The sequence below is a fragment of the Pseudomonas edaphica genome (assembly GCF_965277385.1).
Lineage (GTDB): Bacteria > Pseudomonadota > Gammaproteobacteria > Pseudomonadales > Pseudomonadaceae > Aquipseudomonas > Aquipseudomonas edaphica.
This window is the reverse complement of record NZ_OZ255725.1, coordinates 6072398-6303083: the sequence shown is the minus strand read 5'-3', so window position 1 is coordinate 6303083 and position 230686 is coordinate 6072398. Positions and strand designations below refer to the sequence as shown.

Sequence of the window (230686 nt, the reverse complement as noted above, 5' to 3'; positions counted from 1 at the left end):
GCTTGAGCCTGCTGGCGGACGGCCTGGATGAAAACGCCCAGCAAGGCGCAAGGAATTGAGCATGAACCCACAACCTGTATTGCGCGTGCAAAACCTCTCGATTGAACTGCCTGTCGGCGCAGACCGCAGCCATGCGGTGCACGGCATCAGCCTGGAGGTACGCAAGGGCGAAATCCTCTGTGTGATCGGCGAATCCGGCTCCGGCAAATCGGTGCTGTCGGCGGCGATTATGGGCGACTACGCCAAAGGCTTGCGCCACGCCGGTGGGGTGATCGACTTTCTTGGCGATGATATTTGCACCCTCGACGAAACCCGCCTGCGCCAGCTGCGCGGCAACCGTATCGCAATGATTTTCCAGGAGCCCATGGCAGCGTTGAACCCGGCGATCCGGATCGGCAAGCAAGTCGAAGAAATCTTCGATATCCATGCACCGCAGATGCCCCAGCGCGAACGCCGCGAACGCATGCTCGCACTGCTGGAATCCACCCAGTTGCCCGACCCGCCGCGCATCGCCAACAGCTTTCCCCATCAACTCTCCGGCGGCCAATGCCAGCGGGTAGTGATCGCCATGGCCTTGGCGATGAACCCCGACTTACTGATCGCCGACGAACCGACCACCGCCCTCGACGTCACCACCCAGGCTCAGGTGTTAAAGCTGGTGCGCGACCTGCGCGGGCGCGGCCAGCATGGCATTTTGTTTATCACCCACGACTTCGGGGTGGTAGCGCAGATTGCCGACCGTATTGCGGTGATGGAAGGCGGCCGCCTGGTGGAAATCGGCGAGCGCGACCAGGTGCTCAACGCCCCGGCCCACGCCTACACCCGCAAGTTGATCGCGGCGGTGCCGGCGCTGCATCCTGAACTGCACACACCCAGTGCCGACGGCGAGCTGGCGCTGCGCATCGAGAACCTGACCAAGACCTACACCGTCGGCGGCAGTTCGGTCGCGGCCTTGCGTAATGTATCGCTGAACCTGCCACGCGGCAAAACACTGGCGATTGTCGGCGAGTCCGGCTCGGGGAAAAGCACGCTGGTCAAGGCTGCAATCCGCCTGGTGGACAGCGACAGCGGGCATGTATGGGTCGGTGATACGGACTTCCTGGCCTTGCGCGGCTCAGCATTGGCGGCCAATCGGCGGCGCATCCAAATGATCTTCCAGGACCCGTATGGCTCGCTCAACCCGCGCCATCGGGTCGGCGACATCATTGCCCGTGCTGCGCAACTGCGTGGTTTATCGGCCAAGGACGCCTGGGCCGAGGCCGGTGATTTGCTTGAACAAGTGGGCCTCAAGCGCGATGCGCTCAAGCGCAAACCCCGGCAGTTTTCCGGTGGCCAGCGCCAGCGCATCGGCATCGCCCGCGCCCTGGCCATGCGCCCGGAAGTGTTGATCGCCGATGAAAGCGTCTCGGCGCTGGATGTGTCGGTGCAAAAGCAGGTGCTGGAGCTGCTGGCCGATCTGCAAAAGCAACTCAACCTGAGCATCCTGTTTATCACCCACGACCTGCGCGTGGCGGCGCAGATCAGCGACCACATCGCCGTGATGCGCCAGGGTGAGGTGGTCGAATACGGCAGCGCCGAACAGGTGCTGTTGCGGCCCCGGAACAGCTACACCCAGGCGCTGCTTGCCGCCGCACCGGGCGCCACGCAATTACCGGCCGCCGGGCCGCCGCTGAGGTTGATTCACCCCGCCGCGCACTGAGTTCCAAGCCTTTCCCTGTGTCGCAGCGTTCGCTGCGACAACGGGCTGCTGTTGCCCAAAATAACTAATAACGAGAGTAAAACCATGCGACCAACCCTACGTTACATCGCCCTGGTCCCCGTGCTCGGCGCCCTGGCGGCACCCGCCATGGCCTACCAGGTTACCGACAACCTCGACCTCGGCGGGGCCGTACGCGCGCGTTGGGACTATGACCCGGATCGCGGCATCCAGAAGTTCGGCCTCGACACCGCGTTCCTCAGCGCCAAGTACAACTCCGACACCTGGATCGGTGAGGCGCAGTACCGCTTCTACGGGCGTTCGTACCCGTATCAGTACACCAAGAACTACGGTGATATCCAGTTCGCCAAATTCGCGTGGGTGGGCTACAAGTTCAATCCCGACCAGCAAGTGCAAGTGGGCCTGAACACCGTGCCGTTCGGCTTGCAGCCCTATTTCGGCAGCACCTTCTACGAAACCCTGGGCAATGTGATTGGTCTGGAAGACGTGCAACAGGTCGGCGCCAAATACATCCAGCAAAGCGGTGACTGGAATATTCAGGCCGGTTACTACCTGCGGCCGGCGTGGCAAGGTAAAGGCACCAGCAAAGGCGTGACCTATTCCAGCGTGGTCTCCGAAGCCGACAGCTACGTGGCTGACGGCAGCAACAACCAGGAACGCAACACCGTGGTGGTACGCGTGGCCAAGGCTATGGACCTGGGTAACTGGAAATCCGAAGTCGGCCTCTCCGGCTTGACCTCGACCCTGGAGAACAAAGACACCGGCAACGACGGCCGCCGCAACGCTGTGGCCATTCACTACCTGGGCAAGAACGGCCCGTGGGGTGTGCAACTGCAGGCGGCACGCCAGCAAATGTCGCCGCGCAACGAAGGCACCGACGGCGTGGTGACGCTGGGCGGGTATGACGGCACCTTCAACGTCGCCAGCCGCGGCAACTTGTATGTGGCGGATTTGAGTTACGACGTGGGCGGCACGTACCTGTTCGATCAGATCAGCGGTGTGAAGCTGTATGCCAACTACAGTGCCTTTGACAAGTCTGACAATGACTTCAAAACCTCACAGCGGCTGATCCTGGGTACATCGTTTTCGGTCAGTAAATTATGGGTAGCGACGGAGTGGCTGATCGGCAAGAACGACCCGTACATTGGCGGCAGCAGCTACACCCAGAGTTTGGGCGCAGGCGGCAGTAATCAGTTGGAAAATCAGCTGTACATGAACATCGGTTACTACTTCTAATAGGCCACTGACGCTATCGCAGGCAAGCCAGCTCCCACATTGAAATGCGTTGCCAGTTTGGGAGTGGGCTTGCCTGTGATGAGCATAGGTATCTACACAACCGGTTAACACGAAGTCTGTGGCCAGTGAGCTGTTGTGGCGAGCAGGCTTGTCCTGCGTTGGGCCGCGAAGCGGCCCCAGTAAAGGCACTGCAATTTTCCTGAAAGTTCTCAGTGTCAGGGTTTGGGGCCGCTTCGCGGCCCAACGCAGGACAAGCCTGCTCGCCACAGGAGAAAGTGGCGGCCTTCAAAAGTTGTGTAGATACCTATGCTGCGATGAAGCCAGCAAAGACACCATAAAAATAACAAGTATGGACTCCACCCATGCGCCACCTGCCTGCCCTCAACATGCTACGCGTCTTCGAAGAAGTCGCCCGCCATCGCAGCTTCAGCCAGGCCGCCGTGGGCCTCAACGTGACCCAGGGCGCGGTCAGCCGCCAGATCAAGCAACTGGAAGACTACCTCGGCGTCGCCCTGTTCATTCGCACGCCCCAGGGCCTGTCCCTGACCGAAGCCGGCTTTGCCCTCTCGCCGCACCTGAGCGACGCCTTCGACCATATCGAGCGCGCCCTGCAAGCCGTACGCGTGCCCAACCTGCGCCAGCGCCTGCGCGTGGTCGCACCGCCTACCTGGGCCACGCGCTGGTTGTCGGCGCACTTGCGGCGCTTTTGCGAGCGCTACCCGGATATCAACCTCAGTGTCACCCACCAAAACACCCACGACAGCCTCGCGGAGATTGACTGCCGGATTCGTTTCGGCCTGAAGGCGGACCCGCATTGCAGCAGTGAGCTGTTGGTGATGGAGCGGCATATCGCCGTAGCCAGCCCGGAGTTGTTCGAAGGTGACCAGCCGCCGGATCTGCGGCGTTTCCCACTGCTGCATATCCTGCACGACGGTAAGCGTTTGAAGGTTTGGGAGAACTGGCTGGCGGCCATGGGCCGAGACGACATCGATGCGGGCCAGGGCCTGGAATTCAGCACTCTGGACCAGGTGATCCATACCGCCCTGGCCGGCGGTGGCCTGGCGGTGATCGACCGGCAGATGATCGAACGTGAATTGGCCAATGGCAGTTTAGTGCCGATCACTCCCGTGGAAGTGATCGGCCCCTATGGTTATTGGCTGGATGTGGCGGCAGACAAACAGGGATTATCCAAGGTTCGCTTGTTTACGCAGTGGCTGGGCCAGGTCAGCAATCCCTGACACCGACGGCGCTTGGGCTTTGCACGCCTGGCTCAAGGTCAACGCCTTGGTCTCTGGCGCCCAGGCCCAGGAGATGATCGCACCCAACATCAGGATAGCCGCGAGAATCCCCATGGTCGGGCTCAAGCCAATGCCCGCCACACTCACCGGCAGCAAAAACGTGCTGATCGCCGACCCCAACCGGCTTACCGCTGTCGCCAGGCCAATCCCGCTGGCACGCACTTCGGTAGGAAAGCTTTCGGCCGGGAACACGCCAACCAAATTGCTCACGGCCGACAACACCAGCGTGAACACACCAAAGGTCAGCACCATCAACCACGCCATACTCCCCGGCAACACAGCGAGTAAAAACAACGCCGCCGCGAGGATGATGAATGAGTTGATAAGGAAGCCCCGCCGCGAAAACTTCACCGTGCACCAAATGCCAATCAACGCACCGACAATCAGCAACAGGTTAAGCAGCAACTCAGTCCCAAATCCCTGGGACAACCCCATCTTCTGCAGGATCGACGGCAGAAAGGTATAGATCGCGAAATACGGCATCACGATGCAGACAAAAAACAGGCAATTGAACGCGGTGCGCTTACGGTACTCACGACTGAACAACACGCCATAACCGGAACGGGTCTGCGTCGGCGGCTCTTCATCCAGTACCACATGCTCGCCCAAGTGCTTTTTGACGATGGCACGAGCCTCGGCGATGCGCCCACGGTTGACCAGCCAACGCGGTGATTCCGGTGTGCCGATTCGGGCGATCAGGATCAACCCGGCCGGAATCGCCGACGACGCCAGCATCCAGCGCCAGGCGTCGTCGCCGAGGCTGAGCATCGCGGTACCGACAAAGGTTGCCGCCACATAACCAACGGTCCAGACCACGCTGAAGGAGCCGAGCAACACGCCGCGATGCTTCTTCGGCGCGAACTCGGCGAGCATGGCGTGACCCACGCTGAAATCACCGCCCAGGCCAATGCCGATGAGGATGCGGCACAGCAACAGGCCCATGGCCGTTTCAGCGTAGAACTGCATCACTGACGCGACGGTAATCAGTACAAAGCTGACCAGGAAGATTTTCTGCCGGCCGAGGCTGTCGGAAATCCAGCCGAAAAACAGGCTGCCCACAAACAGCCCGATCAGCGCCGAAGCGCCGATGAGGCCTTGCCAGAAGGCATCCAATTGCATCTGTGGGCTGAGCAGGGTGAAAGCGATACCGATCAGGCCAAGGATATAGCCGTCAGTGAAATGCGCGCCGAAGGTGAGGCCGGCGATTTTCAGGTGAAAACGGCCGATGGGCAGGTCGTCGATTTTGACGGGTTGAGCGGTCATGGTGTTCTCCATTTTGTTGTTCTTGACGGAGTAACAGCGGGCAACACCCGATCCAATGTGGGAATGGGCTTGTGTGGGAGCTGGCTTGCCTGCGATAGCGGTGTGTCAGTTAATCAATGGGTGGCTGACCCACCGCTATCGCAGGCAAGCCAGCTCCCACATTAGGACGGCGTGGTCTTACAGCCCTCCCATCAACAGGTATTTGATCTCCAGGTAATCATCCAGCCCATACTTGGAGCCTTCACGGCCCAGGCCCGATTCCTTGATCCCACCGAACGGCGCAACCTCGGTGGAGATGATCCCTTCGTTGATGCCGACCATGCCTGCCTCCAGGCCTTCGGCCATGCGCCACACGCGGCCGATATCGCGACTGTAGAAGTAAGCGGACAAGCCGAACGGCGTGTCATTGGCACGTTGCAGCACATCGGTCTCATCCTTGAAGCGAAAGCACGCGGCTACCGGGCCAAAGGTCTCTTCCTGGGCGATCAGCATGTCGCCATGGGCTTCGGTGAGGATGGTCGGTTCGAAAAAGGTGCCGCCCAATGCATGGCGACGGCCGCCGCAGAGCAGTTTGGCGCCCTTCTCCAGCGCATCGCCCACATGCGCTTCAACCTTGGCCAAGGCCGCCGCATTGATCAGCGGGCCTTGCTCGGTGTCGCCGTCCAGCGCACTGCCCACACGCATGGCGCTGACGGCTTCGGCCAGTTTGCGCGTGAAGGCGTCGTAAACGCTGTCCTGGATAAAGAAACGGTTGACGCACACGCAGGTCTGCCCGGTGTTGCGGAACTTGGACGCCATGGCGCCTTTGACGGCAGCGTCCAGGTCGGCGTCGTCGAACACAATAAACGGCGCGTTGCCGCCCAGTTCCAGCGAGACTTTTTTAAGCGTGTCGGCGGCCTGGCGCATCAGCAGTTTGCCGGTACGCGTGGAGCCGGTGAACGACAGCTTGCGCACTACGCTGGAAGCTTGCAGCGCGCCGCCGATGGCCACCGCATCGCCGGAGACAATATTGAACACCCCGGCCGGAATGCCCGCCTGCTCTGCCAGTACCGCCAGGGCAAACGCCGACAGCGGCGTTTCTTCCGATGGTTTGAGAATCATCGTGCAACCGGCCGCCAACGCCGGGCCGACTTTGCGGGTGACCATGGCCAGCGGGAAATTCCACGGCGTGATTGCCGCGACCACGCCAATGGCTTCCTTGGTCACGATAATGCGCGCGTCGGCCTTGTGGGTCGGTATCACATCACCATAGGCACGCTTGGCCTCTTCACCAAACCACTCCAGAAAGCTGGCGGCGTAGACCACTTCGCCCATGGCTTCGGCCAAGGGTTTACCCTGCTCCAGACTCAGCAGCCGGGCCAGGTCTTTCTGATGGCTGAGCATCAACTCGCTCCAGCGCTTGAGGCGCTGGCTGCGTTCCTTGGCGGTGAGCTTGCGCCAGGCCGGCAGTGCGCGGTTGGCGGCGTCGATGGCCAGGTGGGTTTCTTCAGCGCCAGCGCGTTGCACCTCAACGATCAGCGCGCCATTGGCCGGGTTGACCACCGGATAACTCGGCCCACCGCTGGACCATTGGCCATCGATGTAGTTGCCAGTACGGATCAGCGGGTTCATGCCACGGCCTCGATCAGGTTGAAACGGTCCAGGCCCGGGCGGGCCGCGCGCAGGATGCGCTTGCCGGCGGTGTAGTCATTGATCACGTCGCACGGGGTGTAATTGCGTTCCAGCTCGTGCAGTTCTTCGGCGTCGAATTGGGTGTCCAAGGCCGCCAGCGCGCTGTCGAACTGCGCGGTGGTATCGGCGCCCACCAGCATCACGTCGACGCCTGGGTGGTTGGCGACCCAGGCCTGGGCGATCTGTGCATTGGACACACCACGGGCACGTGCCACACGCTGAACCGAATGGGCGATGTCGAACGAGGCCTGGTCGCTGTACATCTGCTGGGTGAAAAAGTCGGTCTGGTTGCGCGTCGACTGCACTTCGCCGGTCAACAGGCCACGGGCCAGCGGGCTGAACACCGAGACGCCCAGGCCCTGGTCGCGGCAGAACGGGATCATCTCGCGCTCTTCTTCGCGGTAGGCGCAGTTCAGTTGCAGCTGCATATTGATCGGCTTGACCCAACCATTGCGTTCGCAGGCCATGAGGATTTTCGCCAGTTGACCGGTGAGCATGGTCGACACGCCGATGTAGCGAGCCTTGCCGGAACGCACGATGTCGTTCATCGCCGCCATGGTTTCTTCGACCGGGGTGTTCACATCGAAGTAATGCAGCATGAACACGTCGACGTAATCCATGCCCAGACGGCTGAGGGATGCGTCAATGCTGTCCATGATGTGCTTGCGCGAGTGGCCGCTGGCATTGATGCCATTGCGGGTGCCGTAGCCGACCTTGGTGGTGACCACAATGTCTTCACGCCGTGCCACGCGCTTGAGGATGCGCCCCACCACTTCTTCGCCGACGCCTGCGGAATAGAAGTCGGCCAGATCGATGAAGTTGACCCCGTTGTCCAGGGCGTGGGCGACGATCGGCTCGCTTTGCTTTTCATCGAAAATCCACGGTTTCCAGTCCGGGGTGCCCATGTTCATGGTGCCCAGGCACAAACGCGAGACTTGCAAGCCGGAGTTGCCCAAACGAATGTATTGCATGGCAGTCTCCTCAGGCCTTTGGCGTGTAGAAAGGGTTGCTGATGTGGTTGACCACATCAGCCAGTTGCGCGGTGTACGGCGTGCCATTGAGGGCCGCGCGGATGGCGGTGCGGCAGGCGTTGTAGTTGTTCAGGTAGACCGCATCGAGGTCGTCGCAGCCCGGGTTGACCCAGTTGGCGGTGACAATTGCCCACTCGTCTTCGGCTTCCGGCGGCAAGGTGCCATCCAGCAAGGCTTCGAGCACCGCCTTGGCGATGCCGGCCTGGGACGCGCCCCAGGTGGCGTTGCCGTGCAGGTCGCTGCCGATCGCGGCTTTGTTGACGTAGAGGGTCATGGGTTTGACCGGGATATTCGGCTGGGCGATCACCATAAATGGGCAATGGCCCTGGCTTGGGGACGCCAGGCTGTTGGCGAACGCTTGGCCGGCAGGGCCGTTGCGGGGGCCGATCAGGATGTTGATATGGGCCGCATTGACGCCCGGGCCTTCAAAGCCTTCGCCGATGTACAGATCAAGTGCTTTCATTTTCGCAAACGCTCATTGTTGTTATGGGGAGCTGGTTGGCGAATTTTTAGCACTGACGGCAAAAGCGCCCGTAACCATTAAAAGTCATGGGGCTGTGAGTTTTTATCATGCCCCCGCTACAGCGCGAGCTCCATCTTGATAATCTCGATGGACACCGGGCTGTTGCCCCGACTGAAGGTGCCCTCGCCGACCTTGCGAAACCCGAAGGCGGCATAGAAGTTTTCGGCGTTGAGGGTCGCTTCCAGGCAGGCCTTGGCATGGCCGGCGTTCTTGATGCGCTGCAAGGCCTCATTGAGCAGGCGCGCACCAATGCCCTGCCCCGCGGCATCGCCGCGCACAAACAGTTTGCTGATTTCATGGCCGTCGATTTCGATAAAACCCTGCAGCCTGTCGGTGTGTGCCAGCCACAGGTTGCCGGCAGCAATGGCCTCGCGGTAGGTGGCGGGTGAGCGGCCGTTGAGCCACATGGCGATCTGCTCGGGGCCGTAGTCGCCCGTGCAGAGGTTTTCGACGGAATGCTTATGCACCTCGAAGATGCTTTGCGCGTCGTCCAGCAGGGCGGATCGGATCAGTACGTTTTTCATTCCCTTGAAATTCCACCGGCAGCCAATGAACCCAGGTTTTATAGCTCAACCGGCGATATGCCGCGACCCAAGACCGCACATCTTGTGCGTTGACCTGTTTTGTTACACACCATATAGTGTGCCCACAAACACAAATCACCACTACATAGTGTGCAGTATCGGTATTTACCGACCACACTCTGCACAGTATTTCAATGCCTTGAAGCCTGCAAAAACCTATTTTTCGAGTACCAGGAAGGAGAATTTCAATGTTGAGTTGGGATGAAGTCGACAACGAAGACACCGGTGCAGCGGTGATCAAAGGCGCCAACGCCGGCCACGCCAGCGAAGCCAACATGGACCGCCTTGACGGTGCCGGCGCCGCTGCTGCTCTGGAAGCGCGCAACGTGACCGCCAACGACTCGGCCGCGATCATCCGCGCCAAGGCCGCCCTGGACAAACTCGACGTCGCCGAAGGCCTCGCCGAACTCGAAGGCTCCGCCGCCCGCGTCGCCGTTGACGAAAAGCGCATGATCAACTGCCGCGCCGACCTCAACCAACTCGTGCCGTTCAAGTACGACTGGGCCTGGCAAAAGTACCTCGACGGCTGCGCCAACCACTGGATGCCGCAAGAGGTCAACATGACCGCCGACATCGCCCTGTGGAAAAACCCCGAAGGCCTCACCGACGACGAACGCCGCATCGTCATGCGCAACCTGGGCTTCTTCTCCACCGCCGACTCCCTGGTTGCCAACAACCTGGTCCTGGCCGTGTACCGCCTGATCACCAACCCGGAGTGCCGCCAGTACATCCTGCGCCAGGCCTTCGAAGAAGCGATCCACACCCACGCCTACCAGTACTGCATCGAATCGCTGGCCATGGATGAAGGCGAGATCTTCAACATGTACCACGAGATCCCATCGGTCGCCAAAAAAGCCGCCTGGGGCCTGAAATACACCCGTTCGATCTCCGATCCGAAATTCGAAACCGGCACCGTCGAAACCGACAAAGAACTGCTGCGCAACCTGGTCGCCTACTACTGCGTCCTGGAAGGCATCTTCTTCTACTGCGGCTTCACCCAGATCCTGTCCATGGGCCGCCGCAACAAAATGACCGGCGTGGCAGAACAGTTCCAGTACATCCTGCGTGACGAGTCGATGCACCTGAACTTCGGTATCGATGTGATCAACCAGATCAAAATCGAAAACCCGCATTTGTGGGATGCCGAGATGAAAGAAGAAGCGACCCAGATGATTCTGCAGGGGACGCAACTGGAGATTGAATATGCGCGGGATACCATGCCGCGCGGCGTGTTGGGGATGAATGCGGCGATGATGGAGGATTACCTTAAGTTCATCGCGAATCGTCGTCTGTCGCAGATCGGCCTGAAAGAAGAGTACCCAGGGACGACTAACCCGTTCCCGTGGATGAGCGAGATCATGGACTTGAAGAAAGAGAAAAACTTCTTCGAAACCCGTGTGATCGAGTACCAGACTGGCGGCGCGCTGAGCTGGGATTAAAAATGTAGGAGCGGGCTTGCCCGCGATGGCGGCGGGTCAGTTAAGCACATATTGGCTGACTCTCAGCTATCGCGGGCAAGCCCGCTCCCACATGGGTTAGCGGTATTTTTTAGACTTGCGTACAAACTTTATGCCCAACCAAACCATCAAAACGCCCTGCGTCGGCCTGTGTTCCACCGTTTACGGCGACCTGGTCTGCCGGGGCTGCAAGCGTTATCACCATGAAGTCATCCAGTGGAATGGCTACAACGCCGACGAAAAGCAGGCGGTGTGGCTGCGCCTGGAACAGTTGCTGGTGCAGGTGATGGCCAGCAAGCTTGAGGTGTTTGACCCGCAGCTTTTGCGCCAGCAACTTGAAACCCGCAAAATTCGCTTTATGCCACACCAGTCGCCGTACTGCTGGGCGTACCAGCTGATTGCCCGGGGCGCGCGGGTGATTTCCAAACTGGACGCGTATGGGCTGGCGCTGCTGCCGGAGTTTCGCGAGCGTCACCTGGCGGATTTGCGTGATGCGATTGACCGCGAGTTTTTCCTGCTGTCCGAGGCGCATTACGAGCGCTATATCGCGCCGGGCTTTTTGAAAGAAGCCTTTGGGCCAGCACTGATCGCCACCTTCTAGACTTGCCGTCAGCTATGGACAGGCAGCGCTAACCCGAACAGCACAAAAAAACCACCGCAGACTTTATTGAATCGGCGTCCGGTTCGGGCTAACCAGGGCCTGACCCGATGTGCTGCGCTGGCCACCAGATATTCAACAACAAACTCCACCACGGCGTAAGTCAGCGCAATGACGGCCGTCTGCGCGATGAGGCTTCGGTGTGGGTCCAGAAAAGGTGGAATGAAGGCGGTGAACAGCAGCAGCGCCTTGGGGTTTGAAATCGCCGATACCAGCCCTTGGCGAAACAGCGACCAGCTTCGCAGGCTGGTCGTAACGGCTGCCTCAAGACTCACAGGCGCCGAGCGCCACAACCCAAACCCCAGCCAGATCAGGTACAGCCCGCCAACCACCTTCAGTGCCGTGAACCAGGTGGCAGACGCCTGGATCAGTGCCCCCAAGCCTAAAGCGCAAAACGACAACACCACGGCAAAACCGAGTACGCCGCCCGAAATCGTGAAGAGTGTTTTGCGACGCCCGTGAATGGCGCCATGGGTCAGCACTAATAACGCATTGGGCCCTGGCACTATAGCGATGCCGCAGCAGGTAACCAGGTAGAGCAACCAGGTGTCGAATGGCATGGTCAAATCCAGCAGGCAGGGGTTGAGGCGAGGATTTTGCGGGTGAACAAACCTCTTGAAAAGCGCATAATTTACGTCACAGCCATTCGATTAACGAATAGAGGTCACCTGGATGCCTGCCAGCAATTTGCAGATCGATTGGCTCAAATGCTTTGTGGCCGTGGTGGATGCCGGCTCGCTCTCTGGCGCGGCCCATGAGGTCAACCGCTCGCAGTCCGCCGTCAGCATGCAAATGAAAAAACTGGAGACAGCGCTGGGGCGGCAGTTGTTGAGCCGTGGCCCGCGTCACCTTCAACTGACGGCGGACGGTCAGTTACTGCTGGGCTACGCCCGGCGCCTGCTCGCACTGCACGCCGAGACCCAAGCGGCCTTTCACGGTGAAGAATTGACCGGACGCATTCGCCTTGGCGTTGCGGAAGACTACGCGGCGATGTATCTCACGCCGGTGCTCAAGCGTTTTTTGCCGCGCTATTCGGGTGTGGAAATAGAACTGACTTGCGAACAGTCGGTCGCACTCATCCCGCGTGTGCGCAACGGCGACCTTGATCTTGCACTCGTGTCGCGTGACGCCCCTCAAAGCGGCACTTTTCTGTTCAAGGAACCCATGGTATGGGTCGGTTCGCCCCAGTTCGAACTGTGGAGACGCGATCCGCTACCTATCGCCGTCTACGAAAGTGCAAGCCTGGCCAGACGTTATGCGGTGAACTCACTGAGCCAAAAGGGACGTGAATTCAAGGTGGTTTACAACAGCTCCAGCCTTGCCGGCCAACTAGCCGCCGTTGAAGGTGGGCTGGCGATTGCCGCAATCACCCAATGTACCGTGCAGGCATCGCTTCAGGTTCTGGGCAGCGAGCACGGCTTGGGCAGGATTGAACCCATGGAGGTTTCAATCCTGCGAAGCCGGGCCTCGCGCGAGTCTGAAGCGGTTGATAGCCTGCATGCATTCATCATCAGCTCACTGAGGCAGCAGGCTTAACAGGGGTTCAAGAGGTCCAGGAAGGCTCGCGCTCCGCCTGCACGCCATACCGCTCGATCGCCTGCTGACAAACCTCGGGTTCCAGACGGCCCTGCTCCACCAACGCCGTCAGCGCCGCCAGCACAATGTGATAGCGATTCACCTCAAAGAAATCACGCAACGCTGCCCGAGTATCGCTACGCCCAAAGCCGTCGGTGCCCAACACCGTGTAGCTGCTGTCCAGATACGAAGCAATCATCTGCGGCACCGCCCGTACATAGTCGGACACCGCAATCACCGGTACACCTTTAGGCAAACATGCATTCACATGGCTGGAGCGCTTCATATCCTGAGGATGCAACCGATTCCAGCGCTCCACCTGTCGCGCATCCCGTGCCAGCTCGCTGAAACTGGTCACGCTGAACACCTCGCTCGCCACCTGCCAATCCTCCTCCAGTAACTGCGCGGCCGCCTGGGCCTCACGTACCAGCGTGCCGGAACCCAGCAGGCGTACCTTGGGGTGCGTAGCGCCTTGCAACCGATACATGCCCTTGATAATCGCCGCCTCCACGCCTGCCGGCAGCGTCGGTTGCGGGTAGTTTTCGTTCATCAGGGTCACGTAGTAGAACTCGTCCACATCGTGCTCCAGCATCTGACGCATACCGTGGTCGAGGATCACCGCGAACTCGCCGGCAAACGCCGGGTCGTAGGCGCGGCAGTTAGGCACCGTCGCGGCTGCCAAGTGGCTGCTGCCGTCCTGATGCTGCAAGCCTTCGCCGCCCAGGGTGGTGCGCCCGGCGGTGGCGCCGAGCAGGAAACCACGGGCGCGCTGGTCGGCGGCAGCCCAGATGAGGTCGCCGACGCGCTGGAAGCCGAACATCGAGTAATAGATATAGAACGGCAACATGCGCAGCCCATGCACCGAATAACTGGTGGCGGCCGCCACCCAGGAGCTGATGGCGCTGGCCTCACTGATGCCTTCTTCGAGAATTTGCCCGTCGGTGGCCTCGCGGTAGCTGAGGATCGAGCCGATGTCTTCGGGTTCGTAACGTTGCCCAACACTGGAATAGATGCCGATCTGCTTGAACAGGTTGGCCATGCCGAAGGTACGCGCTTCATCCGCCACAATCGGCACGATGCGCGGGCCGAGAGCCTTGTCCTTGAGCAGGTTGGTGAGCATGCGCACAAACGCCATGGTGGTGGACATCTCCTTACCCTCGGCTGCCGTAGCGAAACCGGCGTAACCCGCCACCGGCGGCACGCTGACGGGTGCGGCCAGCGGGCTGCGGCTTGGCACATAACCGCCGAGTTTGTGCCGACGTTGATGCAGGTAACGCAGTTCAACGCTGTCCTCGGCGGGTTTGAAAAAACTTAAGGATTCGGTCTGCGCATCCGTGAGCGGCAACTGGAAGCGATTGCGAAAAGCGAGCAGCGCGTCGCGATCGAGCTTCTTCTGCTGGTGCGTGGTCATCTTGCCCTGCCCGGCTTCGCCCATGCCGAAGCCCTTTTTGGTCTGGGCCAGGATCACCGTGGGCTGGCCTTTTACCCGGCGCGCGGCATGGTAGGCAGCGTGGATCTTGACCATATCGTGGCCACCGCGCTTGAGGCGGTCGATTTGCTCGTCGCTCATGCCCGCCACCAGGGCCGCCAGCGACGCGCTTTGGCCGAAGAAGTGCTCGCGGTTATAGGCGCCGTCTTTGGCGGCAAAGGTCTGGAATTGCCCGTCGACGGTGTTCGACAAGGTTTCCACCAGTGAACCGTCAGTGTCCTTGGCCAGCAAGGCGTCCCAGTCCGAGCCCCACACCAGCTTGATCACGTTCCAGCCGGCACCGGCAAACAAGGCTTCGAGTTCGTCGATGATGCGCCCGTTGCCGCGCACCGGTCCGTCGAGGCGCTGCAGGTTGCAGTTAACCACCCAGGTCAGGTTGTCCAGGCCTTCGCGGGCAGCCAGGGTCAGGGCCGACATGCTTTCCGGCTCGTCCATTTCGCCATCGCCGAACACACCCCAGACGTGCCGGTCGGTGGTGTCCAGCAAGCCGCGATGTTGCAGATAGCGCATGAAGCGCGCCTGGAAAATCGAGCTGATCGGGCCGATGCCCATGGAGCCGGTGGGAAACTGCCAGAAGTCCGGCATCAGCCACGGGTGCGGGTAGCTGGAAAGGCCGCGTGCGCCGGCTTTTGGCCCGCCGATTTCCTGGCGGTAGTGCGCCAGGTCGTTTTCCGTCAGGCGCCCTTCCAGATAAGCACGGGCATATATACCCGGTGCGGAATGCGGCTGGTAGAACACCAGATCGCCACCGAAGGTGTCGCTGCGCGCCCGGAAGAAGTGATTGAAGCCGACTTCGAACAAGTCCGCCGCACTGGCATAACTGGCGATATGGCCACCGAGTTCGCCATACGCCTGGTTGGCGCGCACCACCATGGCCAAGGCGTTCCAGCGCACCAGCGAGGCGATGCGTTCTTCGGTGGCCAGGTCACCGGGAAACGCCGGTTGCTGCTCAACACTGATGCTGTTGATATAGGGCGTGCCGTGGCGCGGTTTCCAGTCGATGGGCGCAGCGCTGCCTTCGCGGGCCAGCAGGTCGAGGATCTGGCGCGCCCGTTCTGGCCCGGCATTGGCCACCAGCGAGGCCAGGGCGTCGCGCCACTCATCCAGTTCTTGCGGGTCTTGGGCTGTGTGATTGACTGCACTCGCGAAACCGTTCATGGGCACCTCCGGGCTTTTTTTCCAGTTTATGTCGGTGCCTGAGGATTTTTTGCCTGTTATCAAGCGCAGGTTCAAGCATTTTGAGCATGAATCACTGCCAATCATCTTTTTTGCAGCACGTTGTGCTCAAACACGACGAAGCACCGCAACTGTGTTTAAAATGCCGCCCGCTCAACGACTGACGCTCAACGATGAACCCAGACGCACTCGCTACCCTGCACGCCCATTTGCTCACCGCCCTGGCTAACCCGCCGAGTGAAACCCGGCGCCTGTTCCACGGCCGTGGCCGCTGCTGGCCGGGCCTGGAGCAACTGACGGTGGACTGGTTGCAGGGCGTACTGCTGGTCTCGTTGTTCAAGGAACCCGAGCCTGCGCAGCTCGAAGCCCTTAAACAACTGCTGCAAACGCAGTTCAGCGCTTACACCGTCGCCTTGCAACACCGCTACCTGCCGCAAAGCACCACTGAATGGCTCGCGGGCGAAGCCGTTGACGAGCTGACCATTACCGAAGGCGGCCTGCGCTACCTGATCGACCTGGGTAAAAAACAGAACAGCGGGCTGTTCCTCGACATGCGCTACGGCCGCAACTGGGTGCGCGAACAGGCCAAGGGCCAGCGCGTGCTCAACCTGTTCGCCTACACCTGTGGTTTCTCGGTGGCCGCCATCGAAGGCGGCGCCGACCATGTCGTAAACCTGGACATGGCCCGTGGCGCCTTGAGTCGCGGGCGCGACAACCATCGCCTCAATGGTCATGACCTGAGTAACGTCAGCTTCCTGGGCCACGACCTGTTCAAATCGTGGGCCAAGGTGACGAACAGCGGCCCTTACGATCTGGTGATCATCGACCCGCCGTCGTTCCAGAAAGGCAGCTTTCTGCTGACCAAAGACTACCAACGCGTGCTGCGCCGCCTGCCGGATTTGCTCACAGCCCACGGCACGGTGTTGGCCTGCATGAACGACCCGGCCTTCGGTGAAGACTTCCTGATTGACGGCGTAACCCGCGAAGCACCGGGCCTGCGCTTTGTGCAGCGATTGGAAAACCCGCCGGAATTTCCCGATGTCGACCCGCAAAGCGGTTTGAAGGCATTGGTGTTCCGTCAGGGTTGATGCCGAAACGTCTGACCCTTGCTACGCTAAGTGATACACCGGGGCGGTGAACCTTATTCCCTCCTTCCCGGTCGATACCTGCATTCCCTGGCCAGACTCGACGGCGTTACGTCGTCGGCTGCCCTGTTTCATCTTTTGGAGAGCCGCCCGTGATATCGACCCTGCATGTAGCCAGACTCAAAGCCTGGGGCGCCCACGGCTTTACCGCCACCGGCGTGGTGCTGGCGTTCCTGGCCACCCTGGCATTGCTGGAAAACTCACCCAAGGCCTGCCTGCTGTGGCTGGGCCTGGCGCTGGTGGTCGATGGCGTCGATGGCTCGCTGGCGCGACGGGTGAACGTCAGCACGGTACTGCCCAGCTTTGATGGCTCGGTGCTGGACCTGGTGATTGACTACCTGACCTATGTATTTATTCCGGCGCTGTTCATCTACCGCTATATCGACCTGCCGGACTTTACCCACCTGTTTACCGTGTCGGTGATCCTGGTGTCGTCGCTGTTCTGCTTCTGCAATGTGAACATGAAGAGCAAGGACAACTATTTTGTCGGCTTTCCCGCGGCCTGGAATGTGGTGGCCTTGTGCGTTTACATCATCCAGCCGGACGCCTGGGTGACCTTGGCCACAGTGATCGGCCTGGCGCTGCTGACCGTGACACCGATGAAGTTTCTGCACCCCTTCCGGGTCAAGCGCTTTATGCCGATCAACATCGCCGTGACCACCATCTGGTTGCTGTGCAGTTTCTTGATGGTGGTGGACTACCCCAATACCAACCCGTGGACGTTCGGTTTGTGGTCGGTGATGTCGGCGTATTTTCTGGGGATTTGTGTGTGGCGCACGGCGTTGGAGTGGCTGGGAACCCACAAATAGCCAGGCGGGCACGGTTTAAAGGTGGGAGCTGGCTTGCCTGCGATGGCGTCGGGTCAGTTACAGCAGTTGGGCCTGCCCTGCCGCTATCGCAGGCAAGCCAGCTCCCACATTTGGATCGCGTAGAACAACAAGATCCAAGTAAGATACCGGTCTTTGGCGCAGCCCTTTTCTGCGCCCTGCCAATAATAAGCCCTGCCCATGCCCTTCGAACTCAGCGTTGACCTGACCACCCTCGCCATTCTTGCCTGCGTGGCCTTTATTGCCGGCTTTATCGACGCCATCGCCGGCGGCGGCGGGCTGCTCACCACGCCGGCCCTGCTTACCGCCGGCATGCCACCGCACCTGGTGCTGGGCACCAACAAGCTCAGCTCGACCTTCGGCTCCGCCACCGCCAGCTTCACCTTCTACCGGCGCAAGCTGTTCCACCCGCGCCAATGGGTACACGCCATCGTCGGCACGCTGGTCGGCGCGCTGGCTGGCGCAGTGGTCGCCCACTACCTGCCCGCCGAAACCCTGAACAAAATGCTCCCGGTGATCGTGTTCGCCTGTGGTGTGTATTTGCTGTTTGGCGGCACGCCCAAGGCGCCGCTGGACGCCGATGCACCGATCAAAAAGAAATGGCAATCGACCCAAGGCTTCGGCCTGGGCTTCTACGACGGCGTGGCCGGCCCCGGCACGGGTGCGTTCTGGACGGTGAGCACGATGCTGCTGCACCCTATCGACCTGGTCAAAGCCAGCGGCGTGGCGCGCAGCATGAACTTCGTCAGCAACGCAGCGGCGCTGTCGGTGTTTATCTTCAATGGCTCGGTGGACTGGATCGTCGGCCTGGCGATGGGCTTCTCGGTAATGTGTGGCGCGTTCTTTGGCGCACGCAGCGCAATCAGCGGCGGCGCCAAATTCATTCGCCCGGTGTTTATCACCGTGGTCCTCGGCCTGACGGTGCGCCTAGCCTGGCAACACTGGTTCAGCGTGGCCTAAACGGCGCGCCAGGTAGAGGTCGATCAGGTAACGCGCAATCGAGCGTGACGCCGGCAACGGCGGCAAGTCGTGGATATTGAACCACTGCGCGTCTTCGATCTCATCGGCCTGGGGCACGATGTCACCCCCGGCGTATTCGGCATGGAAGCCCAGCATCATCGAGTGCGGGAACGGCCAGCACTGGCTGCCCATGTACTGGATGTTCTTGACCTCCACCTGCACTTCTTCGCGCACTTCACGAATCAGGCAGTCTTCGGCCGACTCCCCCGGCTCGGCGAACCCCGCCAGCGTGCTGTACACACCCGTGACAAAACGCGGCGACCGCGCCAGCAGAATCTCGTCGCCACGGGTCACCAGCACAATCATGCTCGGCGAAATGCGTGGGTAGCTGCGCAGGTCGCAGGCCTGGCAATACATCGCACGTTCGCGCGGCACCTGCACCATGGCCTGGCCGCAACTGCCACAGAACCGATGCTCCCGCGCCCAGGTGCCGATCTGCGCGGCGTAGCCCAGCACTTTGTACAGGGTGTGGTCGCCCTGCAACATAAAGCCGCGCAAACCCTGCCAACTGCAACCTGGCACCTCGGCCGCCGCGTTCAGCTCCAGCAAGTAAACAGGCTCGCCGTCAAGGTGGCCGATGCCGTGTTCGGCGAACACCGACAGATCCTGGCGCTTGAGCCATTCACGCGGGAACAGCGGCCCGTTGGTGTCATGCAAAAAGCCCTCGCGGCTGCGGGCGACGGCCCAGCCGCCAGGGGCGTCGTTGTCCAGCAGCGTTGTGGTAATCCAGCCTGGGGTCATGTCAGTCAATCCACGAATTCGGGTTTCTGCTTACTCATATGGGCCGCGATGGCCACGCGCAGGTCGTTGGATTGCAACATAGCCGAGTTCCAGGTGGCAACGTATTCCAGACCATCATTGACCGTATGGTCACGCATATAGCTGATCATGGCTTTGGTGCCGGCCACGGCAATCGGTGATTTGCTCGCGATTTCATGGGCGATTTCCATTACACCGGCCAACAGGCTGTCCTGATCGGGATACACACGATTGACCAGGCCAATGCTGCGCGCTTCTTCTGCGCCGAACGCGCGACCGGTGTAGGCCAGTTCACGCAACATGCCGTCGCCAATGATGCGTGGCAGCCGTTGTAGGGTGCCGACGTCGGCAGCCATGCCGATATCAATTTCCTTGATCGAGAACTGCGCGCCTTCGGCGGCGTAGCGCATGTCACAGGCGCTGATCAGGTCAATGGCGCCACCAATGCAGTAACCCTGGATCGCCGCCAGCACCGGCTTGCGGCAGGTGTCGACGGCATTGAACGAGGCTTGCAGCTCGAGGATCTTGCGGCGCAGCAAGCGTGCATTGCGGCCCACGTCCTTGCCGAAGCTATTGGCCACCGAGGCCATCATCATCAAGTCGATACCGGAGGAGAAATGCTTGCCGGCGCCGCTGAGCACCACGGCGCGCACGGCGTCGGTGTCTTCGACCCATTGGAAGATGTCGATGATCTCGGTCCAGAACGCCGCGTTCATCGCGTTGATCTTTTCCGGGCGGTTGATCTGCACATGGGCAACATTGCCGGTGAGTTCGACGATGAAAGCTTGGTATTCGGACATGGCAGTGATCCCTGACTGGCGAGTAATAAGGCTCGAACTATAACAAGGGAGCATGACGGCGCATCGGCCAAAAACGGGACTGGCAAAAGTAATGAAATGTTGTGGGCGCGGGGTTTGTGGCCTGCCGATACATTTCACCCAGGCACCGCACTTTATCGGCTATACACTCAGGGCCACTGCCTGGAGCCCGCTATGCCGTCCACCTTTCGTTCATCATTGATTCTGGCCCTGGTGGTCGTGCTGACCGGCATTGGCGCCGGGCTGGGCGGGATGCTGCTGGCGTTACTGCTGCATGGCATCCAGCACCTTGCCTACGGTTACAGCCTCGACAGCCTGGTCAGCCACGAAACCTTTTTGTGGGGCGTCACCGCTGCCGCACCGGAGCGCCGTCTGCTGGTGCTGGTGGTGTGCGGCCTGGTCGCAGGGTTGGGCTGGTGGACGATTTATCGCTATGGTCGCCCGCTGGTGAGCATCAAACAGGCCGTGTCTGAAAAGATGCCGATCATGCCGCCCAAGACCACCCTCGCCCACGCCGTGCTGCAGATCATCACCGTGGCGCTTGGCTCGCCATTGGGCCGTGAAGTGGCGCCGCGTGAAGTCGGCGCGCTGGCCGCGACCTGGCTGTCACAACGCGCGCGCCTGGAACCGCACATGCACCGTTTGATCGTGGCCTGCGGTGCCGGTGCCGGGTTGGCGGCGGTGTATAACGTGCCCTTGGGCGGCGCTGTCTTTGTGCTGGAAGTGCTGGTGGGCGCCTTCAGCTGGCCGGCGGCGGTGATTGCGCTGGCGACCTCGGCGATTGGCGCTTCGGTGGCGTGGATCGGGCTGGGTGCGGAATCGCAATATGCAGTGCCGCACTTTGTGCTCAGCCCGGCGCTGATCGCCTGGGCGGTAGTGTGCGGACCGGTGTTTGGCGTGGCCGCTTATGGGTTCAGCCGTTTTACCGGCGCCGCCAGGGCCAACGCCGCGCGCGGCTGGCGCCTGCCAGTCATGTCGCTGATCAACTTCACGATTATCGGCGGGCTGGCGATGCTGCTGCCGCAGATCCTCGGCAATGGCAAAGGCCCGGCGCAACTGGGCTTCGACAATGAGCTGACGATAGGCCTGGCCGCCATCCTGCTGCTGGTCAAGGTATTGATCACTGCGAGCAGCCTGCGCGCGGGCGCCGAGGGTGGCCTGCTGACGCCGGGCCTGGCCAATGGCGCGCTGCTGGCGATTCTGCTCGGCGGTGCCTGGAGCCTGGTGTGGCCCGGGGTGCCGCTCGGCGCGTTTGCGATTATCGGCGCGGCGGCGTTTTTGGCCTCCAGCATGAGCATGCCGCTGACCGCAATTGTGCTGGTGGCCGAATTTACCCGCATCGAGCATGACTTTCTGGTGCCGATCATTCTGGCGGTGGTGGGTTCGATGTGCGTGAGCAAGCTGTGTCAGCGCTGGGAAATAAGTGGAAAAAAGCCCGCCCAAGCGCCATCCTCTGCGCTTTAAGCCGCCCACTGCGCGGCGCTCGACGTTTAAAGGATATGCCAATGCTCGCCCAACCCCTCACCCCTGCCGATTTGGACTTCATCGACGAAACGCTGTTGAAATACGGCGACGATCATTCGGTGCTGAACCTGGCTGAACTCGACGGCTACTTCACCGCGCTGGTCTCCAGCCCGGCACAGGTGGACGTGGGTGAGTGGTTCCCGGCGATCTGGGGTGGGCAGAACCCGGCCTGGGAAAACGTCGAAGAAGCCCAGCGCTTCCTCGAGCTGTGCGTGCACCATATGAATACGCTGGCGGCGCAATTGGCCACCGATGCGCAAGGCTTCAAGGCGCGTTTTGATGACACCGAACACCAAGGTCAAACCGTCACGCTTGCCGAGGAATGGTGCTTTGGTTATATCCGTGGCGCCGCGATTGGCAACTGGCCAGAACTGCCTGCCGAACAGGCGGCGCTGCTGGAGAAGATTTCCTGGTGCGCCGAGCAGGATAACTTCGAACTGCCGGTTGACCTGGATGTAAACGCCCACCAGCAGCGGGTTCGAGCCATCGAACCCGCCGCGCGGGCGCTGCATGACTACTGGTTGGCCCAGCGGTAACAGCGCTTATTTGAAGTCCAGGTCAAACGCCTGGTAGAACGCGTTGCCGGTGTTGGCCACGATCCACATCAACACCACCACATGCCGGCCTTTCTTGCCCTTGGGCAGCGTGACCTGGTGTTCGACCTTGGCCTTCATTTCATCGGCGTGCTGGTAGTACGGCACCTGGGTGTAGAAGTCTTCGAAAAACGGCTTGGCCTCAAGTTGCGCACGGCTGATGCGTTGCTTGGGGTCCCAGCCATCCTTGGTGATCAGCCAGCGATAACCACGGGTGACGTGGGCGGCGGTGTACTCCCACTGCACCTTGAACACCTGGCCAGCCTCGACATTCAGCAACGGCCAAGTGAAGGGGCTATTGAGCTTTTTGCTCATCTCCTCGTCGGTGAAGTTGATGCAATCGCGGTCGTCGGTTTTGCCGCCGCTCAAGATATGCCCGTCGCCAGGCGGTGTGACGCTTTGATCATCGGTTTCATAAGGTGCCGGGAATGGCCCGGCGGCGAGCGATGGGAAGTTTTTACCGCCTTCCATCTCGTTGACTTGCCAGTTGCCGAGCAGCCCACGCTCCACCGCCACTGAACCACGGCTGGCCGGGGTCACCACGCGACCGTGACGAAGTTGGGTCTGGGGTTTGTTCATTTCATTCACTCCTTGATTGAATGTGCCCCGTCATGGGGCACGCCTTGAACTTACCTTGGCGGGCTTTATTGTCCAGTCGCCACTTCTGTCGGAAAGATCTCACGTCGCCCTCGTTTCGCTAAGTGAGCGCCGTTGTCCTGCATCAGATTTGCTGCTTGTCCTACGCCCGCAGGAGTAGTTCGACTACAGGAGCAGTCCATTCCCCGGACAAGTCGGCGACCGCCTCGAAATACGCGCCCTACCACGATCCCTGCTCGACAAGGGTGGCGTGTTTAGCTGATTATTCGGGTCCGCCCGTCGGCCACTCCCTACCGCCTTGCCTTGATCAGGAGCCTTGTACCTTGAGTTCGCAGAAAACCGTGACCGTTACACCGCCCAATTTCGCCCTGAACGGCAAGGTCGCGCCCCCCGGCTCCAAATCCATTACCAACCGCGCCCTGCTGCTGGCCGCCCTGGCCAAGGGCACCAGCCGCTTGAGCGGCGCACTGAAAAGCGATGACACCCGCCACATGTCGGTGGCCTTGCGCCAGATGGGCGTGAGCATCGATGAACCGGACGACACCACCTTCGTTGTGACCGGCTCCGGCAAGTTGCAATTGCCGTCGCAGCCGCTGTTCCTCGGCAATGCCGGCACCGCGATGCGTTTTCTGACTGCCGCCGTGGCGACCGTCGAAGGCACCGTGGTGCTCGACGGCGACGACTACATGCAAAAACGCCCGATCGGCCCGCTGCTGGCCACCCTCGGCCAGAACGGCATCCGCGTCGACAGCCCGACCGGCTGCCCGCCGGTGACCGTACACGGCGTGGGCAAGGTGCAGGCCAAGCGTTTTGAGATTGATGGCGGCTTGTCCAGCCAGTACGTGTCAGCCCTGTTGATGCTTGCCGCCTGCGGCCAGGCGCCGATTGAAGTGGCGTTGACCGGCAAGGACATCGGCGCCCGTGGCTACGTCGACCTGACGCTGGACTGCATGCGGGCGTTCGGTGCGCAGGTCGAGGTGGTCGACGACACCACCTGGCGCGTGGCCCCCACCGGCTACAGCGCCCATGACTACCTGATCGAACCCGACGCCTCCGCCGCCACTTACCTGTGGGCTGCCGAAGTGTTGACCGGCGGGCGCATCGACATCGGCGTGGCCGCGCAGCACTTCACCCAGCCGGACGCCAAGGCCCAGGCCGTGATCGCGCAGTTCCCGAACATGCAAGCCACGGTAGTCGGCTCGCAGATGCAGGACGCAATCCCGACCCTGGCCGTGCTGGCTGCGTTCAACAACACCCCGGTGCGCTTCACTGAACTGGCCAACCTGCGCGTCAAGGAATGTGACCGTGTACAGGCGCTGCACGACGGCCTCAACGAGATTCGTCCAGGCTTGGCGACCATCGAGGGCGACGACCTGTTGGTGGCCAGCGACCCGGCGCTGGCCGGCACCTCTTGCAATGCGCTGATCGACACCCACGCCGACCATCGCATCGCGATGTGTTTTGCCCTGGCCGGGCTGAAGGTGGCGGGAATACGCATTCAAGACCCGGACTGCGTGGCCAAGACCTACCCTGAATACTGGAAGGCCTTGGGCAGCCTTGGGGTAACGCTCAGCTACTGAGCCAGCACGTCGGCGTAGGGAGGGAATGCACATGTCAATTCGCCAACCCTGCCCACCCGGCGTCTGCGCTTGCGACCGCGAACAGCTGTTGCAAGCGCCCGGCGCCGACCTGCGCATTCTCAGCCTGACGCGTCAGGAAGAAAAAAAGCTGGTCGAGCGCCTGGAAAACCTCCAGAGCCTGCAAGACCTGGAACACATGCAACAGAAGATGTTCGAGCTATTGGGCATCCGCGTGCAGGTAGCGCCGGGGCACACCGAGGTCAAGAGCATGCGCGGCATTCAGATCAACATCGATGAGCAGCCCGGCCTGTGCCGCAAAACCCGCCAGGCGATTCCGGCAGCGATTCGCCGTGGCATGGAAAAGCGCCCGGAAATCGCCTACCGCCTGTTGGATGCTCACGATCTGTTTCGCGAAGGCTGACTAACCAGCCACCGTTTCGTGTGCAAACAAGCCCTGCCCTATGGCTTTCGCGGTGTGCAAGTGCGCCTGCGCAGCGCCGCTTTCCGAATCCAGCAGCAGCTTTGACGTCACCACCTGCGCCCCACAGTAATCAAAAATCCCGTAGTCGATTTGCGTGCGCATGGCCTTGGCATAACCGTGCCGATCAAACGCGCTTTCATCTGCCGCACCCAACGCCAGCAGGTGCACCTGCAAGTGCCGCAGTTTTTTCACCACCGGCGTATCGGGGCCGTAATCAATCGCCCAGCCGTTGACGAACACGCGGTCAACCCAACCTTTGAGCAGCCCCGGCAGGGACCACCAATAAATCGGAAACGCCAGCACCAATGCATCGGCGCGGTCGATGCGCGCCTGCTCGGCGAGCACATCGGCGGGCGGCTCAGCGCGAGTGCGGTGTACGAGGTGGTCAGCGGCGGTATAGCGCGGATCGAAGCCTTCGGCGGCGAGGTCGGCAACCTCATAAGTGTGGCCGCCCGCCGTGAGCCCGGCCGCCACTTGCGCGGCGAGGCTATGGGTGAGGGATTGCGGGTCGTGATGGGCTACAACGATCAGTGCGTGCATGACATTGACTCCATTTCGGGCTAGGCTGGGCGCTAGCTACTTTTAGTAGGTTACGCACCTTAAGTTACTTTTGGTATATAAGCATGTCAAGCGCTGAATCCCCTGCCCCACGCCGCCGCCTGTCCCGCGAGGATCGCCTGCGCCAATTGCTCGACATGGCCTGGCAACTGGTGCGCGAAGAAGGCACCGAAGCCCTGACCCTGGGCCGCCTGGCCGAGCTGGCGGGCGTCACCAAGCCGGTGGTCTACGACCATTTCGTCACCCGCGCCGGCCTGCTGGCCGCACTGTATGAAGACTTCGATAGCCGCCAGAACCAGGTGTTTGCCGATGCGCTGGACTCCAGCGCCGCGACCCTGCAGGAGCAAGCCTGGGTCATCGCGTCGTGCTACGTCGATTGCGTGTTGTTGCAAGGGCGGGAAATTCCGGGGGTGATTGCCGCCTTGAGCAGCTCGCCGGAACTGGAAACGCTGAAGCGCAAATACGAGGCGATCTTCCTGCAAAAGTGCCGCGACGCACTGGCGCCGTTCGCGCCCAACGGCACTGTTTCCCAGGCAGGCTTACGCGCCATGCTGGGTGCCGCCGAGGCCTTGTCCCAAGCGGCCGCCAGCGGCGAGATCAGCCGTGAGGAGGCGCAGCAGGAGCTGGTGGCGACGATTCTGGCGATGGTCAATCGCGGCACGGTGAACTGATTCATCATGTGGGAGCAGGCTTGTCGAATTATCGTACCGCTGCGATACCGAGGTGCCTGCATCGCAGGCAAGCCAGCTCCCACAGAAAAGCAGATCTTCGGTGCATGCAGATCCGCTTTTCGCTTTTGATCTAACCACTCAGGTCGGCTACTAGGCCGCCGTGCTCTGCTTTTGATCTTGATTTTGATCTGAGGCGCCCCGTTAACCACGATGGCCGAATGCAGGCTTGAATCCGTGGGTAACCCGGCAGGACGCCGGGTTAGCCGCGCTGGGCCAAGGATGGCCCATCGCGGCGGCCCACGGATTCAAGCCGGAGTGCGGGCATGCCGAGCCTAAGCGAGGCACCGAGTGGTGGGGCACAGACCTTTTGGTTACTTTTGGCTGGGCCGGCATTCCGGGCGTTTGCCAAAAGTGACCCGCCGTCAGGGCGGAACCCTAAGCCGCCGTTACCGCAGCAACGGATACACACACACCCTCTACCCAAGGAAGGTCTTTTACATTCAGGCCTGATGCTCGCTTAAAAATAGCTGCACCTTACGCGCAAGGTAATCCAAGTGCCGATCCCGCTGCTTCTCGGCATCAACCATCGCGCGCTTGCCGTGTTTTTGCAGCAAGTACGTATGAATCTGCCGCACCTCCAGCGAGCTGTAGATCGCAGCCACGTCCAGCACGCCCATCAAACCATCGGTGCCGTAATCGCGGGTGTTCATCAACACTTGGGTGCCGCGTGCGCCACGCACCTGAAAGCCCAGCGCTTGGAACGCCGGCACTTTTTCCACTGAGCAGGCCAGTTCTGCGTGGGGATAATGCGCCAGCACCTCGCCAAGCATGGCGCGGGCCACGCCCTGGCGCCGATGCCCGGCTTGCACGGCCATAAAGGCGATGCCACAGGCGTGCGGATCATCCTTGACGGGCAGGTACAGGCAAAAGCCGATCACCTGTTCGTCCCGCATCGCCACCACCAGTTCAACCGCGATGCCCTTGGCGCCAGTCAGCGCTTCAAGGTACAGGTGTACCTCATAACCGACGGCATATTGATAGATGTTGTAGAGCAGGTTGCTCGGCGGCAACGCCACACTGCTGATGTCGGTGAGGTTGTCCACCACCATCTGCAGGATCTGGCTGTTGATCGGCTCGGGGCACGCGGTGGTGTAGCGGGTAAGGCTGAACATGCAAATTCCTGGGTTTAGCGTCAAGGCAGCGGTGATTGTACCTGCTGCCCGCACACCTGGCGCAAACAGCCGCGCAACCAGCGGTGGGCCACATCGGCATCCAGGCGTGGGTGCCAGAGCATGGCCACGGTGAACGGCGGCACGACTATCGGCAGCGCGAAGCTGTACAGCCCGTCGCGCTGATGGGCGGTGTAGCGTTCGGGCACGCTGGCGATCAGGTCGGTGTCGCGGGCCAGGGCGATGGCGGTGGCAAAGCCGGCGACGATGGTGCTGATCTCCCGCGTCAGGCCCAGCGCTTGCAGGGCGTCGTCGACTTGGCCACGGTCCAGCCCACGGCGTGACACGTAGACATGCTGGCCCTGGGCAAAGCGCTCGGCGCTGACTTCACCCTGGCTCAGCGCATGGCCGCTGCGGACCACACCGATCAGTCGGTCACGGAACAGCGCCTGGGTCAGCAGTTCGGGACTGGCGCTGGCGTCGACCACGCCAATCGACAGGTCAATACTGCCCTCGCGCAGCAGCGCCGAGTCCTTGTCGCTCTTGTCGACGAAACGCAGGCGCACGCCCGGCGCTTCCTGGGCGATACGCGCGAGCAACGCCGGGCCGAGGTTTTCGACAAACTCCTCGCTCGAGCGCAGCGTGAACGTGCGTACCACCTGGCCCATGTCCAAGGTTTGCGCAGGACGCAGCACCGCCTGGGCCTCCTGCACCAAACGGCTGACGTGTTCACGCAGTTCGACCGCCCGCGGGGTCGGCACCAGCCCGCGCCCGGCGCGCACCAGCAAGGGGTCACCGGTGGTTTCACGCAGGCGTGCCAGCGCGCGGCTCATGGCCGAAGGGCTCAGGCGCAGGCGCCTGGCGGCAGCGGCGACACTGCCCTCGCTAAGCAACGTATCCAGGGTAATGAGCAAATTCAGGTCGGGCATACGTGTTCCTTATCAGGCGTTTGATGCAGGTATTGGCTGCAACCCATGCGTCTTCCGCCATAGTAGGCCACGCCGTAGAGTTGTGTCAGTTGCCTTCACTCAAGGAATCGTCCATGCACAACTCTTCACGCGCCGCGCTCGTCAGTCTGTCGCTATCCATGTTGCTGGCCGCTTTGGGCACCAGCATCGCCAATGTCGGCCTGCCCAGCCTGGCCCAGGCATTTGATGCATCCTTTCATGCCGTGCAGTGGGTGGTGCTCGCCTACCTGCTGGCGATCACGGCGGTGATTGTCGGTGCCGGCCGCCTGGGCGATCGTTGGGGGCGCCGACGCGTATTGCTCGCTGGCTTGCTGCTGTTCGCCGTGGCGTGTGCACTGTGCGCGGCAGCACCATCGCTTAAATGGCTGATTGCCGCACGCGCCCTGCAAGGCCTGGGGGCGGCGAGCATGATGGCGATGACCCTCGGGATGGTGGGCGACACGGTCACCAAGGCGCGTACCGGGCAGGTGATGGGTTTGCTCGGAACGATGTCAGCAGTCGGCACCGCCATGGGCCCCAGTGTCGGCGGCGTGTTGCTGAGCCTGTGGGGCTGGCGCGCGTTGTTCGCGGTCGGCGTACCCTTGGGCCTGTTGGCCGCCGCCCTCGCCTTTTATTACTTACCGGCAGACCGCCAGGCCGGCGCCCGCGAATCGGCAGGTGCTTTCTGGCAGCCTTTGCAAGACCCGTCGCTGCGGGCCGGGTTGGCGATGAGCGCGCTGGTGGCGGCAGTGATCATGGCCACGTTCGTGGTCGGGCCGTTTTACCTCTCCCGTGGCCTGGGGCTCGACCCCGCCTGGATGGGCCTGGCCATGGCCGTCGGCCCCTGTGTTGCAGCGCTGACCGGTGTGCCGGCGGGCCGCCTCACCGATCGCCTGGGCAGCCATCGCATGAGCCTCGCGGGCTTGGGGGTGATGGCCCTGGGTGCCCTGTCGCTTTCGCTGACGGCGGGACTGCTCGCTTACCTCGGCGCCCTGATCCTGCTCACAACAGGCTACAGCCTGTTTCAAGCCGCCAATAACACCGCGGTGATGAGCGATGTCGCGCCGACACGCCGAGGAACCGTCTCTGGCCTGCTGAACCTGTCGCGCAACCTGGGACTGATTTTCGGTGCCTGGGCCCTGGGCGCGGTATTTGCCTGGGCCAGCCCCGATGTGGCCCACGCAGCGCCGCCCAGTGTTGCCAATGGCTTGCATGTGACCTTCGCCATGGCGTTGGTCTTGATCGTCACCGCCAGCACGTTTGCCTGGGGGCGCAACCGCGCCACGATCTGCCCGCAGAACACCCGTTGAGGCAAAAAAACAAAAAAGGCGTTGCCCCAAACCGGGTTACTTCGCGCATCATGGGCACTTTCAAGCTCAAGGGTAACGTCCATGCGCGTGCTGTCATTGATGATGGGTCTGACGACGCTGGCCGCCAATGTGGTGTTCTGCGCCAGCGCGATGGCGAATGAAGAAAGTCAGTTAGTGCAACAGATCAACGAATACCGCAGCCACGTACAACGCTGCGGCAACCAGGGTTCCCAGGAACTGCCACCGCTGGCCAGCGACACCCGACTGGTGCTGCCGGCCACCAATGTCGGCGACTTGCAGCAGGCGCTGGCGCGGGCCGCGTACCCGATGGTGAATGTGCAGGCCATCAGCCTCTCCGGCCCCAAAGACGCCGAGGCGGCGATGAAGGCCGTGCGCGAAAGCTTCTGCCGCGTGGTGCTGGACCCGCAATTTGTCGATATTGGCGTGAGCAACAGCGGCCAGGACTGGCGCATCGTGCTGGCGCGCCCGCTGCTCACCAGCGGCCTTGGCGACTGGCAGACCGAGGGCAAAAAACTTCTCGACCTGGTCAACACCGCCCGTCAACAACCGCGCCAATGCGGCACCCAGGCGTTTAGCGCGACCACGCCGCTGTCGTGGAATGACGACTTGGCCAGCGCCGCCAACAGCCATTCGCGCAACATGGCTAATGGCAATTTCTTCGACCACCTGGATCATGACGGCCGCACGCCTGGTGATCGTGCGGAACTGGCCGGGTACATCGCAAAAAACATCGGCGAAAACATCGCCGCTGGCCTCGACAACCCGCGCAAGGTGGTGGACGGCTGGCTCGCCAGCCCCGGGCATTGCGCCAACCTGATGAACCCGCAATTTCGTGAATTGGGCGCGGCCTACGCCATGGACCCCAAGAGTGATGCCGGCATTTATTGGACGGGGGTTCTCGGCGCGCAATAGGCGTCTTAGGCCCGACTGCAGGCCTATTCATTTGTATAGAACATCAAATTGCTATCACCTGAATAATCGTGCTGAACTGGCAGCATTCATTCCGGTCTGTTGCTTGTTAGCCTGCCCGCTTCAGGCCCTCGACAGACCGTGGTAAACAAGGTGTTCTCGCAATGATGAATTGGCTGCAAAGCAGCAGCGAAATGGCTGAGCGGGTTCGCCAGCATGACTGGGCGAACACGCCACTAGGCCCGCTGGAGCAGTGGCCCGACGTGCTCAAGACCACCGTAGCGCTGTGCTTCGCATCGAGCTTTCCCCAGGCGATTGTCTGGGGGCCGCAGTTGATCACACTCTACAACGATGCATTCATTCCGATCCTGGGCACCAAGCCCGACCCGTTGGGGCGCCCGTTCAACGAGGTGTGGCATGAGGTGTGGGCGGATATCAGCCCCATCGCCGATGCCGCCTTCCAAGGCCATGCCACCTACATCGAAAATTTCCCCCTGGTGATTGAACGCGGCCCGACGCGGGAACAGGCGTACTTCACCTTTTGTTATAGCCCGATTCGCGACCCCGAGGGCAAGGTGGTCGGCATTCTCGACACCGTGTCGGAAACCACCACCACAGTATTCCTCGCCCGTCGCCTGGCGGTATTGGAAGCCATCAGCCACACGGTGGCCAATGCGGCAGATGCCGAAACCATTCTGAGCAGCACCACTCAATTGGTCGCCGAACATCTGCAGGTGAGTAACTGCGCCTACGCCGATATGGACGCCGATGAAGACGGCTTCACCATCCGTGACAATTGGACAGCCCCCGGTTCGCCCAGCATTATCGGCTGCTACAGCCTGGCGGCTTTCGGTGAAACGGCCGTCAACTGCCTGCGGGCCGGTGAGCCACTGGTGATCCATGACAACCTGCGCGAGCTGCCACCAGAAGAGTCAGCGTCCTTTCAGGCACTGGGCGTCAGCGCCACGATCTGCATGCCACTCATCAAAAATGGTCGGCTGACGGCCTTGATGGCGGTACACGATAAAGTCCCACGGCTGTGGTCGAGCTACGACCTGGCTTTGCTGCGCGAAGTCACCGAGCGCTCCTGGGCGCATATCGAGCGCGTGCGCGCCGATGCCCATGTGCGTGAAGGGCTGGCAGCCTTTGCCGAACTCAACACCACCCTGGAGCAGCGTGTCGAAGAACGCACCCTGGCGCTGGCCCAGGCCGAAGCCGCTCTGCGCCAGTCGCAGAAACTCGAAGCCATCGGCCAGTTGACGGGTGGCGTGGCCCATGACTTCAACAACCTGCTGACCATCATCCGCTCCTCGGTGGATTTTCTACGCCAGCCGGGGTTGTCCGAAGAGCGCCGCCAACGCTACATGAGCGCGGTGTCCGACACTGTCGAGCGGGCCAGCAAACTCACCAGCCAACTGCTCGCCTTTGCCCGCCGCCAACCGCTGAACCCGGAAGTTTTCGATGTAAGCCTGCGGGTCAAGAACATCGGCGAGATGCTCGAAAGCCTCACCGGTGCGCGTATCCGCGTGCAGTTGGAGTTGCCGCAGCGACCGTGCCATGTGCGCGTCGACTCCAGCCAATTTGAAACCGCCCTGATCAATATCGCGCTCAATGCCCGCGATGCCATGGAAGGTCAAGGCACCCTGACCCTGCGCGTCGCCCACATTGCCAGACTGCCGCGTATCCGTGGCGATGCCGAATCAAACCAGCCCTTTGTGAGCATTGCCTTGGCCGATACCGGCAGCGGCATTGCCGTTGACACCGTCGAGCGCATTTTCGAACCCTTCTTTACCACCAAGGCGGTGGGCAAAGGTACCGGGCTTGGCTTGTCCCAGGTGTTCGGGTTTGCCAAACAGTCCGGTGGCAACGTCGACGTCACCAGCAACCTCGGCCAGGGCAGCGTGTTTACCTTGTATCTACCCGAGGCCGAGCCTGTGGCGGTGCAGGCCTGCCCGGTCCAGGAAGATCAGAGCCCGCTGCCCGCCACTGCGGCGCGCCACATCCTGATAGTCGAAGACAACCTCGAGGTCGGCCGTTTTGCCAACCAGATCCTGCAGGACCTGGGTTACCGCACCACCTGGGCCACCCATGCCGAGCAGGCACTGGCACTGGCCGGCCCGGACGGCATGGCGTTTGACGCGATTTTCTCGGATGTGGTGATGCCAGGCATGACCGGCGTGGCCATGAGCAAACTGCTGCGCCAGCGCCGCCCCGACTTGCCGGTGGTGCTCACGTCAGGCTACAGCGAAGAACTGGCCGACAGCGGTTATGAAGGCTTCGAATTCCTCCCCAAGCCCTACTCCGCCGACCAAGTGGCGCGGGCATTGGCCAGGTCGATGCTCAAGGAGTGAGGCGCTACTGCGCGACGGCCACCTGATTACGCCCCATAGCCTTGGCGCGGTACAGCGCTTTGTCGGCGTTGTTCATCAGGCTGTGCAAGTCCTGATCAAGGCTGCGGGTAGTGGCCACACCAAGGCTGGCGGTCAAGCCCTTCACCGGTTCACAGGTCAGGCCCGAAATCGCCTGGACCAGTTGCTCGGCGATGCCTCGCGCGGTTTCCAGTGAAGTGTTGGGCAGCAACACCGCGAATTCTTCACCACCGAGCCGACCATAAACATCGGCCTGGCGAAACGACGTGCTGATCACCCCGCCAATCTGGCGCAACACCTGGTCGCCGGCCTGATGGCCGTAGGTGTCGTTGATGTCCTTGAAATGGTCCATGTCCATCATCAACGCGCTCAGCGGCTGCTGGTGGTGGTGGCAATGCGCGTACAGCAGGTGGGCCTGTTCGAAAAACGCGCGACGGTTCATCAGCCCGGTGAGCTCGTCGGTCTGGGCAGCACGCGTGGAGATATGGTGAGCACGTTCCATCTGTCGGGTCAGTCGGAAGGCTTTTTCCAGCGCATCCGAGAGCTTGCGCGTGGCACTGACCACAAAGGTCGAGAACACCAGCACCGCAATTGCCACACCTACTTGCATCGGCGCCGGCTGGAACAGCAACCACAGGGTACACGGCAACAGTACCAGCGCCATGGAGCCCAGGGTCATATAGCGATAGGCCGAATAACACGAAACCGCGCTCACTGACATGCCCACGGTAAACAGCATGACCAGCACCTGGGAGACACGATCATCCGTCGGCATCACGGCCAGGGCGCCGAGGCCCCAGGTGCCGGCTGACAGCATCAGCGTGACCCAATAGCGGCGTTCCCAGCGCCGGGGCGTGCGCTCGCTGTCGGGGCAGCGAAACCAGTCGGTGAACAGTTTGACGCGCACCAGCGATGTCACCGCCAGCAACCCCAGCCAGACCAGCATGACCTTGTGGTCAAACCGGCCCCAACACAGCCAGCAGAGCATGACAGCGCCCAGGTAGCTGCCGAAAATAGCCGAGAACGATTGGCGAAACAGCTGGTGCAAACGGTCGGTTCGCACCTGCTGTTCGATGAGTTCATCCGGGTCTTGCCCACGCCCAAGGCCGTTCATGAAATGCGCCTGCTTCGACTGCCACGACAAAGGCGCCATTGTGGCACCCTGCCAGTAGTGCGGACAACAGAATCCACCACACTAGAGCCGTTACAGCGCTTGCGGGCGAAGAATCAACACGCCCAAAGGCGGCAGATTCAGCGACAGCGACACCGGCTGCCCATGGCGCGGCTCCTCTTGGGTGAGCACTTCGCCGCCGTTGCCATAATTGGAGCCGGCATAGGTGTCGGCATCACTGTTGATCACCTCGCTCCAGCGCCCGGCAAACGGCACGCCGACCGCGTAGCCCTCACGCGGCACCGGGGTGAAGTTGGCCACCACCAGCACCGGTTTGCCGTCCTTGCTCCAGCGTAGCCAGGCATAGACACTGTTGATCGCATCGTCGCCAATCAACCACTGGAACCCTTGGGGCGCATCGTCCTGCTCATGCAGCGCCGGTTCCTCGCGGTACAGGCGGTTAAGGTCACCGACCAGTTTCTGCACGCCTCGGTGTTCGGGGTATTGCAGCAAGTACCAATCCAACTGCTGATCGTGGTTCCACTCGCGCCACTGGCCGAATTCGCAGCCCATAAACAGCAGCTTCTTGCCGGGGTGCATCCACATAAAGCTCAGATAGGCGCGCAGGTTGGCGAATTTCTGCCAGCGATCGCCGGGCATCTTGTCGATCAGTGAGTGCTTGCCGTGCACCACTTCATCGTGGGAGATCGGCAGGATAAAGCGTTCGGACCACGCATACACCAGGCCGAAACTCAGCTCATTGTGATGATGGGCGCGGTACACCGGGTCTTGCTGGATGTAGTGCAGCGAATCGTGCATCCAGCCCATGTTCCATTTGTAGTTAAAACCCAGGCCGCCCTGCTGCGTGCTCTGGCTGACGCCCGGCCAGGCTGTGGACTCTTCGGCAATCACCAGCGCGCCCGGCGCTTCCAGCGCGACCACATCATTGAGATGGCGCAGGAAGTCGATGGCCTCCAGGTTTTCGCGGCCGCCATGGCGGTTAGGCACCCACTCACCGGCTTTGCGCGAATAATCGCGATACAGCATTGAGGCCACGGCATCTACGCGCAAACCGTCGATGTGGAAGTGCTTGAGCCAATGCAACGCCGAAGCGAGCATAAAGCCGTGCACTTCGGTGCGGCCCAGGTTGTAGATCAGCGTGTCCCAGTCCTGGTGGAAGCCTTCCAGCGGGTTGGCGTATTCGTACAAGGCCGTGCCGTCGAACTGGGCCAGGCCGTGGGTATCGGTGGGGAAATGCGCCGGCACCCAGTCCAGAATCACACCGATGTCGGCCTGGTGCAGGGCGTTGACGAAAAACCCGAAGTCCTCCGGCGAGCCAAAGCGTGCGCTCGGCGCAAACTGCGACAGCGCCTGGTAACCCCAGGAGCCACCGAACGGGTGTTCCATGATCGGCATCAGCTCGATATGGGTAAAGCCCAATTGCTGCACATAAGGAATCAAGCGCTCGCCCAGTTCGCGCCAGCCATATTGGCGCGACACTTCACCGGCCTCGTCGAGTTCACACTGCCAGGAACCGACATGCAGCTCATAGATGGATAATGGCGCCGAGGCCTTTTGCTTGTCGGCACGCGCCTGCATCCACTCATGGTCTTGCCAGTCCACCTGCAACGGCGCGGCGACTTTTGAGGCAGTGTCGGGCGGCAGTTGAGTAGCAAGCGCCATGGGGTCGGCCTTGAGCGGCAGAATCCCATGGGCGCCGAGAATCTCGTACTTGTAGGCCGCGCCCGCTTGCAGACGTGGGATAAAGATCTCCCACACGCCCGACGGATGCCGCAGTCGCATCGGATGGCGGCGGCCATCCCAGATATTGAAGTCACCCACCACCGATACCCGCCGCGCATTCGGCGCCCACACCGCAAAACGCACGCCTTGCACGCCGTCGACGCTGGTGACCTGCGCCCCCAGGCAACTGCTGAGGTCACGGTGATTGCCTTCGGCGAACAGGTACAAATCCATCTCACCCAGCAGCAACTGGCTGAAGCTGTAGGGGTCTTCGGTGATCTGCTCGCCGCCGGCCCACTGGATCTTCAGCAGGTAGCCCTGGCGCGTGGAAAAATGCCCGACAAACAAACCCGGCACCTGGGTCGCGTCCAGGCTGCCGATGGCTTCACCGCTTTCGCGGGCCAACACGTGGACGCTCAAGGCTTCGGGCAGGAACGCGCGGATAAATTGCCCGCCCTGCTCGTCATCGTGCGGCCCCAGGATGGAAAAAGGGTCCGGGTGTTCCGCGCGCACCAGCGCTTCTACATCTTTGGGCGCCGGCATGGCGGTCAACTTCGCTTGCAGCGGTTCTCTCTGTGTAAAACTCATGACGTCTCCCCACCGCGTGCATTATTCGCTTGAGATAGCAGCCCGCTGAGTAAACCGTGCAGCCCTTGCAGGGGCACCGGCAACCAGGTCGGGCGATTTTCTGCTTCGTAAGCCACTTCGTACGCGGCCTTCTCCAGGCTGAACAACGTCAGCGCTGCGTCCTGCCCATTGGCATCCTGCCAGTCATGCGCCAGTGTAGACGTAGCCTGATGATAAGCCTGGATAAATGCCTTGCGCGCTTCACTCAGGTAACGGTCAGTCACACGCTGGCGGGCGGTATCCGCTTGCGGCGAGTGATCCACACCTTGCACATTCAGGGCCATGGCGGCGGCGTAATCAAACGAGCGCAGCACGCCACTTACATCTTTATACGGGCTGTGCTTGCCGCGCCGTTCATGCAGCGGGCGCGCAGGCTCGCCTTCAAAGTCGATCAAGTACGCATCGCCCTTGACCACCAGCACCTGCCCCAGGTGCAAGTCACCGTGGACACGAATGCGCAAACCGCCGGCCGTGGCTTTCGCCAGGGCCTGGACACTGCTGGCCAGCGCTTTTTTATGCCCCAGCATTTCACTGACCAGCGCCTGATCGGCGGGGTTCAACTGGCTTTGATGAAGTTTTAACAACTGCAGCGCGCGGTCGATCTGCGCGCCGACGTCCTTGGCCCAGGCCTGGGTGTCCTTGGCCGTGGTGGTCTCGGGCTTGAAGTCTTGGTTGGTGGTTTGTGCTGCCAGCACCCCATGCATTTCGCCCAGGCGCTGGCCGAGTAAACCGGCAAAATCCTGCAGTTCACCCAAGGCGTTGTAATGCTGCTCCTGCTCGGAAATCGCTTGGGCCAGCTCGTCGCGAATCGCGCGCTCCAGGTTGTTCTGGGTCCAGCTCCAGGCGTCGCCCTGGTTGCTCAGGTAGCCTTGGGCAATCATCAGCAGGTTGTCCTGCCCCTCGCCATCGCGACGAATCATCGAGCCCAGCAACGGCGAAATATTCGGGTAATCGGCGGCCGTCAGGTAAGCGCTCATTTCCAGCTCCGGGTGCACCCCGGCGCTGACTTTGCGGATCAGCTTGAGCACCAGGCTCTCGCCCACCACCACCGAACTGTTGGACTGCTCGGCCGACAGGTAGCGCACCTGCGCCTCATCGGTCAGTTGCAGCGCGGCCAAGTGCGGCGTGGCTTCAAAACGCAAATCACCTTCGTGAGTAGTCAACACGGTGCCCGCCTGCAAACCCTGGATCACCGCCCGGATAAAGTGTTCCAGGCTAAAGGCATCGGTAACGAGCCCAACCTGACGCCCCCGGCGTACGCGGGCCAGCGCCAGTTGCTGGGGCAAGGCACTGGTGAACTGGTCTTCGGCTAAAAAGCCGAACGGCAATTGATAACGACTGACCTGGCCGCCGCTGGTCACATCGACCTCACTGAGCAGCACCGGATGCTGCGGGTCGCCAAACCGCACGCCGTAGGCAATTTGCACCTGGTCGATGGCCGTGTCTTTACCGGCATACCAGCGCCGCTTGGGCAACCATGCCGGCAGCGAGGTGTGCTCCAGGGTGGTGCGGCACGGCTCGTCGAGTAACTCTTCCATGCGTTGTTTGAGCACCAGCGTGGTGAAATCCGGCATGCTCTGCGCCGGCTCCACATGCCAGCTGGGCATCTGGTTTTCGGCCGCCAGCACAAACCAATAGAAACCGTACGGCGCCAGGGTCAGCAGGAAATTCAGCTGGCCGATGGGCGGGAACGCGTTACCGCCGAGCATCTCCACCGGCACCATGCCGGCGAAGGCGGATAAGTCCAGCTCGGCCGCCTGGGCGCTGCGCGACACGTTGGCCACGCACAGGATGGTTTCCGTGCGGCCATCGTCGCCGGTGAACTCACGGGTATACGCCAGGATGCGGCGGTTGCTCGGCGAGAGCATTTTCAGGCTTCCACGCCCGAAGGCCTTGGACTGCTTACGCACCGCCAACATGCGCCGGGTCCAGTTCAGCAGCGAATGCGGGTCCTGGGCCTGGGTTTCGACGTTGACCGACAGGTAGCCATATTGCGGGTCCATGATCGGCGGCAACACCAGGCTGGCCGGGTCGGCGCGCGAGAAGCCGCCGTTACGGTCGATGGACCATTGCATCGGCGTGCGCACGCCGTCGCGGTCGCCCAGGTAGATGTTGTCGCCCATGCCGATTTCATCGCCGTAGTACAACGTCGGCGTGCCGGGCATCGACAGCAACAAGCTGTTGAGCAGTTCAACGCGGCGACGGTCACGCTCCATCAGCGGCGCCAGGCGCCGACGAATGCCCAGGTTAATGCGCGCACGGCGGTCGGCGGCGTAGTAGTTCCACAGGTAGTCGCGCTCTTTGTCGGTGACCATTTCAAGGGTCAGTTCATCGTGGTTGCGCAGGAAGATCGCCCACTGGCAGTTGGCGGGGATCTCCGGGGTCTGGCGCAGAATATCGGTAATCGGGAAACGATCTTCCTGGGCCAGCGCCATGTACATGCGCGGCATCAGCGGGAAGTGGAAGGCCATGTGGCATTCATCGCCGTCGTCGCCTTTTTTGTCACCAAAGTACAGCTGAGTATCTTCCGGCCACTGGTTGGCTTCGGCCAGCAGCATGCGGTCGGGGTAATGCGCGTCGATCTCGGCGCGGATCTGCTTGAGCACGCCGTGGGTTTCCGGCAGGTTCTCGTTGTTGGTGCCGTCGCGTTCGATCAGGTAGGGAATGGCGTCCAGACGCAGGCCGTCGATGCCCATGTCCAGCCAGTAGCGCATCACCGAGAGCACGGCTTTCATGACTTGCGGGTTGTCGAAGTTGAGGTCCGGCTGGTGCGAGTAGAACCGGTGCCAGAAGTACTGGCCGGCGACCGGGTCCCAGGTCCAGTTGGACTTTTCGGTGTCGAGGAAAATGATGCGGGTGCCGTCGTACTTCTGGTCGTCATCGGACCACACGTAGAAGTCCCGTGCCGCCGAGCCCGGCTTGGCCTTGCGCGCCCGCTGGAACCACGGATGCTGGTCGGAGGTGTGGTTGATCACCAGTTCAGTGATGACCCGCAGGCCCCGTTTGTGCGCCTCACTGATAAAGCGCTTGGCGTCGGCCATCGTCCCGTAGTCGCTGTGCACGCCACGGTACTCGGCGATGTCATAGCCGTCGTCGCGGCGCGGCGACGGGTAGAACGGCAGCAGCCAGATGGTGTTGACGCCCAGGTCGGCGATGTAGTCGAGCTTGGCGATCAGGCCGGGAAAGTCGCCGATACCGTCATTATTGGAATCGAAATAGGATTTGACGTGAACTTGGTAGATCACCGCGTCCTTGTACCAGAGCGGGTCTTTGATAAAAGTGGCTGGGGTGGGTTTCTTCGCCATTGGAAACTCCTGGAACACTGAAAATTGTGCAGAAGACATGCAATCAAGGTGGGAGCTGGCTTGCCTGCGATAGCGGTGGGCCAGCTAGCCTTTTCGGTGCTGACATACCGCTATCGCAGGCAAGCCAGCTCCCACAGTTGATCCCTGACAGTAAATCCCTGTCAGGCTCAGGAGACGGTGATACGCCAGATCCCGAAAGGCATCTGCGGCTCGATGCGCATCCACTGGTTCTTGCCATACCAGGTCCAGCGATGGCCATTCATCAGGTCTTCGCCTTGGGTCTGGGCGTCGTCCGGCAGGCCCAGCTCCCACAGGGGCAATTCGAAATGGGCCTCTTGGGCGTTAAACGGGTCAAGGTTGACCGCCACCAGGATAAAATTGCTGCCGTCATCGCTGCGCTTGCCGAAGTACAGGATGTTGTCGTTCCAGGCGTTATAGAGCTTCAAGCCCAGATGGGTGTGCAGTGCCGGGTTCTGCCGACGAATACGATTGAGCTGGGCGACCTCGGCAATGATGTTGCCGGGCGCGGTGAAGTCCCTGGGGCGAATTTCGTATTTTTCCGAGTCCAGGTATTCCTCCTTACCCGGTACCGGCGCCGCTTCGCACAGTTCAAACCCCGAATACATGCCCCACAAGCCTGAGCCCATGGTGGCCAGGGCGGCGCGGATGAGAAAGCCCGGGCGCCCGGATTCGTGCAGGAAGCCGGGGTTGATGTCCGGGGTATTGACAAAGAAATTCGGCCTGAAGCACTCGCGCCACGGCGATTCGTTCAACTGTGTGAAGTACTCGCTCAACTCGGCCTTGGTGTTACGCCAGGTGAAGTAGGTGTAGCTCTGGGAATAACCGACCTTGCCCAAGCGCGCCATCATCGCTGGCGTGGTGAAGGCTTCAGCCAGGAAGATCACCTCCGGGTGCCTGGAGCGCACATCGCTGATCAGCCATTGCCAAAACGGTAGCGGCTTGGTGTGCGGGTTATCCACGCGAAAGGTTTTCACGCCCTCTTGCACCCAACCTACAACAATGTCGCGTAACTCGGTCCACAGGCTCGGAATAGAGTCGGCGGCATAGAAGTCGACGTTAACGATATCCTGGTATTTTTTCGGCGGGTTTTCGGCGTATTTGATCGTGCCGTCCGGGCGCCAGTTGAACCAGCCTGGATGCTGCTTGAGCCACGGGTGGTCCTGGGAGCACTGAATGGCAAAGTCGAGGGCGATTTCCAGGCCATGCTCGGCGGCGGCCTTGACCAGCCGGCGGAAGTCGTCGCGGCTGCCCAACTGCGGGTGGATGGCTTCATGGCCGCCCTCCTCGCTACCGATCGCATAAGGGCTGCCGGGGTCATCGGCGCCTGCGGTCAGCGAGTTATTCTTGCCCTTGCGATGGCTGCGGCCGATCGGGTGGATCGGCGGAAAATACAGCACGTCAAAGCCCATGTCATGGATCATCGACAGCCGCGCATGCACGTCATTAAAGGTGCCGTGGCGCGCCGGATCGTCGGTGATCGAGCGCGGAAACAGCTCGTACCAACTGGCAAATTGTGCGGCCTCACGCTCCACGTCGAGCGGGTATACGGTGCTGATGCTCAAGTAAGCGCGGTGGTCGGCCTGGGTCATCAAATGTGCACTGTCTTCGTGCAAGAACTGCGCGACCTGCTCGGTTTCCAGCAAGCCCGACAGCTCGTGGTGCAGCAGCATCAAGCGGTCGCGTAACTCATTGTCGCTGCGCTCGGCGGCCTGCAACACCAGGCTGCGGCCTTCCTGCAGCTCAAGGCTGACCGGCACACCGGCCTCATGTTTTTTGCGCAGTTCGTAGCAGAAGCTCGCAAAGGTATCAATCCAGGCTTCGATGCAGTATTCGTGCGGGCCTTGCTGGGCCACGGTAAACGCGCCCTCCCAGCCATTGTTGCCCACATCCGTCATCACTACGCTGTGCCAGCTTTCGTCCTGCAGCGGGCGCCAGCGGATAAGCACGGCGAGCTTGTCATGGCCGTCGGCAAACACCTTGCTGGTGACGGTGACGCGCTGGCCCACCACGGCCTTCACAGCAAATTCGCCGCCATCAATGACGGGCGTAGTGCTTTCAATCGCGATCCTTGGCAACAACAAGGCCTGGGACAGCGGCAATATGGAGTCTTCTGGAGTCAGTGTTTCAGCAGTCATCGAGCATCTTCCCCTTACGCCCTGTGGACGCTCTTTGCTTGATCCGAATTCTGAGACGGCGACGCTCTCCCTGAGCAGGGCCGTAATAGGTCCGAGCCTGGGCTGCGCTGAAAAGTTCAGGTGGATGTGCCGCCATTGGGCGGGAATCAAACCTGCCCGGCGGTTGTCCACCGATAGAGCAAAGCACAAAGGAGGCCACACCGATGAATATCCCGATCCCGGCTGAAACCCCGGACCCGAATATCGACAATCCAACGCTGCCGCCGAGTGAACCGGAACCGATCCCGGAGAAGGAACCACCGGAAAACCTGCCGCCACCCGTGGAGGAGCCGCCCACAACCATGCCGCCGGTGATTGTTCAACCTTGTTGATCAACGCCATCACTCACACGCGTACTCGCGTCAGGATGCCTGCCTTAAAAACGCATTAACCTGCGCGCACAGGTGAAATAGCCTACATCTCGCCTGTGCGCCTATTGCTACAGTCCCACACGCGCTTACTTGAGCACATTTCATCTACCCCCCTCTTAAACGCGAGCAGGTTAATACCATGTCGGACATTCACGTGAAGCAAAGCCGCCACCAACACGTACATTCAGACGTTTCCGTCAGCCGGCGTTATCTCACAGAGCTTAAAGCAAGCCTCACAGAGGAGGACATCGCCCAGGTGTTGCGTGCGCCCAACGACCTGAAGTCGCGTAAAGTCCTCAATGAAATGCGCATGCATTTCAGCCAGGAAAGTGTCGACTCCATGTTGAAAGAACCAGACGCCGAGGAAGTTGCTCACCTCCTGACGGACATCGGCAAGTTCCTGCAAAAAAATAGTGACGAGGCCTGCGTAAAATTATCCACCCAACTTTATTTCAGCGACTATCAGGCAGCCTATGACGAACAGAAAATCGCCTTACTGTTAAAGTTGATATCGGGTAAGGACGATTATGGCTTTCGCCATGTCTATGAGTTTTTCAAAGGCACGGCCGGAGCATTCGAGCACCTGAATGGGTGCGTGGAGGACACAGCCCAAACGGTGATGGATATGAACACCATCACCGAAGCGCTCAACCCAACACACATTAAATCAAGGATGAAGGCTCACTGATCATGGACTCAACGTTCCTTCTCGAAGAGCCTGACGACTTTGGGCATTAAGCCAAGTACAACGAGCGCCAGCAGTGTACTCAATACCGCCGTTGATTCACGCCCAACCCCTGCCGCCACGCCAATGGCGGCGGTCATCCACAACCCGGCAGCGGTGGTCAGGCCTTTGACGTGCTGGCCCTCTTCATCCTCCTTGCCCTTGAGGATAGTGCCGGCACCCAGGAAGCCGATCCCGGCGATAACCCCCTGCAAAACCCTGCTCATGGCGTCCGACTGGCTGCCTGACATCTGCGGCACCAGCACAAACAGTGCAGCGCCCAAGGCCACGAGCATGTGGGTGCGCACCCCCGCCGCCTTGCCCTTTTGCTCACGCTCAAACCCCAGGATACCGCCCAGGATCGCGGCGATAAGCAGGCGAACGGTTATCTGAGTGAGCTGCTTTGCATCAGCGATGTCAGCAAATTCTGCATGCAGGGTTTGAAGCACTTCTTGCCACCAGGCGTCCATGGTCGTTATCCGTTTTAGTGTGGTTAGACGATGGACAGCGCCGACCGCCAGTCAGTTGCCTGGAACACCTGGCACTGCGCGACGCCCTAACCCATGACTGCCCATAAAAAGGAGAGCACCATGCCTGTACGTATCGACAATCAAACGTGCTTTTTCAAGGTCGCTGACGACGGCCAGGAATACGCCCTGCCCGCCACGGGTGTGACGGTGAGTACCGACAGCGCCAAATCCATGTCTTTTGTAGAGTTACAAGGCGATCGGGTCTACATCACTGAAGCCGAAGCGGACGCACTGACCGGCGCCGGTGCCAGGGACGGTCGCAAACACTTGAAGGCGACCGACAGTGATTCGGTGATTTGATTGATCTGTATCAACCTGCGCACAAGCCAGCTGCACCCCAGGCGCTACGGGGTGCAGCACATTGTCACAGTGACGTATAAAAAGCCCATCTGATCCGCTTTTTATCGACCTACCTGAGTCTGTTATGCAAACAGCGTGAAGTTCATAGTTCATTGGCCTGATGGAGGCTGATGAGCGAACGACCATGAGCGAAAGAATCCCAACCGTGGACACCTTTGAGCCCATACACCCAAAGAAGGTGAAGGCCAAATCCAGTGACAACCTGATCCATACCCGCAGCTTCACCGGCGTGTTCCGCACTTTGCGTGTGGGCGGTGCCGCTGTGCTGTTCCTGGCGTTTTTTGGCACCGTGTGGCTGAACTGGTCCGGGCGCCAAGCCGTGCTGTGGGACTTGGCCGAAAGCAAATTCCACATCTTCGGTGCCACCTTCTGGCCCCAGGATTTCATCCTGCTGTCGGCGCTGTTGATCATCTGCGCTTTCGGCCTGTTTGCCATTACCGTATTTGCCGGCCGCGTTTGGTGCGGCTACACCTGCCCGCAAAGCTCGTTCACCTGGCTGTTCATGTGGTGTGAAAAGGTCACCGAAGGTGAACGCAACCAACGCATCAAACTGCAAGCGGCACCCTGGAGTCTCAACAAACTGGCGCGGCGTTCGGCAAAACATACGCTATGGCTGGGTATCAGCGTGCTGACCGGGCTGACGTTTGTCGGCTACTTCACACCAATCCGCCCGCTGGCCAGTGAGTTGCTGACCTGGCAGATGGGCGGTGTGAGCCTGTTCTGGGTGCTGTTTTTTACCGCAGCCACCTACATCAACGCCGGCTGGCTGCGCGAAGCGGTGTGCATGCACATGTGCCCGTATGCACGTTTTCAGAGCGTGATGTTCGACAAAGACACCCTGACCATTTCCTACGACGCGGCGCGTGGCGAAAGCCGAGGCCCGCGCAAACGCGAGGTGAAACCGGCGCAGGTTGGCCTGGGGGATTGCATCGACTGCCAACTGTGCGTGCAGGTGTGCCCCACCGGCATCGATATCCGCGATGGCCTGCAAATGGAATGCATTGGCTGCGCCGCATGCATCGACGCCTGCGATTCGATCATGGACAAGATGGGCTATGCCCGTGGTCTCGTCAGCTATACCAGCGAGCATCAACTGCAAGGTGGCAAAACGCACCTGCTCAGGCCACGCCTGATCGGCTACAGTGCCGTGCTGCTGGTGATGATCGCCGCCTTGGTGGTGGCCTTGATTGAACGGCCAATGGTGTCGCTGGACGTGACCAAGGACCGTGGCATGTTCCGTGAAAACAGCCAGGGGCTGATCGAAAACATCTACAGCTTGAAGGTCATCAACAAGACCCAGCAGCGCCAGGATTACCGCCTGGAACTGGTGGACGCCGAGGGCTTCCAGTTGCAAGGCAAGACCCGGCTCAGCCTGGCGCCGGGGGAAATCAGCGATGTGCCGGTGTCGGTGGCGTTGCTGGCCGATAAACCGGCGAGCAGCTCGCAGACCTTGCGCTTCAAGGTTGTGGATGTGGATGAACCGTGGATTTACAGTGCAGCGGACAGTCGCTTTGTGGCGCCGTTGAATCGTTGATATCCAACACACACAGAAGATCAAGTGTGGGAGCTGGCTTGCCTGCGATGGCGCCCGGTCTGGCACGGATGATGTTGAATGTGCCACCGTCATCGCAGGCAAGCCAGCTCCCACATTTTGCCCTGCGAACACTAATGGAACGTTAATCAGGCCCCCATGAAACGCTACGAAAAATTTGCCGACGACATCGCAGAACTGATCCGCTCCGGCGTCCTCGGCCCTGGCCAGCGAGTGCCCTCAGTGCGCTATGCCAGCCAGACCTATGGGGTCAGCCCGTCCACGGTGTTCCAGGCTTACTACCTGCTCGAACGCCGTGGCCTGATTCGTGCGCGGCCGCGCTCCGGCTACTTCGTCAACACTCACGCGCCCAGCCCGTTTTCCGAGCCGGTGGTGAGTGAACAGGTGCACGAGTCCACCGAAGTCGATGTGAGTGAGTTGGTGTTCTCAGTGCTCGACTCCATCAAAGACCCCAACACCGTACCGTTCGGCTCGGCCTTCCCCAGCCCCATGTTGTTCCCGCTGCCACGCCTGGCGCGCTCGTTGGCCAGTGCCGGCCGTGAGATGGACCCACGCCTTGTCGTCACCGACATGTCGCCGGGTAACCCGCAACTGCGCCGGCAGATCGCCCTGCGCTACATGGTGGGCGGCCTGATGCTGCCGATGGAAGAGCTGCTGATCACCAACGGCGCCCTGGAAGCGCTGAACCTGTGCCTGCAAGCGGTGACCGAGCCGGGCGACCTGGTCGCTATCGAAGCCCCGGCGTTCTATGCCTGCCTGCAAGTGCTCGAACGCCTGAAGCTCAAGGCGGTGGAAATCCCCGTACACCCACGCGATGGCATCGACCTCAATGCCCTGGCGCAAACCCTTGAGCGCTACCCGATCAAAGCCTGCTGGACCATGACCAGCTTCCAGAACCCCATGGGCGCCACGCTGCCAGAGGCGAAAAAACAGGCGCTGGTGGAACTGCTGCGCAGCCATCAAGTGCCGATGATCGAGGACGATGTATACGCCGAGTTGTATTACGGGCAGCACGCGCCAAAACCGGCCAAGGCCTTCGACACCGAAGGGCTGGTGATGCACTGCGGCTCCTTCGCCAAGAGCCTGGCTCCTGGCTATCGCGTCGGCTGGGTAGCGGCCGGGCGCTATGCGCAGAAGGTTGAACGCCTGAAGCTGATGACTTCGCTGTGCCCCTCGATGCCGGCCCAGGCGGCGATTGCGGACTACCTGCAACACGGCGGCTATGACCGGCACCTGCGTAAATTGCGCTACGCCCTGGAAGAACAGCAGAGCGCCATGCTGGCCGCCATCGCGCGCTATTTCCCGGCACAGACGCGGGTCAGCCAGCCGGCTGGCGGCTATTTCCTGTGGCTGGAACTGCCGGAGCAAACCGATTCGTTGAAGCTGTTCCAAATGGCCCTGGCCCAGGGCATCAGCATTGCGCCGGGGCCGATTTTCTCGGCGACCCAGCGCTTCAGAAATTGCATTCGCTTGAACTACGGCAGCCCGTGGACCGAGGCATCGGAAAAGGCCATGGAAACACTCGGGCGCATTGTGCGGTCCTTCTAGGCTCGGTTGTTGCCTTATCTGACGCCATCGCGGGCAAGCCCGGCTCCCACAGTGAAATGCGTTCCACTGTGGGAGCCGGGCTTGCCCGCGATGGCGCCTTGACTGGCGCTAAAGACTCAACGGCCACCGCCCAAATCCAGAAAAGTGCCAGTGGTATACGAAGCCTTGTCCGACAACAACCAGATAATCGCCTCCGCCACTTCATCCGGGCGCCCGCCACGGGCCATGGGGATGCCGGACTCCAGCTTGCTGACTCGGTCCGGGTCGCCGCTCAGGGCATGGAAGTCGGTAAAGATGTAGCCAGGGCGCACCGCGTTGACACGGATCCCTTCACCCGCCACCTCTTTGGACAGGCCGATGGTGAAGGTATCCAGCGCGCCCTTGGACGCGGCATAGTCGACATATTCGCCCGGCGAACCCAGGCGCGCGGCTACCGACGACACGTTGACGATGCTGCCGCCCTGCCCGCCATGCCTGGGCGACATGCGCAGCACCGCTTGCTTGGCACACAGGATCGGCCCCAGCACATTGGTCTTCATGATTTTGAGGATGCGGAACTCGGACATTTCATCGACCCGCGACTTGTGCCCCACGGTGCCGGCGTTGTTGACCAGTGCCGTCACGCGCCCAAGCTCGGCATCAACGCGATTGAACAATGCGATCACTTCATCCTCGATGCTGACATCGGCCCGCACCGCAATGGCCTGTGCACCCAAGGCGCGCACCTGGTCCAGCACACGCTGGGCCGCTGCCTCATCAGACTGGTAGTTGATGCAAATGCGGTAGCCCTGGCGTGCAGCCAGCAAGGCCGTCTCAGCGCCGATACCACGGCTGCCTCCAGTGATAATGACGACTTTGTCCATGCGTGCGGTCTCCTGAATAAACCAACGGTTTAAGGTTGGATCCAAGAATACCCGTCATCCACGGCTTTTGTCAGGCGCCAAGGCGTCTTCGGCGCGCTGGATATCGGCCATGAACCCCTCGGCCGGCAATGGGTGGCCCAGCAAGTAGCCTTGCAGCGAGTTGCACCCCAGCCGGGTGAGGAAACTTTGCTGCACATCGGTCTCCACGCCTTCGGCGACAATGCGCAGCCCTAGCGCCTGGCCGAGGGCGACAATGGCCGAGACGATGGCGGCGTCGTCGCTGTCGTGTTCAAGGTCGCGCACAAACCCGCGGTCGATCTTCAGCTCGTTGGCGGGCAACCGTTTGAGGTACATCAGGCTCGAATAACCGGTGCCGAAGTCGTCGATGGACAGGTCCACGCCCATGTCCGACAGTTGCTGCAGCACCGTCATGCTCGCATCGGCATCGCTCATGGCAGTGGTTTCGGTGATTTCCAGGGTCAGGCTGTTGGCCAGCAAGCAGTGACGCTCCAGCGCCTGCGCGACACTTTTAACCAACCCTGCATGGCAGAACTGCAACGCCGACAGGTTGACTGCAATGCGCCAGTCTTCATAACCCTGCGCGTACCAGACAGCCATCTGGCGGCAAGCCTCGTTGAGCACCCACTCGCCGATGGGAATAATCAACCCGGTTTTTTCCGCCAGCTCGATGAACATCGCCGGCAACAACAGCCCCTGTTGCGGGTGCTCCCAACGCAACAACGCTTCGGCGCCGACCGCAATACCGCTGAGCGCGTCGAACTTGGGCTGGTAGTACAGGCGGAACTGTTGGTGCTCAACGGCGTTGCGCAGGTCCTGCAACAACTGCAGCTGTTTACGCGCATTGGTGTTCATCGACACATCAAAGAAGCTGTAACCGTTCTTGCCCATGCCCTTGGCGTGGTACATGGCGGCATCAGCGTTCATCAGCAGTTCCTGAGGGTTAACGCCGTTACCGGGGAACATGGCAATGCCGATGCTCGCGGAAATCTTCAGTTCATGCTCGGCTACCTTGAACGTACGGTTGATCAAGCCAACCTGGCGCTCGGCCAAGCCCATGGCGTCGTCCGGCTGGGTCAACTGCACCAGCAGCACAAACTCATCGCCACCGATGCGCGCCAGGGTGTCCTGGCTGCGCAGGTCCTCGCGCAGACGCAAACCCACCTCGCGCAGCAATTGGTCACCCATGTGGTGGCCAAATGCATCATTGACCGGCTTGAAACCGTCCAGGTCGATAAACATCAACGCAAAACAACCACCCTGCTCCCTGACCGCCTGTATGGCTTGTTGAATGCGGTCGGCGAGCAAGGTGCGATTAGGCAGCCCGGTGAGCATGTCATGCAGGGCCAGATGGGTGAGTTCCTGGTTGGCCAGGGTCAGTGAGTCTGCGAGCACGGCAGTGCGGGCTTCAAGCCGGGCGTCGAGCAATGAGGTCAATAACGCGATGATCAAGACCGCCAGCGAAGTGACCAGCACCAGGTTATCCAGGCCCTTGCCACTCAGGCCCGTCAGCGCGGCGCCGCAGAAACTGTTGTCATCAAAACGCGCGGCAGCCATGCCGGTGTAGTGCATACCAACGATCGCAATGCCCATCACCACCGCGGCGCCCCCCCGCGCCAGGCGTACGTAAGGCGTGTTGCGCCGCAAGTTGAAAGCGATCCACAAGGCCGCGCCGGACGCCACCACGGCGATCAACAATGAGGCGCCAAACAGGGCGGGGTCGTAATCGATGCCCGGGGTCATGCGCATCGCGGCCATGCCGGTGTAGTGCATGCAGGCAATACCAGCCCCCATCACCAACGCGCCAAATGCCAACTGCCAAGCCGGCAGACGTGGCTGGCTGACCAGCCACAGTGCAAAGCCACTGGATAACACGGCGATCAATAACGACAGCGCGGTGATACCCAGGTCAAACCCGAGAGCAAAGGGCAGGCGCAACGCCAGCATGCCGATAAAGTGCATGGACCAAACGCCCACGCCCATGGCCAATGCCCCGCCGGTCATCCACATGTACGCTGCGCGGCCCCTGGCGGTCGCAATACGGCCGGCCAAGTCCAGCGCGGTATAGGACGCCAGGATCGCGACGCTCAGGGAGATGACGACCAGAGAGGGGGAATAACTACCGATCAGCATGGGACTTCTCAAGACTGACGGGCCTGAAAACGCCCGTGCCAAGTGGCAAAGCGGGCGATTGTAGCGAGAATAATTATTGCCGGTTTGATTAATTATCACGGGGCCATTAGTGGCATTTTGACGCCAATCTACTGACCTTGAAATGCCACCTGCTTCAGCCCAAAGAGCCGGATCATCTGCTTGAAAATCAGGCCGTGGGCGATTGAACAGGCGCGGGCGGATTTTGATCAGCGATGTGCCGAGGAGTAACAAGTGCGGGCTGTTGTGGCGAGGGAGCTTGCTCCCGCTCGGGTGCGCAGCGCCCGCAAGTTTTATGGGGCTGCTGCGCAGCCCAGCGGGAGCAAGCTCCCTCGCCACAGTGACAGTGCCCAGCCTTGATTGGGGTGGTGTTTGAGTTGTTTTGAAAAGCTACCCAGTCACTGCTTCTCAGCCAAAGACGTCTGCCCGTCCCAGCCGCCACCCAACGCCGCAATCAACTGCACACTTGCCACCAACCGCGTCTGCAACAGGGTCAAGACCGTGCGCTCATTGCTCAACGCAGTGGCCTGCACCGTCACCACATCCAGGTAGGCGATCAACCCGGCCTTGTACTGATTCTGCGTCAAGCGCAGGGACTCGCGCGCGGCCTCCAGGGCTTCATTGCTGACCACCGCCTCATCTTCCAGCACCTTCAACTGCACCATATAGTTTTCCACTTCGCGGAAACCATCCAGTACGGTCTGGCGGTACTTGGCCACCGTCTCGTCATAAGACGCCACACTACGATCGACCTCAGCCGAACGCTGCCCACCGTCAAACAAGGTCATCGCAAGCTTGGGCCCCACCGACCAGAACCGGTTCGGTAAACTGATCCAATCAGCATAGGTGCTGCTGGAATACCCGCCCGCCAGGCTCAAGGTCAGGTCCGGGTAATAAGCCGCCTTGGCCACACCAATATTCGCGTTGGCCGCAATCACTGAGCGCTCCGCCGACGCAATGTCCGGGCGCCGCTCAAGCAATTGCGATGGCACACTCAGCGGAATCTGCGGCAAGGCAGGTATGTCTTTGCTCACCGCCAGATTGAAGTTGGCCGGCGCTTCGCCGATCAACACTGCGATGGCGTTTTCCAACTGCGCACGCTGCCAGATCAAGTCGATCAAACTGGCCTGGGTCGTCTTCAGTTGGGTCTGTGCCTGAGCAATCGCGGCTTTGTCGGAAACCCCCGCCCGGTACTGGTTTTCAGTCATCTTCAGGGAGCGCTGATAAGTCTCCAGCGTGGCCTGCAGCAAACGTGTCTGCTCGTCCATCACGCGCAGTTGCAGATAGTCCTGCACCAACTCCGACTGCTGGCTCAAACGCATCGCCGCCAGATCCGCGGAACTGGCCTCAGCCGTCGCCTCATTCGCTTCAAGACCACGGCGCAACTTGCCCCACACATCGGCCTCCCAACTCACGCCCAACTGGGTATTGAGCGTGTCACGAATACCACTGCTGGAACTGCTGAGGCTGGCGTTACTGCTGCCGGTGCCCTGACTGGCACGGGTTTTACCGGCACTGAAGTCCACCGTTGGGAAAAACGCCCCGCGTGCGCTACGCACCTGGGCCTGGGCCTGGCGGAAGCGCGCTTCGGCCTGGGCCACGGTCTGGTTGGAGTTATTGAGGCGCGTGACCAGCTCGTTAAGTTGACGGTCACCGTACAACTCCCACCAGGCTCCACGGGCCAGGGAATCGCTTGGGTTGGCCTGACGCCAGCCCTGGGCTTGCTTGAACTGCGCGGGTTCGACCACCTCCGGGCGCTTGTAATCCGGGCCGATGGCGCAGGCGCTGAGCAAGGCGCCGCACAACAGCATCGTTACCCCCTTCACACCCTTGCCGATACGTGTGGTGTGGCGAGGCTGCTGGTTTGGGGCCGCTGCGCAGCCCAGCGGGAGCAAGCTCCCTCGCCACAGTGTCTGGGCATTCGTTGAATCGGTCATAGCGCAGTATCCAAGGCAGCATCGGTACGCACGCCACGCCAGGCGTTGAAGCGATGGCGCGCGCGGTCAAGATAAAGGTAAACCACCGGAGTGGTGTAAAGGGTCAGGATCTGGCTGAACACCAGCCCACCGATAATGGTCAGGCCCAGCGGCTGGCGCATTTCGGCGCCATCGCCGGAACCGAGCAGCAACGGCAAGGCGCCGAGGATCGCGGCGAGCGTGGTCATCAAAATCGGCCGCAGGCGCAACAGGCAGGCGCTGCGGATCGACTCCAACGGGCTCATGCCATCGTGGCGCTCCAGCTGCAGCGCCAGGTCAATCATCAGGATCGCATTCTTCTTCACCACGCCGATCAGCAGGAACAGACCGAGCAGGGATATCAGGCTGAATTCACCGCCCAGCAGGTAGATCGACAGCAGCGCGCCGACACCGGCCGACGGCAAGGTCGACAGGATGGTCAGCGGGTGAATATAGCTTTCATACAGAATGCCCAACACCAGGTACACCGCCACCAGCGCGCCAAGAATCATGAACGGCTGGCCCTTCTGGGTCGCCGCAAACGCATCGGCGGTGCCGGCCATCTTGGCGATCACGTCTTCGGGCAAACCGACCTTGGCAATCGCCCGCTCGATAGCGGCCGTGCCCTGCTCCACCGTTACGCCGGGCGACATGTCGAAGGCAATATTTTCCGAGGCGAACTGGCCTTCATGACTGACACGGTCGTCGGCCAGGCTGTTTTCGTAATGGGCAATGGTCGACAACGGCACCCGCGCGCCCGTGGAGGTGATCACCTGCATCTGGTTCAAGGTGATCGGGTCCTGGGCGTATTTCGGGTTGACCTCCATCACCACCTGATACTGGTTGAGGCTGTCGTAGATAGTAGAAATCTGCCGCTGACTGTAGGCGTTGTTCAACACCGAGGTGACCATGCTCATGTCGATGCCCAGGCGCTTGGCCTGGTCGCGGTCGACCACCAGCGTCACCTGCGCCGCACCGCGACCTTCGCGGGCGTCGATGGCGGTCAGCTCCGGTAGCTCGCGCATGGCAGCGACCACTTTCGGGTACCACAAGCGCAACGCAGCCAGGTCGCCGCTTTGCAGGATGTAGGAGTATTGGGCGCTGGTCTGGTCACGGCTGCCACCAAATTGCAGGTCCTGGTCGGCCATCAGGAACAGCCGACCGCCCGGCACCAGCGGCACTTCCTTGCGCAGACGCTCGATCACTGCCTGGGCCGAGAGCTTGCGTTCGGCAATCGGCTTGAGGCGCACCAGCATCACCGCATTGTTAGTGCCATTGTTGCCACCGATAAAGCCGGCCACGCTGAGCACCGCCGGGTCTTTGAGGACCGCCTTGCGGAAGGTTTCCATTTTTGGCTGCATCACATTGAACGACAGCCCGTCATCGCCGCGCACAAAACCGATCAACTGTCCGGTGTCCTGCTGCGGCATGAAGGTTTTCGGCACCACCACGTACAGCGCGATGTTCACGCCCACGGTGATCAACAGGCTCAGCAGAGTCAGGCGGCGATGGCGCAGCACCCAGTCCAGGCTGGTGGCGTAGGCTGCAACCATGCGGTCGTTGACCTTCTGGCTCCAGCGCTGCAAACCGGTCATGTGCCCTTTGACGTGCGGTTTGAGCCAGCGCGCGCAGAGCATCGGGGTCAAGGTCAGCGAGACGATCAGCGACACTATGATCGCCGCCGACAAGGTGATGGAAAACTCACGGAACAGGTTGGTGACGATGCCGCCCATAAACAGGATGGACAGGAACACCGCCACCAGCGACACGTTCATCGACAGCAAGGTAAAGCCCACTTCCTGGGCGCCCAGGTACGCCGCCTTCATCGGCGGCACGCCGTCGTCGATATGCCGGGAAATGTTTTCCAGCACCACGATGGCGTCGTCCACCACCAGGCCGGTGGCCAGGATCAACGCCATCAGCGAAAAATTGTTCAACGAAAAACCAAACAGGTACATCACCGCAAAGGTGCCGACCAGCGACACCGGCACCGCCAGGGTCGGGATCAACGAAGCGCGGAAGTTACCCAGGAACAGGTACACCACCAGCACCACCAGGGCCACGGCAATCAGCAGGGTCATCTCGGCTTCATGCAGGGTCGCAGTGATCACCGGCGAACGGTCCATGGCCAGGTTGAGCTTGACGCTGGACGGCAGCACCGCCTGCAACGCCGGCAACTGGGCCTTGATCTGCCGGACGGTCTCGATGATGTTGGCGCCGGACTGGCGGTTGATGACCAGCAGCACCGCCGAATCATTGTTGAAGAAGCCGCTGTTGTAGCGGTCTTCCACGCCATCGCTGATCTTGGCGACATCCCCCAGGCGCAAGGCCGCGCCGTTCTGGTAGCGGATCAGCAGCGGCTCGTAGTCCTTGGCCTTTTCCAGCTGGTCATTGGCCTGGATCTGCCAGTTACGCTCGCTGTCTTCCAGGGAGCCCTTGGGCCGCCGCTGGTTGGCATTGGCGATGGTATTGCGCACATCGTCCAGGGCCACGCCATATTGGTCCAGGGCCTTGGGTTCCAACTCGATGCGCACTGCCGGCAAGGAGCTGCCACCGATCTGCACTTCGCCTACCCCCGGCACCTGGGACAGGCTTTGCGAAAGAATGGTAGAGGCCAGGTCGTACAGTTCGCCCTTTTGCAACACGTCGGAGGTCAGTGACAACACCATGATCGGTGCCTGGGACGGGTTGATCTTCTTGTAGGTCGGCATGCTGCGCATGCCACTGGGCAGCAGGTTGCGCGATGCATTGATGGCCGCCTGCACTTCCCGCGCCGCACCGTTGATATCACGGTCGGAATCGAACGCCAGGATCACTCGCGTAGAGCCCTGGCTCGACGAGCTGCTCATGGTGGTGATGCCGGCAATCGCGCCGAATGAGCGTTCCAGCGGCGTCGCCACGGTAGACGCCATGACCTCGGGGCTGGCGCCGGGCAAACTGGCCGACACCACGATCACCGGGAAGTCGATCTGCGGCAACGGCGACACCGGCAGCAAGTTGAAGCTCACGCCACCGAGCAACATAATCGCCAGGCTCAGCAGCATGGTGGCTACCGGCCGGCGAATGAAAGGTCCGGACAGGTTCATGACTCAGCCGGCTCCAGGCTTTGTGGCTCTTTGCGCCAGCGACGGCCCAGGCGGTCGAAATACAGGTAGATCACCGGCGTAGTGAACAGCGTCAGCACCTGGCTCACCAGCAGGCCGCCGACCATCACCAGGCCCAGCGGTTGGCGCAACTCCGCGCCGGAACCCGTGGCCAGCATCAATGGCACCGCACCAAACAAGGCGGCCAGGGTGGTCATCAAAATCGGCCGAAAACGCAGCAACGCCGCCTGATAAATTGCCGTTTGCGGGTCCAGGCCCTGGTTGCGTTCGGCGTCGAGGGCAAAGTCGATCATCATGATCGCGTTCTTTTTGACGATACCGATCAGCAGGATAATGCCGATGATCGCGATCATGCCCAGGTCATTGCCACTGAGCAGCAACGCGAGCAAGGCGCCGACTGCGGCGGATGGCAACGTGGAGAGAATCGTGATCGGGTGAATGTAACTCTCATACAACACGCCGAGCACGATGTACATGGTCACCACCGCCGCCAGGATCAGCAGCAAAGTGCTCGACAGCGAGGCTTCGAACGCCTGGGCCGCGCCCTGGAACTGGGTCTGCACGCCCACCGGCATGCCGATGTCCTTCTGGGTCTGGTTGATCAGCTCCACGCCTTTGCCCAGCGCGACGCCAGGGGCCAGGTTGAACGACATCATCACCGCCGGAAACTGGCCGATATGCGCGATTGCCAGTTGCGCCTGACGCTGTTCCACATGCGCCAGGCTCGACAACCGCACCTGGCCGCCGTCGGTGGTTTTCACATGGATCTGGTTGAGTGCCGCCGGCCCCAGGGTTTCACCGGACTGGGCCTGCAATACCACACGGTACTGACTGGCCTGGGTGTAGATGGTGGAAATCTGCCGCTGGCCGAAGGCGTCATAGAGTGCGTCGGTGATGGTTGACACACTCACGCCCAGCCGCGAGGCGGCGTCACGGTCGATCACCAGGAACACTTGCAGGCCCTTGTCCTGCAGGTCGCTGGCCACATCGGTGAGTTCCGGCAACTGGCGCAAGGCGTGCACCAGCTTGTCGCTCCACAGCGCCAGCAGGTCGGCGTCCGGCGAGGACATGCTGAACTGGTACTGGGTGCGGCTCACGCGGTCTTCAATGGTCAGGTCCTGCACCGGCTGCATGAACAGGCGAATGCCCACCAGCTTGTCGATCTGCGGTTGCAGGCGCGTGATGACCTGGGCCGCGCTCACGTCGCGCAGGCCGTGGGCCTTGAGGTTGATCAGCAAACGGCCGCTATTGAGAGTGGCGTTATCACCATCCACACCGATATAGGACGACAGGCTTTCAACCGATGGGTCGGCCAGGATCACCTTGGCCAATTCCTGCTGGCGCTGGCTCATGGCGGCAAACGAAATCGACTGCGGTGCTTCCGATATGCCCTGGATCACCCCGGTATCCTGTACCGGGAAAAAGCCCTTGGGCACCACCAGGTACAGCACCACGGTTAGGCCCAAGGTGGCGATGGCCACCAGCAGGGTCAACGGCTGGTGCTTGAGCACCCACTGCAATTTGCGCCCGTAGGCTTCGATCAACCAATCGATCCAGGCGCCGCTGGCCTTGTAGAAACGACCTTGTTCTTCTTCCTTGGGTTCGCGCTTGAGCAAGCGCGCGCACATCATCGGCGTCAGGGTCAGGGACACCACCAGGGAAATCAGGATCGCCACCGCCAGGGTGATGGCAAATTCGCGGAACAGCCGCCCGACCACATCGGCCATGAACAGCAGCGGAATGAGTACCGCGATCAGCGACAGGGTCAGGGAAATCAGGGTGAACCCGATTTGCTTGGCGCCCTTGAGCGCCGCCGCCATGGGCGTCTCGCCTTCCTCGATGTAGCGCGAGATGTTCTCCAGCATCACGATGGCATCGTCCACCACAAACCCGGTGGCGATGGTCAGGGCCATCAGCGTCAGGTTGTTGATGGAGAAGCCTGCCAGGTACATCACGCCAAAGGTGCCCACCAGCGACAGCGGCACGGCGATCGACGGAATGATCGTGGCACTGACCCGGCGCAGGAACAGGAACGTCACCATCACCACCAGGGCAATGGCGATCAGCAATTCGTGCTGTACGTCTTTCACCGAGGCCCGAATGGTCTGGGTACGGTCGGTAAGCACCGTCACATCCAGGCCCGCCGGCAGGTTATCGGTGATGCTCGGCAGCAGCGCCTTGATACGGTCCACTACCTCGATCACGTTGGCGCCGGGCTGGCGCTGGATGTTGAGCAGCACGGCCTGGTTTTCATTGGCCCAGGCAGCGAGGCGCTCGTTTTCGGCGCCGTCAACGATCTGTGCCACGTCTTTGAGGCGCAGCGGCGCGCCATTGTTGTAGGCCAATATGAGTTCGGCGTATTGCTCGGGCGAGACCAACTGGTCGTTGGCATCGAGCATCGATACCCGTGTGGGGCCGTCAAAGTTACCCTTGGGCTGGTTGACGTTGGAGGCGGAGATCAGGGTGCGCACGTCCGACAGGTTCAAGCCGTTGGCCGCCAGGGCCTCGGGGTTGACCTTGATACGCACGGCCTGGCGCTGGCCACCGGCGATGCTGACCATGCCGACGCCGCTGATCTGGGCAATTTTTTGCGCCATACGCGTGTCAACCAAGTCGTTGAGCTTGGGCAGCAACATGGTCTTGGAGGTAATTGCCAGGGTCAGCACCGGGGTATCTGCCGGGTTGACCTTGTTGTACACCGGCGGCGCCGGCAAGTCCTTGGGCAACAGGTTGGTCGCGGCGTTGATTGCGGCCTGCACCTGTTGCTCGGCGACATCCATATTGATGTCGAGGTTAAAGCGCAGGGTCAGCACCGAGGCGCCGCCCGAACTGGTCGACGCCATCTGTGTGAGGCCGGGCATTTGCCCGAACTGACGCTCCAGCGGCGCAGTCACCGCGCTGGTCATCACGTCCGGGCTGGCGCCGGGGTACAGGGTCATCACCCGGATGGTCGGGTAGTCCACCTGGGGCAAGGCCGAGACCGGCAACAAACGGTAAGAAATAATGCCGGCCAGAACAATGGCCAGCATGCTCAGCGTGGTGGCAACCGGGCGAAGGATAAACAGTCGCGACAGGTTCATGAACCGACCTTTTGCGCCTTGCCGGCGTTAGCGCCGGTCTCCCCTTTTGCCGCAGGCTTGCCTTGCAGGTGTTCGGTCGGCGTGGTCGGCACTTCGCTGCTGTCGTTGACCACTTCAATGTCGCTGCCGTCCTTGAGGCGATCAGTGCCTTCCAGGACCACGCGGTCACCGGCCACCAGGCCTTCCTTGATGACGGTGTTATCGCCATCGGTATCACCGACCACCAACGGCTGCATCTTGACCTTTTTGTCCCCGTCGAGTTTGTAGACAAAGGTGCCGCTGTTACCGAACTGGATCGCCGCGGACGGCGCCAACACCACGTTGTGCAAGGTGTCGGCCAACAGGTGCACGTTAACGAACTGGTTGGGGAACAGCGCCTGGTCCTTGTTATCGAAACGGCCTTTGAATTTGAGTGTGCCGGTGGTCACGTCGATCTGGTTGTCCAGGCTCTGCAACACGCCGACCGCCTGCTGCTTCACGTCGCCACGGTCCCAGGCTTCAACGGGCAGCTTGTTGCCGGCGTGGTAACGGGTGAGTACGGTATCGAGGGTGTTTTCCGGCAGGGTGAAGACCACGCTGATCGGCTGGGTCTGGGTGATCACCGCCAGGAAGGTGGTGTCGTTGGCCGCCACCAGGTTACCGACGTCAACCTGACGCAGGCCGACGCGGCCGCTGATCGGCGCGCGGATCTTGGTGAATTCGAGGTTGAGCTTGGCGTCGTCTACCGCGCCCTGGTTGGTCTTGACCGTGCCTTGGTACTGCATGACCAGGGCTTCGGCGGTGTCCAGGGTCTGTTTGGCGATACTGTCCTGGGCATACAGGTCACGGTAACGCTGCACATCAACCTGGGCGTTTTTCAGTTGGGCCTGGTTCTGCAAGAGCGTGCCTTGGGCCTGGAGCAAGGCGTTCTGGTAGCTACGCGGGTCGATCTCCGCGAGCAGGTCGCCTGCCTTGACCATCTGACCCTCTTCAAACGCGATCTTGACCAGCTCACCGCCCACCCGGCTGCGTACATTAATGGTGTTGAGCGCGGTCACCGTGCCCAAGGCCTTGTAGTACACCGGGAACTCGCCCAGTACCGCTGGCGCCACGCGCACCGGGATCGGGCCGGTGGAACCCCCGAAACCTGGGCGCGCCATCCCCGTCTTGCCGGTATGCCCGGCCGGTTTCTGCGCGCTGGCATCTGTATGGCCTGCGGGCCAGAATTTCCAGCACAGGCCGGCGATAACCAACAGCACGAGCAGGCCGAACAGCCAGCGGCGGGAATTGCGGGGGGAGGATTGCATGGAGTGATCAACCATTGGGCGCGAGAGCTTCTTCTTTGGGAGGCTGAAAGATAAGCACTGGGGCGCATTAAGAAAAGCGCCTTTACCGGCTATTTACCTTGGATTACAACTTTTAACTTCTGAGCTTAGTCCGTTGGCTATTTCGCTAAGCGTTTGAGCCGCAAATAAAAACGGCCTGGACTAGGCCAGGCCGCAATCTTGCATCAAGCGTGCTACTGCAAAATGACAGTAATGCGCCGAAACAGTTACTTCAAAACAGCCAGGGCTGCTTCGTAGTTTGGCTCTTGGCCGATTTCAGGCACCAGTTCGCTGTGCAGCACGTTGTTGTTTTCGTCCAGTACCACCACGGCACGGGCGGTCAGGCCTTGCAGCGGGCCATCGGCCAGGGATACGCCGTAGTCTACGGCGAAGTCGGCGTTGCGAAAGTCCGACAGGCTCAGCACGTTGTCCAGGCCTTCGGTGCCGCAGAAGCGCTTCTGGGCAAACGGCAGGTCAGAGGAGATGCACAGTACAACGGTGTTGCTCACGTCGTTGGCCTGGGCGTTGAATTTGCGTACCGAAGTGGCACAGGTCGGGGTGTCGACGCTTGGGAAGATGTTCAGCACTTTGCGCTTGCCGGCGAACGTTTCCAGGGTCGCCTCTGACAGGTCGACGGCGACAAGATTGAATTCTGGAGCGGTGGAACCGGTTTTCGGCAATTCGCCTTCAACCTGGACAGGGTTACCACGAAGGGTGACTTGAGCCATGAACGGAATCCTTATGCTGGGTTTTGGTTAAACGAATTCGAGAGGCCGAAGTTAACCACAAAGTGCAGTGACTACCTACCACCGGACACAAATTGTCATGCCCCGCAGGTGTGGTTTAATTGCGCGTTTTTTGCCCGCCCTTCAAGGATCTGCTTTAGATGAATCAGCCCGCCACCAAAGTCCTGGTCATAGGTTATGTCTGGCCGGAGCCCCGCTCCTCAGCCGCCGGCGGGCATATGATGCAGATTCTGCAGAGCTTCCTGGACCAGGGTTGGGACATTACCTTCAGCAGCCCGGCGACTATTGGTGAACACAAGGCCGACTTGCCTGCCCTGGGCATCGCCGAGTGCGCCATCGAGCTCAACAACAGCAGCTTCGACGATTTTATCCGCGCGTTAGCCCCGGATATCGTGTTGTTCGACCGTTTTATGATGGAAGAGCAGTTCGGCTGGCGTGTGGAGCAATGCTGCCCCGATGCCCTGCGCGTGCTTGAAACCTCCGATTTGCAAAGCCTGCGCGATGCACGCCATCAGCGTTTCAAGGCCCACCTCAAGGCTCACCCCGACAGTGACGACTTCAGCGCACTGTTCAAGCCGGCCCTGCAGGAAGAGTTCCAGTGGATGGCCGACACCGACCTCGCCAAGCGCGAGATCGCCGCCATTTACCGCTGTGATATCAGCCTGATGATTTCCGATGTGGAAATCCGCCTGCTCACCGAACAATTCAAGGTGCCGGCCGCCCTGCTCCATTGGTGTCCATTGATGCTGGAACCACCGGTTGAAACCTTTGCGCCGTTTGAAGACCGCGCGCACTTCCTGAGCATCGGCAATTTCCGCCACGCGCCCAATTGGGATGCGGTGCTGTGGATGAAGAGCAGTTTATGGCCGTTGATCCGCCAGCAACTGCCGGGCGCACAACTGCATATCTACGGTGCCTACACGCCCCCCAAGGCCACCGCCCTGCACAACCCGGCGCAGGGTTTTCACGTGATGAATTGGGCTGAAGATGCGCTGCAGGTCATGGCCGCGGCCCGTATCTGCCTGGCGCCACTGCGTTTCGGCGCCGGCATCAAGGGCAAACTGATGGATGCCATGCTCTGCGGCACGCCAAACATCACCACGCCGATTGGCGCCGAGGCCATGGGCGACGATCAGCCATGGCCCGGTACCATCGAGAAAAGTGCCGAGGCCCTGGCCGCTGCCGCCGTGGCGCTGTATCAAGACCGCGAGCGTTGGACCCAGGCCCAGCAAGACGGCCGCCGATTGCTGGCTCGGCGCTACGACCAGAGCCTGCATGGCCCCGCCCTGGTGGCTTGCCTGGAACACTGCCGCAGCCGCCTCGCCGCCCATCGCCGGGACAACTTCACCGGCAGCATGTTGCGTCACCATGCGCATAAAAGTACCCAGTACATGTCGCAGTGGATCGAGGCAAAAAACCGCAGCGTATAAAGGATGACGCTAGCGAGGTTGCGCGCAAGGGGGCATTATCCTACGCAGCAACCACAATAAAGCGACGGCAGCATGACCCGAGCAATGCGCATTACCGACCCTTCCTACGAGTTGATGGACGATCACAACGGTCTGTCCATCATCTATCGCCAGCATGGTTTCCCCTGCCCGTTGGTGCGCTGGCACTTCCACAAGGAATACGAGCTGCACCTGATCGTCGCCAGCTCGGGCAAAGTGTTTATCGGCGACTACATCGGTAACTTCTACCCCGAAAGCCTATTCCTTACCGGCCCCAACCTGCCCCACAACTGGATCAGCCAGGTGGAGGAAGACGAGGTGGTGCCCAAGCGCGACATGCTGGTGAATTTCACCGACGAACTGTTTGAACAGGGCAGCCCCGTGTTTGCCGAACTCAAGACGCTGGCGCCGATGCTGGAACGGGCGCAGTACGGCATCGAGTTCCGTTGCAAAAAAACCATCGCCCAAGCCATGACCTTGATGCAGCGCATCGAAGACGCCCAAGGTATAGCGCGCCTGGGGCACTTCTTTATTCTGCTGGAGGTGTTGAGCGCCTGTGAGGATTACCAGCTGCTGTCCGGCGGGACGACACCGCAAGTGGCCGACGAGCACAGCATTGATCGCACCAACCGCGCGGTGGACTATATCTTTGCCCACTACGCCCGCGAATTGTCGCTGGAGGAAGTGGCGCAGTACCTGGGGATGAAGCCGACGTATTTCTCACGGGTGTTTAAACAAGCCACTGGACGCACGTTTATAGAGTTTGTTAACCGGCTACGCATCAGCAAATCTTGCGAACTGCTGGCCGATGGCGACAAAGCCGTGACGGATGTGTGCTTTGAGTCGGGTTTTAACAATATCTCCAACTTTAACCGGCGCTTCCAGCAGCTCAAGGGCATGACGCCGTCTCACTACCGACGCCTGGCGGTGCAACGGTTGACCGAACAGAACCTGGCTTAATGGTTTAAGCCCATGACTTGTCGAGTGCAAAAAAGTATCAGCTCAAGTGTGCCCAAGGATTTGTCACACGCCCATTTCAAGGCTGTAATCAACGCACACTCTTCCTGACACCTTGTGGGAAGACACAACAACAATAACTGTCATTCTGTAGCCCTCTGGGCACGGAAATGGAGTGCGCGATGAAGTTCACAGCAAAAGCACTGCTTGTCTCCACCTGCATGACCACCTGCATGACCCTCAGCGCCGTCAGCTTTGGCGCGCAAACCCTGACCATTGCCACCGTCAACAACAGCGACATGATCCGCATGCAAAAGCTCTCGAAAACCTTCGAGACCGAGCACCCGGACATCAAGCTGAACTGGGTAGTGCTTGAAGAAAACGTGCTGCGCCAACGCCTGACCACCGACATCGCCACCCAGGGCGGCCAGTTTGACGTGTTGACCATCGGCATGTACGAAGCTGCACTGTGGGGCGCCAAGGGTTGGTTGGAGCCGATGAAAGACCTGCCGGCGTCCTACGACCTCGACGACGTGTTCCCTTCGGTGCGTGACGGCTTGTCGGTCAAAGGCTCGTTGTATGCCCTGCCGTTCTACGCCGAAAGCTCGATCACCTACTACCGCACCGACCTGTTCAAGGGCGCCGGGCTGAGCATGCCCGAGCACCCGACCTGGACTCAGATCGGTGAATTCGCCGCCAAACTCACCGACAAGAGCAAAGAGCAATACGGCCTGTGCCTGCGTGGCAAAGCCGGTTGGGGTGAGAACATGGCGCTGATCACCACCCTGGCCAACGGCTACGGCGCGCGCTGGTTCGATGAAAAATGGCAACCGGAATTCAACGGCCCTGAATGGAAGGACGCGTTGAACTTCTACGTCGACAACATGAAGAAATCCGGCCCGCCGGGTGCTTCCAGCAACGGTTTCAACGAAAACCTCGCGCTGTTCAACAGTGGCAAGTGCGCGATCTGGGTGGACGCCAGCGTGGCCGGTTCGTTCGTCACCGACAAGTCTCAGAGCAAAGTCGCTGACAGCGTCGGCTTCACCTTCGCGCCGCACGAGAAGACCGACAAGGGCACCTCGTGGCTGTACTCCTGGAGCCTGGCCATCCCGACCAGTTCCAAAGCCAAGGATGCCGCCAAGGTGTTCACCACCTGGGCAACGTCCAAGGAATACGGCGAACTGGTAGCCAAGACCGACGGCATCGCCAACGTACCGCCTGGCACGCGCAAATCGACCTACAGCGACGAATACCTCAAAGCCGCACCGTTTGCCAAGGTGACCCTCGAATCGCTGAAAGTCGCTGACCCGACCAAACCGACGCTCAAGCCGGTGCCGTATATCGGTATCCAGTTGGTGACCATTCCTGAATTCCAGGCGATTGGTACCCAGGTCGGCAAGTTCTTCTCGGGCGCGCTGACCGGTCAGCAAACGGTAGACCAAGCCTTGACCGCCGCGCAGACCACCACCGAGCGTGAGATGAAGCGGGCGGGTTATCCCAAATAACTCAGCATCACCGCGATAAATGCTTTGTGTGGGAGCTGGCTTGCCTGCGATGCGGGCGACTCGGTCTGTCAGCCAGACCGATGTGATGCCATCGCAGGCAAGCCAGCTCCCACATTGAGCGCGCTCCGATTCTAGTTTTGCATGCACCCGACTGGTCTTGATCCCAATGAATACAACACCCAAAAACCGCCTGGCCAACCCCGGCTGGTTCCTCGTCAGCCCCTCGGTGGCCATGCTGCTGCTGTGGATGATCGTGCCACTGGGCATGACCCTGTACTTTTCGCTGATCCGCTACAACCTGCTCTACCCTGGCGAAAACCAATTCGTGGGGTTGGAAAACTTCACCTACTTCATCACCGACTCGGGCTTCCTGCCTGGCGCCACCAACACCCTGTTACTGGTGGGCAGCGTGCTGCTGATCAGCGTGGTGTTCGGCGTGTTGATCAGCGCGTTGCTGGAGGCCAGTGAGTTCCTGGGCCGCGGCATCGTGCGGGTGATGCTGATTTCGCCGTTCTTCATCATGCCCACCGTCGGTGCGCTGATCTGGAAGAACCTGATTTTCCACCCGGTGTCGGGGATTCTCGCCGCCGTGTGGAAGCTGTTCGGCGCCGAACCCGTGGACTGGCTGGCGCACTACCCATTGCTGTCGATCATCATCATTGTGTCGTGGCAGTGGCTGCCCTTCGCCATCCTGCTGCTGATGACCGCCATGCAGTCCCTCGACCAGGAACAGAAAGAAGCCGCGCGCCTGGACGGTGCCGGCGCCATCGCGATCTTCTGGCACCTGACCCTGCCCCACCTGGCGCGCCCGATTGCCGTGGTGGTGATGATCGAAACGATCTTTTTGCTCTCGGTCTTCGCCGAAATCTTCACCACCACCAACGGTGGCCCCGGCTACGCCTCGACCAACCTCGCCTACCTGATCTACAACCAGGCGCTGGTGCAGTTCGACGTGGGCATGGCCTCGGCCGGCGGCTTGATCGCCGTGGTCATCGCCAATATCGCGGCGATCATCCTGGTGCGGATGATCGGCAAAAACCTGACTGACAAGCCTTGAGGGCCGCGCCATGACGCTTCAACAATCCCGCCGCCTGCAAAGCCTGTTGCTCGGCACGTTGGCCTGGGCCATCGCGATCCTGATTTTCTTCCCGATCTTCTGGATGGTGCTGACCAGCTTCAAGACCGAAATCGACGCGTTCGCCACGCCGCCGCAGTTCATCTTCACGCCGACGCTGGAGAACTACCTGCACATCAACGAGCGCAGCAACTACTTCGCCTACGCCTGGAACTCGGTGGTGATTTCGTTCAGTGCCACTGCCTTGTGCCTGCTGATCTCGGTACCGGCCGCCTACTCCATGGCGTTCTACGAAACCCAGCGCACCAAGGGCACCTTGCTGTGGATGCTGTCCACCAAGATGTTGCCGCCAGTGGGCGTTTTGATGCCGATCTACCTGCTGGCCAAGAGCCTTGGCCTGCTGGATACGCGCATTGCGCTGATCATCATCTACACCCTGATCAACCTGCCGATTGTGGTGTGGATGGTGTACACCTACTTCAAGGACATCCCCAAGGACATCCTCGAAGCCGCGCGCCTGGACGGCGCCACCCTGTGGCAGGAAATGGTCCGCGTGCTACTGCCGATCGCCAAGGGCGGCCTGGCCTCTACCGTGCTGCTGTCGCTGATCCTGTGCTGGAACGAGGCGTTCTGGTCGCTGAACCTGACCTCCTCGAATGCCGCGCCATTGACCGCGCTGATCGCCTCTTACTCCAGCCCCGAAGGTTTGTTCTGGGCCAAATTGTCCGCCGTCTCGACCCTCGCCTGTGCGCCGATCCTGATCTTTGGCTGGATCAGCCAAAAACAGCTGGTGCGTGGCTTGTCCTTCGGCGCAGTTAAATAATAATTCCAAGCGGAGGCCCATCATGGCCAACCTGAAAATCAAAAATTTGCAAAAAGGCTTCGAAGGTTTCTCGATCATCAAGGGCATTGACCTGGAAGTGAACGACAAGGAATTTGTGGTGTTCGTCGGCCCGTCGGGCTGCGGTAAATCCACCCTGCTGCGTTTGATCGCGGGCCTTGAGGAAGTCACCGAAGGCACCATCGAACTCGATGGCCGCGATATCACCGAAGTCACCCCCGCCAAGCGCGACTTGGCCATGGTGTTCCAGACCTACGCGCTGTACCCGCACATGAGCGTGCGCAAGAACATGTCGTTTGCCCTGGACCTGGCCGGCGTCGACAAGAAGCTGGTGGAGAGCAAAGTCAGCGAAGCGGCGCGCATCCTCGAACTCGGCCCGTTGCTGGAGCGCAAGCCCAAGCAGCTTTCCGGCGGCCAGCGTCAGCGCGTGGCAATCGGCCGTGCGATCGTGCGTAACCCAAAGATTTTCCTGTTCGACGAACCGCTGTCCAACCTCGACGCCGCCCTGCGCGTGCAGATGCGCCTGGAACTGGCGCGCCTGCATAAAGAGCTGCAAGCCACCATGATTTACGTGACCCACGACCAGGTCGAGGCCATGACCCTGGCCGACAAGGTGGTGGTACTCAACAGCGGCCGTATCGAGCAGGTCGGCTCGCCGCTGGAGCTGTACCACCAGCCGGCCAACCTGTTTGTGGCGGGCTTTCTGGGCACGCCGAAAATGGGCTTCCTCAAGGGTAAAGTCACCCGTATTGAAAGCCAGGGCTGCGACGTGCAATTGGACGCCGGCACCCTGATCAGCCTGCCATTGAGCGGTGCCAGCTTGAGCGTGGGCAGCGCGGTGACCCTGGGGATTCGCCCCGAGCACCTGGAAATTGCCGCGCCTGGGCAAACCACCCTGACCGTCACCGCCGACGTCGGCGAGCGCCTGGGCAGCGACACCTTCTGCCACGTCATCACCGCCAACGGCGAGCCGCTGACCATGCGGATTCGTGGCGACATGGCCAGCCAATACGGCGAAACCCTGCACCTGCACCTGGACCCGGCGCACTGCCATCTGTTCGACACCGATGGCGTGGCCGTGGCTCGTCCACTGCGCGCTGCCGCCTGATTTCGCGAGACTTGTGATGAAACTGAATAAACAGAACCTCACCCAATTGGCGCCGCAAGTAAAAATTCCGGCCTACGCCATTGCGAGCACCTCCCAGGGCATCGCGCATATCGGCGTCGGCGGTTTCCACCGTGCGCATCAGGCGTATTACACCGATGCGCTGATGAATACCGGCGTTGGCCTGGACTGGAGCATCTGCGGCGTCGGCCTGCGCAGCGAGGACCGCAAGGCCCGCGACGACCTGGCCGGCCAGGATTACCTGTTCACCCTGTATGAACTGGGCGACACCGACGACACCGAAGTGCGCGTGATCGGCGCCATCAGCGACATGCTGCTGGCCGAAGACGGCGCCCAGGCGCTGATCGACAAGCTGGCCAGCCCTGAGATTCGGATTGTCTCGCTGACCATCACCGAAGGCGGCTACTGCATCGATGACAGTAACGGCGAGTTCATGGCGCACCTGCCGCAGATCCAGCACGACCTGGCGCATCCCAATGCACCTAAAACCGTGTTCGGGTTTATCTGCGCCGCACTGACCCAACGCCGCACCGCCGGGACCCCGGCGTTTACCGTGATGTCCTGCGATAACCTGCCGCACAACGGCGCCGTCACGCGCAAGGCCCTGCTGGCATTTGCCGCCCTGCACAACGCCGAGCTGCATGACTGGATCAAGGCCAACGTGAGCTTCCCGAATGCCATGGTCGACCGCATCACGCCGATGACCAGCACCGCCCACCGCCTGCAACTGCACGATGAGCACGGCATCGACGACGCCTGGCCGGTGGTGTGCGAGCCGTTTGTGCAATGGGTGCTGGAAGACAAATTCGTTAACGGCCGCCCGGCGTGGGAAACCGTCGGTGTGCAGTTCACCGATGACGTCACGCCTTACGAAGAAATGAAGATCGGCCTGCTCAATGGCAGCCACCTGGCCCTTACCTACCTGGGTTTTCTCAAGGGTTATCGGTTTGTGCACGACACCATGAATGACCCGGTGTTTGTGGCCTACATGCGTGCCTACATGGACCTGGACGTCACGCCAAACCTGGCGCCGGTGCCGGGCATCGATTTGACCCAGTACAAGCAGACGCTGGTGGATCGGTTTTCCAACCAGGCGATTGCCGACCAGTTGGAGCGTGTGTGTTCCGATGGCTCGTCGAAGTTTCCCAAGTTCACCGTACCGACCATCAATCGCTTGATTGCCGATGGGCGTGAGACTGAGCGCGCGGCGTTGGTTGTCGCCGCCTGGGCGTTGTACCTCAAAGGCGTTGATGAAAACGGCGTGACTTACAAGATCCCCGACCCACGCGCCGAGTTCTGCCAAGGGCTGGTGAGTGACGATGCGCTGATCAGCCAGCGCCTGCTGGGTGTGGAAGAGATTTTTGGCAAGGCTATTCCCAACTCGGCTGAGTTTGTGGCAGCGTTTGAGCGGTGCTTTGTCAGCTTGCGCGACAACGGCGTCACCGCAACACTGCAGCAACTGCTGAAAACACCCGATTAAAAATGTGGGAGCTGGCTTGTGTGGGAGCTGGCTTGCCTGCGATGCCAGCACCTCGGTCTATCAGTCAAACCCAAGTGATGCTATCGCAGGCAAGCCAGCTCCCACACAGACCAGCGTCCACATTTAATCGGGCTATCAATCCAAGAATAATACTGCTGAGCACTCCTTCATGACCCAGCAAAACCTGTACCTCGGCATCGATTGCGGCACCCAGGGCACCAAAGCCATCGTCCTCGACGCGTCCAGCGGCAAGGTCCTGGGCCTGGGCGCCGCCGCGCATACGCTGATCAGCGGCGCCAATGGCCGTCGCGAACAGCACACCCAGGAATGGCTGGATGCCTTTACCGAAGCCACTCACCGCGCCCTGCAACAGGCTGGCGTGGACGGCCAGGACATTCTCGGCATCGGCGTCTCCGGCCAGCAGCACGGGCTGGTGCTACTGGACGAGCACGGTGAGGTGCTACGCCCGGCCAAACTCTGGTGCGACACCGAAACCGCCCCGGAGAACGACCGCCTGTTGGCGTACCTGGGCGGCGAAAGCGGCTCGCTGGAACGCCTCGGCGTGGCGATTGCGCCGGGCTATACCGTGTCGAAACTGCTGTGGACCCGCGAACAACACCCGGACGTGTTCGCACGCATCGCCCATATCCTGCTGCCCCACGACTACCTCAACTACTGGCTCACCGGCCGCGCCGTGGCGGAATACGGCGATGCGTCGGGCACCGGCTACTTCAACGTGCGCAGCCGCGAGTGGGACGTGGCACTGCTTACGCACATCGACCCGAGCGGGCGCCTGGAAAAAGCCCTGCCCGCGTTGATTGCGGCCGATCAAACGGTCAGTACCATCCTGCCGGCCATCGCCGAACGCTTAGGCATCAACCCGAATGCCAAGGTGTCCAGTGGCGGCGGCGACAACATGATGGGCGCCATCGGCACCGGCAATATCGCCCCCGGCGTGATCACCATGAGCCTGGGTTCGTCCGGCACCGTCTACGCATTTGCCGACCAGCCGAATGTCAGCCCGCAAGCCTCGGTCGCGACCTTCTGTTCGTCCAGCGGTGGCTGGCTGCCGTTGATCTGCACCATGAACCTGACCAACGCCACCGGGGTGATTCGCGAGCTGTTCGAGCTTGACCTTGCGACCTTCAACAGCCTGGTTGCGCAAGCGCCGATTGGCGCCGATGGCGTGAGCATGCTGCCGTTCCTCAATGGCGAACGCGTGCCCGCCCTGCCCCACGCCACCGGCAGCCTCCACGGGCTGACCATGACCAACCTGACCCGCGCCAACCTGTGTCGCGCGGTGGTCGAGGGCACCACCTTCGGCCTGCGCTACGGCCTCGACCTGCTGCGCCAGACCGGCCTGCAAAGCCATAGCATCCGCCTGATCGGCGGCGGCTCGAAAAGCCCGGTGTGGCGGCAGATGGTCGCCGATATCATGAACACCGAAGTGGTGTGTACCGAACAAAGCGAAGCCGCTGCCCTGGGCGCGGCGATCCAGGCGGCGTGGAGCCAGTCCGGCGACACCCTGGCCAGCCTGTGCGACAAATGTGTGAGTGTCGACCCAAGCAGCCGCACGCTGCCGGTGGCGGCCAATGTCAGTGCCTATCAACAGGCTTACGAGCGCTATCAGCAGCTCGTGGCAACCCTTTAAGAGCGAACGACTATGTATCTGGTGTGTGGCGAAGCGCTGTTCGATTTTTTCAGCGAGGAGGATGCCAGCGGGCAGGCTTCCAGGGTCAATTACAAGGCCATTGCCGGTGGTTCGCCGTTCAACGTGGCCGTGGGTTTGCGCCGCCTGGGCATTGAGTCCGCGCTGTTGGGTGGCGTGTCCAACGACTTCCTTGGCCAGCGCTTGCTGCAAGTGCTCAAGGACGAAGGCGTCAGCCAGCAGTTTCTGCTTGAGTTTGCCGCGCCAACCACCCTGGCGATGGTTGCCGTGGGCGCCAATGGCTCACCGCAATACAGCTTTCGCGGTGAAGGCTGCGCCGATCGGCAACTGGCGGTTGAGCATCTTCCGACCTTGGGCGATGAGGTTCGTGGCGTACATATCGGCTCGTTTTCGCTGGTGGTGCAGCCGATCGGCGACACCCTGCTGAGCCTGGTCAAGCGCGAAAGCGGCAAGCGCCTGATCAGCCTGGACCCCAATGTGCGGCTCAACCCGCAACCGGATATCCAGCTGTGGCGTGAGCGCGTGGCCGAGTTGGTCAAGCATGCCGACCTGATTAAAGTCAGCGATGAAGACCTGCACCTGCTCTACCCCGACCAGTCGCCCGAGAGCGTGCTGCAAGGCTGGTTGCAGTACCGTTGCCAATTGGTGTTCCTCACCCGTGGCGGCGATGGCGCCAGCGTGTTCAGCCGCCAGCACGGCAGTTGGTCGCAACCTGCGGTCAAGGTGGTGATGGCCGATACGGTGGGCGCCGGCGACACCTTCCAGGCCGCGTTGATTGCCTGGTTGACCGAGCAGCAGCTGGATTCGATTGACGGCCTGCAACAGCTGACACGCGCGCAGATCGACAGCATGCTGGGCTTCGCGATCCGCGCCGCCGCGCTGACCTGCAGCAAGACCGGGCCGGACCTGCCGTATCGCCAGCAGTTGGGCTGAAGCCTGGGTTTCATGAAGGTTTTGTCAGCCAAGGCAAAATTAATCGATGGTTAATCCCGCAAGCCGAGAGTGAAATTGAACTCACTTGCGGAGCACCACCATGAAACTGCGTACCTTGTTATTCACCGCCACCCTGGCCCTTGCCGCGGTGTCGGGGATGGCCCAGGCCGACACCGCCGTCAAGCCTGTGCAGTATCAATACGGCATGCCCTTGAACGTCGACAAAGTGATCGCCATGCACGAGGAAGACACCGAGGTGTGCAAGGTGATCAACGCCGATATCAAGTTCGTGGACAAAGCCGGGAAGATCGAAGATGTGGGCTACCGAAAAATGTCCGAAGCCTGCGATTTTCAGAATTGAAACACACCGCATTGGGCCTGGCGTTTACCAGGCCCACAGGTCGTCGGTGAATGACTCTCAAACACTTGACTGACTAGTAGCCGCGCCCCGCCACTCTTTGCTGAGCAGGCGCTTGAGTGTGCTTGAGGTCTTCGCGCAACCCGCTGATCAGGTTGCAAATGGCTCGACTGCTGTCGAGTTTTTCCGCGTTGATACCTTTGACTTCCAAATCCACCCGGTCACGGTCGCGGTCGTCATACACCTTGATCGTCAACGAGGCGTCTTCGGCTTTGGTGCATTCGCACCGCTTGGGCAAGAAACTTCCTTCAATAATACTGCGTAGCTCTAGTTCCGAAAGCATGGCCAACCTCTCCTTTTTTGAGACTGCCAACAGATTTTTAGGTACAGATATTCAGGTACGGTGCAGGCGCGTGCCTGCGGCGTCTTACCGACCCTGGCAGACGCTTTCATTCATCAGCCTACTCGGCAAAATCCATTCTCGTTGTAACCTTTCCTCATAAGCGCCGCGCTGACGTATATAAATCTGTTTACCCCGCGTGAATTATCGTCGAACCGCGTCGATTAAACGTTTATGCACTAAGTTACACTTTGCGCCGCTACTCTCTCCGCAACATGTCGCAAACTATCAAAGTTGATATTGGCCCCTGAGTTCACTGCCACCAAGGTCTGCCCGCGCACGCCGTTTTGGCTGACGTACTTGCGAACGCCCGCCACCGCCAGTGCGCCTGAAGGCTCAGTGATGGAGCGCGTATCGTCGTAGATCAACTTGATGGCGCTGCACAGTTCGTCATTGCTGACGGTGATCACTTCATCGACCCAATCGCGGCAGATCTCAAAGCCATAGGCGCCGATCTGCGCCACCGCGGTGCCATCGGCAAACCCGTCGACACTGGGCAGCACCACCCGCTCACCGGCGCGCAAGGCCGCCAGCAGGCAACTGGAACCCTCGGGTTCGACGCCGACAATGCGCACCTCGGGCCGCAGGTATTTGACATAGGCGGCAATCCCGGCGATCAGGCCGCCGCCGCCCACCGGCACGAAGATCGCGTGCAGCGGGCCTTGCTGCTGGCGCAGTATTTCCATGGCCACTGTGCCTTGGCCGGCGATCACATCGGGGTCATCGAACGGCGAAACAAAGGTGCAACCCGACGCCTCGGCCAACTGCAATGCGTGGGCCAGGGCAAACGGAAAGCTTTCGCCATGCAACACCGCCTCGGCGCCACGGGAGCGCACGCCCAGCACCTTCAATTCCGGCGTGCTGCACGGCATGACGATGCGGGCCTTGATGCCCAGTTCCCGCGCCGCCAATGCCACGCCCTGCGCATGATTACCCGCCGAGGCGGTCACCACCCCACGGGCTTTCTGCTCATCGCCGAGTTGCACCAGCTTGTTGTAGGCGCCACGGATCTTGAAGGAAAACGTCGGCTGCAAATCTTCCCGCTTGAGCAGCACTTGGTTGCCCAATAGCGCCGACAACGCAGGCGCCGATTGCAAGGGCGTGCGCACTGCCACGTCGTAAACCGGTGCGGCGAGGATCTTTTTCACGTAGTGCTCAAGCAGCCCGGTATTGGCGGTTTGCGCGGCGCGGTGGGTACTCATGGGCGTCTCCTGGTGTTGGTGTGCTGCCCAGGAGTCGGAAAAACAAAACCCGCCTCTAGGGCGGGTTTGGGTGCAGCCGTGTGCTATCCCGCCAAATGAGGAATGGCGGTAATAATAATGCTCGACTGGCGGCGCAAGGCTGGAAAGGTCATGCACCGAAATTAACCGGCGGTGACTGGGCAAGTCAATGGCCTGTGGCCATTTAGCGGGTTGGGGTTTACGAGAGATATACGAAACGTATACGCTTTGTATATCCATCTAACACAGTGAAACCCATGGGCATCGTCAAGATTACCGACCAACTGCACGAACAGCTTCGCCTGGCCAGCGCCGCCATGGACCGCTCCATCAATGCCCAGGCCGAGTTCTGGATCAAGATCGGCCTGTTGGCCGAACTCAACCCGCACCTGCCCTACAACGAGCTGATCAACAAGCTGTTACTGGACAAACCCGACCTGATCCGAGGGCGCGGCTGATGATCAAGACACCCGCACAACTGGCCGTGATGCGCGAATCCGGACGCCTGCTGGCCCAGGTATTCAGCATGCTCGACGGTTTTGTCGCCGCCGGACGTTCGACCCTGGAGCTGGACAGCGCCGTCGAAACCTTCATCCGTAACGAACTCAAAGCCCGGCCGGCGAGTCTTGGGCAATACGACTACCCCTTTTGCATCAACACCTCGATCAACGAAGTGGTGTGTCATGGCATGCCCAGTGCCAAGGATGTGTTGAAAGACGGCGACATCATCAACATCGACATCACCCTGGAAAAAGGCGGTTTTATCGCTGACTCCAGCAAGATGTACATGATTGGCAGCGTGGCGCCCAAGGCCCGGCGCCTGGTGGAACAGACCTTCGAAGCCATGTGGGCCGGCATTCGCCAGGTTCGCCCCGGCGCACGCCTGGGCGATATCGGCCATGCGATCCAGAGCCATGCGCAAGCCAACGGCTACAGCGTGGTGCGTGAGTATTGCGGCCACGGCATCGGCCGGCAGATGCACGAGGAACCCCAAGTGTTGCACTTCGGCCGCCCCGGCACCGGGCTGGAACTGCGCGAAGGCATGGTGTTTACCATCGAGCCGATGCTCAACCAGGGCAGCGCCAAGGTGCGCGACCTCAAGGATGGCTGGACGGTGGTGACCAAGGACAACAGCCTGTCGGCGCAGTGGGAGCATACTGTTGCGGTGACGGCGGACGGCTTTGAAGTGCTGACACTGCAACCGTAAACCTGTGGGAGCTGGCTTGCCTGCGATAGCATCGACTGTGTGTCACTGACACACCGAGGCGCCGGCATCGCAGGCAAGCCAGCTCCCACAGGAGGAATCCGTGTTCACGCGCGGCTGGCGCCGCCTGCGATGCGTTTTAGCCCGAACACCATCAACCCCGCCCCAACGCCCATCGCCACCATCAACAGCGGGTACGACACCCACCACGGCGTGCCCGCCGTCATCATGCTGAACTCCGACATGCCGCCCACGCTGGCGATCAGGTTGAGCGGCAGAAACACCACGTTGATCAACGTCAGCTTGCGCAGCAGGTTGTTCATGCTGTTGTTCATCAGGTTGCCGCGTGCATCGATCAGCCCGGAAAACACGTTGGAGTAGATCTCCGCCTGCTTGTAGCACTGGTGGTTCTCAATGATCAGGTCATCGATCAACCCCAGCACCTCGGCGCTGAAATGCTCCTTTTCCGCGTGGTTGCGCAACCGCGACAACACCGCGCCATTGCTGTGCAGCGCGTTGATGTAATAGATCAGGCTTTCACTGAGGTTAAACATCTGCATCAGGTGCTGGTTGCTCATCGACGCATTGAACTGTTGCTGCAACTCCCGCGCCACCAGCTTGATCACCTTGAGGTGGCCCAGGTAGTGGTGAATGTTGTTAAGCAGCAAGTCGAGCAGCACATCCAGCGGGGTATGCAACGGCCGGCGTGCGCCGAGCCCGGAGAGTGGGGTGTCATCCGTGGCGATCACCAACAGGCGGCCGGGCGAAAACAATAGCCCGCAGGAGGCCACTTCGAACATCAGGCTGCCGCCGCCCGAGTAGTTCTCCGGGCGTTTCCAGATCAGGAATAGGTTATCGGGGTGAAACTCGATGCGTGAGACTTCATCCGGGTCAAGCGCCGAAGCCAGGGCGTGCTCGTCGAGTTTGTGATGGTCGCGCAACCACTCGCGCTCGGCCGCGTCCGGGTTGTTGAACAGCATGATTGCAGCGTCGTCCTTGTCCGCCTTGCACAGTTTTCCGTCGGTCAGTTCAAAGCGCTGAATCATCGCGCGTCACCAGCCCTGGCCCTGGCGTTTCAACTCCAATCGCCGTACAAACTCCTCCAGCACCAGCGCATACAGGTCGTCTTGCAAATAGGCATCTTCGATACCGGCGTCCATATTGGGGTTGTCGTTGACCTCGATCACCACCACTTTGTCGCCGGACTGCTTGAGGTCGACACCGTAGAGGCCGTCGCCGATCAGGTTGGCGGTTTTTACCGCCAGTTCCACCACTGCCTTGGGCGCTTCATGAACCGCCAGGGTGCGGCATTCACCGTTGATGTCCTGGCCGATAGCCTTGTGGTTATAAATCTGCCAGTGGCCCTTGGACATGAAGTATTGGCAGGCAAAGATCGGCTTGCGGTTGAGCACACCGATGCGCCAGTCGTACTCGGTGTAGAAAAACTCCTGGGCCAGCAGCAGCACAGAGTGTTCGAACAACTCGGCGGTGGCCTTGAGCAGGGCTTCCTGGCTTTCCACCTTGATTACGCCGCGCGAGAAGCAGCCGTCGGGGATCTTCAACACCAGCGGGAAACCCAGGCGCTCGCCGACCCTTTCGAAATCTTGCGGTCGCTCCTTGTAGAGAATCTCGGTGGCGGGCATGCCCAGTTGATGGCTGTTGAGCAGGTCAGTGAGGTAGACCTTGTTGGTACAGCGCAGGATCGATGCCGGGTCGTCCATGACCACCAGGCCTTCGCTTTCGGCTTTTTTGGCAAAGCGATAGGTGTGGTTGTCGACACTGGTGGTCTCGCGGATCAGCAAGGCGTCGTACTCGGCCAGCCGTGAGTAATCCTTACGCTCGATCAGTTCCACATCGATGCCCAGCCCTTTGCCGACCCGCACGAAGTTTTCCAGGGCGCGAGCATTGGACGGCGGCAGTTGCTCCTGCGGGTCGTGAAGAATCGCCAGGTCATACCGCGCCAAGCGGCGTGAGCGCGGCTGGCGCCAGATCTTGCGGCTGAAGTTGTCGAGGGCGTGGGCGAACTGGTCTTCCTGGTCATCGCGCAACTTGTGCAAGACCCCGGACTTGACCCCGTCGATGTGCCAGCCATTGTGTTTGCGAAACTCAACTAACAAGATTGGGCACGGGAAGGTTTCAAATAACTGGCGGGCCAACTCTTGCAGCGGCTCTATATTGGTTCGACCAAAATAAAGTGTCAGGGTAAAGCCTTCGGTATTGCTGTAAAGGTGATGACTCAAGGCTTTATCGAGGGTTTTATCCAGGTCATCCAGTGACAAGCCATACAGCGACTTTTTAGTCAGTTCACTGATGGTGCGTACCGACGGAATCACCTTGTGCGCGCGCGCTTCGGCCAACAACGAGCAGTAGTAGCCGTGGCCCAGGTACTTGTAACTGCGGCACAGATTGATCACCTGCACACGCTTGCCCGTCTCGCTTTCACGGGCTTGTTCAAGGTATTCCTGGGCGGTCACGATGTCTTCGCTGGGGAAGTAAGAGGCCCAATCTTCCTTGCGTTCGACAATGATCACCACTTGGCTGGAACCTTTGCTTGCGACCGAAAAATAACCGCTGGAAGTTATTGTCGCCGCGACGTTTTGCTCGGATACTTCACGCCAATGACCTTGTACCGCTGACATAATATTTGATCCGCTTTAGAGAACTCGACCTTTTCTATTAAGCACGATCTTTTAGAGAAGTCCCGTTTCGTTACGCAACTTTTACGGCGGTTATATGGCTCTTTCCTTTCGCGTTGCAACCCCTGCTGATGTGCCTGAATTGGTCGCACTGGAACAGCACTGTTTCACCACCGACCGGCTCTCGTTGCGCAGTTTCCAGTGGATGATCAGCCGTGCCCATGGCCAGTTGCTGGTGGCGGAAAATGATGCGCAGTTGCAAGGTTATGCACTGGTGCTGTTCCATCGCGGCACTTCATTGGCGCGCCTGTACTCCATCGCCATCGCCGAGCGTGCGCGCGGCATGGGCTTGGGCAAGCAATTGCTGACGCGCATCGAGGCCTGCGCCCTGGAACATGATTGCGCCTATCTGCGCCTGGAAGTACGCACCGACAACCCCGGCGCCCTGGCGCTGTACGAGCGCAACGGCTATCGCCGCTTTGCACTGATAAATGACTATTACGAAGATCACACCGCCGCTATTCGACTGGAAAAACGCATCCTCCAGCACCAGGTTGCACGCCCCCAGAGCGTGCCGTATTACCAACAGACCACCGACTTCACCTGTGGCGCCGCATGCCTGCTGATGGCCATGGGCGCGTTGCTGGCAGGTCGCGTGGCCGGGCGGCGCGAAGAGCTGCAGATCTGGCGCGAAGCCACCACCGTGTTCATGACCGCAGGCCATGGCGGCTGCAGCCCGCAAGGCTTGGCTTTGGCGGCCTGGCGCCGGGGTTTTCGGGTGCGTATGCAGGTGAATGTGCGCGGGCCGTTGTTTCTGGATGGCGTGCGCGACCAGCACAAAAAGGACGTGATGCGCTTAGTGCATGAGGCGTTTGAAGAGGAATTGGTCGGCAGCGACGTCGAACAGGTATTCGGCGGCGCGCTGGATTTACCGCAGGTATTGCAGGCTGGCGGGCAGCCGCTGGTACTGATCAGCAGCTACCGCCTCACCCGTTCCAAGTCGCCACATTGGGTGATGGTCACCGACTGCGATGAAGAGTTCGTCTACCTGCACGACCCCGACGTGGACCACAGCCAGCATCGCCAATCCCTGGACTGCCAGCATCTGCCGGTCAGCCATGGGGAGTTCGAGCGCATGTGCCGTTTTGGCAATAACAAATTGCGCGCGGCCGTCGTGTTGTTTAAGCCACCTGCTTGACGCCGGCCTTGGCTTCCAGCTCGCGCACCAGCGGCAGGACGCGCTGGCCGAAGTATTCGACCTCTTCCTGAAAATGCAGGAAGCCAGCCAGTATCAGGTCCACGCCCACAGCCTTGAGCGCGACTATGCGCTCGGCGATCTGCTGCGGCGTGCCAATCAGGTTGGTCTTGAAGCCGTCGTTGTATTGCACCAGGTCCTCAAAGCTGGACTTGGCCCAGTTGCCCTCGCCTTCCGGTGAGGCCTTGCCCGCCTGTTTGGCCGCATCGCCAAACGCATTCACCGCTTCGGGGTCGGCCTTGTCGATGATTTCGGCGAGCACAGCGCGGGCTTCTTCTTCGGTGTCGCGGGCGATCACAAACGCGTTTACACCCACTTTCACCGAATGGTGATTGGCCGCGGCCTTGATGCGGAGATCGTCAACCTGGGCCTTGATGCCTTCGGGCGTGTTGCCGTTGGTGAAGTACCAGTCCGACACGCGTGCCGCCATGTCCCGCGCCGCCCGTGAGCTGCCGCCCTGGAACACTTCCGGCTGGCCGAGTGGCTTGGGTTTGAGGCTGTAATTGTTGAAGCGGTAGAAGTCGCCCTTGAAAGTGAAATCGTCCTGGCTCCAGATGCCTTTGAGGGCACGGATAAACTCCTCGGAACGGCGATAACGTTCGTCATGTTCCAGCCAGGGTTCGCCGATGGCCTGGAATTCGCCCTTGAACCAGCCACTGACGATATTCACCGCGATGCGCCCATTGGTGAGCTGGTCGATGGTCGCCAGCTGCTTGGCCGCCAGCGCCGGCTGCCAAGGGCCAGGCAGGATCGCGGCGATCACCTTGAGCCTAGTGGTCGCCGCCAGCAACGCATGGCTGAACGCTACAGACTCATGCTGATTGTCGGCACCGTAGCCGGCGGTGAAGCGAATTTGCGTCAGGCCATATTCGAAGCCGGCCGCCTCGGCCAACTGCGCGAGCTTGCGGTTGTAGTCGATGCCCCAGTGCGTGCGCTGTTCGATCTTGCTGACCACCAGCCCACCGCTGACGTTGGGCACCCAATAGGCAAATTTCACGGCTTGCTGACTCATCTGGCAGTACCTCGCACGAAAGAAGGATGTAACCAGGCTTGAGCAGCAAGCGTGCCAGACATCATCAAAGCGCCACCCCACGGGCGTTGCGGCGTATATCGCTGTGGTTTTTGCCAAGCCGGCGAATGTCGCGGATGGCCTTGTTTTGTCGATTTACTGTTGCTGGGGCAACAGCAGTTTGGATCCATCCCCAGTAAATACGGGCTGCGCCGCCCGGCACGGACTATGCAATCAGCTCACCATTGATCACTGCCCAGGAGCCGTATCCCATGACCGAGCAACATGTCATCAACCCGCTGTCCATCGGCGTCGATTACCCCACACTTGCCGCGCGCTTTCGGCCGATCTTCCAGCGCATCGCCGAAGGTGCCGTGGCACGTGAACAAGCGCGCGCCCTGCCCTATGAGCCGATTGAGTGGCTCAAACACGCAGGGTTCGGCGCGGTGCGGGTGCCGGTGGAATACGGCGGTGGCGGCGCGTCCCTGCCGCAATTGTTTGAGCTGCTGATCGAACTGGCGGCGGCCGACTCCAATGTGCCCCAGGCGCTGCGCGGGCACTTCGCCTTTGCCGAAGACCGCCTGAACGCGCCACCCAGCGCGGGGCGCGACCTGTGGTTCAAGCGGTTTGTCGACGGCGATATCGTCGGTTGCGCCTGGACCGAAATCGGCACTGTGGCCATCGGCGATGTGGTCACTCAGGTCAGCCCGGATGGCGATCACTGGAAGCTCAACGGCGAAAAGTTCTACAGCACCGGGAGCATTTTCTCCGACTGGATCGACGTGTACGCCCAGCGCAGCGACACCGGCGCCGACGTGATCGCCGCCACCCGCACGCACCAGCCCGGCGTGGTGCAACGTGATGACTGGGACGGGTTCGGCCAACGCACCACGGGCAGCGGCACTACACGGTTTACCGATGCGGTGGTTGAGGCCGACAACGTGATCGACTTCGCCACCCGCTTCAAATACCAGACCGCGTTTTACCAGTTGGTGCTGCTGGCGAGCCTGGCCGGTATTGGCCGTGCGGCGCTCAACGACGTGGCGCAGCAGGTGCGCAGCCGCAAACGCATCTACAGCCATGGCAATGCCGCCCATGTCAGCCAGGACCCGCAGGTGCAGCAAGTGGTGGGCGAAGTGGCCGCGCTGGTGTATGCCGCCGAGGCCAGTGCGTTGAAAGCTGCGGTGCCGGCGCAACGGGCTTACTTGGCAAGATTTGCCGGGGATGAGGTGGCTGAGCGTGAGGCAAACGTGGCTGCCGAGATTGAATCGGCGACAGCGCAGGTGGTGGTGTCGGAGTTGATTCAGCGGGCTACCAGTGAGCTGTTCAATGCGCTGGGTGCGTCGGATGTGCGCCAGGGTAAAGCGCTGGATCGCCATTGGCGCAATGCGCGGACCGTGTCGTCGCATAACCCGGTGATCTACAAGGCGCGGATCGTGGGGGATTGGGTGATCAATGGAACCGAGCCGCCGTTTGTGTGGCAGATCGGGAATGGGCCTGGCAAAGCGTAATTGATCGTTCCCACGCTCTGCGTGGGCATGCATCCTGTGACGCTCCGCGTCACGGCTTCAAGAGCGGGACGCAGAGCGTCCGGGGTGGCATTCCCACGCAGAGCGTGGGAACGATCCACCACTCAGAACGCGAGCTTATACCCGATGGTCATCAACATAATCGCCAGACACGGTCGCAACACGCCGTCCGGGACTTTGCCGGTCATGTGGCTGCCCAGGTAAATCCCCGGCAACGACCCCATCAGCAAAAAGCCCAGCAAGTGCCAGTCCATATTGCCCATGCTGGCATGCCCCAGGCCCGCCACCAGGGTCAGCGGCACGGCGTGGGCGATCTCGGTGCCGACCAGACGCCGCGTGGCCAGGAACGGATACAAGATAAACAACGCCACAGTCCCGAGGGCACCCGCGCCGATAGAGGTCAACGCAACCATGGTGCCCAGGATCGCGCCGGTGACGACTGTGAGTGCGTTGAGGTTGCGCGGACTCATGTGGTAATCATCGCCCGCATGCCGCTGGGCGAACGCCAACAGGCTTTTCTTGAACAGGATCGCCAGCGCCGTCAGCAGCAGCACAAAGCCCAGCGCCTGCTTGATCACTGCATTCATCGCGCTGGGATCAGTGTGCAGGCTGGCCAGGAACCACAGCGTCAAAAGCACCGCCGGCACGCTGCCCAAGGTCAGCCAGCCAGTGATGGTCCAGTCGATATTGCGGTTTTTGCTGTGTACCAGCACCCCACCGGATTTGGTGATGGCGGCGTATAACAAGTCAGTGCCCACGGCGGTGGCCGGGTTGATGCCGAACCACAACAGGATCGGCGTCATCAGGGACCCGCCGCCGACACCGGTCATGCCGACGATAAAACCAACGATCAGGCCAGCGACTACAAAACCAAAATTGCCCACATCCATTACAACTACCCGCGGCCTTATAAAATTCTGGCCGCAGGATAGCGATTTTTCTTATAACGACTTATATCAATATGATCTGACTTTATGCTTTTTCTGTCAGACGATGGCAGACATAGGCCTGGGTCTGATACGGAAACGCCACAGTGTCACGCCCGCGCAGCGCCGGGTGAGTGTTGATCAGCCCGCGTAATTGCTCGGTCACCGTGGCCTTTTGCGCGGCCGGTAGCGCCGCGATAAAGCTCACAGACAGAAAGCGATCCATGATCACTTCCTGGGGGCTGCCCACATGCTGATAGGCAAAACAGCTCATTTGCGGCGCGGAAAAATACCCACCGGTGAAGGCTTCGCGCCAATGCCCTGTATGAAAACGCGGCGTGTCGCCTTCATAGGGCGTAATGATTTCGGTGATGGCCGCAACCCAGTCCACTGACTCATCGCGCACATTCCACACCAGCCCCAGGCGCCCGTCAGGCTTGAGCACGCGGTGGATCTCTGCCAGTGCGGCCTCGGTTGCGAACCAGTGGAAGGCTTGCGCGCACACCAGCGCATCGGCGCTGGCCTCCGGCAAAGGGATAGCGTCAGCGGTGCCGCTGAGCAGGCGTACATCCGGCAACAGTTTGCTCAGTTGCGCGCCCATGGCCTCGACCGGCTCGACGGCAATCAGGCTGGGCGCCAGGGTGCTGAGCAAACGGGTGAACTTGCCGGTGCCGGCCCCCAGGTCGATCACGGTCGACTGTGCGTTGATACGCAGTGTATCGGTCAGCCAGCCGGTGAGTTGGCGTGGGTAGTCCGGTCGACCTTGGGCGTAGGTGGCGGCCTGGGTCGAGAAACCTTGTTGAGCAGACGTGTGAACACCAGTCATTGCGAGGTTCTCCTCGGGGGCGGGCGCACAGTGTGCGCCCTCTGAGGTTTATTTTCTAACCCGTGCATCCAATCGTGCGCCTCGCGTGTAGTCCTTGCAGTCACCCCGCTGTTTTACTCAAATGGAGCACTACCCATGAACGCTAAAACACTGTTCTGCCTTGCGGCTGCACTCACCGTTGCGCCTGCGGCTTTCGCCCAGACCGGCTTGCCGGACAGCATCAAGGTGCCGGACGGGCACAAGATTGCGATGGAAACCACCGGGGTCGGCGAAATCACCTACGAATGCCGCGACAAAGCCAACGCCGTCGGCCAGACCGAATGGTTCTTTGTCGGCCCCAAAGCCGTGTTGAATGATCGCAGCGGCAAGCCGGTGGGCAACTACTTCGGCCCGCCCGCCACCTGGCAGGCCCAGGATGGCTCGAAAATCACCGGCACCCAACTGGCGGTAGCGCCTTCGAGTGCAGGCAACCTGCCCTATCAGCTGGTCAAGGCCAACCCGGCCGAAGGTAAAGGTGCCATGAGTGGCGTCAGTTACATCCAGCGTGTTGCCCTTAAAGGCGGCGTGGCGCCGAGCAGCGAATGCACAGCGGCGAACAAAGGCCAGCAGGCCGTGGTGAAGTACCAGGCCGACTACATTTTCTGGGCAGCCAACTGAGTAAACTCGGCTACGCTGCCTGTGGCGAGCGCGCTCGCCACAGGACTCAGCCCTTTAAGGATGCCGTGTTTGTTTGATTACGAAACCTGCCTGGCGGCGTGTGCCCGTGGCGACCAACGCGCCTTGCGCCAACTCTATGCCGAGGACAGCAGCCGCTTGCTCGGCGTGGCGTTGCGCATTGTGCGTGACAAAGCCCTGGCCGAAGATGTCGTGCATGACGCGTTTATCAAGGTCTGGCGCGGCGCCGGCAGTTTCGACCCAAGCCGTGGTTCGGCGCGGGGCTGGGTGTTCAGCATCACCCGGCACCTGGCGCTCAATGCCGTGCGCAATCACTACCGGGAGGTGGCATTGAGCGACGAACACGAGCAGCTCGCCGCCCCCAATGACAGCTTCGAATTCAGCGCCCGAGAAGGTCAGGTGTACCGCTGCCTGGAACAACTCGACCCGACCCGTCGCACGTGCATCCTTCACGCCTATGTCGACGGTTATTCCCACAGCGAAATCGCCCGGAAACTGGACACGCCCCTGGGCACCGTCAAAGCCTGGATCAAACGGAGCCTCGTCGCGCTGCGCGAGTGCATGGCATGAGCAACCCACTGGATGAACTCGCCAGCGAATACGTGCTGGGCACCCTGCCCGCCGAGCAACGCGCCGAGGTCGAGCAACGCCTGAAACATGACAGCGAGCTGCGTGCGGCGGTAGATGCCTGGGAGCAGCGCCTGCTGCCGCTGACCGCCTTGGCCGAACCCGTGCCGCCGTCCGCGCAACTGTGGCGGCGCATCGAACGCAGCACGGCAAACAACCAGGACGCCGGTGTGCCTTGGTGGAACCTGCTGGCACTCTGGCGTGGGTTGGCCGGCGCAGGCCTGGTGACCACACTGGTGTTGGCGGCCCTGCTGTTGACCCGCCCGCCCGTAGCCGATCCGACGTTTGTGGTGGTGTTGGTTGCACCACAGAACCAGGCACCCGGCTGGGTGATCCAGGCCAGCCATGATCAGCAGATCCAACTGATTCCGTTGGGGGTGATGGAGGTGCCGAGCGACAAAGCCCTGCAATTCTGGACCAAGGGCGATGGCTGGCAGGCTCCGGTATCATTGGGGCTGGTCAAGCCTGGGCAAACGCTCTCGGTGCCGCTGGACAAGCTGCCGCCGCTCACGCCCAACCAGCTGTTCGAGCTGACCCTGGAAGACCCTCGCGGTTCACCGACCGGCAAGCCGACCGGGCCGATCCAGGCCATCGGCCGCGCGGTCAAAGTGCTCTGATCAACCTGCGCTGGGCAACCACACCCTGAACCGTGCCCCGCCCAGGGGCGAGGCCAGGGCCGCCAATGTGCCGCCCTGGGCTTCCATGGCGCGCCGGCTGATCGCCAGGCCAAGGCCAAAGCCGCCAGTGGCGCGGTCGCGGCTGCGGTCCAGGCGATAGAAGGGTTCGAAGATACGCTCGCGCTGCTCAACGGGAATGCCGATGCCGTCATCGTCCACCCATATTTCACAGCCATCGGCACACACCTTGACCCCAACCTGAATGCGCTTGTCGCAATAGCGCGTGGCATTGCGCAACAGGTTCTGCAATGCCCGGGCCGTGAGGCGCGGGTCGAGGCTGAAACGCTCCACCGCGCAGTCAAGCGCCACGTCGATGACGATCTCGGGGTTTTCCAGTTCGTCATCGACGCTGCCCAGCACGCTGTCGATAAACTCGTCGAGCACCACGTCGACCCGCTCCGGCAACTGCGCCGGGTTTTGCAGGCGGCTGTAGGAAAGCAATTCCAGCACCAGCTCGTCCAGTTCGCGTATATGCGCCACCAGGCTTTGCAGGCGCTCGCGGCTGGCCTGGGGCAAGTCTTCGGACAGCGCCAGGGCCAAGCCGAAGTCCAGGCGCGTCAGCGGCGTGCGCAGTTCGTGGGACACCGCGTTGAGCAAGTCGCGCTGCTGGTTGAGCAGGCCTTCGATGTCGTCGGCCATGGTGTCGAACACCGACGCCAGGCTGCCGATGTTGGAGCTGGCGGGAATCTGCGTTCGCTCGCTGAGGTTGCCCCGACCCAGTTGCGCGGCGGTGCTTTTCAGGCGCTCCAGGTCACGCCAGTGCGGGCGCAGCCAGAACAGCAGGCAGGCGAGCAAGGCCGCGCCAATCAGTACGTTCATCGACCAGTACAGCAGGTTCATGTCCAGCGGGTCCGGGGGGATGCTCAGTTTCACCGCAAACTGCTGGTTGATCGGCGAACTGATGTCTTCCATCCAGCCCCACTCGCCCAGGCGGATCACCGGCTTGCCGTGCTCCAGCAGTTGCTCCTCCTCGGGTGTATAGCTGGCGTCCTGGCGCAGCAGCAACTTGACTTGCAGCGGTGCGAAATCCCGGTTCAGTTGCTCGGTCACGTGCGACCAATGCTCCACCGGCGCGCGCAGATACTGCTTGACGATAAGCTTTTGCAGGCCACGGGTCTGCTCGATGTTGTAGTCCATGTAGCGGTGTTCAAACAGCTGGATCACCAACTTGGGAATCAGGAATATCGCGGCACTGAAGGTAATGATGGTGACCAGATAGAGGCGCAGCAGTACACGAAACATGGATCAGCATTCCCACTCGGAACGGCTGAACAGGTAGCCCTTGCCCCACACGGTCTTGATCTTGCGCGCCTCCCCGGCGTGGTCGTCGAACTTGCGGCGCAGCTTGGAGATGGCCACGTCCACCGAACGGTCGGTGCCGTTGAACTCGATACCGCGCAAACGTTGCAGGATCTGGTCGCGGCTGAGCACTTCACCGGCGTGCCGGGCCAGCACCACCAGCAGGTTGTACTCGCCGCTGGACAGCTCCACCGCCTGCTCGCGCCAGGTCACGGTGCGCTCCGACAGGTCGATGCACAGGTTGCCCATGACGATCTGGTCGTTGGCCACCTGTGGCTCGGACAAACTGCTGCGGCGCAGCAAGGTGCGTACACGGGCGAGCAGCACACGTGGCTCGCAAGGCTTGGTGACATAATCGTCGGCGCCCATCTCCAGGCCCAGCACCTGATCGTGGCTGTCATCGCGGGCGGTGAGCATCAGAATCGGCAGGCCCGCCGAGTCGGCACGCAGCAGGCGGCACACCTGCAAGCCGTCGAGACCGGGCAGCATCAGGTCGAGGATCACCAGGTCCGGCGGGTTCAGGCGCGCCCGTTCGCGCACATGGTCGCCACGGCTGAGCACGTTGACGTGGTAGCCATTGCGTTCCAGGTAGCTGGCAATCAGCTCGGAGAGTGCGGCGTCGTCTTCCACCAGGAGGATGTTGGGCATGGTGTTTCCAAATAATACTGTTTGTCGGCGGTACGCAGACCCTTGTGGGAGCGGGCCTGTGTGGGAGCTGGCTTGTGTGGGAGCTGGCTTGCCTGCGATAGCATCGCCTCGTTCTCTATGAAAGACCGAGGTGCCTGCATCGCGGGCAAGCCCGGCTCCCACATAAGCCCGGCTCCCACACAGGCCCGGTTTTCACATTTGATCTTTGCTGTTTGCAGGATTGTGCAAGGATATACGCCCTCAAGCGACTATGGGCCGCACCTTACACTTCTTCACACACGGCCTACACAGCTTCACAGCACCAAGGCGCAGGTGTCTTTAGGATGCGCCAGTCAATATTGGGATATGAGCATGTCGAAGAATCTGTTTGCGCCATTTTGCCTGCTGGCCCTGACGCTGGCCCTGAGTGGCTGTGGCCAGTCGGCCGATGAAGCGCCAGAGGCGCCACTGGCCAAAGTGCGCATCGAAACCCTGCTGGCCTTGCCCCTCTCGATCACCAGCGAATTGAGCGGGCGTATCGCCGCGCCGCGCATTGCCGAAGTGCGCGCACGGGTCGCCGGCGTGGTCATGCAGCGGGTCTTCAAGGAAGGCCACGACGTAAAACAGGGTGATGTGCTGTTTCGCATCGACCCCGCGCCGTTCAAGGCCGACCTGGACAGTGCCCAGGCCAACCTGAGCAAGGCTGAAGCCAACGCATTCCAGGCGCGTCTGCAGGAGCAGCGCTACAGCCAGTTGGTCGAAGGCAACGCCATCAGCGGCCAGGACTACGACAACGCCCGCGCCGCCGTGCGCCAGACCAACGCCGAAGTCGCCGCCAACAAGGCCGCGGTCGAACGCGCGCGGTTGAACCTGGGCTACGCCACCGTCACCGCACCGATTTCCGGGCGCATCGGCCGTGCGTTGGTGACCGAAGGTGCGCTGGTCGGCCAGAACGAGGCCACGCCGCTGGCGATTATCCAGCAACTGGACCCGATCCACGCCGACCTCACCCAGTCGACCCGCGAACTCAATGACCTGCGCCGCGCCTTCCGCGCCGGCAGCTTGAAGCAGGTCGGCCAGGACCAGGCCAAGGCCACGCTGATCCAGGACGACGGCAGCCTGTACCCGTTGCCGGGCAAGCTGCTGTTTGCGGAAATCAGCGTCGACCCGGGCACCGGGCAGATCATCCTGCGCAGCGAGTTCCCCAACCCGGACCTCGACCTGTTGCCGGGCAGCTTTGTGCGTGTGCGCCTCGAACAGGCCGTGGACAAGCAAGGTCTCAGCGTGCCGCAACGCGCCATTACGCGTGACAGCGCCGGCATCCCGATGGTGCTGCTGTTGGACGCCGAGCAAACCGTCAGCCAGCAGCCGGTGGAACTGGGCGCGGTGATTGAAGACCGCTGGATCGTCAGCAGCGGCCTCAAGCCCGGTGACCGCATCGTTGTCGAAGGCCTGCAACACGCGCGCCCCGGTGAAAAAGTCGAAGTGGACGACAGCCCTGCCTCCGGCCAGCCAGTCAAGGAATAACCCGCCATGCCGCAGTTCTTTATTGACCGCCCGGTTTTTGCCTGGGTGGTGGCCCTGTTTATCCTGCTGGCCGGCGCGCTCGCCATCCCGCAGTTGCCGGTGGCCCAGTACCCCAACGTTGCGCCGCCGAAAGTGGAGATCTACGCGGTGTACCCGGGTGCCTCGGCCCAGACCCTGGATGAAAGCGTGGTCAGCCTGATCGAGCAGGAGCTTAACGGCGCCGATCACTTGCTGTACTTCGAATCGCAAAGCAGCCTGGGCTCGGCCACCATTACCGCAACCTTCCAGCCGGGCACCAACCCGGAAATGGCTCAGGTGGATGTGCAAAACCGCCTTAAAGCGGTAGAGCCGCGCTTGCCGCAAGCCGTGACCCAACAAGGTTTGCAGGTGGAGAAAGTCTCCGCCGGCTTCCTGCTGCTGGTGACCCTGACCTCCAACGACGGCAAGCTCGACGACGTAGCGCTCAGCGATTACCTGGCGCGCAACGTGATGAACGAACTCAAGCGCCTGGACGGCGTGGGCAAGGCCCAGCTGTATGGTGCCGAACGCGCCATGCGCATCTGGATCGACCCGCAGAAGCTGATCGGTTTCAACCTGACGCCGGCTGACGTGAACGCCGCGATCAGCGCGCAAAACGCTCAGGTCTCGGCGGGCAGCATTGGCGATTTGCCGGGCACCAAGACCCAGGAAATCACCGCCGCAATCCTGGTCAAGGGCCAACTGTCGACCCCGGCGGAATTTGCCGACATCGTGCTCAAGGCCAACCCCGACGGTTCCACCGTGCGCATCGGCGATGTGGCGCGGGTGGAAGTCGGCAGCCAGGAATACCAGTTTTCCACGCGCCTGAACGGCAAGCCGTCGACCGCCGTCAGTGTGCAACTGTCGCCCGGCGCCAACGCGCTGAACACCGCGACACTGGTGCGGGCGAAGATGGACGAGTTGTCGCGCTACTTCCCGGCCAACGTTGAGTACAAGATCCCTTACGACACGTCGCCGTTCGTCAAAGTCTCGATCACCAAGGTGGTCTACACCTTGCTCGAGGCGATGGCACTGGTGTTTGCGGTGATGTTCCTGTTCCTGCAGAACGTGCGCTACACCTTGATCCCCACACTGGTGGTGCCGATTGCACTGATGGGCACCTTCGCCACCATGCTGTTGCTGGGTTTTTCGATCAACGTGCTGACCATGTTCGGCATGGTGCTGGCGATCGGCATCCTGGTGGACGATGCGATTGTGGTGGTCGAAAACGTCGAGCGCATCATGGCCACCGAGGGCCTGTCGCCCAAGGACGCAACGAAAAAAGCCATGGGCCAGATCACCGGCGCCATCGTCGGTATCACGTTGGTGCTGGTGGCGGTGTTCCTGCCGATGGCGTTCATGCCGGGGTCGGTGGGTGTGATCTACCAGCAGTTCTCGCTGTCGATGGCCACCTCGATCCTGTTCTCGGCGTTCCTGGCCCTGACCTTGACGCCGGCACTGTGCGCCACCTTGCTCAAGCCGATCGCCAAGGGCGAGCACCATGCCAAGGGCGGTTTTTTCGGCTGGTTCAACACGCGCTTTGAGCGCCTCACCGACCGCTATGAAGGCTGGGTGGCCTATGCCCTCAAGCGCAGCGGCCGCTACCTGTTGATCTATCTGGTGCTGCTGGTGGGCCTGGGGTGGATGTTCAGTCGCCTGCCCTCCTCGTTCCTGCCGGTGGAAGACCAGGGTTACACCATCACCGATATCCAGCTGCCGCCGGGCGCGAGCAAGAACCGCACGGTGCAGGTGGCCGAGCAGATCGAAGCGCACAACGCCGGCGAACCTGGGGTGGGCGATACCACCATGATCATGGGCTTCAGTTTCTCCGGGTCCGGGCAGAACGCGGCGCTGGCCTTTACCACGCTCAAGGATTGGTCGCAGCGCAGCAGCGACGATTCGGCCTCGGCAATTGCCGAGCGTGCCAACGAAGCGTTCAGCGAGCTCAAGGATGCGATTGCCTACGCGATCCTGCCGCCGCCGGTGGACGGCCTGGGTACTTCCAGCGGCTTCGAGTTCCGTTTGCAGGACCGTGGCGGCGTCGGCCATGCCGCGTTGATGCAAGCACGTACCGAGTTGCTGGCGGCCGCCGAAAAAAGCCCGATCCTGGCCAACGTGCGCGAAAGCGCCTTGGCTGAAGCACCGCAAGTGCAGTTGCAAGTGGACCGCAAGCAAGCCAATGCCTTGGGCGTGTCGTTTGCCGATGTGGGCAATGTGCTGTCCTCGGCCATCGGCTCGGCCTATGTCAACGACTTCCCCAACCAGGGCCGCATGCAGCGGGTGGTGGTGCAGGCCGAAGGCGACCAACGCAGCCAGGTGGCGGACTTGATGAAGATCAACGTGCGCAATAACGCCGGCAAGATGGTGCCCTTGTCATCCTTTGTTGAAGCCAGCTGGACCCAGGGTCCGGCGCAGCTGACGCGCTACAACGGCTACCCGGCCATCGCCATCAGCGGCGAAGCAGCGCCGGGGCACAGCACCGGTGAGGCCATGGAAGAAATCCAGCGCCTGGTCAGCCAATTGCCGGCCGGCCTGGGCCAGGAATGGACCGGGTTGTCGTTGCAGGAACGCTTGTCCGGCTCCCAGGCGCCGTTGCTGTTGGGCCTGTCGTTGCTGATCGTGTTCCTGTGCCTGGCGGCGCTGTATGAAAGCTGGTCGATACCGACCTCGGTGTTGCTGGTGGTGCCGCTGGGTGTGCTCGGCGCCGTATTGGCGGTGGGCTTGCGTGGCATGCCCAATGACGTGTTCTTCAAGGTCGGTTTGATCACCATCATCGGTTTGTCGGCGAAGAACGCGATCTTGATCATCGAGTTTGCCAAAGACCTGGTTGACCAAGGTGAGGATCTGATCGACGCCACCCTGAAAGCCGCGCGGCTCAGGTTGCGGCCGATCATCATGACCTCGCTGGCGTTTATCCTTGGCGTGGTGCCCTTGGCGATTGCCACCGGCGCCAGCTCGGCCAGCCAGCAGGCGATTGGTACAGGCGTGATCGGCGGGATGATCACCGCGACGCTGGCGGTGGTGTTTGTGCCGGTGTTCTTTGTGGTGGTGATGAAACTGGTGCGCAGGCGCAGCGACTAGCATTAAGCGGCAAGTGGCAAGCTTCAAGCGGCAAGTAAGAGCTGGCTTGCCTCTAACTTGCAGCTTGCAGCTTGCAGCTTACCGCTTGCCGCTTGCACCTTGTAGCTTGCAGCAGCGCAACATAAGGTGCTCACAACCTCCCCTGTTGTGAGCACCTATGGCCTTCTTCGCCCGCACCCACCCTCGCCTCTCATCCGCCGCCGTCCTTGGCCTTGCCGTGGGCATCCTGGCGCCGGCCGATACGCTGATCAGCAAAATCCTGATTGGCTGGAACGCCGGGGTCTGGACCTACCTGGCGCTGATGCTGTGGCTTACCAGCCGCTCACGTGCCGATGATGTAAAGCGCATCGCCGAGATCGAGGATGAAAACGCCGGGCTGGTGCTGTTCATGGTGTGCATTGCCGCGATTGCGAGCCTGGCTACCATCACAGTCAACCTGGTAGGCAGCAAAGACCTGGACAGCACGGCGCGCCTGCTGCACTACGGTTTTACCGGCATGACGGTGATTGGTTCATGGTTGCTGACCGGGGTGATTTTCAGTGTGCATTACGCCCGCCTGTTCTACACCTGGGAAGGCGACGAGCCCGCACTGCGCTTTGCCGAAGGGCTGCGTAACCCCAATTACTGGGACTTCCTGTACTTCTCGTTCACCATCGGCGTGGCGGTGCAAACCGCGGATGTGGGGGTTGCTACACGCGCAATGCGCAAAGTCGTTTTGGGCCAGTCGTTGATTGGGTTTCTGTTCAATACGGCGATTCTGGGCTTCTCGATCAATATTGCTGCCGGACTGTTCAGTTGAACCCTGATGGTATGGCGGCAATCCTGATCTAACCGGAAAAGGCTATTGAAAAGCGCTTTTGCGTTCAAAAAAAAAGCCCTGATCTTTCGATCAGGGCTTTATAGGGCGCCGGTTTATTTAGAACGCATAACGCAGGCCAACATTGACAGCGGCTTTTTGCTTGATTTTTTCACTGGTGCTGGTCTCCAGATCGACATGCGCCTGCAGGTCCTGGGTAAACGACACCGCCACACCGGCACCGTACTTGGTGCGCGAGCCCGACAAGTCATTGTTGAAGGTCTGGTTGTTGACCGTGACCTTATTGTTGTTGGCAAACTCGTGGACCATTGCCGCACGCAGGTAAGGCTTGATCAGCGTGCCATCATCGAGTTGGAACTCATGACCAACGGTCGCGCCGGCCTCGGCGGTCCTTGAACGGGTGCGCTCACCGTCCACTTGCAAACCGTTTTTCAGGCTGTACGTGCCACCTTGGACCACAATGGTCGACAGTCGGCCGTAAGGTTCAATAAAGGAACTCTCACCGAACTTGATATGACGGCCGAGTTCAGCCGATACACCACCGCCTACGTTGTTGTAGCCACCCTTGGTCGACGTGTTGTCACTGAGTGTTGCCTTGGCCTGGTTCTGGAACCGGTTGGCTTTGGCCACGGCATCAAAATAGAAACCGCTTTCTTCGTCCATCCAGGTGGCATAGGTACCCAGGAAGTAGCTCTTGACGGTACCGGCAGCGCCGCGAGCCGGGTTTACGTCAGAGTTACTGTGGCCGCCAAATACACCCACCTTCCATTGGCTGTCGCCCAGCGGCGTATCAGCACCGATGGAGAACCCTCGCAGGTTCTGCGAGTAGCCGGTGCCCGAACTCTGGGACACATCATATTGACTGCCGATACCAAGGACCCAGAGACCGGTGCTTTTCGGGGAGTAACGCAACTCACCCATACGTCGGCGCAACGAGCCCTCTTCGGCGGTCATGATGGTCACCGGGGTGTTGAACAATGCGGTCACCACGCGGGCACTGCGGCTGACTACACGGGTTTGCGTGTCCAGAAACCAGTCATTGCCTTCCTGTTTCAGGTTATAGGCATAGGCACCCATGTCGACCGGGCCGCCCTCCAGGGAGAACGCCGCGTCACCGCCGCCGGTGTGCACAACCTGGGTTTTGACCAGTTCGCTGCCGCTGGCTGCGAGTGCCAGGCTGTGGTTGCCCGTGGCTTCGCCGGTGACATTGATAAAGTCGGTTTTGCCTTGGTCGAAATCGGTGCCCATGACAAAGGTGCCGTTACCCGAAAGCGTCTGAAGGTTCAGTTGGTAAAACTCATTCGCCGCGCCCATGGTCACCGTACCACCGGCCATGTTCAGTGCGCCCACCTGGCTGTCACCGGTCATGTTCCAGTTGGAAGCATTGCCTACGCTCATGGTGGAGACGTTCTGCAACTGGCCCGTCAGCTCGGCGTTCTTTTGCAGGTTCAAATGCACGGTGCTGGTGGCATCGGCGATTACATTACCGGCCAGGTTTCGGCTGTTATCCACATTCATCGTTGCCGTGGCACCGCCAGACACCGACAGTAGATTGCCATTACCGCCTTTCAACGTAGAACCGTTGAGTACATCGATAGACACCACTGGCACTCGATTTGGCGTGCCCCTGACCGAGATGGCCGAACCGCTGCGACCCTCAACCACGGACTGGTCCAAAACCAGTTTGCCATCCGTCAGGTCCCCCCGATTACGGGTGAACGACACGCCATGGCCATTGCCGATGATAGTACTTTGCGTGGCGGTCGCCGTGGCACCTGCGAGGGAGAGCCCAAAGGCCCCTACTCCCGTGCCCTGCACCAGCGAGTTTTGTTTAAAGTGTAACTGACTGCCAGTGGATGCTTCCGCACCGCCGATAGCGCCACTGATCGTAGAGTTGCTGACCTCAGCGGATGAGCCGCTCGACATGCCTACAACACCAAACGCCTGCAACCCTACGCCGCTGGTATTGGTCAGGGTACTGTTGTTAATAACCGCCTTACTGCTGTCCAGCCGCACGGCGCCGTATAGGGAATCGCTCGAAGTAACACGTGCAGCGTCCATGTTTATTGTGGAGCCCTGCACAGCACGTACACTATTCGCTACGCTGCCGCTGTTCATGTTCAACGTGGAATTTGAAAGGTCGATCGTGGTGGCTGTTGCACGGTTCATCGTCAACGCTGATTGGCCCGACAATTGCCAATCCGTTGTTTGCTCAGTTGCGTCAATGGTTCTTTGCTCACCGCTACCTATCACAACCGCCTGAGCTTGCCCCTGCATCGCGGCAAACAAACAGAATGTAATGGTGGGGACTTTCATCATTGCACTCAAGGGTTTGAGTTCGAACGTGTTCAGTGCCGACATGGTCAATCACTCTTTTGGTAAGGCCTACAAAAGCGGTTCGGCTCACTTCCTGAAAGTGACGCCTTACCTGTGCGGCACGTAGAGTAAGTATTAAACACTCACTCTTATGTAGGATTAATCTGCAACCTATTGGTAAGTAGGCAGCACTTTCGGTCATCTAATCGGTAGGGCACTGTCAGGGAAACCCCCTCTCACGGTGAGAGGGGAACCCTGCAGCGTATCAATGACGCCTCTAAGGGACGATGATTGGTCCCACGTTATCGCACCGTGTGTAACTCAACGTCGTACGTACGTTAACGCCCGCGGTACCACGCCCCAGCGTGCCGTTGTTCAGCGGCACGGTGTAAGTCGCCTCCGCACGCCCTATTTGGGCATGTTCAAGGAAGCCCGCGTAGGGAATCCGGAAGGTATGGCCGTTATCTCTAATGGTAGGGGTAACGGGTACGTTGTAACTCTGCGTTTGGTCAAAAAGCCGAGGTGTGCCCGTGCGAGGTCTGAACACCTGCAGTACCAAGGTCAGTAGCTGACCAACCACCATTCTCGGGTCCGCTGGCACATCTACCCTGCCTTCCCAGTTTGTCGGCGCCGGTGCTACTAACGCTTGGCAGGCCCATTGACCAAACGCCCCCCCCGTCGCATTGACATATTTAGCCGCCGGCAGGGGTGTAGTTATCGCAGCCCGCACTTCAACCTCTCTAGGTCCCGCGCGATTGAGGTTAGTGGTAGACGTTGGCGTTGCCGTTGGTGATACGACATAGCTGATGTCATGTTTGCCATTGCCCAGTTGTTGAAAGACACTCCAGTCGATGGTCCAGCGGACAAAGTCTCCAGGTATCTCATTGCTTAGTTCCTTAGCGGGCGCGATGAACGTACCGTCAGGGTTGACAAGGATAAGAAACATGCCTGGCGCCGGCAGTTCAAGAGGGTCAGAGGTTTGCCATAACTCGACCGTAACGGTGACCGGCAGGCCAGCCTGTGCAAACTCCAGTAGGTTCGGTTGCGCCGCGCCGGTCCCAAGGAACGATGCAGGAATCAATCGGGTATTGATACTGCCTGGTATTCCCGGATTGCTCGGCCCCGTCACACTAAAGTCCACTCTGAACGACGTGGTCGGGCCAGGGACAGTGTCACCATTTTTGCGTATTTCATAGGTGATACCGACCGATTTCGGACCTTTTGCATTGGCATAGTCCGCTACAGCCAGGGGGTTCAGAAAGGCCTGATCCAACTTGATTGGAACCGAGAGAACGCGAGACCATGGGCTCCAAGCCCCATTGTTGTATCGAACCCGATACTCGTCCTTGGTAGTGTCAACGTTCGTATAGGTCGGTATTTCGCCCGTTGGGCCTGATTTCAAGTCTTCAATAGTGACCAAGTCATCAACGAGGTCTGGCGCCTGTTGAATGATAATCGGCCGTAAATTTTCGGGAGCCGGATCCAGCGCGATAGTGAAGGTAATCGAAGGCGCAGAGACCAAACTTGCATTGCCCTGCGAGTCCCTGATTTGGTAGGTAAAGAAGCACGGCCCCCCTTGCGTAATCTCATTGGCGAGCACTGTCAGCATGTTGCCGGTTTGGGCCATGGGCCGGGGTGGAGTCTGCCGGGCTACTTCTGTGGCTGTCACGGGGGTGCCGTGGTTATAGAAAATGGTCAGCGTATCTCCTGGCTTCCAAGCCCCGAGGCCCGTCGTTACGTTGTCAGGAATAGAGAATGGCAAATTGAACTGCGTCAGTTGTGCCAGACTAATAACCTGGCCCGGCGGGAAGGCCCCCGTGTATAGCGGTGCAGGTGGCTGAACCCTTAAATAGGGTGGATCCAAGTCCATTTTATAAGTCGAAGTGGGTGAGGACTGGCCGATAGGACCAGGCCTGTCTACGTCGCCTGGATTAGCTGGATCCGCACCAACATTCTGGTGCAAGTCAAAACGTACTTCAAAATCACCCGACAGCTGCATTCCCGAGCTCGTAACGACAGGAATTCTCACCTCAAACGTGTCGAGTGGGGCGTTGATTACAAATTGCTCTTCAGCCACTAACGTCCATGAGTCAGGCAAGTCATTAATCTTGTCTCTTCGATAGACTAGAGCCCAGTCACCCGCGTCTGAACCTTGGCCGGAAGTGAGGATCAACACCACAGGTTTGTTCCCGTCAGCCGCTGAAATATACCCTGTTACAGGGTCTACTCCTTGAATATCGGGAGCAACTGCTCCAGTGCTGGGAATTATTGCCTTTACCGTAATTTTTTTACCGATCATGTTCTATTCTCCATCCGCAATTATATTTTTACCGAATAAAACCAAACGACCAGGGACCTCTGGATACTGAAGCCCCCTCACGACACTTACCTCACTGCCACCTGCACTTCGATCTTCATGAATGGGTTTATGCAACGCTAGGCCGGCCCACAATACTTCCCAGTTGCATATTTAAGGTCAACTTGTACATACCCGACTTTCGATACGCCTATTAATCCGCCGTTTTGAAAAACACTATATTTTGCAGAGGCGCCGGCATAGTCCCTCAGCGGTTTGATTATGTTTTGATAATCTGTAATTTTGAAAGTATGGGACACTTGATTGACGCCCCACGTATGACTCAGGATAAGGGCTGTCGACGCTATTGGGTTGCGATCCGGGTAATTAGCGTACCCCAGGAACGACAGCGTACACACATCCCCTGGGGATATACCGACTCCGGGCGTCACCTGCATCTGAAATTCCTCCCAGGGAAGCGGGAACGGTTTGCCGTCGGGGCCAAGGCCAGGTGTGCAATTAATAATTTTATTAGGATGATTTATATTTTGAGGGAACGTGGGTTTTGGAAAGCTTATAGGCGGCGTGATGGTTACGACAACACTTTGATTACCCGATTGTTGCTCGTTAACGCCGTTAGTGCTCACGTAATACACGGGGGCAGTCGTATTACCACCGCCCTGTATGATCGACCAGCTAATGCGATTGTCAAAAACGATAAGGGCGCCAGCGGTGTCACCCAACTTGACGGTATAGGTTGCCACCGGCGCTGCCTGCCCCGGCCAGTACAGCAACAGCATGTCACCGACTTGCGGGTTACCGGACAGGCGCGCTTCCACTCTGACAGCGTCGATACTGTCGCGACTGTCCAGTTTATTGGCTGTATTGGACACCGCGCCATAGAGATTGGCCAAGTCCAACAGTGGGTTAAGTAACGCTGGCGCCTGATCGTGATCGCGGCCGAATACCGTGAAATCCATATTGAGCAATTTCAGCGGAGACAGCGTCCCAGGGCCTACCGTGTCGGAAGCACGTCTAATGTAATAGCGAAACGGCACCTTGTCCTTTCGTTGCAGGTCGGAGCCGTTGGCAATCAGCTGCTGCCAGGTCAAGGTTCCGGTAAACGGAAATGAAGTGACAGGTATCGGCGGAAGTTTAACACCCGCCAATTCAGGGATACAGAGATCCCCAGGTATAAAATTGGTGTAGCTGCTGATGCCAAACGAGACGATATTACGCGCATCATCACGTTTGATGAGTTGATCAAAATCATACGCGGGCACTGTAGGCACGGGCAAGTTGCCGGGCAGTGGTGTTAGACTCAGCAAGACACTTGCGGGCAAGGAAAGTTGACTGATGTTACCCGCCTCATCCTTGACTCGGTACACCGCAAACAATTCTTGTGCACCTGAAAACTTGCGAAACTCCGACACCAGCACCTTCAAAATAATTGCACCTGTAATAGCAACTACTTTTTCAACGTGAATCGGCAAACCAGCCGGAACTGAATTACTGCCCATAAACCACAGGAATATTTCGTCAAGGGTGCCGCGAACCTTATAATCGCCCGGCACCACGACATCCAGTGTCAAATTATTATCCAGATCAGGCGTAGTAATAACTGTATTTGAAAACACCGGTGCCTTAAGCACCTCGCCTTTACCCGGCGCACTGCGGTCGATAATAATCCTGACTGGGGGCGAGAAATTGGCCACCGGTGCGTCGGGTTGGTCATTGTGTATGCGATAAGAAAGATTGACGACAGCGTCATTCAGCAGCAAACCGCTAGGAATATACGCCGGCAGTGGAAAGTCGCCGGGAAACAACTCTCCCACGACCGGTATCGGTTCAACGTAAACAGGCAGCGCTAACCCGACGACATGCCAAACAAACACAATATAATCAGTGCTCCCCGGCTGGGTCAGTTCAATCCATGGGCCGGGTATCCATACGAGAAGATCATCATCCAATAAGCGTTTTGGAATCACACCACTCGCCAATCGTCCCTCAACGATTGGCAAGGGGGCTTGAGGCACGGCGGTCACAACTGTGCCGTCGGGCAAACCTGTGGCGCTATTGGTTTGAACATTGCTATTAGTTGGGGGGGGGCTCATATCATTCTCCGTAACAGCAACATTGCGCCGGTCACTGGTTTTTATTGAAGGCTGTGACGTTGATTGAATACCCGTTGGTAACTTCCCGATACTGTCAGAACTAACAGGTCTTACCGCCATTCGTCGGTTGCACGCGCGAATTAGCGCTTGCCGCGCGCTGAATGACACTTGACGTTGTTTCGTGAATGAGGTCTCCTGAAACCGGTTTCAGAACGTCACCACCTCCAATAAGAAAGGCCTGCCACCGTGACTCCTTTTTCCGCCGCCCAGCGCAGCCGCGTGACCATGCTCGACGTCGCCGAACGCGCCGGCGTGTCCAAAGCCAGCGTGTCGCGCTTTATCGGCGAGGACCGCGCCCTGCTCTCCGACGCCATTGCCTTGCGCATCGAACAGGCGATCAGCGAACTCGGCTACCGCCCCAACCAGATGGCGCGCGGGTTGAAACGCGGCCGCACACGCCTGATCGGCATGCTGGTGGCCGATATCCGCAACCCCTACTCCATTGCCGTGATGCACGGCGTCGAAACCGCCTGCCGCCAGCATGGCTATAGCCTGGTGGTGTGCAACACCGACCGCGATGACGAGCAAGAGCGCCAGCACCTGGCGGCGCTGCGTTCGTACAACATCGAAGGGTTGATCGTGAACACCCTCGGCCACCACCTTGACCAACTGCTGGAGTTGCAGCGCGAAATGCCCCTGGTGCTGGTGGACCGCAAGGTCGAGCCGTTGCACAGTGACCTGGTGGGGCTGGATAACCCGGCGGCGGTGCGTATTGCGGTGGAGCATCTGCAACAGCAGGGTTATCGCGACCTGTTGCTAGTGAGCGAAAAAGCCGATGGCACCAGTTCACGCCTGGAACGTCAGGCGAGTTTCACGGCGGAAATTGCGGCCCGGCCGGCGTTGACCGGCGCGGTGCTGGAACTCGATGACAGGCTGGAAAACCGTCTGCACACTTTCTTGGCCAAGCCAGGCCCCAAGGCGTTGTTCTGCGCCAATGGCGTGGCTGCGCTGGCCTGCACCCACGCGCTCAAAGCGCTGGGCCGCAACCTCTTTGATGACTTCGGCCTGATTGCCCTGGATGACCTCGACTGGTACCCGCTGGTGGGCAACGGCATCACCGCCCTCGCCCAACCCACCGACGCGATTGGCGCCAGCGCCTTCGACTGTCTGCTCAAACGCTTGCGCGGCGATGACGCACCACCGCGCACCCTGGATTTTTCGCCCGAACTGATCGTCCGTGGCTCCACCCAATCCCTTGTGGGAGCTGGCTTGCCTGCGATGGCGGTCTGTCAGGCGAAGCCGTAGTCGCCTGACACACCGCCATCGCAGGCAAGCCAGCTCCCACATTGGTTTTTCGTATAAAAATGAAACCGGTTTCAGAGGTACATAACAATGCATAAATACCCCGTTTCCATCAGCCTCTCCAGCTACGGCGCCGACCTGGTACGCCAGCAGGGCCAATTAGGGTTTGTCGAACTGTTGGTGGCTGCCGGCGCCCAGCGCATCGAGTGGCGCGAAGAACTGCTGACCACCGAACAACCCACCGACCTCGCCCAGGCCGCTGCCGAAAACGGCCTGGAATCGGTGTTCTCGTCGCCTCTGGAGCTTTGGGTCGCCGGGCGCGCCCAGCCCAACGCTGAACTCAGTGCAACCCTGGACCGCGCCCAAGCCTTTGGCTCGCGCTGGCTAAAGGTTTCCCTCGGTTATTTCACCGACACCAACGACCTGCAAAGCCTGCACGCCCTGCTCAACCGCCACCCGGTCAAGCTGCTGGTGGAAAACGACCAGACCCTGCACGGTGGGCGCATCGAGCCGATGCAACGTTTCTTTACCGAGGTGGAACGCCTGGGCTTGCCGGTGAAAATGACCTTCGACATCGGCAACTGGCAGTGGCAGGACCAATCCGCGCTCACTGCCGCGCGTCTGTTGGGCCGCCACGTGGATTACCTGCACTGCAAGGCTGTGGCGCGGCGCCAGGACGGCAAGCTGGTGGCCTTTCCGCCCGGCGCCACCGACCTGCATCTGTGGGAACAACTGCTCAAGCATATGACTCAAGGTATTACCCGGGCCGTGGAATTCCCGTTGCAAGGCGAAGACCTGGTTGCCGTCACCGCGCAGCAGGTCGCTGCCCTCGCCCTCCTTGGCCAGCCCCGTGCGGAGAACGCCCATGTCTGAGATCGATATCCTCTCGTTTGGTGAAACCATGGCGATGTTTGTCGCCGAACAGACCGGCGACCTGGCCCAGGTGGCGCAGTTTCACAAACGCATTGCCGGGGCCGACAGCAATGTCGCCATCGGCCTGTCGCGCCTGGGTTTCAATGTGACGTGGCTAAGCCGTGTCGGCGACGATTCCCTGGGGCGCTTTGTGGTCGACACGCTGAAGAACGAAGGCCTGGATTGTCGGCATGTGGCGGTCGATCCGCTGCACCCGACCGGCTTTCAATTCAAGTCCCGCGAAGAAGCCGGCGCCGACCCGCAGGTGGAGTACTTCCGTAAAGGCTCGGCGGCCAGCCACTTGTCGATTGCCGCGATCAGCCCCGCAGTGCTGCAAGCGCGCCACCTGCACGCCACCGGCATTCCGCCCGCCTTGTCCGCGGCCACCCGCGAGCTGTCCGTGGAACTGATGACGCAGATGCGCAAGGCCGGGCGCAGCGTGTCGTTCGACCCGAACCTGCGCCCGTCGTTATGGGCCAGCCAAGCGCAGATGGTCGGCGAAATCAACGCCCTCGCCGCCCTGGCTGATTGGGTGTTGCCGGGCCTGGGCGAAGGCCGCCTGCTCACCGGCTTTGACGACCCGGCCGACATCGCCGCGTTCTACCTCGACCAGGGCGCCGAAGCCGTGGCGATCAAGCTGGGCGCGGACGGCGCCTACTACCGCACCCACATGGACCAGGGTTTTATTGCCGCCGTCCCGGTGGAAACCGTGGTGGATACCGTGGGCGCCGGTGATGGTTTTGCCGTCGGCATGATCAGCGCCCTGCTCGAAAACCTGAGCTTCCCCGAGGCGGTACAGCGCGGTAACTGGATCGGCAGCCGCGCCGTGCAAAGCCGTGGTGATATGGAAGGTTTGCCCAGCCGTTCTGAATTACCCACCCGATCTGTTGCATGACCCACTCCCTGTTGCCACAACTACAACAAGCTCAGGAGCAACCCCATGGAAACTGTGAAACTCGCCACCCGCCGCTGGTGGTACATCATGCCTATCGTGTTTATCACCTACAGCCTGGCGTACCTGGATCGCGCCAACTACGGCTTCGCCGCGGCCTCCGGCATGGCCGAAGACCTGATGATCACCCCCGGCATGTCGTCGTTGCTGGGCGCGCTGTTTTTTCTTGGCTACTTTTTCTTCCAGGTGCCGGGAGCGATCTACGCGCAAAAACGCAGTGTTAAAAAGCTGATTTTCGTCAGTCTGATTCTGTGGGGCAGCCTGGCCACGCTGACCGGCGTGGTGTCCAACGCCTATATGCTGATCGCCATTCGCTTCATGCTCGGCGTGGTCGAGGCGGCGGTGATGCCGGCGATGCTGGTGTACCTGTGCCACTGGTTTACCCGGGCCGAACGCTCACGGGCCAACACCTTCCTGATCCTCGGCAACCCGGTCACCATGATGTGGATGTCGGTGGTCTCGGGCTATCTGGTGCAGCACTTCAGCTGGCGCTGGATGTTTATCATCGAAGGCCTGCCGGCGGTGATCTGGGCGTTTATCTGGTGGAAGCTGGCGGATGAAAAACCCGCCGACGCCAAGTGGCTGAGCGAGCAGCATAAACAAGACCTGCAAAGCGCCCTGGCCGCCGAACAGGTCGGGATCAAGGCGGTGAAGAACTACGCCGAAGCCTTTCGTTCGCCCAAGGTGATCATCCTGGCGCTGCAGTTTTTTTGCTGGAGCATCGGCGTGTATGGCTTCGTGTTGTGGCTGCCGTCGATCCTCAAGGCCGGCTTGCAGATGGACATGGTCGAAGCCGGTTGGCTGTCGGCTCTTCCCTACCTGGCAGCGGTGATCGGCATGCTGGCGGTGTCGTGGGGCTCGGACAAGCTGCAAAAACGTAAACGTTTTGTGTGGCCGCCGCTGCTGATCGCGTCTATTGCGTTTTACGCGTCCTACGCGCTCGGCGCTGAGCACTTCTGGTGGTCCTACACCCTGCTGGTCATCGCCGGGGCCTGCATGTATGCGCCCTATGGTCCGTTCTTTGCCATCGTCCCGGAAATCCTCCCGGCCAACGTCGCTGGCGGCGCCATGGCGCTGATCAACAGCATGGGCGCGCTCGGTTCGTTCGGCGGTTCGTACCTGGTCGGTTACCTCAATAGCAGCACCGGCTCACCCGGCGCCTCGTACTTGCTGATGAGCGGGGCGCTGATGTTTGCCGTGGTGCTGACGATTTTCCTCAAGCCCGGCGCCAGTGATCGCGTGCCGGTGCCAACCCTGGAGTTGAAGGTAAAAACCTCATGAAAAAGTCTGTGGTCCTGTACAAAAAACTCTCCGCGCCATTGATGGCCCGCCTGCACGAACACGTCGACGTGACCCTGATTGACGCCCTCGATGAACCCGGCCTGGCCAGGCTGCGTGACGCCTTGCCTGGTGCCCATGGTTTGTTGGGTGCCAGCCTGCGCCTGGATGCCAGGCTGCTCGACCTGGCGCCCAAGCTCGAAGCGGTGGCCAGTGTGTCGGTGGGCGTCGACAACTACGACATCGACTACCTGACCCAACGCGGCATCCTGCTCAGCAATACGCCGGATGTGCTTACCGAAACCACGGCGGATACCGGCTTCGCGCTGATCCTGGCCACCGCTCGCCGGGTGGTCGAGCTGGCCGATATGGTGCGTGCCGGGCAGTGGAGCAAGAACATCGGCCCGGCGCATTTTGGCACCGATGTGCATGGCAAGACCCTGGGCATTATCGGCATGGGGCGCATCGGCGAAGCCCTGGCTCAGCGTGGGCATTTCGGTTTTGGTATGCCGGTGATTTACCACAGTCATTCGCCAAAACCGCGGGTAGAGGAGCGCTTTGGGGCGCAGTTTCGTAGCTTGCCGGAGTTGTTGCAGCAGGCTGACTTTGTGTGCCTGACCTTGCCACTCACGGCTGAAACCGAAAAGCTGATTGGCGCGCGTGAGTTTGCGTTGATGGGGCCGGAGACGATTTTTATCAATATCTCGCGTGGCAAGGTGGTGGATGAGGCGGCGCTGGTTGAGGCGCTGCAACAACGCACGATTCGGGCGGCGGGGTTGGATGTGTTTGAGCGCGAGCCGTTGAGTCATGACTCGCCGTTGTTGCGCTTGAACAATGTGGTGGCCACGCCGCATATCGGTTCGGCGACCCACGAGACGCGGGAGGCTATGGCCGCTTGCGCGGTGGAAAATTTGCTGTCGGCGCTGGGTGGGGAGCGGCCGGACAATCTGGTTAATCCGAGTGTGTATGCTTGAGCTTGTGGTGGGTCCGTTGGCGGGGTTGGTGACTTAGATGCTGTTGTGTACATATCCGTTGCTGCGGTAACGGCCACTTAGGGTTCCGCCCTTACGGCGGCTCACTTTTGGAAAGACCCAAAAGTAAGCAAAAGGTCTTCGCCCCAACACTCGGTGCCTCGCTGTGGCTCGGCATGCCCGCAATCCGCCAGTGATTTGGGGGGCCGCCGCGATGGGCCATCCTTGGCCCAGCGCGGCTAAACCGGCATCCCTGCCGGTTTACCCCCCAAATCACTGTCAGATTCCGGCCATCGTGTTTGACGGGGCGATTTCAGATCAAGATCAAAAGCGCAGATCAAAAGACCGCTGACTTCGTCATCGAAAAGGATGTAAGGGCCGGAGCAACAGCAACAGCAACAGCAACAGCAGAGCCATACTCGGTCAACTGTGGGAGCTGGCTTGCCTGCGATGGCATCAACTCGGTGTGCCTGATGTACCAAGGTGTCTGCATCGCAGGCAAGCCAGCTCCCACAGAAAAGCAGATCCCAGGTGTATGCAAATCCGCTTTTTGCTTTTGATCTAACCACTCAGGTCGGCTTTCAGGCCGCCGTGCTCTGCTTTTGATCTTGCTTTTGATCTGAGGCGCCCCGTTAACCACGATGGCCGAACGCAGGCTTGAATCCGTGGGTAACCCGGCAGGACGCCGGGTTAGCCGCGCTGGGCCAAGGATGGCCCATCGCGGCGGCCCACGGATTCAAGCCGGAGTGAGGGCACACCGAGCCTAAGCGAGGTGCCGAGTGGTGGGGCACAGACCTTTTGGTTACTTTTGGGGCGTTTGCCAAAAGTGACCCGCTGTAAGAGCGGAACCATAAGCCGCCGTTACCCGAATAACGGATATGTACACCGACAAACCGCCATCGCAGGCAAGCCAGCTCCCACACTTAAAACACCCAAACCCTCAGATCAACGCAACGCCCGCCGCAGCACCTTACCCACCGTGGTCTTGGGCAACTCAACACTGCGAAACTCCACATACTTGGGCACCTTGTACCCCGTAAGATACTCCCGGCAATGGGCCAGAATCTGCTCCTGGGTCAAGCTCGGGTCCTTGCGCACCACGATGATCTTGACCTTCTCCCCCGTCACCGGATCCTCCACACCAATCGCCGCCACCTCCCCCACACCGGGATGCAACGCCACCACGTCTTCAATCTCATTGGGATACACGTTAAACCCCGAAACCAGGATCATGTCTTTCTTGCGATCCACCAGACGAATATACCCACGCTCATCCATCACCCCAATGTCCCCGGTGGACAACCAGCCCTCGGCATCCAGCACTTCAGCCGTTTCCTTGGGCCGCTTCCAGTACCCCTGCATCACCTGCGGGCCACGCACTTGCAGTTCACCTTGCTCACCAATGTCCGCCAGTTCCCCATCCTCACGCATAAACCGCACCCAGGTCGACGGCAACGGCACACCGATGCTGCCGGTGAATTCCATCTCACGCATGCGAGCAATGTTGATCGGGCTGATGCTCACCACCGGCGAGCACTCGGTCAGCCCATAACCTTCAATAATCGGCAACCCAGTGACCTCCTTCCAGCGCTTGGCCACCGCCGTGTGCGTCGCCATGCCGCCAGCAATCACCATGCGCAGGTCAGAGAAATCCCGCGCACAGAACTCTTTGTTTTCGAGCAAGCCGTTAAACAAGGTGTTGACCCCGGCAATGCCGTTGAAACGCTCCTTGCGCAAGATCATCTGCACCCGTTTCACATCCCGTGGGTTGGCAATCAGGATGTTGCGCCCGCCCAGGCACATGAACATCAGGCAATTCACCGTCAGCGAAAAGATGTGATAGAGCGGCAGCAAGGTCACGTTGGTTTCCTGCTTGTCCTGGTCCAACTGGTCCCCAACCCAGGCCTTGGCCTGCAGCAAATTGGCGATGATATTGCGATGGCTGAGCATCACGCCTTTGGCGTCCCCCGTAGTGCCGCCGGTGTATTGCAAAAACGCCAGCTCATCGAGGTGCATCTCCACCGGAAAATGGTTCAGCGCCCGTCCCTGTTTCAACACGTTATTGAAGCGTACCGAACCCGGCAGCTTGAATGCCGGCACCTGCTTTTGCACGCGACGCAGGATGAAGTTCATCGCCGCGCCCTTGAAGGTGCCGAGCAAATCGCCAATGGCCGCCACCACCACGCGTTTGACACGGCTGCCCTGCGCGACTTTTTCAAAGGTGTGGGCGAAGTTTTCAAAGATCACCAGAGTTTCGGCTTCGCTGTCCTTGAGCAAATGCTTGAGTTCATGGGAGGTGTACAACGGGTTGACGTTCACCACCACCGCACCGGCCAGGATCGTGCCCAGCAGGCAGATCGGGTACTGCAGGCAGTTGGGCATCATCAGCGCCACCCGGTCGCCCTTTTTCACGCCTTGGCCCTGTAGCCACGCGGCAAACGCCTGGCCTTGCACCTGCCAGTCGGCATAGGTCATTTCGGTGCCGATGCTGACGTAGGCGACCCGCTCGCGGAATTTTTCCAGGTGCTCCAGGAACACCTCGCGCAGCGACGGGTAGGCCTCGATACCGGCCTCGATGTCCGCCGGCACGCCCGGCAAGTAGGCGTTCAACCAGACCCGTTCGGTGTGTTCCTGGCTTACAGCGTTCATGGCAGTCTCCTTATTGTTGTTTTTGATCAGGCTATTTTTCGACGATGGCGGTGATGCCCAGCCCGCCGGCTGCACAAATCGAAATCAGGCCGCGCCCGCCCCCGTTCTCATGGATGGTTTTGGCCAGCGCCGCCAGTTGCCGGCCACCGGTGGCGGCAACTGGCGGCGCTGGCCACAGCCCAGGGAGCCGCCATTGACGTTCATCTTGCTGCGATCGATGGCGCCCAGTGGCGCCTCCAAGCCTAGACGCTCGCGGCAATACTCGGGGTCTTCCCACGCCTTGAGCGTGCACAGCACCTGGGCGGCAAAGGCTTCGTGAATTTCAAAAAAATCAAAGTCGGCAAACCCCAGGCCCTCACGCTTGAGCATGCGCGGCACGGCATACGCCGGGGCCATCAACAAGCCTTCGGTGCCGTCGACAAAGTTCACCGCAGCGGTTTCGCCGGTACGCAGGTAAGCAAGCACCGGCAAACCCTGTTCGGCAGCCCAGGCTTCGCTGGCCAGCAAGACCACTGAGGCGCCATCGGTCAGCGGTGTGGAGTTACCCGCCGTGAGCGTGCCGTTTTGGCGGTCGTAAGCCGCAGACAGGCCCGCGAGTTTCTCCAGGCTGGCATCGGCACGCAGGTTGTTGTCACGCGCCAGCCCGCGATAGGGGCTGATCAGGTCATCGAAAAAACCGCGTTTATAGGCCGCATCCAGGCGCTGGTGACTGGTGAGGGTCAGCTCATCCTGGGCCAGCCGTTTGATCTGCCAGCGCCTGGCCATTTCTTCGCAGTGCTCGCCCATGGACAAACCGGTACGCGGCTCGCCATTGCGCGGCAGCAGCGGTTTGAAAAACATCGACGGGCGCACCTTCAGCAGGGTCTTCAACTTGGCGCCCATGCCCTTGGCGCGATTGGCCGCCAGCAGGGTGTGGCGCAGCGATTCGTTGATGCCGATGGGCGCATCGGAGGTGGTGTCGGCGCCACCGGCGATGCCCGCTTCGATCTGGCCGAGCGCGATCTTGTTGGCGACCAGCAAGGCCGCTTCCAGCCCAGTGCCGCAGGCTTGTTGTACATCGTAAGCGGGAGTTTCGGGCGACAACGTGGTGGACAGCAACGCCTCACGCGCCAGGTTGAAATCCCGCGAATGCTTGATCACCGCGCCCGCAGCAAACTCACCCAGGCGCTGGCCGTGCAGGTGATAGCGCTCCACCAGGCCTTGCAGGGCTGCCACCAGCAGGTCCTGATTGCTGTCGTGGGCATACACGGTGTTGGAGCGGGCAAAGGGGATTCGGTTGCCGCCGATAATCGCCACACGACGGGTCGGGGCCGGGTTGAAGCTGTAGTCACTCATTGATGGCTCTCGTTCCAAATGAATAGCCCACGCATATGCGGTTTATCACCGGCACCATTGCGCACTTCAAACTCACGGCGCGGCCCGGTCACCGGGCGGCTCCATAGCGCGACCTGGCCGGGCAGGAAGATCGGCAGTTTGAAGTCGCAATGCGCTTGCGCCTGATCCAGCCCGCCCGGCGGTTGTTGCGCCGCCAGTGCGCGGCCCAGGGTCCACATGCCATGGGCGATGGCGCGGCGAAAGCCGAAGATCCTGGCGCCGATCACCGAGGTGTGAATCGGGTTGAAATCCCCCGAGACCTTGGCAAACCGGCGCCCCAGGTCGGCCGGCAGCATCCAGCGCTGGGTGCGCAACAGGCCGTCTTCCTGCAAGGGCAGCGCGTCGTCCCAGGGTTCGCCGAGCGGGTCTTTGACGTCGCGGCGCAGGTACAGGCTGTCGCTTTCCCACACCAACGTATCCGCCGCAAAGGCGCGGGTGGCGATGCTCAGCGCCTGGCCCTTGGGGTGCGCCACCCAGCGCTCGCAGTACACTTCCAGGCGCAGCGCCTGGCCTTCGCGCAAACGCTGGTGCTGTCGAATGCGATTGGCCAGGTGCACCATGCCACTGGCCGGGTAAGGAAAGCTCGGCCGGGTCAGCAGCATCAAATGCAGTGGGAACGCCAGCACATGCGGATAGGACAGCGGCACGCCCTGCTCACGGCGAAACCCGCAGGCGCGGCCATAGGCGGTGATGCCAGCGGCGCTCAGCTCCACCGCCGAGCGCACCAGGCGCGCGGTGGGCAGCGGCGGCGGCCCGTCAAGCTTGGGTTTGCGCAGTGCGCGCACGCCGTCCAGCAACAGCTGGGTGCGCGACGGTGGCGGGTCGATGATCTGCGTCACATAGTCCATGGTTCAGGCTCCCAGCAGGCTTTGGCCGCACACGCGCACCACCTGGCCACTGACCCCGCCGGACGCCGGGTGCGCCAGCCAGGCGATGGTCTCGGCCACATCGATCGGCTGCCCGCCCTGGGACAGCGAGTTCATGCGCCGCCCGGCCTCACGGATCATCAGCGGGATTTTCGCGGTCATCTGGGTTTCGATAAACCCCGGCGCCACCGCATTCACCGTGACTTGCAGCGCGGCCGCCTGGGGTGCCAGGCCCTCCACCAGGCCAATCACGCCCGCCTTGGAGGTGGCGTAGTTGCTTTGCCCGAGGTTGCCAGCGATACCGGAAATCGACGACACGCACACAATCCGCCCGCCAGGGTTCAAGCCCTGCCCCTCCAACAACGCGCTGCTGAGCTGCAACGGCGCTTCGAGGTTGACCGCCAGCACACTGCGCCAGGCGGCTTCGGTCATCTTCGCGATGGTTTTGTCGCGGGTGATCCCGGCGTTGTGCACCACCACGTCGAATGCGCCGTATTGGCTGACATGCGCCTGCAACAGCGCGGCCGCATCGGCTGCGGTGATGTCCAGCGGCAAGGCCGAGCCGTTCACACTGTCGGCGGCTTGAAGCAGCGCTGCCTGGGCCTGGGGCACGTCCACGCACACCACATGGGCGCCGTCGCGGGCCAGCACCTGGGCAATCGCCAGGCCGATACCACGTGAGGCGCCGGTGACCAGGGCGCGGCGGCCGGTGAAGGGCTTGTCCCAGTTCACCGTGCCCTGGGCGTCCACGGGTTTGTCCAGGCGCACCACCTGGCCCGACACATAGGCCGAGCGGCGCGATAAAAAGAACCGCAGGCTGCTGTCCAGTGCGTCTTCGGCGCCCGGTGCCACGTAGATCAATTGCACCGTAATTGCACGGCGCAATTCCTTGGCCAGCGAGCGCACCAGCCCTTCAAGGGCACGCTGGGCGATGGCCTGGGGCAAGTCCTGGCAATGTTCCGGCGCCGTGCCGAGCACTACCACGCGGCCGTGCTGGCCGAGGCGCTTGGCATTGGCGTGGAAGAACAGGTAGAGCTCGTCGAGTTGTTGCAGGTCGAGCACGGCCGTGGCGTCGAACACCGCGCCCTGCACCTTGACCGTGGACGGTGCCTTGAGGGTTGCCGGCGTGGCGGCGACGGTATCGGTGTCTTTGAAGAGCTGTTGCACCTGCGCACCGAGGCGCCCTGCCCCGGCGACAATCACCGGGTTGGCAAGGCCTTGCTGGCCGCTGCGGTGGCGTTGCAAAGGCAAGGGTTGCGGCAGGCCGATGGCCTGGGCCAGGCGCCGGCCCCAGGGGGAATTGACGAAGGATAGGTAGCTGTCACTCATAAAACATTCTTTCCCTGTGAACCCGATCCAGTGTGGGAGCTGGCTTGCTGTGGCGAGGGAGCTTGCTCCCGTTCGACAGCGTAGCTGGAGCCCGCTTTTGGGGGCGCTTCGCACCCCAGCGCAAGCAAGCTTGCTCGCCACAGCAAGCCAGCTCCCACACTGACCGTGTTAACTAACTGAGGCGTTTTCGCTTTGGCTGCTGCGGCGTTTGGTCGTCGGCTCCAAGGCTTGCTTGCGCTGCTGCAAAGCCTCCAGCAAGCCAAAATCCTGCGGGAAGTCGTCAACCTGAATACCGTGGTCGGCATATTCCACGTAACGCCCGAGCAAGCTGTCTTCCTCATCACTGATCAGGTCCAGCGCCCGCGCCTTGACGCGCCAGGCGGTAAAGGCGGTGGCGGAAATCGGCATGGGTTCGATCAGGCCCTGCTTGATCGCGGGCTTGAGCCGCGCCTCGATCAGCTCCACCTGCGGCAACAGCCGGAAGCCCAATTCGCCATAGGCGAGCTTGTCGATTTCCGGGCGCGGGATGTAGGAATTGGCCAGCAAGCGGTCGCGGGTTTCGCCGGGGGTTTGCACCACATCGGCCACCTGGGCCAGCAGGCGGTCCGAGGGTTTGTGCTGGGGAATACCGAACGGGAAACTCAAGGCACGCACCACGGCTGCCGCCGGTTTCGACGGGTAGTTGTCGAGTACTTCGGCAAGGGCTTCATGGGCGCGCAGCAACGCGTCCTGGGCCGACCAGTGCACCAGCGGCAAGTCGGCCTGGGGCCGCCCGTCGTCCTCAAAACGCTTGAGCACGCAGGACACGATGTACAGCTGCGACAGAATATCGCCCAGGCGCCCGGTGATACTTTCCTTGCGCTTGAGCGCACCGCCGAGCACACCCATGGACACATCCGAGATCAATGCCAGCACCACCGACAGCCGATTGGCCTGGCGGTAGTAGGACGCCAGCGCCGGGTCGGTCTTGGCCGGTGCGGCAAGCAGCCGCCCGCCTGTCAGCGAATGCACCGCAGCGCGCACGGTATTGGCCAACACGAAACTCAGGTGGCCGAACATCGCGCTGTCGAAGGCTTCCAGGGCTTTGCGTCGATCCGGGTTGTGCGCCGCTTCCATCTCGCGGAACACATACGGATGGCAACGAATCAGCCCCTGGCCAAAGATGATCAGGCAGCGGGTCATGATGTTCGCGCCTTCCACGGTGATCGCAATCGGGCTTTGCTGGTAAGCGCGGGCCAGAAAATTGTTTGGCCCCATGCAGATGCCTTTGCCGGCCACGATGTCCATGCCGTCGTTGACGATCATCCGCGCGCGCTCGGTAACGTGGTACTTGGCAATCGCCGAGATCACCGAGGGCTTTTCACCAGCATCCAAAGACGCCACCGAGACCTTGCGCACCGCATCGCAGGCATACAAATGCCCGGCCATGCGCGCCAAGGGCGCCTGTACGCCTTCGAACTTGCCGATGGGCAGGCCGAACTGTTTGCGCATCGCCGCATAAGCCGTGGTGCCGCGTACCGCGACCTTGCCCAGGCCAACGTTGGCCGATGGCAGCGAAATGGCGCGCCCGGCCGCCAGGCATTCCATCAGCATGCGCCAGCCATTGCCGACCTGTTCGCGGCCGCCGATCACCCATTCCAGCGGAATGAACACATCCTTGCCGGTGGTCGGCCCGTTCTGGAACACCGCGTTCAGCGGCCAATGCCGACGACCGCTGTTCACGCCCGGGTGGGAGGTGGGGATCAACGCACAGGTAATGCCCAGCGAACCAGCCTTGCCGAGCAAGCCATCCGGGTCTTCGGCACGAAACGCCAGGCCCAGCACCGTGGCAATCGGGCCGAGGGTGATGTAGCGCTTGTCCCAGGTCACTTTGAAACCCAGCACTTCCTCGCCCTCATGCACGCCTTTGCAGACGATGCCCAGGTCTGGAATCGCTCCGGCATCGGAACCGGCATACGGGCTGGTGAGGGCAAAGCACGGGATGTCTTCGCCGCGTGCCAGGCGCGGCAAATAGTAATTGCGCTGCGCATCGGTGCCGTAATGCAGCAGCAGTTCAGCCGGGCCAAGGGAGTTGGGCACCATCACCGAAATCGCCGCGGCCGAGCAACGCGTCGACAGCTTCATCACCACCTGCGAATGCGCATAGTGGGAGAAGCCTTTGCCGCCGTACTGCTTGGGAATGATCATGCCCAGGAACCCGGCGTCCTTGGTGTACTGCCAGCCTTCGGGGGACATGTCCTGCCAGACTTGGGTGGTTTCCCAGTCGTTGGCGATGTCGCAGAGGGTTTCCACTTCGTTATCGAGAAACGCCTGCTCTTCGGCGCTCAGGCTGGCAGGCGCGGCTTGCAGCAAGCGCTGCCAGTTGGGCTTGCCGCTGAACAGCTCGGCGTCCCACCACACGGTGCCGGACTCGATGGCCGCGCGCTCGGTGTCAGACATCGCCGGCATGATCGTGCGAAACAGGCCCAGGGCCTTGCTGGTCAGCAGCGTGCGGCGCAGCGGCTTGATCGTCATCAGCACGGCGGGCAGTACCACCAGAATGGCCGCGACGCTGGCGCCAAAGCCTGCGACCACATTGAACAGATAACCAAGCGCCAGCCAGACCAGGCCGACGCCCAGCCACAGGGCAGCAGCGGCTTGTCGATAGGCCAGGGCAATCGCGGCGGCGACACCCAACAATAACCAGATAACCATGGGGATACCTCTACTCAATTCAGGGTATGGCATGCGCGTCGCTCGTTCGGGATGAACGAGGGCGTAAAACCACACTACAAACTTGAAAGGACAAATTCAAATTTTGTTTTGAAATTTTTATTTAATGCTTTGAGCAAAAAAATTCGGCCGAACGCGTCAGCCAAAGACCAAGGGATGAAACGCTGCAGGTCGAGCGCATCAAGATGCGCTTGACGCCCTCTCCTGCAGCGGCGCTACTGGATCAGAACTTATAAGTGGCCGACACACTCACCACGTCACCAGACGACTCCGCCGTACCGCTCAGTTGACCAGCACCCAGGCGATCCTCGTTTTTAGTCTTGAGATTGACCTTCTGCACGAATTGGTGGGAATACGCGGCATCAACGGACAGCCCCGGCACCGCCTTGATGTCATAACCGGCGCCAAAGGCGAGGAAGTAGCGGTCCCCATCGGGAATGCGTGGGTCACGTGTGGAGTTGCGGGTAGGTGTCTGGTCATACGCCACACCGGCGCGCAGTGTCAGCTCATCCGTGGCTTTGTAGTCACCACCGATGGATGTCATCCACGAGTTCTTGTAGTTGTAAGGAATCGCGACAATGGTCATGCCGTCGGACTTGAGTGTCAGGTCCTGGAAGGACGACCATTCGGTCCAGGTTGCGCTCATGCCCAGGGTCCAGCGGTCGTTGAATTGGTGCACCCAATCAATCGACGCAGTGGCGGGAATATCCAGCTGAGTGCTCGCGTTAGCACCGTCCGGGAATAGCTTCAATCCAGGGTAGGCCAATTCCACCAGCGTTTCGCCATTTGGCCCGATGGGGTTGGTCATGGCGTTGCGGCCGATAGCATCCGTTTTGAAGTTGTACTTGCCGGTCATCTTGTTCTTGATTTTGGCGTGATAATTCAGACCCAGCGTGTCTCTGTCAGTCGGTTTCCAGACCACACCACCGAACCAGCCCACCGAAACGTTATCCACCTTTACCCGAATCAACGACTCGCCCACGCCGGAAGGAAACGCCGAGCCCCCCAACCCTGGGGAAACAGCGGCGGCGGATAACAAGTCCACGTTCTGGCTGACGAAGCCCTGGCTGCGTTGAACAATCGCACCGCCACCAATGGAGAATTGATCGTTGACCTTGAACGACAGCGAGCCCGTCAGGCCAACCGTCTCGATCTTGGTATCGACAGCAAAATCACGAAACTTCGAGTTTTCATTCCAGGTGGTGCGCATCCCCTGTGGCACTACCTGGCTCAGGCCGAACGCAAAACGGTCACCCATGGGAATCACCAGAAACCCGGTCGGCAGCCATGCGGTAAAACCACCTTGTCCGCCATTATTGTTATTGGGCACCGGATCGCCCATGCTCCCTTGATCATCAAGTACCGGTGTATTGGTCACAGGGTTGCCGGCATAGTCATAGGCCTGGCCGCTGTATTTGATCTTGACGCGTGCGTAGTCAACCGTTTGTTGCGCAATGGTGGAGTCAATGAACGCCATCGCCGCCGGGTTGTTGTACGCGGCACTGGGGTCGTTCTTGAACAGCGAACCACCACCAAAGGCTCGGCCCCAGCCAGGAGCGCCGTAGGTTGGCGTGGAGAAACCGCCCGCGTGTACCGGGGCTGTCGTGATCAACCCCCCGACTAATGCCAACCCGAGCAGTGTGCGTGCATGTTGTTTTTTATTATTCATGTATGACCCCTATTATTATCGCAGCGGCTTAGTCCGGCATGCCTTGTCATTCAGTTAACGATCGACAGTGTTGGCAAAACGATGTCCAGCCGTTCAAGTGTGCAATTACCTGACAAGGCTTGATTAAAAACGGTTAATTGATGTGTTGCGTTATTCCAACTTGCGTAAATCTCAGTTGGCCCGCAATTGCTGCCAGGGATACCTGTTACTGAAAAGCCCACGTCATCCACCCAGGCTGACGTCATCGAGTAGGCGCTCATCCTCCAACTCAACTTAGGCTTCAACAAGCTGCAATAGCCGCCGCCTGTGATTGAAACAGTGCTTATATGAACGCCGGTAAAAGCACTTACATTGCCCGACATGGCAACCCCGCACGTCAGCGATGCGCCAAACGTAGAAGGCGCTCTTATCGTGAGCGTGCCAAATCCGCTCGAGAATAGCCCCGCAGGCGCAAACTCTGCGGCCTGTGCAACCGTTGCAATCCCTATCCAGCCTGCCAGCAGCAAAGTGCTCGAAGCCCGTCGCAATAAACGACTCATAGTCAGTTCCCTCGACCTTCCATTCCGTCAACAGGAGTCTCTTTCGAGACTCCTGCCTTCACGGGTGATCAGCCCTTAACGGAGTGACGCGCTTACGGGTTAACCGACAGTGTTGGAGCCACCACGCTCAGGGAAACCACAGTGCAGTTGCCGCTCAGCGATTGGTTGGCAGCCGACAGGGTCTTGGTGCCTGGAGTCCATGCCACAGCGATAGGGGTAGGACCGCAGTTGGTGGCCGGGATCGAGGAGATCTTGTAGCCGACATTGGTCACGGTACCGGTGGTGCCCGTTGCAGCAGTGAGCACCCAAGGCAGGTTGGTCAGGGTTGGCAAACCGCACAGACCGCCACCGGTCAAGGTCGCACCGTTGATAGAAGCCACGCCACCGCTAACGTTGCCGGTAAAGGTGATGCCGCAGGTCACCGCAGCACCGAAGGACGAAGGCGACTTCACCACGATGGTGCCAGGGTTAGTCGAGAACGGACCATCCGGGGTGATGGACGCCGCACTGGCCATCGAAGCTGCGCCAAAGCACAGAGCAAAAGAAGTTGCACAAACGAGGGTTTTCAAGCTTTTCATTGTTTTTCCTCACATGTTATGGCGAGTCAGTTCGCCAGGGGTAATGGCCATGATCGAGAGGTCACGGTGAAACTGCAGAACTTCCCTTTCCAGCCAAATTTCAATGCCTATACCGCTACAGTTTTAGAATTCGTTTATTCGACCACTTTGAAAGTTGGCGGCATCTTGATCGACACCGTCTTGATCTTGCAGTCTTCGCCGATCGGCACATTCGTCGCTTCCAACTTGCCGGTGGCGTTATCCCAGGTACCGTCGGCGGTCGACGGGCCGCACTGGCCGCCTAAACCGAAGGCATGCACATCCACGCTGATGTTCGACATCGAGCCGCTTTTAGTGTCTTTGGCAATTAATACCCACGGCAAGTTGATAGCCTCGACGCGGCTGCATTTCAGGCCGCCATCGAATTCAACTTTGTCGACATTCACCGACGCGCCATTGGCCGCGACCTTGCCGGCCACTTTGATGGTGCAGTCGGCGCTGATCAGCGCGCCCTTGGAAAAGCTGATCGGGCCTTGGGCCGTAAAGGCGCTGCCGGCCGGCTCGATCCGCGCAGCCTGGGCTTGTTGGTAAACCATCAGGCCCAGTGCGGCCAGGATGACATGGGCGGTAAAGGTGGCAGGGCTTTGCATGGTGTACGTCCTTCCCTTGAAATTATTGTTGTAGGGTCAAACCACTAACTTGCACTAAAACCGATAAATCCTGGGCGATGAAGGCCTGCGCGGTACACAGACCCCGAGTTCAACCACACAGGCGTTAGTTCAGATTAAAACGGCGTCGCGCTGTTGCTGTACTTCTCCAGATACTTCAACCGCTGTGACGGTTGAAGATTGGTCAGGGTGATATCCCCGGCATAGTGGTTCAAGACACGGTGGTCCATGCGACGCCGCCACAAGTACGGCACATAGGCCCAGACAATCATGCTGGCGTAACCGTAAGGCAGTTGCGGCGATTCATCAAAGTGGCGCAGCGACTGGTAACTGCGGGTCGGGTTGGCATGGTGATCGGAGTGCCGCTGAAGTTGGAACAAAAAGATATTGGTGACAATCCGATTGCTGTTCCACGAATGCCGAGGTGAACAACGCTCATAACGGCCGTTGGGCAACTTCTGACGTTTGAGCCCGTAGTGCTCGACATAATTGACCACTTCCAGCAGCGAGAACCCGTAGATACCCTGGATGATCAGGAACGGAATCACTGCCGCGCCCAGCCAGGCAATCATCGCGCCCCACAACACCAGGCTGTACATCCAGGCGCTGAGCACCGCGTTCTTCCAGTGCAAGGCCGGCAGGCCGAGTTTGCGCAGGCGTTCGCGCTCCAGGTTCCAGGCTGACACGGCGCTGAACCACACCGAGCGCGGCAGGAACGCCCAGAAACTCTCACCGAGGCGCGAGCTGGCCGGGTCTTCCGGGGTGGCGACGCGTACATGGTGGCCACGGTTGTGTTCGGTGTAGAAGTGCCCGTAGAAGGTCGGCGCCAGGGTCACTTTAGCCAGGAACACTTCCAGCGGCTTGGGCTTGTGCCCCAGTTCGTGAGCGGTGTTGATGGCAATGCCGGTGGCAGCACCGGTGGACATCGACATGCCCAGGTAAGTGAACCAGCTGACCGCACCGTGCAACTCAGTACGCGCGGTAATGAAGGCGGCGGTTTTGGCCAGCCAGCTCGACGGGTCCAAGTGGGCGGTGGCGTTCAGCAGACCGCCGCTGATGATCCAGTCGATGCCGCCGGCGGCGAGCCAGCCGGTGATCACCACCGACGAGATGACGAACAGCACACCGGTGTAGACGATCCAGCGGTAGTAGCTTTGGGATTCGAGGTGGTTGACGGCGGATTCGGGTGGGTTGCTGACGTCTTCACCGAGCAGGCCGTCGATCAGCGGGATAAGGCCGAAGATCACCAGCACACCGACCCACCACAGTTGCTGTACGCCGGTGGTAATTGCCAGGGCGCCGGACAGCAAGGGGGTTGCCAGTGGCATGATGCCGAGCCACCAGAGGTGACGCTTGCCGTCGGTCCAGACGGTTGGGCTTGCCATAGTCTGATTCATGGCAGCCTCCGAACGAGGCAGGTTGGGTATGCGATAAAAGGCGTTTTTTTCATTATTTTATTCGCTCTTAGGCATTTCAAAAACTGTTTCAAATTACACATTGAAATAATTTTTTAAAATTAATAGCGCGGAATCGTTAGGTCGTCAACTAGTTTCTCGAAGGCTTTTTAACGTGACCGGGCAGTCTCTTTTTCAGCCGTTTGGTCAGGTGTCTAAAGCAGGCATCGACGCCGTTGAACCGCGAGTCGGATTGCACAATCATTTACCCAGCTACTTACCCACCAGGGCCAATGGCCGCTGCGCAAGCGGATCGTTTTGCGGCGGTTTGACGCGCTTGGCAATCTGCTCCACCACCGCCACCACACGCTCTGTGGCGGTGATCGGCAGCATATGGCCCCTGCCCTCCACCACTTGCAGCTTCAGCCCCGGCACCTTGCTGGCCAGGGCCTGGCCGTGCTTCTGGAAGTCCAGCACCTTGTCGCGCGCGCCATAGATCAGGCCGATGGGCAAGGTCAGTTGCGGGTAGCGCTTGACCATGTCCGGCAGGTGATCGTTGACTGTGTTGATCTCGGTGGAGGCGGCGTAGAAGTTGTCCGGGCGCATCCCCAGCAGCCCGCCGCCACGGGTGGCGAAGTCCGGTGGCGCGGTATCGGGGGCGAACACGCCCTTGACCACCGAACCTTTGGTCAAAAGCCCCACGGGCAGGGTCAGGGTGTGCGACACCCAACGACGCAACCAGGCCGGGCGTACGGCCAGTGACAGGAACACCAGCGGCAACAGGCGCTGCGGGTGGGTCAGCGGCGCAACCAGGACCAACCCGGACACTGCATGCGGATGATCAAGCGCCAGCGCCAGGGCAATCGCACCGCCAAGGGAATGCCCCAGCACCAGCGGTTTATCCAGGTCGAGGGTCTTGATAAACGCAGCAATCTGCCGGGCCTGGGCCGGCAGGTCTGCCGCCGTGTGGGCGCCCCGGCTGGAATAGCCGGAGCCCGGACGGTCCAGCGTAATCACCCGAAAGCGTTCACGTAATTGCCCGGACAACGCATAGGTGAGGTTGCGACTGCTGCCCATCAGCCCGTGAATCATCACCAGCGGTGGGCCTTTACCTTCTTCGACATAGTGAAAGCGCTCGCCATCGACCTCGACGAAACGCCCGTTGATCGGAACGGTGGTTTCTATACGCCGTGTCATCCAGGCACTCAAGCCCCACAGCAGCGCACTGGCGCCCACCAACACACCCGCAGCAACAACCCATTCAACCGCCATAGCTCGGTCCTCTGCTTCCCTGCTGCTGCTCCCTGACCGGTATTGGTCAAGGCCTCAGCCACCGTCCACACCCTGGACCCGGACTTGCTGCATAGCGTGCGCGTCTGTCGGACAAGGCGCACATTGCGAACAAGGTCCTAGCGTAGGCGATATTTTCAGGTAGATTATTTAAAATCTTTTTTAAAATAATTAATTCATTTTTTCTTTGCAATGGTGTTCTATCTAAAAGACAAAACAAAAACAGGAGCACATCTGATGCCCATGAGGGACAGCCTATGAATGCCCACACTGATTGCATCGACATCGCCATCATCGGTTCAGGTTTTGCCGGCCTGTGCATGGCGATCAAACTCAAGGAAGCCGGGTTTACCGACTTCTTTATCGCCGAGCAGGCCGACACCCTGGGCGGCACCTGGCGTGACAACCACTACCCTGGCTGCGCCTGCGACGTGCAGTCCCATGTGTATTCGTATTCGTTTGCGCCCAACCCCAACTGGACGCGGCAATTCGCGCCGCAGGCGGAGATCCGCGCCTACCTTGAGCAATGCGCGCAGCGCTTCGAGCTGGCGCCCTATTTGCGCTTCGGCATGGGCCTGCAACGTGCGGTGTTTGATGAGCAGCAACGCTGGCAACTGAGTTTCAGCGATGGCCGCAAGATTAGCGCGCGGGTGTTGGTGTCGGGCATGGGCGGCCTGTCACGCCCGGCGTTGCCGGATATTCCAGGGCTGGACAGCTTCAAGGGCAAACGCTTTCACTCCCAGCACTGGGATCATGACTATTCGTTGAAAGGCAAGCGCGTGGCGGTGATCGGCACCGGCGCCAGTGCGATCCAGTTCGTGCCGCAGATTGCCCCGCAGGTGGCGCACCTGGACCTGTTCCAGCGCACGCCACCGTGGATCATGCCCAAGCCGGATCGCGAGATTTCAAGGCTCGAACGCTGGGCCTTCAAACACCTGCCATTTACCCAACGCCTGGTGCGCGGCGCCTTTTACTGGGCGTTGGAAGGCCGCGTGGTGGGCTTTGCCCTGCACCCGCGGCTGATGAAGATGGTGCAGAAGATCGCCCTGCGTCACTTGCGCAAACAGGTGGCGCGCCCTTCCCTGCGCAAAACCCTGACGCCTGACTACACCATCGGCTGCAAGCGCGTGCTGATCTCCAATGACTACTACCCGGCGCTGTCACGCAGCAATGTCGAGGTGGTCACCGACACGGTGCTGCGCATCGAAGCCGATGGCGTGATCACCAGCGACGGCATCAAGCACCCGGCCGACTGCCTGATTTTCGGCACCGGTTTCCAGGCCACCGATCCACTCCCCCGCGACTGCATCATCGGCCGCGACGGTATCGACCTGATGGACGCTTGGCGCGATGGCGCCCACGCCTATAAAGGCACGACGGTGCCGGGTTATCCCAACCTGTTCCTGATTGTCGGGCCTAATACGGGCCTGGGGCATAATTCGATGATCCTGATGATCGAGGCCCAGGTCAGCTACATCCTCGATGCGCTCAAGCACATGCAGCACCAGCGCATTGCCACGGTCGAGGTCAAACCTGCCACCGAACAGGCTTACAACCAGCAACTGCAGGACAAGCTCAAGCGCACCATCTGGAACACCGGTGGTTGCCAAAGTTGGTACCTGGACCCGCGCACCGGCAAAAACACCACGCTGTGGCCCGGCTCAACCTGGCGTTTCAAGCAAATCACCCGGCACTTTGCCCTCAAGGACTACCTCGCCAACCCGTTGCCGGCCTCCGCGCCGCGCGCGGTTGTGGCCCCGCAACCCACTGCAGAAGGCAGCCTGTCATGAAGTCATTCAATGGCCGCGTGGCGGCAATCACCGGCGCAGCCTCCGGCATGGGCCGTGCCCTGGCCCTCGCATTGGCGCGCGAAGGTTGCCACCTGGCGCTTTCGGACAAGAACAGCCAAGGCTTGGAACACACCCTCGCGCTGATCAAGTCTTCAACCTTGTCGCCGATCATGATCACCACCCACGTCGTCGATGTGGCCGACCGCCAGGCCGTGCAAGACTGGGCCGCACGCTGCGCGGCCGAGCATGGCCAGGTCAACCTGATCTTCAACAATGCCGGCGTGGCGCTGTCGAGCACTGTCGAGGGTGTGGACTATGCCGACCTTGAGTGGATCGTCGGCATCAACTTCTGGGGCGTGGTGCATGGCACCAAGGCGTTTCTGCCGCACCTCAAAGCCAGCGGCGAAGGGCATGTGGTCAATACTTCCAGCGTGTTCGGCCTGTTTGCCCAGCCGGGCATGAGCGGCTACAACGCGACCAAGTTTGCCGTGCGCGGCTTTACCGAATCCCTGCGCCAGGAGCTCGACCTGCAAGGCTGCGGTGTGTCCGCCACCTGCGTGCACCCCGGCGGCATTCGCACCGATATCTGCCGCAGCAGCCGTATCGACGCGAACATGACCGGCTTTCTGATTCACAGCGAGCAACAGGCCCGCGCCGACTTCGAAAAACTCTTCATCACCGACGCCGACCAGGCCGCCAAGGTGATTTTGCACGCCGTGCGCAAGAACAAGCGCCGCGTGCTGATCGGTCGCGACGCGTATTTTCTCGACCTGCTCGCCCGGTGCCTGCCGGCGGCCTATCAGGCCCTGGTGGTGTTCGCAAGCAAGCGTATGGCGCCCAAACCGCGCACGCCGGTGTTCGAAACCAACGACGAAACCCGACTCTGAACAGGAGCACGCACCATGCTGCCGATCCGTCGCGATATCCGTTTTGCCTTGCCTGCCGAGCGCATCAAGGACTGGCACGAACAAGGCCCGTTCATCACGCACTTTTTCAACGCGTTGTCGCTGCTGTTTCCCCAGGGCGAGCTGTTTTTCATGGACAGCGTGCGCCACTACCGCCAGCGCATCGACGACCCGGCGTTGAAGAAAGAAATCCAGGGGTTTATCGGCCAGGAAGCCATGCACAGCCGCGAACACGTGGCCTACAACGATCACTTGCAAGCGGCCGGTCTGCCGGCGCACACCCTCGACAAGCGCCTGAAGTTCTTCCTCGACCTGCAAAAGAAACACCTGCCACCGTCGTTCAACCTGGCGGTGACCATCGCCCTGGAACACTACACAGCGATGCTCGCGGAAATCCTGCTCAGCGACCCGTCGCGTTTTGGCGAGTCACTCAAGGGCTACCAGCAGATGTGGTACTGGCACGCCCTCGAAGAAACCGAGCACAAGGCCGTGGCGTTCGATGTGTGGAACACCGTGATCAAGCCTGGGCCGATGCGCTATCTGTTGCGCACCGGCACCATGTTGACCACCACGCTGCTGTTCTGGCTGGTCGTGTTTGATTTCCATGTGCGCCTGCTGTTGGCCGACCGCAAAGCCGGTGGGCACCTGAAGGGGTTCTGGCGCATGCTCAAGTTTCTATACGGGCCCAAGGGCGTGTTCCCACGCATGCTGCGGCCGTGGTTGCACTATTTCAAACCGGGCTTTCACCCCTGGGACCATGACAACCGTGCACGCCTGGCGGGTATCGACGATCTGGTCGAAGCGATCGAACAAACCCAGCGCGAATACGCGTCCGCCCACGCTTAAGCCTGAGCCGCCGCACGTCTGCGGACAAAGCCCGGCAGCAGGTCGCCGGGCAGCGCCTTGCTGAAATACCAGCCCTGGATAAACAGCTCGGTGCCGGTATTCAAAAAGGCCAACTGCTCGGCGGTCTCCACGCCCTCGACCACCACGCCCAGGTTCAGCGCCTCACAAAAGCGCAACATGCCGGTCAACACCTGGGCGCCTTTGGGGTCGCGCTGGGCCACCACGAAACTGCGGTCGATCTTGATAAAGTCCACCGGAAACTGATGCAGGTAACTCAAGGCCGAAAACCCGGTGCCGAAGTCATCGATATACACCTTGGCGCCGATCGCCTGGAGCCTCTGGATGGTCTGGCGGGTGGCCTGGACATCACCCACCAATGCATCTTCGGTGATTTCCACCGAGATCTGGCCACAGGCCTGGGCGAGGATCTCCACCAGGCGCTCGCCATAGCCTGCGTGAGTGAGCGTGGCGCTGGAAATATTGATGGTCATGGGCAAGGCAAAGCCGATCTTTTGCCACTTCTGATATTGGCGCACGGCCTGGGACGCCACCCACAGATCAACATCCGGCATCAATCGCGCCTGGGCCAGCCATTGCAGGAACTCCCAGGGTGAATGCACCGTGCCCTGGCTGTCCCGCGCGCGCATCAGCGCCTCACAGCCGGTGCACAGGCCGGTGCGGGTCGAGACTTGCGGCTGGAATTCCAGGTAGAACTCGTAATCGCTGATCTGCTGGATACGGCTCAGTTCGACTGCCTGACGGGCGGCCGCCTTGTGGGACGCCAACACCGGGTCCAATTCCAGCAGGCGGCCTTTCTCTTCGAGGCCACGGAAGGTCATGTCCAACGACTTGAGGTACACCGTGCCACCCTCACTGGACTGGCGATGAATCGCGCGCACATACGGCGCATACACCAGCGTGCCCAGCCCCAACAGAACCACTTGCAGCACCACCGCCGCCACGTCGCCGTGAGTGCTGAGGTAGGCATTGAGCAGCACTGGCGCGGTAAATGGCACGCTGGCCACCGCCGGCGATACCCAGCCCAACTGCACCACCGTCAATGCCAGCAGGGTGTTGAACGCCGGCACCAGCAGAAACGGGATAAACAAGCGTGGGTTAAGGATGATCGGCAAGCCGAACAACAGCACTTCGCTGACATTGAACAACGACAGCGGCAGACTGGCCATTGCCAGCAAACGCATGGTTTGGCTTTTGGAAAACAACAGGATCGCCAGCAGCAAACACAACGCCCCGCCCGACCCACCGATAAACGCGAAAGAACCGAGCAGGCCACTGTTGAGCAGGTACTTGACCGGTTCACCCGCCGCCAGCGCGGCGCCATTGAGCACTACGGCCTGGTCCAGTACATCAAACAGCGGCTGCATGGCGTACACACCGTGAATGCCGAAAAACCACAGCAGCGAATTCATCAAGGTCACAAACAATCCGCTGCCATACGGCGTTTGCAATGCATCCAGTACCTGCGGCCCCTGTAGCTGCGCCACATAGGGAATCTGCAACATCAACGACAACACCACCACCAGCAACAGCGCTGTAATCGCGCCGGGCACCACCATGTTGATGGTGCCGCGCAGGTTGTGGCCCACCAAGTCTTCGTTGACCAGCCGCGTCCAGCGGAAACGGTGCAGCCAGGCGATCGTCGGCACATTCAACAGCGGCGAAGCGATGGCGATAAACAATACAAACGTCGCCGATGCTCGCGGGTAGTCGCGCAATACAAAGGTGGCGATCACCACGTGGGCCAGGCACAAAAATGCCACTGGCAATTGTGGCAGCCGGTGCTGGATGGCGAGCATGTAGCCAATCGATGCCGCCACCAGCAGCGGGATCACCGAACTGATCTGGTTATGCAACCCCGACAAAAAGGCCACCACCTGCGGATCGAAGCCCAGCACCTTGGCGCATTCAGCCAAGATCAGGAAACCGGCAGACACCAGCAGGCACGGCAGGATCCACAGCAAGCCTTCACGGATAGCGCGCAATGATTCGGTACTGGCCAAGGCCGCCAGGCGTTGGGTGAGGAAAAGTTTGAACAGCGTTTGCGCCATGCCCCGTCCCTCTGCCCGTATCGCTTTCTGCCCATGCTTGGCAGTGCCCAAAAATCCCATGTAACGCTACACGGCCACCTACCGGTAGCGAAAGGCTTTTGCCGCACTACAATTAATTATTCAGAATTAATTTCAGATTGCGCGGTGTATCGGGGCCGTCGGATCAGCGCTCAAACCCGTTTTCTCGATGCCCAGGCCAGCGACCCTGCCCGCCTACGCGGCGATTGCCCGCCAGCTGATTGCAAAGCTTTGTGCGTGACCCCATCTATTCACTTCATCCCATCAGGAGTAAGCCCTTGTCAGAACCCGGTGATAACCACCAGCGCGCCCTGGACCGTTTCTTGAATGAACACCCCCAGGTGGCGACGCAACTGGATACCCTCAACCCTCTGGCCGCCCAAGCCAAAGGCGAAACCCTCGCGCAGTATCGCGCCGAGCGCTTGCATGAAGCTTTCGAGGCCGAGGCTGAGCGCCAGAATCTGTTTGCCTGGGAGCTGACGCTCAAGTTGACGGCCGAGTCGGCTGAAACTTTTGAGGCTCAGCGCCTGGAAGTGCATAAAGAAGTCGCCCAGATGGCGGGGTTGGGGTGGGAAGAGTACTGCCGGCTGCATGAGTTGGCTGGGTAGGTCATGTGGGAGCTGGCTTGCCTGCGATGGCATCAACTCGGTGCACCTGACACACCGAGGTGTCTGCATCGCAGCGGTGCGACGATTCGACAAGCCAGCTCCCACAGAACAACCGATACACAGCGTAGGCCAAATCGATACCTTGGCAGGCACCCATAGCTACCTGAACCAGCGCCATCGACAACGCGCCATAACCTCGCCCAACGCCTCCACGCTGATCGTTCGGCGCTCAGGATCCATCGCCAACGCCAAGCGCAAGGCTGGCCAGCACGCTGCGGGCAGCTGCCGGGGGCGCTCCAGCCGCTCAGTGGCCCGACGCTCGCCCAAGCGTTTGCCATGGGCCAACTCATACACCACACACGCCACCGCATACAGATCAGCACTCGCCGTCAATGCACCGCCCGCCAACAACTCCGGCGCAGCATAAGCCGGTGTCCAGGCATTAAAACGATCACGACTCACACTCGCCAGCCCTGCCATCGCCTCCGCCGTCGCCTGCCCGAGGCCGAAATCGAACAAACGAATGCCCTCTTCACCCACCATGATATTCACCGGCTTCACATCCCCATGCAGCACACCTTGACGATGCACATACGCCACGGCATCCAGCAGCTGCACAGCCAGAGGCTGCAACTCACGCCACGGCAAGCCATCGGGACACTCCAGCAGCAGCCGGTCCAGGGTCATGCCGTGCATCAACTCCATGCTGAAAAACGCGATCTGGCTGCTGATATCCACCTCAAACGCAAACATGCGTACCACGCGCTCATGCTGCAGGCTGCGGGTCAGGGCAAACTCGCTGTAGAGCAGCACATGTGCATCGGGCGCCAGGCGGAGATTCTCACCGAGCACCTTGATTGCCACGCTGGAACAGGGCTCGCCAAACTGCTCATGCAGCAGGTCGCGCGCCCGGTAGACCACACCCATGCCGCCCGAGCCCAACACGCGCTCCAGGTGATAACGCCCCGCCAGCAAGGTGGGCATGCCAGGTGCCGTGGTCATACGCGCACCACCACGGCCGTCAGGTCATCCCGCGCCGGCCCGCGTAGCGCCGCCGTGAACAGCCGCGCCACCACCTGTTGCGGCGTACCGCTGTCCATGGCGCTGCCCAGCTCGGCGTGCGTCATCGCCTGGTACATACCGTCACTGCACAGCACAAACACATCGCCTGGGTGCGCGCCCAACTCCAGCACCTCGAGTTTCAGCGGGTGCCGCGCGCCTACGGCGCGGGTCAATGCCCTGGCGTCGGGATGCGCCTGGGCCTGCGCCAGGCTCAATCGCTGCTCATCCATCAATTGGCGCAGCAGTGAGTGATCGCGCGACAGCTGATACAACCGCCCGCCTCGCCACAGGTAACAGCGGCTGTCCCCCGCCCAGATACACGCTGCGCGCCGGCCCTCCAGCAGCAGGACCACCACGGTACTGCCCATCCTGTCGTCGCGACCTGCGGCCGGCGGTGAGGTGTTATCCCCCCAACACTGATTGAGCCGTTGCAGGCATCGCCGCACCGCATCGATGCGCTGATCGAACGTACCGTGGGCCGGCAACGCGGCAAGGCTGTCGACCACCCATTGGCTGGCCCTGTGTCCGGCCCGGTGGCCGCCCATACCGTCGGCAACCGCCCAGCAACCTTGTTGGGGGCAGTCGAGGAACGCATCTTCGTTGCGCTGCCTGGCCTTGCCACGTTGAGTACGTGCCGCGCTGTTTGCGGCGGCTTGCGGCGCGGTCACAGCCGCTCCGGCAAACGGAACGTGCGCCACGTGTCCATCTGAAACGGGCTGGGTGTGCGCTGGCTGACCAACAGGTAATTGGCACGCAAACCGGCGAGGTCGGATTTGAGTATTTGCGCATCGCGCCCACTGGCGGGCTCGCTGTGCAGCAAGTCAAAAAACCGGAACAACGACCAGGCCCCGCTGTTCTTCTCGATGCCCAACGGCCGCTGTGCACCTCGTTCCAATACCAGGCTGCTGCGACCATTTTCCACCTCGCTGGGCCACTGGAACGTCACAGGCACAATCGGCCCATGACGGTACTCCAACTGCTGACCGCCAAAGCTCAACACCGCGCGGCTGACCGCCTGATCCAGGCTATAAGGTGCCAACGTAAATCGAACCGACAACTCGCCTGGGTCGCCACCAAAAAAACCACGGCGGATGGTCTGCGCTTTGCCGAGTTGTTCCAGCAGCGCGCGCGACATTGGCAGGCTCTGGCCTTCCAGGCCGCGCAAGCGATAACGCCCGCCGTCGGCGCTGATAAACGGGCGCAGGTAGGTTTCATGGAACCTTGCCAGCACGCCCTGGGGTTTAAAAAACTCCTCGAAGTCGCCCAGGGCCACGTCGCTGCTGGCATGGGCATTGAACGGGTAACGCTGGCGAATAGCCTTGGCATACAGGCTATACACCTCGCTCTGGTAGCGTTGGTTCACATGCGTATAGGCCTCATCGAACAAATGCCGCCAACTGTCGTCGGCAAGGCCCTCGACCCAACCTTTGAGCGGCAGCGGCAAACGTGCGGCAATATCGCGTAACTGTCCCAACCCAGGTTGTTGCCCTTCCATACGCCGTTTCACCATCTGGAAAGCCGCCTGCTCCGGTGACCCTTCGCGGTTCAGCGCTGCCATTTGCAGGTGCACAGCATCAAGCTGGCGCAACGCCTGGGTCAGTTGCTCACCCGGGTTTTGCTGCTCATCAAGCAGTTGATGCAAAGGCTCGAAACGGCGTTGCAAGGCGCGTCTTGCAGCGTCATCGCCTGTGGGCTTGGGCAAAACACCCGCGCGTACACGGGCAGCCATCGACTGAGCGATAGCCGCCACGTCACCGGCCTCGTGGGGCACCGCTGACATCGGGTCATCAGTGGATAGCAAACGGGTATTTTCACGCACCTGCTGTAACAACAACACCAGTGGTGATTGCGCCGAGGTGAGGCTCGCCAGTTGTTCGGCGTCCTGGCGCAGGTTTTCGGTTTCGCGTAATCGGATCTGGCCCAGGGCCTGGCTCCACGCATCGGCGTACTCGCTGAAATAGCGCTGTTCGAGCTCGACTATCAACCGGCGCAACTCCATCGCACTGAGGTCAGTCGCCTGCCCCAGCACCCAATTATCCAGGACAATCGCGTTAACCAATCGCGGGCCTTGCTGGTCGAAATACTGCACATAGCGCTTGCTGTAAAACCCGGAAATCGGTTGGTCCAGCGCCATGAACACAGTGCCGTCGGTGAGACGGCTGGGCTCCAGCGTGTGCGATTGCTCGCGCAGCACGCGATATACCACGTCTGCCAGCGACTCTCCGCGCAGCACCTGGCGAGCCTGGGCGACCAGTTCATCATTGAGTGGCGCGGCAAAAGGTTGTTCAAGCAGCCGGCCGAAGTGCTCACTCAGGCGCGCCTGCGTCGAAGCCTCACCGGCATAGCGCTCGGACCACCGAGTCGCCACGCGCTCCGCCAGCCACCCGGCATCACGTCGCTCGCGCAGATTGAGCATCAGGTAGGCGCGCAGGTTATCCAGTAACCGTTCGCGATCCCCAAGGCTCGACCGCACCTGTGCTTCGAGCAGTGAAGCGACCTGGGCGACCATTTGCTGCAGGGCGTCGTTGTAGGCACTGACCAACGGTGGTCGGCTCACTTCGCCCTGAAACAGTCCGGCTCTCTCCAGCACGCCGGCCTCTGACACCGGCGGAAACACCCGAGTGGCCGCCAGGCGATTGTCCAGCAATGTCAGTAACCCCAACGTATGGTCTGCATCGTCCGGGGCTGGCGTACTAACTTGACCTAACTGCGCCAACAGCTCCAGGCGTTGGTGGTTGATCCCATAGCTGTGCACCCAGAGCATGCCCGCCGCACCGATGACCAGTGCTACGGCGCTCGCCCATCCCGCCTGCTGCCAACGAATGCGTCGGTGCTCCTCGGCGTGCAGCCCCGCAAGATCGGCCTCGGCGAAAATCACCTGATTGAAAAGACCTTGGACAAAGCGTTCGTGCCGCTCACCGGCACAGGTCAAATAGAAACCTCGCAACCCCTGGATGCGCTGATTGCGATGGGCGCAGAACGCAACTTCGATAAACAGGCATAAACGCTCACCGATGCGTGCCACCTGGGGCACAAAACCCAGCATCCAGCCACGGCGCTCGACATTGCGCTCCTGGTGCAGGCGCTGCACCAGTTCGCCACTCAGGCGCTGCAGCAACGTCTCGAACACCTGACGCACCTGCGCCATAGGCACACCCGTGTGGCTGCCAGTGATCAGCTCACCGAGTACGCCCTCTGCGGCGCTGTCGTGCGGCGTATCAAAAAACGCGGTAAAGCCTGGGATGTGGTCAGCGTGGGTCAGCACCAGATAAACCGGAATATCGATATGCAGCGTCTGCTGGATATCTTGTAACCTGGAATGCACATGCCGTGCATGGCGCTCCAGATCATGCTCATTGCTGCCCAACAGGGTGTCCACCGACAACGTCACCACCACGCCGTTGAGTGGACGTACTCGCCGCCTGGACTTGAGCAGCCCGAGTAATGTTGACCAACCTGCGGCATCGACCGCGCGGTCGGGCTGGTCCAGGTAGCGCCCGGCACTCTCCATCAGGACGCCCTGATCGGCGAAGAACCAGTCACAGTAGGCGCTGGCCCCTGATGATGTGGCTTGAAGGTGATCCGGCGGGCGCTGCAAGCCATTCGCTGCCAGCAAAGCGCTCTTGCCGCTGCCTCGCTGTCCGATCAACAAGTACCAGGGCAGTTCGTTGCGTGAGCGCACGCTGCGCCCGAAATAGTGGCGAGATGTTTTCAAGGTGTGCAGCGCGTCCTTGAAACGGGCGCGTACCTGTTTGCGCTCATCCTCTACCAGCCCCGGATGCTGACGGTCGGTCCGGCTTTCGTCGGTTTTGGACCTTGCGCTGTGGCGTGCGCCCGCAATGACCATCGCCAGCCCCCATAGCAGAAACAGCCCGCTGATAGTCACGAGCCGAGCCGTAGCACCTTGCCAGAACCGGTGGTCATCCACCGCCAGCACAGGCCCGAAAAACCACACCAGGCACGCGCTGGAAAGCACCAGCAACAAGCTCCATACCCAAACGATGCGCAGCAGGTTACCCGCGCCCTTGAAGAATGCGTTCATTCAATGTTCCCAGCGTTACAAGGGCGTCGGAGTCAGTTCCGGCGCCGAAGATTGAAAGGGTTGCAATGCATGGGCTCGCTCCTGCTCCAGTACCCAGGCAGTTGCCGAATACATCGCCAGCAAAGCGATCAAGCCTAACGCCACACACCAGGTTGCGGAGAGTGTGCGCAGCCGCTTGCGGCGTGCCGGCTCCGGTCGGGGAACACAGGCGGACACAGACACCGGGTCGCCACGCACGTGTCTTATCTGGCGATACAAGGCGTCACGGACGCCCTCAAGCTCGGTCACGCCGCGCTCCATGACCCTGTATTTGCCTTCAAAACCCATCGACAGGCACAGGTACATCAGTTCCAGCATGGCCAAGTGCTTTACGGGGTCGCGAGACAGTCGCTCCAACAGCTGGAAAAACTTTTCGCCGCCAAAGGTTTCGTTGTGAAAACGGCTCAGCAGACTGATCTTCGACCAGTCGCTGCGACTTCCCCACGCCGTGGTGACTACCGCTTCATCAACGACGCTGCACAGCACATAGCGAGCAGCAATCACCTGAGCGCTTTCCATGCCTTCATGCTGGGCGCGGACCTCGAAGCGTGTGAGGCTTGCGGCCAGTCGCTCATTGAGTGTCTGCAGGTTTTCCCGACCGCTGCTGAGTTTAAGTTCAAGCATCTCGGACATCAGTTCCCAGGCCGCTGTCACCAGCGGGTTGAGGCCCACGTTGAAACGTTGAGCGCCCTGCACAGCGGCGGCGTAGACCATGCGGTCTTCCAACTGTTCAAAACGCGGTGGCGAGGGAAAGTCCGTCACCGGGCGCTGTACCGGGCCGTGGCCGTTACGATCCAGCAACACGGTTTTTTCATCCAGCGGGTAGTCACTGTCCATGTTCATGCTGTTCAATTCCTGATAGCCCAGAAGGTCAGTTCCAACTCGCTGAACTCGCCGCCGACATGGAACGCAAAACCACCCGATTGCTCCAACTGCGCGATATCCCGGGCACTGAGTTCGAGCATGAAATAGGTTTTACCGGCATGAAAAGGGATCTGGCGGGGCGCCACCGGCAGTGGTTTGACCTTGATGCCCACCAGGTGCAGGTTGACCAGTTCGCGGATGCGCTCTACGGGACCGATCTTCAGATGGGCCGGCAAACGATGGCGCAGTTCTTCCGAGTCGCATTGAGCCGCGACTGCCAGGATGAATGTCGCGGTGCCCAGCAGCTTGAGATCGGCCACTGGGCAGACCATTACCCCATACTGGCGCTGTTGCAGTACCAGCTCCAGGGCATGCTGCTCAAAGACCATCGACAGCACTGTGCGCAACCCCGCCATCAACCCACGAAAACTCGCGCCCTGGTCGCCGTGGAGGTAGCGCACCTGCTGGGTGGCACGTTTGCTGTCGCTGGCAAACGTCGCCAGTTCGCCCAGTATCGACAGCATCTCGCGGAATAACGCCTCTGAACGCACTTGCGCCTGGACCAGATAATGGCGCAACACCGGCTCGGTCCGATTGATCAGTTGCAGCATCAAAAAGTCCGCAATCTGCGCACCCGCCGTGGCGCCATTGCCGCCCATCCGCTCAGCAATCGCATCCCCCCGGCTGGCGAGCAGGCTGATCACTTCTTTGAGGCAGGACGAAACAAACCCCGAGCCCTGCACATAAATAAATGTCGGAGCAAAATCAGGCTCCATACGCAGCCCCTCTTCAGCAGAGCATTCCAGCACCTGGGCAATCTTCAGCTTCACGTAGACCTCATCCCCCGGCTGCTCACCCAGCAACAGGCGCAAATCCGGCCGTGCGCAACTGATCTGGCAACGAGCGTCCCGGCCCGCATTGGAGTCCGCCACTTCAATGTCACAGGCGATGTAGCGCGCCAACACCTCCGGCGCCTCCTGCGTGCGGGTTTCAACCTGATTGCCGGTCGTCATCGGTAACGCCAGGTACACCGATTGCCTACCCGCGTTGGCCGGCACCTCCAGCACCAGTGGCGCCATGGCGGTGGTCAACTCGAAAAGACTGCCGTCCGGCAAAACGCCACTGGCTTGATTGACCACCAGCTTGCCCATGTTCAGGTATTGCAGGTCGATGTCCAGGCTCAGGAAACCCCAGGCATCACTGCCCAGCAAGCGAGTTCGGTTAAGCTGCTGATGGTAATAACGGTCGTTATGTTGCAGGTGCTGGGGGCGCAGCAACATCCCTTCCTGCCAGATGACTTTATGAGCCTGCATATCAGTTCTCCTCCAGGCTGGCGAGCGGGTCGCCAGCACGGATACCCGCCTGGTCAAGCACCAGGTGCGCTCTTGTGACTTGCTGTGGCGCCAGCGCCAGCACCCAGCGCCATTGCACATGGGGTAAATCGCGGTACGCCGCAATGATGCCCACGTAACGGCTTTGCGGTTCGCTCCTGAGTTTGAGGGCCACCTGCTCGCCGGGGCGCAGCTCCAGCTCCTCGCTGCTCACCCAGTCTTTGGGCAGCGCCTGCTCGGCATGCCCATACAGGGTAAAAAAATCTGCGTTTTCGAATGCCACTGGATGCTTGAGTTCAAACAGCTGCACCACCACCGGCGAGGGGCGCCCATGCAGGTCGGGGTTCACTTCGTCACTGGCGGCCAGCGTCAAGTCGAGCTTGGTCAATGTGGAAAACGGTGACAGGTTGCTGCAACCACCCAGCAGCACCAATACAACCAAAAGAGGCAGGGCGACACGGGTCATGGGCATCCTCCCGGAGGTGTGGCAAACAACGCCGAGGCCAGGCGTACCTGCTCCTCATAGGCCTTGGAAAAGTTGCCGCGCAACAGGTCCGTATTCGATGCATTTTCTTCGACCACTCGTTGATAGTGGCGCTGGTAGGCCCGCCAATGCGCCCTGTCGGCAAAGAACCTCGGCACCTTGTCATCGCGCTCAAAACTGGCCAGCAAGTGGCCAGGGGCAAACGTCGCCAACGAGGTGCGCAGCGCCGTGCGGCATGCAACGAGCAGCGCGACCTGATGCACTTGCATTTGCCGGTACACCTGCGTAATGGCCGCTTCGGCGCAGGGTTGCGCCAACTCGTCCGTGCCCAGCAACGACGCCAACGCAGAGTCAATGCACAGGCTGTCTTTCAACGCGTTCGGACGTTTGATCAAGGTGCTCGCGTCCAGGTCCAATTCGTTGTGCAGTTCGTCGTGAGTGCGCAGGTTCTGTTGCAACCCATCAATCGCGTGCCTGAGTAAACCCGCAGCCTTAATCGCCAACGCCTCGCGGCCAGCGCAATCGAGCGCCTGCGCACTGACGCCCAACGCTTTGGCGAACTGCGCCCAGAACACTTCGTCGGCCTCGGGCGCCTGCGAGTCAGGCAAGACAGGTTCGACCCTCTCTACCAAAACGTCTGCCTGTGCAGGTAAGGCCAGGTAGTCGCGCTCAACACCGTCACCAGACATCCAGGCACTCGGTGCCTCTTGCACGTCGTTCAAGGCGTCCAGCTCGCACAGCGGTGCGCCGTGCATCGACTGGCGATCCCATTCTTGAACGGGGTCCAGGCCCAGGTAAGCATCATCGGGTATCACCCCGCCCGCAGTGGATAATGGCTGGCAATGCGACGCCACGCGCTCAATCAACCGCGCACGGATAGCAAATGGCCCCAACTGGAAAACATCACCCTCCACGATCAACCGCGCCTGCCCCTTTTGCAGCGACTTGCCACTGCTCACCGCACGGATACCGTTACTGCTGATATCCGTCAGGAAATAACGCGCGTCACGGTACGCGATCAACCCGTGGTGACTGGAAAGCAAGCGACTGGGGTCAGGAATACTCCAGTCGCAACCGGCTCCACGACCGACCACGCCGCCCACTCCATCGAACACCTTGCGCGGTGGCGGCTCATCGCCCCCGCCATCACACACTTCAAGCACTAATTGCATGAAAGGCTCCATTTCATTGGCCGCGACGGGTCGCTTGGGAGTCACCCAAAGGACGATAGTCAGCGTCATCAAACACATAATTGGCGCTGCAACCGCTCAGCAAACACAACACAAGCAGTACGGCTCGCCATGGACGATCAGGCATCGGGGTTCTCCCAGGTAGATAAAACAAGCGGGGCATCGCAGAGCCCATTAGCACGCCAGCGTGAATACGCCATTCAGCATTCCCCTCGAGACGCGCCCATGGGGATGTTCAAACGCGCAAGCCGGTACAGCAGCGTGCGACGCGCGACCCCAAGTTCACGCGCGGTGCGCGTTCGATTGCCACGGTTCTTGTGCAGGCAATCGATCAGAAAGACCCGTTCCACCCGCTCCAGACGCTGACGCAGAGTCGCTTCGGCGGTCGTACCCGCGGGAGCCGACGACAGCGACAGGTGCTCAGGTAAAATCACCCCTTCATCACACAGCAGCACCGCCCGTTCCACCAAGCATTTGAGCTCACGCACATTGCCTGGGAAGGCGTGGCCGGAGAGCTGATCAAGCGCGGCACTGGACCAACTGACCACCGGTTTTTCGAGTGCCGCGCAGACCTTTTCAGCAAAGTGCCGGGCAAGCAGCAGCACATCACCGTCACGCTCACGCAAGGCCGGTAATTGGATAGGGAACTGTGCCAATCGGTAATAGAGGTCCTCGCGAAAAGTCCCCTGGCTGACCATTGCCAGCAGGTCGCGATGGGTGGCGGCGATGATTCGCACGTCGACCTTGTGGGCGGTATTGGCGCCCAGGGGGCGCACCTCACCTTCTTGTAGAACTCTCAGCAGCTTTGCCTGCAGGGAGAGTGGCATATCGCCAATCTCATCCAGCAGCAGTGTGCCGCCATCAGCCGCGTCAAATAGCCCTGCATAGTTACGCTCCGCACCGGTAAACGCGCCTTTGCGGTAGCCGAACAGCTCACTCTCCAGCAAGCCCTCAGGGAAGGCTGCGCAGTTTTGCACGACAAACGCTCGCGTGCTGCGCGGGCCGGCGGCGTGAATCGCACGCGCCACCACCTCCTTGCCAGTGCCGGTTTCACCGTGCAACAGCACGGTAAAAGGCGCCTGCACAACCTTGCCGATGAGGTGACAGGTCACTTCCATCGCGGTGCTGTTGCCGATCAAGCCATAGCCGCCTGTGACGGGCGCACAGCGCTGGGCATCAGCAGTGATGCGCCGAGGATGGGCAAGCCGGCGCAGAGCTAATTGGCCGAGGGCAAAGCTACCCAGTTGGCCCAACGACACGGCGTAGCCCTGCAAGTGCGTCGGGCGCAGGCTGGCACAAAGCAGGACGCCGCACACCGCCTTGCTCCGGTTGAACAAGGGCAGGCATGTCAGCGCGTGCCAAGGCTGCGTCGCTACGGGGAGAAAACCGCTGTCATAGGCGCTGTTGCACAGTTCATCAATGGTCAGCTCCCGCCCCTGGTTAAGGACGTAGTGCAATAACTGCTGGTGCTGAACATCCACAGTTGCAGCCCGCTCGCCTGAGGGTTCCCCGTCAGGAAAGTATTGAGCGATCAGCCCCAACTGGCCGGTGGTTTCCTCCCGCGCATACAGTTGGCACAGGTCACACTCGCTCAACTGCGCAGCGGCCGTGACGCAAAGCTGCGCCAACGTCGATTCCTCACGCTCAAATCCCAAGCGGGTGAACCAGCCCAGCAGTTGGTCGGTGCAGGCCTGCGGACCAGGCAACGGCTTGAATGTGCTGTGCGTCATTGGCTGAACTCACACACAGGCACACCGCGGCCATCCAGCGTCGCGTGGGTGGCAGAGAGGAATTCGCCAACGGCCATCGCACTGAGCAGGCGATCAACGATCTGCGGCAGCAGGTGGGACTCGATCCACTGGTCGATATAACGCGCGCCACTGTCCTGGTGCATACAGCGTTCGACCATGTGCGTGACCAGTTCGTCGCTGTAGCTGAACACCAGTTCACGCGTGTGCAGCCGTTGGCCAAGGCGCGCAAGCTTGAGCCTTGCCACGTCCTGTAACCGTTCGCCTGCGAGCGGGTAATACGGCACGACACGCATCCGGGCAAGCAGAGCCGGCTTGAAGTGAGCGCGCAATACGGGGCGAATCACTTCCTCCAGCACCTCAGAATCAGGGCGCTGGCCATCGGCGCACAGTGCTGTGATGCAATCGCTGCCCAGGTTGGACGTCATCAGGATCAGCGTGTTACGGAAGTCGATTTCGCGACCTTCACCGTCATTGGCCAAACCCTTGTCAAAGACCTGGTAGAACAGGTTCAACACCTCTGGGTCGGCCTTCTCGATTTCATCGAGCAGCACCACTGCATAGGGGCGCTGGCGCACGGCCTCGGTCAGCACCCCGCCCTCGCCGTACCCAATGTAACCGGGAGGCGCTCCGATCAATCGGGACAGGGAGTGTTGCTCCTGGTATTCCGACATATTGAGCGTGATCACAAACCGCTCACCGCCGTACAGCAAGTCCGCCAGCGCCAGCGCCGTCTCGGTCTTGCCGACCCCGCTTGGGCCGGCCAGCAAAAATACGCCTACTGGGGCCTCAGGATTATTAAGGCCTGCAGCCACCGCTCGCAGGTTGCGATCAAGCGCCTGCACCGCCGGTTCCTGCCCAATAATTCGCTCGCGCAGGGCATCGGCAAAACCCGGGATGCGCTCACTGTGTTCCAACGCCAGTTGCTCGACCGGAACACCGGTCCAGCCGCTGATGACCTGAGCGACCACCCGTGGGCAGACCTCGTGACTGGCTTGCTGCTGTTCACGCTGCATCCAGCCCTGCTCGGCTTGCTGGCGCTCAAGCTCGAGGGCGTCCAGACGCCGGACCAGTGTTTGTAACGCTGGCTGGTCAACTGACAAGCCTGCTTGAACATCGCGCTCAAGCGCCACGCGCTGCTGTGTGCCCTCGGCCAATTCAGCGCACAGCTGCTGCAACGCCTCAGGCGCCGCCGTCAGGCTAATGCGCACTTGCGCACAGGCTGTATCCAGTACATCGACGGCCTTGTCCGGCAACTGACGCCCCGTCAGGTAACGAGCGCTCAGTTGCGCTGCCGCCACCACCGCATCGTCGCGTACATAGACGCCATGGCTGGCTTCATACACCGGCACCAACCCGCGCAAAATGGAAACTGCCGCCGCCACACTCGGCTCGCCAACCTTCACCGGCTGGAAGCGCCGTGCCAGCGCAGGGTCTTTTTCGATGTATTTTTTGTACTCGGACCAGGTCGTGGCTGCGATTGTGCGCAATTGACCGCGCGCCAGGGCGGGCTTGAGCAAATTGGCGGCATCGCCTCCACCCACCTGCCCGCCGGCACCCACCAGGGTATGTGCCTCATCAATAAACAGGATCACGGCCTGTGGTGAGGCGTTGACCTCGTCGATCACACCTTTGAGCCGCCGTTCGAACTCGCCCTTGATGCTGGCGCCGGCCTGCAACAAGCCCATATCCAAGGTCAGTATGCGTACGCCCTTGAGTGGCTCGGGCACCTGTGAGGCAACCACTCGCAAAGCGAGCCCTTCGACGATGGCGGTCTTACCCACGCCCGCGTCTCCCACCAGGATCGGGTTGTTCTTGCGCCGACGCACAAGGATATCGATCAATTGACGGATCTCTGCGTCGCGGCAAAGGACCGGGTCGATACGGCCTTCGCGGGCTTGATGCGTCAGGTCGTGGGTAAAGCGCTCCAGCAGCGACTCGCCTGGTCGCAAAGGGCCAGTTCCAGATCCCTGGCTCAACAAAAAATCCAGCACCCGTTGCGCGTCCAAACGACTCAGCAATTGCTGATAACCACTGCCCGCGTGTTGCAGTGGATGGCGCAGAAGTGCCAGCAATAAAGCACCGGCATCGACTTCAACCTGCCCCAGTTCAAGGTGGCCAACCATTAATGCTTGTTGCAACCACTGCACGAGTGCCGGGGCAAACACCGGGCTGCGCGATGCACTGTGTTCACCTTTGAGCTGCAGCATGGCCTGAAGCTCGCCTGGAGCGATCTCGGCATCCGCCAGAGCCCTGGCCAAAGGACCATCATGGTGTTCCAGCAGTGTCAGCAGCAGGTCCTCAACCAACACTTCCTTGCCACCGCGCGTAACACATCGTTCGGCTGCCCGCGCCAAGTCAACGCGCGTTTGCGGGGTCAAGGTCCGGATCAGTTGTTGCAGGTCTACATTCATCATAATCATCAGTCCCTAATCAGAGTGGCTGGCCAGAGTGACCACACCGTCGGCACGCTCGTACCCCAACCAACTGGTCCAACCGAGACGGCATACGTTGCGCTCGCCAATATGCAATGGCCGCACTTCACCCTCGGCCAGTACCAGGCGCACGTCATAGTCCAATGGCACCCGCAGCATCAGGCGAACCAGCGAGCACAACGGTTTGCACGCGCTGCCGGCGGGTAGAAACGTGTGAAAGCGCTGCCAGCTCAAGCCCTCGACATGCACCCTGAACTTGCCGCTGCGATCGGCAACCCGGTGCCCGAGCAGCAGGTCTTCGCCAAGCACGTTATTGGCCGTACCGAGTTGATTGCGTTGCTGTTGGGCGATGACCACCGTGCGTTCGACCCATTGTTCAATGAACAAACGACTGTGCTTGAAGTAACGGCGCAGCACCGTTTCGATCAAGGTTGCCGAATGCGCTCGCAGGCTCAGCAGCCCCAGGTACGGCAACAACCGCTTGCAGTCCAGTTGCGCCGCGTCTCGAATCTGGCGGCTGCCCAGCCCGACCAGCGCAAACATCTGCGCGGAAAAAGCATCACTGGCGTCGGTGCGAAAACTCGCTCGATAGCGATACTTACGCCAGATCGGCAACATCAACCTCTGCAGGCGGTGGTGAAATACGTCGAGAAAGCCACGGCTGACGCTGCCACTCGCCTGCTCTTGATAAAACCCAGGCAATGGCGAACCGGCGCCAAACAAGCCGAGCACGTTAAGACGCAGGCGCGCGCGTAACTGTCCGTGCTCGACAAAAAAAACCACCCGGTCAATGTCGTGCCCAGGGAAACCCAAGCTTGGGTTGGCCTGGAACTCGAGCAGGTCATATAACGCGTCGTCATCCAGTGAAGGATGGCTGTCGCGCAGGCGCTCAATCACCTGCAGTACCGCCTGGAATAACGAATACTCGCGAATTGTGCGTGCTAGAGCAGTCAAAGCAGGGCCTGCCGACCCATCCGGGGTGGCCATAGATACACGTCTCCTTGTGTGCTGGTGACCCGCAGTTCGTGATACGAATTGAGGCCGGCGTATAGGGCAAAAAACTCATTGAGTGCCGAGGCGAAGACAAACAGGTCGCCCTGGCCGGCAAAGCCGTTGACGTCAATACTCAAGTCGACCTGCAGGCCGCGTATCGGCAGCCCACGATGTATTCGATCAACGGCTTGATGACGGATGGACTTCAACGCATCCAGTCTTCGCTGGCTGACGTTGTGAGCCTGTCGATCGTGATAGCGCGGCAAGTCGTATGTCTGGAGGATGACTTTCAAGGCACGGGTATCGGTCAACGAGAGGTAGTTGAGCGACATGTTGCTGATCAGTTTCCAGAGGAAGTCCTGGTCCAAAGGCGGAGCAAAGCTTGCCGTCGGCGCACAGATATTGCGAAACGTCAGGAATTCCGGGGTTTGTTCACAGGGCTGATTGATCTCTCCCACCTGCAGCAGCCGTGGCAAGTTGTGGTTGGTGCAGGTCAATTCAACCGAGAGGGTTTCTTGCTCATTGCCTGGGCCAGTGCCAAAACTCAACCAGGTATCCAGTTCGGCACTTTGCACCGACGAGCGCTGACGAATGCTGTAGCTGGGCGTGCGCGCCGAAGTGGCATTGCCACTGCCATGCTCGAAGGATTCGAACGGCACATACGCCTGGTAGCCCAGCCCACCCGGGCGCCATCCGGTCACCTGGTCCACGGAAAAGACCGCGGCATTGCCCCGCGCTATGCCACCCGGCAGCAGCAGGTACTCATCCTGCTTGCCATCGAGGCGAATGGGCACTGCATCGTGCTTGAACAGGTTGGCAATCGGCGTGCAATACAGCTTTACGTTGTCCAGAGTGGGGCGATGCGCCGCATGCGCGGGGTGGTTTAACTTGAAACGCAGCTCTATACATCTCGCCTGCTTGCGCAATTCATTTGGCAACGCCTCTAACGCATCCAGCCCCAGCACATCGACAAACAGATACTTGTCCGTAAACGCAAAATATTCCTGCAGATGGCGATAACCGCAAAAGGTGTTGGCGGGATAGGGAATCAGTGCATGCTCCTCATCGAACCCCACCGGTTTTACCTGGCTTGCAGCAAGCCGCAGCGACAACGGCTGGCCATCGCGATCCTTGATCACAACCCCTTCGTGGTCAAAGAGCCGCAATTCGATGCCTTCCAGATGACGCAACAAGCTCAGGTACAAGCCTTGGCTCACCTGTCGATCACCCGCCAGGTGCAAACGCAATTGATCGAACGCCAACTGGCTCAAATTGCCCTCGACGCTCATCTCCATGTGCAGGTTGAGGAGCGTTTGTGCTCCCTGGGACACGTACTCCAGGCGACTCAGTTGCAACGCCAGCACCTGGGTGGCGTAGCAGGTACGAAAGCGGCAGCGCTCACCATTGACCAGCACGCTTTCAACCGGCGTGTCCCGTTCTACGCTCACCGCGGTGCACGCATGTTTCAACGGGTCAAATTGCAAGATACTGAACGCCGGCAGTGGCCGCATATAGTTGGGCCACAGCAGATGCATCAATGAGTGAGTCAGCTCTGGAAGCTCGTCGGCAAGCTTCTGGCGCAAGCGCCCGGTCAGAAAGGCGAAGCCTTCCAATAGACGCTCTACATCCGGGTCCTGGCCTGAGTCGGCGAGAAAAGGTGCCAAGGCTGGGTTGCGTTCAGCAAAACGCCGCCCAAGTTGGCGCAAGGCACTTAGCTCACTTTGGTAAAAGTGGTTAAAGGACATCAGGCAGTACCTCAACCCGACCACCACCGGCCAACTGCGCGTTAAAAACCACTGGTTGCATAACGCCGTCGATGAGCAGTGTTGCCTCAATCACAAACGCCAGGACCAAGGGGTTGCCGGTATCGGGTAAGCCCCTGACACGCACATTCGAAAGACGTGGTTCGTAAACCTGGATGAAACGCTCAATCGACAGGCGCGACTGACTCAATGACTCATGCAGGCTCAAGCGCATGTCATTGAGGTCGGGCAGCCCATAGTCAGGCAGCGTCAAGACACTGCCTGCACGTGTGCCGAGCATGTTCTCCAAGTGCGCGGCAATCGACGCTACACTTCCGGCCCTGGCGGGTGCCAGGCCTTCGAGACGCTCAAAAAGGCTGCGATAGTCGGGTATCCCCTGCCCCTTTCTCATTCTTTGTCGAGTTTGCCGACGAGGGACAGGGTGAAGTCCGCGCCCATGTACTTGAAGTGCGGTCGCACACTGAGGTTAACGCGGTACCAGCCAGGTTCGCCCTCAACATCACTGACCACGATGCGGGCAGCCCGCAATGGGCGCCGCCCACGCACTTCGGCGCTGGGGTTTTCCTGGTCGGCAACGTATTGGCGAATCCATTTGTTGAGCTCCAGCTCAAGGTCGGTACGCTCCTTCCATGAACCCAACTGCTCACGCTGCAACACCTTGAGATAATGCGCCAGCCGGTTGACCACCATCATGTAGGGCAGTTGTGTTCCCAGGCGGTAATTCAACTCAGCTTCCTTGCCCTCGGCACTGCTGCCGAAATACTTGGGTTTTTGTACTGAACTGGCGGAAAAGAACGCCGCGTTATCACTGCCTTTGCGCATGGTCAGGGCAATAAAGCCTTCCTGTGCGAGTTCGTACTCGCGACGGTCAGAGACCAGCACTTCGGTCGGGATCTTGGTTTCAATTTCACCCATGCTCTGGAAATGATGCAGGGGCAGGTCTTCCACTGTCCCACCGCTTTGCGGGCCGATAATGTTCGGGCACCAGCGAAACCGGGCAAAACTGTCCGTCAGCCGGGTGGCAAAGGCAAACGCGGTATTGCCCCACAAATAGTGTTCGTGGCTGTTGACCACGTTTTCCTGGTAGGCAAATGTCTTGACCGGGCACTCAAGGGGATCGTAAGGGGTACGCAACAGGAACCGCGGCACGGTCAGGCCAATGTAACGAGCGTCTTCGCTCTGACGAAAGCTTTGCCATTTGGCAAATTGCGGCCCCTCGAAATGATCCTTGAGGTCCTTCATGTCAGGCAGACCGGTAAAGCTTTCCAAACCGAAAAAGCTCGGCCCTGCGGCGGCAATAAACGGTGCATGGGCCATGCAGGCAACACTGGAAACGTATTGCATCAGCTTCACATCCGGCGCGCTGGGCCCAAGGAAGTAGTTGGCAATGATGGCGCCCACGGGCTGGCCGCCGAACTGACCATACTCGGCACTGTAGATATGCTTGTAGAGCCCGGACTGGGTGGTTTCCGGGGAGTCTTCGAAATCGTCCAGCAGGTCCTGTCGTGAGACGTTCAGCAGTTCGATCTTGATGTTCTCGCGAAAATTGGTGCGATCGACGAGCAGTTGCAACCCTCTCCACGAAGCTTCCAGCGCCTGGAAATCCGGGTGATGAAGAATTTCATCCATTTGCTCGCTGAGCTTCATGTCGATCTCGGCGATCATTCGATCGACCAGACGCTTCTTGACCGGCTCGCCGCTGTTGTGCGGTTTGACAAGCTCTTCGATAAACGCCGAGACACCGCGTTTGGCAATGCTGTAGGCCTCGTCATCCGCGCTCAGCAGTGTTTGGGCAATGATGGTATCGAGAATGCTGTGCTCGTCAGCCACTCGGGTGGGTAGCGAATGCTGTTGGGTGGTCATGGCGTCAGTGTCCTTTACTGAAAATGTCAGGCGGTGGGGTCACTCAACCCCAATTCGGTCAATACACGTGCGCGGGAGTCGTCATCCGCCAGCGCCTGTTCGATCGCCTTGCGAAAGCTCGGCGTGTTACCCAATGGCCCCTTGAGGGCCATCAGTGCTTCACGCAGCGCCATGAGTTTTTGCAGCTCCGGGATCTGCTCGACCAGGTTCGCCGGGGTAAAATCCTTCATCGAGTTGACCCGCACCTGGATCGACAGTGCTTCGATATCGGGCAGTTCCTGCAGGCGATTAGGCACACTTAGCGTCAACGCCAGTGCCTGTTTGGCCAGCACGTCATCAAAGGTGTTCTTGTCGATACCGATAGGCTTGCGGTCTTCGAGCTTGCGTGGGTCTTCGCGCTGGGCGAAGTCACCCAGCACCAGCAACTTCAGAGGTAGCTCAACCTCTTCCTGGGCGCCCCCGACGGCGGGCTTGAAGGTGATATTGATGCGTTCCTTGGGTGCTACCGAACCTTCTTTGGCCACGGTAAATCTCCTTTTTTCGAGGGGGTTCAAAAGCCTATTCAAGTACCGCTTCAACATCGAAGTGGCAGAGCCTTCGGTGGGTAGTTTCCTTACGCTCGCGCATGGCCTGGCTTTGCGGCAAAAGCTCGCAACAGTGATACAAAAGCTGCGCAACCTGCAGTGCCAGTTCCGGCTCCCAGCGATCCAGACCGGCGCGCTGAAGCTCGTGGTCCAAGTCTTCGAGCTGCACCTTCGCCAGCTCTTGCTTGCCTGCCGATACGCACAACCGCGCCAGTGCCAGACGCCAATGAAAACGCGCGCGCTCGCTGCGTGCGGTGTGCATGCCCTGCTTGAGTTCGCGTATTGCCTCCTTGAGCCCGTCCTTACGCAACCTGGACATGACCTCTTGCAAGGCCGCTTCCCAGGGTTCGGCGTTGGCATCCACAACCACGCCGGACGGCGCAGGCGGCTGCAAGTGTCGAGCGACCTGAAGCGTGATCCAGTCCCGGGTGGCGGTATCGGCAAACGGCGCACCGTCGTGAAATTTGAATTCGGGCAGGTCTGGCAAACGTTTCAATAACAGCGCGAAGCTGACTTCCAGTTCGGTCTTAGCCAGATCGGCCTGCAAGGCGTCAAGGCATTCCCAGACCATGCGCAAGCCGTCAAACCAGAACAACGCACCCGCCAGGCTGGCCTCAAGTTCAAGCAACAGGTCGCCGTAATGCCCTTGGGCAAAACGCTCCCGGTAGCGCTTGAGCTTGTCGGGCGTCGGGCCACGAAGCACCGTGAGCCGGTCACTGTCAGCGTCCGGGTAGGTGTTGAGTGCCAGCCAGGTCAGTGTCCGGTTAAGCCGCAAGGCGCGCAGGTCGGTCGCATCCTGGCGCAGCCACCAGTTGCACAAGTGCCGGCCATGTTCCTGTAAGGCGCGCAGTGATTTGTGGGTCTCTTTTTCACTGGCTATCGTCTGGTTACCCGTTTTGTCGTGACCCGTTGCCGACTCGGGGATCAGCAGCCGCGTCGTCGCCTGCTTGACCTGAGCAGTCACACGCGCCGAACAGGCTTCTGACAACTCCACTTCTACGGCCTGCTCCAAGCGCTGCGTCAATTGCCTGCGCAGCGGCAACAACGTCGGTGCCTCATCACTCAAATGCGCAGACCAAAGCTCATCGAGGTGCGTCAGGTGCTCAAGCATGCGGCGAAACAATGGCTGCTGGTCCTTGAGCGAAAAGCTTTGTGCAAATACCTGCTCCAGGCGTAGCGCCAACCAGCCCAGTGCTGCGCCACGGGTGCGTAATTTTGCCGGATAGAGAACCGCCCAATGGTGCTCGCATAAATGACGTATCAACCCGAGGCCCGCCACCAGCCCCGGCAAGGATTCACGCTGGTACAACGCCCAAGTCAACCAGGCCGCCACCCGCAGATCCTTGGTGTGCTGACGCAGCAGGCACTCGCTGATGTGCATGACCTCCTGCCAGTCCGGCTGGGTGCCGACATGTATCGATTGCACTTTGCCAAGCTCGGACTCCAAGGCCTCATATTCACTTGAAAAGCGCATATCGCTGCCTGCAAAGTTACCCTGCGAACAGGGCACCAAGGCAAGTTCAAGATAATAGCCACACAAAGCGCCTGAATAATCCATTTTGGGCCGCACACCATTTAAAACAATTAAATTCTGCACACCTGAAGCACACTCAGGCGCAAAAAACACGATTATAAAAACCTCGCTACTCTCTCCACGAAGTTCGCAAACACTAGCCGGACAAATAACATCCTGCAAGTGTCAAATCGGCACTTAAGGATTTTCCTACAAACCCCTAAATCATTGGCGTGCGCACCATTTTGCGCAGCAAAACCAGCACGCGATGCTCAATTAACCCTCTCCTCCAATAAGCACACGAAAAAACTAGACGAGCAAATTAATGCACACTTCTGCGCAACCAATTTCATTTATATCGGATTAAAACATCCACCTTCTTAATGAAATCAAGCTCAATAACAAGCAACCCCCTGCTTTTACTGGGCTTGTTAATTTCAGGCACGTTTCTTGTTATAGGAACTTGCCCAGCCGGCACAACTGCCGCTGGGCACTACTTCAACCATCAGGCAAGGAAACCCGTCATGCCAACACCCGCATACCTTTCGATCACCGGTGTCAAACAAGGACTGATTACGGCAGGCACGTTTACCCAGGACTCGGTAGGCAACATTTATCAGGAGGGCCACGAAGACCAGATCCTGGTCCAGGCTTTTTCGCATCAAGTGATCATTCCTCGTGACCCGCAATCCGGTCAGCCAACCGGCCAAAGGGTTCACAAACCGCTGATGATCAGCAAGGTCTTCGATAAATCATCGCCCCTGCTGTTCAGCGCGCTGACCAGTGGCGAAGAAGTCAAATGCCAACTGCAATGGTTCCGCACCTCCTCGGCCGGCACCCAGGAGCACTATTTCACCATCGAGCTTGAGGGTGCGACCATCGTGGACATCCAGTCACGCATGCCCAACTGCCAGGCACCGGAAAACGCGCACTTCACGCATTTGGAAGATGTGCATTTCACCTATCGCAAGATCATCTGGACGCACGAAGTGGCGGGTACTTCCGGCTCGGACGACTGGCGTAGCCCGGTCGCCGGCTAACCCTGGGTGAGGCAGAAACGCCGGCCATGGACGGCAGCGTTTCTGCGCGTTTGCTACACCATTGACAGTGGATGCTTGCGCTTGGGTGCACCGAACACGCGGTCGATCGCATCCAGATCGTGCTCATCCAGCACCAGTTTCGCGGCACTTGCGTTCAGCCGCACATGCTCGGGGCTCACCGCCTTGGGAATGGCAATCACACCCTCCTGACGCAGTACCCAGGCCAGGGCGATCTGTGCGGGTGTGGCCTCATGTCGGTGGGCAATTTGCTTGAGCGTCGGGCTGGACAGCAGTTCGCCGCCCTGGGCGATTGGGCAGTACGCCATCAGTGGCAAATGGTGCTGTTGCCACCATGGCAACAGGTCGAACTCGATACCCCGCTCTTCGATGTTGTAGAGCACCTGGTTGGTGGCACACGCGGGGGATGCAAGTTCCTGCAGGTCGGCGACGTCGAAGTTGGAAACACCCCAACGACCGATCTTGCCTGCCTCGCGCAGACGTTCGAACGCTTCGACGGTTTCTTCGAGCGGGTACTGGCCGCGCCAGTGCAACAGGTACAGGTCGATATAATCAGTGCCCAGCCGCTGAAGGCTGGCGTCACAGGCACGCGGCACGCCCTTGTGGCTGGCATTGTGAGGGTAGATTTTACTGACCAGGAACACCTGGTCGCGCTTGCCACGAATGGCCTCGCCTACCACCTTTTCGGCGCCACCTTCGCCGTACATTTCAGCGGTGTCGATCAGGCTCATGCCCTCGTCGATACCCAATTGCAACGCGGCGACTTCAGCTTTGCGCAGGTCCGGGTTTTCACCCATGCGCCAGGTACCTTGGCCGATGACAGGCACGGGAACACCGGCCAGATCAATGGTGCGCATAACAACCTCCTGATGAGTTGGCGAATTAACAGTGTGGCACTGACCGGACAAAAGGGTTCAATCGAAGTATGGTTAGCCTTTACCCAATCATCAGGCAGGACCTGTAATGCTGTTTGTTGTCATGCTCGGGGGCAAGCACCCAAGGGCCAAAATCGAAGTTCACGATGTAGTGTTCGCAGTGGCGGACACGCTGCAAGCCACCTACCCGCAATTGCGCGACGGCTGGTTCGGCAGCCCCAAGGGCATGCATATCGACGCCTGGATGGCCGTCGATGGCGTAGACGGCTGGAAAGTCGAACTCAGCCAAATGGCGCCGCCTGCAGGTGCCCATCACCTGTACTTCATCAACCTGGGTGGTTATGAAGCCAAGGTGTTCGGCGAGGCCCACCATTACTTACTGGTGGTGGCACGCGACAAACACGAAGCCAAGCGCAAGGGCCAGCAGCAGCTATTGCAGCACTGGTCGCAGGCCCATACCGATGGCGTGATGGATGTTGACGACTGCCTGCCTATCGATCTGGTGGACGGTCGCTACGTTCACCTGGTGCCAGGCGCGCACCAGCCGATCATCCAGCAGAACGACTACATCACCCTGCCCTGAGCCTTTATGTGCAGGGCGCCAAGGTTTTGCCAAACAAACGATTGCCATGGGTTTCCCCTTGGAAGGTATAGGTCGGCGAACCCAGCACCGCGTACCCCCGTCGGGGGTAAAAACCCAGCGCGCGTTCATTGCCCACCCACACGGTTGCCCACACGAAAGACGCCCCGCCCAGCACCGCGCGCTGTTCTGCCGCCTGCAGCAACCGATAGCCAATTCCCTGGCCGGTAAATCGCTCCTGGATGTAGAGGCGCTGCAACTCGGCGGCATCTGATGCTGTGATCATCGAATGAGTGGCGTGGAGTTTGATCTGGGCAAAGCCAACAAGGTGGCCATTCGACTCAGCCACCACCAGCGAGAGACCGGGTTGTATCAGCAGTTGGGTGATGGTCTGCGGCGCAAAGGCTTGCAGCGCCTCTCTGGCAATCGAGGCGCGGATACCTTGGGTCGCGTAAGTATCGAGAAACACCTGCATACCGAGCACGCCAATGCATAAGGCGTCCTCGGCAGTGGCATCTCGAACAGTAATGGGCGGCGGGTTGATAACAGGCATTGAGTCTCCGTACTCAAGGGGTGCAGGGATCAACGTTTTACCACGAATGCAGTCAACAGCAATTGCCTCTGCCGATGGGCCGCAGTAGGGTTTACGCCTCGCCCAATCTGCAGGAGCCCGCCATGAGCTTTTTTTCCGACCCTGATGCCGTCGCCCGCTACGCCGAAGGCCCTGTGCGTCTGGTACCGGGCTTCGATGGCTTGCAACGGATGACCACCCTGCTGCTGCGTGAAACTGTTCCAGCGACCGGCAGCGTGTTGGTATTGGGCGCCGGGGGCGGCCTGGAGCTAAAACGTTTTGCCGACGCCGAGCCAGGCTGGCGCTTTACAGGCGTCGACCCGTCGGCCGAGATGCTGAAGTTGGCGCAGGCGACACTGGGCCCTTTAAATGAGCGCGTGCAGTTGCACGAGGGTTATATCGACACCGCCCCCTTGGGTCCCTTTGACGGCGCCACCTGCCTGTTGACCCTGCACTTCATTCCCGAACAGGAACGCCTGCAAACCCTCAAGGCCCTGTGGCAACGGTTGCTACCCGGAGCACCGCTGATCGTGGCGCACCACAGTTTCCCCCAGTCACCGCAGGAAAAAAGCCGCTGGTTAAAACGTTACGCAGCGTTTGCGGTGGACTCCGGCGTGCCGGCCGAGGATGCCGAGCGCGCGATTACCGCAATCAGCGCCAAATTGCCGGTACTGTCACCTGAGCAAGATGCCGCCTTGATGGTTAAAGCCGGGTTCGAAGGCGTGGAGCTGTTCTACGCCGGCTTCAGTTTCAAAGGATGGGTAGGTTATAAACCGCGCTAGCGCTTACCAACTACCGGATGCCCCACCGCCGCCACTGGATCCACCGCCCCCGGACGAGCTGCTGCTTGAACTGCTGCTTGAACCCGAGCTGCCGGAGCTTGAGCCAGACCCGCCGCCCGAACCCGAGCCGCCATCGGAAATACTCTGCAAAAACACAATAAACGCCACCACCGAAGCGGCGGGTATGGCGATGATCCAGCCTTGGTAACCGTGCCCCAGCAGCAACCCGACTGCCACATACACCGCCACCACCGCCAGCACCCGCACGAAGAAGAAGCGCGGGCTGTTCTTCCAGGATTGGTGGATAACGAAAAACAGTCCCATATACAACGCCAGCACCAACGCGCTGCCAAACGGCCACACCAGCCAATGGACGAAGTTGACGGCCACGAAATGGTCGACCACCAGCAGCCCGGCAACGTAGGCCAGCACCCCAATCACGCAGTAAAACACGGTGCGCGCCAGCCATAAGGCGCCGAAAGTCGCGCCGCCAATCAGCAGGGTCAGCGGCAACACCAGCAGGTACATCGGCCAGTCGCGACCGCCCCCATACAGCGTCAACAGTACCGTAACCGCCACGGTGGCGATTAACGCCGGGCGCCACGGCAGCTTGCCGGCGGCGATCAGCACACCGCCGACGCCTCCCAAGATAAACGCCAACAGCACCGCAATGGCCTGCGGGTTGACCTCAGGCCCCACGGGCTTGGGCAGGTCGCCGCCGTCTACCAGTACGCCCAGGTCATCGACAGCCTGTTGAATCCCACCCGCATAGTCGCCCTGGCGAAACGCCGGGGTGAGGTGTTCTTCAATGATGCGATGAGCCAGCAGGTCGGTGACCGTGCCTTCCAGGCCGTAACCTACTTCGATACGCACGGTGTGGTCGTTTTTAGCCACCACCAGCAGGATGCCGTCATTGACGTCCTTGCGCCCCAGTTTCCAGGCACGGAACAGTTGGTTGGCAAAGTCTTCGATGGTTGCGCCGCCGGTGGTGGGCACCAGCAGCACGGCAACCTGGGCGCCTTTGCGCTGTTCGAGGGCGGCGAGTTGAGCCTTCAAGCGCTCGGTTGTGCCGTTATCCAACGTATTGGTGAGGTCGATCACCCGTTGATCGAGGGCGACCTTGATCGGCGAAGTGTCCGCCTGGGCACTGGTCAACAGGCCGATAAACACCAGCGCCAGCAGACTCAAGACGGATTGGCGCAAATACAGCCGCATGCTTTGTTACCTGAAGTTTCTTCGAGGAGACATCGACTTTACCTTATAGACGTATAACGCGTGACCCCACGCCCGCGACTATCTAAACTGCCCGCATATATAGCAATGCGCCATAACCGAGAACCCCATGAACCTGAAGCACCGCAACAATGTCAGTGTGATGGGCAACGGTCCGGCGACCTTGGTGTTCTCCCACGGTTTCGGCTGCAACCAGGCCATGTGGAATTATATGACGCCGCACTTTACCGAGCGTTTTCGCGTCGTGATGTATGACCTGGTGGGGGCTGGCCTGTCGGACCTCAGCGAATTCGACAAGACCAAATATGCTGCGCTGGGCGGTTATGCCCGCGATTTAAACGAGATTATCGACGCTTTCGCCAGCGGCCCGGTGATCCTGGTCAGCCATTCGGTCAGCGCGATGATCGCCACCCTCGCCGACCGCCTGGCACCAGGCCGTATCGCCGCCCATGTGATGATCGGCCCGTCGCCACGCTATATCGACGACGTGGGCTACGTCGGCGGCTTCAAGCGCAGCGATATCGATGACCTGCTTGACACGCTCGACAGCAACTACCTGGGCTGGTCCAGCACCATGGCCCCCGTGATCATGGGCGCCCCCGAGCAACCGGCGTTGAGTGCAGAGCTGAGCGACAGTTTCTGCCGTACCGAACCGGACATCGCCAAGCAATTCGCGCGGGTGACCTTTATGTCGGACAACCGTAAGGACGTGATCGGCCTGACCACGCCCGTGCTGATCCTGCAATCACGTGACGACCTGATTGCACCCGTGGCGGTGGGCGAATACCTGCACAGCGTGCTGCCCAACAGCACCTATTGCCTGGTCGATAATGTCGGCCATTGCCCGCATATGAGCGCGCCCGAGGCCTGCACGAGGGCGATGGACAACTTCCTGGCGCCATGGGCCATGGCTGATGTCGGCTGATCTGTTCGACAGCGCCGCCTGTGCCCTGGCGGTGACGGCTGAAGACGGCACAATCCTGCGCGCCAACACGCTGCTCGGCCAATGGCTGGGGCTGCGCAGTGCCGAGCTGTGCGGGCGGCGGTTTCAGGATTTGCTGACCATGGGCGGGCGAATATTCCACCAGACCCACCTGGCGCCGATGCTGCGCATGCGTGGCAGCGTCAGCGAAGTCAAACTCGACTTGGTGCACCACGACGGCCACAAAGTGACCGTACTGCTCAACGCCAGCGCCCGCGAACAGGCTGGCGCATTGGTACACGACCTGGCGCTGTTCGGCACCACCGACCGCGACAAGTACGAGCGCGAGCTGCTCAACGCGCGCAAGCTTGCCGAAGCCTTGTTGCAGGAACGCACCAGCACCGAATTGGCGCTGCATCAGGCCCAGGCGGAACTGAGCGAAGCCTATGCCATCGCCCAGCGCCGCGCGTTGTTTGCCGAGCAGATGGTGGCGATCGTCAGCCATGACTTGAAAAACCCACTGACCGCCATCCGCATGGCCTCGGACATGCTTGCGCGCAGCGAGCGCACGCCCAGGGAGCACCAGTTGCTGGGCCATATCGGCCAGTCCTCCGAGCGCGCCCAGCGAATGATTGCCGACCTGCTGGATTTCACCCAGGCCCGGGTCGGCCACGGGATCAGCATCAAGACCACACCCCTGGACCTGCACGGCGTGATCCAGCACGCCGTGGATGAACTGCGCGTGGCCTTCCCCAAGGCCACATTAAAACACCAGCCCGAAGGTATGGGCCAAGCGTGCCTGGATGCCGACCGGGTGCAGCAGATCATTGGTAACCTGGTGGCCAACAGCGTGGCCTATGGCGACTTGTTGATGCCAATTACCATCACCTCACGCTTGGGCGAAGGTGGCTGCCAAGTGGCCGTGCATAACCACGGTGCCGCGATCCCGCAAACGCTGCTGGCCGGGCTGTTCGAGCCCATGACCCGAGGCACCGACCAGGGCAGCGAGGTGCGTAGCGTGGGGTTGGGCCTGTATATCGTGCGTGAACTGGCCAGGGCGCACGGTGGAGACGTGGCGGTGAGTTCCTGCGTCAACGAGGGCACGACCTTTACCGTAACGCTTTAAAGCAGGTACGCCGTGCCCTGCATGACCGGCTCGACACGGCCGGTCAACACCACACCGCCCTGCCCGTCCCACTGCACAGTGACCGTGCCACCGTCGCATTGCACCTGAACCGTGGCGTCCAGCAACCCGCGCCGAATCCCATTGACCACCGCGCCACAGCAGCAGGAGCCGGAACCCAGCGGCACACCCCCGCCGCGCTCCCAGATACGCAGGCGGATGTGGCTGCGGTCCAGCACCTGCACAAAATGCACATTGGTGTTGGCCGGGAACAGCGGATGGGTTTCCAGCGCCGGGCCCACGGCCGCCACGTCGATGGTGCTGATGTCGTCGATAAAATACGTGCAATGCGGGTTACCCATGCTGCAGGCGGCAGGCGCGCCATCGATGGGCAAGGTGCGGGTGTCCAGCGCGTCAGCCAGTGGTACGCCAGACCAGTCCAGCGAGGGCGCGCCCATGTCCACCGACACTTGCTGGCCGGCGGCCCGCACGCACGTCAGCAAGCCTCGATCCGTGCGCAATACGATGGTGTCGCGACCGGTCTCATGCATCAAGCGGTCGGCCACGCCGCGGGTGGCGCTGCCGCAGGTTTGCAGCGGCGTACCGTTGGGGTTCCAGAACTTGATGCGGGCCAGGGCGTCTTCGCAGTCGAGCACCACCGCCAGTTGGTTGAAGCCGATACCGGTGTGGCGGTTGCCCAGCCGCCGCGCGACCTGCGCAGTGATCGGGTCGTCCAGGCCACGGCGGTCGATGATGATGAAATCGTCGCCATGGGCATGCATCTTCACAAAGGGCAAGGTCATGGGCGGTCCTCGGTCGAGATCAGCCTGCAAGCATACGGGAGTTTCATCCAAGCCGTTTCAGCCGCGTGCTAGCGTTGGCACATCCTTTTCCAACAGAACCGTCCATGAACAAAACCACCTTTGCCTTTACCTTGCTGCTGGCCGCGTTGCCCGCCGTGACGATGGCTGCAAGCCTTTGCCAACCTGCGTCGGCAAACCCGGCAGACCACGCGCTGCTGGCCGCCGCCCAACGGCATTTGGCCGACCAGCCTGCGCCGTTGCCGCAGGTGCACACCGAAGGCACCCTGCCAAACCATGGCATTCGCGAGCAAAGCCTGGTTGCTGAAAAGGACTGGCCGCTGATGCGCCAGGCGGCGCTGGCCTGGCGCATCAGCGGTGACCCGCGTTACCTCAGGCAAGTCGACGGCTACCTCGCCGCCTGGGCCGATGTCTACCAGCCGGATTTCAACCCCATCGACGAAACCAATCTCGATATGCTGATCACGGCCTATGCGCTTACCGCCGACCACCTGCGTCTGGAAACCCGCGCCGCCAGCCGCCGTTTTATCAGCAAGCTGGGCAATGGCTACATCGCGCATATCGAACAATTCCACGGGCAGAAAAAAGGCACCCAGACCAATAACTGGCAGAGCCACCGCATCAAGTTGGTGACCCTCGCCGCCGCCGCACTCAACGACCAGGCCATGCTTGAGCACGCTCATCAACTGTTTAAACAGCAAGTGGCCGATAACATCCTGCCTGACGGTTCGGTCACCGACTTCCAGGACCGCGACGCCCTGCATTACGTGGTCTACGACCTTGAACCGCTGGTGCAGGCCGCACTGGCGGCCAAGGCCTACGGCGGCGACTGGCTGAACCTCAAGAGCAATGGTGCGTCGCTGGGCGCCGCCCTCGACTGGCTGGTGCCTTACGCCACTGGGCAACGCAGCCACCAGGAGTTCGTGCACACCCACGTTCAGTTCGACAAAGACCGTGCCACAGTAGGCGAAGCCGGTTACAGCGGCACCTGGGATGCCAAAAGCAGCGCGACGCTGTTCTGGCTGGCGGCGCAACTGGATAAACGCTACTTGCCCGTGGCCACACAACTGGCGGCCCACCCGGCCGATTGGATCAGCGCCTGCTATTTGAAGTAAGCGCGGCTAGACTGGCCGGGCGCCCTATTCAAAGGATTGACCATGCTTATTGTATTCAGCGGCCTGCCCGGCACCGGCAAGACCACGATTGCCAGCGAACTGACACGTCGGATAAACGCGGTTTACCTGCGTATTGATGTGATTGAGCAGGCGCTTCGGGATGCAAACGTACTGACCGGTGATGTGGGCGCCAGCGGTTATGGCGTGGCGAATGCGCTGGCATTGAGTAATTTGAGAATGGGGCAGACGGTGATTGCCGACTGTGTGAACCCGCTGAAGGAGAGCCGGGAGGCGTGGCAGGCCGTGGCGGCGACAGCGGGCGTCGAGATGCTTGATATTGAGGTGGTTTGCTCTGACCTGCTGGAACATCAGCGCCGGGTGGAGGGCCGCACGGGCGATATTGCCGGGTTGGTGCCGCCCTCCTGGCAGTCCGTTTCAGTACATGAATATGAGGCGTGGGCTGAGACGCCACTGACTGTCGACACTGCAAGTGTGACAGCCGCCGAGGCCGTCGAAGTGATCCTGGCACACATCACCCCTCTGGCGAGCGGGCTTACCGTGGCGAGCAGGCTTGCCCTGCGTTGGGCTGCGAAGCGGCCCTAGTACAGTCACCGCGTTTTCTCAGAGACACATAAGCGTCTGGTTTTGGGGCTGCTACGCAGCCCAACGCAGGGCAAGCCTGCTCGCCACAACAGCCCCGCCTGCCACAACAAACCAGCTAGCCACAACAAGCCCGTCTGCCACAGTGAGTTTTTAGAGCACCGCTCCCATCGCCTTCACCAACACCGGGTCACGCGCATAAATATCCGGCGAGTACACCAACCCGCCTTGGCGATCGACTTCCACTGTCCAGTAACCCAACAGCACCGGCACCGGCGTGGCCAGCCTGAATTCATGGGTTGTGCCGGTGGCCAGCAATTCTTCGGTGCGCGTGCGTTCGGCCGGGGTTACCAGCAGGTCGCGCAGCATCATCGGCTGCTCAACCCGCACGCAGCCCGAACTGAATGCCCGTGGGCCTTTGGTAAACAGCGGCTGGCTCGGCGTGTCGTGCAAGTAAACGGAATAGGGGTTGGGAAAGCGCATCACGATGCGGCCCAGCGGGTTGCGCGGGCCGGCCTCCTGGCGCAGCAGAATGTTGCCGGGGTGCGACCAATCCACCTGGTCGGCCGTCAATGGGCGGCCCTGGGCGTCGAGCACTTGCAGGTTTTGCTGGCGCAGGTATTCGGGGTTGAGGCGGATGGCCGGGAGTTTGTCCTCACGCATGATCGTCGGCGGGATGGTCCACGTGGGGTTGAGGGTGAGCCGGGTAATGCGCGACTTGAGCAGCGGCGTCTGGCGTTCGGCACGCCCCACTTGCAGGCGGGTTTGCCACACCGGGATGCCGCTCTGGTAAACACTCAATTGCGCAGCCGCGACGTTAACCACGACACCTTCGGGTTCCAGATCCTGAGCCAGCCAACGAAAACGTTCGAGGTTGATGCGCAACTGATCGCGGCGCATCGCCGGGCTGATATTGAGTTCGGCCACAGTACCCGTGCCTATCACACCGTCGGCCTGCAACGAGTGGCTGAGCTGGAAGGCCTTGACCGCCTTGACCAACTCGTCACGGTACTGCCGGCTGTTGCCCGTCGGCGCCTTGGCGAGATAACCACCGCTATATAAGCGCCGCGCCAGGTCGGGCACGCGCGGGTCCTCCATGCCTGGCTTGAGCAGCGGCCCGGTGGCGACCGGGTCCCAATGGGGCAACGGCTGCAGGCGCACAGTGGCGTAGGTATTGCGCAAGCTGCGGTACAGGTCGGCACTGGGGCGCGCCTGATCAAAGGCTTGCGCCATGTCTTGCAGGCCGGTGGTGGCAAAAGCCAGCACTTGGGTATTGGGGTCGAGGGTGGGTGGCTGGGAATGCCACAGCGGCTCGAAACGCGACTGTTGCAGACGCCCGTAATGCAAATCCTGCAGGGCTTGCAGGTATTGCCGGCTGCTGCCGATATCGCTGCACAGCACGTTACCCGTGGCATCCACGGTAGGCAGGCTATAGTGGGTGGGGTCCAGGCCATCGTCGGCCAGCATCAGCAACTGAGATTGCAGAGTGTGGCGGCGCTCATCGGACCACAGCGTCACATTGCCCTGTTGCTGGTAGAACGCCTGCAAGCGCGCTTGGGTCGTTGCGTCTATCTGCGCGGCAAGGTTGGGGCAAACGCTGGGCAGTTCAGAAAGGGCCAACTGCACCGGGCTGGTCGAAACCACCGGCACAGCGTCCACCGGCAGCTCATCAGCTGTCGCGACCAGTGGTGCAACGAGCAGGCAAATGCTCAAGTAACATGCGTGTTTTTTGAACAATTGACTTAACTCCAATCCACAGCGGGGGGGATGTACTGTAGATGCTGACTTTAATATGCCGCGCCGGCTTGATCGCCATGACCCTGGCTACGCTGAGCAATGTTACGCTCGCCGCCACTGCCAACCCTCCTACTTTGTATAGCAGCCTGGCGCGCTCGGCTCCAGAACTCAATCCCACTGTACTGAAAAGCGCCCTGAGCGCGGTGCAATGCGCGGTCAATAACGGCGAGGAACGCTCGGATCGCCTGGCCGTCATTGACTACTCCCAGCCCTCTACCGCCCGTCGGCTGTGGATCTTCGACCTACGCAAGAGGTCCCTGGTACTGCGCGACCTGGTGGCCCATGGTGCCAAATCCGGGGAAAACTTTGCCACGCAATTCTCCAATCGGGAAGGCAGCCACCAATCCAGCCTGGGTTTGTTCCGCACCCAGGAGAGTTACTTGGGCACCCACGGCTACTCGTTGCGCATGGACGGCCTGGAGCCGGGCTTCAATGACCAGGCCCGCGACCGCGCACTGGTGATTCATGCAGCCGACTACGTCAACCCGGCGTGGAGCAAGCGCGAAGGCCGAATCGGCCGCAGCCAGGGTTGCCCGGCCGTGCGCCCGCAAGTAGCGCGCCAGGTGGTAGACAAACTCAAGGATGGGCAGTTCATGTTCTCCTGGTACCCGGACCAGCGCTGGCTGAAGTCGTCGACGTATCTCAACTGCAAACCCCAACAGGTGGCGAGTAGTCGTACAATCCGTGGTGGTTAGCCTGTCCCCACAGATAAAAGAGAGCGTCGCATGCTTCTACACACCTCCACCTGGATCGAAATCGGGCAGTTTCTGGAACGCAGCCGCACGGTGGTTATTCCCATTGGCTCCAACGAGCAGCATGGCCCCACCGGCCTATTGGGCACCGACTGGATGTGCCCGGAAATCATCGCCCACGAGGCGCAGAAAAACGCCGACATCCTGATCGGCCCGACCTTCAATATCGGTATGGCCCAGCACCACCTGGGTTTTCCCGGGACCATTTCCCTGCGCCCTTCCACCTTTATCGCTGCCATTGGCGATTGGGTGCGTTCATTGGCCGGGCATGGTTTCGAGAAAATCCTGTTCTTGAATGGTCACGGCGGCAATATCGCCACCATCGAGGCGGCCTTTTCCGAGCTGTACGCCGAAGCCAGCTACGCCCGCCGCCCGGCCGGGTTTGCACTCAAGCTGGTGAACTGGTGGGACCTGGAAGGCGTCAACGAACTGGCTCACCGCCAATTCCCGGTGGGCCACGGCAGCCACGCCACGCCGTCGGAGATTGCGGTGACGCAGTGGGCGTACCCAGAGTCGATCAAGTCGGCTGAGTATTCGCCACAAATCGCCAACACCGGGCCGATCCGCGAAGCGCTGGACTTTCGCGCACGCTTCCCCGACGGGCGCATGGGCTCTGATCCCTCGCTGGCGACGGTGGAAAAAGGCGGTGAGTTGGTGGCGTTGGCAGCCAAGGGGTTGGTCAACACGGTGCACAACTTCAGCAACGAAGCCAAACCCTAGGCCCACCATAAATCCAAATGTGGGAGCTGGCTTGAACGGTGTGAAGGCTCGGATTACTTGCAATCCTGTGCCGCCAACTCAAGCCGCGATGGCTTGATCGCCGACGCCAGTGGCTTGCGCTCATACAGGAACACCTTGGTGCCGTCCTGGGACTTGTAGGCTTCCAGTACATCATCGGCGGCAATCTTGCTGGTCAACACCACTTTGGCGTGACGCGAGTTCTGGGTCACCGTCGAGGTAATGCCGTGTTTTTCAAGCTTGGGCAACACGCACTGCACATAGCCTTCAGGGGTCTTATTGGTTTGCAGGGTCAAGCTCGGAGCGTTGGGAGCGGTGATACAACCGGTCAGCAACAAAGGAGCCGCAGCCAGGGCCGGAACGAAAAAAGCGCGCATATAAAATCCTGAGTATAAAAAGAAAAGTTCACATCAACTGGCGCTTACCAACGCCTTGAGCGACACATCGAACTGCTTCAACGCATCAAGCTGTACATCACGCTGCTGTTCAATCTGTGCGGCAATTTCCGGCACCGCCTTGTCATGCACCCACACAGACGGCACCTGTTTGTGCACCGAGCCTTCAGCCTTGGCGATGTATTGCAGGTTCGCGTCATAGAACCGTGCAACAAAGCGCGCCTCAACCTGATCGTTACGCTGGGTCAGCAGCTGGTTGTGGGTATCGAGCACCACCACCACATCCGGGTGCGCCTGCACCAATTCATCGAGGCTGCTATAGACCGTTACTGTAAGAAAAGTGCCCTGCAACGAACTCATTAACCAATCGATGGCCAGTTCCGGGTCGGAGCTGTTGACGAACGCTTCACGGATGCGCCCGTCGAGGGCATCCTTGGCGCCGTTCATGGCCATGGCGTGGTAGCGTTCAAGGTAGCTGAGGTTGTCGCGGGTGTTTTCGCTGTACAACACCCCCACCGATTGCGCGTGCCGCAGGGAGTCTACGCTACCGACGAGAGGCAGCAAATGGCTTGTACGCAGATCATCGGCAATCGCCGGGTTGACCAGCACCGTGGTGCCGAGCATCAGTATCATCAGGCCCAGCTGGATTATCGTCCTCATCGCGCATTTCCTTGAACAGCGTGTCGATGGCGTGATTGTCCGCTTTTGGCGCAAAAACAGAACGTGTGATCCTTGATGGTGACTATCATTTGAACCGATAGTGTCAGGCAGCCTAACTCCATAAAACCTATAAGGACCACGCCATGAAGCCCCACCAGAAAACCTTCGACCGCATCCGCGAAGCCGTATTGCCGGAGTTTCGCGAGCGGGTCGCCGATTACCTGGTTGAATATGAGAACGTGCTGCAGGACGACACCGCAGACGCCGACCTGCGTTACGCCAGCGCCCAGCAACTGCTCGGTTACCTGCGCGGCTTGAACACCACGCGGGTGTTGGGCATGGCCGATTGGGAAGACCTGGACCGGCGTGTGGCCCAGGAATGGCTGTAACCCCTAGAGCGCCGGGCGGTGCAGGTTGACCCAGGCCTGCACGGAAGGCCGCTGCCATTGGTGTTGTGCATAGGCCACCAACTCGGCGGGCACGTTGTCACCGTTGAGGATCAAACGGTTGAGCATCACGGCCAGGTCCACGTCGACTATCGACCACGCACCGAACAGGTACAGCGGGTTGCCTGCCAATAACGCCTGTGCCGCCTGAATCAACTTGTGCGCGGCCGCCTCACCCGCAGGCGACAACGGCGGCATCTTCTGCCCATAGAACACCACCAGCGTCGAGCGCTCCTGGCGAATCGCCTGCAAGTCGCTGCGCAACCACGCCTGAACCTGCCGCGCCCTCGCCCGCTGTTTTAAGTCCGTCGGGTATACCGTGGTCTGGGGGAAAGCCCCATCCAGGTATTCGCTGATTGCAGAGGACTCCGACAAGGCGAAGTCGCCTTCCACCAACGTGGGCACACGCTGAGTCAGGGACAGTTGGACAAATTCCGCCGCCTGGTTTTGCGCCGTGTCCAGGTCAAGGGTGACGGTTTCGAAGGTCATGCCCTTTTCCAGCAGGGTGACGAATACCGACATGGCGTAGGGGCTGGTGAATTGAGCATCGACATAAAGGCGCAAAGACGGTGACGGCATAAAGGCTCTCCTTGGGTGAATGCCCACGCTACGAGATCGGCAGCTCGAAAGACAATGCGCGATTTTTATGGGGGCATTCCAAGTGGGAATGCGAGCCCTTATCCAGCGTTTGCCAACACCTGATCAAATACATAGCCCATCATGTTATTCAAGAACTTCTCTTGCCCATTGTCTACCGTGGTGCCTGAAACCTCAGTGGTGGTAAGTTCAATATCACTGAATGCGATCACTCGGCCCATCGTGCCGCCTACCAACCAAAAAAGCACATTAGCACCAAAAGTAGCCAACACCTTGCTGCCTGGGGGAAGTTGTGTTGCAGTCATTGCAAGTGATGCAGACCCCTTGATTGTCACGCCTGAAGAGTTGCCGAAATAGCTGCTCAAGTTTTCCGTTGTGGAAGACAAGCCACTGTAAACCCCCACAACAGGCACGCCAGCAAGCGTACCGGTATGCCCAAATCGCTGTAAAACATTCAACATGCCTACGGCGGTGCCACTATCGCAGGCTAACAGTAACACGCCGCCTAATGCTGCATACTCTTTCAGCCTATCTGCTTGTGCCACGGTAAAATTACTGTTATGCAACCCGACAGACAACACATCATATTTAGCCTTCAATTCAGCAGCCGTTATAGAGGGAGCAACAATATCTGCCGTGGCATCAATAGCGTCTACAGACTGGATTTTATTATAAGTCCCGCTGGGTCCGTAATTTGCGGGCTCTTTAACCTGCGCCATCAAATTGGGGTAACTTGAATTACCAATGGCGATACCCGTAAAACCAAACTTTATAAGCTGCAACCTTACTGGCTTGGTCACGGCCGCGGGCGCCGCCGAACAACAATGACGGTGCACATGAACATGCACGTGTATATGCACATCCTCACCATGATTGGAGCAGCCCGCAGGGTCTTTATGACACTCATCAGTTACAACAGTGCAACATACGTCACTCGGAGGGTTGGTTGAATCAGACATGATCAAGACTCCTATTGCCTAAAAGCATTTCTTCCAGCCTCAACGCATCGGGCAGAGGCTGACCTTCAGGCACTACACAGCCCTTCCAAGGCTGCGTCTACTGTCAGAACTAACAGGCTCCTCGCCAAAAGGTGGCTGACCACGATAAAGGCATTCCTGGCGGAAACAGGCGACTTAGTGGCAATATCACATCGTTTAGCCTCCCCGCAAACCCGCTCCCACACTCGCAACACTCACCCATAGCTTTCAAGGAAGATAAGCTTATGAAACAAGCAGTTGTGGTTATCCACGGCATCGGCGAACAGCGCCCAATGGACACGCTACGCGGCTTCGTCGAAGCGATGATCCCAGCCGCCCCGCCCGATGGCACACCGTTTTACTGGAGCAAGCCAGACCGGCTTTCGCGCAATTTCGACCTGCGCGTACTGAAGTCGTCAGGTCGCACCTCCACGGACTTCTATGAATACTACTGGGCCCACAAGATGCAGGGCACCAAGGTCGGTCACCTGCTGGGCTGGCTATGGGATATTTTCAAACGCCCGCGCCGTGACATTCCCGAGGCCATCGTGCCGATCTGGCGCACCACGCGCTGGACGCTGATGGTGCTCCTGCTGCTGATTGCCAGTGGCACTCTCGCCACGGCCTGGGGCGGGTTCGAGCCCAGTGACAATCCGTTCGCACTGTTGCCACTGCTGCTTGGCGCCATCGGGCTAGGGTTGCGCTATTCAGCGCTGTCTTACCTGGGCGATGCGGCGCGCTACTTGAGTCCCAACCCGCAGAACGTGGTGATTCGCGAACAGATCCGCGCAGACGGGGTGGCGTTGCTGCGCGCCCTGCACAACCAGGGCGACTACGACCGTATCATCGTCGTCGGCCACAGCCTGGGCAGCGTGATTGCTTACGACATCGTCGGTTACCTGTGGCATGAACACCACGACCAATTGACCCAGGTGATCCCCAGCAACCGCGAGTTGGCCAACCGTTATGCCGCCAATGCCACGTTGCAACCGGTGATTAATGAAGCATTGCCCAACGCCGGCGCCGCCCTCGATGGCAGCCTGGGCAGCACCTTGAGGTTCCGCGAGCAGCAGGCCCAGGCATTTATCGAGCAACGCGGCCTGGGCAATCCGTGGCGCATCAGCGACCTGGTCACCGTCGGCAGCCCGATGGCCCACGCCAGCCTGTTGTTGGGCCGCAGTGTGAGTGACTTCAAAAAACGCATTGAACGCCGCGAAGCGCCGGCCTGCCCACCGACCGAAGACACCAAGGGCTATGGCTATAACGCACGCAAGCCAGTGATGCTTGGGCAAAAACCGTTTACCCCGCAGTACCTGCACCATGCTGCGGCGTTTGCCGTGACGCGCTGGACCAACCTCTACTTTCCCGCGCCCTACGGCTTGTTTGGCGATATCGTCGGCGGCCCGGTCAAGCCGGTGATGGGTGCAGGCGTGCTGGATTTACCCGTCACCGTAGGCACCTGGAAAGGCTGGCTCGCCCGCTCCTGGCTCAGCCACACCCAATACTGGAGCGAGCGCGGCGGTGCCCAGGGTTACCTCGGCACGCTCACTCAGGATGACAGCGCAATCAGCCATGGCCAGCGCCCGTCGGCCACCGAAGCCTTGCGCTGGGCGGTCGACCTCAAGGGGTTGCGGCGCTTTCGTCCGGTGGGCGCCAAGGCAGCCTTGGCACCCACCGAGGTCTAGGAGGCCCATGATCGCTCCCACGCAATGGGAACGATCACGGCCTAGCCGGCGAAACCACCGGCCTTGAGAAACTCATGCTCGGGTTGGGTGGTTGCCCTGGCCAATACCGCGTTGCGATGGGGAAACCGCCCAAACCGTTCAATGATATCCGCGTGTTCCTTGGCCCAATGGTAGGTGCTGGCATCCAAATACTGGTTCAGCGCCAGCGAACGCTGCTGGTCCGCCGGGTCTTCGGAATGTTCAAACGGCAGGTAACAGAAGGCGCGCAGTTCGGGCTCGATCTGTTGATCCAACCCGGCGTCCACCGCCCGCCGCGCATACAAACGCGCCAGCGGGTCGGTGGCAAACATATGTGCCGTGCCGCGAAACGCATTGCGCGGGTATTGATCCAGCAAAATCAGCAAGGCCAGCGCACCCTGCGCCGAATCCAGCCAGCTTTCCAACTCGCGCCGGGCGGCTTGCATATACGTGGCGTGAAAGGTCTCGCGAAAGGCTGCGTCAAACGCGTCGTCCTTGGCGAACCAGCGTTTTGGCCCTGCCTGCTTCCAGAACGCGATCACTGCCTCGGCGGATTGTTCGTTCATGCTCGTCATTGTTCTCTCCCACTCTTTAACGCAAAAAAAGCCCGGTAGATTTCATCATCGACGTCGGCAATATCCATCAAGTTTCCCACATGGGCTGCGCAAGCTTGCGCGCGATCGCACCATTGCACATAGGGTTTACCTGATGATCCACCGTCTTGCCCAGGTTTTCAGCGACTCCAATAGCCAAGTGCGCAGCAAGCTGTCGGGTACAACATCAACGGGACCTTTGTCGCCAACTGCGCGATCTCGGTGATGCTGTACCGCTGGAAAAGCCTTGATGCCATTGAGCTCAAGCGCCCTGTGGCCTGAAACTGCGCGCCACCGGGTTCAAGGCGCAATAACGTACAGGTAGAACGCGTGAAACATGAAATACGCACACCCGGCCAACGCCAGCCCCATGCAGCGGTTGAACCAGGTAAACGCCGCCGCCCCGTTGATCCGCCGCCCCAACAGTGCGCCCAACAATGCGTACACCCACGGCGCGCCGACCGCCCCCAGCCCCAGCAAGGCCGACACGCCAAAGATCGAGGCCCCGGTGATATGCGCCGCCGGCAACATCACGCTGGTGATTGGCAACACCGCGACGATGCCCTTGGGGTTGAGCAACTGGATCACCAGGCCATTCCAGAAGGTCAAGGTCTTGGCAGGCGTGCTTGGGGCGTCATCCACCTCGGTACGTGCGGTGAACACCTGGTAGGCGAGGTACAGCGTGTACACACCGCCAATCAAAGAAATATACGGCAATGCCGCCTGGGAGATGATCGCTTCGCCGGTGTAGCCAAACAGCACGAACATCAGCAGCATCGCGCAGCCCACGCCGATGTAGAAGCCGCTGGAGCGACGCAATTTGCCCGTAAGCCCGGCATTGAGGCCCATCAAATTGACAGGACCGGGGCTGTACATGACGCTGAACGCGTAAAGGAAAATGTCCATGGCGAACCTGCAGTAGAAGAAGTCGGGCGAGTCTACTGAGCGGGGTGGTGCGCAATCTTGAACGTTTGTGGTTGATTGGCGCACACGTGGCGAGGGAGCTTGCTCCCGCTGGGCTGCGCAGCAGTCCCGAAGCCACACTCTGTAGTGAGTCCCTGGGCGCCCGCTACACATTAAATCGGGGCCGCTGCGCGCCCCAGCGGGAGCAAGCTCCCTCGCCACAGGTAGAGTGTCAGCCGGCCAAACGATAGAATCATCCAATGCGGTTCGTCGCTATTGCGCTCTGACATGCCCTTCGATCCACACAAACAGAGACACAGCTGCATTGAATCCAAGGCTTTCTGGTTCAATAAGGATTCGTTATGAATAAGCCCAGCGAAGACCTTTCGATACGCACGCTCGACAAGCTCCCTGAACAAGCGCTGACGCTGCAATCACAGGCCGTGGCCGAAGGGTTCAGATTTTTGACCCGGCTTATCAGCGAATGGGAAAACGGCACCCTGCGGTTTGACAAACCTGGTGAGTGCCTATTGGGCGTGTTTCGTCACGACCTGTTGATTGCGATCGGAGGTGTTTCACGTGATCCGTACTCCAATCCAGACACCGGCCGGTTACGCCGAGTGTACGTTGCCCCCTCAATGCGCAGACACAACGTTGGCAAGGCGCTGGTGCAACGGTTATTGGAACACGCAGCGGCACATTTTCAACAGGTACACCTGACCACCGATACACCAGAAGCCGCAGCGTTTTATCTGCGCTGCGGCTTTCATCAGATAACCAATGGCACAGCAACCCACGCGAAATCGCTTGTGCCGGGCGTCACCGGACCTTGAGCCTTACATCAACGGAATCGAGTAATTCACAAATACCCGGTTCTGGTCCTGGTCCCGCGCGACTTCGCTGCGCGACACGCCATTGCGCCAGCCGAACCCGACGTTCTTGAACGGGCCGCTTTGCACCACGTAGTCCAGGGAGATATCCCGTTCCCATTCGCTGGCGTTGTTGCCGCTGGCGGTGAGGATGTGGTCGCCCTTCAAATACATCACCGACGCTTTCAGGCCGGGCACGCCGAGCGCGACGAAGTCGTAGGCGTATTGGGCGAAGGCCGTGCGTTCACCGGCCTGGATAAACGTTTGCACGGTACGATCGGTGTAGAGGTACAGGCTGGAGCCGCCCTCCCCTTTATTCACCAGCCCGCCCTGGTTGAGTTGGGCGAAGTTGCTGTCGTCCGAGACTTGCTGGTAACCGGCGGTAATGGCGTGCGGGCCGAGCGAATAGATGAACGCGGCGCTCCAGGTGTTGTTGTCGATCTCCCCCGTGCCGTTCTTGGTATAGCCGCTGAACTTATAGCCTTCTGCACGGCCGGCGGCGTTACTGTTTTTGCCGTCGGAGGTGGTCTTGAAATAACGCAGATCGGTTTTCAGTGAGCCGTAGTCACCCAACGGCAACACATGGATCAGCCCAGCAAAGTGTTGTTGGTAATAGTCTTCAAGGTTGGCGTAGTAGTACTGCACCAGCAGGTCCTTGTTTACTTGATAGTCAGCACCGGCGTAGTTGAATTTATTGCTTTCCTGGGTGCCGCCTGCCGCTGCCAGGCCACTGCGGTCGCTGGACCCGCGGCCGGTGGTGTGTTGCAGTTGGCCGCCAATCAAGGTCAGGTTGTCGATGTCTTTACTGGTGATCTGCCCACCTTCGAAAGACTGTGGCAACAGACGGCCATCGTTGCTCACCAGAATCGGCAGGTTTGGGCGCAGGTAGCCGTAGCGCAGCTCGCTCTTGGCAAAACGCGCCTTGGCGGTCGCACCGCCACGGGCCCAGCTGTCGGCGGCTTTGCCGTCATCGTTGGGGATCATCGAGCTGCCGACATGGCGGCCGGCACCACTGTCGAGGGTCAGGCCGAGCATGCCGATAGCATCCAGGCCAAAGCCTACGGTGCCGTCGGTAAAGCCCGACTGGTAGTTGAGAATAAAGGCCTGGCCCCACTCTTCGGTCTTCGACGGCGCGGCGGTGCCGTCGCGGTTATCGTTGTTGAAATAGAAGTTACGCATGTTCAGGTTGGCTTTGCTGTCGTTCAGAAAGTCAGCCGAGGCCAAGGGGCTCAGGGCAATGCCCAAGCCGCCGGTCAATACGCTTAAAACATTCAAAGTGGCTTTCATCAAGGCGAACTCCGGCGCGGAATCCAAGTTCCGGGCGCAAAAAAGGGCAGCAGGATGCACGCGACCAAACGTGAGTGGGTCGCTGCGTTAACTAACGTTCAATTACCTGGTTGTAAGGAAGTGGACCTCCGTGAAACCTCAGTCAATCAATCCATGGGCGTCATAAAACGGATACGGCCCCGGGTAGTCCCCGAACACACCGTTGTGGCTGATCAACCCGTGCTGTTCATCCCAGCGATGCAACAGGTAACCCGCCGGCTCCAGGTTGAAATGCGCGGGCGCGGCGTCTTTCAGGTCGAGCACGATCTGATGGGAAGTGCCGGGGCAGACACAACTCAGGCTGCCGCCAAAACGCCGCTGCATCGGGCGGTGCAAATGGCCGCACAACAGACGCTCCACTTGTGGGTGGCGGGAGACGACCTTTTCCAGCGCAGCCGCGTTGATAAAAGGTTCACGGTCCATATGACCGATGCCGCTGATAAACGGCGGGTGATGCAGGATCAGCAGGGTCGGTACATGCGGGCGCAGCGCCAATTGCGCGTCCAGCCACTGCAACTGGCTTTCCAGCAACTGCCCGCCATGGCCACCGGGGATGGTCGAATCGAGGCCGATCAAGCGCAACGGGTGCTCATCCACAACCCAGTCCAGCGGGCCATCCGCCGACGTCGGCAAATAGCGGTGATCGCCGAATGCATCCAGCAACGGCCCACGCGTGTCATGGTTGCCCGGCACCACATAGCAAGGCATGTGCAGGCGCGACAGCTCCGGGTGCAGCACGGCGTATTCATCGGCGCGACCAAAATCCACCAGGTCGCCGCTGACCACCACGATGTCGGGCCGTGGGTCACTGGCATTCAGATGGTCGACGGCACGGCGCAGTGCGCCCAGCGTGTCGACCACGCCATAGGTGAGGCGATTACCGGCTTTCAGGTGCAGGTCGCTGATCTGGGCAACAACAAACGGACGGTTCACAGTAAATTCTCAAGCATTGAGGGTAAATAACTTGTGTGGCGCAATCGCCAGGGCAATCGGTGCGCCAACGCTGTGCAATTGGTTGTCGCTGCTGTCCACCAGCAGCGGTTGGGGGCCTCCGACATCCACCAGCAGGCGGCTTTGTGCACCCTGGAAGAATTGCGCCACAAGATGGCCGTGCACGTGCCCTTCGTCTTCCATCACCCGCAAGTGTTCGGGCCGGCAATAGACGGTGCTCGGCGAGTCAGCCCTGTGCCACGGCAACTCGCCGCCGCAGACTTTCAGGCCGTGGGCGGTGCGATCAAGCACCACAAAGGCATTGAGGTTGCCGACAAAGCCTGCGACGAACGCATTGGCCGGTTGCTGGTAGATCTCCCGCGGGCTGGCCAGTTGTGCAACACGGCCCTGCTCCATGACCAGGATGCGATCGCCCAGGGCCATGGCTTCGCCTTGGTCGTGGGTGACAAATACCGAGGTGATGCCCAACCCACGCAACAGCTCATCCAACTCACTGCGCAAACGCTCGCGTAATTGCGCATCCAGGGCTGCCAACGGCTCGTCCAGCAACAGCACTTTGGGGCGCGGCGCCAAGGCTCGCGCCAGGGCCACGCGTTGGCGCTGGCCCCCGGACAATTCGTGGATGCTGCGTTTGCCGTGGTGCTGCAAACCCACCAGTTCCAGCAGTTCTTCACAACGCTTGTTGCGCGCAACGGGCGACAGGCCGCGAATCTTCAAGCCATAGACGATGTTCCCGGCCACATCCAGGTTGGGAAACAGCGCGTAATTCTGGAACACCATGCCCACATCGCGGCGCTCGATCGGCAGGCGGGTGACGTCCTGGTCGCCGAAAAACACCTGCCCCACGTCCGGGCGTTCCAGCCCGGCGATCAGGCGCAGGGTGGTGGTTTTGCCACAGCCGGACGGGCCGAGAATCGCCAGGGTTTCACCGCCTTCGACGGTCAGGTTCAAGTCATGCACGGCCACGGTGCCGTCGGCGAACGCCCTGCGACAGCCCTTCAGGCGGATAGTGATAGCAGTCATCGACGCTCTCCACGGGACAAACGAGCACTGATGGCCTGCAACGCAATCAACAGCGGCACGATCATCAGCAAAAAGATAAGGGTGTAGGCGCTGGCGATTTCCAGGCGCGCCGAGGCATAGCTGTCGGCCAGACCGACCGGCAAGGTTTTGGTCATCGGCGTGTGAAGCATCCACGTCAGGTTGAACTCACCCAGGCTCAAGGTGACCACCATCAGTACGCCCGCCAGAATCCCCGCCCGGCAGTTGGGTACCACCACACTGAAAAAACGCTTGATCGGCCCGGCCCCCAGGCTCGCGGCGGCCTCTTCCAGCACTGGCAGGTGCTGGCGTTGCATCACCGCCATCACCGGGCGTACCAGAAACGGCAGCGTGAACAGTACGTGACCGACAAGAATGAACAGCCAACTGCTGCGAAAGGTGCCGAACTGGCCGTAGGTCAGCAGTAACGCCAACGCACTGGCGAGCCCCGGCATCGCTACCGGCAGAACCATCAGTTCCTCGAACACACGGCTGAAGCGGTTGTTCATGCGCACTAACGCATACGCTGCGGGCACACCCAACACACAGACGCACACCGCGCAGGCCAGCGCCAATTGCAGCGACAGCCACACCGTCGGCGAGTAGGCCTGCCACACCTGGATCAGCCAATCGAAGGTCAAGCCGCTGGACAGGCCGACAAAGAAATTGCGCGTCAACCCGGCCAACAACGACATCAACACCGGCACCAGCATGAAAGCGCACACCAGCAGGGTGAACAGCAGTTGAATCACAAACAGCGATGAGCGCTTCACAGGACAGTCCCCGCGTTTTTTACCAGGCGTCGTGTCAGCAACAGCACCGCCCAGGTTACCGCGCCGAGCACCACCGACAGCGCAGCTGCCACGGCAAAGTTGGCGTAATTGGTGAACTCGTTGTAGATCGCCACCGGTGTGACATTCAGGCGTGTACCCAGGGTGAAGGCCGTGCCGAAAGCGCCCATGGAGGTGGCAAAGCAGATGGCCCCGCAAGAAGCCAGCGCCGGCGCCAAGCCCGGCACGATCACGTCACACACCACGCGCCAATGCCCCGCGCCCAACGAATGCGCGGCCTCCTCGAGGCTGCGATCGAGGCTTTCGCACGCAGCCATCACCGTGAGAATCACCCGTGGGATCGAAAAGTACAGGTAGCCCACAAACAACCCCGCCAACGAATAGGCAAAGATCCAGCGCTCACCGGCCAAGTGCATCCCCAGCGCCGCAAACAAGCCTTGACGCCCCGCCAACAGAATCACCAGGAAGCCCACCACCACGCCAGGAAATGCCAAGGGAAACGTGAGCAACGCCACCAGCGCCGAACGCCCGAAAAACTGCTGGCGCGCCAGAAACACACCGCTGATGCCACCGATCAACAGCGCGACCAGCGTCACCACCATCGCAAGCACCAGGGTTTGCCCAAGGCTGCCCAGGTATTGCGCGCTGCTCAGCACCTGCCAATAGCCGCTGCCGTTGCTGTCACGGCTGTCGGCGCCCAACACCACCAGGTGCGCCAACGGCAACAGCCAAAAGGCGAGCAGCACCGCAAAAGCCGGGGCCAGCGCCCAGGCCGCGTGTCGGGTCGAAGTTGCCACTTACTTGACCTCGTTGAGGTAGCGGGCGGCGAAGGCTTCCTGCACCGCGGCCATTTTCTGGTAGTCCACGACACCTGCGCGGGCGTAATCGCTGTCGGGCAAGAACTGTGCGGCGACCTCGGCCGGCATTTTCACCGGGCGCACCGGGCGCAGGTACGCCTTGGCCCACAGCGCCTGGCCCTGGTCCGAGAGCACGAAGTCGAGCACCTTCTCGGCGTTGGCGCGATGCGGCGCATTGGCCACTTGGCTCATCACATACGGCACGCTGATGCTGCCCTCTTGCGGGATCACAAAGGCAACGTTGGCGTTGTCCTTGTAGCGGGCACGGTAGGCGTTGAAGTCGTAATCCACCAGGATCGGCAATTCACCGGACAGCACCCGTGCATAGGCGGTTTGCTTGGGCACGATGGGCGCGTTTTTCGCCAGTTTCTGGAAATAGTCGATGGCCGGGGCGAAGTTATCCAGGTCGCCGCCCAAGGCACGGTTGATGGCCACGGCAGACACGTAGCCGACGAATGCGCTGGAGGGGTCGAGGTAGCCGACCATGCCTTTGTATTGCGGCTTGAGCAGGTCGGCCCAGCTCTGCGGCACCGGCAAACCGCCGAGCGCGTCGACGTTGACCATGATGCCCAGGGTGCCCGAATGGATGGCGAACCATCGGCCCTCGGGGTCTTTCAAGCCTGCGGGAATCTGCTCCCAGCCCTGGGGTTTGTAACCCTCCACCACCCCGGCTTTTTGCGCTTGTAAACCGAACGTCACGCCGTAGTACACGACGTCAGCGACCGGGGCGGCCTTTTCCGCCACCAGTTGCGCCAGCGACTGGCCGGAGTTCTTGTTGTCCAGCGGCACCTGTACGCCAGTGCTGGCGGCGATGGCCTTGAGCTGCGTGCCCCAGTCGGCCCAGTCCGGCGGGCAGTTGTAGCAAATCGCGGTTTCGGCGGCCTGGGCCAGGCTGGCCACACCGCACAGCAACACAGCGGCCAGGGTTTTACTGAATGCGCGCATCGAGGGGCTCCTCATGGGGTTGAGTGCTTTCGCCCGGCCGGATATGGCAAGGCAAGCAATGGGAAATCGGGGCGTTACCGGCGATTTGCGCCAGCAGTTGGTCAATCACCGTGCTGGCCAGCAGTGCAATGGGCTGCACCACGCTGCACAGGGTCGGGTGCATCTGGGTGCCAAGGGAGATACCGTCAAAGCCCATCACCGACAGTTGCTCGGGCACATTCCAGGCATTGCGGCGCAGTTCGGCGATCAGGCTGATGGCCAGGAAATCGTTAGAGCACACCAACGCCGTGGGCGCGTCCGGGCCTTGCAGATACGGCTGGATCGCGGCAAATTCGGCCTGGGTGTGCGCCGGCATTTCGATCACGGCGCGTGGTTGAAGGCCATACGCTTTCATCGCATCGCAATACCCGGCATAGCGCAGTCGCGCACGGTCCGATTGCAAGGCGGGCCCGGCGACCATGCTGATGCGTCGGTGCCCGGCCTCAAGCAAATACCGCGTGGCCAGCGCCATGCCCGCGCGGTTATCAACCGACACCGCGCTGTAGCCGGGGTTGCTCGGCTGGTGGTAAGCCAGCACAAACGGGGTTTGCTCCATAGCCAGGCTGTTCAGCACGCTGCTGCTCTCGGCGTCGGTGACGGTCAGCACCAAGCCATCCACACGCTGGCGCAGCAGCTCTTCGACCACCACGCTTTCGCGCTCGCAGCTGTAATCGGTGGTCGCCAGCAACAAGCTGTAGCCACGCAGCCGCGCTGCGCGCTCCATGGCCTGGAACTGTTCGGCAAACACCGGGTTGAGCAGGTTGGGCACCACCACACCGATCAGATGGGTGGTTTGCAGGCGCAACTGGCGGCCGAGCAAGTTGGGCCGAAAACCCAGCTCACGGGCAGCAGCGAACACCTGCTCACGGGTGGCCTCGCGCACCTGCTCCGGGGAGGCGAAGGTGCGGGCGGCAGTGGCGCGGGATACACCGGCCAACTGCGCAACGTCTTTCAAATCAGTCATTGTCACTCGCTTGAGATCGATCTCATTGGCGAGGACAGTAACGGGGGAATGTGGCAGGACGGTGCCAGGGAGATGACGGTTTAATGGCAGCCAGGGTTCACGAGAATGTCTTTATTGCGACGTAGGGTTCAGCAAATCCGCCCGCTAACCTTTCGATCTGATCCAAGTGCGGGCACAATGCGTGTCCTTTTTTGGCAGGCACCGCCGCAGGCTCTCAAAAATGATCAAAACGCCGTACTACCTCATCGATAAACAGAAGCTTCTGGTCAACATGCAGAAGATTGCTTACGTGCGCGAGCAGTCCGGCGCCAAGGCTTTGCTGGCGCTCAAGTGCTTTGCTACCTGGTCGGTGTTTGACCTGATGCAGCAATACATGGACGGCACCACCTCGTCGTCGCTGTATGAATTGAAGCTCGGTCGCCAGAAGTTCGAAGGTGAAGCGCACGCCTACAGCGTGGCCTGGGCCGATGACGAAATCGAAGAGATGCTGGAGAACTGCGACAAGATCATCTTCAACTCCATCAGCCAACTGCAACGTTTTGCCGAACGCAGCGAAGGCAAGACCCGCGGCCTGCGCGTCAACCCGCAGGTGAGCAGCTCCGACTATTTGCTCGCCGACCCGGCGCGCCCGTTCAGCCGCCTGGGCGAATGGGACCCGGTGAAGATCGAAGGCGTGATTGATCAAATCTCGGGCTTCATGTTCCACAACAACTGCGAGAACGGTGACTTCAACCTGTTCGACCAGATGCTCAACACCATCGAAGAACGCTTCGGCGCGCTGCTGCACAAGGTCGAGTGGGTCAGCCTTGGCGGCGGCATCCACTTCACCGGTGAAGACTATGCCGTGGACGCGTTCTGCGCGCGCTTGAAAGCGTTCTCCGAGCAGTACGGCGTGCAGGTGTATCTGGAACCGGGTGAAGCAGCGATCACCAACAGCGCCTCGCTGGAAGTCACCGTGCTCGACACCCTCTACAACGGCAAGAACCTCGCCGTGGTAGACAGCTCCATCGAAGCTCACCTGCTGGACTTGCTGATCTACCGCCTCAACGCCAAATTAACGCCGAGCGACGGCGAACACACCGTGATGGTGTGCGGCAAATCCTGCCTGGCCGGGGACATCTTCGGCGAGTATCAATTTGATCGTCCGCTGGCCATCGGCGATCGGCTGTCGTTCATCGACACCGCAGGCTACACCATGGTCAAGAAAAACTGGTTCAACGGCCTGAAAATGCCGTCCATCGTAGTGAAACAACTCGACGGTACAGTCGAGGTGGTTCGTGAATTTGGTTACGACGACTACCTGTCCAGCCTTTCGTAAGCTGGCGGATAAAGGAGAGATAAAGCAATTGAAAAAGAACGTTCTTATCATTGGTGCAGGAGGTGTCGCCAAGGTGGTGGCCCACAAGTGCGCGCAGCACAACGACGAACTCGGTCGTATTGCTATCGCGTCGCGCAACATCTCCAAATGCCAGGCCATCATCGACAGCGTCAAGGCCAAGGGTAGCCTCAAGGTACCTGCGGATATTAAAGCCTTTGCGCTGAACGCCATGGACGTGGAAGCGACCAAGGCCCTGATCCGCGAGACAGAGTCGCAGATCGTCATCAACGTGGGTTCCTCGTTCCTCAACATGTCGGTACTGCGTGCCTGCATCGACACGGGCGTTGCGTACCTGGACACCGCCATTCACGAAGAGCCGGGCAAGGTCTGCGAGACCCCGCCGTGGTACGGCAACTATGAATGGAACCACCTGGAAGAGTGCAAACAGAAGAACATCACCGCCATCCTTGGCGTGGGCTTCGACCCGGGTGTCGTCAACGCGTATGCCGCGCTGGCGCAGCAACAGCATTTCGACCGCATTGATTCGATCGATATTCTCGACGTCAATGCCGGCAGCCATGGCAAATACTTTGCCACCAACTTCGACCCGGAAATCAACTTCCGCGAGTTCACCGGGCAGGTGTGGAGCTGGCAGAACAGCCAGTGGACCAGCAACACCATGTTCGAAGTCAAGCGCACCGACGACCTGCCGGTCGTCGGTTCGCAGAACCTCTACCTTACCGGCCACGATGAAGTGCACTCGCTGTCGAAAAACCTCGACGTGCCCAACGTGCGGTTCTGGATGAGCTTCGGCGAACACTACATCAACGTGTTCACCGTATTGAAAAACCTCGGCCTGCTCTCCGAAAAACCGGTCACCACCGCCGAAGGCCTGGAAGTCGTGCCGCTTAAACTGGTCAAGGCCGTGCTGCCCGACCCGTCTTCGCTCGCCCCCGGCTACACCGGCAAAACCTGCATCGGTGACCTGGTCAAAGGCACCAAAGATGGCCAGCCACGTGAGATGTTCATCTACAACGTGGCGTGCCATGAAGAAGCCTTTGCCGAGACCGACAGCCAAGGCATCTCCTACACCGCAGGCGTGCCTCCGGTAGCCGCTGCGCTGCTGGTAGCGCGTGGCGAGTGGGATGTGAAACACATGGCCAACGTTGAGGAACTGCCGGCTGAGCCGTTCCTGAAGGCGCTGGACGTGATGGGCTTGCCGACTCGGATTAAAGACGAGCACGGTGATCGGGCTTGGGATGCGATTGCCTGATTAGGTGATTGCTGACCGAACAAAAAAATGCGCCCTCTGGGGCGCATTTTTTGTTTGGAACAAACACAAATATCCACCCCAATGAAGATCAACCTGTGGGAGCTGGCTTGCCTGCGATAACGGTCTTCCAGTACCGCATGGGTTGGCAGACACACTGCTATCGCAGGCAAGCCAGCTCCCACATTGAATCTCCGGTGAATGCCAAAACAGTTCAAAAAACTGTCAGTTCTCACAGGTTACGCCTCCCACAAACTGCGCTAGCTTGGCCAGTCGAGAGCGCAATCATCGATTGGCTCACCCATTCATCATGAGCGAAAGGACTCGTCCATGAACCGGCCAAAACCCGCAACCCGCAACACTTAGCCGATCAAGCCACGTGCACGAAACCGTTTAGGCATCACCGCCCACCTGCCCCACTGGGTGTTCGCGCTGCTCATTGCACTCTGCACCCTCGGCGCACTGCAAGACCGCGTCCGCCGCGTACGGCCGGTGTACGCCGTACTGCTGTGTGTCGGCGTGCTCATGCTGTTATGGGCGGGCTGGATACGCTGGTTTGCGCCTGGTTCATAGCTCGCAGGTATGACACTCGCCATCAAAGAGCGATGAAGATCAACCTGTGGGAGCTGGCTTGCCTGCGATGGCGGCCTTTCAGTGCCGGATGGGTTGACTGACACACTGCTATCGCAGGCAAGCCAGCTCCCACAGGAGATCGCGCGCGTTCAGATATTTCCCACAGTGGTTTCAGGCTGTCGGTCGGAAGTGGGCTGACTAATCTCTGTGCCGTCGCTGCCAATTCAGCGGCCGGATTTGACCGGCCGATTAATTAAAATACAGCTTGGCTCTAACCTGTTTCAGGTGTTTTTTTCACGCCTGAGGTATCGTGTTGCGGTGGCTGTATGCGGGATACCTTCGGGTATGCCGGATTTCCTTTGATTGCCGGTCGGTCAACCCGTGTACAGCTGCCACCCTCTTCGCTTGACCGCGAACGTTGGCAGCTCCACTTAATCTTAGGAGCTTCACCATGATCAAAGACAGCCCAAATCCCCCAGGCCAGCCAGACTGCGACACCAGCACCCTGCACGAAGTGGCCTACCGTGCGATCGCCCACTACCTCAACCCCGGCAAACCCATTCCCGAACCCAGTGAAGGCATCTTCACCGTGCGCGCCGACTTGGGCACCGAAACCCTGCTGGTCAATGCTTCCCAGGATCTGGCGTCCATCAGCGATATCGCCAACCACCTGGCGTTTGAAATCGACGGCTCCCAACGCAATGTCGCGCTGGGCATCTGCCGCATGCTCGAAGGTGTGCAACTGCTGGTGGACAAAGCCCTGAACGTAGCGCACCCAGCCGCCTGAAGATCGTTTCCACGCGTTGTGAACGATCAACCTCAAAACCGATGAAGATCAATAGGTGGGAGCTGGCTTGCCTGCGATGACGGCCTTTCAGTGCCGCATGGGTTGACTGACACACTGCTATCGCAGGCAAGCCAGCTCCCACAGGAGATCGCGTGCGTTCAGATAATTCCCACAGTGGTTTCAGGTTGTCGGTCGGAAGTGGGCTGACTAATCTCTGTGCCGTCGCTGCCAATTCAGCGGCCGGATTTGACCGTCCGACTTTAAAGAGCAACTGCACCCACACCGATCCTGGGCGTTTTTTTACGCCTGATGTATCGTGTCGCGGCAGCTGTACGCGGGATACCTTCGGGTATGCCGGATTTGCTTCTTTAGCCGGTCGGTCAACCCGCGTATAGCTGCCACCCTAATTCGTTTGACCGCGAATCGTGGCAGCTCCATTTATAAAGAAGCCAACCACCTGGCGTTTGAAATCGACGGCTCCCAACGCAATGTCGCGCTGGGCATCTGCCGCATGCTCGAAGGTGTGCAACTGCTGGTGGACAAAGCCCTGAACGTGGCCCATCCAGCCGCCTGAAGATGGACGAGATAGAGCGCCTGAGCTATCTTCGGGCGCTCTGTCGACAAACCGGAACAGGAAGTTACCGCTTGAGTACATCGCCCCTTCTGCGAAGCCGCACCTTCGCCCTCCTCGCCGGCCTTGCTTTTGTTGCCGTGGACCAGCTGGTCAAGCTGCTGGCCTTGGTCTCGCTGCAAGCCAGCAGCTTCAAAATCGGCTCCAACCCTCTCAACCTTGCGCTGGAACTGAGCCTCAACCCAGGCGCCTTCCTCAGCCTGGGCGCTGCATTGCCGCCGCAGGTCAAACAGCTGATCTTTATCGTTGGCGTAGCCGTCGTGGTGGCGTGGGCCATGGGGTGGTCGCTTTCCAACTGGAGCCAGCCGCTGCGTAAAGTCTTGCCGCTTTACGCGATTGCCTTGGGCGGTATCGCCAACTTGATCGACCGTGTGTTTCGCGACGGGCATGTCGTGGATTACATGGTGCTGAACGTGGGGCCAACACATACCGGCGTGTTCAATATTGCTGATATTGCGATCACCGCCGGGGCGCTTTATTTGTTGGTGGATTTGCTCAAAAAACCGCGAAACGCTTGAATAGCCAAAGCCCTTACTCTTTGCTCTACGTCAGCTTTTCGATGACATACTGCTGAAACCAGGCCGGCTGGGTATTAGAGACGATATCGATATCTTCGCCTTCTGTAATTTCAGCGAGCTGAGCAAAGCTAGGCTCACCATCCTGCGAGTTGTCAAAAATATAAGCTCGATTGGATAGCAATATCGCCTCGGAAAGATTCTCCAAAGAGCGGTTATATCGAGATCGGATTTTGTCGGCAGGAACATCATGCCCGCCAATGGAAGCTCTGTAAGCAACCCGAGCAACGTTGATATCTGCGTCTGCCGTAGCGACGTAATAAACGTAGACGCGATAACCGGCAGCTTTCGCGTGCCGCAACAACTCAATCTTGCTAGTGTCCGACATCACGGTTTCAAAGGTAAAACTCACGCGTTCTTTAATCAGAGACACGCGAATAAAATCAGATAAAGCCGACGCAATATAGGAATCAATTTGCCGGGATGGAAAGGTCATCCGCTCGCTGTCCACAACCAGGTTATCCAGCTTGGCAAGAGAGTCGGGGAATTTTAAAAGTAGTGTATGACTGCGCAAGAATGGAAGCGCCAGCCTGGCATATTGCTCAAGTCCAAACGTAGCGAACTCGAATGCCCCCGTTTCGCGGATGCCTAACTCAATCGCGTCAGGATTGATGTAGTTAACCAGCAAATGCGCCGGAACCTTCGAGTTGAACGTACTTTTCCCGCTCCCGTTAGGTCCGGCGAACATCCGGACTCGGGGCGTTGTACTCAAGCCTGGATCTGCGCCTGGGCGGATCGGCGATCCAACAGAGACTTTCTGGTTTTCAAGCGCGTGCCGGCCTTGAGGGTCCCGTAGGCTTCGACCGGTCGAATAACCAGAGCCTCTGTGCTTGAAACTTTCATGAGTTGGCCCGCACGCACCACGAGAACAGACTCACCTTTGGAAATGGCAACCTCGTAAGCGTCCCGAAATGCCTTGGCGGCGATAGAGGGAATACTCGACTCTTGGGCGAGGACCTGTGCTTCGGTGATCTGCGGCTTAACTTTTTTACGCGACATGCTGGTCTCCGGCTTAGGACAAGGGAGGATCAATGACGATCAGCATAGATCACCCCGGGCGTCGAACGCTGGATCGACTTTACCTCAATATGTATCCCCTGTCCTCCCGGCCAGTGTTAGCGTCAGTTGCCTTCAGGTCGACGCTTTCAAAACACCGACCACCCAATCCGCTCACTCAGCAACTCCAACGCCTTCATCCCCGCCAGCGAGTTCCCCGCCGCATTCAATTCCGGCGACCACACGCACACCGTAAACTGCCCCGGCACCACGGCGACAATTCCGCCGCCGACGCCACTCTTGCCCGGCAAACCCACACGGTAGGCAAAGTTGCCCGCCTCGTCATACAGCCCGCTGGTGGCCATGATCGAGTTGACCTGCTTGGTCTGGCGCGCGGTCAAAATCTGCTCGCCACTGTGGGCACTTACGCCCTCGTTGGCCAGGAAGCTGAATGCCCGGGCCAAATCCAGGCAGCTCATTTGCAGCGCGCAGTAGTTGAAGTAACTGTGCAGCACCGCGTCGACGTCGTTGTGGAAGTTGCCGAAGGACTTCATCAAATAGGCCATGGCCGCGTTGCGCGCGCCGTGCTGGGCCTCGGAGTCGGCGACGACGCTGTTGACCAGGATTTGCGGGTTACCCGACAGGCGCCGCACAAAGTCACGCATCGACAAAATCGGCACGGCGAAGCGTGACTGGTTGATGTCGCAGATCACCAGGGCGCCGGCATTGATGAAGGGATTGCGCGGGCGGCCGCGTTCGAACTCCAGCTGCACCATGGAATTGAACGGTTGCCCCGAAGGCTCGTGGCCCAGTCGCTCCCAGATGGTTTCGCCGCCATGGTCGATGGCCTGCACCAGGCTGAACACCTTGGAGATGCTCTGTACCGAGAACAGCGTGTCGGCGTCGCCTGCGCAATAGGCCGAGCCATCGTTGCCGTACACGGCGATGCCAAGCTGATTGGCAGGTACATCGGCGAGTGCGGGAATGTAGTCGGCGACTTTACCCTGGCCGATCAGGGGGCGAACTTCGCTCAGGATCGATTCCAGCAGTGCCTGCATGTCTTGTCCGGTCATTCTTATTGAATCAGTGATAAGCGGGGCGCGGAGGATACTTTAATGCGTCCGCGAGGACACCCCCTTGATCGTTCCTACGCGCTGCGTGGGAATGCCGCCTCGGACGCTCCGCGTCCCGCACCTGAAGTCGTGACGCGGAGCGTCACAGGATGCATGCCCACGCGGAGCATGGGAACGATAGCGCAACGATCGGGCACATCAAAAATGCGCCACATCCGACACCTGTTCATCGAGTACATCCCGCGCCAGCGCCCAGGCGCGGTCCCTGGATTCCACCACCAGCAGCGGGTAGCCCCAGGCCTTGCCGAACATCAGCGCAAACGGCTTGAGGGCCAGGCGTTGCGCGGCGCTGGGTTCCACCTGGATCATGCCTTTGACGTAAGTGCGCAGCGCCTGTTTGTTTTTTTTCATCCAGATCGAGGCGTGTTTACGCTCCTCGTGAGAGTGCTCGTGGTTGTTTTCGTCGACGGCTTTTTCGTGCAGCAGCACAAACGCTTGCTGGCGAGCCAGCAGGCTTTCGAACACCGCAAAAGCATCCTCCGGGCCGCCTTCGTTAGGCGCGTCAAACACGATTTTCACCACGGGAAAGGTTGAACTGTCGAGTCGCATGGCAAAGCTCCTAAATGAGAGTGGCTCTCACTATAGAGATCTTGCGACTGGACGGCATTGCACAGAATAGCCAGAATATTTCGCAATTCGGCCAAATAGCGAATCCGCCATGCAACGCCACCGCCTTGAAGAACGCGACCTGTCCCGGTCCAGGGACGCCGACCTGATCCCGCGCGCAGTGGTCGCCGTGGGCGCCACCAGCACATCCGAGCGTTGGGAACATACGCCGCACTCGCACCGCAAAGGCCAGTTGATGTACACCCTGCGCGGGGTGATTCATTGCCAGATCGAGGCCGGCATCTGGATCGTGCCGCCTCAGTGCGCACTCTGGATTCCCGGCGGCCTGGCCCATGCCGCGCGGGGTGCCGGAGAGGCTGAGGTGTATTGCCTGCTGATCGACCCGGACGCCGCCGGCGCTCTGCCCACCCAAGGCTGCACGTTGGCCGTGTCCGGGCTGTTGCATGAGTTGATCAGCAAGGCGGTGAGTTTTCCGCACTTGTACGAGGAAAACGGTGCACAGGGACGCTTGATCAACACATTGTTGGACGAACTGGCCCAGGCCCCCATTGAAGACTTGCACCTGCCCATGCCCCAGGACCTGCGACTGCGGCGCCTGGCCGACAGTTTGCTGGCAGACCCCAGCGACAAGTCCACGCTCGAACAATGGGCACAGCGCATCGGCATGAGCGAGCGCAGCATGACGCGCCTGCTGCTGGAGGAGTTGGGTTTGAGTTTCGGCCGCTGGCGCCGGCAGTTACATGTGATTCTGTCACTGCAACGCCTGGCCAAAGGGGAAAGTGTGCAACGGGTGGCGCTGGACCTGGGTTATGAGAACGCCAGCGGCTTTATCACCATGTTCCGTAAAGCCGTGGGCCAGCCCCCGGCGCGTTACCTGGCGGATCGCGCCGGCGCGTCGAGTGCAACGGCGGTTGGCGCCATCGCCTTGCACCCCGACCGTTGATCAACGCTGAACCGGAATGCGGATATCGCCGCCCCTGCATTGGCTCTTAACACTGCGCGGGCAGCCGGCAAAACGCAGCTCTTTGCTCAGGCACACGCGTACTTCAGACAGCACCTTGCCTTTGCAAATGACCGCCATGCCATGGTTGCCCATGGCCGGGTTGCTCTGGCGGAACAGGCTCTCGATCGCTTTTGCATCCATATAATTGGGCACATTGAACGGCTGCAACTGCTGCGGAATCTGCACGTTGGCCAAGGCCGTATCGGTGGCCTCCAGGTAACGCGAAGCGTCCAGCCCGCTGCAGGTGCCGTGTTTGGCCCACTCGTGCTTGAGCAACGCCTGCGTGGGGAAGATCAGCGCACCTTTGGCCAGGTCCGCCGCCGACAACCGCGATTGCGTATCGCACGACGCGGGCCAGCCGCCTTTGGCGTACTGCGGCCAAAGCCCGTGCAACACAAACCCGTAGCCCTTGCCCGTGCATTGCTCGTTGCCAGGGTGCGTCAGGCAGAACGTCGGCGACCATGACAGCGACAACACATAAAAATCAAACTCCCCAGGCGTCCCCTGACTACGCGGGGCCGCCAGCACATTGGTGGCCAGTACCAGCCACAACAGCATCCAATATTTCATTTGCCTATTCCTGAGAGAGAAAACAGGTATATCCCCATTAACCCGGCAAATTAGGGTTACGGAGTAACACCTTATCGAGGATCCGGTCGGTCTTCAGCGCCTCGATCGCCAGTGACGGATGTTCGGCTTCGCCACAAATATGCGCATTCATGGCCAGTACGTGATGCCACTGGATATGTTCATGGCAGGGTATTTCCAGCACCTCATTCACCTCACCTTCCAGGCGTAACGGCTGGTCTTCAAACACGGCAAAGGTGATGCGGCCGCGGCTGCCGATCAGCTCCACGCGGTCTTCGCGCCGGTCTGCGACAAAGTTCCAGCAACCCATGCCCAGCGCGCCATTCGCGAAAGTCCAGCAAGCCGTTACCGCATCTTCAGCCACATAATTGCCAGCCTGGCGCGCGGTAAACCCGGTGACCTCGACGATATCGCCGGCCAGGTACTGGAACAAATCAAACCCATGGCTCGCCAGGTCGGCAAAGTAGCCGCCGCCGGCAATAGTCGGGTCGGTGCGCCAGTTGGCAGCGCTGGCATCGGCGGCCGCCGGTGGCTTGCACAGGCTCCAGGTCACGTGGCGCAACTCGCCAATGCGCCCTGCCTGCAGCCAGTCGCGTACTTGCTGAAAGCGCGGCAACGAACGGCGGTAGTAAGAGACAAACAAGTGCAGCCCGGCCCGCTCGAAGGTGCGCTGCATCAAGGCGCTCTGCTCGGCATTCAACGACATGGGCTTTTCGACGCAGCAATGCTTGCCGGCTGCCGCCACCATCAGGCTGTATTCGAGGTGGCTGTCGGGCGGTGTGGCGATGTACACCGCGTCCACTTCAGGGTCGTCGATCAAGGCCTGGGCGTCGGTATAGAAACGGGCAATGCCGTGGCGTGCCGCATAATCACGCACAGCTTCTTCACGGCGCCCCATCACGGCCACCAGCGCCGAACCTGGCGCTTTGTAGAAGGCGGGTCCACTCTTTAATTCAGTGACGCTGCCACAGCCAATCATGCCCCAACGTACGGTATTCATCAGTTGTCCTCGTCCGTTTTCATCAAGGGGGCAGTATCCACATCACCGCTGGTGCATGCCAGCCTGAATCAGCATGACAATTGCATTACACTTTCATGACAGCCATTGGGCCAGGCAGGTGTAGACATTGAAAATCCGTGCAACCGTAATTTGTGAACACCAGGGGCATATCCTCTTCGTGCGCAAGGCCCGCTCGAAATGGGCCTTGCCGGGCGGCAAGGTCGAGCGTGACGAGCGCCCGGTCGGCGCCGCCGCACGCGAGCTGGAAGAAGAAACCGGGTTGAATGTGGATAGCTTGCTGTACTTGCAGGAGTTGAAGGCCCGCGACACCGTGCACCATGTGTTCGAGGCCTCGGTGGTCAACATCAGCGAGGCGCGCCCTTGCAACGAGATCATTGACTGTCGGTGGCACGCCTATGGGGCCATCGACGAGTTGGACACCACCGACGCCACCCGCCACATCGTCAAGTCGTTCGTGCGCCGCCTCTGATTCCCGGCATCACCCTACCCACCCTTCTCTGCCGTTCGATAAAGAATGTATGAGCGCTTTGTGGCCGAACGAGGGATTGAATTCAGCATCGCGCTGCACAAATCGCACTCCATGAGCATCTCGGCGATTATCGAACGCTCGGATTTGATTGCGATACTGCCAAGTTCAGTGGCCCATATTTATGAAAAAACACCAATCCAAAGACATTTCTCTTTTCCTCGCAGGACGTTTCCGAGAAAATCTTCCCCGCTTGCGCCTCCCGTCTCAGCTAGCTAGTCTCCGCTAGTCACTGCCAATTCAGTGACCGGGTTTAGCAGCCCGCCGATGACTAGGCGCAAAGCGCCACCTTTTGCAGGGCGCTTTTTTTCGGCCCGACGCTTTATGGTGGCCGTGCGCAGGGCACCTTCGGGTGCGCCGGGTCCTAGTCTCCGGTTCTGCTAACCTGCGTTCGGCCGCCACCTTTCAATCGTTTAGCAGCGATGGTGACGGCCTCTAACCGACTAGAGGTGCTTCACAATGGATAAGATTATTCCCGACCCGCCCTTCAATCGCTTCGACGCTTCTTCTGACCAAGCGCAAAAATACGCCGCGTACAAACGCGCTCTGGATCACTATCTCTCTCCTGCCCCATCGCCCGACTCGCTCGAACCGATGGTGTTTACCGTAGAGGCAGAAACCAGCTTTGAGAGTGCATTAGCACATACCAGCAGCCTGTTGCGTTGCGCGTCGGCTACTGCGCAAGAGGCCGGTAATCAGTTGGATGGAGCATCGCAGGCGCTGGTGATTTCAGTACAGCATCTGGTGGATATGGCGAGGGCGCTGGTGGATCAGGCGGTGGACTGCATGCAGCCCCTTAAAGCCTGATAGACCGAGTTGATGCTATCGCAGCGGTGCGACGATTCGATAAGCCAGCTCCAACATAAGAGCGGACTAGTGAAGCTATTGAAGCCTCACTCGGTTAAAAATGTGGGAGCTGGCTTGCCTGCGATAGCATCAACTCGGTGTACCTGATGTACCGAGGTGTCTGCATCGCAGGCAAGCCAGCTCCCACAATTGGATCGCATGGCATCAGTTGGAGGTGAGCAACCGCTCAAGAACGCGGCCTGGCCCCAGCCACCTGCGGCAGTTTCTCGCGGTTTTTGGCCTGCCCGCGCTGGTACAGCGCCTCGACCAGTTTTTGCCGTTCATCCTGGGGCAAATTGCTCGCAAACTGCGCCAGCGTCGCGTCCACCAATGCCCGGAGCGCCGCATCTGCCTCGCGGGCCTTGGCCAGTTCAGTGACCAGCGCATCGCGATCCAGCGTCGGCGCTTCCAGCTGCTTGATCACCCCCAGGCGTGCTTCGCGACCGGCCATGATCAGCGGCTGGCTGTCGGCGCGGTTGTGGCGCAACAACTGGCGCAATTCCTTGCGCCGCTCCATCGGCAACTTGATCATCGCCTGGCGCAGACCGTGCTGGTTGACCACCGCTTCGGCGGGCTTGGCGGTAGCCATCCAGTGATAGAGGCCGCCGCCCACGCCACCGATCAAAAACACATTGAGTAATACCGAGAAAACCAGCCAGGGTTTAAGGGATGTTGGGGTCATTGCTCGGTTTCCTCGGCGTTGACGGTGAAGACGACATCGGCGTCGCCCTGATCGAAGACGCTGGGCAGCACGTCGGATGACAGCATCGGCAACGGCACACTCAGTGACGCCACCAGTACCCCGGCGGCAATGCCGGCAATGCCCACGCCCACCAACCCGGCAGGCGACAGCCAGTTGGCATAGCGTGCCCAGAACGACGGCCGTCGCGGTGCAGACTCGCGAATCTGTCGTGCAAGCGCCGGTTCGTTGAACACCAGCTGATGGCTGTCCAACTGGGCGTCGAGCCAACCGACCTCGCGCAACGCCTCGCGCGCGCGTGGGTTGCCGCTGTCGAGCAGTGCCTGGGCGGCGGCTTGTTCGGCGCTGGGCCAGCGATGCAGGCTGGCGCCGTAGGCGTCAGCCAAGTGCGCAAAGCGTTCAGGTGTCATGGTTTTCCCCTTCCTGGGCGGGCGAGCCCGGGTGTGTCGGCAAGTTGGCTGCGCAACTGGCGTCGGGCCCGCGACAGCAGGCTCTCCAGTGCCTCGACGCTGATGTTCATCAGGGCCGCGGCGTCGATGTTCGACAGCTCCTGGTAGTACTGCAGCACAATGGCTTCACGCTGGCGCTCGGGCAAGGCCGCCAGGGCGGCGGCCATCCTTGCACTGCGGTCCGCCGTTTCCAACTGTTCATCTGGCGAGGGTGCGCTGTCTGCCAGTTCCAGCGCTTCATCCTCGTTCAACGGGCGTTCCTTGCGCCGGCGCAAGCGGTCATGGCACAGGTTGAGCGCCACGCGGTGCAGCCAGGTGTCAAAACGCGCTTCGCCGGGGCGCCAGTTGGCCGCCTGGCGCCAGATGCGCAGGAAGCTTTCCTGGGCCACGTCCTTGGCTTCGTCGGCATCCCCCAGCAGCCGCCCGGCAAGCGCAAGCAGGCGCGGCAGCTTGCGCGTCACCATTTCGTTGACGGCCGCAGGTTCGTTGTTGCCGATACGTGCCAGTAGCTCAACGTCCGGATCAGTGTCTTTCAATCAGGTAATACTCGGTCCGGGGGCTAAGAGGTTTCAGCGGATCCAGTGCCCTTCGCGCCAGTACCAGTTGGGGCCACGGGATTCCCAGTGCCCAGGCTCCCAGCGCGCGTTACGCACCACTTCCTGCCAGTGGCCCGGCACCCAGGCATACGCGCCACGTTCCCATTGCCAGTGGCCACGGTCCCAGACAAAGCCCGGGCGTTCAGCCGGGATCACTTCAACGCGTTCGGCCGGTGGGGCCTGGCGAATGATCACTTCGGTCTGGGCAAAGGTCGGGGTGCTGACAAGCGCGGCGAAGGCCAGCGGGACCAGCAAGGCATAGCGCAATTTGGCCAGAGGGTTCATGGCAACTCCTTCATACGGCGGACGAAAATGTTCGCATCTGATGGGTTGAACGCTGGGCACGGGGAAATCCGTCGCGAGAACGGTGAATTGTTTCTCGACGATGGGAGTATTGCTCAAGGGAAGAAAACGCTGGATGAAATGTTTGAAAGCATCGCGACGGATTTGTGCAGGTGGTGGCGTTCAACAGGTAACGCAAAACACACAATGAGGAAATATCATGCCCCGTCGACTCTCTATGCTGGTTGCCGCCCTGTTGATCGTCAGCCTCAGCGGCTGCGTAATCCTGCCGGAGCATCGGCATTGCTGCTGGCGCTACTATGGCGCTGACACCGCCCCCGCCAGCAGCGTCAACAGTTAACCGACTGCCGCAAAACCACGCCGCCCGGCCTTGATCTCGGTGCGCAGTTCGCCAATAAGGTTTGAGATGGAACGGATGCTGTCCAGGCCTTGGGGCGAGACCCGGGTCAACAGCAGATCGACGCGACCCGACGCTGGCTCGAACACCCTGATGCGCAGCGAGCCGTCGCTGTTGAGGCTGCAATCACAGGCCAGCGGCAGGAAGCCCGCGGCCATGATCTTATTGAGTTCGTCGAGCGCAATCATGCTGAGCCCCCATCCCTGGGTTCGACCCTGTGGGTGTGATGCAACCAGCATAGATAAGGTTTTGCCTGCTACTGAACAATTAATTCAAAAGTGATAGCTGTGCCACATTTCGCCCTGTAAACGCTGGTGCACTGGCGCCAGAAACCCAACACACGACCTCTCGTCTGCTGCTTTGGCAAGGGCTTGACTCACAACCTGTATCAAAAGACGCTCTTGGCTTTTCGCCATCACCCTGAGCCGCCCGCCATGAGCATCGTTCCCCCGAGCCAGCCCGACAGCGACGTGTACAAAACCCTGCTGGAGTCGACCAAGGCCATCCCTTGGCGCATCGACTGGCAGAGCATGACCTTCAGCTACATCGGCCCGCAGATCGAAACGCTGCTGGGCTGGAGCCCGCAAAGCTGGGTGAGCGTGGATGATTGGGTCGAACGCATGCACCCGGACGACCGTGAATACGTGGTGAACTTTTGCGTGTCGCAATCGCGTGCCGGCGTGGACCACGAAGCCGACTACCGCGCACTGACGGCCAACGGCGAGTATGTGTGGATCCGCGATGTGGTGCATGTGGTGCGCAAGGACGGCGAAGTCGAAGCCTTGATCGGCTTTATGTTCGATATCAGCGAGCGCAAGAAGACCGAAGAGCACTTGATCCGCCTGCAAAAACAACTGGAGGAATACTCCTTCCAGGACGGCCTCACCGGCATCGCCAACCGCCGCATGTTCGACACCGTGCTCGAACGCGAATGGGCCAGTGCCCTGCGCAGCCAATTGCCGCTGTCGTTGATTATTCTGGATATAGACTTTTTCAAGCAGTACAACGACCACTACGGCCATATCAAGGGCGATGAAGCCTTGCGCCAGGTGGCCCGCACTTTGTCGCAGGCGGCCAACCGGCCACGGGATTTTATTGCGCGTATCGGCGGCGAGGAATTTGTGTGGTTGCTGCCCGAAACCGACGCAGCCTCAGCCAGGCAAGTGGCGCAGCGCTGCCTGCACTTGATTTGCCAGCAGCAGATCGAACACGCCGTTTCGCCGGTTTCCAAGTTGCTGAGCCTGAGCCTGGGGGTGGGCACGCATACCGTGACGCCCAACAGCGACCTGCTGGCGTTCGTCGAGTCGGTCGACAAGTTGCTGTATCAGGCCAAACGCAATGGACGCATGCGTGCAGAGTTCGCTGATAGTGAAGTGTGATGCCGAGGTCAAACTCCAGGCAAAAAAAATCCCAAGTAGCTGATGGAAACTTGGGATTTAAAAATGCATAAACCGTGGGAGGTGAACGCCCGGCTATAGTAACGATTGTCAAAACCTGCAACAAGATTATTTTATTCCTTTCGTCGGATTAAAAGCCGCGTAAGTCATTCAATAACCACATGATTTTTAAGGTAGCCAAGTCAGCAAGTGCCACTTTTTGGTGCAATAAACCGATATAGCCCTTATCACTTAGTGGCTATATATCCATTGTTCAAATAGGGTTATTGCTTATCACGGCGCGGCACTCTCGCTGTAACGCTTTCTGAGTTGCTTACAGGCCTCAAGCGATTCCAGGCTGGTAGTCGAAGTGGCACGGGCCACACTTTCAAGATGTTGGCACAGCGCCAAGCGTTCGGCGGCCTCTTCCCGTTCCAGGTCAACCTGAGCATTGAAGCGCATAAACAAGATGCCGAGCAGCACCGCGGCGCACGCAACCCCGATCGTCGCATAGCGAAGGCCGTTGGTGGACGGGGGTTCTGCCGGGTTCATGATTTAAGGTGCCCTGCTCTTTTCATACCGCACATCATCGCCCTCGACCCGGCCCACCTGCGTCCAGCCCAGCCGTTGGTAAAACCCGTTGGCGCGGATTTCACCGCGCCCGTCGGTGATCAGGTACAGCGTCGGGTGGTGCTCAAACAGTGCGGCTTCAGCCACCGCCATCAGTTGGCGGCCCAAACCCCGGCCTTCGTAGGCGGGCAATACGAACATCGCAAATACCTCGCCGCTGTCAAAGTTGACCATCGAAAAAGCCGCCGGCTGGCCCTCCACTTCTGCCAGCCACACGCACGGCGCTTCACGGATGCTGTCCGCCAGCACCTGTGGCGTAATGCCCAGATCCGCCATCTGCTCACGGCTCAAGTGGTTCTGCACCACGGCCGTGCGAATGGCGAACAACGTGTCGATATCCGCCAGCGTCGCCAGCCGAATAGGGTTTTGCATAGATGCCTCCTCCGTGGATGCACGCAATTGTATGTAAATAGAAACACACAGATTGTCGTGGATTTGTAAGAGAAGGCGCTCGACTACAGGGGTTTTGCCTGTTGTTGACGCCGAAACTGCCCCGGCGCCAGGCCATGGGCCTTGCGAAAGCAGCGGGAAAAGTACGCCTCGTCGGTAAACCCGCAACGCAGGGCAACTGCACCTATCAATTGCGCAGTGTTGAGCAATAAGGTGCGCGCCAATTGCATGCGGCGGTCGAGCACCCACTGAGAAAAGGGTTTGCCGGTTTCTTTGCGCAGCAAATGGGTGAGGTAGTTGGGTGACAGGAACGCAGCGGCCGCAGCGTCAGTAAGATTGAGGCCCGGCTCGTGCAGATGCTCGCGGATATAGCCGTGCACCCGTGCCAAGGCGTCTTTGCGTCCGCGTCGGGTGGTGTTATTGGCGGCAAACGCCTGCAAGGGTTCGGCGTACTGCTGGCAAACCAGGCCGATCAGTTGGAACAAGTAGCCCTTCAAGCGCTCACGTGCGCCGAAAGTGCGCTGGGCGTCCAGGGTGCGCATATGGCCGAGCCAGATGTGCACTTGTTCAAAGTCGGCGTCGTCAAGGATGAAGTCCAGGTGCTCCTGAAAACGGAACGGTGACAGCTCCGGCGCCTGGCTGATGGGGATGTCTTCCAGGTCCAGCGGGTCGCAGGTCAACTGCGGCAGGAAGAACGCCTGGCTGAAGTTGATCAGCATGAACTCGCCGTCTTGCGGGTGGGGAATCACATGCAGGCGATGGGGCAGGATAAACGCCATGGCTTTGTGCGGGAACGGACGCACCGCGCCGCCGATATGTTGCACGGTGTCGCCGCCCAGGTTGATCTGGATCTGGAAGTATTCATGCCGATGCGGGCTGGTCAGCGCCGCCCGCCCGCGCTTGTCGCGGATATAGAAGTCGGGGCGGTCGCTGCGTTGTTCCATGCCATAGGTGGTGACGCGGGTGCCTGGCATAACAGTCTCTCGAAGGGCCTGGGCACCACTTTAGCCTCAACCCTGGCTGAGGGTGAAACTCAACTCGCCGATGCCCTTGATGCCAGCGGTAACCGCATCCCCACGCTGCAACGCGCCGACGCCTGCCGGGGTGCCGGTAAAGATCAGGTCACCGGCCTTGAGTGCTACGGATTTTGAGGCGTAGCTGATGATTTCACTCACCGACCAGATCAGGTCAGCCAAGTCGCCGACCTGACGCTGCTGACCATTGACCTTGAGCCAGATCTTGCCGCTGGCCGGGTGCCCGATAACGCTCGCAGGTTGCAAGGCGGTGCTGGGCGCCGATTCATCGAACGACTTGCCCCAATCCCACGGACGCGCGAGCTTTTTCGCCTCGGCCTGCAGGTCGCGACGGGTCAAGTCGATGCCGACGCCATACCCCCAAACGTGGGACAAAGCGTCTTCAGGGCTGATATCCACCCCACCCTTGCCGATGGCCACCACCAGTTCCACCTCATGGTGCAGGTCGGCAGTCAGCGGCGGGTAGGCGATCACGCCTTCGGCCGGCACCACTGCATCAGCCGGTTTCATAAAGAAAAATGGCGGTTCGCGATCCGGGTCATGCCCCATTTCACGGGCGTGTTCACTGTAGTTGCGGCCCACGCAGAACACGCGGCGCAGCGGGAAACGTGCGTCGCTGCCCTGTACGGCCAGGGATGGGGTTGGCGCGGGGGGGAATACGTAATCAGTCATGGCCTGTGCCTCTTGGTTTACCTGGCGCCAGTATGGCCAGCAGCGCCAAGGCAAAGTTGGACAGGCTTACGCAGATTTTGCACTGACCGGTGCAAAACAGCCCTGGATCATTTACGCGCCACTTTGTAGCGCAGGCAGTCCTGGTAAAAACTCTGGCGGATGACGTCGGGCTTGAGCCGTGAGCGGCTGTCGTAGGTCTGCTCGGTGATGCCCATGGCCATCATGCGCATCCACGATTTGCTGAACTTGATGGTCTGGATCTTCTGCCGCGCGGCATACAGCGACACACCCGACAGCTTGAGTTCCTGTGCCCTGGCGGCAGTGCCTGCGCCCCAACTGCACATGTACTTGTCACCCTCGCGCAACTCTCGGGCCTGCACGCTCGCCGCGCCGCCAGCCAGGGAACAGGCGATCAGCATCATTCCAACAGTGCGCATTTGCATCCCCATCTAACCACCTGAAAATAAAAGTGATTTTGGCGGGGATTTTGTTACAAAGGGGCCATTAAATTGCCTTCCTGGGTAAACATTTACCTAATAGATGTCGGCAAACCCTGTGGCGAGCGACTGTGGCGAGCGAGCTTGCTCGCGCTGGGGCGCGCAGCGGCCCCTTGACCGGATGACCGTGTACTTCAGGTGTACCCAAGTGTCAGGTTTTGGGGCTGCTGCGCAGCCCAGCGCGAGCAAGCTCGCTCGCCACAAAAGCTCGCTCGCCACAAAAAACGGATCACCCTAAAGGGTGCCGATTACCACTGGTAAGTGGCACTCGCCTGCACGGTGCGCTGCGAGCCATACCAGCACCACGAATAGGAGTAGCACGAGGCCACGTATTCTTTGTTTGCCAGGTTGGTCGCGTTCAGCGCCAGGCGCAGGTTGTCTTTGGGGTTGGCGATATTCGGGATGTCGTAGTGCAGCGCCGCATCCATCAAGGTGTAGCCCGGTACCTTCAGGGTGTTGGCGGTATCGCCCCAGGACGAGCCCACATACCGCGCGCCGGCCCCCACGCCGAAGCCCTTGAGCAGGCCGTCGTGGAAGGTGTAGTCGGCCCACGCCGAGGCCGTATGGCGTGGCACGCCGTAGGTGGTGGTGCCCTCAACGGCAATCGCCGGCCCAGTGCCGACATCGCTGATCGGCGCGTAGCGAACGGTACTGTTGGATTTGCTCGCGCGGTTGTCCAGATAGGCGTAAGCCGCGGTAATGTTCAGGTTGTCGTTTAGGCTGGCCTTGCCTTCCAGTTCAAAGCCACGGGACTGTTGCTCGCCGTCCTGGATCTGGCAGCGGCCACTGCCGCACAGGTGCGTCGGGTCCGGATCCATGGTCGGCACGTTGGATTGGCGCAAATCGAAAATCGCCGCCGTAATGAAGCTGTTGCTGCCTGGCGGCTGGTACTTGATGCCGATTTCATACTGTTTGCCTTCGGTCGGCTTGAACACCGAACCGCCGTAACCCGTGCCCGATTGCGGGTTGAACGACTCCGCGTAGCTGGCGTACGGCGCCAGGCCGTTATCGAACAGGTAGACCAGGCCGACCCGCCCGGTAAACGCCTTGCTGTCCAGCGACGACTTGCTCTTGGTGCCGGAGCTGATGGTTTTGGTGGTGCTGTCGGTGCTCGCCCAGTCATAGCGACCACCCAGCAACAACACCCATTGGTCCCACTTCATTTGCTCTTGCAGATAAACACCGGTCTGCTCGCTGCGCGAGGTCGCGTCGGTGATGAACGCGGGTGTGGTGACCGGCGCGCCGTAGACCGGATCGAAGATATCCAGGTTCGGGCCACTGCCATACCCGGTCTTGGTGTCGGTGCGGGTGTTCTGGTAATCGAGCCCCATCAACAGCGTGTGCTGCAACGAACCAGTGTCGAATTTGGCCTGCACCTGGTTATCGAGGGTGTAGGCATCCATGTCCACATCGGCAGCGATGGTCGAGCGCTTGGAGGTGCGGTAGTCGCCCATCAGGTAGCTGTTATAGATGCTGCGATAGACGCCCTCGGCGCGCAGGTAACGGGCGTTCTGGCGCACCGTCCACACGTCGTTGAAGTGATGTTCGAAGGCATAGCCGAGGGAGTAATGCTCGCGATCGCTTTTTTCGAAGTTCTTTTCACCGTCATAGAAGTCCACATCGATCTTGCGTCCCGTAGGGCTGCGCAGCACCGAGCCCCAGGCCGGCACCGAGCCGTAGGACGCGCCCTTCGGGTCTTTCTGAAAATGCCCAAGCAAGGTCAGCGAGGTAGCATCGTCCGGGCGCCAGGTGAAGGCACTGGACAGCGACTGGCGGCGGGTTTCGGTGTGGTCGACCTGGCCATCGGCGTCATCGAACAACCCCGCCACGCGATAGGCATACACACCCTGATCATCAATCGGGCCGCTTAAATCAAAGGTAGTGCGCTTCTTGTTGAAGGTGCCGTATTCCACGCCGACTTCATGAAACGGCGTGTCCAGCGGGCGTTTGGTGACCATGTTGATCACCCCGCTTGGCGTGCCCTGCCCGTACAGCACCGAGGCCGGGCCGCGCAGCACTTCGACGCGCTCCAGGTCGAAGGCGTCTTTTTGCGGCAAGGCATCTCGGCTCGATGGCATACGCAGGCCGTCGAGGTAGGTTGCCGGGGCGAAGCCACGGATAGTCAGTTGGTCGAGGCGCGAAGCCGTGGCCCCACGGGTCTCCGGCACCACGGCGGCGCTGTAGCGCAGGATCTGGTTGAGGCTTTCGGCGTTTTGCGCACGCATCTGGTCCTTGGTGACCACCGAAATCGACTGCGGCGTCTCGATCAGCGCGGTATCGGTCTTGGTGCCCGACAGGCTGCGGGTGGCGACATAACCCGCCACCGGCCCAGTGGGGCTTTCGCTCTGGTAGGCGCCGCTGATGGTGGTGGCCTGCAACTGCATGGCGCCGCCATCGTTCGGGAGCGCTTCGAGGCGATAGCGGTCGGCGGAGATCTTGATGGCCTGCAAGCCACTGCCGGCGAGCAATTGCGCCAATGCCACGTCGGTGTCGTATTGCCCGCTCACACCGTTGCTGTGCTTGCCGCGCGTCAAGCTTGCATCAAACGCCAGTACCAGCCCGGCCTGCTCGGCGAGACTATTGAGGGATTGGCTCAAATCACCCGCGGGAACCGAAAAACGGCGCAACGCGCTGCCGGTTTCTTCGGCAAACAATGGCTGGACGACGAACAACGGCACAGCGGCAAAAGCCATCGCCACCGACAGGGCCAGTGGGTGCAAGGGACGAGCAAGGCGCGACATGGGAAATCCTGCGTAATGGAGGTTCTATTAACCATGACGGCCATGTCGCGAAATCGGGCAAGGATGAGAGTCATTTTTATTTGCATGACTTTATTGCAATGAGCCGGGTCGCTTTTTTGCGTAGTCCTTCGGGATAGTTTTTCGCGGTTTTTACCCGTCCTGCGTCATCCCATTCTGATTTTTCCAACCATTCGTCCAGCGGCTTTTTCCTGCAGCAGACTCCGACGCCTTGCCATTTTTTGCCGAGACGTCACGGATGACCAACGCCGCCCACATCGCCTTTATCGAACATGAGCTCAACGGCTTTCATCAGAGCCTGGCGGAGTATCGCCAGCAGGTGGGCGCCTGGTATGCGCGGGCGTTGGATACGCTCAGCCATGCTGCCGACATGCCGTCGCTGTTGGGGATGGACCGTGTGCTGCGGGTTGGCGATGCGCAACAGTCCGTGAGTATTACTGACATGGGCTTTTCCACCGTGGCCCAGTGCCCGGCGGGCGGCGAGCTGAAAATCCAGAGCTTGTTCGAATCAGTGTATGACGTGCCGATCGGCGATATCCCGGTGGAGGTTGTCGGGCTGGATGACGGCAGTTCCACGCTTGTCATGCTCGATGAACATGGCAAGGGTTCGCATTTTTGCGCCGCTGGTGGGCGCTATCAGGTGCGGGTGCAGGGCGGCGTTTCTGCGCAGCAAGTGGACGCGCTGTTTGCCTCTTACGCAGGGCTGACGGCCGACCTGGAGCACTGGCTGCGCGAGCAGTGGAAAGATTTCAAACCGTACTGGCAACAATCGACCGCCAGCGCGATTGGCAGCGGCGTGCTGGCGGGCAGTTGGGCGGCAATCCGCGATGTATGGGACAGCATCAAGCTGGTTCAGGCGATTCTTGAAGACCCGCTGAAATTTGCTGAGCAACTCGGCGCCGAGGCCGCCAGGTTGGCGCAGTTGGCCACCGATGCGCCCAAGGTCCTGGAACAGGCCATGTTATTGGCCAGCGACGAGGCCGCGCTGTACCTGATCCTGCGCACCGCGATGCTCTGGCTGGACGCACTGCCACCCGGCGAAATCGCGGAAACGGCGGCAGGGTTTGTAGTGTCGCTGCTGATTGATCTGGTGATCGGCGCAGTACTGACCATCGCGTCGCCGGCGGCGGGCGTGGCTTATCTCGGCTTGCGGCTGGCCAAGTATGGCGCGCGGATTTTGGATGCCGCTGTGGGTTTTGTCAGGAGCCTGCTCGGGATGCTGACCAAATTCATGCAGGCGGTGGACCGTTACAAGGCGGTGGCGGTTCGCGGAGTGGTTGGCGGGTTGAAGCAAGGCACGCTGCAGATGCGCTGGCGGGCGCGGCAAAACGCGGTGGTTAAGCAAAAAGAACACGTTGATGACGTGCCTGCTTCGGGCAAGAACCTTAATGGCGATGCTGCGGCTCCAGCCGACAGAACCGTTACCAACGGCTGCCCGGTGTCGATGGTCACCGGCGAGGAACTGCTGACCCTTACCGATGGCACGTTGGATGGGGTCCTGCCGTTTGAATGGACACGGCTGTATCGCACCAGCGCGGTGGAAGTGGATTACGGGTTGGGGTTTGGCTGGAGCCATTCGCTGGCGCAACGGCTTTGTGTTTCCGGTGATTCGGTGGTGTGGACGGATCATGAGAATCGCCGTACCGAGTTTGTGCTGCCCTCCGCTGCTCGACCGGCGATTACCAATAGCTTGGCTGAAGCGGCGATCTACTTGGGCGATTTGCCCGATGAACTGGTGCTGGCCCAGGCGTCGCGTTTTTATCACTTTCACGATGGCGTGCTGATTGCCATCAGCGATGCGTATGACAACCGGCTGCGAGTTTTTCACGATCGTTTGGGGCGGGTTGAGCGGCTGGATAACGGTGTGGGTCGCTCGCTGTTTTTTCGGTATGAGTTTGGCCGCATTGTGGCGGTGGACTATCAGGTTCATCGGGCCAAAGGGCATGAGCCGTTTGAATGGGTGACGGAGCAGAAGGTTGTTTCCTACGCCTATGACGACCTTGGCCGACTGGTTTCTGCGACCAATGCTGTGGGTGAAAGCGAGGTTTATCGCTACGACGAGCAGCACGTCATTGTTGAGCGTGAGTTGGCCGGTGGAGCGAGCTTCTTTTGGGAATGGGAACGGGCGGGTAAGGCCTCCCGATGTGTTCGGCACTGGGCCAGCTTTTCGCAGATGGATACGCGGTATGCTTGGGGTGACGACGGCCGTGTCACGGTGCATAACGCTGATGGCAGCCGGGAAGTGTATGTCCATGATGACCGCGCACGTCTGGTGCAGCGCATTGATCCGGACGGCGCTGAACACTTCAAGTCTTATGACGACAAGGGTCGGCTGACGGTCGAGCAGGACCCGCTCGGGGCGGTGACGGCGTATCAGTACGACGAAGCCGGACGCTTGGTGGCGTTGTTTCCGGGGGATGATGAGCCGACGTCCTACGAGCATGACAACGGTTTCGTGCGCGTTGTACGCCGTGGTGAGGCCGTTTGGAAGTATGAGCGTAACGATCAGGGCGACGTCATTCGCAAGACCGATCCTGACGGCAATATTACGGACTACAGCTACAACAAATATGGGCAGCTGACGGGGGTTTGGTTTCCCGATAACAGTTGCCATCGGCTGGTTTGGAATGAGCGTGGGCAGTTGCTTGAGGAGTTGCTGCCCAATGGGGGTAGCAAGCGTTATCGCTATGACGATCTTGGTCGTCAGATCACGCGGGAAGATGAGCACGGCAAGCTCACACAGTACCAACGGGACGCTGCCGGGCGCCTGCGAAAACTGACCCTTCCAGGCGGCGCGACGCGCGAATACAGCTACAACGCCTACGGAAAAATCACCGCCGAACACGACGAACTCGGCCACGTCACCCGTTACGAATATGCCAACGGCCTGCACCTGATCAGCCGCCGAATCAATGCCGATGGCAGTCATGTCAACTACCGCTACGACAACGCACGCCTGCTGCTGACCTCGATCGAAAACGAGGTGGGCGAAACCTACCAACTTGATTACCACCCCAACGGCCTGATCCAGCAGGAAATCGGCTTTGACGGCCAGCGCACGGCCTATGTGTATGACCTCAACGGCAACCTGGCGGAAAAAACCGAACACGGCGACGACGGCAGTCAGCTCGTTACCCGTTACAAGCGAGACCACGCCGGCCGCCTCATAAGAAAAACCCTGCCAGATGGCAATGTTGTCGACTATGCCTACGACCGCCAAGGCAACCTCCTAAGCGTCGACGACGGCCACTGGGCGCTGGCCTACGAGTACGATCCACAAAACCGCCTCACTGCCGAACACCAGGGCTGGGGTACTTTGCGCTATGGCTACGATGCCTGCGGCCAACTTAAAAACCTGCGCCTGCCGGACAACAACCGCGTTACCTTCAACCACAACAAAGGCGGCCACCTTTCCACCGTCGAACTGAACGGCGAAACCCTCACCTCCCACCTGTTCAAAACCGGCCACGAACACCAACGCCAGCAGGGCCAGCTCCTCAGCCACTACCACTACGACGACCAAAACCGCCTGCACGCCCACGCCGTCAGCCAACAGCAACACACCCTTTACCAACGCCAATACGACTACGACAAAAGCGGCAACCTCGCCCGCCTGCTCGACACCCGCAAAGGCGAACACCACTACCACTACGACCCCCTCGCCCGCCTGACCCGCGCCGACCACTCGCAAGACGTGCAGGAACGCTTCGGCCACGACCCGGCCGGCAACCTGCTCATGCAAGACCGCCCCGGCCCGGACATCGTGGCGGGGAACAGGTTGATGATCCAAGGCGATCATCATTATGACTATGACGCCTTCGGCAATTTGATCCGCCAGCGGCGTGGCAAGGGTCATCAGCTCGTCACCGAGCACCGCTACGACTGCCAGCATCGGTTGATTGGTATTACCCAACCCAATGGGCAAACCGCCAGCTATCGCTATGACCCGTTTGGACGGCGGATCAGCAAAACCGTTAACGACATAACCACGGAGTTTTTCTGGCAAGGCGACAAGCTGGTGGCAGAACACCACGCGGATCGGCATCGCAGCTACCTCTACGAGCCAGGCAGTTTTCGGCCGTTGGCACTGCTGGAAGGTTTTGGGCCTGAAGACACCAAACCCTTCCACTACCAACTCGACCACCTCGGCACACCACAGGAACTGACAAATCCCGAAGGCGAAATCGTCTGGTCCGCGCACTACCGCGCCTACGGTAAAATCGCCCGCCTAGACGTCAGAAAAATCGACAATCCGCTGCGCTTCCAGGGCCAATATTTTGATGCCGAAAGCGGGCTGCACTACAACCGTCATCGCTACTACAATCCGGATATTGGTCGTTACCTGACGCCGGATCCGGTGAAGTTGGCGGGTGGGATCAACGTGTGCCAGTACGCTCCCAACCCTACGGGATGGGTGGATCCGTTAGGACTGAGTTGCAAGCCAGGGACCTGTCCGGGACAAAAAGACAAGGCATCAGCGCAAGGCCATGAAGAAAAGCCTCCTGAGACAAGCCATTCCATACGGTCTTCTACTTACGAGCAAGCTTCAAATAAAGCGTTAAAATGGTTACTTGAAAATGACTTTCGCGCAGAAAAACCAACACCGGGAAGATTTGGCCCGCGCAAAGGAGAGCCGGTCGGAATGCAAACATATGACGGCAAAACAGGCTATAGGGTTGAACATGACCAAAGGAGTGGCGCCCATATAAATGTATGGTCAGGTAAGAAAAAAGGACCACATTATCTTTTTGATGGCAATGAAAAAATGGTGCTTCAACTGACTAAAAGGTTTGTAAAAAAATGAGTTACTTTGACGAAGAACTAATCACAGATCTGAAAAAACTCGACATCGACTTCAATGTCATTTCTCAGGCAGAACAAGACTCGATGGTCAGTAGAATTAATGAGCGCATTCCTTTTAGCGGAAATCAAATCGATTGGAGTCGTTTGGGGAGCAGCATTAACTTCGGGTCTGCATCTTCAACCTTGGCGATTTCGCTCATTGCGGCGGAAATCTGCAAAGTTTCTGACAATGACTTGATTATCATCAGTGATTCCGCCTGTGACCACGCTTACTCAATAAGCCCAGAGCACTTAAACCGAACACTCAAAGTTCTCTCCGAGTTCCCACAACACACCTATATTGTATCGGAGGATTTCAACTGGATTGCCTGCATTTCATTTGAGGGGCACTTGGATTTTTGCAAATTTTTCTCAGGGTCAATTCTAAACCAACCCTAGTAAATTCAAATTATAAAAACAATTAGTTGCATCAGGAGCGTTGCCCCTGTCGACCAAACGAAATTTCTGAGAGTCCATCTAACACAGCTCATAACGGACGTTATTCCACTGCCACTCCCCTCCATGACGCGGCCATCTCAAGCGATGAAAGAACAATCAAACCCCATGGCGAACAACGTCAAAAATGTACTATTGGTAGCAATCAACGAACTGGTAGAAGAAGAGGTTACCCTGCTCATTGAAAATACTGTAGTAACCTGCTTCGCCAGCCACTGCCCCTACGAAATCGTAGTAGGGAAAACTTATTGCGTTGAATTAACTTTAAATCTATCTGAAAGTTATGAAGTTCATAAAACCTCCACGACTCACGCTTTAGCCAAGCGAACGGGCAGCGGATTTTCTTACGCGCTTTACGGATTGCTGAGCGACGATACTTTTCAGACATTCACTTTGCTGAACGATGAGGGGATCCATTACAACCATCCCGACTTGAACGATTCTTTTATTAAAATAATTGTTGACCGAATTGATGTGACCTTTCATTAAAAATCCAACTACCAAAACTACCCATCTAGGCCTCTGACGATTGACAACCTAAATCCTAACCAACGCGCCCTAAAAAACCGGGACCACTCACGTTAACAAGAGTATAGAAAAGTGAAACTTATCTGCACGCCTTTGACTAAAGAAGCGATGATTCTATTAGACACTGACGATTGCCCAATCTCGTTATTGGCGAATTGCCCCCTGACCCATACAGAATATCAGCAGTTAATGGGATCAGGCGTTATCGACAAAATCAACAATTCGCTTGGAAAGATGATCGACGATTATGAAGACGAGAGCATCAACACCAATGAAGACCTCAAAAAATCACTATATATACTAGAAAATCACTCAATACCCGAAAACCAAGAGCTGGCAAGAAAAATAATCAAACTCAACAAACTGGCAATTGACAACAACACCGGACTGTATTTCTTCTTTTAAACCATCAAATGTATTGGCACAGGTAGTAACACAACCAAGCTGCAAACAGCGCTAGCAACAGCTTTATTTTTTATGACGAACCCATTTTTATCGTAACTGCAAACGAGTACAGTGCTAAACAGACAGGGTTGATGCCGAATGTAAGAAAATCGAATCATTACCAAAACACTCACACGAAAACCGGCAATCTCCCACTCGGAAAAAACATGAAAATTGTAGTGATCGATACATTTTCCTATCTGAACGTATTGCACGTAAAATTCCATTCACCCTTCGGAGATGGCACTGCACTATGGAGCGATACTGCGCCAAAAATCGGTGAAATTATCGACGTTGAGTTTGATTTTGAGGAGGTTTTCTCATGGAATATAAACGTGAAGCCAACCGCTGAAAAATCTTCAAAAATCAAAATGGAGAACAGCCTCATCCAAATAACCGCCGAGCTGGTCCAAGCTGACGAAGAAGGATGTGTAGCATTAAAGCTCGGTGATTCAATAATCCTAATTGAGTTGGACGGTCCCATACCTCAGAAATCAGGATTTGTTGAACTCAGCGCTACCGCAATTCAACTTTACCCAACACATATTTAGTCCACATAAGTCACACGCTCAAACCGGGGCCACACACCGCAGCCCCGTTCCATTTTCAACTCATAACCGGCGCAGCCCCCACCTGCACCCCACGCCCACTCGCGGCCATCTCAAACAACCCCTCCACCCGCGCTTGCTCCACCGCGCTCGGCTTGATCACCAGCGCGCACACCACAAAAATCGCAGCATTCACCACCAGCCCCACAATCCCGCTGGTCAACGACCCCAGCGCGGGAATGTCATCCGGGTACAGCGTGGTCAGTACAATCGCCACCATAATCCCCGCCAACATGCCGGCAATCGCGCCCTGTTTGTTGCCACGGCGACTGAAAATGCCGAAGAACAGCGGCACGGCCAGTTGAATGATGCCCTGGTAGGAAATCTGCGCCAGTAATTGCAGGCGCGAATAATCAAAGGTCAGGTAAGCCAGCACCGAGGCGGCGACGATAAACACCACCATGCCGGCCTTGGCCAGTAAGGTGAGCTGGCGGTCGGTGCGTGGGGTGTTCCAGGTGGCCAGGTCGTTGGCAAACTGGGTGCCGCAGACCTGCACGCAGCCGTCGACGTGGCCGATGCTGGCGGCCAGTACGATGACGATGGCCAGCGCCAGCAGCCATGGCCCGCCAATGTCGAACAGCGAGAGGAACCAGCCTTGTTGCGGATGGGCCAGCACGTTGGGATCCTGGCTGATGGCGGCGGCGAACAGCATGAGAATGCCGTAGAACCCGCCCACCAGCAGCATGGTGTACAGCGTGCCCTTTTTCACCGCGCGCACGCCGCTGGCGGTGTAGATGCGCTGGAAGCTCATCGGCCAGCACATCGAGCCAATCACACCGGTGAAGATCAGGCTGAACATGTACATCGGGCCATAACCGGTGCCGGCGGCGCCGGGAATTTGCAGCATTTTTTCCGGTAATTGCGCGAGGTTGGAAAACGCGGCCTGATCGCCGAACAGCAGGAACACGCAGACCCCGGCGCACACCACGTAGGCGATCAGGCCCTGGAACATATCGGTCATGATCAACCCGCGCATGCCCATGCTCACGGTCCAGTATTGGCGGATCAGTACCACCGCCACGCCTGCAAACAGGCAGGTGGTGACGCCCCAACGGCCAAAGCTGGCGAACTGGAACAGCATCGCCAGGGCCTGGATGCCCATCACCACCCATGGAAACACCGAGATGATGCCGATAATTGAGGCCACCCGTTTTACCGCCGGGCTGTCGAAGCGCATGCCCAGCAGGTCCGGCTGGGTGCGCAGGTTGAAGCGTTTGCCCCAGGTCCAGGCGCGGCTGGCCATCAGGTACATCGCGGTCACGCCCAGGGTCGCATAGACCATGCCGTAGAAACCCAGGGCGCCGCCGACGCTCAGGGCAAAAAACGCGGTGAAGGTCGAGCCCGGCCACCAGGAGTTGGTGTAGCACATGGCGATATACCACGGCCCATAGGAGCGCCCGCCAACGGCGTAGTCGGAAAAACTGGTGCTTTCGCGGTTGGTGGCATAGAGCACGGCGATCATCCCGGCCAGGAACAGGCCGATCACACCGAAGGTAATGAACAAGTGGGCATCGCTGCTGGTGCTGATCATCACACGCCCTCCTCGTCAGGAATATCACCGGCCTTGAGCTCGGCCAGATACAACCCCCACACCCCAAGGGCGGCGAGTACGGCAATGGCGATCCAATAGAAAATCGGCAGCGGGATGCCTACCACCAAGGCGCGACTGCCACTCACGCTCAAATAAAACGGCGGGAATAACGCCAGCATCAACAACAGGAAAAAGTAGCCGCCGAAGATCTGGTTTCTCAGGCGTGCGGGTGACGCGCTTGCGGGTTTCATGATGGAGGGTGCTCCTTGAATTTCTGGATCGGTTTGTTGTGTGATCAATCAAAAAATCAAGCAGTGAAACGTCAGCGCAAACCAGCGCCAAAGGAGCTACAGGTGACTCGTCGTTATTGTGCTGGCGCAGGCTCAGGCCTGTCTTAGCCAGGTTTCCCATTGCGAATCATTGATCACGCTACGTGCGCGCATGTGCTTCCAGGCACCGTATTTGTAAAAGTCGAAATCCAACTGCGACACCGCGTGCTGGACCATCGCCCAGGTCGACCATTTGATGTCGGCCAGGGCCTTGTGCAACTTGATCCGCGCCAGCCGTTGCGGGGTGACCTGGCCGAAATAATCTTCGATCAGCGCCAACTCCATTTCGTCGGTGAAGAACATCTCGCCAAACCACAGCGCCAGTTCGTAATGACGGTCGTTGTTGGAGGCGTACTCAAAGTCCACCAGGCGAATCTGGCGGCGGTCATTGAGCATGAAATTACCCGCCAGCGTGTCGTTCATGCACGGCGCCAAGTCGATGCCCGACGCTTGCAACGCGCCACGCGCCCGGTCACATTGGCGACGCAGCCAGGCATCATCGCTGGGCGTGCAGCCCTGCAGTTCTTCGACCTGGCGCTGATGCTCGGCAATCATGTCGAACACGGTTTTTGTCTGGCACAGCGGCGACTGGTCGTTGAACGCTTTCAGCGCATGCAGGGCGTTATGGCGCACATCGCGGTCGAGAAAGTCCTGATTCGAAGAGGCGCGCCAGCCTTCCATAAACTCGAAAACTTCAACGCCAAACTCTTCGAGGAAGGCAAACACCGGCGCACCATAGCCGGTTTGCGCGGCCTTGACGCTGGCGTCATGGGCGGTGCGCCGGTCGATAAACATCTCGGTGCCGGCGCCGGGCACTTTGAAGAAGTAGGCGGTGTTGAGCCCGCTGACCTCGACCCGCCAGTTACTGTTGGAGATCCCGCCGCTGACCGGCTCGTAACGAATGCCCGAACCACTCCAATCGCGCACGCCGCGCACTGCCGCCTCCAATTGGCATTCTTGAGGCGTACAGGCCTCACCCATTGCTTTCATGCCTGCCCCTCCTGTACCTGCCGTAACCAACTTTCAAATCGCGGGTCTTGCAAGCTCTGCCGGCAGCGCAGCAAGGTCCACTGCCCCACCTTGGAGAACTCCAGGGGCCGCGTTGAGGTCGCGCCGACCCACAAGCCCCACAGCGTCCAATACCAATCATTGATCAGCGCATAGAGGCGGCAGCGGGCGTAATCGCACTCGCGACACTCACCGGCCCAGGCCTTGATGCCGTCACGCCACTGGCTTTCAAAGGCATACAACTCGTTTAGGCTGACGGCCACGTCGTACCACGGGTCAAAGCAACCAGCGTAGTCGAAGTCGATCAATTGCAACGCGCCGCCGGGGCCGATCATCACATTGCTCGCCAGCCCGTCGCCGTGCAAGGGCACGCAGGTGCCAGGGCTCAATTGCAGCGCGGTCCAGGCCAGATCGATGCAGGTTTCAATCCACCCATGATCAGCGGGCAGGCCCACGCCGTCACGGCTGCACAGCTCACGCAGGTGCTGGATATCCTGCAACGGCGAACGGTTGAAGCCCGGTGAGGTGCCGACGTGCAACTGCCGCTTCAAGGCCCACAGCGCTTGCAGGCGCTGGGGTTGCAGTAACTCATCGAGCCGTGCCCAACGCCACTCGTGGGCCGGCAAGGCATCCAGCAGCAGCACGCCGGCAGCCACATCCACCAGGCGCACGCCGGGGGTCACGTCACAGTCAGCCGCCAGTTGGGTGGCGCGGCCGGTGCGCTCGATGTCGATCAGTGCACGCATATCGTCGTGCAGCACTTTGGCGTAGCACTGGCCCCAGGGCGCCGTGAGGTGAAAGCCGGTCCACTCGGTGGCCAGGCGTATCGGCGAGGCGATACCTGCAGTGCCGTCCGAGACCTCGACATGGGCAGACAGGCCGGCGGACTCCAGGGCGCCCATCAGGCGCGACAGTGCGTAGGAACAGTTGGACATGGCGTCCCTCACCGGTAAGCGTTGGGGGAAGTACAGGCGCAATGCAGCAGCGCGGTCAGCATCTGCAGGCCGGTGCGCATGTCGCGGTCATGGGTGAGTTCCGCCTCGTTATGGGACACGCCGTTGCTGCTCGGAATGAACAACAGGCATGCCGGGTAATGCCGGCCGAGGCTGATGGCGTCGTGGCCGGAAACCGTGACAGTGTTGCCGACCGCCAGCCCCAGTTGTTGACCGACGCCGTAGGCCAATTCGGCAAAACCATGGTGTAACGCGATGGGCGCACGCAGGGCGCGGCTTTCGACTTCGTATGTGGTGGCGGTCGATGCAGCGACGGCCTTGAGGCTGGCATCCAGCCGATAACCGGCAACCGCCAGCAATGCCGTGTCCGGCGAGCGGTACTCCACATGCAAGGTGACGCGCGAGGGCACCACGTTCGGCGAGTTGGGGTAAATTTCCAGGCGCCCTACCGAGCTGTGAAACTGCAGCCCGTGCACGTCCGCTTCGGCGCGCACGGTGGTTATCGCATGCGCCGCCGCGAGCAAGGCATCTTTGCGGGCGGCCATCGGGGTTGGACCGGTGTGGTTCTGTTCGCCGTCGAAACGGATACGCTGCTTGAGCGCCGCCCAGGTTTCACGCACTACGCCGATGTCCAGGCCTTGGCTTTCCAGACCGTCGCTTTGTTCAACGTGGATTTCCACATAACCGGCCACATCCAGTTCAACCAGGCCGTCCCCCAGATAGCCGATCGCTTGCAGCGCATCCTTGAGGCGAATGCCGTCGCCATCGCGGCATTCCCAGGCTTCGTGCAGGGCCAGGTCGCCGGTAAACACGCTGCTGCCGATCAGGCTGGGTTGAAAGCGCGCGCCTTCTTCGTTGGTCCAGTTCACCACCGCGAGGTTGCACGCAGGGGTTTCGCCGCGCTCGTGCAGTTGGCGCGCCAGGCTGGCGATGGCGACTGCGCCAGCCAACACCCCATAGATACCGTCGAAACGCCCCGCGCTGGGCTGGCTGTCCAAGTGCGAGCCGCACAGCACATAGGGGGCGTCCGGGTTGAAAGTGATCAGCCCGAACAGATTGCCGATGGCGTCTACGCGCACGTCGAAACCGCGCTCACGCAGCCACGCGCTGAACAGGTCGCGCACCGCACCGTCTTCGGCCGATGCGGCCAGGCGGTGCAAACCACCTGCCGGTGTCGCACCGATGGCTGAGCTGTCGCGAAACAGCGTCTCGAAGGCCTCGACGTCCGCCTCACTGGGAGACAGCCACTCAGGGGTAAAGGATGTCGACATGGGCGTGCTCCAGGCAGGTCGCAAACTCCGCGGACGGAGGGCGATTGGTGACCAAAGTGGTGATGGCGCTGAACGGCAGTGTGTTGATGAACGTGCGATGGCCGAACTTGGCGTCGTCCGCGAGGATGACGCTGCGCAGGCAATGTTGGGTCAGGGTGCGGCGCAGCAGCGCCTCGGGCTCCTGGTAGTCCATGAAGCCCAGCTGCAAGTCCACCGCGCCGATGCCCATGAAGGCGATGTCGTAGTGAAACTGCCGGACAAATTCCAGGGTGTGGGCGCCGATCAGCGCATTGTCATTACGGCGCACATCACCGGGCACCACCAGCACCTGATTACTGCTTTGCTGGGTGATCAACTGCGCGATGTCCAGCGAGTTGGTGATGATGCGCAGTTGGCTGAAACCAATCAATTGCTGGGCCAGGGCCAGGGTCGAGGTGCCGGTATCGAGAAACAGCACCATGCCCTCGCTGACCAGTTTGGCAGCACAGACTGCCATGCGGGTCTTGGCCTGGGCCTTGATGCGGGTGCGCACTTGCAGCGGTTGTTCTTCGTTCAGCCTGGGCAAGATCGCGCCGCCATGGATGCGGCGCAACTTGCCGGCCTCCTCCAGGTATTTGAAGTCGCGGCGAATGGTTTCTTCGCTGACGAACAGCGCTTGCGCCAGGTCCGACGCCTTGACGCGCTGATGTTGGGTGAGCATGAGCATGATTTCGTCGAGACGTGGCTGATTGAGCATAAAGGGTGCATTCCAAGGCAAATTCGAGCCGTCAGTATCGCGCGCTTTGCGCCCACCACGGTACGCGGCATGCACCGGTCCGGCGGGGGGCAAAGGACGACTGACGGCGATTGATCGGGTCACGTTTACCTCTCACTCATCGGGGTGTGAAAGGGCAGAAACACTACAAAAGGATCTGTCCAGGGCAGGCCTCTAACGAGCCGGCTCCACGGGGCAATCAGGCACTACAACAACAGCGGCGGCAGGTGCTGGTCCCAAGGCGCAATGGCTTCTACTGCGGCGCAGAACTGCAACACCTGGGCGTCGGCAAAGCGCGGGCCGACCACTTGCAAACCTATCGGCAAGCCGCTCGGGCTGAAGCCGCAAGGCAGGCTCGCAGCGGGGTTGCCGGTGATATTGAACGGGTAGGTAAAGGGTGTCCAACGTGCCCAGGGCACCGCGCCGTCTGCGCCTGGCCAGCCGTCGGGCGCCACCTGGTCGGCGGCGAACGGCAGGGTTGGCAGCGTCGGCAGTAGCAACACGTCGTAATCGTTAAACAGCGCGTGCACCTGGTTGGCGAACTGCGCCCGCTGCTGCACGGCCTTGAGGTAGTCACCCAGGTCGTACTCGCCCGCGCGCTGGATCAGCGCGGCAAAGCCTGGGTCCAGTTGGTCGAGGCGATCCGCCAGGGCTTTGCCGTAGGCAATGCCGCGTCCGCCGACCCACAAGGTTTCGAATGTGGCGAGTGGGTCCTGCCAGTCCAGCGTCAAGGTGGTCACGGTGACCGGCAAGCGTTCCGCCAGGTTGTACACGGCGGCTTCGACGCTAGCGGCAATGACCGGGTCGACCGGGGTGTTGAACAATGTCGGGCAATACGCCACCCGCAGCGGCCCCAGTGGCTGGTCGCAGCGCGCCAGGCAGGATTCGGTCAATGCGGGCAAGGCCTGATGATCCAACGGATCCGGCCCGGAAAGGATGTCGAACAACAAAGCGCTGTCGCGCACCGTGCGCGTGATCGGCCCGGCATGGCTGAGCATTTCGGTGGCCGACCAAGGCCAGGTCGGAATGCGGCCCAGGGAGCCTTTCATGGCGAACGCCCCGCAGAACGCCGCCGGAATGCGCACCGACCCACCGCCATCGGAACCCAGCGTGCCCGGCACCATGCGTGCCGCCACGGCAATCGCCGAGCCGGAGCTGGAACCACCGCTGGTGAGCTGTGGGTTCCAGGGATTGCGCCCGTTGCCGAACACACGCGAGGTACTGGCGCCGGTCCAGCCGAATTCAGTGGTGGCGGTTTTGCCGAGGATGATTGCACCGGCGTCCTTGAGGCGGCGAATGATCGGCGCATCCTGGCTGGGCACATGCTCAAGGCCGGTCAACGAGCCTCGGGTGGTGCGCAGGCCGGCGGTGGAAAACAGGTCTTTGATCCCAAAGGGCACGCCATGCAGCGGGCCACGCAACTGCCCTGCCCTGGCCTCTTCGGTCAGCACTTGCGCTTGCGCCAATGCCGAGTCGGCGTACACGTCGCCAAACGCATTGAGTGTGGGATTGTGGGTTTCGATTGCGTGCAGGCTTTGCTCGACCAGGTGTACCGCAGACAGCGTGCCCGCGCGAATGGCCTCGGCAGCGTCGATCACAGTGGGCATCAAGAGGTCTGTGTTCATTGAGTATCCTGGGCCGTCTGCACATGAGTCCGGTGGGTACGTCAATAAACGCCCGAGCCTGGGGGCGTGTCAAGTGGGTTTTGTTGGCTATGTGGTTTTTGTGTGATTTGTTATCAGTTCCACGCCACGATCAATAAACCCGCGCCCAATACCAGGCACAAGGGTGAATAAAAATAGGTGTCCAAACGGGCAAATCGTGACCCGCTCACTTTCTTGAAAAAACCCACCAGTTCCGAATCGCCAATCGCCCTGGCGAACATCACCAAGGCAATCGCACTGATGCCCCATTGCAGCGCGCCGTGGGACACCGGCGAAAAGTACAACCCGGCACGCAGGCACACCAGCAAGGCAATCGCCACCAAGCCCATCGCCACCAGAAACGTGCCCAGTGCCGACGGTTTGAACGCCGGCCGTGGCCCCTGGGCGAACTCGCCGGGCAATTCGGGGATGGCGGCCAGGCTGCCGAGCTTGCCGCCGGCGGCCCAGTACAGATGCACCATGCTGATGCAGGTAAAAATCGCGACGATCCAGCGTGCGACGAAAAAGCTCATGGCAGGCGCTCCCTTAAATGTGCGAATGAGGATAGTCGGCCTGAGATTTTTTGTAGGCATTTCGTCGGCGGCTGATGGTAAAGTGCCGCCCCATGAAAATCGCCCGTGCCGGCCGCTCACTCATTGCCTGGATGCTGTATTGCTGCGTCCTGTTCAATGTGTTCGCGTGCAGTATTGGACATGGGCAGATGCTGGGCATGCAGCTCAACGGCATCGGCGGCCAGTTTTGTACGGTCGACCCGCGCACCCAGGCGCCGGCACAGAACAACTCCACCGACGAGAACCTGCCAACGCTGTCCAAGGCGTTCGGTTGCCCATTGTGTTCGACCGGCGGCATGGGGCCAGCACTCAGTTCCAGCCTCAATGTGGCGGTGTTGCCCCAACCGCACGCGCCGCCGCCAGCGGTGGTGCTTGCCGCTGATATTCCTGCCCGCTTCACCTGGCCCACGGCCAACCCGCGCGCGCCTCCCGTTCTCGCCTGATCCCTGCGCTTTCTGATCTGCATCGACCACCGCTCCCTTTAGGACTGCGGAGGGCTGTGCGTTGTTTTCAAGCCAAGATTTTCAGGATTCAACCATGAAACATTTACCCTTGTTGGCGGGCCTGTTCGGCTGCCTGCCTGTCTGTGGCTGGGCGCTCGAGCTGGCCCCCACCACCATTGATGGCGAACAAACCAGCGAACCGGGCCTGGCCCTGGACCAATCCAGCGGCACGGCATCACGCCTGGGTTTAAGCGTGCGCGAAACCCCGGCGTCGGTGGCCATTGCCAACCGCAACGACATTGAGCGCCATGGCGCCAAGACCTTCCGCGATGCGGCCAATACCTTGCCCGGCGTCAACGCCAGTGCGCCGCCGGGGTTTGGCGGGTTTGTGTCCTATCGTGGCTTTACCAGCAGCCAGATCACCCAGATGTTCAACGGCATCAACGTCGCCACCGGCCTGGCGCGGCCAGTGGATGCGTGGATCTATGACCGAGTGGAGCTGGTCGGCGGCCCCTCCTCCCTGATCAACGGCGCCGGCTCCGTGGGCGGCTCGCTGAACTACGTGACCAAGCTTGCCACACGCGAGGAACAAGCCGCCGAAGGCCAGCTCACCTATGGCAGCTACGACACTGCCGGCATGGCCTTTGGCCTCAACCATGCCCTGACCGAACCCGGCGCCGAGGTGCAGCACTACGCCCGACTGGATGTGAGCCGCAACACCAACCACAGTTACATCGACCGCGACCAGCGGGATGCCTGGAGCCTGGCGTTTTCCTTGCTCAGTGACCTCACCCCCAACCTGTCCCACACCCTGGCCCTGGAATACCAGGATGAACATGAGGACAGCCCGTATTGGGGCACGCCGGTGCTCAACCCCAAGGCGGGTGAGTTGAAAATCGACAAGCACAACCGCTTCAACAACTACAACGTCGCCGACGGTCGTTACGAGCAACGCACGATCTGGATGCGTTCGATCATCGACTACCGGATCAACGACAGCACCACACTGAAAAACACGCTGTATCACCTGGACAGCCAGCGTGACTACCGCAACCTGGAAACCTACCAGTACAACGCCGACAACAGCGCGGTGAACCGCTCGACCGCCTACCAGGTACGCCATCAGGGCGAGCAGCACGGCAACCAGTTCGAGCTGCGCCATGACGACAGTGTGTTCGGCCTGTCAACCACCTGGTCCGGCGGCTTCGAGTACAAGGTCAACAGCACCACCAACAACCCGCTGAATGTGCCAGGTAACAGCACGGTGGACCCGAATGCCTACAACCCCGGGCACTTCTACGACATTCCGGGCACCCGGCCAGGTTTTATCAAAGACAAGACCAACGAGGTCACCACCAAAGCCTTGTTTGTGGAAAACCGCTTGGGCCTCACTGATAAACTCTCGCTGCTCACAGGACTGCGTTACGACGCCATCGACCTGGATGTGACTAACCATCGCGTGATCACCGCCACCAACCCACGCCACTTCAAGCGCAGTTGGGAGCCGGTCACCGGCCGCGTAGGCCTGACGTATCAGTTCATCCCATCGGCCAATGTGTATGTGCAATACAGCACCGCAGCGGAGCAACCTTCCACCACCACTCAAGTGTTCGACGTGTCGACCGGCAAACAGTGGGAAGTCGGCAGCAAGTTCGACTACCTCGACGGTCGCGGTTCGGCCACCGTCGCCGCCTACAGGATCGAGCGCAAGGACTTTGCCGTCACCGACCCGCTGGACCCGAACAACAGCATTCCGGTGGGTGCGCAGACCTCCAAGGGCATCGAGTTGGCCAGTTCGTTACGCATCACGCCACGGCTGCTGGCCGAAGGCAACTTTGCCTGGGTGGACGCCGAGTACGATGACTTCAACGAGAAAATCGCCAGCGGCGCAGTGGTATCGCGCCAGGGCAATACGCCCACCAACGTGCCCAAGCGCGTGGGCAACGTATGGCTGACGTATGACGTTGCCGAGGACTGGCAAGGCGGTGTGGATGCGCGGTATGTGGCCCAGGTGTATGCCGATAATGCCAATACCCAGACGGTGCCGGCCTACACGCTATTCGGCACGTTCCTGCGTTACAAAGTGGATTCACATACCTCGGTGACCGGGCGGGTACGTAACCTGACCAATGAGGTGTATGCCGAGTTTGCGCATGTGTCGCCGGCTTACTATTTGGGCGCGCCACGGACGTTTGAGTTGGCGGTACAAACCCGATTCTAAACCTGGAATAGAGAACCAAATGTGGGAGCCGGGCTTGCCCGCGATGGCGGTGTGTCAGTCCTGTATAAGTTGACTGTCACGCCGCCATCGCGGGCAAGCCCGGCTCCCACATTGGAGGTTACTTCAGGCTCGCCTCAACCTTCTGCGCCACCTGCGGCGTCAACCACGCCTTCCACACTTCAGGGTGTTCCTTGAGGAACACTTGCGCCACGTCACGCGGCGCCGTGTGATTTTCGCTCATCGCCGCCAAGGCTTTATTCAATGGCTCAATCGGAAACTGCACCTTGGTAAAGAACTCGGCAATCTGCGGCTGCGCTTGCTGGAAGGGTGTCGACACACCGATGCTCAGCTTGGACGCCAACGAGCGCGTCGGCCGTGGGTTGGGGTTGTCTGCATCGGTCAGGGTCTTCCAGGCATCGGCGTCAAATGGCGGTTCTTCCAGCTGGATCAGCTTGTAACGGCCCATCAAGGGCGTTGGCGACCAGTAGTAGAACAGCACCGGCTTGCCACGACGGATCGACGACGCGATCTCCGCATCCAGCGCCGCACCCGAGCCGCTGCGAAAGTTCACATAGCTGTCGCTCAAGCCATAAGCCTTGAGCTTCTGCGCGTTGACCACTTCCGAGGTCCAGCCGATCGGGCTGTTAAGAAAACGCCCCTTGCCGGGCGACTCCGGGTCTTTGAACACGTCCTTGTAACGCGCCAGGTCCTGCACGGTCTTGAGGTCCGGCGCCAGCGGTTTGAGGCCTTTGGCCGGGTCGCCCTTGACCACGTATTCCGGCACCCACCAACCTTCGGTGGCGCCTTTGACCGTATCGCCCAGGCCGATGACTTTGCCTTCGGCTTCGGCCTTGATCCACACCGGGCTGCGGCCGGCCCATTCTTCGCCGATCACCTGGATATCGTTTTTCGCCAGGGCGGTTTCCAGCGTAATGGTGGTACCGGGCAACGTATCAGTGGGCAGGTCATAGCCCTTTTCGACAATAAAGCGCAGCACTTCGGTGATCAGGCTACCGCTTTCCCAGTTCAGGTCGGCAAAGTGCACCGGCGTTTGCGCAGCCGATACCGGCAACGACAGACTCATGGTCGTCAACGCCGCAGCCGCAGCCGCAACCACCAGGGTTCTCAATCCTTTCATGCCTTTGCACCTCGCATTTTCACAGCCATAGCGGGCGGCTTTGCTGCGGATGCGCGAAGCCTCTGAATAGTTAAGTCAACTCAACTGTAGTAGAGGTTCCGGAGGAGCAAGAATACACGTGGCGTTTAGCAGTTACTCACTGGCCTTGAACGTCACCAGTTCACCCTTGCGCCACTTGGCGGCCTTGCCGGTCACGGCCTTGAGGGTTTTGGTCAAGCCTTCCTGCAATTGTTCATTGGCGGCAAACACCAGCATCACGCTGTGGCCTTCCTTGAACACGATGCCCTGGCCTTCGGTCGACGAAACAAAGGCGTAATCGCCCAAGCCATACACCGTCAACTTGATGTCGCGAAACTTCAGTTCGAACTTGCCGCCTTCACGGCTCGGCAACACGGCGGCACGAAAATGGTCGCCGACCTTGAGTTCCAGGCGCGGTTTGTCATCCACGACCAGCGCCGATTCAGTATCGATCTCGGCGATGTAAATGCCTTCCGGCGTCTGTTCAGTGATGTAAACGAAACGGGATTGAAACTGCTTGACCAACTTTGCGCGCAAATCACCCAGCACGAATAACGCGTGCATATCCAGATTACTGACTGCCAAGGAAACGCCCCCACATCAAAAAAGGCGCTGACCGCCAGAGCGGGCAGCACAAAAAAACGGCCGTTACGGCTCGATCACACATTCGTAAAAAACTGAAGAAACCTGCTGCCACGCCATAAGACTAGTACACAGATGCACGATGGACCTTATGCAAGGTCATCAGGCGACACAGCAAATCACAGGTTCAGCAGCCCGAGAACTCGGACCGACCCACTTCAGACAATAACCCGGTTAAAAACGCGATTTCCGACAGCCTACACATTACATAACACCCGGAATGGAACCAGGCATCGGCTGCCGACGACAATACTAAAACAGCAACCCGGTTCAAAACCACTCGAAACGCTGCTGGTAAGTCCACAAGGTCGATCGACAGGAGCTGAGCATGCAACCACGTCAACACGCCGTTATGTCATCGCGCACTCGTTCATCATGTCCAGACGAGCGCCAATACTACTGCTTACATAACCCCAACGGGTACTCCAATTACGTTCTTTACCAAGTGGTACCGGCCGGACGCAATTTCTTTCATATCCTTGAAGTGACCAGCGGCAGGATCAAAGGCTTTCGCAGCACGCATTCCAAGGCGTGCGAATTGGCCCAACAACTCGAAGCCAACCTGCAAGCGGTTCACGCTGCGATCGTTTCGTCACCCGCCTGACTTTACTGCGCCGTCGCCCTTCAACAACTGCCATACTGGCCTGTCCATTGAAGTTTGCCCCTTGCGTGTCGGCGTTCATCAGTGCAGTGACCTTGATGCAGTTAACTTGAAGGGAAGGCTATACGTGACGGAATTTGATATTGGCGAATTTTTCATCCATGGCGATGCGCGAGAAGTAGATGGCGAGTTTCAAGCGGTGATCATTATGCGGGCTAAACCACCGCTGACCACGGTCACCACGCATCAGGTAGAAAAAGATCGTTGGTTCAAAACCGTCGACGCTGCGGCCATTGCCGGCAAAGATGCCGCCAGGGCGCTGAAATCCGCGGTGGATTCAGGTGCACTCAATTCCTGACCTGTGCAAATCCTGAACTCTGTCGCGTCCCCGGCCTCACATGCACAACATCCCTCACCTTGCATGGAGAACCCACCATGGACGCGCCAATCCCAACGCTTGAAACCCTGTTTGATCAACTCGGTCTGGATTCAACACCTGAAGCCATCGATGCTTTTATCGTCGCGCATCCGCTACCTGAAGACGTGAAGCTGATCGACGCACCCTTCTGGTCTGCGCAACAAGCGGCGTTTCTTAAAGAAGAACTGCGCGAAGACGCCGAATGGGCAATACCGGTGGATGAGCTGAACCAGCGCCTGCACCAGTCTAAATAACACGCCTCAATGCAGGCTGTCTGATTGTTCAAGGTGCATCAGTGCCTGCCAGGCGGCTCTGCACTCCTCGGCTTCACTGCGGCTGGCGAATGCCGTACCGCGTTGCTCGCCATTGAGCAACACCACCCAACAGGCTTTCTGGCCCAGCGCACGCAGGGTTTCGGGAACACCACTGCCGATCATCACGGCGACATCGACCTTGTTTTGCATGGAGCTTCTCCGCCACATTAGTTAGCTACCTAACAATGTTGGCCATGCTACGGTTTTATTCCAGTTGGAAAAAGCTATCTCCGGAATAGCTCCATTGCATAAACAGTAACAATCCTAACGCCCAGCCTTGGCCCCTTCCGGTTTATAGCCCAGGCGCAAGCCACCCCAATGCCGCCCCTTAACCATGATCGGCACCGACAAATCGTGCATCAGTTCGCCAGTATCGCGGGTATAGGTCTGCAACAGCACTGCTTGTTGATGGCTGCCACAACGAATGCCGGTACGGTCGTCGAACTTGCGTTTGGTACGGTTCTGCACGGCGTCAACCTGTGCATCGCCGGTCAGGGCGTGGGAGAACGCCTTGTTGTGTGTGGGCACATAGCCCTGCGGTGTGCAGGCAATCGCGAACACCAGCCCCTCATGGCGCGGCAGCAATGCCTCCTGGATCGTCGGCAGCACTTGGTCGGTGTAGCCATCAAAGCGCGTGTGGTATTTGCTCGGCCGGGTGTTGGGGATCGGCGTGTAGCTGCGGTCGAACAAGTCTTCCAGGCTGATGCGGTTTTGCACGATGTCAGCCTCGAACTGCTCACCAATACGGCTCGCCCCTTCGCGAGCCAGGTCGTAGATGCGCTGGTGATAGTCATCCAGCCCGACTTCAGCCAGGCGCTCACTGATGGTTTCAGCCTGTCCTTCCATCTGCACAGCGACCTCGGCCAGTTGCCGCGTCTGCTGGTCGCTCACCGTTAAATCGCTGCGCATCTGCTCTACCGCGTGGAACAGGCTGTCGAGTTGCGCGCGGTTGGTGTCGGTGCCTTGGGCGATCTCATTGACCTGCCCTTCTACGTCGGCTGCCAGGCTGGCGATATTTTCCAGTTGCTCACCCGCCTGCTCCACCTGCTCGACACCGATGTGCAAGTCGGCAGACAGTTGGCGAATCTGTTCCACCACCTGGGCGGTGCGTTGTTGAATATCGGCGACCATCACGCCGACCTCATCCGTCGCCGTGGCCGTACGCCCGGCCAGGCCACGCACTTCATCGGCCACTACGGCAAAGCCGCGCCCGTGCTCACCGGCGCGCGCCGCTTCAATGGCGGCGTTCAGCGCGAGCAGGTTGGTCTGGCTGGCAATGGACTGGATCACCAGAGTCACGCGCTGAATCTCTTCACTGCGCTGGCTCAGCGCCTCGATCAACTCTCGGCTGGCATTGGCGCGCAGGCGCAGTTGGTGCATGCGAGTGATCGATTGAGCCAACACTTCGCGCCCTTCAGTACTGCGCTGGTGCGCCTGGCTGGCCGCGCCCAAGGCCTGCCGGCTGAGTTGAGAGGTGACTTGCTCGGTGCCGATCATCACTTCGGCGCTGCTGACAATTTGCTTGGCGGCGCCTAATTGCGATTGCACGCGCGCGGCCAGTTGCTTGACCGAATAAGCCACGCCGGCAGCGGAAAGTGCGTTATGACTGGTGGTGTAGGAAAGATCGCGAGTCAGCTCACCCAGCGTATCAATCGCCTGGGCAGGCGCTACACGCGGCACTCGGGCTTTGAGCGCAGGCAGCCAGATCACCAGCAAGGCCAGTGGCAGGCACAGGTACAGCGGCAAGCCGGCAAACGACAGGCCCAGCAGGACCAGCACCAGCGCGGTGCTCTGCATAAGCGGCGTCAGCCAGCCGGGCAGCACGCGCACCACCGTTTGCGGTGGCGCCGCTGCGCCCATCAGAGATCCGTCTCCAGCCATCGTCGTTACCCCTCTGTTTGTCGTTATTGTTGCTGCATTAAACGCCACTATTGGGCCATTATCCATGGGCCTTTCGTGGGGTGCTTGCAGCAGATCAATAGACAGGGACGTAACCGGTGTTTCTTCGGGCATCACAGCTGCGATGCCCGACTTCAGCGCATCAGGCCTGGCGCTGGTGCTTGTCGATCTGCTCGTGACGCTCTTGCGCTTCGATACAGTATTTGGTGGTCGGGCTGATCAGCAGGCGCTTGAGGCCGATAGGCTCGCCGCTGTCATCGCACCAGCCAAAAGAATCTTCCTTGATGCGTTCCAGGGCACGCTCAAGCTGAGGCAGCATGCGCTGGTCGCGGTCGATGGCGTTTACCAGCCAGGTGCGCTCTTCTTCCACAGAGGCAGCGTCAGCCGGGTCCGCCGGGGTGTCCAGGCTTTCGATGGCGATGCGGTTCTGCTCAATGCGCTCGTGGTGTTCCACTTTCATGTCTTGCAGCAACTTCTCGAAAAAAGCGTGCTGTTCGGCATTCATGTAGTCATCCGCCGGCATGGCCAGCAACTTTTCCTTTGTCATTGATTTCTCTATAAAAAATACGTGCATTAAGGCGAATAAGGGAGCGTTCCGGCAGACCTTCGCAGGCCTCGGAAGGGCGCCGTCCATTTCAAGCGCCACCCGGCACTCAATTTACGAGGGGCGGCAGTCTAAGGCCGACTGGAAGGCTCAGCAACTGAAAAGACAGGCATTTTTTCCCAATTAACCCCCAAAGGCACCAGGACGGGCTTGGCGAACGGTCATCGGAGTGCGTTTATAGCAGGAAAGTTCGTGAAGCAGCTATAAGCCACAAGCTGCAAGCGACAAGCTGTAAAGCCCATCTAACTTGAAGCTTGCGGCTTACCGCTTGCAACTGGACTTCAGCGCTTGAGCTTGCGCTTGTTGCGATACTGGTCGATCACCACCGCAATCACAATGATCAGCCCCTTGATGATGTCCTGGATATACGCATCCACACCCACAAAGGTAAACCCGCTGGCCATCACGCCGAGAATCAGCGCGCCGATCACGGTGCCGGTGATGCGCCCTACTCCGCCCGCCAGGCTGGTGCCGCCGATTACCGCCGCCGCAATCGCATCCAGCTCATAAGACATGCCCATGCCGGCCTGGCCGGTGGCGGCACGCGCCGAGGCCACCACACCGGCCAGGCCCGCCAGCAGACCGGCGATGCTGTAGACGATGATCAGGTGACGCTTGACGTTGATGCCCGAGGTGCGCGCCGCCTGCATGTTGCCGCCGATGGCGTAGGTGTACTTGCCGTACTTGGTGTAGCGCAGGGCGATATGGAAGATCACCGCCACCACCAGGAAGATAATCACCGGCATCGCACCATGGCCGATGGCAGTGTACGAATCCGAGAGCATGCTCACCGGCTGGCCTTCGGTGTAGTAGCGTGCCAGGCCACGGGCCGAGACCATCATGCCCAGGGTCGCAATAAACGGCGGAATGCCGGTCACCGCGATGATACTGCCGTTGATTGCCCCCGCCAGCAGCCCCACACCCAGGCCCATCGCCACCGGAATCCACACCGGCAAGTCGGTCAGGCTGGGAAACACTGCCCGGGAAAAGTCCGAGGTTTGCGCCAAACTGGCGGCAATCATCGCCGATAACGCCAACACCGAGCCTGAAGACAGATCGATACCGGTGGTGATGATCACCTGCGTCACGCCAATCGCCAGCAGGCCGATGATCGACACTTGCAGAATCATCAGCACCAGGCGCTGGGAGTTCATCAGGAAGCTCTGGTCGCGCACGATCCAGCCGAATAGCTCAAACACCAGGCCGATGCCGATCAACACCAGGAAGATACTCAGCTCGGTGGGTAAACGCCGACGGTGCTTGACCGGTGCCGTGGCAGGCTTGTTGTCTGTTATTGCGTTCATAGCCAATCACCTTCTTATTCTGTGCGGTTCGTCAGTGGACTACGGTCATACCGGAAGCCAGCTGCATGACTTTTTCCTGGGTCGCATCGGCGCGATCCAGGGTGCCCATCAGTTCGCCTTCATGCATCACCATCACCCGGTCGCTCATGCCCAGCACTTCCGGCAGTTCGGAGGAAATCATGATCACCGCCATGCCTTCGCTGGCGAGGAAGGAAATCAAGCGATAGATCTCGGCCTTGGCGCCAACGTCGATGCCACGGGTCGGCTCATCGAGGATCAGCAAGCGCGGGTTGGTCATCAACCAGCGCGCCAACAGGGCTTTTTGCTGGTTGCCGCCGGACAGAGTGTCGATGCACTGCTCCAGTGACGGAGTTTTCACCCGCAGCTTCTTGCACATGTCTTCGCACAGTGCGCGCAGGGCTTTCTGCTGGATAAAACCGTTACCCGAGTAATGCGGCAACACGGCCATCTCCATGTTCTCCAGCACCGACAGGCACGGGAACAGGCCACTGAGCTTGCGGTCCTCGGTCAACAGCGCAAAGCCTTTCTCGATAGCCATGTGCGGGTCGGTGATGCGCACCGGCTTGCCGTCAAGGGTGATCTGGCCGCTGGAACTTGGGGTGATGCCGAAAATGGTCTCTGCCACGTTGGTGCGCCCCGAGCCCATCAACCCGGCGATGCCGAGAATTTCACCGGCATGCAGGTCGAACGACACGTCCTTGAACACGCCATCCAGGCTCAAGTCGCGCACCGACAACAGTAAATCGCCGATGGGCGTCTCGCGCACCGGGAACAACTGGCTCAGTTCGCGGCCGACCATCATCGAGATCAGGCTGTCGCTGTTCATGCTGTCGGCGCGCTGCAGGCCGATGTACTGGCCGTCGCGGAACACCGCCACTTCGTCGGCGATGGCAAACACTTCGTTCATTTTGTGCGTGATGTAGACGATGCCTTTGCCCTGGGACTTGAGGTCGGCAATGATCGAAAACAGGTGGGCCACTTCCTTTTCGGTAATGGCTGAAGTCGGTTCATCCATGATCAGGATGTCGGAGTCGTAGGACACCGCCTTGGCAATCTCGACCATCTGCCGCTCGGCGATGCTCAGGTTGCCGACCTGTTCTTCCGGGTCCAGGTTGATACGCAAACGGGCCAGTAACTCGGCGGTGCAGCGGTGCATTTCGCGGTGGTTGACCATGTGCAGGCTATTGAGCTGCTCGCGGCCGATCCAGATGTTCTCGGCGATGCTCATGTGCGGCATCAGGTTGAGTTCCTGGTGGATCATCGCGATCCCGGCCTTCTGCGCCGCCAGCGGTGTTTCAAACACAATCGGCTTGCCGCGCAGACGAATTTCCCCGGCGTCGGGCTGGTAGATGCCGGCGATGATTTTCATCAACGTCGACTTGCCCGCACCGTTCTCGCCCATCAGCGCCAGTACCGAGCCTGGGCGCACGCGCAGTTGCACATCGGCCAGGGCCACAACGCCGGGAAAGCCTTTGCTGATGTTGACGATTTCCAGCAGGTAGGGTTCTTCCAGCAGCGCGGGCTGGAGACCGGGAGGCTGCGAGACAGTGGCTTGAGCAAGCATATCGGGTACTCCATCAGCAGAGCGACCGTGGCCGCCCTGCTTGCTTATTGTTGTTATGAAGGGCTACTTGAAGTCTTTGACGTTATCCGGCGTGATCAGCTTGAACGGGATGATTACGTTCTGCTCGACCGGCTCCTTCTTGGCCATCTTGCGCGCCGCTTCCACCGAACCGACCGCCTGGCCCTTGGCGTCCTGGAAGGCCGACGCGGCCATGTCACCCTTGGTAATGGCGTTCAAACCGTCCGGCGTGCCATCCACCCCGGCAATCAACACGCTGCCAGGCTTGGTACCCGCCGACTTGAGGGCCATGGACGCGCCAATGGCCATCTCGTCGTTGTTGGCCAGAACCGCATTGAATTCGCGACCTTGGGTCAGCCAGTCGTTGACCAGGGTCATGCCCTTGTCCCGCAGCCAGATGCCGGTCTGCTCTTGCTCGATGGTAATGCCGGGGTATTTGGCGAGGACTTCCTTCACGCCTTTGGTACGGTTGGTGGTGGAGTTGTTCGCCAGGTCACCCAGCAGGATGACGATCTTGCCCTTGCCGCCGAGCTTTTCGGCGATGTACTGCATTTGCAGGCGACCGGCCTCGACGTCATCGGACGTCACCGCAACGACATCCTTGGGCAAGTCTTTTTGGTCAGGGCGACGGTTGACGAAGACCAGCGGAATACCCGCCTTGGTAGCGGCACTGATAATGTTCTTGGTCGAGGCGGTATCGACCGGGTTGACGATAATCGCGTCGACCTTCTGGCTGATGAAGTTCTCGACCTGGCTCAGTTGCTTGACCACATCGGCGCGGGCGTCTTCAAACTGCAATTGCACACCATCGCCCTTGGGATAGGACTTGGCTTGCTTGTCCATGTCTTCACGCAGGTAGGTCAGGAAGGTGTCATCAAAGGCGGACATGGTCACGCCAATCTTGAGGTCGGCGGCCGAGGCAACACCACTGGCCAGCAACATGGACAGGGCCAGCGCGGTAAAACGGATCGGGGTCTTCATGAACGGTCTGTCTCCAATTTCTTGTTGGTTTTTTGGACGTTGCGTTTATCAGCGCTCGGCGGGCAATCGAACCACCGGTGCCCCCGGGATGCAGCAGACCAGCGCGCCGTGGTTTTCGACACACAGCACATTAAGGAAGGAGAAGTAAAACGGCCGGGCGCGGGGCAGACCGCGTGGCGCTGAGGCAGGGCGTAAAACTCGCAGTACAGCGTTGAAGATTTTCATCTGACGGTACCTGGTTGTTTTTGATCTTGTTTTTGTTGAGCCGCGCGAATCGAGTTCGAACGTACTTTATGCAACCTGGAAAAGACTGTATTAGAAAATAATTTCCATATCAACCTGTTTTAGAATTTTATTCTATTTTTGTCGAAACCACCTGCTGGCGCTCGGCGCTGAGGCGTGCGGCGTCCAATATACGGGTGGTTTCCAGCGCGTCATAGGCGCTTACCGGCAATGGCCCCTGCCCTTGCACGGCCAGCTGCAACTGGCGATAGAACTGCGTCCAGCAGCCCTTCTCGGACGGCACCCGCTCGCGATCCTCGCCTTGCTCGAACCAACCCCAGCGTCGATGCTCCTCGGCACCCCAGTGCTCGCCTTCGGTTTTTGGCGACTTGCCGGCCATCAGCGCGTCTTCCTGGCCGTCCAGCCCATCGACGGTGTAACAACCCAGGGTGCCACTGACCCGAAAACGCGGTGCCTGGCTGTTTTGCAGGGCGCTGCCCCACAGGTGCGAAATCACGCCATTGGTGTGGGTCAGGGAGACGAAAAAACCGTGATCAAGGGTGGGGTGTTGCGGCGTGAACTGCAATTGCGCAAACACCCGGTCCACCGGGCCGAACAATTGCAGCGCCTGGTCCACTAGATGGCTGCCCAGGTCACGCAGCCAGCCGCCGCCACTGGCATTGCCCACCGCTTGAGGGCTGTAGCGTTCGACGCGGGATTCAAAGCGTGTGATCTCACCCAAGGCACCGGCGTCGATCAGTTTGCGCAGGGTCAGGTAATCCGAATCCCAGCGCCGGTTCTGGTAGACGCTGAGCAGCGAGCCCTGGCGCTCGGCGGCGGTGATCAGCGCCTGGGCCTGTTCGGCGTTGCTGGCGAAGGGTTTGTCGCTGACCACCGCCACGCCGTGCTCGATGGCTTCCAGCACCAGCGCCGGGCGGCCTTTGAGGGTGGTGGAGATCACCAGCGCGTCGACACCGGCCTCGACGATCTGGCCGATGCTGTCAAAGGCCTTTACACCCGGAAGGTCAGTACTCAATTGCTGGCGGCGCTCCGCTGAACGGGTCACCACGCCAACAAAGGTCGCACCGGGCAAGGTTGCAATCAGCGGTGCATGAAAGAAACGCCCTCCGTGGCCGTAGCCGACTAGTCCGATTCGCATAAGTTGTTTCCTTGTTGAATTGCAAACCCAATCAAGTGTGGGAGCTGGCTTGCCTGCGATAGCGTCGTGTCAGTCGATGAAGCTGTCACTGATAGACCGCTATCGCAGCGGTGCGACGATTCGACAAGCCAGCTCCCACACTGACTGCATTCCACCTGGCAGATTGTGATTAGCCGTAAAAGTGCGGACGCTCCGGCAAGCTCACCTTCACGATCTGCTCACTGTTCTGCGCCTCGATGCATGCATCCGCCGCCACCGCCGCTGCAAAACCGTCCCAGGCCGAAGGCCCGCCGACTTGGCCCGCACGCACACTGTCGATAAACGCCTGCAATTCCACGTCGTAAGCCCCGATAAAGCGGTCCTTCCAGTCCATCAAAATGGCATTCGACAGCTTCGCGCCACTGCGCATTTGCACCTGCGAAGGCTCCGGCAGTTTGGCGATGCCGGTCTCCCCCACCACTTCACACTGGATGTCGTAGCCGTACTGGCAGTTCACGAACACTTCCACGTCGATGCGCGTGCCCTTGGCGGTTTCCAACAGCACGATCTGCGGGTCGCGCAGGTGGGCCAGGGCTTTGCTCGACTTGCGCGGGAACACCACCTGCACCGACACATAGTCATCGTTGAGCAACCAGCGCAACACATCCAGCTCGTGGATCAAGGTGTCAGTGATCGCCATATCCGTCTTGTAGTTCTCGCCCACCGTCGGGTTGCGGTGTGCGCAATGCAGCATCAGCGGCTCGCCGATCTGGCCGCTGTCGATCACGGCCTTGAGGGCGCGATAACCTTCGTCATACGGGCGCATAAAGCCCACTTGCACCAGGCGCTTGCCGTAGGCCACTTCGGCGTCGACGATCTTGCGGCAGCCTTGCGCCGTCACCGCCAGCGGTTTTTCGCAGAACACCGGCTTGCCGGCGGCGATGGCGGCCAGCACGAACTCTTCGTGGCTCGGCCCCCAGGACGTGACGAGAATGGCTTCGACCTGTGGCGAGTTGATCAGCGCATGGCCATCGGCGTAGACCTCGGCGGCAAGCTTCAGATCAGCGACGACCTTGGCGGCTTGCTCAAGGTTGATGTCGGTTACCGCCACCACCTGGCTATTGAGCAAGGTCTGGCTGCAACGACGGATATGGTCACGGCCGATAGCGCCGGTGCCAATCACTCCAAGCTTTAACGACATACACAACTCCTCTTGTTATTAGTACTGCCGGGCCTTGGCCAGCTGTTCGTTGAGTTTTTTCGCGGCGGCATTCGTGCGTTCACTGGTGGACACTTGCGCCACGCCCACCCGCCACCACGACAGGTAGCCGTGGACCATGGTTTTGGGCAGTACCTTGATATCAATCAGCGTGGACACCGTTTGCGTGCGCGCATCGGCCAGCGCCGCCTGAAGCTGTTCCACGCTGCTGACCTTGTAGGTCTTGCAGCCATAGGCCGCCGCGCTCATGGCGAAATCCACCGGCACCAGGCCGCCGTCGAGCTTGCCGCTTTCGGGGTTACGAAAGCGGAACTCGGTGCCGAAGCTGTCCATGCCGTTGGCGATTTGCAGGTTGTTGATGCAACCGAACGCCATGTTGTCGAGCAGTATCACGTTGATCTTGCGTCGCTCCTGGATCGAGGTGGCCAGCTCCGAATGCAGCATCATGTAAGAGCCATCGCCGACCAGCGCATACACTTCCTTGCTCGGCTCGGCCAGCTTCACACCGAGGGCGGCGTTGATCTCGTAGCCCATGCATGAATAGCCGTATTCGACGTGGTAGGTGTTGACGCCCTTGCTGCGCCAGGCGCGTTGCAAGTCGCCGGGCAGGCTGCCGGCGGCGGCGACGATGATCGCATCGTCCGCCAGGGTGTCGTTCAACACGCCGAGTACACGGCTCTGGGTCAGGCACGACCCGGTCAGCTCGATAAATTCGCGCAATACGGCGCGGTCCAGGTGGTCATCCACCTCCGGCACAAAATCGTCGCCGTGGTATTGCACCTGGTGCACGCGATCCACTTCCGCGTCCAACTGCGCCTTGGCATCGCGGACCTGCTCGCCCCAACCGGCGCGGTAGTCGCCCAAGGCGTCAGCCAACGCCTCAAGGGCCACTTGCGCATCGGCCAGCACTTGCACGCCGTCAAGCTTCAACGCGTCGCACGGGCTGATATTGAGGTTAAGAAACTTCACCTCGGCATGCTTGAACAGCGACTTGGACGAGGTGGTGAAATCGGTATAACGCGTGCCGATGCCGATGATCAGGTCCGCCTCGGGCGCCAACAGGTTCGCCGCCAGACAGCCGGTTTCACCGATGCCACCCAGGTTCAGCGGGTGGCTGGACACCACCGCACTCTTGCCCGCCTGGGTTTCAGCGAAGGGAATCTCAAAACGCTCGGCGAACGCTTGCAGGGCCGCATTCGCGCCGGAGTACTTCACACCGCCGCCACAGATGATCAACGGCTTGCGCTTGCCCCGGAAGGCTGCCAGCGCATCGCCGATCATTGCCGCAGTGGCCGGACGCCGCTCAATACGGTGCACGCGTTTTTGCAGGAAATAATCCGGGTAGTCCCAAGCTTCGGCCTGCACATCCTGCGGCAGCGCCAGGGTGACGGCGCCGGTTTCCGCAGGGTCTGTGAGCACGCGCATGGCATGGATCGCCGCCGTCATCAGTTGCTCAGGGCGGTTGATACGGTCCCAGTATTTGCTCACCGAGCGGAAGGCATCGTTGGTGCTGATGCTCAGGTCGTGGAATTGCTCGATCTGTTGCAACACCGGGTCCGGCTGGCGGCTGGCGTACACATCACCGGGCAACAGCAGCAGCGGGATCCGGTTGGCCGTGGCGGTCGCCGCCGCGGTGAGCATATTCGCCGCGCCGGGGCCTACCGAGGCGGTGCATGCGTAGATCTTGCGACGCAAATGCTGCTTGGCGAAACCGATGGCGGCGTGGGCCATGCCTTGCTCGTTACGGCCCTGATGCACCACCAGGTCACCGCTGTCCTGCTCCAGCGCCTGGCCCAGGCCGAGCACATTGCCGTGGCCGAAAATCGTGAACACACCGGCGACAAACTTGCTCTGCACGCCATCGACTTCGATGTATTGGTTATCCAGGAACTTCACCAGGGCCTGGGCCATGGTCAGTCTTGTTGTGGTCATCACTTGCACCTTGTGTGAATGCAATTGGGTTGATTAACACTGCTTCAATGTGGGAGCTGGCTTGCCTGCGATAGCAATGTGTCAGGCAATGTAACTTTCACTGATAGACCGCCATCGCAGCGGTGCGACGATTCGACAAGCCAGCTCCCACAGGTTAACCGGCGTCAGGTTCGTGGGTTTTGCAGGTGGGCGATACTGGCCCCAATGGCCTGCTGGATATCCGCCAACCCATGCACACTCTCGGCAAACGGCTCAAACGACAGGTAACCGCCGTACCCGCTGCTGAGCAAGGTGTCGATCTGCGCGGCGTTGCCGAGGATATCGCCCTCACCCACCAGCACGCGGTGGCCGTCACGAATCGAATTGAGCGGCGCTTCGGCGTCTTCTACCCCGGAGATATGCACCAGGCCGGTCAGTTGCGGGAAGAACTCCTGCTCGCTCGCCAGGTGGTGGTGGAAGGTGTCATGCACCAGGCGGAACACATCCAGGCCGCCAATCGACTGAATTGCGTCCACCGCCACGCGCTTGCGACGCAGGGCACACTCCTCGAAACCCAGCGGCTCGATAAACCCAAGGATGCCGTACTCGCGCAGGATCGGCGCCAGCTCGCTCAGCGCCGTGCGCAAACCGGCGGCACGCTGGGCCTCGTTGCGGGTGTCGCCGCGCTCATTGAGCGGGCACATCACCAGACCCTGCGCGCCGCATTCACGGGCGTAGGTGGCGAGCTTGATGGCCTGGGTGCGACGCTCGTCATTCCACACATCAAACGGGTACAGCGCATTGATCGACAGCACCGTGATGCCCTGCACTGCGCACAACTCTCGCACGCGGCTGGCCGGGGTGCCGTATTCGATTTCATCGCCTTTAAGGTCGTTGCGAATCTCGATGGCATCGCACTTGAGGGCCGCGGCGAGCTGGATAAAGTCCGGCAGGGACAGGTTGGGGGCGACCATGCGGTTAAGGGCGAAACGTAGCGGCGACTTCATTGTTGTTGTTCTCCGTCCAAAACCGTTTAAAGGTCCAGCAGCCAGCTGTGCTGCGGGTCGTTATGGAAATGCCAGGCGCGTTTTGGCCCGGCCATCACGTTGAGGTAATACGATTCGTAGCCATACGGCACGCTGACCGGGTGATACCCCTTGGGCACCACCACCAGGTCGCTGTTTTCCACGGCCATGGCCTGGTCGATGCTGCGGTCGTCGGTGTACACGCGCTGGAACACAAAGCCCTGCGGCGGGTTGATCTGGTGGTAGTAGGTTTCTTCCAGAAAGCTCTGGTGCGGCAGGTCGTCGGTGTCGTGCTTGTGCGGCGGGTAGCTCGACGAGTGCCCGGACGGCGTGCGTACTTCCACCACCAGCAGCGAATGGGCTGGCTCGCTGTCAGGCAGGATGTCGCACACGTAGCGGGTGTTGGCGCCTTTGCCGCGCACGCTGCGCTTGCACTGCTCGGGGCGAATCAGGCGCGGTTCAAAGCCAGGCGCGCCGGGCGCGGCGCAGACGGCAATCTGCACGTCGCTCAGGGCGGTAATCTGCGCATCGGTGCCGGGCGGCAGGTACGCGGCGAACGGGGATTTGTCTTCGAACACCGACTGGCGGTCGCCAAGGTTCTGCCAGTTAAAGCCTTCGCCTTCGATATTGACGCGACCGCTGAGCAGCACCAGGCACAGCTCTTGATCCCCGGCGGTGACCGGCAGGGTTTCGCCCAGGCTCAGTCGATAAGCGGAAAAGCCCACGTACTCCAGGCGGCCTGCTTCCAGGGCCACCATGGTTTGCCCGCGTTTGCTGCTTTTGACCAACAAGCTCATCACTTAGTCCTCTCGTTGAGCAGCGCACGCAAGGTGTCGTAGCCTTTTTTGGCATAGATATAGCTGGGCGCCACGGCCGGATCCTGCTCCGCTTCCACCACCAGCCAGCCCTTGTAGTGGGCAGCCAGCAGCACATCGAGCAACTCGGCAAAATCGATGTCGCCATCGCCGGGCACGGTGAACGTGCCGTTGACGATGCAGTCAGGGAAGCTCCACATCTGGTTGCGCGCCAGTTGCACCACCGGCTTGCGCACGTCCTTGAAATGCACGTGGCAGACGCGGTCGATGTGTTTGCGCAGGACCTCGAGGGGTTCGCCGCCACCCATGTAGCAATGGCCCGAATCGAACAGCAGGCCGACTTCCGGGCCTGTTCGTTTCATCAGCTGGTCAATGTCTTCAGGGGATTCGACGTAGGCGCCCATATGGTGGTGATACGCCAGGCGCACGCCTTGGGACAGGGTGAAACGCGCCAGCTCCGTGAGCTTGTCGGCGTATTCCTGCCAGGCGTGCTCGCTGTGAAAACGCGGGCGTTCGATCAGGCGCACCTTCGAGCCCTGGATCGAGTCAGCGACTTCGCCGTACACCAGCACGTTGGCGCCATTGAGTTTGAGCAGCTCGACATGCCCGGCGATGGCTTGGATTTCTTCGGCCACCGAACGGCGCGCCAGGCGGCTGGAGTACCAGCCGGAGACCAGCGCCAGATCATAGGGGCGCAGTACATCACCGACGCCTTTGGCGTCCTTGGGGAACTTGCCGTTGAGTTCGAAACCTTCGTAGCCGATCTCCTTGCCTTCGCTGAGCGCGGTGCTCAGCGGCGTTTCACCGCCGAGGGCCGGCAGGTCGTCGTTGCTCCAGGAGATCGGGTTGATGCCAATTCGGATTGCGGGCATGGCTGCACCTTTTATTGTTTTCAGATAGCACTGAGATCTGCTTTATGTGGGAGCTGGCTTGTGTGGGAGCTGGCTTGCCTGCGATGGCATCACCTCGGTTTCATGAATAGACCGAGTCGATGCTATCGCGGGCAAGCCCGGCTCCCACACAAGCGGCTCCCACATTTGACTGTGTTTAATTTCTGGAACTGCGCCAGGCATTGATGAGCTGCTCGAACGTGCCCTGCACTTGCTCAATCAACCCTTCATCATCAATCTCCCCCGCCATCCACGCACGGCTTGGCTCCTGGAAGATTGTGCGGCCCACCGCGAACCCACGGCAGGTGGTGCTTTGGCTGGCTTGCTGAAAGCCATCGGCCAGAAACTGCGCCGAAGCATTCAAGCCCAGCAGCACCACACCACGGCAGTACGGGTCACGCTCGTGGATCAGTTCGTCGAGCTTTTTCCAGTCTTCAGCCGACTGCGCCTCGATCTTCCACCACGCAGGATATATGCCCAGGTTGTACAGGCGCTTGAGGCTGCGATAGAGCACATCGGGATAGGTCGACGGGTGATCCTTGGGCGGCACGACTTCCAGCAGCAGTTCATGGCCACTGACCAGGGACGCCTCGTACACCGCCTTGAGTTGCGCCTCCTGCTCCAGGCGCAGCATCGGCTCGTCGTCGGGGTGGAACTGCACCAGGCACTTGATGATTTGCTCCTGGGGCCAGGCAATCAGGTTGCTGCCCACCGAGCGGCCATGTTCAAACGCCAATGGCCGCGAGTTCTGCACCTCCACCGGGCGGGCGATCCACCAGCCACGGCCGCTGGCGGCATTCAGCGCATCCTGGCCGAAGCGCTGGTCGGCCAGCAGGCCCACATCGGCGTCGATGCCCTGCTGCGCCAGCTTGGTTTCCACACGTTCGATGGCCTGGATAAACAGCTGCTTGATGTCACTGATACGGCTCAGGTCCTGACCACCTTTTTGCGCCAGGTCCACCAGTTGCCAGCGATGGTCGAAGGCAAACACAAACAGCTGCTTCCAGGTTTTGCGTGGCACCGTGACGCGGTGCAGGCGTTGCAGGGTTACGTCCTGGTCCGGCCGGGTGATGGGCACCGGGCTGTTGAACAGGTAATCCAGTTCGGCTGGCGTGGGCATGGCCGGCGCGCAAGCGTGGCGGGACACGACCAGGCCGCCGCAGGCGTTGGCCAACTGGCTGCAACGCTCATCGCTGGCGTCATTGAGCCAGCCGCTGAGGAAGCCGGACATGAAGGCGTCACCGGCACCCAGTACATTGAGCACTTCAACCCGCACGCCGGGGTAAATCGCGCCGTCGTCCAGGCGCGCCGGGACGGCGCCGTGAATCACCGTGCAACCTTGCGGGCCGAGCTTGACCACCAGGGTCGCCGGGGTCAGTTCACGCACGGTGCGCAGCGCGGTCAGCAGGTCTTCACTGCCACCGGCGATCAAGAACTCTTCTTCAGTGCCGACGATCAGGTCGAAACGCGGCAGGATGCTCTGCACATGCTGGCTGACGTTCTGGTCGGCGACAAACCGCGTTTCGCCATCCGCCTTGCCCGCCAGGCCCCACAGCACCGGGCGATAGTCGATATCCAGCACACGCTTGACGTTGTGCTTAGCCGCGTAATCCAGCGCCTGGATGCTGGCCTTGTACACGCCATCGGTGGAGAAATGTGTGCCGGTGATCAGCAAGGCTTTGCTGGAGGCGATAAAGGCTTCGCTGATGTCTTCGGCGCGCAGTGCCATGTCGGCGCAGTTTTCGCGGTAGAACACCAGCGGGAAGGTTTCGCGGTCTTTAAGCCCCAGCAATACCAGGGCCGTGAGGCGCTCCGGGTCGACCTTGATACCGCTCACATCACAGCCTTCACGGGCCAGGGATTCGAGCAGGAAACGGCCCATATGGTCATCGCCCACGCGGCTCAACATCGCCGACTTGAGGCCCAGCCGCGCCGTGCCGAAGGCGATGTTGGCGGAGGAACCGCCGAGGTACTTGGCAAAGCTGGACACGTCCTCAAGCCGCGCACCGACTTGCTGTGCATAGAGGTCGACGCCCAGGCGCCCGAGGCAAATCAGATCCAATTGACGCCCACTGGCAAAACGAGTCTGGCCCATGCTGGCTCCTGTTATTTTTATCAGCCTGCGTGGTGCCGCCGTGGTGACGGCACACGCTCTTGGTGCAAGCAGACTAGAACGTCCAGCGGCAGCAATCAATATTTATTCCATAATTATTTTTAGTGGAATATTTTTTCCAATAAGCCAGCATAATGGCATGCCAGCCGCCGTGCATCGTTTCAGCCGCCCACGGACGCCGTGATGCCGAGGTATTTTTTTGCGCCTACCCTGTAGACTTGCGT

General features: G+C 60.1%; 206 protein-coding genes and 3 pseudogenes (1 of these 209 only partly in view). 86 read left to right on the top strand and 123 right to left on the bottom strand.

All coding sequences use genetic code 11. The annotated features are described in order from the left end of the window. The 4 genes from ACQY47_RS28680 to ACQY47_RS28665 all read left to right on the top strand — a co-directional run. Window positions 1-59, top strand: partial view of an ABC transporter permease gene (locus ACQY47_RS28680; protein WP_017135441.1) — the 3' end only. It extends 778 nt beyond the left edge of the window; the window shows 59 of its 837 coding nt (coding positions 779-837); its start codon lies off the left edge, out of view; its stop codon occupies window positions 57-59. Window positions 60-61: 2 nt separating this feature from the next. Next, window positions 62-1699, top strand: a complete 1638-nt coding sequence (locus ACQY47_RS28675; protein ID WP_428554032.1) for a dipeptide ABC transporter ATP-binding protein — start codon at window positions 62-64, stop codon at window positions 1697-1699. Between the two features lie 84 nt (window positions 1700-1783). Beyond that, window positions 1784-2953, top strand: coding sequence for a hypothetical protein (locus ACQY47_RS28670; RefSeq protein ID WP_428554029.1), 1170 nt, complete (start codon window positions 1784-1786; stop codon window positions 2951-2953). A 362-nt stretch (window positions 2954-3315) separates the two neighbouring features. Beyond that, window positions 3316-4191: a LysR substrate-binding domain-containing protein gene (locus ACQY47_RS28665; RefSeq protein ID WP_428554026.1), complete on the top strand. Its 876-nt coding sequence runs from the start codon at window positions 3316-3318 to the stop codon at window positions 4189-4191. Here ACQY47_RS28665 and ACQY47_RS28660 read toward each other — a convergent pair. The 5 genes from ACQY47_RS28660 to ACQY47_RS28640 all read right to left on the bottom strand — a co-directional run bounded on the left by ACQY47_RS28660 (window position 4138) and on the right by ACQY47_RS28640 (window position 9263). After that, a complete protein-coding gene (locus tag ACQY47_RS28660; protein ID WP_138454051.1) occupies window positions 4138-5514 on the bottom strand; it encodes an MFS transporter in 1377 nt (458 codons plus the stop codon). The two genes, ACQY47_RS28665 and ACQY47_RS28660, sit on opposite strands and share 54 nt — an antisense overlap. 177 nt (window positions 5515-5691) lie before the next feature. After that, window positions 5692-7125, bottom strand: coding sequence for an NAD-dependent succinate-semialdehyde dehydrogenase (locus ACQY47_RS28655; RefSeq protein ID WP_428554022.1), 1434 nt, complete (start codon window positions 7123-7125; stop codon window positions 5692-5694). After that, on the bottom strand, window positions 7122-8156 hold the full coding sequence (locus tag ACQY47_RS28650) for an aldo/keto reductase (RefSeq protein ID WP_428554019.1): 1035 nt from the start codon (window positions 8154-8156) through the stop codon (window positions 7122-7124). The genes ACQY47_RS28655 and ACQY47_RS28650 overlap by 4 nt, the downstream gene beginning before the upstream one ends. A gap of 10 nt (window positions 8157-8166) precedes the next feature. Further along, window positions 8167-8679, bottom strand: a complete 513-nt coding sequence (gene fae / locus ACQY47_RS28645; RefSeq protein ID WP_017138437.1) for a formaldehyde-activating enzyme — start codon at window positions 8677-8679, stop codon at window positions 8167-8169. Window positions 8680-8795: 116 nt separating this feature from the next. Beyond that, window positions 8796-9263 (bottom strand): GNAT family N-acetyltransferase, encoded by a 468-nt coding sequence (locus ACQY47_RS28640; RefSeq protein WP_017138438.1) that lies wholly within the window; start codon window positions 9261-9263, stop codon window positions 8796-8798. Window positions 9264-9511: 248 nt separating this feature from the next. On the opposite strand from ACQY47_RS28640, the gene ACQY47_RS28635 reads away from it, so the two are divergent. Continuing rightward, window positions 9512-10762 carry a ribonucleotide-diphosphate reductase subunit beta gene (locus tag ACQY47_RS28635; RefSeq protein ID WP_005788524.1) on the top strand — a complete coding sequence of 417 codons (1251 nt, stop codon included), beginning with the start codon at window positions 9512-9514 and terminating at the stop codon, window positions 10760-10762. A 130-nt stretch (window positions 10763-10892) separates the two neighbouring features. Then, entirely contained in the window at window positions 10893-11381 is a 489-nt protein-coding gene (locus ACQY47_RS28630; protein WP_176992285.1) for a DUF1289 domain-containing protein, read from the top strand. Between the two features lie 8 nt (window positions 11382-11389). Here the strand turns inward: ACQY47_RS28630 and ACQY47_RS28625 are convergent, their stop codons facing one another. Next, window positions 11390-11998 carry a LysE family translocator gene (locus ACQY47_RS28625; RefSeq protein ID WP_428554012.1) on the bottom strand — a complete coding sequence of 203 codons (609 nt, stop codon included), beginning with the start codon at window positions 11996-11998 and terminating at the stop codon, window positions 11390-11392. Between the two features lie 112 nt (window positions 11999-12110). Here ACQY47_RS28625 and ACQY47_RS28620 point away from each other — a divergent pair, with 112 nt between their 5' ends. Continuing rightward, window positions 12111-12974, top strand: a complete 864-nt coding sequence (locus tag ACQY47_RS28620; RefSeq protein WP_428554009.1) for a LysR family transcriptional regulator — start codon at window positions 12111-12113, stop codon at window positions 12972-12974. Between the two features lie 7 nt (window positions 12975-12981). Here the strand turns inward: ACQY47_RS28620 and mdeB are convergent, their stop codons facing one another. Further along, window positions 12982-15660: an alpha-ketoglutarate dehydrogenase gene (gene mdeB / locus ACQY47_RS28615; protein WP_428554006.1), complete on the bottom strand. Its 2679-nt coding sequence runs from the start codon at window positions 15658-15660 to the stop codon at window positions 12982-12984. 191 nt (window positions 15661-15851) lie between these two features. On the opposite strand from mdeB, the gene ACQY47_RS28610 reads away from it, so the two are divergent. The 3 genes from ACQY47_RS28610 to ACQY47_RS28600 all read left to right on the top strand — a co-directional run bounded on the left by ACQY47_RS28610 (window position 15852) and on the right by ACQY47_RS28600 (window position 18610). Next, window positions 15852-16766: a class I SAM-dependent methyltransferase gene (locus ACQY47_RS28610; RefSeq protein ID WP_428554003.1), complete on the top strand. Its 915-nt coding sequence runs from the start codon at window positions 15852-15854 to the stop codon at window positions 16764-16766. 149 nt (window positions 16767-16915) lie between these two features. Then, a complete protein-coding gene (pcsA, locus tag ACQY47_RS28605) occupies window positions 16916-17632 on the top strand; it encodes a phosphatidylcholine synthase (RefSeq protein WP_200434200.1) in 717 nt (238 codons plus the stop codon). A gap of 198 nt (window positions 17633-17830) precedes the next feature. Next, a complete protein-coding gene (locus ACQY47_RS28600) occupies window positions 17831-18610 on the top strand; it encodes a TSUP family transporter (RefSeq protein WP_017139107.1) in 780 nt (259 codons plus the stop codon). On the opposite strand, the gene nudC is transcribed toward ACQY47_RS28600, so the two are convergent. Together nudC and ACQY47_RS28590 are read right to left on the bottom strand one after the other, a co-directional pair. Beyond that, a complete protein-coding gene (gene nudC, locus ACQY47_RS28595) occupies window positions 18578-19411 on the bottom strand; it encodes an NAD(+) diphosphatase (protein WP_017139108.1) in 834 nt (277 codons plus the stop codon). The two genes, ACQY47_RS28600 and nudC, sit on opposite strands and share 33 nt — an antisense overlap. A gap of 5 nt (window positions 19412-19416) precedes the next feature. Further along, complete coding sequence (locus ACQY47_RS28590) at window positions 19417-20229, bottom strand: crotonase/enoyl-CoA hydratase family protein (RefSeq protein WP_428553998.1); 813 nt, start codon at window positions 20227-20229, stop codon at window positions 19417-19419. 192 nt (window positions 20230-20421) lie between these two features. Here ACQY47_RS28590 and ACQY47_RS28585 point away from each other — a divergent pair, with 192 nt between their 5' ends. Then, a complete protein-coding gene (locus ACQY47_RS28585) occupies window positions 20422-21711 on the top strand; it encodes a chloride channel protein (protein ID WP_138453595.1) in 1290 nt (429 codons plus the stop codon). A 41-nt stretch (window positions 21712-21752) separates the two neighbouring features. Beyond that, window positions 21753-22307, top strand: coding sequence for a UPF0149 family protein (locus ACQY47_RS28580; protein ID WP_428553995.1), 555 nt, complete (start codon window positions 21753-21755; stop codon window positions 22305-22307). Between the two features lie 6 nt (window positions 22308-22313). On the opposite strand, the gene ACQY47_RS28575 is transcribed toward ACQY47_RS28580, so the two are convergent. Beyond that, complete coding sequence (locus tag ACQY47_RS28575; protein ID WP_138450233.1) at window positions 22314-22943, bottom strand: lytic polysaccharide monooxygenase auxiliary activity family 9 protein; 630 nt, start codon at window positions 22941-22943, stop codon at window positions 22314-22316. A gap of 341 nt (window positions 22944-23284) precedes the next feature. Here ACQY47_RS28575 and ACQY47_RS28570 point away from each other — a divergent pair, with 341 nt between their 5' ends. Continuing rightward, entirely contained in the window at window positions 23285-24541 is a 1257-nt protein-coding gene (locus ACQY47_RS28570) for a 3-phosphoshikimate 1-carboxyvinyltransferase (protein WP_017139113.1), read from the top strand. Between the two features lie 31 nt (window positions 24542-24572). Further along, window positions 24573-24962, top strand: a complete 390-nt coding sequence (locus tag ACQY47_RS28565; RefSeq protein WP_099548288.1) for a hypothetical protein — start codon at window positions 24573-24575, stop codon at window positions 24960-24962. Here ACQY47_RS28565 and ACQY47_RS28560 read toward each other — a convergent pair whose 3' ends face one another. Further along, window positions 24963-25562, bottom strand: a complete 600-nt coding sequence (locus ACQY47_RS28560; RefSeq protein ID WP_186618103.1) for an NAD(P)H-dependent oxidoreductase — start codon at window positions 25560-25562, stop codon at window positions 24963-24965. Between the two features lie 83 nt (window positions 25563-25645). On the opposite strand from ACQY47_RS28560, the gene ACQY47_RS28555 reads away from it, so the two are divergent. After that, window positions 25646-26251 carry a TetR/AcrR family transcriptional regulator gene (locus ACQY47_RS28555; RefSeq protein WP_428553989.1) on the top strand — a complete coding sequence of 202 codons (606 nt, stop codon included), beginning with the start codon at window positions 25646-25648 and terminating at the stop codon, window positions 26249-26251. A 500-nt stretch (window positions 26252-26751) separates the two neighbouring features. On the opposite strand, the gene ACQY47_RS28550 is transcribed toward ACQY47_RS28555, so the two are convergent. Both ACQY47_RS28550 and ACQY47_RS28545 read right to left on the bottom strand, forming a co-directional pair. Then, window positions 26752-27423, bottom strand: a complete 672-nt coding sequence (locus ACQY47_RS28550) for a GNAT family N-acetyltransferase (RefSeq protein ID WP_099548283.1) — start codon at window positions 27421-27423, stop codon at window positions 26752-26754. Window positions 27424-27443: 20 nt separating this feature from the next. Further along, window positions 27444-28349: a LysR family transcriptional regulator gene (locus ACQY47_RS28545; protein ID WP_176992290.1), complete on the bottom strand. Its 906-nt coding sequence runs from the start codon at window positions 28347-28349 to the stop codon at window positions 27444-27446. A 113-nt stretch (window positions 28350-28462) separates the two neighbouring features. On the opposite strand from ACQY47_RS28545, the gene ACQY47_RS28540 reads away from it, so the two are divergent. The 3 genes from ACQY47_RS28540 (at window position 28463) to ACQY47_RS28530 (ending at window position 32958) form a co-directional block, all read left to right on the top strand. Beyond that, complete coding sequence (locus tag ACQY47_RS28540) at window positions 28463-29677, top strand: MFS transporter (RefSeq protein WP_428553984.1); 1215 nt, start codon at window positions 28463-28465, stop codon at window positions 29675-29677. Between the two features lie 81 nt (window positions 29678-29758). Beyond that, on the top strand, window positions 29759-30610 hold the full coding sequence (locus ACQY47_RS28535; RefSeq protein ID WP_017139121.1) for a CAP domain-containing protein: 852 nt from the start codon (window positions 29759-29761) through the stop codon (window positions 30608-30610). A 161-nt stretch (window positions 30611-30771) separates the two neighbouring features. Next, window positions 30772-32958, top strand: coding sequence for a GAF domain-containing hybrid sensor histidine kinase/response regulator (locus ACQY47_RS28530; RefSeq protein WP_138450224.1), 2187 nt, complete (start codon window positions 30772-30774; stop codon window positions 32956-32958). A 4-nt stretch (window positions 32959-32962) separates the two neighbouring features. Here ACQY47_RS28530 and ACQY47_RS28525 read toward each other — a convergent pair whose 3' ends face one another. From ACQY47_RS28525 to ACQY47_RS28510, 4 genes are all read right to left on the bottom strand, one after another. After that, window positions 32963-34129 (bottom strand): GGDEF domain-containing protein, encoded by a 1167-nt coding sequence (locus ACQY47_RS28525; protein WP_017139123.1) that lies wholly within the window; start codon window positions 34127-34129, stop codon window positions 32963-32965. A 51-nt stretch (window positions 34130-34180) separates the two neighbouring features. After that, window positions 34181-36418 carry a 1,4-alpha-glucan branching protein GlgB gene (gene glgB, locus ACQY47_RS28520; RefSeq protein ID WP_428553979.1) on the bottom strand — a complete coding sequence of 746 codons (2238 nt, stop codon included), beginning with the start codon at window positions 36416-36418 and terminating at the stop codon, window positions 34181-34183. Beyond that, complete coding sequence (gene treS / locus ACQY47_RS28515) at window positions 36415-39762, bottom strand: maltose alpha-D-glucosyltransferase (RefSeq protein WP_428553976.1); 3348 nt, start codon at window positions 39760-39762, stop codon at window positions 36415-36417. Before treS ends, glgB begins: the two co-directional genes overlap by 4 nt. 167 nt (window positions 39763-39929) lie before the next feature. Then, window positions 39930-41918: an alpha-1,4-glucan--maltose-1-phosphate maltosyltransferase gene (locus ACQY47_RS28510; protein ID WP_428553973.1), complete on the bottom strand. Its 1989-nt coding sequence runs from the start codon at window positions 41916-41918 to the stop codon at window positions 39930-39932. Between the two features lie 203 nt (window positions 41919-42121). Here ACQY47_RS28510 and ACQY47_RS28505 point away from each other — a divergent pair, with 203 nt between their 5' ends. Beyond that, window positions 42122-42289, top strand: a complete 168-nt coding sequence (locus ACQY47_RS28505) for a hypothetical protein (RefSeq protein ID WP_017139127.1) — start codon at window positions 42122-42124, stop codon at window positions 42287-42289. A 178-nt stretch (window positions 42290-42467) separates the two neighbouring features. Next, the gene (locus ACQY47_RS28500) at window positions 42468-43016 is read left to right on the top strand and encodes a hypothetical protein (protein WP_428553970.1); all 549 of its coding nucleotides are present in this window, start codon (window positions 42468-42470) and stop codon (window positions 43014-43016) included. A gap of 8 nt (window positions 43017-43024) precedes the next feature. Here the strand turns inward: ACQY47_RS28500 and ACQY47_RS28495 are convergent, their stop codons facing one another. Then, on the bottom strand, window positions 43025-43522 hold the full coding sequence (locus ACQY47_RS28495) for an MgtC/SapB family protein (RefSeq protein ID WP_017139129.1): 498 nt from the start codon (window positions 43520-43522) through the stop codon (window positions 43025-43027). Window positions 43523-43642: 120 nt separating this feature from the next. Between ACQY47_RS28495 and ACQY47_RS28490 the strand changes: the two genes are divergently transcribed. From ACQY47_RS28490 to mapR, 3 genes are all read left to right on the top strand, one after another. Beyond that, window positions 43643-43882, top strand: a complete 240-nt coding sequence (locus ACQY47_RS28490) for a DUF3203 family protein (RefSeq protein ID WP_428553966.1) — start codon at window positions 43643-43645, stop codon at window positions 43880-43882. Between the two features lie 184 nt (window positions 43883-44066). After that, the gene (ccoG, locus tag ACQY47_RS28485) at window positions 44067-45476 is read left to right on the top strand and encodes a cytochrome c oxidase accessory protein CcoG (RefSeq protein WP_099548274.1); all 1410 of its coding nucleotides are present in this window, start codon (window positions 44067-44069) and stop codon (window positions 45474-45476) included. A gap of 156 nt (window positions 45477-45632) precedes the next feature. Next, a complete protein-coding gene (gene mapR / locus ACQY47_RS28480) occupies window positions 45633-47042 on the top strand; it encodes a GntR family transcriptional regulator MpaR (protein ID WP_017139132.1) in 1410 nt (469 codons plus the stop codon). A 116-nt stretch (window positions 47043-47158) separates the two neighbouring features. On the opposite strand, the gene ACQY47_RS28475 is transcribed toward mapR, so the two are convergent. The 7 genes from ACQY47_RS28475 to tpx form a co-directional block, all read right to left on the bottom strand. After that, window positions 47159-47905, bottom strand: coding sequence for an SDR family oxidoreductase (locus tag ACQY47_RS28475; protein ID WP_017135063.1), 747 nt, complete (start codon window positions 47903-47905; stop codon window positions 47159-47161). A gap of 54 nt (window positions 47906-47959) precedes the next feature. Continuing rightward, window positions 47960-50056 carry a putative bifunctional diguanylate cyclase/phosphodiesterase gene (locus tag ACQY47_RS28470; RefSeq protein WP_428553961.1) on the bottom strand — a complete coding sequence of 699 codons (2097 nt, stop codon included), beginning with the start codon at window positions 50054-50056 and terminating at the stop codon, window positions 47960-47962. A gap of 416 nt (window positions 50057-50472) precedes the next feature. Next, window positions 50473-51885: an efflux transporter outer membrane subunit gene (locus ACQY47_RS28465; protein ID WP_236447120.1), complete on the bottom strand. Its 1413-nt coding sequence runs from the start codon at window positions 51883-51885 to the stop codon at window positions 50473-50475. A 122-nt stretch (window positions 51886-52007) separates the two neighbouring features. Beyond that, complete coding sequence (locus ACQY47_RS28460) at window positions 52008-55115, bottom strand: efflux RND transporter permease subunit (RefSeq protein ID WP_099548270.1); 3108 nt, start codon at window positions 55113-55115, stop codon at window positions 52008-52010. Further along, complete coding sequence (locus ACQY47_RS28455) at window positions 55112-58213, bottom strand: MdtB/MuxB family multidrug efflux RND transporter permease subunit (RefSeq protein ID WP_428553956.1); 3102 nt, start codon at window positions 58211-58213, stop codon at window positions 55112-55114. Before ACQY47_RS28455 ends, ACQY47_RS28460 begins: the two co-directional genes overlap by 4 nt. Then, window positions 58210-59514, bottom strand: a complete 1305-nt coding sequence (locus ACQY47_RS28450; protein WP_138450584.1) for an MdtA/MuxA family multidrug efflux RND transporter periplasmic adaptor subunit — start codon at window positions 59512-59514, stop codon at window positions 58210-58212. Before ACQY47_RS28450 ends, ACQY47_RS28455 begins: the two co-directional genes overlap by 4 nt. Window positions 59515-59744: 230 nt before the next feature. Further along, window positions 59745-60245: a thiol peroxidase gene (gene tpx / locus ACQY47_RS28445; RefSeq protein WP_017135058.1), complete on the bottom strand. Its 501-nt coding sequence runs from the start codon at window positions 60243-60245 to the stop codon at window positions 59745-59747. A gap of 158 nt (window positions 60246-60403) precedes the next feature. Between tpx and ACQY47_RS28440 the strand changes: the two genes are divergently transcribed. From ACQY47_RS28440 to ACQY47_RS28395, 10 genes are all read left to right on the top strand, one after another. Beyond that, complete coding sequence (locus ACQY47_RS28440; protein ID WP_428553951.1) at window positions 60404-61693, top strand: glycosyltransferase; 1290 nt, start codon at window positions 60404-60406, stop codon at window positions 61691-61693. 72 nt (window positions 61694-61765) lie between these two features. Next, window positions 61766-62671: an AraC family transcriptional regulator gene (locus ACQY47_RS28435; protein ID WP_176992298.1), complete on the top strand. Its 906-nt coding sequence runs from the start codon at window positions 61766-61768 to the stop codon at window positions 62669-62671. A gap of 218 nt (window positions 62672-62889) precedes the next feature. Next, window positions 62890-64173, top strand: coding sequence for an ABC transporter substrate-binding protein (locus ACQY47_RS28430; protein ID WP_370589435.1), 1284 nt, complete (start codon window positions 62890-62892; stop codon window positions 64171-64173). Window positions 64174-64339: 166 nt separating this feature from the next. Next, on the top strand, window positions 64340-65230 hold the full coding sequence (locus ACQY47_RS28425) for a carbohydrate ABC transporter permease (protein WP_017135054.1): 891 nt from the start codon (window positions 64340-64342) through the stop codon (window positions 65228-65230). Between the two features lie 10 nt (window positions 65231-65240). Then, window positions 65241-66071, top strand: a complete 831-nt coding sequence (locus tag ACQY47_RS28420) for a carbohydrate ABC transporter permease (protein ID WP_017135053.1) — start codon at window positions 65241-65243, stop codon at window positions 66069-66071. Window positions 66072-66093: 22 nt separating this feature from the next. Beyond that, the gene (locus ACQY47_RS28415; RefSeq protein ID WP_138453615.1) at window positions 66094-67197 is read left to right on the top strand and encodes an ABC transporter ATP-binding protein; all 1104 of its coding nucleotides are present in this window, start codon (window positions 66094-66096) and stop codon (window positions 67195-67197) included. Window positions 67198-67213: 16 nt separating this feature from the next. Further along, entirely contained in the window at window positions 67214-68695 is a 1482-nt protein-coding gene (locus tag ACQY47_RS28410; RefSeq protein WP_026013524.1) for a mannitol dehydrogenase family protein, read from the top strand. Window positions 68696-68864: 169 nt separating this feature from the next. Next, window positions 68865-70346, top strand: coding sequence for a xylulokinase (xylB, locus tag ACQY47_RS28405; RefSeq protein ID WP_428553944.1), 1482 nt, complete (start codon window positions 68865-68867; stop codon window positions 70344-70346). A 12-nt stretch (window positions 70347-70358) separates the two neighbouring features. Next, entirely contained in the window at window positions 70359-71297 is a 939-nt protein-coding gene (locus ACQY47_RS28400) for a carbohydrate kinase family protein (RefSeq protein WP_428553941.1), read from the top strand. A 100-nt stretch (window positions 71298-71397) separates the two neighbouring features. Then, window positions 71398-71658, top strand: coding sequence for a DUF2790 domain-containing protein (locus ACQY47_RS28395; protein ID WP_428553938.1), 261 nt, complete (start codon window positions 71398-71400; stop codon window positions 71656-71658). A gap of 73 nt (window positions 71659-71731) precedes the next feature. Here the strand turns inward: ACQY47_RS28395 and ACQY47_RS28390 are convergent, their stop codons facing one another. Both ACQY47_RS28390 and ilvA read right to left on the bottom strand, forming a co-directional pair. Then, complete coding sequence (locus tag ACQY47_RS28390) at window positions 71732-71998, bottom strand: DUF1652 domain-containing protein (RefSeq protein ID WP_017135047.1); 267 nt, start codon at window positions 71996-71998, stop codon at window positions 71732-71734. A gap of 260 nt (window positions 71999-72258) precedes the next feature. Further along, a pseudogene (gene ilvA, locus ACQY47_RS28385) lies at window positions 72259-73257 on the bottom strand (threonine ammonia-lyase, biosynthetic); the annotation flags it as partial. A 275-nt stretch (window positions 73258-73532) separates the two neighbouring features. Here ilvA and ACQY47_RS28380 point away from each other — a divergent pair. Together ACQY47_RS28380 and map are read left to right on the top strand one after the other, a co-directional pair. Further along, entirely contained in the window at window positions 73533-73733 is a 201-nt protein-coding gene (locus tag ACQY47_RS28380; protein ID WP_017135045.1) for a ParD-like family protein, read from the top strand. After that, window positions 73733-74482 carry a type I methionyl aminopeptidase gene (map, locus tag ACQY47_RS28375; protein ID WP_099548254.1) on the top strand — a complete coding sequence of 250 codons (750 nt, stop codon included), beginning with the start codon at window positions 73733-73735 and terminating at the stop codon, window positions 74480-74482. Before ACQY47_RS28380 ends, map begins: the two co-directional genes overlap by 1 nt. A 104-nt stretch (window positions 74483-74586) precedes the next feature. Here map and ACQY47_RS28370 read toward each other — a convergent pair whose 3' ends face one another. Together ACQY47_RS28370 and ACQY47_RS28365 are read right to left on the bottom strand one after the other, a co-directional pair. Beyond that, window positions 74587-75525, bottom strand: coding sequence for a magnesium transporter CorA family protein (locus ACQY47_RS28370; protein WP_170038443.1), 939 nt, complete (start codon window positions 75523-75525; stop codon window positions 74587-74589). A 6-nt stretch (window positions 75526-75531) separates the two neighbouring features. Beyond that, window positions 75532-77118: a RimK family protein gene (locus ACQY47_RS28365; RefSeq protein WP_428553931.1), complete on the bottom strand. Its 1587-nt coding sequence runs from the start codon at window positions 77116-77118 to the stop codon at window positions 75532-75534. A gap of 94 nt (window positions 77119-77212) precedes the next feature. Between ACQY47_RS28365 and ACQY47_RS28360 the strand changes: the two genes are divergently transcribed. Continuing rightward, a complete protein-coding gene (locus ACQY47_RS28360) occupies window positions 77213-78313 on the top strand; it encodes a GNAT family N-acetyltransferase/peptidase C39 family protein (protein ID WP_428553928.1) in 1101 nt (366 codons plus the stop codon). Here the strand turns inward: ACQY47_RS28360 and sfnG are convergent. Continuing rightward, window positions 78297-79382 (bottom strand): dimethylsulfone monooxygenase SfnG, encoded by a 1086-nt coding sequence (gene sfnG, locus ACQY47_RS28355; protein WP_099548248.1) that lies wholly within the window; start codon window positions 79380-79382, stop codon window positions 78297-78299. The two genes, ACQY47_RS28360 and sfnG, sit on opposite strands and share 17 nt — an antisense overlap. Window positions 79383-79651: 269 nt before the next feature. Here sfnG and ACQY47_RS28350 point away from each other — a divergent pair, with 269 nt between their 5' ends. After that, window positions 79652-80890, top strand: a complete 1239-nt coding sequence (locus ACQY47_RS28350) for an acyl-CoA dehydrogenase family protein (protein WP_138453614.1) — start codon at window positions 79652-79654, stop codon at window positions 80888-80890. 122 nt (window positions 80891-81012) lie between these two features. Here the strand turns inward: ACQY47_RS28350 and ACQY47_RS28345 are convergent, their stop codons facing one another. Then, complete coding sequence (locus tag ACQY47_RS28345; protein WP_017135039.1) at window positions 81013-81798, bottom strand: sulfite exporter TauE/SafE family protein; 786 nt, start codon at window positions 81796-81798, stop codon at window positions 81013-81015. A gap of 82 nt (window positions 81799-81880) precedes the next feature. Next, window positions 81881-82660: a class I SAM-dependent methyltransferase gene (locus tag ACQY47_RS28340; RefSeq protein ID WP_236462526.1), complete on the bottom strand. Its 780-nt coding sequence runs from the start codon at window positions 82658-82660 to the stop codon at window positions 81881-81883. Window positions 82661-82795: 135 nt separating this feature from the next. Between ACQY47_RS28340 and ACQY47_RS28335 the strand changes: the two genes are divergently transcribed. The 3 genes from ACQY47_RS28335 to ACQY47_RS28325 are packed head-to-tail and all read left to right on the top strand — an operon-like array spanning window position 82796 to window position 84579. After that, complete coding sequence (locus ACQY47_RS28335) at window positions 82796-83317, top strand: DUF3455 domain-containing protein (protein ID WP_017135037.1); 522 nt, start codon at window positions 82796-82798, stop codon at window positions 83315-83317. Window positions 83318-83377: 60 nt separating this feature from the next. Then, window positions 83378-83905, top strand: coding sequence for a sigma-70 family RNA polymerase sigma factor (locus ACQY47_RS28330; RefSeq protein WP_236462529.1), 528 nt, complete (start codon window positions 83378-83380; stop codon window positions 83903-83905). Then, a complete protein-coding gene (locus ACQY47_RS28325; protein WP_428553922.1) occupies window positions 83902-84579 on the top strand; it encodes an anti-sigma factor in 678 nt (225 codons plus the stop codon). The genes ACQY47_RS28330 and ACQY47_RS28325 overlap by 4 nt, the downstream gene beginning before the upstream one ends. Here the strand turns inward: ACQY47_RS28325 and ACQY47_RS28320 are convergent, their stop codons facing one another. Both ACQY47_RS28320 and ACQY47_RS28315 read right to left on the bottom strand, forming a co-directional pair. Continuing rightward, window positions 84580-85881 (bottom strand): ATP-binding protein, encoded by a 1302-nt coding sequence (locus ACQY47_RS28320; protein WP_428553918.1) that lies wholly within the window; start codon window positions 85879-85881, stop codon window positions 84580-84582. Between the two features lie 3 nt (window positions 85882-85884). Beyond that, on the bottom strand, window positions 85885-86586 hold the full coding sequence (locus ACQY47_RS28315; protein WP_017135033.1) for a response regulator transcription factor: 702 nt from the start codon (window positions 86584-86586) through the stop codon (window positions 85885-85887). Window positions 86587-86937: 351 nt separating this feature from the next. Between ACQY47_RS28315 and ACQY47_RS28310 the strand changes: the two genes are divergently transcribed. From ACQY47_RS28310 to ACQY47_RS28300, 3 genes are all read left to right on the top strand, one after another. Next, a complete protein-coding gene (locus ACQY47_RS28310) occupies window positions 86938-88092 on the top strand; it encodes an efflux RND transporter periplasmic adaptor subunit (protein WP_428553913.1) in 1155 nt (384 codons plus the stop codon). A 6-nt stretch (window positions 88093-88098) separates the two neighbouring features. After that, the gene (locus tag ACQY47_RS28305; protein ID WP_428553910.1) at window positions 88099-91191 is read left to right on the top strand and encodes a multidrug efflux RND transporter permease subunit; all 3093 of its coding nucleotides are present in this window, start codon (window positions 88099-88101) and stop codon (window positions 91189-91191) included. 157 nt (window positions 91192-91348) lie between these two features. After that, window positions 91349-91990 (top strand): DUF1345 domain-containing protein, encoded by a 642-nt coding sequence (locus ACQY47_RS28300; protein WP_428553907.1) that lies wholly within the window; start codon window positions 91349-91351, stop codon window positions 91988-91990. Between the two features lie 117 nt (window positions 91991-92107). Here the strand turns inward: ACQY47_RS28300 and ACQY47_RS28295 are convergent, their stop codons facing one another. Next, entirely contained in the window at window positions 92108-94069 is a 1962-nt protein-coding gene (locus ACQY47_RS28295) for an autotransporter outer membrane beta-barrel domain-containing protein (RefSeq protein WP_428553904.1), read from the bottom strand. Between the two features lie 241 nt (window positions 94070-94310). On the opposite strand from ACQY47_RS28295, the gene ACQY47_RS28290 reads away from it, so the two are divergent. Beyond that, window positions 94311-94451 carry a hypothetical protein gene (locus ACQY47_RS28290; RefSeq protein ID WP_158235122.1) on the top strand — a complete coding sequence of 47 codons (141 nt, stop codon included), beginning with the start codon at window positions 94311-94313 and terminating at the stop codon, window positions 94449-94451. A gap of 150 nt (window positions 94452-94601) precedes the next feature. Here the strand turns inward: ACQY47_RS28290 and ACQY47_RS28285 are convergent, their stop codons facing one another. Together ACQY47_RS28285 and ACQY47_RS28280 are read right to left on the bottom strand one after the other, a co-directional pair. Continuing rightward, on the bottom strand, window positions 94602-96623 hold the full coding sequence (locus ACQY47_RS28285) for a hypothetical protein (RefSeq protein WP_428553901.1): 2022 nt from the start codon (window positions 96621-96623) through the stop codon (window positions 94602-94604). 137 nt (window positions 96624-96760) lie between these two features. Further along, complete coding sequence (locus ACQY47_RS28280) at window positions 96761-98734, bottom strand: hypothetical protein (protein ID WP_428553898.1); 1974 nt, start codon at window positions 98732-98734, stop codon at window positions 96761-96763. 246 nt (window positions 98735-98980) lie between these two features. Here ACQY47_RS28280 and ACQY47_RS28275 point away from each other — a divergent pair, with 246 nt between their 5' ends. From ACQY47_RS28275 to ACQY47_RS28255, 5 genes are all read left to right on the top strand, one after another. After that, complete coding sequence (locus tag ACQY47_RS28275) at window positions 98981-100039, top strand: LacI family DNA-binding transcriptional regulator (RefSeq protein ID WP_428553895.1); 1059 nt, start codon at window positions 98981-98983, stop codon at window positions 100037-100039. Window positions 100040-100126: 87 nt separating this feature from the next. Next, the gene (locus tag ACQY47_RS28270; protein ID WP_428553892.1) at window positions 100127-100909 is read left to right on the top strand and encodes a sugar phosphate isomerase/epimerase family protein; all 783 of its coding nucleotides are present in this window, start codon (window positions 100127-100129) and stop codon (window positions 100907-100909) included. Further along, the gene (locus tag ACQY47_RS28265) at window positions 100902-101843 is read left to right on the top strand and encodes a sugar kinase (RefSeq protein WP_428553889.1); all 942 of its coding nucleotides are present in this window, start codon (window positions 100902-100904) and stop codon (window positions 101841-101843) included. Before ACQY47_RS28270 ends, ACQY47_RS28265 begins: the two co-directional genes overlap by 8 nt. A gap of 45 nt (window positions 101844-101888) precedes the next feature. Beyond that, window positions 101889-103181: an MFS transporter gene (locus tag ACQY47_RS28260; RefSeq protein ID WP_056859255.1), complete on the top strand. Its 1293-nt coding sequence runs from the start codon at window positions 101889-101891 to the stop codon at window positions 103179-103181. Then, a complete protein-coding gene (locus ACQY47_RS28255) occupies window positions 103178-104152 on the top strand; it encodes an NAD(P)-dependent oxidoreductase (RefSeq protein ID WP_428553886.1) in 975 nt (324 codons plus the stop codon). Before ACQY47_RS28260 ends, ACQY47_RS28255 begins: the two co-directional genes overlap by 4 nt. 942 nt (window positions 104153-105094) lie before the next feature. Here ACQY47_RS28255 and ACQY47_RS28250 read toward each other — a convergent pair. The 11 genes and pseudogenes from ACQY47_RS28250 to ACQY47_RS28200 form a co-directional block, all read right to left on the bottom strand. After that, the gene (locus ACQY47_RS28250; RefSeq protein WP_428553883.1) at window positions 105095-106798 is read right to left on the bottom strand and encodes an AMP-binding protein; all 1704 of its coding nucleotides are present in this window, start codon (window positions 106796-106798) and stop codon (window positions 105095-105097) included. A gap of 31 nt (window positions 106799-106829) precedes the next feature. After that, window positions 106830-108133, bottom strand: a pseudogene (locus ACQY47_RS28245) (acetyl-CoA C-acetyltransferase). After that, window positions 108130-109020 carry a MaoC/PaaZ C-terminal domain-containing protein gene (locus ACQY47_RS28240; RefSeq protein ID WP_428553880.1) on the bottom strand — a complete coding sequence of 297 codons (891 nt, stop codon included), beginning with the start codon at window positions 109018-109020 and terminating at the stop codon, window positions 108130-108132. The pseudogene ACQY47_RS28245 and the gene ACQY47_RS28240 overlap by 4 nt, the downstream one beginning before the upstream one ends. 3 nt (window positions 109021-109023) lie before the next feature. After that, window positions 109024-110367 (bottom strand): 3-oxoacyl-ACP reductase, encoded by a 1344-nt coding sequence (locus ACQY47_RS28235; protein WP_428553877.1) that lies wholly within the window; start codon window positions 110365-110367, stop codon window positions 109024-109026. 168 nt (window positions 110368-110535) lie between these two features. Next, a complete protein-coding gene (locus ACQY47_RS28230; protein ID WP_428553874.1) occupies window positions 110536-113061 on the bottom strand; it encodes an acyl-CoA dehydrogenase in 2526 nt (841 codons plus the stop codon). 241 nt (window positions 113062-113302) lie between these two features. Then, window positions 113303-114748, bottom strand: coding sequence for an outer membrane protein transport protein (locus ACQY47_RS28225; RefSeq protein WP_138452381.1), 1446 nt, complete (start codon window positions 114746-114748; stop codon window positions 113303-113305). 50 nt (window positions 114749-114798) lie between these two features. Then, on the bottom strand, window positions 114799-115287 hold the full coding sequence (gene praB / locus ACQY47_RS28220) for an alkane oxidation protein activator PraB (RefSeq protein WP_428553871.1): 489 nt from the start codon (window positions 115285-115287) through the stop codon (window positions 114799-114801). 92 nt (window positions 115288-115379) lie between these two features. Then, window positions 115380-115865 carry an alkane oxidation protein activator PraB gene (gene praB / locus ACQY47_RS28215; RefSeq protein ID WP_138452386.1) on the bottom strand — a complete coding sequence of 162 codons (486 nt, stop codon included), beginning with the start codon at window positions 115863-115865 and terminating at the stop codon, window positions 115380-115382. Between the two features lie 134 nt (window positions 115866-115999). Next, window positions 116000-116494, bottom strand: a complete 495-nt coding sequence (gene praA, locus ACQY47_RS28210; protein WP_428553866.1) for an alkane oxidation protein activator PraA — start codon at window positions 116492-116494, stop codon at window positions 116000-116002. 134 nt (window positions 116495-116628) lie between these two features. Next, window positions 116629-117909 (bottom strand): alkane 1-monooxygenase, encoded by a 1281-nt coding sequence (locus ACQY47_RS28205; RefSeq protein WP_428553863.1) that lies wholly within the window; start codon window positions 117907-117909, stop codon window positions 116629-116631. Window positions 117910-118179: 270 nt separating this feature from the next. Further along, the gene (locus ACQY47_RS28200; protein ID WP_236447610.1) at window positions 118180-119178 is read right to left on the bottom strand and encodes an alpha/beta fold hydrolase; all 999 of its coding nucleotides are present in this window, start codon (window positions 119176-119178) and stop codon (window positions 118180-118182) included. A 275-nt stretch (window positions 119179-119453) separates the two neighbouring features. Between ACQY47_RS28200 and ACQY47_RS28195 the strand changes: the two genes are divergently transcribed. From ACQY47_RS28195 to ACQY47_RS28185, 3 genes are read left to right on the top strand one after another with little or no spacing between them, the layout of a single operon-like run. Next, window positions 119454-120986 carry a flavin-containing monooxygenase gene (locus ACQY47_RS28195; protein WP_428553859.1) on the top strand — a complete coding sequence of 511 codons (1533 nt, stop codon included), beginning with the start codon at window positions 119454-119456 and terminating at the stop codon, window positions 120984-120986. Continuing rightward, the gene (locus tag ACQY47_RS28190; protein WP_176991893.1) at window positions 120983-121873 is read left to right on the top strand and encodes an SDR family NAD(P)-dependent oxidoreductase; all 891 of its coding nucleotides are present in this window, start codon (window positions 120983-120985) and stop codon (window positions 121871-121873) included. The genes ACQY47_RS28195 and ACQY47_RS28190 overlap by 4 nt, the downstream gene beginning before the upstream one ends. A gap of 15 nt (window positions 121874-121888) precedes the next feature. Then, a complete protein-coding gene (locus ACQY47_RS28185) occupies window positions 121889-122737 on the top strand; it encodes a metal-dependent hydrolase (RefSeq protein ID WP_017136815.1) in 849 nt (282 codons plus the stop codon). Here ACQY47_RS28185 and ACQY47_RS28180 read toward each other — a convergent pair. Then, a complete protein-coding gene (locus ACQY47_RS28180) occupies window positions 122734-124806 on the bottom strand; it encodes an EAL domain-containing protein (protein WP_017136816.1) in 2073 nt (690 codons plus the stop codon). The genes ACQY47_RS28185 and ACQY47_RS28180 overlap by 4 nt on opposite strands. Window positions 124807-125102: 296 nt before the next feature. Here ACQY47_RS28180 and ACQY47_RS28175 point away from each other — a divergent pair, with 296 nt between their 5' ends. Then, a complete protein-coding gene (locus ACQY47_RS28175; RefSeq protein WP_169987799.1) occupies window positions 125103-125432 on the top strand; it encodes a DUF6388 family protein in 330 nt (109 codons plus the stop codon). A gap of 159 nt (window positions 125433-125591) precedes the next feature. Here ACQY47_RS28175 and ACQY47_RS28170 read toward each other — a convergent pair whose 3' ends face one another. From ACQY47_RS28170 to tssA, 15 genes are all read right to left on the bottom strand, one after another. Beyond that, window positions 125592-126434 carry a serine/threonine-protein kinase gene (locus ACQY47_RS28170; protein WP_099547829.1) on the bottom strand — a complete coding sequence of 281 codons (843 nt, stop codon included), beginning with the start codon at window positions 126432-126434 and terminating at the stop codon, window positions 125592-125594. Continuing rightward, window positions 126431-127162, bottom strand: coding sequence for a PP2C family protein-serine/threonine phosphatase (locus tag ACQY47_RS28165; RefSeq protein ID WP_428553852.1), 732 nt, complete (start codon window positions 127160-127162; stop codon window positions 126431-126433). The genes ACQY47_RS28170 and ACQY47_RS28165 overlap by 4 nt, the downstream gene beginning before the upstream one ends. Continuing rightward, on the bottom strand, window positions 127159-130536 hold the full coding sequence (gene tssM / locus ACQY47_RS28160) for a type VI secretion system membrane subunit TssM (protein WP_428553849.1): 3378 nt from the start codon (window positions 130534-130536) through the stop codon (window positions 127159-127161). The genes ACQY47_RS28165 and tssM overlap by 4 nt, the downstream gene beginning before the upstream one ends. Before the next feature lie 15 nt (window positions 130537-130551). Beyond that, a complete protein-coding gene (gene icmH / locus ACQY47_RS28155; RefSeq protein ID WP_428553846.1) occupies window positions 130552-131418 on the bottom strand; it encodes a type IVB secretion system protein IcmH/DotU in 867 nt (288 codons plus the stop codon). A 5-nt stretch (window positions 131419-131423) separates the two neighbouring features. Beyond that, window positions 131424-132752 (bottom strand): type VI secretion system baseplate subunit TssK, encoded by a 1329-nt coding sequence (gene tssK, locus ACQY47_RS28150; RefSeq protein ID WP_428553843.1) that lies wholly within the window; start codon window positions 132750-132752, stop codon window positions 131424-131426. Between the two features lies 1 nt (window position 132753). Further along, window positions 132754-133236, bottom strand: a complete 483-nt coding sequence (gene tssJ / locus ACQY47_RS28145; RefSeq protein ID WP_017136823.1) for a type VI secretion system lipoprotein TssJ — start codon at window positions 133234-133236, stop codon at window positions 132754-132756. Then, window positions 133233-134426 (bottom strand): type VI secretion system-associated FHA domain protein TagH, encoded by a 1194-nt coding sequence (gene tagH, locus ACQY47_RS28140; protein ID WP_428553839.1) that lies wholly within the window; start codon window positions 134424-134426, stop codon window positions 133233-133235. The genes tssJ and tagH overlap by 4 nt, the downstream gene beginning before the upstream one ends. 218 nt (window positions 134427-134644) lie before the next feature. Then, a complete protein-coding gene (locus ACQY47_RS28135) occupies window positions 134645-136174 on the bottom strand; it encodes a sigma-54 interaction domain-containing protein (protein ID WP_428553836.1) in 1530 nt (509 codons plus the stop codon). Continuing rightward, window positions 136171-138615 carry an AAA family ATPase gene (locus ACQY47_RS28130; RefSeq protein ID WP_428553833.1) on the bottom strand — a complete coding sequence of 815 codons (2445 nt, stop codon included), beginning with the start codon at window positions 138613-138615 and terminating at the stop codon, window positions 136171-136173. The genes ACQY47_RS28135 and ACQY47_RS28130 overlap by 4 nt, the downstream gene beginning before the upstream one ends. Window positions 138616-138621: 6 nt before the next feature. After that, a complete protein-coding gene (tssG, locus tag ACQY47_RS28125; protein WP_428553830.1) occupies window positions 138622-139614 on the bottom strand; it encodes a type VI secretion system baseplate subunit TssG in 993 nt (330 codons plus the stop codon). Further along, complete coding sequence (gene tssF, locus ACQY47_RS28120) at window positions 139578-141365, bottom strand: type VI secretion system baseplate subunit TssF (RefSeq protein WP_428553827.1); 1788 nt, start codon at window positions 141363-141365, stop codon at window positions 139578-139580. The genes tssG and tssF overlap by 37 nt, the downstream gene beginning before the upstream one ends. Beyond that, window positions 141355-141774 carry a type VI secretion system baseplate subunit TssE gene (tssE, locus tag ACQY47_RS28115; protein ID WP_268938826.1) on the bottom strand — a complete coding sequence of 140 codons (420 nt, stop codon included), beginning with the start codon at window positions 141772-141774 and terminating at the stop codon, window positions 141355-141357. The genes tssF and tssE overlap by 11 nt, the downstream gene beginning before the upstream one ends. Next, window positions 141771-143246, bottom strand: coding sequence for a type VI secretion system contractile sheath large subunit (gene tssC / locus ACQY47_RS28110; RefSeq protein WP_428553823.1), 1476 nt, complete (start codon window positions 143244-143246; stop codon window positions 141771-141773). Before tssC ends, tssE begins: the two co-directional genes overlap by 4 nt. A 26-nt stretch (window positions 143247-143272) precedes the next feature. Then, entirely contained in the window at window positions 143273-143770 is a 498-nt protein-coding gene (gene tssB, locus ACQY47_RS28105; RefSeq protein WP_017136831.1) for a type VI secretion system contractile sheath small subunit, read from the bottom strand. 34 nt (window positions 143771-143804) lie between these two features. Further along, window positions 143805-145388 carry a type VI secretion system protein TssA gene (tssA, locus tag ACQY47_RS28100; protein ID WP_428557400.1) on the bottom strand — a complete coding sequence of 528 codons (1584 nt, stop codon included), beginning with the start codon at window positions 145386-145388 and terminating at the stop codon, window positions 143805-143807. A gap of 479 nt (window positions 145389-145867) precedes the next feature. Between tssA and ACQY47_RS28095 the strand changes: the two genes are divergently transcribed. Then, window positions 145868-146383, top strand: coding sequence for an Hcp family type VI secretion system effector (locus ACQY47_RS28095; protein WP_017136833.1), 516 nt, complete (start codon window positions 145868-145870; stop codon window positions 146381-146383). A 53-nt stretch (window positions 146384-146436) separates the two neighbouring features. Here ACQY47_RS28095 and ACQY47_RS28090 read toward each other — a convergent pair whose 3' ends face one another. Further along, window positions 146437-147258, bottom strand: coding sequence for an aldo/keto reductase (locus tag ACQY47_RS28090; protein ID WP_170040061.1), 822 nt, complete (start codon window positions 147256-147258; stop codon window positions 146437-146439). Between the two features lie 106 nt (window positions 147259-147364). On the opposite strand from ACQY47_RS28090, the gene ACQY47_RS28085 reads away from it, so the two are divergent. Then, the gene (locus ACQY47_RS28085) at window positions 147365-147859 is read left to right on the top strand and encodes a DUF1543 domain-containing protein (RefSeq protein ID WP_428553816.1); all 495 of its coding nucleotides are present in this window, start codon (window positions 147365-147367) and stop codon (window positions 147857-147859) included. Between the two features lie 4 nt (window positions 147860-147863). On the opposite strand, the gene ACQY47_RS28080 is transcribed toward ACQY47_RS28085, so the two are convergent. Then, the gene (locus tag ACQY47_RS28080) at window positions 147864-148409 is read right to left on the bottom strand and encodes a GNAT family N-acetyltransferase (protein WP_177034415.1); all 546 of its coding nucleotides are present in this window, start codon (window positions 148407-148409) and stop codon (window positions 147864-147866) included. Between the two features lie 122 nt (window positions 148410-148531). Between ACQY47_RS28080 and ACQY47_RS28075 the strand changes: the two genes are divergently transcribed. After that, window positions 148532-149209 (top strand): class I SAM-dependent methyltransferase, encoded by a 678-nt coding sequence (locus tag ACQY47_RS28075; protein ID WP_428553812.1) that lies wholly within the window; start codon window positions 148532-148534, stop codon window positions 149207-149209. Window positions 149210-149212: 3 nt separating this feature from the next. Here the strand turns inward: ACQY47_RS28075 and ACQY47_RS28070 are convergent, their stop codons facing one another. After that, window positions 149213-150424 carry a TPM domain-containing protein gene (locus tag ACQY47_RS28070; RefSeq protein ID WP_428553809.1) on the bottom strand — a complete coding sequence of 404 codons (1212 nt, stop codon included), beginning with the start codon at window positions 150422-150424 and terminating at the stop codon, window positions 149213-149215. Window positions 150425-150551: 127 nt separating this feature from the next. On the opposite strand from ACQY47_RS28070, the gene ACQY47_RS28065 reads away from it, so the two are divergent. Continuing rightward, window positions 150552-151367, top strand: a complete 816-nt coding sequence (locus tag ACQY47_RS28065; protein ID WP_428553806.1) for an alpha/beta fold hydrolase — start codon at window positions 150552-150554, stop codon at window positions 151365-151367. Continuing rightward, complete coding sequence (locus tag ACQY47_RS28060) at window positions 151357-152490, top strand: PAS domain-containing sensor histidine kinase (protein WP_017136840.1); 1134 nt, start codon at window positions 151357-151359, stop codon at window positions 152488-152490. Before ACQY47_RS28065 ends, ACQY47_RS28060 begins: the two co-directional genes overlap by 11 nt. On the opposite strand, the gene dapF is transcribed toward ACQY47_RS28060, so the two are convergent. Next, the gene (dapF, locus tag ACQY47_RS28055) at window positions 152487-153290 is read right to left on the bottom strand and encodes a diaminopimelate epimerase (RefSeq protein ID WP_428553802.1); all 804 of its coding nucleotides are present in this window, start codon (window positions 153288-153290) and stop codon (window positions 152487-152489) included. The two genes, ACQY47_RS28060 and dapF, sit on opposite strands and share 4 nt — an antisense overlap. A 104-nt stretch (window positions 153291-153394) precedes the next feature. Between dapF and ACQY47_RS28050 the strand changes: the two genes are divergently transcribed. Together ACQY47_RS28050 and ACQY47_RS28045 are read left to right on the top strand one after the other, a co-directional pair. Next, a complete protein-coding gene (locus ACQY47_RS28050) occupies window positions 153395-154423 on the top strand; it encodes an alginate lyase family protein (protein ID WP_428553799.1) in 1029 nt (342 codons plus the stop codon). Window positions 154424-154465: 42 nt separating this feature from the next. Further along, window positions 154466-155026, top strand: coding sequence for an AAA family ATPase (locus ACQY47_RS28045; RefSeq protein WP_428553796.1), 561 nt, complete (start codon window positions 154466-154468; stop codon window positions 155024-155026). A gap of 150 nt (window positions 155027-155176) precedes the next feature. Here ACQY47_RS28045 and ACQY47_RS28040 read toward each other — a convergent pair whose 3' ends face one another. Further along, window positions 155177-156760, bottom strand: a complete 1584-nt coding sequence (locus tag ACQY47_RS28040; protein WP_176991904.1) for a L,D-transpeptidase family protein — start codon at window positions 156758-156760, stop codon at window positions 155177-155179. A gap of 41 nt (window positions 156761-156801) precedes the next feature. Here ACQY47_RS28040 and ACQY47_RS28035 point away from each other — a divergent pair, with 41 nt between their 5' ends. Together ACQY47_RS28035 and ACQY47_RS28030 are read left to right on the top strand one after the other, a co-directional pair. Then, window positions 156802-157515, top strand: coding sequence for a murein L,D-transpeptidase catalytic domain family protein (locus ACQY47_RS28035; protein WP_017136845.1), 714 nt, complete (start codon window positions 156802-156804; stop codon window positions 157513-157515). A 30-nt stretch (window positions 157516-157545) separates the two neighbouring features. Next, window positions 157546-158292 (top strand): creatininase family protein, encoded by a 747-nt coding sequence (locus tag ACQY47_RS28030; RefSeq protein WP_428553791.1) that lies wholly within the window; start codon window positions 157546-157548, stop codon window positions 158290-158292. 53 nt (window positions 158293-158345) lie between these two features. Here ACQY47_RS28030 and ACQY47_RS28025 read toward each other — a convergent pair whose 3' ends face one another. Both ACQY47_RS28025 and ACQY47_RS28020 read right to left on the bottom strand, forming a co-directional pair. After that, complete coding sequence (locus ACQY47_RS28025; protein WP_017136847.1) at window positions 158346-158687, bottom strand: hypothetical protein; 342 nt, start codon at window positions 158685-158687, stop codon at window positions 158346-158348. Between the two features lie 33 nt (window positions 158688-158720). Then, the gene (locus ACQY47_RS28020; RefSeq protein ID WP_428553788.1) at window positions 158721-159365 is read right to left on the bottom strand and encodes an ATPase; all 645 of its coding nucleotides are present in this window, start codon (window positions 159363-159365) and stop codon (window positions 158721-158723) included. Window positions 159366-159508: 143 nt separating this feature from the next. On the opposite strand from ACQY47_RS28020, the gene ACQY47_RS28015 reads away from it, so the two are divergent. Beyond that, window positions 159509-159754, top strand: coding sequence for a hypothetical protein (locus tag ACQY47_RS28015; RefSeq protein ID WP_428553785.1), 246 nt, complete (start codon window positions 159509-159511; stop codon window positions 159752-159754). Window positions 159755-159757: 3 nt separating this feature from the next. Here the strand turns inward: ACQY47_RS28015 and yfcF are convergent, their stop codons facing one another. Together yfcF and ACQY47_RS28005 are read right to left on the bottom strand one after the other, a co-directional pair. Further along, complete coding sequence (yfcF, locus tag ACQY47_RS28010; RefSeq protein WP_428553782.1) at window positions 159758-160390, bottom strand: glutathione transferase; 633 nt, start codon at window positions 160388-160390, stop codon at window positions 159758-159760. Window positions 160391-160488: 98 nt separating this feature from the next. Continuing rightward, window positions 160489-161367, bottom strand: a complete 879-nt coding sequence (locus ACQY47_RS28005) for a hypothetical protein (RefSeq protein WP_428553779.1) — start codon at window positions 161365-161367, stop codon at window positions 160489-160491. Between the two features lie 263 nt (window positions 161368-161630). Between ACQY47_RS28005 and ACQY47_RS28000 the strand changes: the two genes are divergently transcribed. Then, a complete protein-coding gene (locus ACQY47_RS28000) occupies window positions 161631-163070 on the top strand; it encodes a hypothetical protein (RefSeq protein WP_428553776.1) in 1440 nt (479 codons plus the stop codon). A gap of 41 nt (window positions 163071-163111) precedes the next feature. Here the strand turns inward: ACQY47_RS28000 and ACQY47_RS27995 are convergent, their stop codons facing one another. Both ACQY47_RS27995 and ACQY47_RS27990 read right to left on the bottom strand, forming a co-directional pair. Then, window positions 163112-163654: a DUF924 family protein gene (locus tag ACQY47_RS27995; protein ID WP_428553773.1), complete on the bottom strand. Its 543-nt coding sequence runs from the start codon at window positions 163652-163654 to the stop codon at window positions 163112-163114. 327 nt (window positions 163655-163981) lie between these two features. Then, window positions 163982-164587 (bottom strand): LysE family translocator, encoded by a 606-nt coding sequence (locus tag ACQY47_RS27990; RefSeq protein WP_428553770.1) that lies wholly within the window; start codon window positions 164585-164587, stop codon window positions 163982-163984. A 359-nt stretch (window positions 164588-164946) separates the two neighbouring features. Here ACQY47_RS27990 and ACQY47_RS27985 point away from each other — a divergent pair, with 359 nt between their 5' ends. Continuing rightward, entirely contained in the window at window positions 164947-165417 is a 471-nt protein-coding gene (locus tag ACQY47_RS27985; RefSeq protein WP_428553767.1) for a GNAT family N-acetyltransferase, read from the top strand. A 3-nt stretch (window positions 165418-165420) separates the two neighbouring features. Here the strand turns inward: ACQY47_RS27985 and ACQY47_RS27980 are convergent, their stop codons facing one another. From ACQY47_RS27980 to ACQY47_RS27950, 7 genes are all read right to left on the bottom strand, one after another. Further along, window positions 165421-166740 carry an OprD family porin gene (locus ACQY47_RS27980; protein ID WP_099547800.1) on the bottom strand — a complete coding sequence of 440 codons (1320 nt, stop codon included), beginning with the start codon at window positions 166738-166740 and terminating at the stop codon, window positions 165421-165423. Between the two features lie 138 nt (window positions 166741-166878). Then, window positions 166879-167712, bottom strand: coding sequence for a phosphodiesterase (locus tag ACQY47_RS27975; RefSeq protein WP_428553763.1), 834 nt, complete (start codon window positions 167710-167712; stop codon window positions 166879-166881). A 9-nt stretch (window positions 167713-167721) separates the two neighbouring features. After that, complete coding sequence (locus ACQY47_RS27970) at window positions 167722-168753, bottom strand: ABC transporter ATP-binding protein (RefSeq protein WP_428553760.1); 1032 nt, start codon at window positions 168751-168753, stop codon at window positions 167722-167724. Continuing rightward, window positions 168750-169544: an ABC transporter permease gene (locus ACQY47_RS27965; protein ID WP_428553757.1), complete on the bottom strand. Its 795-nt coding sequence runs from the start codon at window positions 169542-169544 to the stop codon at window positions 168750-168752. Before ACQY47_RS27965 ends, ACQY47_RS27970 begins: the two co-directional genes overlap by 4 nt. Continuing rightward, window positions 169541-170359, bottom strand: a complete 819-nt coding sequence (locus ACQY47_RS27960) for an ABC transporter permease (protein ID WP_428553754.1) — start codon at window positions 170357-170359, stop codon at window positions 169541-169543. Before ACQY47_RS27960 ends, ACQY47_RS27965 begins: the two co-directional genes overlap by 4 nt. Next, complete coding sequence (locus ACQY47_RS27955) at window positions 170360-171364, bottom strand: ABC transporter substrate-binding protein (RefSeq protein ID WP_177034405.1); 1005 nt, start codon at window positions 171362-171364, stop codon at window positions 170360-170362. Beyond that, the gene (locus tag ACQY47_RS27950) at window positions 171348-172367 is read right to left on the bottom strand and encodes a LacI family DNA-binding transcriptional regulator (protein WP_017136864.1); all 1020 of its coding nucleotides are present in this window, start codon (window positions 172365-172367) and stop codon (window positions 171348-171350) included. The genes ACQY47_RS27955 and ACQY47_RS27950 overlap by 17 nt, the downstream gene beginning before the upstream one ends. A gap of 220 nt (window positions 172368-172587) precedes the next feature. On the opposite strand from ACQY47_RS27950, the gene ACQY47_RS27945 reads away from it, so the two are divergent. The 5 genes and pseudogenes from ACQY47_RS27945 (at window position 172588) to ACQY47_RS27925 (ending at window position 177464) form a co-directional block, all read left to right on the top strand. Next, on the top strand, window positions 172588-173685 hold the full coding sequence (locus ACQY47_RS27945; protein ID WP_428553750.1) for a carboxynorspermidine decarboxylase: 1098 nt from the start codon (window positions 172588-172590) through the stop codon (window positions 173683-173685). Between the two features lie 28 nt (window positions 173686-173713). Continuing rightward, window positions 173714-174958 carry a saccharopine dehydrogenase family protein gene (locus ACQY47_RS27940; protein WP_428553747.1) on the top strand — a complete coding sequence of 415 codons (1245 nt, stop codon included), beginning with the start codon at window positions 173714-173716 and terminating at the stop codon, window positions 174956-174958. 1021 nt (window positions 174959-175979) lie between these two features. Continuing rightward, window positions 175980-176315 (top strand): DUF6124 family protein, encoded by a 336-nt coding sequence (locus tag ACQY47_RS27935; protein WP_428553744.1) that lies wholly within the window; start codon window positions 175980-175982, stop codon window positions 176313-176315. Between the two features lie 433 nt (window positions 176316-176748). Further along, a pseudogene (locus tag ACQY47_RS27930) lies at window positions 176749-176889 on the top strand (DUF6124 family protein); the annotation flags it as partial. A gap of 71 nt (window positions 176890-176960) precedes the next feature. Then, window positions 176961-177464, top strand: a complete 504-nt coding sequence (locus tag ACQY47_RS27925) for a signal peptidase II (RefSeq protein WP_428553741.1) — start codon at window positions 176961-176963, stop codon at window positions 177462-177464. Between the two features lie 25 nt (window positions 177465-177489). On the opposite strand, the gene ACQY47_RS27920 is transcribed toward ACQY47_RS27925, so the two are convergent. The 4 genes from ACQY47_RS27920 to ACQY47_RS27905 form a co-directional block, all read right to left on the bottom strand. Then, on the bottom strand, window positions 177490-178209 hold the full coding sequence (locus ACQY47_RS27920; RefSeq protein WP_428553738.1) for a zeta toxin family protein: 720 nt from the start codon (window positions 178207-178209) through the stop codon (window positions 177490-177492). A gap of 20 nt (window positions 178210-178229) precedes the next feature. Next, window positions 178230-178520 (bottom strand): hypothetical protein, encoded by a 291-nt coding sequence (locus tag ACQY47_RS27915; protein ID WP_428553735.1) that lies wholly within the window; start codon window positions 178518-178520, stop codon window positions 178230-178232. Between the two features lie 146 nt (window positions 178521-178666). Continuing rightward, window positions 178667-179575 (bottom strand): glutaminase B, encoded by a 909-nt coding sequence (gene glsB, locus ACQY47_RS27910; RefSeq protein ID WP_017136872.1) that lies wholly within the window; start codon window positions 179573-179575, stop codon window positions 178667-178669. 213 nt (window positions 179576-179788) lie between these two features. After that, window positions 179789-180199 carry a hypothetical protein gene (locus ACQY47_RS27905; protein WP_017136873.1) on the bottom strand — a complete coding sequence of 137 codons (411 nt, stop codon included), beginning with the start codon at window positions 180197-180199 and terminating at the stop codon, window positions 179789-179791. A gap of 109 nt (window positions 180200-180308) precedes the next feature. Here ACQY47_RS27905 and ACQY47_RS27900 point away from each other — a divergent pair, with 109 nt between their 5' ends. After that, window positions 180309-181160 (top strand): AraC family transcriptional regulator, encoded by an 852-nt coding sequence (locus tag ACQY47_RS27900; protein ID WP_428553731.1) that lies wholly within the window; start codon window positions 180309-180311, stop codon window positions 181158-181160. Here the strand turns inward: ACQY47_RS27900 and ACQY47_RS27895 are convergent, their stop codons facing one another. Continuing rightward, window positions 181161-181790, bottom strand: a complete 630-nt coding sequence (locus tag ACQY47_RS27895; RefSeq protein ID WP_428553728.1) for a ribonuclease T2 family protein — start codon at window positions 181788-181790, stop codon at window positions 181161-181163. A gap of 37 nt (window positions 181791-181827) precedes the next feature. Beyond that, window positions 181828-182808, bottom strand: a complete 981-nt coding sequence (locus ACQY47_RS27890; protein ID WP_099547789.1) for a Gfo/Idh/MocA family protein — start codon at window positions 182806-182808, stop codon at window positions 181828-181830. A 127-nt stretch (window positions 182809-182935) separates the two neighbouring features. Between ACQY47_RS27890 and ACQY47_RS27885 the strand changes: the two genes are divergently transcribed. Both ACQY47_RS27885 and ACQY47_RS27880 read left to right on the top strand, forming a co-directional pair. After that, on the top strand, window positions 182936-183298 hold the full coding sequence (locus ACQY47_RS27885; RefSeq protein WP_428553723.1) for an NUDIX hydrolase: 363 nt from the start codon (window positions 182936-182938) through the stop codon (window positions 183296-183298). A 516-nt stretch (window positions 183299-183814) separates the two neighbouring features. Next, window positions 183815-184162, top strand: coding sequence for a DUF6124 family protein (locus ACQY47_RS27880; protein ID WP_236374036.1), 348 nt, complete (start codon window positions 183815-183817; stop codon window positions 184160-184162). Between the two features lie 226 nt (window positions 184163-184388). Here the strand turns inward: ACQY47_RS27880 and ACQY47_RS27875 are convergent, their stop codons facing one another. From ACQY47_RS27875 to ACQY47_RS27860, 4 genes are read right to left on the bottom strand one after another with little or no spacing between them, the layout of a single operon-like run. Next, window positions 184389-184883 carry a periplasmic heavy metal sensor gene (locus ACQY47_RS27875; RefSeq protein WP_428553720.1) on the bottom strand — a complete coding sequence of 165 codons (495 nt, stop codon included), beginning with the start codon at window positions 184881-184883 and terminating at the stop codon, window positions 184389-184391. After that, a complete protein-coding gene (locus ACQY47_RS27870) occupies window positions 184880-185311 on the bottom strand; it encodes a hypothetical protein (protein ID WP_099547787.1) in 432 nt (143 codons plus the stop codon). The genes ACQY47_RS27875 and ACQY47_RS27870 overlap by 4 nt, the downstream gene beginning before the upstream one ends. After that, a complete protein-coding gene (locus ACQY47_RS27865) occupies window positions 185308-185886 on the bottom strand; it encodes an RNA polymerase sigma factor (RefSeq protein WP_017136880.1) in 579 nt (192 codons plus the stop codon). The genes ACQY47_RS27870 and ACQY47_RS27865 overlap by 4 nt, the downstream gene beginning before the upstream one ends. A 33-nt stretch (window positions 185887-185919) precedes the next feature. After that, complete coding sequence (locus ACQY47_RS27860) at window positions 185920-186231, bottom strand: YXWGXW repeat-containing protein (protein ID WP_099547786.1); 312 nt, start codon at window positions 186229-186231, stop codon at window positions 185920-185922. A 217-nt stretch (window positions 186232-186448) separates the two neighbouring features. Here ACQY47_RS27860 and ACQY47_RS27855 point away from each other — a divergent pair, with 217 nt between their 5' ends. Then, window positions 186449-186589: a hypothetical protein gene (locus ACQY47_RS27855; protein WP_428553715.1), complete on the top strand. Its 141-nt coding sequence runs from the start codon at window positions 186449-186451 to the stop codon at window positions 186587-186589. On the opposite strand, the gene ACQY47_RS27850 is transcribed toward ACQY47_RS27855, so the two are convergent. Then, window positions 186586-186834 (bottom strand): DUF1652 domain-containing protein, encoded by a 249-nt coding sequence (locus tag ACQY47_RS27850; protein ID WP_017136883.1) that lies wholly within the window; start codon window positions 186832-186834, stop codon window positions 186586-186588. The genes ACQY47_RS27855 and ACQY47_RS27850 overlap by 4 nt on opposite strands. A 246-nt stretch (window positions 186835-187080) precedes the next feature. On the opposite strand from ACQY47_RS27850, the gene ACQY47_RS27845 reads away from it, so the two are divergent. Beyond that, on the top strand, window positions 187081-188025 hold the full coding sequence (locus ACQY47_RS27845; RefSeq protein WP_017136884.1) for a sensor domain-containing diguanylate cyclase: 945 nt from the start codon (window positions 187081-187083) through the stop codon (window positions 188023-188025). A 291-nt stretch (window positions 188026-188316) separates the two neighbouring features. On the opposite strand, the gene ACQY47_RS27840 is transcribed toward ACQY47_RS27845, so the two are convergent. The 6 genes from ACQY47_RS27840 to ACQY47_RS27815 all read right to left on the bottom strand — a co-directional run bounded on the left by ACQY47_RS27840 (window position 188317) and on the right by ACQY47_RS27815 (window position 193986). Next, window positions 188317-188574: a hypothetical protein gene (locus ACQY47_RS27840; RefSeq protein ID WP_017136885.1), complete on the bottom strand. Its 258-nt coding sequence runs from the start codon at window positions 188572-188574 to the stop codon at window positions 188317-188319. 3 nt (window positions 188575-188577) lie between these two features. Then, window positions 188578-189024, bottom strand: coding sequence for a GNAT family N-acetyltransferase (locus ACQY47_RS27835; protein ID WP_017136886.1), 447 nt, complete (start codon window positions 189022-189024; stop codon window positions 188578-188580). A gap of 83 nt (window positions 189025-189107) precedes the next feature. Continuing rightward, entirely contained in the window at window positions 189108-190016 is a 909-nt protein-coding gene (locus tag ACQY47_RS27830) for a helix-turn-helix transcriptional regulator (RefSeq protein ID WP_017136887.1), read from the bottom strand. 36 nt (window positions 190017-190052) lie between these two features. Next, window positions 190053-190748 (bottom strand): fumarylacetoacetate hydrolase family protein, encoded by a 696-nt coding sequence (locus ACQY47_RS27825; RefSeq protein ID WP_138451429.1) that lies wholly within the window; start codon window positions 190746-190748, stop codon window positions 190053-190055. A gap of 107 nt (window positions 190749-190855) precedes the next feature. Next, on the bottom strand, window positions 190856-191185 hold the full coding sequence (locus ACQY47_RS27820) for a hypothetical protein (protein ID WP_026013691.1): 330 nt from the start codon (window positions 191183-191185) through the stop codon (window positions 190856-190858). A gap of 308 nt (window positions 191186-191493) precedes the next feature. After that, window positions 191494-193986: a TonB-dependent siderophore receptor gene (locus ACQY47_RS27815; RefSeq protein WP_428553707.1), complete on the bottom strand. Its 2493-nt coding sequence runs from the start codon at window positions 193984-193986 to the stop codon at window positions 191494-191496. 256 nt (window positions 193987-194242) lie between these two features. Here ACQY47_RS27815 and ACQY47_RS27810 point away from each other — a divergent pair, with 256 nt between their 5' ends. The 5 genes from ACQY47_RS27810 (at window position 194243) to ACQY47_RS27790 (ending at window position 200825) form a co-directional block, all read left to right on the top strand. After that, on the top strand, window positions 194243-198808 hold the full coding sequence (locus tag ACQY47_RS27810) for an RHS repeat-associated core domain-containing protein (RefSeq protein WP_428553704.1): 4566 nt from the start codon (window positions 194243-194245) through the stop codon (window positions 198806-198808). Then, window positions 198805-199245, top strand: a complete 441-nt coding sequence (locus ACQY47_RS27805; protein ID WP_428553701.1) for a hypothetical protein — start codon at window positions 198805-198807, stop codon at window positions 199243-199245. The genes ACQY47_RS27810 and ACQY47_RS27805 overlap by 4 nt, the downstream gene beginning before the upstream one ends. A 165-nt stretch (window positions 199246-199410) precedes the next feature. Then, window positions 199411-199791: a hypothetical protein gene (locus ACQY47_RS27800; protein WP_428553698.1), complete on the top strand. Its 381-nt coding sequence runs from the start codon at window positions 199411-199413 to the stop codon at window positions 199789-199791. A 111-nt stretch (window positions 199792-199902) separates the two neighbouring features. Continuing rightward, window positions 199903-200235 carry a hypothetical protein gene (locus ACQY47_RS27795; RefSeq protein ID WP_170040098.1) on the top strand — a complete coding sequence of 111 codons (333 nt, stop codon included), beginning with the start codon at window positions 199903-199905 and terminating at the stop codon, window positions 200233-200235. 206 nt (window positions 200236-200441) lie between these two features. Next, window positions 200442-200825, top strand: a complete 384-nt coding sequence (locus ACQY47_RS27790) for a hypothetical protein (protein WP_017134606.1) — start codon at window positions 200442-200444, stop codon at window positions 200823-200825. Window positions 200826-200880: 55 nt separating this feature from the next. Here the strand turns inward: ACQY47_RS27790 and ACQY47_RS27785 are convergent, their stop codons facing one another. The 8 genes from ACQY47_RS27785 to ACQY47_RS27750 form a co-directional block, all read right to left on the bottom strand. After that, window positions 200881-202413 carry a sodium:solute symporter family protein gene (locus ACQY47_RS27785; RefSeq protein WP_177034380.1) on the bottom strand — a complete coding sequence of 511 codons (1533 nt, stop codon included), beginning with the start codon at window positions 202411-202413 and terminating at the stop codon, window positions 200881-200883. Then, complete coding sequence (locus ACQY47_RS27780; RefSeq protein WP_065931763.1) at window positions 202413-202664, bottom strand: hypothetical protein; 252 nt, start codon at window positions 202662-202664, stop codon at window positions 202413-202415. The genes ACQY47_RS27785 and ACQY47_RS27780 overlap by 1 nt, the downstream gene beginning before the upstream one ends. A gap of 132 nt (window positions 202665-202796) precedes the next feature. Continuing rightward, complete coding sequence (locus ACQY47_RS27775; RefSeq protein ID WP_099550118.1) at window positions 202797-203732, bottom strand: choline kinase family protein; 936 nt, start codon at window positions 203730-203732, stop codon at window positions 202797-202799. After that, on the bottom strand, window positions 203729-204685 hold the full coding sequence (locus tag ACQY47_RS27770; protein ID WP_017134610.1) for a phosphotransferase family protein: 957 nt from the start codon (window positions 204683-204685) through the stop codon (window positions 203729-203731). Before ACQY47_RS27770 ends, ACQY47_RS27775 begins: the two co-directional genes overlap by 4 nt. Before the next feature lie 8 nt (window positions 204686-204693). Further along, on the bottom strand, window positions 204694-205974 hold the full coding sequence (locus ACQY47_RS27765; protein ID WP_177034378.1) for a M20 family metallo-hydrolase: 1281 nt from the start codon (window positions 205972-205974) through the stop codon (window positions 204694-204696). After that, window positions 205952-206710 carry a DeoR/GlpR family DNA-binding transcription regulator gene (locus ACQY47_RS27760; protein ID WP_017134612.1) on the bottom strand — a complete coding sequence of 253 codons (759 nt, stop codon included), beginning with the start codon at window positions 206708-206710 and terminating at the stop codon, window positions 205952-205954. The genes ACQY47_RS27765 and ACQY47_RS27760 overlap by 23 nt, the downstream gene beginning before the upstream one ends. Window positions 206711-206934: 224 nt before the next feature. Continuing rightward, complete coding sequence (locus ACQY47_RS27755; protein ID WP_428557399.1) at window positions 206935-208335, bottom strand: amidase; 1401 nt, start codon at window positions 208333-208335, stop codon at window positions 206935-206937. A 131-nt stretch (window positions 208336-208466) separates the two neighbouring features. Further along, entirely contained in the window at window positions 208467-208904 is a 438-nt protein-coding gene (locus ACQY47_RS27750; protein WP_017134614.1) for a DUF3995 domain-containing protein, read from the bottom strand. Between the two features lie 92 nt (window positions 208905-208996). On the opposite strand from ACQY47_RS27750, the gene ACQY47_RS27745 reads away from it, so the two are divergent. Further along, window positions 208997-209386, top strand: coding sequence for a DUF2946 domain-containing protein (locus ACQY47_RS27745; protein WP_428553689.1), 390 nt, complete (start codon window positions 208997-208999; stop codon window positions 209384-209386). Window positions 209387-209480: 94 nt separating this feature from the next. Further along, window positions 209481-211607 carry a TonB-dependent receptor gene (locus ACQY47_RS27740; RefSeq protein WP_428553686.1) on the top strand — a complete coding sequence of 709 codons (2127 nt, stop codon included), beginning with the start codon at window positions 209481-209483 and terminating at the stop codon, window positions 211605-211607. 118 nt (window positions 211608-211725) lie between these two features. On the opposite strand, the gene ACQY47_RS27735 is transcribed toward ACQY47_RS27740, so the two are convergent. Both ACQY47_RS27735 and ACQY47_RS27730 read right to left on the bottom strand, forming a co-directional pair. After that, window positions 211726-212745 (bottom strand): ABC transporter substrate-binding protein, encoded by a 1020-nt coding sequence (locus tag ACQY47_RS27735; RefSeq protein WP_428553683.1) that lies wholly within the window; start codon window positions 212743-212745, stop codon window positions 211726-211728. A gap of 132 nt (window positions 212746-212877) precedes the next feature. Continuing rightward, window positions 212878-213327 carry a hypothetical protein gene (locus ACQY47_RS27730; RefSeq protein WP_050547738.1) on the bottom strand — a complete coding sequence of 150 codons (450 nt, stop codon included), beginning with the start codon at window positions 213325-213327 and terminating at the stop codon, window positions 212878-212880. 406 nt (window positions 213328-213733) lie between these two features. Here ACQY47_RS27730 and ACQY47_RS27725 point away from each other — a divergent pair, with 406 nt between their 5' ends. From ACQY47_RS27725 to ACQY47_RS27715, 3 genes are all read left to right on the top strand, one after another. Further along, window positions 213734-214009 (top strand): hypothetical protein, encoded by a 276-nt coding sequence (locus tag ACQY47_RS27725; protein WP_017136432.1) that lies wholly within the window; start codon window positions 213734-213736, stop codon window positions 214007-214009. Between the two features lie 124 nt (window positions 214010-214133). Beyond that, a complete protein-coding gene (locus tag ACQY47_RS27720) occupies window positions 214134-214364 on the top strand; it encodes a hypothetical protein (protein WP_026013642.1) in 231 nt (76 codons plus the stop codon). Between the two features lie 77 nt (window positions 214365-214441). Further along, the gene (locus ACQY47_RS27715; RefSeq protein WP_017136430.1) at window positions 214442-214678 is read left to right on the top strand and encodes a DUF2789 domain-containing protein; all 237 of its coding nucleotides are present in this window, start codon (window positions 214442-214444) and stop codon (window positions 214676-214678) included. Window positions 214679-214684: 6 nt separating this feature from the next. On the opposite strand, the gene ACQY47_RS27710 is transcribed toward ACQY47_RS27715, so the two are convergent. The 14 genes from ACQY47_RS27710 to ACQY47_RS27645 form a co-directional block, all read right to left on the bottom strand. Then, on the bottom strand, window positions 214685-214888 hold the full coding sequence (locus ACQY47_RS27710) for a hypothetical protein (protein WP_017136429.1): 204 nt from the start codon (window positions 214886-214888) through the stop codon (window positions 214685-214687). Window positions 214889-215002: 114 nt separating this feature from the next. Then, window positions 215003-216235: a methyl-accepting chemotaxis protein gene (locus ACQY47_RS27705; RefSeq protein ID WP_370589445.1), complete on the bottom strand. Its 1233-nt coding sequence runs from the start codon at window positions 216233-216235 to the stop codon at window positions 215003-215005. A 544-nt stretch (window positions 216236-216779) separates the two neighbouring features. Further along, window positions 216780-217184, bottom strand: coding sequence for a TraR/DksA family transcriptional regulator (locus ACQY47_RS27700; RefSeq protein ID WP_003191666.1), 405 nt, complete (start codon window positions 217182-217184; stop codon window positions 216780-216782). A 338-nt stretch (window positions 217185-217522) separates the two neighbouring features. After that, window positions 217523-218545, bottom strand: a complete 1023-nt coding sequence (locus ACQY47_RS27695) for an ABC transporter permease (RefSeq protein WP_026013640.1) — start codon at window positions 218543-218545, stop codon at window positions 217523-217525. A gap of 31 nt (window positions 218546-218576) precedes the next feature. Beyond that, window positions 218577-220130 (bottom strand): sugar ABC transporter ATP-binding protein, encoded by a 1554-nt coding sequence (locus tag ACQY47_RS27690; RefSeq protein WP_428553673.1) that lies wholly within the window; start codon window positions 220128-220130, stop codon window positions 218577-218579. 63 nt (window positions 220131-220193) lie between these two features. Further along, complete coding sequence (locus ACQY47_RS27685) at window positions 220194-221129, bottom strand: sugar ABC transporter substrate-binding protein (protein ID WP_017136425.1); 936 nt, start codon at window positions 221127-221129, stop codon at window positions 220194-220196. Between the two features lie 48 nt (window positions 221130-221177). Beyond that, complete coding sequence (locus tag ACQY47_RS27680) at window positions 221178-221354, bottom strand: hypothetical protein (RefSeq protein ID WP_163005443.1); 177 nt, start codon at window positions 221352-221354, stop codon at window positions 221178-221180. Between the two features lie 127 nt (window positions 221355-221481). Beyond that, window positions 221482-222510 (bottom strand): Gfo/Idh/MocA family protein, encoded by a 1029-nt coding sequence (locus ACQY47_RS27675; RefSeq protein WP_236461568.1) that lies wholly within the window; start codon window positions 222508-222510, stop codon window positions 221482-221484. 169 nt (window positions 222511-222679) lie between these two features. After that, window positions 222680-223690: a Gfo/Idh/MocA family protein gene (locus ACQY47_RS27670; protein ID WP_428553667.1), complete on the bottom strand. Its 1011-nt coding sequence runs from the start codon at window positions 223688-223690 to the stop codon at window positions 222680-222682. 18 nt (window positions 223691-223708) lie between these two features. Beyond that, the gene (gene iolD, locus ACQY47_RS27665) at window positions 223709-225640 is read right to left on the bottom strand and encodes a 3D-(3,5/4)-trihydroxycyclohexane-1,2-dione acylhydrolase (decyclizing) (protein WP_428553664.1); all 1932 of its coding nucleotides are present in this window, start codon (window positions 225638-225640) and stop codon (window positions 223709-223711) included. Window positions 225641-225804: 164 nt separating this feature from the next. Next, window positions 225805-226626, bottom strand: coding sequence for a TIM barrel protein (locus tag ACQY47_RS27660; RefSeq protein ID WP_428553661.1), 822 nt, complete (start codon window positions 226624-226626; stop codon window positions 225805-225807). A 26-nt stretch (window positions 226627-226652) separates the two neighbouring features. Continuing rightward, window positions 226653-227441 carry a 5-deoxy-glucuronate isomerase gene (gene iolB / locus ACQY47_RS27655; RefSeq protein ID WP_017136421.1) on the bottom strand — a complete coding sequence of 263 codons (789 nt, stop codon included), beginning with the start codon at window positions 227439-227441 and terminating at the stop codon, window positions 226653-226655. After that, window positions 227441-228331, bottom strand: coding sequence for a myo-inosose-2 dehydratase (gene iolE, locus ACQY47_RS27650; RefSeq protein WP_428553656.1), 891 nt, complete (start codon window positions 228329-228331; stop codon window positions 227441-227443). The genes iolB and iolE overlap by 1 nt, the downstream gene beginning before the upstream one ends. Window positions 228332-228506: 175 nt before the next feature. Further along, complete coding sequence (locus ACQY47_RS27645; RefSeq protein ID WP_428553653.1) at window positions 228507-230444, bottom strand: bifunctional 5-dehydro-2-deoxygluconokinase/5-dehydro-2-deoxyphosphogluconate aldolase; 1938 nt, start codon at window positions 230442-230444, stop codon at window positions 228507-228509. Here ACQY47_RS27645 and ACQY47_RS27640 point away from each other — a divergent pair. Continuing rightward, the gene (locus tag ACQY47_RS27640; RefSeq protein ID WP_428553650.1) at window positions 230443-230646 is read left to right on the top strand and encodes a hypothetical protein; all 204 of its coding nucleotides are present in this window, start codon (window positions 230443-230445) and stop codon (window positions 230644-230646) included. The two genes, ACQY47_RS27645 and ACQY47_RS27640, sit on opposite strands and share 2 nt — an antisense overlap. Window positions 230647-230686: the final 40 nt, after the last annotated feature.

Excerpts from the sequence above, each read along its gene's own strand:
- ACQY47_RS28675 (WP_428554032.1), top strand. The coding sequence starts at position 62 with ATGAACCCACAACCTGTATTGCGCGTGCAAAACCTCTCGATTGAACTG.
- ACQY47_RS28670 (WP_428554029.1), top strand. The coding sequence starts at position 1,784 with ATGCGACCAACCCTACGTTACATCGCCCTGGTCCCCGTGCTCGGCGCC.
- ACQY47_RS28665 (WP_428554026.1), top strand. The coding sequence starts at position 3,316 with ATGCGCCACCTGCCTGCCCTCAACATGCTACGCGTCTTCGAAGAAGTC.
- ACQY47_RS28660 (WP_138454051.1), bottom strand. The coding sequence starts at position 5,514 with ATGACCGCTCAACCCGTCAAAATCGACGACCTGCCCATCGGCCGTTTT.
- ACQY47_RS28655 (WP_428554022.1), bottom strand. The coding sequence starts at position 7,125 with ATGAACCCGCTGATCCGTACTGGCAACTACATCGATGGCCAATGGTCC.
- ACQY47_RS28650 (WP_428554019.1), bottom strand. The coding sequence starts at position 8,156 with ATGCAATACATTCGTTTGGGCAACTCCGGCTTGCAAGTCTCGCGTTTG.
- fae (WP_017138437.1), bottom strand. The coding sequence starts at position 8,679 with ATGAAAGCACTTGATCTGTACATCGGCGAAGGCTTTGAAGGCCCGGGC.
- ACQY47_RS28640 (WP_017138438.1), bottom strand. The coding sequence starts at position 9,263 with ATGAAAAACGTACTGATCCGATCCGCCCTGCTGGACGACGCGCAAAGC.
- ACQY47_RS28635 (WP_005788524.1), top strand. The coding sequence starts at position 9,512 with ATGTTGAGTTGGGATGAAGTCGACAACGAAGACACCGGTGCAGCGGTG.
- ACQY47_RS28630 (WP_176992285.1), top strand. The coding sequence starts at position 10,893 with ATGCCCAACCAAACCATCAAAACGCCCTGCGTCGGCCTGTGTTCCACC.
- ACQY47_RS28625 (WP_428554012.1), bottom strand. The coding sequence starts at position 11,998 with ATGCCATTCGACACCTGGTTGCTCTACCTGGTTACCTGCTGCGGCATC.
- ACQY47_RS28620 (WP_428554009.1), top strand. The coding sequence starts at position 12,111 with ATGCCTGCCAGCAATTTGCAGATCGATTGGCTCAAATGCTTTGTGGCC.
- mdeB (WP_428554006.1), bottom strand. The coding sequence starts at position 15,660 with ATGAACGGTTTCGCGAGTGCAGTCAATCACACAGCCCAAGACCCGCAA.
- ACQY47_RS28610 (WP_428554003.1), top strand. The coding sequence starts at position 15,852 with ATGAACCCAGACGCACTCGCTACCCTGCACGCCCATTTGCTCACCGCC.
- ACQY47_RS28600 (WP_017139107.1), top strand. The coding sequence starts at position 17,831 with ATGCCCTTCGAACTCAGCGTTGACCTGACCACCCTCGCCATTCTTGCC.
- nudC (WP_017139108.1), bottom strand. The coding sequence starts at position 19,411 with ATGACCCCAGGCTGGATTACCACAACGCTGCTGGACAACGACGCCCCT.
- ACQY47_RS28590 (WP_428553998.1), bottom strand. The coding sequence starts at position 20,229 with ATGTCCGAATACCAAGCTTTCATCGTCGAACTCACCGGCAATGTTGCC.
- ACQY47_RS28585 (WP_138453595.1), top strand. The coding sequence starts at position 20,422 with ATGCCGTCCACCTTTCGTTCATCATTGATTCTGGCCCTGGTGGTCGTG.
- ACQY47_RS28580 (WP_428553995.1), top strand. The coding sequence starts at position 21,753 with ATGCTCGCCCAACCCCTCACCCCTGCCGATTTGGACTTCATCGACGAA.
- ACQY47_RS28575 (WP_138450233.1), bottom strand. The coding sequence starts at position 22,943 with ATGAACAAACCCCAGACCCAACTTCGTCACGGTCGCGTGGTGACCCCG.
- ACQY47_RS28565 (WP_099548288.1), top strand. The coding sequence starts at position 24,573 with ATGTCAATTCGCCAACCCTGCCCACCCGGCGTCTGCGCTTGCGACCGC.
- ACQY47_RS28560 (WP_186618103.1), bottom strand. The coding sequence starts at position 25,562 with ATGCACGCACTGATCGTTGTAGCCCATCACGACCCGCAATCCCTCACC.
- ACQY47_RS28555 (WP_428553989.1), top strand. The coding sequence starts at position 25,646 with ATGTCAAGCGCTGAATCCCCTGCCCCACGCCGCCGCCTGTCCCGCGAG.
- ACQY47_RS28550 (WP_099548283.1), bottom strand. The coding sequence starts at position 27,423 with ATGTTCAGCCTTACCCGCTACACCACCGCGTGCCCCGAGCCGATCAAC.
- ACQY47_RS28545 (WP_176992290.1), bottom strand. The coding sequence starts at position 28,349 with ATGCCCGACCTGAATTTGCTCATTACCCTGGATACGTTGCTTAGCGAG.
- ACQY47_RS28540 (WP_428553984.1), top strand. The coding sequence starts at position 28,463 with ATGCACAACTCTTCACGCGCCGCGCTCGTCAGTCTGTCGCTATCCATG.
- ACQY47_RS28535 (WP_017139121.1), top strand. The coding sequence starts at position 29,759 with ATGCGCGTGCTGTCATTGATGATGGGTCTGACGACGCTGGCCGCCAAT.
- ACQY47_RS28530 (WP_138450224.1), top strand. The coding sequence starts at position 30,772 with ATGATGAATTGGCTGCAAAGCAGCAGCGAAATGGCTGAGCGGGTTCGC.
- ACQY47_RS28525 (WP_017139123.1), bottom strand. The coding sequence starts at position 34,129 with ATGGCGCCTTTGTCGTGGCAGTCGAAGCAGGCGCATTTCATGAACGGC.
- glgB (WP_428553979.1), bottom strand. The coding sequence starts at position 36,418 with ATGAGTTTTACACAGAGAGAACCGCTGCAAGCGAAGTTGACCGCCATG.
- treS (WP_428553976.1), bottom strand. The coding sequence starts at position 39,762 with ATGGCGAAGAAACCCACCCCAGCCACTTTTATCAAAGACCCGCTCTGG.
- ACQY47_RS28510 (WP_428553973.1), bottom strand. The coding sequence starts at position 41,918 with ATGACTGCTGAAACACTGACTCCAGAAGACTCCATATTGCCGCTGTCC.
- ACQY47_RS28505 (WP_017139127.1), top strand. The coding sequence starts at position 42,122 with ATGAATATCCCGATCCCGGCTGAAACCCCGGACCCGAATATCGACAAT.
- ACQY47_RS28500 (WP_428553970.1), top strand. The coding sequence starts at position 42,468 with ATGTCGGACATTCACGTGAAGCAAAGCCGCCACCAACACGTACATTCA.
- ACQY47_RS28495 (WP_017139129.1), bottom strand. The coding sequence starts at position 43,522 with ATGGACGCCTGGTGGCAAGAAGTGCTTCAAACCCTGCATGCAGAATTT.
- ACQY47_RS28490 (WP_428553966.1), top strand. The coding sequence starts at position 43,643 with ATGCCTGTACGTATCGACAATCAAACGTGCTTTTTCAAGGTCGCTGAC.
- ccoG (WP_099548274.1), top strand. The coding sequence starts at position 44,067 with ATGAGCGAAAGAATCCCAACCGTGGACACCTTTGAGCCCATACACCCA.
- mapR (WP_017139132.1), top strand. The coding sequence starts at position 45,633 with ATGAAACGCTACGAAAAATTTGCCGACGACATCGCAGAACTGATCCGC.
- ACQY47_RS28475 (WP_017135063.1), bottom strand. The coding sequence starts at position 47,905 with ATGGACAAAGTCGTCATTATCACTGGAGGCAGCCGTGGTATCGGCGCT.
- ACQY47_RS28470 (WP_428553961.1), bottom strand. The coding sequence starts at position 50,056 with ATGCTGATCGGTAGTTATTCCCCCTCTCTGGTCGTCATCTCCCTGAGC.
- ACQY47_RS28465 (WP_236447120.1), bottom strand. The coding sequence starts at position 51,885 with ATGCTGTTGTGCGGCGCCTTGCTCAGCGCCTGCGCCATCGGCCCGGAT.
- ACQY47_RS28460 (WP_099548270.1), bottom strand. The coding sequence starts at position 55,115 with ATGAACCTGTCCGGACCTTTCATTCGCCGGCCGGTAGCCACCATGCTG.
- ACQY47_RS28455 (WP_428553956.1), bottom strand. The coding sequence starts at position 58,213 with ATGAACCTGTCGCGACTGTTTATCCTTCGCCCGGTTGCCACCACGCTG.
- ACQY47_RS28450 (WP_138450584.1), bottom strand. The coding sequence starts at position 59,514 with ATGGTTGATCACTCCATGCAATCCTCCCCCCGCAATTCCCGCCGCTGG.
- tpx (WP_017135058.1), bottom strand. The coding sequence starts at position 60,245 with ATGGCTCAAGTCACCCTTCGTGGTAACCCTGTCCAGGTTGAAGGCGAA.
- ACQY47_RS28440 (WP_428553951.1), top strand. The coding sequence starts at position 60,404 with ATGAATCAGCCCGCCACCAAAGTCCTGGTCATAGGTTATGTCTGGCCG.
- ACQY47_RS28435 (WP_176992298.1), top strand. The coding sequence starts at position 61,766 with ATGACCCGAGCAATGCGCATTACCGACCCTTCCTACGAGTTGATGGAC.
- ACQY47_RS28430 (WP_370589435.1), top strand. The coding sequence starts at position 62,890 with ATGACCACCTGCATGACCCTCAGCGCCGTCAGCTTTGGCGCGCAAACC.
- ACQY47_RS28425 (WP_017135054.1), top strand. The coding sequence starts at position 64,340 with ATGAATACAACACCCAAAAACCGCCTGGCCAACCCCGGCTGGTTCCTC.
- ACQY47_RS28420 (WP_017135053.1), top strand. The coding sequence starts at position 65,241 with ATGACGCTTCAACAATCCCGCCGCCTGCAAAGCCTGTTGCTCGGCACG.
- ACQY47_RS28415 (WP_138453615.1), top strand. The coding sequence starts at position 66,094 with ATGGCCAACCTGAAAATCAAAAATTTGCAAAAAGGCTTCGAAGGTTTC.
- ACQY47_RS28410 (WP_026013524.1), top strand. The coding sequence starts at position 67,214 with ATGAAACTGAATAAACAGAACCTCACCCAATTGGCGCCGCAAGTAAAA.
- xylB (WP_428553944.1), top strand. The coding sequence starts at position 68,865 with ATGACCCAGCAAAACCTGTACCTCGGCATCGATTGCGGCACCCAGGGC.
- ACQY47_RS28400 (WP_428553941.1), top strand. The coding sequence starts at position 70,359 with ATGTATCTGGTGTGTGGCGAAGCGCTGTTCGATTTTTTCAGCGAGGAG.
- ACQY47_RS28395 (WP_428553938.1), top strand. The coding sequence starts at position 71,398 with ATGAAACTGCGTACCTTGTTATTCACCGCCACCCTGGCCCTTGCCGCG.
- ACQY47_RS28390 (WP_017135047.1), bottom strand. The coding sequence starts at position 71,998 with ATGCTTTCGGAACTAGAGCTACGCAGTATTATTGAAGGAAGTTTCTTG.
- ACQY47_RS28380 (WP_017135045.1), top strand. The coding sequence starts at position 73,533 with ATGGGCATCGTCAAGATTACCGACCAACTGCACGAACAGCTTCGCCTG.
- map (WP_099548254.1), top strand. The coding sequence starts at position 73,733 with ATGATCAAGACACCCGCACAACTGGCCGTGATGCGCGAATCCGGACGC.
- ACQY47_RS28370 (WP_170038443.1), bottom strand. The coding sequence starts at position 75,525 with ATGATTCAGCGCTTTGAACTGACCGACGGAAAACTGTGCAAGGCGGAC.
- ACQY47_RS28365 (WP_428553931.1), bottom strand. The coding sequence starts at position 77,118 with ATGTCAGCGGTACAAGGTCATTGGCGTGAAGTATCCGAGCAAAACGTC.
- ACQY47_RS28360 (WP_428553928.1), top strand. The coding sequence starts at position 77,213 with ATGGCTCTTTCCTTTCGCGTTGCAACCCCTGCTGATGTGCCTGAATTG.
- sfnG (WP_099548248.1), bottom strand. The coding sequence starts at position 79,382 with ATGAGTCAGCAAGCCGTGAAATTTGCCTATTGGGTGCCCAACGTCAGC.
- ACQY47_RS28350 (WP_138453614.1), top strand. The coding sequence starts at position 79,652 with ATGACCGAGCAACATGTCATCAACCCGCTGTCCATCGGCGTCGATTAC.
- ACQY47_RS28345 (WP_017135039.1), bottom strand. The coding sequence starts at position 81,798 with ATGGATGTGGGCAATTTTGGTTTTGTAGTCGCTGGCCTGATCGTTGGT.
- ACQY47_RS28340 (WP_236462526.1), bottom strand. The coding sequence starts at position 82,660 with ATGACTGGTGTTCACACGTCTGCTCAACAAGGTTTCTCGACCCAGGCC.
- ACQY47_RS28335 (WP_017135037.1), top strand. The coding sequence starts at position 82,796 with ATGAACGCTAAAACACTGTTCTGCCTTGCGGCTGCACTCACCGTTGCG.
- ACQY47_RS28330 (WP_236462529.1), top strand. The coding sequence starts at position 83,378 with ATGCCGTGTTTGTTTGATTACGAAACCTGCCTGGCGGCGTGTGCCCGT.
- ACQY47_RS28325 (WP_428553922.1), top strand. The coding sequence starts at position 83,902 with ATGAGCAACCCACTGGATGAACTCGCCAGCGAATACGTGCTGGGCACC.
- ACQY47_RS28320 (WP_428553918.1), bottom strand. The coding sequence starts at position 85,881 with ATGTTTCGTGTACTGCTGCGCCTCTATCTGGTCACCATCATTACCTTC.
- ACQY47_RS28315 (WP_017135033.1), bottom strand. The coding sequence starts at position 86,586 with ATGCCCAACATCCTCCTGGTGGAAGACGACGCCGCACTCTCCGAGCTG.
- ACQY47_RS28310 (WP_428553913.1), top strand. The coding sequence starts at position 86,938 with ATGTCGAAGAATCTGTTTGCGCCATTTTGCCTGCTGGCCCTGACGCTG.
- ACQY47_RS28305 (WP_428553910.1), top strand. The coding sequence starts at position 88,099 with ATGCCGCAGTTCTTTATTGACCGCCCGGTTTTTGCCTGGGTGGTGGCC.
- ACQY47_RS28300 (WP_428553907.1), top strand. The coding sequence starts at position 91,349 with ATGGCCTTCTTCGCCCGCACCCACCCTCGCCTCTCATCCGCCGCCGTC.
- ACQY47_RS28295 (WP_428553904.1), bottom strand. The coding sequence starts at position 94,069 with ATGGACGCTGCACGTGTTACTTCGAGCGATTCCCTATACGGCGCCGTG.
- ACQY47_RS28285 (WP_428553901.1), bottom strand. The coding sequence starts at position 96,623 with ATGATCGGTAAAAAAATTACGGTAAAGGCAATAATTCCCAGCACTGGA.
- ACQY47_RS28280 (WP_428553898.1), bottom strand. The coding sequence starts at position 98,734 with ATGAGCCCCCCCCCAACTAATAGCAATGTTCAAACCAATAGCGCCACA.
- ACQY47_RS28270 (WP_428553892.1), top strand. The coding sequence starts at position 100,127 with ATGCATAAATACCCCGTTTCCATCAGCCTCTCCAGCTACGGCGCCGAC.
- ACQY47_RS28265 (WP_428553889.1), top strand. The coding sequence starts at position 100,902 with ATGTCTGAGATCGATATCCTCTCGTTTGGTGAAACCATGGCGATGTTT.
- ACQY47_RS28260 (WP_056859255.1), top strand. The coding sequence starts at position 101,889 with ATGGAAACTGTGAAACTCGCCACCCGCCGCTGGTGGTACATCATGCCT.
- ACQY47_RS28255 (WP_428553886.1), top strand. The coding sequence starts at position 103,178 with ATGAAAAAGTCTGTGGTCCTGTACAAAAAACTCTCCGCGCCATTGATG.
- ACQY47_RS28250 (WP_428553883.1), bottom strand. The coding sequence starts at position 106,798 with ATGAACGCTGTAAGCCAGGAACACACCGAACGGGTCTGGTTGAACGCC.
- ACQY47_RS28240 (WP_428553880.1), bottom strand. The coding sequence starts at position 109,020 with ATGGACTATGTGACGCAGATCATCGACCCGCCACCGTCGCGCACCCAG.
- ACQY47_RS28235 (WP_428553877.1), bottom strand. The coding sequence starts at position 110,367 with ATGAGTGACAGCTACCTATCCTTCGTCAATTCCCCCTGGGGCCGGCGC.
- ACQY47_RS28230 (WP_428553874.1), bottom strand. The coding sequence starts at position 113,061 with ATGGTTATCTGGTTATTGTTGGGTGTCGCCGCCGCGATTGCCCTGGCC.
- ACQY47_RS28225 (WP_138452381.1), bottom strand. The coding sequence starts at position 114,748 with ATGAATAATAAAAAACAACATGCACGCACACTGCTCGGGTTGGCATTA.
- praB (WP_428553871.1), bottom strand. The coding sequence starts at position 115,287 with ATGAGTCGTTTATTGCGACGGGCTTCGAGCACTTTGCTGCTGGCAGGC.
- praB (WP_138452386.1), bottom strand. The coding sequence starts at position 115,865 with ATGAAAAGCTTGAAAACCCTCGTTTGTGCAACTTCTTTTGCTCTGTGC.
- praA (WP_428553866.1), bottom strand. The coding sequence starts at position 116,494 with ATGCAAAGCCCTGCCACCTTTACCGCCCATGTCATCCTGGCCGCACTG.
- ACQY47_RS28205 (WP_428553863.1), bottom strand. The coding sequence starts at position 117,909 with ATGAATCAGACTATGGCAAGCCCAACCGTCTGGACCGACGGCAAGCGT.
- ACQY47_RS28200 (WP_236447610.1), bottom strand. The coding sequence starts at position 119,178 with ATGGCGGTTGAATGGGTTGTTGCTGCGGGTGTGTTGGTGGGCGCCAGT.
- ACQY47_RS28195 (WP_428553859.1), top strand. The coding sequence starts at position 119,454 with ATGAATGCCCACACTGATTGCATCGACATCGCCATCATCGGTTCAGGT.
- ACQY47_RS28190 (WP_176991893.1), top strand. The coding sequence starts at position 120,983 with ATGAAGTCATTCAATGGCCGCGTGGCGGCAATCACCGGCGCAGCCTCC.
- ACQY47_RS28185 (WP_017136815.1), top strand. The coding sequence starts at position 121,889 with ATGCTGCCGATCCGTCGCGATATCCGTTTTGCCTTGCCTGCCGAGCGC.
- ACQY47_RS28180 (WP_017136816.1), bottom strand. The coding sequence starts at position 124,806 with ATGGCGCAAACGCTGTTCAAACTTTTCCTCACCCAACGCCTGGCGGCC.
- ACQY47_RS28170 (WP_099547829.1), bottom strand. The coding sequence starts at position 126,434 with ATGACCACGGCACCTGGCATGCCCACCTTGCTGGCGGGGCGTTATCAC.
- tssM (WP_428553849.1), bottom strand. The coding sequence starts at position 130,536 with ATGAACGCATTCTTCAAGGGCGCGGGTAACCTGCTGCGCATCGTTTGG.
- icmH (WP_428553846.1), bottom strand. The coding sequence starts at position 131,418 with ATGAACATGGACAGTGACTACCCGCTGGATGAAAAAACCGTGTTGCTG.
- tssK (WP_428553843.1), bottom strand. The coding sequence starts at position 132,752 with ATGCAGGCTCATAAAGTCATCTGGCAGGAAGGGATGTTGCTGCGCCCC.
- tssJ (WP_017136823.1), bottom strand. The coding sequence starts at position 133,236 with ATGACCCGTGTCGCCCTGCCTCTTTTGGTTGTATTGGTGCTGCTGGGT.
- tagH (WP_428553839.1), bottom strand. The coding sequence starts at position 134,426 with ATGCAATTAGTGCTTGAAGTGTGTGATGGCGGGGGCGATGAGCCGCCA.
- ACQY47_RS28135 (WP_428553836.1), bottom strand. The coding sequence starts at position 136,174 with ATGACGCACAGCACATTCAAGCCGTTGCCTGGTCCGCAGGCCTGCACC.
- ACQY47_RS28130 (WP_428553833.1), bottom strand. The coding sequence starts at position 138,615 with ATGATTATGATGAATGTAGACCTGCAACAACTGATCCGGACCTTGACC.
- tssG (WP_428553830.1), bottom strand. The coding sequence starts at position 139,614 with ATGGCCACCCCGGATGGGTCGGCAGGCCCTGCTTTGACTGCTCTAGCA.
- tssF (WP_428553827.1), bottom strand. The coding sequence starts at position 141,365 with ATGTCCTTTAACCACTTTTACCAAAGTGAGCTAAGTGCCTTGCGCCAA.
- tssE (WP_268938826.1), bottom strand. The coding sequence starts at position 141,774 with ATGAGAAAGGGGCAGGGGATACCCGACTATCGCAGCCTTTTTGAGCGT.
- tssC (WP_428553823.1), bottom strand. The coding sequence starts at position 143,246 with ATGACCACCCAACAGCATTCGCTACCCACCCGAGTGGCTGACGAGCAC.
- tssA (WP_428557400.1), bottom strand. The coding sequence starts at position 145,388 with ATGGATTATTCAGGCGCTTTGTGTGGCTATTATCTTGAACTTGCCTTG.
- ACQY47_RS28095 (WP_017136833.1), top strand. The coding sequence starts at position 145,868 with ATGCCAACACCCGCATACCTTTCGATCACCGGTGTCAAACAAGGACTG.
- ACQY47_RS28090 (WP_170040061.1), bottom strand. The coding sequence starts at position 147,258 with ATGCGCACCATTGATCTGGCCGGTGTTCCCGTGCCTGTCATCGGCCAA.
- ACQY47_RS28085 (WP_428553816.1), top strand. The coding sequence starts at position 147,365 with ATGCTGTTTGTTGTCATGCTCGGGGGCAAGCACCCAAGGGCCAAAATC.
- ACQY47_RS28080 (WP_177034415.1), bottom strand. The coding sequence starts at position 148,409 with ATGCCTGTTATCAACCCGCCGCCCATTACTGTTCGAGATGCCACTGCC.
- ACQY47_RS28075 (WP_428553812.1), top strand. The coding sequence starts at position 148,532 with ATGAGCTTTTTTTCCGACCCTGATGCCGTCGCCCGCTACGCCGAAGGC.
- ACQY47_RS28070 (WP_428553809.1), bottom strand. The coding sequence starts at position 150,424 with ATGCGGCTGTATTTGCGCCAATCCGTCTTGAGTCTGCTGGCGCTGGTG.
- ACQY47_RS28065 (WP_428553806.1), top strand. The coding sequence starts at position 150,552 with ATGAACCTGAAGCACCGCAACAATGTCAGTGTGATGGGCAACGGTCCG.
- ACQY47_RS28060 (WP_017136840.1), top strand. The coding sequence starts at position 151,357 with ATGTCGGCTGATCTGTTCGACAGCGCCGCCTGTGCCCTGGCGGTGACG.
- dapF (WP_428553802.1), bottom strand. The coding sequence starts at position 153,290 with ATGACCTTGCCCTTTGTGAAGATGCATGCCCATGGCGACGATTTCATC.
- ACQY47_RS28050 (WP_428553799.1), top strand. The coding sequence starts at position 153,395 with ATGAACAAAACCACCTTTGCCTTTACCTTGCTGCTGGCCGCGTTGCCC.
- ACQY47_RS28045 (WP_428553796.1), top strand. The coding sequence starts at position 154,466 with ATGCTTATTGTATTCAGCGGCCTGCCCGGCACCGGCAAGACCACGATT.
- ACQY47_RS28035 (WP_017136845.1), top strand. The coding sequence starts at position 156,802 with ATGCTGACTTTAATATGCCGCGCCGGCTTGATCGCCATGACCCTGGCT.
- ACQY47_RS28030 (WP_428553791.1), top strand. The coding sequence starts at position 157,546 with ATGCTTCTACACACCTCCACCTGGATCGAAATCGGGCAGTTTCTGGAA.
- ACQY47_RS28025 (WP_017136847.1), bottom strand. The coding sequence starts at position 158,687 with ATGCGCGCTTTTTTCGTTCCGGCCCTGGCTGCGGCTCCTTTGTTGCTG.
- ACQY47_RS28020 (WP_428553788.1), bottom strand. The coding sequence starts at position 159,365 with ATGAGGACGATAATCCAGCTGGGCCTGATGATACTGATGCTCGGCACC.
- ACQY47_RS28015 (WP_428553785.1), top strand. The coding sequence starts at position 159,509 with ATGAAGCCCCACCAGAAAACCTTCGACCGCATCCGCGAAGCCGTATTG.
- yfcF (WP_428553782.1), bottom strand. The coding sequence starts at position 160,390 with ATGCCGTCACCGTCTTTGCGCCTTTATGTCGATGCTCAATTCACCAGC.
- ACQY47_RS28005 (WP_428553779.1), bottom strand. The coding sequence starts at position 161,367 with ATGTCTGATTCAACCAACCCTCCGAGTGACGTATGTTGCACTGTTGTA.
- ACQY47_RS28000 (WP_428553776.1), top strand. The coding sequence starts at position 161,631 with ATGAAACAAGCAGTTGTGGTTATCCACGGCATCGGCGAACAGCGCCCA.
- ACQY47_RS27995 (WP_428553773.1), bottom strand. The coding sequence starts at position 163,654 with ATGAACGAACAATCCGCCGAGGCAGTGATCGCGTTCTGGAAGCAGGCA.
- ACQY47_RS27990 (WP_428553770.1), bottom strand. The coding sequence starts at position 164,587 with ATGGACATTTTCCTTTACGCGTTCAGCGTCATGTACAGCCCCGGTCCT.
- ACQY47_RS27985 (WP_428553767.1), top strand. The coding sequence starts at position 164,947 with ATGAATAAGCCCAGCGAAGACCTTTCGATACGCACGCTCGACAAGCTC.
- ACQY47_RS27980 (WP_099547800.1), bottom strand. The coding sequence starts at position 166,740 with ATGAAAGCCACTTTGAATGTTTTAAGCGTATTGACCGGCGGCTTGGGC.
- ACQY47_RS27970 (WP_428553760.1), bottom strand. The coding sequence starts at position 168,753 with ATGACTGCTATCACTATCCGCCTGAAGGGCTGTCGCAGGGCGTTCGCC.
- ACQY47_RS27955 (WP_177034405.1), bottom strand. The coding sequence starts at position 171,364 with ATGCGCGCATTCAGTAAAACCCTGGCCGCTGTGTTGCTGTGCGGTGTG.
- ACQY47_RS27950 (WP_017136864.1), bottom strand. The coding sequence starts at position 172,367 with ATGACTGATTTGAAAGACGTTGCGCAGTTGGCCGGTGTATCCCGCGCC.
- ACQY47_RS27945 (WP_428553750.1), top strand. The coding sequence starts at position 172,588 with ATGATCAAAACGCCGTACTACCTCATCGATAAACAGAAGCTTCTGGTC.
- ACQY47_RS27935 (WP_428553744.1), top strand. The coding sequence starts at position 175,980 with ATGATCAAAGACAGCCCAAATCCCCCAGGCCAGCCAGACTGCGACACC.
- ACQY47_RS27920 (WP_428553738.1), bottom strand. The coding sequence starts at position 178,209 with ATGTTCGCCGGACCTAACGGGAGCGGGAAAAGTACGTTCAACTCGAAG.
- ACQY47_RS27915 (WP_428553735.1), bottom strand. The coding sequence starts at position 178,520 with ATGTCGCGTAAAAAAGTTAAGCCGCAGATCACCGAAGCACAGGTCCTC.
- glsB (WP_017136872.1), bottom strand. The coding sequence starts at position 179,575 with ATGCAGGCACTGCTGGAATCGATCCTGAGCGAAGTTCGCCCCCTGATC.
- ACQY47_RS27905 (WP_017136873.1), bottom strand. The coding sequence starts at position 180,199 with ATGCGACTCGACAGTTCAACCTTTCCCGTGGTGAAAATCGTGTTTGAC.
- ACQY47_RS27900 (WP_428553731.1), top strand. The coding sequence starts at position 180,309 with ATGCAACGCCACCGCCTTGAAGAACGCGACCTGTCCCGGTCCAGGGAC.
- ACQY47_RS27895 (WP_428553728.1), bottom strand. The coding sequence starts at position 181,790 with ATGAAATATTGGATGCTGTTGTGGCTGGTACTGGCCACCAATGTGCTG.
- ACQY47_RS27890 (WP_099547789.1), bottom strand. The coding sequence starts at position 182,808 with ATGAATACCGTACGTTGGGGCATGATTGGCTGTGGCAGCGTCACTGAA.
- ACQY47_RS27880 (WP_236374036.1), top strand. The coding sequence starts at position 183,815 with ATGGATAAGATTATTCCCGACCCGCCCTTCAATCGCTTCGACGCTTCT.
- ACQY47_RS27875 (WP_428553720.1), bottom strand. The coding sequence starts at position 184,883 with ATGACCCCAACATCCCTTAAACCCTGGCTGGTTTTCTCGGTATTACTC.
- ACQY47_RS27870 (WP_099547787.1), bottom strand. The coding sequence starts at position 185,311 with ATGACACCTGAACGCTTTGCGCACTTGGCTGACGCCTACGGCGCCAGC.
- ACQY47_RS27860 (WP_099547786.1), bottom strand. The coding sequence starts at position 186,231 with ATGAACCCTCTGGCCAAATTGCGCTATGCCTTGCTGGTCCCGCTGGCC.
- ACQY47_RS27855 (WP_428553715.1), top strand. The coding sequence starts at position 186,449 with ATGCCCCGTCGACTCTCTATGCTGGTTGCCGCCCTGTTGATCGTCAGC.
- ACQY47_RS27850 (WP_017136883.1), bottom strand. The coding sequence starts at position 186,834 with ATGATTGCGCTCGACGAACTCAATAAGATCATGGCCGCGGGCTTCCTG.
- ACQY47_RS27845 (WP_017136884.1), top strand. The coding sequence starts at position 187,081 with ATGAGCATCGTTCCCCCGAGCCAGCCCGACAGCGACGTGTACAAAACC.
- ACQY47_RS27840 (WP_017136885.1), bottom strand. The coding sequence starts at position 188,574 with ATGAACCCGGCAGAACCCCCGTCCACCAACGGCCTTCGCTATGCGACG.
- ACQY47_RS27835 (WP_017136886.1), bottom strand. The coding sequence starts at position 189,024 with ATGCAAAACCCTATTCGGCTGGCGACGCTGGCGGATATCGACACGTTG.
- ACQY47_RS27830 (WP_017136887.1), bottom strand. The coding sequence starts at position 190,016 with ATGCCAGGCACCCGCGTCACCACCTATGGCATGGAACAACGCAGCGAC.
- ACQY47_RS27825 (WP_138451429.1), bottom strand. The coding sequence starts at position 190,748 with ATGACTGATTACGTATTCCCCCCCGCGCCAACCCCATCCCTGGCCGTA.
- ACQY47_RS27820 (WP_026013691.1), bottom strand. The coding sequence starts at position 191,185 with ATGCGCACTGTTGGAATGATGCTGATCGCCTGTTCCCTGGCTGGCGGC.
- ACQY47_RS27815 (WP_428553707.1), bottom strand. The coding sequence starts at position 193,986 with ATGTCGCGCCTTGCTCGTCCCTTGCACCCACTGGCCCTGTCGGTGGCG.
- ACQY47_RS27810 (WP_428553704.1), top strand. The coding sequence starts at position 194,243 with ATGACCAACGCCGCCCACATCGCCTTTATCGAACATGAGCTCAACGGC.
- ACQY47_RS27805 (WP_428553701.1), top strand. The coding sequence starts at position 198,805 with ATGAGTTACTTTGACGAAGAACTAATCACAGATCTGAAAAAACTCGAC.
- ACQY47_RS27800 (WP_428553698.1), top strand. The coding sequence starts at position 199,411 with ATGGCGAACAACGTCAAAAATGTACTATTGGTAGCAATCAACGAACTG.
- ACQY47_RS27790 (WP_017134606.1), top strand. The coding sequence starts at position 200,442 with ATGAAAATTGTAGTGATCGATACATTTTCCTATCTGAACGTATTGCAC.
- ACQY47_RS27785 (WP_177034380.1), bottom strand. The coding sequence starts at position 202,413 with ATGATCAGCACCAGCAGCGATGCCCACTTGTTCATTACCTTCGGTGTG.
- ACQY47_RS27780 (WP_065931763.1), bottom strand. The coding sequence starts at position 202,664 with ATGAAACCCGCAAGCGCGTCACCCGCACGCCTGAGAAACCAGATCTTC.
- ACQY47_RS27775 (WP_099550118.1), bottom strand. The coding sequence starts at position 203,732 with ATGAAAGCAATGGGTGAGGCCTGTACGCCTCAAGAATGCCAATTGGAG.
- ACQY47_RS27770 (WP_017134610.1), bottom strand. The coding sequence starts at position 204,685 with ATGTCCAACTGTTCCTACGCACTGTCGCGCCTGATGGGCGCCCTGGAG.
- ACQY47_RS27765 (WP_177034378.1), bottom strand. The coding sequence starts at position 205,974 with ATGTCGACATCCTTTACCCCTGAGTGGCTGTCTCCCAGTGAGGCGGAC.
- ACQY47_RS27760 (WP_017134612.1), bottom strand. The coding sequence starts at position 206,710 with ATGCTCAATCAGCCACGTCTCGACGAAATCATGCTCATGCTCACCCAA.
- ACQY47_RS27755 (WP_428557399.1), bottom strand. The coding sequence starts at position 208,335 with ATGCCCACTGTGATCGACGCTGCCGAGGCCATTCGCGCGGGCACGCTG.
- ACQY47_RS27750 (WP_017134614.1), bottom strand. The coding sequence starts at position 208,904 with ATGAGCTTTTTCGTCGCACGCTGGATCGTCGCGATTTTTACCTGCATC.
- ACQY47_RS27745 (WP_428553689.1), top strand. The coding sequence starts at position 208,997 with ATGAAAATCGCCCGTGCCGGCCGCTCACTCATTGCCTGGATGCTGTAT.
- ACQY47_RS27740 (WP_428553686.1), top strand. The coding sequence starts at position 209,481 with ATGAAACATTTACCCTTGTTGGCGGGCCTGTTCGGCTGCCTGCCTGTC.
- ACQY47_RS27735 (WP_428553683.1), bottom strand. The coding sequence starts at position 212,745 with ATGAAAGGATTGAGAACCCTGGTGGTTGCGGCTGCGGCTGCGGCGTTG.
- ACQY47_RS27730 (WP_050547738.1), bottom strand. The coding sequence starts at position 213,327 with ATGCACGCGTTATTCGTGCTGGGTGATTTGCGCGCAAAGTTGGTCAAG.
- ACQY47_RS27725 (WP_017136432.1), top strand. The coding sequence starts at position 213,734 with ATGCAACCACGTCAACACGCCGTTATGTCATCGCGCACTCGTTCATCA.
- ACQY47_RS27715 (WP_017136430.1), top strand. The coding sequence starts at position 214,442 with ATGGACGCGCCAATCCCAACGCTTGAAACCCTGTTTGATCAACTCGGT.
- ACQY47_RS27710 (WP_017136429.1), bottom strand. The coding sequence starts at position 214,888 with ATGCAAAACAAGGTCGATGTCGCCGTGATGATCGGCAGTGGTGTTCCC.
- ACQY47_RS27705 (WP_370589445.1), bottom strand. The coding sequence starts at position 216,235 with ATGATCGGCACCGAGCAAGTCACCTCTCAACTCAGCCGGCAGGCCTTG.
- ACQY47_RS27700 (WP_003191666.1), bottom strand. The coding sequence starts at position 217,184 with ATGACAAAGGAAAAGTTGCTGGCCATGCCGGCGGATGACTACATGAAT.
- ACQY47_RS27695 (WP_026013640.1), bottom strand. The coding sequence starts at position 218,545 with ATGAACGCAATAACAGACAACAAGCCTGCCACGGCACCGGTCAAGCAC.
- ACQY47_RS27690 (WP_428553673.1), bottom strand. The coding sequence starts at position 220,130 with ATGCTTGCTCAAGCCACTGTCTCGCAGCCTCCCGGTCTCCAGCCCGCG.
- ACQY47_RS27685 (WP_017136425.1), bottom strand. The coding sequence starts at position 221,129 with ATGAAGACCCCGATCCGTTTTACCGCGCTGGCCCTGTCCATGTTGCTG.
- ACQY47_RS27680 (WP_163005443.1), bottom strand. The coding sequence starts at position 221,354 with ATGAAAATCTTCAACGCTGTACTGCGAGTTTTACGCCCTGCCTCAGCG.
- ACQY47_RS27675 (WP_236461568.1), bottom strand. The coding sequence starts at position 222,510 with ATGCGAATCGGACTAGTCGGCTACGGCCACGGAGGGCGTTTCTTTCAT.
- ACQY47_RS27670 (WP_428553667.1), bottom strand. The coding sequence starts at position 223,690 with ATGTCGTTAAAGCTTGGAGTGATTGGCACCGGCGCTATCGGCCGTGAC.
- iolD (WP_428553664.1), bottom strand. The coding sequence starts at position 225,640 with ATGACCACAACAAGACTGACCATGGCCCAGGCCCTGGTGAAGTTCCTG.
- ACQY47_RS27660 (WP_428553661.1), bottom strand. The coding sequence starts at position 226,626 with ATGAAGTCGCCGCTACGTTTCGCCCTTAACCGCATGGTCGCCCCCAAC.
- iolB (WP_017136421.1), bottom strand. The coding sequence starts at position 227,441 with ATGAGCTTGTTGGTCAAAAGCAGCAAACGCGGGCAAACCATGGTGGCC.
- iolE (WP_428553656.1), bottom strand. The coding sequence starts at position 228,331 with ATGCCCGCAATCCGAATTGGCATCAACCCGATCTCCTGGAGCAACGAC.
- ACQY47_RS27640 (WP_428553650.1), top strand. The coding sequence starts at position 230,443 with ATGCTGGCTCCTGTTATTTTTATCAGCCTGCGTGGTGCCGCCGTGGTG.
- ACQY47_RS27645 (WP_428553653.1), bottom strand. The coding sequence starts at position 230,444 with ATGGGCCAGACTCGTTTTGCCAGTGGGCGTCAATTGGATCTGATTTGC.